This window comes from Lujinxingia sediminis (genome assembly GCF_004005565.1).
GTDB classification, from domain to species: domain Bacteria; phylum Myxococcota_A; class Bradymonadia; order Bradymonadales; family Bradymonadaceae; genus Lujinxingia; species Lujinxingia sediminis.
In genome coordinates, this window is the sequence record NZ_SADD01000001.1 from 1268035 (window position 1) to 1484324 (window position 216290).

146 protein-coding genes, 2 tRNA genes and 3 pseudogenes (1 of these 151 running past the window's edge) are annotated in these 216290 nt (G+C 63.3%); 65 read left to right on the forward strand and 86 right to left on the reverse strand.

The window, feature by feature from the left end:
- Positions 1 to 810: the 3' portion of a class I adenylate-forming enzyme family protein gene (locus EA187_RS05165; RefSeq protein WP_127779388.1), read on the forward strand. Its footprint begins 744 nt before the window's first position; the window shows 810 of its 1554 coding nt (coding positions 745-1554); its start codon lies beyond the left edge, outside the window; its stop codon occupies positions 808 to 810.
- 36 nt (positions 811 to 846) lie between these two features.
- Positions 847 to 1725: a 3-deoxy-7-phosphoheptulonate synthase gene (gene aroF / locus EA187_RS05170; protein WP_115602582.1), complete on the forward strand. Its 879-nt coding sequence runs from the start codon at positions 847 to 849 to the stop codon at positions 1723 to 1725.
- Positions 1726 to 2069: 344 nt separating this feature from the next.
- Here aroF and menH read toward each other — a convergent pair whose 3' ends face one another.
- On the reverse strand, positions 2070 to 2861 hold the full coding sequence (menH, locus tag EA187_RS05175) for a 2-succinyl-6-hydroxy-2,4-cyclohexadiene-1-carboxylate synthase (protein ID WP_115602581.1): 792 nt from the start codon (positions 2859 to 2861) through the stop codon (positions 2070 to 2072).
- 151 nt (positions 2862 to 3012) lie between these two features.
- Here menH and EA187_RS05180 point away from each other — a divergent pair, with 151 nt between their 5' ends.
- Positions 3013 to 4596, forward strand: coding sequence for a hypothetical protein (locus tag EA187_RS05180; protein ID WP_115602580.1), 1584 nt, complete (start codon positions 3013 to 3015; stop codon positions 4594 to 4596).
- Between the two features lie 114 nt (positions 4597 to 4710).
- Here the strand turns inward: EA187_RS05180 and EA187_RS05185 are convergent, their stop codons facing one another.
- Both EA187_RS05185 and EA187_RS05190 read right to left on the reverse strand, forming a co-directional pair.
- Positions 4711 to 5655 carry a hypothetical protein gene (locus EA187_RS05185; RefSeq protein ID WP_127779389.1) on the reverse strand — a complete coding sequence of 315 codons (945 nt, stop codon included), beginning with the start codon at positions 5653 to 5655 and terminating at the stop codon, positions 4711 to 4713.
- Positions 5656 to 5683: 28 nt separating this feature from the next.
- Positions 5684 to 6838: an LNS2 domain-containing protein gene (locus EA187_RS05190; protein WP_127779390.1), complete on the reverse strand. Its 1155-nt coding sequence runs from the start codon at positions 6836 to 6838 to the stop codon at positions 5684 to 5686.
- Between the two features lie 562 nt (positions 6839 to 7400).
- Between EA187_RS05190 and arsC the strand changes: the two genes are divergently transcribed.
- From arsC to EA187_RS05220, 6 genes are all read left to right on the forward strand, one after another.
- Positions 7401 to 7751 carry an arsenate reductase (glutaredoxin) gene (arsC, locus tag EA187_RS05195; RefSeq protein WP_115602577.1) on the forward strand — a complete coding sequence of 117 codons (351 nt, stop codon included), beginning with the start codon at positions 7401 to 7403 and terminating at the stop codon, positions 7749 to 7751.
- Between the two features lie 41 nt (positions 7752 to 7792).
- Positions 7793 to 8410 carry a hypothetical protein gene (locus EA187_RS05200; RefSeq protein WP_115602576.1) on the forward strand — a complete coding sequence of 206 codons (618 nt, stop codon included), beginning with the start codon at positions 7793 to 7795 and terminating at the stop codon, positions 8408 to 8410.
- Between the two features lie 40 nt (positions 8411 to 8450).
- A complete protein-coding gene (locus EA187_RS05205) occupies positions 8451 to 9071 on the forward strand; it encodes a hypothetical protein (protein WP_115602575.1) in 621 nt (206 codons plus the stop codon).
- 102 nt (positions 9072 to 9173) lie between these two features.
- The gene (locus EA187_RS05210; RefSeq protein WP_115602574.1) at positions 9174 to 9788 is read left to right on the forward strand and encodes an inorganic pyrophosphatase; all 615 of its coding nucleotides are present in this window, start codon (positions 9174 to 9176) and stop codon (positions 9786 to 9788) included.
- 39 nt (positions 9789 to 9827) lie between these two features.
- Entirely contained in the window at positions 9828 to 13202 is a 3375-nt protein-coding gene (locus EA187_RS05215; protein ID WP_127779391.1) for an alpha/beta hydrolase, read from the forward strand.
- Positions 13203 to 13252: 50 nt separating this feature from the next.
- The gene (locus tag EA187_RS05220; protein WP_127779392.1) at positions 13253 to 14701 is read left to right on the forward strand and encodes an HAD-IG family 5'-nucleotidase; all 1449 of its coding nucleotides are present in this window, start codon (positions 13253 to 13255) and stop codon (positions 14699 to 14701) included.
- A 6-nt stretch (positions 14702 to 14707) separates the two neighbouring features.
- Here the strand turns inward: EA187_RS05220 and EA187_RS05225 are convergent, their stop codons facing one another.
- Positions 14708 to 15532: an SDR family oxidoreductase gene (locus EA187_RS05225; RefSeq protein ID WP_164856015.1), complete on the reverse strand. Its 825-nt coding sequence runs from the start codon at positions 15530 to 15532 to the stop codon at positions 14708 to 14710.
- A gap of 94 nt (positions 15533 to 15626) precedes the next feature.
- On the opposite strand from EA187_RS05225, the gene EA187_RS05230 reads away from it, so the two are divergent.
- The 3 genes from EA187_RS05230 to EA187_RS05240 all read left to right on the forward strand — a co-directional run bounded on the left by EA187_RS05230 (position 15627) and on the right by EA187_RS05240 (position 19065).
- The gene (locus EA187_RS05230; RefSeq protein WP_127779394.1) at positions 15627 to 16922 is read left to right on the forward strand and encodes a hypothetical protein; all 1296 of its coding nucleotides are present in this window, start codon (positions 15627 to 15629) and stop codon (positions 16920 to 16922) included.
- Positions 16923 to 17326: 404 nt separating this feature from the next.
- Complete coding sequence (locus EA187_RS05235; protein WP_115602569.1) at positions 17327 to 17530, forward strand: hypothetical protein; 204 nt, start codon at positions 17327 to 17329, stop codon at positions 17528 to 17530.
- A 212-nt stretch (positions 17531 to 17742) separates the two neighbouring features.
- Complete coding sequence (locus EA187_RS05240; RefSeq protein WP_127779395.1) at positions 17743 to 19065, forward strand: hypothetical protein; 1323 nt, start codon at positions 17743 to 17745, stop codon at positions 19063 to 19065.
- 15 nt (positions 19066 to 19080) lie between these two features.
- Here EA187_RS05240 and EA187_RS05245 read toward each other — a convergent pair whose 3' ends face one another.
- From EA187_RS05245 to EA187_RS05275, 7 genes are all read right to left on the reverse strand, one after another.
- The gene (locus tag EA187_RS05245; RefSeq protein WP_127779396.1) at positions 19081 to 19701 is read right to left on the reverse strand and encodes an anthranilate synthase component II; all 621 of its coding nucleotides are present in this window, start codon (positions 19699 to 19701) and stop codon (positions 19081 to 19083) included.
- A complete protein-coding gene (locus tag EA187_RS05250; RefSeq protein WP_164856016.1) occupies positions 19698 to 20429 on the reverse strand; it encodes an aminotransferase class IV in 732 nt (243 codons plus the stop codon). The genes EA187_RS05245 and EA187_RS05250 overlap by 4 nt, the downstream gene beginning before the upstream one ends.
- Positions 20419 to 21849: an anthranilate synthase component I family protein gene (locus tag EA187_RS05255; protein ID WP_127779398.1), complete on the reverse strand. Its 1431-nt coding sequence runs from the start codon at positions 21847 to 21849 to the stop codon at positions 20419 to 20421. The genes EA187_RS05250 and EA187_RS05255 overlap by 11 nt, the downstream gene beginning before the upstream one ends.
- A gap of 8 nt (positions 21850 to 21857) precedes the next feature.
- Positions 21858 to 23081 carry an OmpA family protein gene (locus EA187_RS05260; protein ID WP_115602564.1) on the reverse strand — a complete coding sequence of 408 codons (1224 nt, stop codon included), beginning with the start codon at positions 23079 to 23081 and terminating at the stop codon, positions 21858 to 21860.
- A 56-nt stretch (positions 23082 to 23137) separates the two neighbouring features.
- Positions 23138 to 23587, reverse strand: coding sequence for a hypothetical protein (locus EA187_RS05265; RefSeq protein ID WP_127779399.1), 450 nt, complete (start codon positions 23585 to 23587; stop codon positions 23138 to 23140).
- A gap of 45 nt (positions 23588 to 23632) precedes the next feature.
- The gene (locus tag EA187_RS05270; RefSeq protein WP_164856017.1) at positions 23633 to 25939 is read right to left on the reverse strand and encodes a PrkA family serine protein kinase; all 2307 of its coding nucleotides are present in this window, start codon (positions 25937 to 25939) and stop codon (positions 23633 to 23635) included.
- A 72-nt stretch (positions 25940 to 26011) separates the two neighbouring features.
- On the reverse strand, positions 26012 to 26524 hold the full coding sequence (locus tag EA187_RS05275) for a hypothetical protein (protein ID WP_127779401.1): 513 nt from the start codon (positions 26522 to 26524) through the stop codon (positions 26012 to 26014).
- A gap of 411 nt (positions 26525 to 26935) precedes the next feature.
- Here EA187_RS05275 and EA187_RS05280 point away from each other — a divergent pair, with 411 nt between their 5' ends.
- Genes EA187_RS05280 through EA187_RS05290 form a run of 3 tightly spaced genes read left to right on the forward strand, consistent with a single transcriptional unit; the run spans position 26936 to position 30868 of the window.
- Positions 26936 to 29563: an HD family phosphohydrolase gene (locus EA187_RS05280; RefSeq protein ID WP_164856019.1), complete on the forward strand. Its 2628-nt coding sequence runs from the start codon at positions 26936 to 26938 to the stop codon at positions 29561 to 29563.
- On the forward strand, positions 29550 to 29981 hold the full coding sequence (gene ybeY / locus EA187_RS05285) for an rRNA maturation RNase YbeY (protein ID WP_241250164.1): 432 nt from the start codon (positions 29550 to 29552) through the stop codon (positions 29979 to 29981). The genes EA187_RS05280 and ybeY overlap by 14 nt, the downstream gene beginning before the upstream one ends.
- The gene (locus tag EA187_RS05290; protein ID WP_115602558.1) at positions 29978 to 30868 is read left to right on the forward strand and encodes an ATP-binding protein; all 891 of its coding nucleotides are present in this window, start codon (positions 29978 to 29980) and stop codon (positions 30866 to 30868) included. The genes ybeY and EA187_RS05290 overlap by 4 nt, the downstream gene beginning before the upstream one ends.
- Before the next feature lie 125 nt (positions 30869 to 30993).
- Here EA187_RS05290 and mnmG read toward each other — a convergent pair whose 3' ends face one another.
- Positions 30994 to 32898, reverse strand: a complete 1905-nt coding sequence (gene mnmG / locus EA187_RS05295) for a tRNA uridine-5-carboxymethylaminomethyl(34) synthesis enzyme MnmG (RefSeq protein WP_127779404.1) — start codon at positions 32896 to 32898, stop codon at positions 30994 to 30996.
- A 796-nt stretch (positions 32899 to 33694) separates the two neighbouring features.
- Between mnmG and EA187_RS05300 the strand changes: the two genes are divergently transcribed.
- The 4 genes from EA187_RS05300 to EA187_RS05315 all read left to right on the forward strand — a co-directional run bounded on the left by EA187_RS05300 (position 33695) and on the right by EA187_RS05315 (position 39157).
- Positions 33695 to 35740, forward strand: a complete 2046-nt coding sequence (locus EA187_RS05300) for an ATP-dependent helicase (protein WP_127779405.1) — start codon at positions 33695 to 33697, stop codon at positions 35738 to 35740.
- 172 nt (positions 35741 to 35912) lie between these two features.
- A complete protein-coding gene (locus tag EA187_RS05305; RefSeq protein WP_127779406.1) occupies positions 35913 to 36560 on the forward strand; it encodes a HEAT repeat domain-containing protein in 648 nt (215 codons plus the stop codon).
- Entirely contained in the window at positions 36557 to 38167 is a 1611-nt protein-coding gene (locus EA187_RS05310; protein WP_127779407.1) for a zinc metalloprotease, read from the forward strand. The genes EA187_RS05305 and EA187_RS05310 overlap by 4 nt, the downstream gene beginning before the upstream one ends.
- Before the next feature lie 219 nt (positions 38168 to 38386).
- On the forward strand, positions 38387 to 39157 hold the full coding sequence (locus EA187_RS05315; RefSeq protein WP_115602552.1) for a DUF3825 domain-containing protein: 771 nt from the start codon (positions 38387 to 38389) through the stop codon (positions 39155 to 39157).
- A 78-nt stretch (positions 39158 to 39235) separates the two neighbouring features.
- Here EA187_RS05315 and EA187_RS05320 read toward each other — a convergent pair whose 3' ends face one another.
- From EA187_RS05320 to EA187_RS05355, 9 genes and pseudogenes are all read right to left on the reverse strand, one after another.
- Positions 39236 to 39400 carry a YqaE/Pmp3 family membrane protein gene (locus EA187_RS05320; RefSeq protein ID WP_115602551.1) on the reverse strand — a complete coding sequence of 55 codons (165 nt, stop codon included), beginning with the start codon at positions 39398 to 39400 and terminating at the stop codon, positions 39236 to 39238.
- Positions 39401 to 39524: 124 nt separating this feature from the next.
- Complete coding sequence (uvrA, locus tag EA187_RS05325) at positions 39525 to 42302, reverse strand: excinuclease ABC subunit UvrA (protein ID WP_127779408.1); 2778 nt, start codon at positions 42300 to 42302, stop codon at positions 39525 to 39527.
- A 74-nt stretch (positions 42303 to 42376) separates the two neighbouring features.
- The gene (locus EA187_RS05330) at positions 42377 to 46144 is read right to left on the reverse strand and encodes a hypothetical protein (protein WP_127779409.1); all 3768 of its coding nucleotides are present in this window, start codon (positions 46142 to 46144) and stop codon (positions 42377 to 42379) included.
- On the reverse strand, positions 46141 to 47253 hold the full coding sequence (locus EA187_RS05335) for an ABC transporter ATP-binding protein (protein WP_127779410.1): 1113 nt from the start codon (positions 47251 to 47253) through the stop codon (positions 46141 to 46143). Before EA187_RS05335 ends, EA187_RS05330 begins: the two co-directional genes overlap by 4 nt.
- Positions 47253 to 48383, reverse strand: coding sequence for an ABC transporter ATP-binding protein (locus EA187_RS05340; RefSeq protein ID WP_241250165.1), 1131 nt, complete (start codon positions 48381 to 48383; stop codon positions 47253 to 47255). The genes EA187_RS05335 and EA187_RS05340 overlap by 1 nt, the downstream gene beginning before the upstream one ends.
- A 1-nt stretch (position 48384) precedes the next feature.
- A pseudogene (locus EA187_RS21045) lies at positions 48385 to 49056 on the reverse strand (ABC transporter permease); the annotation flags it as partial.
- Between the two features lie 348 nt (positions 49057 to 49404).
- Positions 49405 to 49785, reverse strand: a pseudogene (locus tag EA187_RS21050) (hypothetical protein); the annotation flags it as partial.
- 10 nt (positions 49786 to 49795) lie between these two features.
- Positions 49796 to 50818 carry an ABC transporter permease gene (locus EA187_RS05350; RefSeq protein WP_115602545.1) on the reverse strand — a complete coding sequence of 341 codons (1023 nt, stop codon included), beginning with the start codon at positions 50816 to 50818 and terminating at the stop codon, positions 49796 to 49798.
- A 103-nt stretch (positions 50819 to 50921) separates the two neighbouring features.
- The gene (locus EA187_RS05355) at positions 50922 to 52634 is read right to left on the reverse strand and encodes a peptide ABC transporter substrate-binding protein (RefSeq protein ID WP_127779413.1); all 1713 of its coding nucleotides are present in this window, start codon (positions 52632 to 52634) and stop codon (positions 50922 to 50924) included.
- 972 nt (positions 52635 to 53606) lie between these two features.
- On the opposite strand from EA187_RS05355, the gene EA187_RS05360 reads away from it, so the two are divergent.
- The 5 genes from EA187_RS05360 to galE all read left to right on the forward strand — a co-directional run bounded on the left by EA187_RS05360 (position 53607) and on the right by galE (position 60168).
- A complete protein-coding gene (locus EA187_RS05360; protein ID WP_115602543.1) occupies positions 53607 to 55121 on the forward strand; it encodes a M16 family metallopeptidase in 1515 nt (504 codons plus the stop codon).
- Complete coding sequence (locus EA187_RS05365; RefSeq protein ID WP_127779414.1) at positions 55121 to 56680, forward strand: M16 family metallopeptidase; 1560 nt, start codon at positions 55121 to 55123, stop codon at positions 56678 to 56680. The genes EA187_RS05360 and EA187_RS05365 overlap by 1 nt, the downstream gene beginning before the upstream one ends.
- A 93-nt stretch (positions 56681 to 56773) precedes the next feature.
- Complete coding sequence (locus EA187_RS05370) at positions 56774 to 58048, forward strand: glycosyltransferase family 4 protein (RefSeq protein WP_164856023.1); 1275 nt, start codon at positions 56774 to 56776, stop codon at positions 58046 to 58048.
- A gap of 12 nt (positions 58049 to 58060) precedes the next feature.
- Entirely contained in the window at positions 58061 to 59194 is a 1134-nt protein-coding gene (locus tag EA187_RS05375; RefSeq protein WP_127779416.1) for a hypothetical protein, read from the forward strand.
- A complete protein-coding gene (gene galE / locus EA187_RS05380) occupies positions 59191 to 60168 on the forward strand; it encodes a UDP-glucose 4-epimerase GalE (RefSeq protein WP_127779417.1) in 978 nt (325 codons plus the stop codon). The genes EA187_RS05375 and galE overlap by 4 nt, the downstream gene beginning before the upstream one ends.
- 85 nt (positions 60169 to 60253) lie before the next feature.
- Here the strand turns inward: galE and EA187_RS05385 are convergent, their stop codons facing one another.
- Positions 60254 to 61489: a glycosyltransferase gene (locus EA187_RS05385; protein WP_127779418.1), complete on the reverse strand. Its 1236-nt coding sequence runs from the start codon at positions 61487 to 61489 to the stop codon at positions 60254 to 60256.
- A gap of 283 nt (positions 61490 to 61772) precedes the next feature.
- Here EA187_RS05385 and EA187_RS05390 point away from each other — a divergent pair, with 283 nt between their 5' ends.
- From EA187_RS05390 to EA187_RS05415, 6 genes are all read left to right on the forward strand, one after another.
- Entirely contained in the window at positions 61773 to 62390 is a 618-nt protein-coding gene (locus EA187_RS05390; RefSeq protein WP_115602537.1) for a P-loop NTPase family protein, read from the forward strand.
- Positions 62368 to 63816, forward strand: a complete 1449-nt coding sequence (locus tag EA187_RS05395; protein ID WP_127779419.1) for a Y-family DNA polymerase — start codon at positions 62368 to 62370, stop codon at positions 63814 to 63816. The genes EA187_RS05390 and EA187_RS05395 overlap by 23 nt, the downstream gene beginning before the upstream one ends.
- Positions 63817 to 63831: 15 nt before the next feature.
- The gene (locus tag EA187_RS05400) at positions 63832 to 66927 is read left to right on the forward strand and encodes an error-prone DNA polymerase (protein WP_127779420.1); all 3096 of its coding nucleotides are present in this window, start codon (positions 63832 to 63834) and stop codon (positions 66925 to 66927) included.
- Positions 66928 to 67283: 356 nt separating this feature from the next.
- Entirely contained in the window at positions 67284 to 70931 is a 3648-nt protein-coding gene (locus tag EA187_RS05405) for an amidohydrolase family protein (RefSeq protein ID WP_164856024.1), read from the forward strand.
- Positions 70932 to 71258: 327 nt separating this feature from the next.
- Complete coding sequence (locus tag EA187_RS05410; protein ID WP_127779422.1) at positions 71259 to 74186, forward strand: sensor domain-containing protein; 2928 nt, start codon at positions 71259 to 71261, stop codon at positions 74184 to 74186.
- Between the two features lie 251 nt (positions 74187 to 74437).
- Positions 74438 to 76411, forward strand: coding sequence for an Ig-like domain-containing protein (locus EA187_RS05415; RefSeq protein WP_164856026.1), 1974 nt, complete (start codon positions 74438 to 74440; stop codon positions 76409 to 76411).
- 113 nt (positions 76412 to 76524) lie between these two features.
- Here the strand turns inward: EA187_RS05415 and EA187_RS05420 are convergent, their stop codons facing one another.
- The 9 genes from EA187_RS05420 to EA187_RS05460 all read right to left on the reverse strand — a co-directional run bounded on the left by EA187_RS05420 (position 76525) and on the right by EA187_RS05460 (position 83487).
- Positions 76525 to 76740, reverse strand: a complete 216-nt coding sequence (locus EA187_RS05420; protein ID WP_115602531.1) for an RNA polymerase sigma factor region1.1 domain-containing protein — start codon at positions 76738 to 76740, stop codon at positions 76525 to 76527.
- Positions 76741 to 76846: 106 nt separating this feature from the next.
- The gene (locus EA187_RS05425) at positions 76847 to 78103 is read right to left on the reverse strand and encodes a bifunctional folylpolyglutamate synthase/dihydrofolate synthase (RefSeq protein WP_127779424.1); all 1257 of its coding nucleotides are present in this window, start codon (positions 78101 to 78103) and stop codon (positions 76847 to 76849) included.
- Positions 78104 to 78138: 35 nt separating this feature from the next.
- The gene (locus EA187_RS05430) at positions 78139 to 78771 is read right to left on the reverse strand and encodes a Crp/Fnr family transcriptional regulator (RefSeq protein ID WP_115602529.1); all 633 of its coding nucleotides are present in this window, start codon (positions 78769 to 78771) and stop codon (positions 78139 to 78141) included.
- Positions 78772 to 78834: 63 nt separating this feature from the next.
- Complete coding sequence (locus tag EA187_RS05435) at positions 78835 to 79566, reverse strand: TIGR04282 family arsenosugar biosynthesis glycosyltransferase (RefSeq protein WP_164856028.1); 732 nt, start codon at positions 79564 to 79566, stop codon at positions 78835 to 78837.
- Position 79567: 1 nt separating this feature from the next.
- Entirely contained in the window at positions 79568 to 80377 is an 810-nt protein-coding gene (locus EA187_RS05440) for a glycosyltransferase family 2 protein (RefSeq protein ID WP_206524191.1), read from the reverse strand.
- Between the two features lie 130 nt (positions 80378 to 80507).
- Entirely contained in the window at positions 80508 to 81074 is a 567-nt protein-coding gene (locus EA187_RS05445; RefSeq protein WP_115602527.1) for a hypothetical protein, read from the reverse strand.
- A 333-nt stretch (positions 81075 to 81407) separates the two neighbouring features.
- Complete coding sequence (locus EA187_RS05450) at positions 81408 to 82430, reverse strand: energy transducer TonB (protein ID WP_127779426.1); 1023 nt, start codon at positions 82428 to 82430, stop codon at positions 81408 to 81410.
- Positions 82420 to 82848: an ExbD/TolR family protein gene (locus tag EA187_RS05455; RefSeq protein WP_127779427.1), complete on the reverse strand. Its 429-nt coding sequence runs from the start codon at positions 82846 to 82848 to the stop codon at positions 82420 to 82422. Before EA187_RS05455 ends, EA187_RS05450 begins: the two co-directional genes overlap by 11 nt.
- Before the next feature lie 15 nt (positions 82849 to 82863).
- A complete protein-coding gene (locus EA187_RS05460) occupies positions 82864 to 83487 on the reverse strand; it encodes a MotA/TolQ/ExbB proton channel family protein (protein WP_127779428.1) in 624 nt (207 codons plus the stop codon).
- 165 nt (positions 83488 to 83652) lie between these two features.
- Here EA187_RS05460 and EA187_RS05465 point away from each other — a divergent pair, with 165 nt between their 5' ends.
- The 3 genes from EA187_RS05465 to EA187_RS05475 all read left to right on the forward strand — a co-directional run bounded on the left by EA187_RS05465 (position 83653) and on the right by EA187_RS05475 (position 84963).
- Positions 83653 to 84648: a hypothetical protein gene (locus EA187_RS05465; protein WP_127779429.1), complete on the forward strand. Its 996-nt coding sequence runs from the start codon at positions 83653 to 83655 to the stop codon at positions 84646 to 84648.
- Between the two features lie 144 nt (positions 84649 to 84792).
- Positions 84793 to 84865 (forward strand) — tRNA-Ala (locus tag EA187_RS05470).
- A gap of 25 nt (positions 84866 to 84890) precedes the next feature.
- Positions 84891 to 84963: transfer RNA gene (locus EA187_RS05475), tRNA-Ala, on the forward strand.
- Positions 84964 to 85121: 158 nt separating this feature from the next.
- Here EA187_RS05475 and EA187_RS05480 read toward each other — a convergent pair.
- Complete coding sequence (locus EA187_RS05480; protein ID WP_115602522.1) at positions 85122 to 85841, reverse strand: Bax inhibitor-1/YccA family protein; 720 nt, start codon at positions 85839 to 85841, stop codon at positions 85122 to 85124.
- A gap of 241 nt (positions 85842 to 86082) precedes the next feature.
- Between EA187_RS05480 and EA187_RS05485 the strand changes: the two genes are divergently transcribed.
- The 10 genes from EA187_RS05485 to EA187_RS05530 all read left to right on the forward strand — a co-directional run bounded on the left by EA187_RS05485 (position 86083) and on the right by EA187_RS05530 (position 101753).
- Positions 86083 to 86847, forward strand: a complete 765-nt coding sequence (locus EA187_RS05485; RefSeq protein WP_164856030.1) for a DUF4159 domain-containing protein — start codon at positions 86083 to 86085, stop codon at positions 86845 to 86847.
- Between the two features lie 24 nt (positions 86848 to 86871).
- Entirely contained in the window at positions 86872 to 89205 is a 2334-nt protein-coding gene (locus EA187_RS05490) for a glutamine amidotransferase (RefSeq protein ID WP_127779430.1), read from the forward strand.
- A 197-nt stretch (positions 89206 to 89402) separates the two neighbouring features.
- Positions 89403 to 93068, forward strand: coding sequence for a hypothetical protein (locus EA187_RS05495; RefSeq protein ID WP_127779431.1), 3666 nt, complete (start codon positions 89403 to 89405; stop codon positions 93066 to 93068).
- A 22-nt stretch (positions 93069 to 93090) separates the two neighbouring features.
- Positions 93091 to 93780 (forward strand): hypothetical protein, encoded by a 690-nt coding sequence (locus EA187_RS05500; RefSeq protein WP_115602518.1) that lies wholly within the window; start codon positions 93091 to 93093, stop codon positions 93778 to 93780.
- A 325-nt stretch (positions 93781 to 94105) separates the two neighbouring features.
- Positions 94106 to 94567 carry a hypothetical protein gene (locus tag EA187_RS05505; protein ID WP_115602517.1) on the forward strand — a complete coding sequence of 154 codons (462 nt, stop codon included), beginning with the start codon at positions 94106 to 94108 and terminating at the stop codon, positions 94565 to 94567.
- A gap of 42 nt (positions 94568 to 94609) precedes the next feature.
- The gene (locus tag EA187_RS05510) at positions 94610 to 94789 is read left to right on the forward strand and encodes a hypothetical protein (protein WP_127779432.1); all 180 of its coding nucleotides are present in this window, start codon (positions 94610 to 94612) and stop codon (positions 94787 to 94789) included.
- 399 nt (positions 94790 to 95188) lie between these two features.
- Positions 95189 to 97375: a hypothetical protein gene (locus EA187_RS05515; RefSeq protein ID WP_127779433.1), complete on the forward strand. Its 2187-nt coding sequence runs from the start codon at positions 95189 to 95191 to the stop codon at positions 97373 to 97375.
- Between the two features lie 142 nt (positions 97376 to 97517).
- On the forward strand, positions 97518 to 98519 hold the full coding sequence (locus EA187_RS05520; RefSeq protein ID WP_127779434.1) for a galactose-1-phosphate uridylyltransferase: 1002 nt from the start codon (positions 97518 to 97520) through the stop codon (positions 98517 to 98519).
- 12 nt (positions 98520 to 98531) lie between these two features.
- On the forward strand, positions 98532 to 100067 hold the full coding sequence (glgA, locus tag EA187_RS05525) for a glycogen synthase GlgA (RefSeq protein WP_127779435.1): 1536 nt from the start codon (positions 98532 to 98534) through the stop codon (positions 100065 to 100067).
- Positions 100068 to 100202: 135 nt separating this feature from the next.
- Positions 100203 to 101753: an acyl-CoA carboxylase subunit beta gene (locus EA187_RS05530; RefSeq protein ID WP_127779436.1), complete on the forward strand. Its 1551-nt coding sequence runs from the start codon at positions 100203 to 100205 to the stop codon at positions 101751 to 101753.
- A 216-nt stretch (positions 101754 to 101969) separates the two neighbouring features.
- On the opposite strand, the gene EA187_RS05535 is transcribed toward EA187_RS05530, so the two are convergent.
- Both EA187_RS05535 and EA187_RS05540 read right to left on the reverse strand, forming a co-directional pair.
- On the reverse strand, positions 101970 to 103235 hold the full coding sequence (locus EA187_RS05535; protein ID WP_115602511.1) for a citrate synthase: 1266 nt from the start codon (positions 103233 to 103235) through the stop codon (positions 101970 to 101972).
- 204 nt (positions 103236 to 103439) lie between these two features.
- Complete coding sequence (locus tag EA187_RS05540; protein ID WP_127779437.1) at positions 103440 to 105737, reverse strand: glycosyltransferase family 39 protein; 2298 nt, start codon at positions 105735 to 105737, stop codon at positions 103440 to 103442.
- Positions 105738 to 106021: 284 nt separating this feature from the next.
- Between EA187_RS05540 and EA187_RS05545 the strand changes: the two genes are divergently transcribed.
- Together EA187_RS05545 and pgsA are read left to right on the forward strand one after the other, a co-directional pair.
- Positions 106022 to 106726, forward strand: a complete 705-nt coding sequence (locus EA187_RS05545; protein WP_115602509.1) for a lytic transglycosylase domain-containing protein — start codon at positions 106022 to 106024, stop codon at positions 106724 to 106726.
- Entirely contained in the window at positions 106723 to 107358 is a 636-nt protein-coding gene (gene pgsA / locus EA187_RS05550; RefSeq protein WP_127779438.1) for a CDP-diacylglycerol--glycerol-3-phosphate 3-phosphatidyltransferase, read from the forward strand. The genes EA187_RS05545 and pgsA overlap by 4 nt, the downstream gene beginning before the upstream one ends.
- A 28-nt stretch (positions 107359 to 107386) precedes the next feature.
- Here pgsA and EA187_RS05555 read toward each other — a convergent pair whose 3' ends face one another.
- From EA187_RS05555 to EA187_RS05605, 11 genes are all read right to left on the reverse strand, one after another.
- Positions 107387 to 108982: a DUF58 domain-containing protein gene (locus EA187_RS05555; RefSeq protein ID WP_127779439.1), complete on the reverse strand. Its 1596-nt coding sequence runs from the start codon at positions 108980 to 108982 to the stop codon at positions 107387 to 107389.
- A gap of 4 nt (positions 108983 to 108986) precedes the next feature.
- The gene (locus EA187_RS05560; protein WP_206524192.1) at positions 108987 to 110045 is read right to left on the reverse strand and encodes an AAA family ATPase; all 1059 of its coding nucleotides are present in this window, start codon (positions 110043 to 110045) and stop codon (positions 108987 to 108989) included.
- Positions 109978 to 111354, reverse strand: a complete 1377-nt coding sequence (locus EA187_RS05565) for a DUF4350 domain-containing protein (RefSeq protein ID WP_127779440.1) — start codon at positions 111352 to 111354, stop codon at positions 109978 to 109980. The genes EA187_RS05560 and EA187_RS05565 overlap by 68 nt, the downstream gene beginning before the upstream one ends.
- 32 nt (positions 111355 to 111386) lie before the next feature.
- Complete coding sequence (locus tag EA187_RS05570) at positions 111387 to 113210, reverse strand: carboxypeptidase-like regulatory domain-containing protein (protein WP_127779441.1); 1824 nt, start codon at positions 113208 to 113210, stop codon at positions 111387 to 111389.
- Positions 113207 to 116236 (reverse strand): tetratricopeptide repeat protein, encoded by a 3030-nt coding sequence (locus EA187_RS05575; protein WP_127779442.1) that lies wholly within the window; start codon positions 116234 to 116236, stop codon positions 113207 to 113209. The genes EA187_RS05570 and EA187_RS05575 overlap by 4 nt, the downstream gene beginning before the upstream one ends.
- Before the next feature lie 42 nt (positions 116237 to 116278).
- Positions 116279 to 117034 carry an outer membrane beta-barrel domain-containing protein gene (locus EA187_RS05580; RefSeq protein WP_115602503.1) on the reverse strand — a complete coding sequence of 252 codons (756 nt, stop codon included), beginning with the start codon at positions 117032 to 117034 and terminating at the stop codon, positions 116279 to 116281.
- Positions 117035 to 117079: 45 nt separating this feature from the next.
- Positions 117080 to 117814 carry an outer membrane beta-barrel domain-containing protein gene (locus tag EA187_RS05585; protein WP_127779443.1) on the reverse strand — a complete coding sequence of 245 codons (735 nt, stop codon included), beginning with the start codon at positions 117812 to 117814 and terminating at the stop codon, positions 117080 to 117082.
- A 247-nt stretch (positions 117815 to 118061) separates the two neighbouring features.
- Positions 118062 to 119810: a signal recognition particle-docking protein FtsY gene (gene ftsY, locus EA187_RS05590; protein ID WP_164856031.1), complete on the reverse strand. Its 1749-nt coding sequence runs from the start codon at positions 119808 to 119810 to the stop codon at positions 118062 to 118064.
- 161 nt (positions 119811 to 119971) lie between these two features.
- Positions 119972 to 123676: a chromosome segregation protein SMC gene (smc, locus tag EA187_RS05595; RefSeq protein WP_127779444.1), complete on the reverse strand. Its 3705-nt coding sequence runs from the start codon at positions 123674 to 123676 to the stop codon at positions 119972 to 119974.
- Between the two features lie 150 nt (positions 123677 to 123826).
- A complete protein-coding gene (locus EA187_RS05600) occupies positions 123827 to 125176 on the reverse strand; it encodes a cytochrome P450 (protein WP_127779445.1) in 1350 nt (449 codons plus the stop codon).
- Positions 125177 to 125293: 117 nt separating this feature from the next.
- The gene (locus EA187_RS05605) at positions 125294 to 125497 is read right to left on the reverse strand and encodes a hypothetical protein (protein WP_115602498.1); all 204 of its coding nucleotides are present in this window, start codon (positions 125495 to 125497) and stop codon (positions 125294 to 125296) included.
- Positions 125498 to 125620: 123 nt separating this feature from the next.
- On the opposite strand from EA187_RS05605, the gene EA187_RS05610 reads away from it, so the two are divergent.
- Positions 125621 to 127342: an asparagine synthase-related protein gene (locus EA187_RS05610; protein WP_164856032.1), complete on the forward strand. Its 1722-nt coding sequence runs from the start codon at positions 125621 to 125623 to the stop codon at positions 127340 to 127342.
- A gap of 22 nt (positions 127343 to 127364) precedes the next feature.
- On the forward strand, positions 127365 to 127568 hold the full coding sequence (locus tag EA187_RS05615; protein WP_115602496.1) for a hypothetical protein: 204 nt from the start codon (positions 127365 to 127367) through the stop codon (positions 127566 to 127568).
- 9 nt (positions 127569 to 127577) lie between these two features.
- On the opposite strand, the gene EA187_RS05620 is transcribed toward EA187_RS05615, so the two are convergent.
- Positions 127578 to 129329, reverse strand: coding sequence for an N-6 DNA methylase (locus EA187_RS05620; RefSeq protein ID WP_127779447.1), 1752 nt, complete (start codon positions 129327 to 129329; stop codon positions 127578 to 127580).
- A gap of 122 nt (positions 129330 to 129451) precedes the next feature.
- On the opposite strand from EA187_RS05620, the gene EA187_RS05625 reads away from it, so the two are divergent.
- Positions 129452 to 130867 carry a serine/threonine-protein kinase gene (locus EA187_RS05625; protein WP_127779448.1) on the forward strand — a complete coding sequence of 472 codons (1416 nt, stop codon included), beginning with the start codon at positions 129452 to 129454 and terminating at the stop codon, positions 130865 to 130867.
- 46 nt (positions 130868 to 130913) lie between these two features.
- On the opposite strand, the gene udk is transcribed toward EA187_RS05625, so the two are convergent.
- The 15 genes and pseudogenes from udk to lepA all read right to left on the reverse strand — a co-directional run bounded on the left by udk (position 130914) and on the right by lepA (position 151470).
- A complete protein-coding gene (gene udk, locus EA187_RS05630; protein WP_115602493.1) occupies positions 130914 to 131567 on the reverse strand; it encodes a uridine kinase in 654 nt (217 codons plus the stop codon).
- A 51-nt stretch (positions 131568 to 131618) separates the two neighbouring features.
- A complete protein-coding gene (locus tag EA187_RS05635) occupies positions 131619 to 133550 on the reverse strand; it encodes a hypothetical protein (RefSeq protein ID WP_127779449.1) in 1932 nt (643 codons plus the stop codon).
- A gap of 55 nt (positions 133551 to 133605) precedes the next feature.
- Positions 133606 to 134157: an OmpH/Skp family outer membrane protein gene (locus EA187_RS05640; protein WP_164856033.1), complete on the reverse strand. Its 552-nt coding sequence runs from the start codon at positions 134155 to 134157 to the stop codon at positions 133606 to 133608.
- 66 nt (positions 134158 to 134223) lie between these two features.
- A complete protein-coding gene (gene bamA / locus EA187_RS05645; protein ID WP_164856034.1) occupies positions 134224 to 136707 on the reverse strand; it encodes an outer membrane protein assembly factor BamA in 2484 nt (827 codons plus the stop codon).
- Positions 136708 to 136904: 197 nt separating this feature from the next.
- Positions 136905 to 137588: pseudogene (locus tag EA187_RS05650) on the reverse strand (ABC transporter ATP-binding protein); the annotation flags it as partial.
- Positions 137581 to 139155, reverse strand: a complete 1575-nt coding sequence (locus EA187_RS05655) for an FtsX-like permease family protein (RefSeq protein WP_164856035.1) — start codon at positions 139153 to 139155, stop codon at positions 137581 to 137583. The pseudogene EA187_RS05650 and the gene EA187_RS05655, both read right to left, overlap by 8 nt.
- 96 nt (positions 139156 to 139251) lie before the next feature.
- Positions 139252 to 140386, reverse strand: a protein-coding gene (gene prfB, locus EA187_RS05660) for a peptide chain release factor 2 (RefSeq protein ID WP_115602487.1) whose coding sequence is annotated in 2 segments (ribosomal slippage) — positions 139252 to 140325 and positions 140327 to 140386 — 1134 coding nt in all. Because the reading frame shifts where the segments join, the coding sequence is not laid out codon by codon here.
- Positions 140387 to 140664: 278 nt separating this feature from the next.
- The gene (gene eno / locus EA187_RS05665; protein ID WP_127779450.1) at positions 140665 to 141948 is read right to left on the reverse strand and encodes a phosphopyruvate hydratase; all 1284 of its coding nucleotides are present in this window, start codon (positions 141946 to 141948) and stop codon (positions 140665 to 140667) included.
- Complete coding sequence (locus EA187_RS05670; protein ID WP_127779451.1) at positions 141941 to 142684, reverse strand: hypothetical protein; 744 nt, start codon at positions 142682 to 142684, stop codon at positions 141941 to 141943. Before EA187_RS05670 ends, eno begins: the two co-directional genes overlap by 8 nt.
- Complete coding sequence (locus EA187_RS05675; protein WP_127779452.1) at positions 142677 to 143900, reverse strand: hypothetical protein; 1224 nt, start codon at positions 143898 to 143900, stop codon at positions 142677 to 142679. The genes EA187_RS05670 and EA187_RS05675 overlap by 8 nt, the downstream gene beginning before the upstream one ends.
- An 87-nt stretch (positions 143901 to 143987) precedes the next feature.
- Positions 143988 to 146252 (reverse strand): Stp1/IreP family PP2C-type Ser/Thr phosphatase, encoded by a 2265-nt coding sequence (locus EA187_RS05680; protein ID WP_115602483.1) that lies wholly within the window; start codon positions 146250 to 146252, stop codon positions 143988 to 143990.
- 168 nt (positions 146253 to 146420) lie between these two features.
- Positions 146421 to 147617, reverse strand: coding sequence for a glutamine-hydrolyzing carbamoyl-phosphate synthase small subunit (gene carA, locus EA187_RS05685; RefSeq protein WP_127779453.1), 1197 nt, complete (start codon positions 147615 to 147617; stop codon positions 146421 to 146423).
- A 19-nt stretch (positions 147618 to 147636) separates the two neighbouring features.
- Positions 147637 to 148569 carry an aspartate carbamoyltransferase catalytic subunit gene (locus EA187_RS05690; RefSeq protein WP_115602481.1) on the reverse strand — a complete coding sequence of 311 codons (933 nt, stop codon included), beginning with the start codon at positions 148567 to 148569 and terminating at the stop codon, positions 147637 to 147639.
- Between the two features lie 69 nt (positions 148570 to 148638).
- Entirely contained in the window at positions 148639 to 149631 is a 993-nt protein-coding gene (gene lepB / locus EA187_RS05695) for a signal peptidase I (RefSeq protein WP_206524193.1), read from the reverse strand.
- 21 nt (positions 149632 to 149652) lie between these two features.
- Entirely contained in the window at positions 149653 to 151470 is a 1818-nt protein-coding gene (gene lepA, locus EA187_RS05700) for a translation elongation factor 4 (protein WP_115602480.1), read from the reverse strand.
- A gap of 306 nt (positions 151471 to 151776) precedes the next feature.
- Between lepA and EA187_RS05705 the strand changes: the two genes are divergently transcribed.
- Positions 151777 to 152385, forward strand: a complete 609-nt coding sequence (locus tag EA187_RS05705) for a hypothetical protein (protein ID WP_127779454.1) — start codon at positions 151777 to 151779, stop codon at positions 152383 to 152385.
- Between the two features lie 87 nt (positions 152386 to 152472).
- Here EA187_RS05705 and EA187_RS05710 read toward each other — a convergent pair whose 3' ends face one another.
- The 4 genes from EA187_RS05710 to EA187_RS05725 form a co-directional block, all read right to left on the reverse strand.
- Complete coding sequence (locus EA187_RS05710) at positions 152473 to 153378, reverse strand: tRNA threonylcarbamoyladenosine dehydratase (protein WP_206524194.1); 906 nt, start codon at positions 153376 to 153378, stop codon at positions 152473 to 152475.
- Positions 153379 to 153480: 102 nt separating this feature from the next.
- On the reverse strand, positions 153481 to 154281 hold the full coding sequence (locus tag EA187_RS05715; RefSeq protein ID WP_127779455.1) for a TatD family hydrolase: 801 nt from the start codon (positions 154279 to 154281) through the stop codon (positions 153481 to 153483).
- A 12-nt stretch (positions 154282 to 154293) separates the two neighbouring features.
- Positions 154294 to 155049, reverse strand: coding sequence for a hypothetical protein (locus tag EA187_RS05720; protein ID WP_127779456.1), 756 nt, complete (start codon positions 155047 to 155049; stop codon positions 154294 to 154296).
- Between the two features lie 131 nt (positions 155050 to 155180).
- Complete coding sequence (locus EA187_RS05725; RefSeq protein ID WP_164856036.1) at positions 155181 to 156842, reverse strand: Hsp70 family protein; 1662 nt, start codon at positions 156840 to 156842, stop codon at positions 155181 to 155183.
- A gap of 351 nt (positions 156843 to 157193) precedes the next feature.
- Between EA187_RS05725 and EA187_RS05730 the strand changes: the two genes are divergently transcribed.
- From EA187_RS05730 to EA187_RS05745, 4 genes are all read left to right on the forward strand, one after another.
- Positions 157194 to 159266, forward strand: coding sequence for a (Fe-S)-binding protein (locus EA187_RS05730; protein ID WP_127779458.1), 2073 nt, complete (start codon positions 157194 to 157196; stop codon positions 159264 to 159266).
- A gap of 264 nt (positions 159267 to 159530) precedes the next feature.
- Positions 159531 to 160754: a serine hydroxymethyltransferase gene (locus tag EA187_RS05735; protein WP_430687892.1), complete on the forward strand. Its 1224-nt coding sequence runs from the start codon at positions 159531 to 159533 to the stop codon at positions 160752 to 160754.
- A gap of 81 nt (positions 160755 to 160835) precedes the next feature.
- Positions 160836 to 161546, forward strand: a complete 711-nt coding sequence (locus tag EA187_RS05740; protein WP_127779459.1) for a tetratricopeptide repeat protein — start codon at positions 160836 to 160838, stop codon at positions 161544 to 161546.
- A 50-nt stretch (positions 161547 to 161596) separates the two neighbouring features.
- Positions 161597 to 162208, forward strand: a complete 612-nt coding sequence (locus EA187_RS05745) for an SEC-C metal-binding domain-containing protein (RefSeq protein ID WP_127779460.1) — start codon at positions 161597 to 161599, stop codon at positions 162206 to 162208.
- 121 nt (positions 162209 to 162329) lie between these two features.
- Here the strand turns inward: EA187_RS05745 and EA187_RS05750 are convergent, their stop codons facing one another.
- The 4 genes from EA187_RS05750 to EA187_RS05765 form a co-directional block, all read right to left on the reverse strand.
- Positions 162330 to 164804, reverse strand: a complete 2475-nt coding sequence (locus EA187_RS05750; RefSeq protein WP_127779461.1) for a sulfatase family protein — start codon at positions 164802 to 164804, stop codon at positions 162330 to 162332.
- A gap of 59 nt (positions 164805 to 164863) precedes the next feature.
- Positions 164864 to 167365 carry an Ig-like domain-containing protein gene (locus tag EA187_RS05755; RefSeq protein ID WP_127779462.1) on the reverse strand — a complete coding sequence of 834 codons (2502 nt, stop codon included), beginning with the start codon at positions 167363 to 167365 and terminating at the stop codon, positions 164864 to 164866.
- 93 nt (positions 167366 to 167458) lie between these two features.
- The gene (locus tag EA187_RS05760; RefSeq protein WP_115602469.1) at positions 167459 to 168043 is read right to left on the reverse strand and encodes a hypothetical protein; all 585 of its coding nucleotides are present in this window, start codon (positions 168041 to 168043) and stop codon (positions 167459 to 167461) included.
- Between the two features lie 129 nt (positions 168044 to 168172).
- Entirely contained in the window at positions 168173 to 170584 is a 2412-nt protein-coding gene (locus EA187_RS05765; RefSeq protein ID WP_164856037.1) for a serine/threonine-protein kinase, read from the reverse strand.
- A gap of 199 nt (positions 170585 to 170783) precedes the next feature.
- On the opposite strand from EA187_RS05765, the gene EA187_RS05770 reads away from it, so the two are divergent.
- Positions 170784 to 172223, forward strand: coding sequence for a sigma 54-interacting transcriptional regulator (locus tag EA187_RS05770; protein ID WP_115602467.1), 1440 nt, complete (start codon positions 170784 to 170786; stop codon positions 172221 to 172223).
- A gap of 26 nt (positions 172224 to 172249) precedes the next feature.
- Here the strand turns inward: EA187_RS05770 and EA187_RS05775 are convergent, their stop codons facing one another.
- Positions 172250 to 174667, reverse strand: coding sequence for a serine/threonine-protein kinase (locus EA187_RS05775; protein WP_164856038.1), 2418 nt, complete (start codon positions 174665 to 174667; stop codon positions 172250 to 172252).
- A 285-nt stretch (positions 174668 to 174952) separates the two neighbouring features.
- Here EA187_RS05775 and fni point away from each other — a divergent pair, with 285 nt between their 5' ends.
- Positions 174953 to 176011, forward strand: a complete 1059-nt coding sequence (gene fni, locus EA187_RS05780) for a type 2 isopentenyl-diphosphate Delta-isomerase (protein WP_127779465.1) — start codon at positions 174953 to 174955, stop codon at positions 176009 to 176011.
- Between the two features lie 34 nt (positions 176012 to 176045).
- Here fni and EA187_RS05785 read toward each other — a convergent pair whose 3' ends face one another.
- The 6 genes from EA187_RS05785 to EA187_RS05810 all read right to left on the reverse strand — a co-directional run bounded on the left by EA187_RS05785 (position 176046) and on the right by EA187_RS05810 (position 187558).
- On the reverse strand, positions 176046 to 179924 hold the full coding sequence (locus EA187_RS05785; RefSeq protein WP_127779466.1) for an efflux RND transporter permease subunit: 3879 nt from the start codon (positions 179922 to 179924) through the stop codon (positions 176046 to 176048).
- Positions 179914 to 181386 (reverse strand): efflux RND transporter periplasmic adaptor subunit, encoded by a 1473-nt coding sequence (locus tag EA187_RS05790; RefSeq protein WP_164856039.1) that lies wholly within the window; start codon positions 181384 to 181386, stop codon positions 179914 to 179916. Before EA187_RS05790 ends, EA187_RS05785 begins: the two co-directional genes overlap by 11 nt.
- Before the next feature lie 50 nt (positions 181387 to 181436).
- Complete coding sequence (locus EA187_RS05795; protein WP_164856040.1) at positions 181437 to 182852, reverse strand: TolC family protein; 1416 nt, start codon at positions 182850 to 182852, stop codon at positions 181437 to 181439.
- Between the two features lie 155 nt (positions 182853 to 183007).
- Positions 183008 to 183496, reverse strand: a complete 489-nt coding sequence (locus EA187_RS05800) for a hypothetical protein (protein ID WP_127779469.1) — start codon at positions 183494 to 183496, stop codon at positions 183008 to 183010.
- 65 nt (positions 183497 to 183561) lie between these two features.
- Complete coding sequence (locus EA187_RS05805; RefSeq protein WP_127779470.1) at positions 183562 to 186450, reverse strand: transglycosylase domain-containing protein; 2889 nt, start codon at positions 186448 to 186450, stop codon at positions 183562 to 183564.
- A 145-nt stretch (positions 186451 to 186595) separates the two neighbouring features.
- On the reverse strand, positions 186596 to 187558 hold the full coding sequence (locus EA187_RS05810; protein WP_115602460.1) for a YihY/virulence factor BrkB family protein: 963 nt from the start codon (positions 187556 to 187558) through the stop codon (positions 186596 to 186598).
- A 231-nt stretch (positions 187559 to 187789) separates the two neighbouring features.
- On the opposite strand from EA187_RS05810, the gene EA187_RS05815 reads away from it, so the two are divergent.
- Positions 187790 to 188536, forward strand: a complete 747-nt coding sequence (locus EA187_RS05815) for a fatty acid desaturase CarF family protein (RefSeq protein WP_164856041.1) — start codon at positions 187790 to 187792, stop codon at positions 188534 to 188536.
- Between the two features lie 559 nt (positions 188537 to 189095).
- Here the strand turns inward: EA187_RS05815 and EA187_RS05820 are convergent.
- From EA187_RS05820 to EA187_RS05845, 6 genes are all read right to left on the reverse strand, one after another.
- The gene (locus tag EA187_RS05820; RefSeq protein ID WP_115602458.1) at positions 189096 to 190349 is read right to left on the reverse strand and encodes an alkaline phosphatase family protein; all 1254 of its coding nucleotides are present in this window, start codon (positions 190347 to 190349) and stop codon (positions 189096 to 189098) included.
- A 129-nt stretch (positions 190350 to 190478) separates the two neighbouring features.
- Positions 190479 to 192524 (reverse strand): tetratricopeptide repeat protein, encoded by a 2046-nt coding sequence (locus tag EA187_RS05825; RefSeq protein WP_115602457.1) that lies wholly within the window; start codon positions 192522 to 192524, stop codon positions 190479 to 190481.
- A gap of 73 nt (positions 192525 to 192597) precedes the next feature.
- Positions 192598 to 194052 (reverse strand): AI-2E family transporter, encoded by a 1455-nt coding sequence (locus tag EA187_RS05830; RefSeq protein ID WP_164856042.1) that lies wholly within the window; start codon positions 194050 to 194052, stop codon positions 192598 to 192600.
- 60 nt (positions 194053 to 194112) lie between these two features.
- Positions 194113 to 195012, reverse strand: coding sequence for a hypothetical protein (locus EA187_RS05835; RefSeq protein ID WP_127779472.1), 900 nt, complete (start codon positions 195010 to 195012; stop codon positions 194113 to 194115).
- Between the two features lie 29 nt (positions 195013 to 195041).
- Positions 195042 to 196613 carry a glutamine-hydrolyzing GMP synthase gene (guaA, locus tag EA187_RS05840; RefSeq protein WP_127779473.1) on the reverse strand — a complete coding sequence of 524 codons (1572 nt, stop codon included), beginning with the start codon at positions 196611 to 196613 and terminating at the stop codon, positions 195042 to 195044.
- Between the two features lie 175 nt (positions 196614 to 196788).
- A complete protein-coding gene (locus EA187_RS05845; RefSeq protein ID WP_127779474.1) occupies positions 196789 to 197448 on the reverse strand; it encodes a hypothetical protein in 660 nt (219 codons plus the stop codon).
- A 124-nt stretch (positions 197449 to 197572) separates the two neighbouring features.
- On the opposite strand from EA187_RS05845, the gene EA187_RS05850 reads away from it, so the two are divergent.
- Both EA187_RS05850 and EA187_RS05855 read left to right on the forward strand, forming a co-directional pair.
- Positions 197573 to 200953 (forward strand): tetratricopeptide repeat protein, encoded by a 3381-nt coding sequence (locus EA187_RS05850; RefSeq protein WP_127779475.1) that lies wholly within the window; start codon positions 197573 to 197575, stop codon positions 200951 to 200953.
- A 127-nt stretch (positions 200954 to 201080) separates the two neighbouring features.
- On the forward strand, positions 201081 to 202028 hold the full coding sequence (locus EA187_RS05855) for a methyltransferase domain-containing protein (RefSeq protein ID WP_127779476.1): 948 nt from the start codon (positions 201081 to 201083) through the stop codon (positions 202026 to 202028).
- 46 nt (positions 202029 to 202074) lie between these two features.
- On the opposite strand, the gene EA187_RS05860 is transcribed toward EA187_RS05855, so the two are convergent.
- The 4 genes from EA187_RS05860 to EA187_RS05875 all read right to left on the reverse strand — a co-directional run bounded on the left by EA187_RS05860 (position 202075) and on the right by EA187_RS05875 (position 209263).
- Complete coding sequence (locus EA187_RS05860; RefSeq protein ID WP_164856043.1) at positions 202075 to 203754, reverse strand: cyclic nucleotide-binding domain-containing protein; 1680 nt, start codon at positions 203752 to 203754, stop codon at positions 202075 to 202077.
- Positions 203755 to 204039: 285 nt separating this feature from the next.
- The gene (gene rplC / locus EA187_RS05865; protein WP_127779478.1) at positions 204040 to 204720 is read right to left on the reverse strand and encodes a 50S ribosomal protein L3; all 681 of its coding nucleotides are present in this window, start codon (positions 204718 to 204720) and stop codon (positions 204040 to 204042) included.
- 196 nt (positions 204721 to 204916) lie between these two features.
- Positions 204917 to 205927, reverse strand: a complete 1011-nt coding sequence (locus tag EA187_RS05870; protein ID WP_127779479.1) for a mechanosensitive ion channel family protein — start codon at positions 205925 to 205927, stop codon at positions 204917 to 204919.
- Between the two features lie 12 nt (positions 205928 to 205939).
- Positions 205940 to 209263 (reverse strand): hypothetical protein, encoded by a 3324-nt coding sequence (locus tag EA187_RS05875; protein WP_127779480.1) that lies wholly within the window; start codon positions 209261 to 209263, stop codon positions 205940 to 205942.
- Positions 209264 to 209434: 171 nt separating this feature from the next.
- Here EA187_RS05875 and EA187_RS05880 point away from each other — a divergent pair, with 171 nt between their 5' ends.
- The 7 genes from EA187_RS05880 to EA187_RS05910 all read left to right on the forward strand — a co-directional run bounded on the left by EA187_RS05880 (position 209435) and on the right by EA187_RS05910 (position 215721).
- Positions 209435 to 210427, forward strand: a complete 993-nt coding sequence (locus EA187_RS05880; RefSeq protein WP_127779481.1) for a tetratricopeptide repeat protein — start codon at positions 209435 to 209437, stop codon at positions 210425 to 210427.
- Positions 210427 to 211170, forward strand: coding sequence for an ABC transporter ATP-binding protein (locus EA187_RS05885; protein ID WP_115602444.1), 744 nt, complete (start codon positions 210427 to 210429; stop codon positions 211168 to 211170). Before EA187_RS05880 ends, EA187_RS05885 begins: the two co-directional genes overlap by 1 nt.
- 8 nt (positions 211171 to 211178) lie before the next feature.
- A complete protein-coding gene (locus EA187_RS05890) occupies positions 211179 to 211976 on the forward strand; it encodes an MlaE family ABC transporter permease (RefSeq protein WP_115602443.1) in 798 nt (265 codons plus the stop codon).
- Between the two features lie 10 nt (positions 211977 to 211986).
- Positions 211987 to 212832, forward strand: coding sequence for an MlaE family ABC transporter permease (locus tag EA187_RS05895; RefSeq protein WP_115602442.1), 846 nt, complete (start codon positions 211987 to 211989; stop codon positions 212830 to 212832).
- A 484-nt stretch (positions 212833 to 213316) separates the two neighbouring features.
- Complete coding sequence (locus EA187_RS05900; RefSeq protein ID WP_127779482.1) at positions 213317 to 213796, forward strand: hypothetical protein; 480 nt, start codon at positions 213317 to 213319, stop codon at positions 213794 to 213796.
- Between the two features lie 10 nt (positions 213797 to 213806).
- Entirely contained in the window at positions 213807 to 214556 is a 750-nt protein-coding gene (locus EA187_RS05905; RefSeq protein ID WP_115602440.1) for an ABC transporter ATP-binding protein, read from the forward strand.
- 112 nt (positions 214557 to 214668) lie between these two features.
- Positions 214669 to 215721 carry an MlaD family protein gene (locus EA187_RS05910; RefSeq protein WP_164856044.1) on the forward strand — a complete coding sequence of 351 codons (1053 nt, stop codon included), beginning with the start codon at positions 214669 to 214671 and terminating at the stop codon, positions 215719 to 215721.
- Positions 215722 to 216290 lie beyond the last annotated feature (569 nt).

Sequence of the window (216290 nt, forward strand, 5' to 3'; positions counted from 1 at the left end):
AGCCTGGTCCCCACACAGGTACATCGACTGCTCACGGCGCACTCCACCCCCCTGACGACGTCGTTGCGCGCAGTCCTCGTAGGAGGCGGTCCCGTTGATGCCCACGATCTCCGTGCCGCCCGTAAGATCGGCCTTCCTCTTCTGCCTACCTACGGGATGAGCGAAGCCGCCAGCCAGATCACCACGCTCCCCCTCGACGCCCCCCTCGATATGCTGGAGAGCTCCGGCTCGCCGCTCCCTGGCACCGAGCTCCGCATCACCCTTGACGATGGTTCAACCGCCGCGCCAGGCCAACCCGGTGCCATCAAGGTGCGTGGCCCCACGCTCACCCGCGGCTACCTCAACAAGAACGCTGACGCTCTCTATGATAACGAGGGTTGGATGCGCACCGGCGACGTCGGGCACCTTGATGAACGTGGTTTTCTTTACATCCATCACCGCGCTTCCGAACGTATCGTCTCCGGCGGCGAAAACATCGACCCCACTGAGGTTGAACGCGCGTTACGCGCGCATCCTCATGTGACTGACCTCGCTGTATTCGCCCTGGACCATCCGGAGTGGGGCCAGCAACTCTGCTGCGCACTGGTGCTCTCCTCCCTTCCGGCATCACAGAAGGATGACCAACTCGCCACGCTGGCTGAGTTTTCGGACACAAAACTCCTGCAAAGCCTCAACGAGCACTGTCGCACTCGTCTCGCACCTTTCAAAATCCCCCGGCGCTGGTTTCTCACCGACGCCATCCCCCGCACGCCCAGCCAGAAGGTGCGCCGCCACCGGCTCGCCGAGCTGGCTACGCGTGTCGGTCAGTAAATCCCCCCTTGTCGTCTTTCCCCTGAGGTCTACCTCATGAGCACCGCCGATTTCACCCCCGCTATCCCATCCTCGACCGACCCCACCTCCGTCGATCCACGCCTGCCCCGCACCGGTCGCCGTATGGACCGCTCCCGCCACGTCGTTCATATCGGGGACGTCCCCTTCGGCGCAGAACCTTTCGTCGTCATTGCAGGCCCTTGCGCCGTGGAATCCGCCGAAATGATCTCACACGCCGCAGAATGCGTCGGTAAGCTGGGGGCCAACGTGCTTCGCGGTGGGGCGTTCAAACCTCGCACGTCCCCCTACAGCTTCCAGGGCTTAGGCATGCCCGGAATTGAACTCTTGCAGAAGGCATCCCGCACCCACGGCTTGCCCTTTGTCACCGAGGTTCTCTCAGAGTCCGATGTGGAGCAGATGGCCGAGTGCGTGGATGCCTTCCAAATCGGCGCGCGCAACATGCAAAACTTTGCCCTTCTTGAAGCCGTCGGTCGCACCGGACGCCCGGTTGTTCTGAAGCGAAACTTCGGTGCGACTCCCACCGAATGGCTTCTGGCGGCAGAACACGTCGCGCGCGCTGGTTCCGACCAGATCATCCTCTGCGAAAGGGGCATCCGCTCCTTCGGCGATGAGACCCGCTTTACCCTGGATCTTGCTGGCGCCATGTGGGCACAAGATGAAAGCCGCCTTCCCGTCATCGTCGACCCCTCCCACGCCATCGGCCTGCCCCGGCTCCTTAAGCGCGCCGCCGCGGCAACCCTGGCTGCCGGTCTCGACGGCCTCATGGTCGAAGTGCATCCCGAACCCTCCGAGGCGCGCTGCGACGCCGATCAGGCCCTGACCCCGGAACTCTTCGACGAACTTATGGCCCACCTCAAGCGCTTCACCGTCGAACGCCCCCTTCTTGCTCCCTGACGCGCTGGTGACCTCGTTGTCGCCACCACGGCACCATCTCCCACCGGGCGCTCATTGCTCTTTGCAGAGCGACCCGGAGATCTCAACCGAGGCAGCCGTGCTTCTCGGCCTCTGGCACACGTCGAGCGCACGTGCAGCACTAACCTTGCAGCCTCACATCGACGCTCTACGCACGTGCAAGGGTGATTTTTTGGTGATTATGGGGTCCGTGCGGGCGTCCGAGCCGTTTCGCGCGCCCGTGCACCAGGCCGCACGTGCGTTGACAGGTCAGACGGCTATGGTGCTCCCTACCCGCCAGCGCGTGCCTCCTCTTCAAACAAACAAAAGTCCCGCCCCTTCGCACGCTACGCCGTAGTCCAAAACCCGGAGATCGCATCTGCGACCGCGTCAGGTGCCTCCAGGTGAGCGCTATGCCCGGCCCCCTCGATGATCCGCACCTCTCCGCCACTTCGATGCGCCGCACGCTCAGACATCGCCGCATAACGCGCGTCCAACTCACCCGCCAGCCACAGCGAGGGAATCGCCAACTCCGAGAGCCGCGACCATAGACTCTCCTGAAGCCCCGGGCTTGCCTCCGCGACAACACGCGATAGCGCTTGCACATCACCCCGGCTGCGCTCACGCACCATCCCCTCAAACCCCGGGTGCGCCCTTAAACTCTCAAAGAGCTCCAGCTGGTACCAGCGTTCCAGAAAATGCTCCAGGCCCTCCTCACGCATCTCTCGAGCACGAGCCCCATCGAGACGCGCGCGCTCCGCGCGCTCTTCCTTCCCTTCAATCCCCGGACTGGCCGACTCCAACACCAGCGTACGCACCCGCTCCGGGTGCTGCAGCGCCAGCAACATCGCCACACGTCCCCCCATCGAATACCCCACCACATCCACCGCCTCGAACTCGAGATGATCAAGCAGGCCCACTACCTCCTCGACCATCGCACGAATCGACATTGGGGTCTGCCTGAGCAATCCGACACTTCGACCGTGACCGGGAAGATCCACACGCACGCAATGACGGTGCGCGCCCAGCCTCTCGCATAACTGTCCAAAATCCCGACCACTCCCCATAAACCCGTGCAGAAAAACCGCCGACGGCAACCCGATCGGGGCCTCGTTGCCTGACTCATAATGAATCACCACACCACCCTCATCGTACAGTGTTGCTGGAACCTCGCTCGCTCGACCCGACTAACCGCGTCCCCCAGACTCTGGCAAACGCTCGGGCTTCGCGCTAGCGTCCTGAAACAATTGCCCGCCACCTTTGCTTCGATCTCCTTGCCCGAGAATGGATATGTCGCTCTTCCGATCCCACTGCACACCACCGGCACCGTGCCTCGTGGCCATCGCCGCAGTCTCGCTCCTCGGTGCCTGCACCGCTCCTTCCCAGAACAGCTGCACCGACGAGCGCGACTGCTTTGAGGGCGAAATCTGCGTGCAGAACATCTGTGCGCGCACCCTCACTGAGCCCGACGCTGGCGACGAGCAACCCGACGCCGACGCCCACACGCCCGACACCTCGGGCACACCCGACACGGGGGACGACACCGATACCTCCGACCCCGACCCGGTCGACTCCGGCAACGACAGCGGCACTGAAATCCCGGACGTCGACAACGACGATGACGCCGACACCTCCCCCTGCAACCCGAACCCCTGCACCGAACCCGGTCGCACGGTCTGCACCGTCGAGGGCCAGGACGCCGTATGCAGCTGCGATGAAGGACACGTCGAGAGCCTTGACGTCTGCGTACCCTTTGCCTGCGAGTCTCCCGGACCCGGGCCGGTCGTGGCGTTCTCCGGCGCACAGGCCAGCCGACAGGATGTCGAAGCCTCGGTCGTCTGGGCCGACGACGCCTACCTCATCGTCTGGAGCGACGACCGTGCATCCTCCAATCAATCTCCCAGAATCTACGCCGCGCGTTTTGATCGTGAGGGCAACCCACTTGGCCAGGAGCTCCAGCTGACCTCCACCCCCGGAGGCTCCCACATCTCCACGACCAGTCTGGTCAAGGCCAACGATGGCTACGGCCTCATTTGGCGAGATGGCCGCGGTGGCCCCGACCGCAACGACGCGTACTTCCAGCGTCTCGACAACGCTGGCCAACCCGTCGGCTCTCCCCTCGCATTGACCGATGGCATCTGGGCCGACCGTATCGCGCTGACCTGGACCGGCAGCCATTTCATCGCACTCTGGACCCACCTCTCCGACGCCGAATCGGCCGTGAAGCTCGCAAAGATCACCTCCGATGGCGAGCTCGACGGCCCCCCGGTCAACATCGCGACCGACACGCCCTCAGGCTGGGCCACCCTGGCCTGGAGCGGCTCCTCACTCGGGGTGGTTTGGCGACAGAACATTGATCCTTTGGGCTACTCCCCACGGACCTTCTTTCAGCGCTTCGACGCGAACATCAACCCGCTTGACCCCGCTCCAATTCAGGTTGCGGACGGGCGGTTGCACTCGCCCACACTACTCGCGACCGACGAGCACTTCGCAATCACCGCCAGTGACAACTTCTACCACGCTACGAAACTCTTCCAGGCCACCTACGATGCCAACGGCCAACCCGTGCGTGAGACCGAAGAAATCTCATTTGTGGGGCACGAAGTTCACGGGCTCAATGCGCTCTGGAGCGGTCAGGACTACCTCTTCTTCTGGAAACATGTGCATACCATCAGGGCGCAACGCTTCAGCGAACTCGGCGTAGAATACGACGCCTCCGTTGAACTGATGAACAATGGCTATTTCCCCTGGTATCCCGCCTCCGCCTGGGACGGTGAACGCGCACTGGTTGTCTGGAACGTTGGCATCGGCCAGGACAATGACGGCGACCCCGACTACTACCGCTTCGTGATGCGCACCTACTGCCCCGAGTAAATGCGTCACGCATAGTCCACCACGAAAAAACGCCGGCGCCCCCCTCAGGGGACGCCGGCGCTTGTATCTGGCGGCATCCTTAAGGATGCGCCCCTCACGCGATACGCGGCGCGCTCACTTTAGCAACCACTCATCAATGAGCATCACCGAGCCGTGATCGCGCTCATCACCGGCGTTATTCGCCACAAGCACCATGTATTCGCCCGGATCCAGGTCGAGCACGGTAGGCTCCGGCGCAAGCTCCGGGTCGGACGCGTCCCAGGTGTGAATGAACGCAAAGGGTTCTTGATTTTCGATCTTCGGCAGCTGGTCCGTCGAGATCACAAACACGGTGTTCTTACCCCGCACCCCGCGCAAGACGTACGCGTAGCCCTCACGCGCCTCAAAGGTCGTACCGCTGGCCTGCCCCGGCCCCAGAAAGCCCGTAAAATCACCGATCGTCCCCTCATGATCAGCCACCGACGCCAGCATGCGCGGCGTCGCGGCGATCTTCACCGCGAGATAGTTGTTCACATCGGTGCCTGACGCCCCACCGAGGTTCTCCAGATAGGCATCATAGCGCCCGCGCGGAAGCTCCTCGCGATCCCAGCCCGCCTCCGGCCCCACGAAGCTGGCGTCATTAACGGTCATCACCACCCGCTCGTTCTCGGTGTTCTGCACCTCGTTGTAGCCGCGGAGCTCTCGCACCACCAACAACTCCACCGGGGTGGAGAGTTCATCGAGCTCGAAAGGCGTACGCAGCGTCGTCCCGACCGGAAGCGTCAGCGCCACTCGGTGGAAATCTTCAAAGAAAAGCTCGATCGGCGCATCTTCGCCACTGTCGGGCTCATCATCTGCAGCATCGGCCTCACTACCGACATCACCCTCCACGTCGTCTTCAGGATCGTCGCCCCCATCCGGCTCCGCACCACTATCACGATCCTCGCTGCCTCCCGCATCGTCGGGAATATAGGTAGGTATATCGCTCCCCTGCGGCGAGCCGCATCCCGCGAACAACATTGCTATGAGCAGCACCGAAGGCACGCCTCGGCGATTCAAACACACATGCCACATCATCATCTCTCTCCTGCGCTCCCGCCCCTGACCTTTAGGGTGTCCAGGCAAAGGGTTGGTCAGCTGGCACGTCGCTGCGCACGGCCTCCAGATGCTCGACGTAATCTTCGCCCAGCGCCACCGTTCCCTCTTCACCACCGTGTTGCCCGAGGATGAACGTCCGATCCGCCGGAACACCAGCCTCGGCATACGCAAAGATATCCGTAGTGGCGTTGCCGTAAGCCATGACGATCTCAAAACCCAACTCCTTCAAAAACTCCAGGTACGCCGCCTTGTACGCTCCCACTCCGCTGGTCGTCGGAAGCGACTCGGCGTTGGAGCCCGTCAAGCGCAAATGCCCGTGCGCCACGCCCTGATCATCAAGCCACCCGCGACTTTGCTCGGTCAGCCAATATGGCCGACCGGTGATGTAGACCAGCTGATACCCGTGCACTTCGTTGCGCACCTTCGTGATATCCACCGCTCCAACACGCGCCTCCGGTACGAAGTCCCCGTCTAACAAAGGCTCAAACAGGTCGTTGAAGATGTCCTGAAAGAGTTCCGTGTCCGATGTCGTGAGCGTCGCATCGATATCGAACACGATCAGTCGCGTCTCCCGAGGAAACACCCGAAGGTAGGAGCGAACCACGGTGTTGTCTCCCATCACCCGCTGCAACAACGCGTAGGTCCCGACCGGCGGCAATGCCCCCGGAGCGAGCGTCAGCACCGAACGTCCGTCGCTATCGGTCTCGGCCTCCCCAAGGCGCACATACGACCCGGAGCAATCGTCCATCCATACTTCAATTCGCTCCCCCTGAAGGTCTTTGCTCGTCGGCCCATACGTGAACTTACCGGTGACAAGCGCCTCGCGTTCGGGATGAGTGATGACGTCCTGCGCACTATGCCACGGATCAAGAGCCGCAATCGCCCCACTGCCAAAACTCTCCCAATCCACCGTATCGCTAAACTCCGGTGGGGCAGCCTGATTGCAGAACGCTAGCTCCGGCAACTCCTCGCCGTCATCGACATCGTCGTTACCCACGTCCGGCGGCGTCCCAACATCCCCCGCATCTTCGACCTGCTCATCAACATCACCCGGGTCAACATCCGGCGTCCAATGCTCCGAGGTGCTCGCCGAGGTACCACAACTCATTACAAGTACGGCCAGTAGCGGCGCGTAGATAGCTCCACGCAACGTTTGAAGACACATATCCTTTCTCCTTCAATGAGGTTTATTCTGGAGACTTCTAACGTCCATCTTAACATAAGTGGGCCACAGGCTCGCTGGAACGACGCCCTTTTTCAAGGCCCAACCACCCACACACCTGACACTTCGAGCCTGACGAATACACCTATCTCGCGAGTCCCCCTGGCATGATTTCACCTCAGACACTCCATACTGCGCGAACACGCTCCACAACCAATACCCCTGTCACCGAAAGCACCCCGGAGATGCCTTCCGGGACGACCATGTTGCGATAACAAAGCAGCCGCGTCCTCCCTGACACGACGCCCGAGCTCAGCCTTCGTTCTCGCGCGACACCTGTCTCCAACAACGCCGGTGGAACCACGGCACACGAGCGTCACATCCTCCGAGATAGCCATCTCCCCCCCGGGCGCTCGGAGTGCTCGCACGCTCCATCACCCACCGACGAGCAACAACACCTTCCGCGCGAAATGCAATCGGCGCCCATCCTTGCTCCTCGGACCGCTTCTCGGGTATCGATCGGCCTGCCTGAACGAAGACCAAACGATCGCTACTGGAGTACATAATGACCTCAACGATGACCATCTGGCACAACCCCCGATGCAGCAAGTCGCGCCAGACTCTGGCACTTCTCGAAGAGCACGGAATCTCCCTGAACGTGCGCCGCTACCTCGACGACACGCCGACCGTCGAAGAGATTCGTGACGTGCTGGGCAAACTGGGAATCAAGGCCGACGGCCTCGTGCGTAAGAAGGAATCTCTCTTCAAAGAACTCGACCTCTCCGATGCCGGGGACGATGCACTCATCAACGCAATGGCCGCCCACCCCAAACTCATCGAACGCCCGGTCGTCATGACCGACACCGACGCGGCGATCGGCCGCCCACCCGAAGATGTGCTTCGCCTTCTGAAGTGATCGCCCCCTGCTCCTGAGACGTCAACGCCCGGAGAGTCGCCATGACCCCACCGAAGATGAGCGATGATGCAGTCCAGAAGGCCACTGGCCACCCCTGGCGCCACTGGTTTGATCGACTCGACGCGCTCGGTGCCGAAAGCATGAGCCATAAGGACATCGCCCACCACCTGCACACCCGCGAAGGCGTGTCAGGCTGGTGGGCGCAATCCATCACCGTGGCCTATGAGCGTGCCCGAGGAATGCGAGAGATCGGCGAAACCTCCCGCGGCTTTCAGATCAGCAAACAGAAGACCTTTCTGCCAGACGCGTCCGAAGCATGGACATTACTGACCTCTGCCGAAGGGCTCGGCGCATGGCTGGGCGCAGGCGCACCTCAGACGCTGCAGGAGGGAACAAACTTCGACCTCGAAGAGGGCCTGCGCGTTGACGTGCGTGGCATTCGCCCCGGCGATAGCATTCGACTCGGCTGGATCCCTTCCACGCGAGCGACCACAGAGGTGGTCATCGCCCGGGTAGAAACAAGCCCTTCGGGAAAAGGAACGATCGGATTTACCCATGAGAACCTCCCCGACGCGGATGCTCGGGAATCAGCCCGCTCTCGCTGGACAGACGCGCTCAAGGCTCTCCAGACCATCGCTCGCCAGAACACGCCCCGCTGAGTCTCCTCCCCACCTGACCCACCGATTCCGATGACGATGTATGCCTGAGCCCGCTCCTCAGCCCGAACCCGGCAGAGAAGAAACCGATTCGGCGAGTTTGTCGCGTCCCGAACGCACACGGAAGCAGGTCGCGATCTTTCTCGTCGCGCTTCTTCTCGTCGTGGGGTGGACGTTCTTCTTTCTCTACACCGAGCCCGAGGCCGTCATTGAGTGGATGGGCGTTGAGAACAGCTATCTGGTTGGCTTTTTAATCTCAGTATTTGGCGCGCTGGGATCCGTAACCCCCTTCTCCACCTACCCGGCGGTCTATGCCATGGCGACCACCGAGGTGAACCTGATCATCCTCATTCCCCTGGTGGCCGTTGGGCTGACCGTGGGCGACGCCCTCTTCTTCTACTTCGGCGTGACCGCCCAGAGTGTGATGCCACAGTGGCTGGAGAACTGGATGGAGCGTGTCTGGCTGTGGCTGCAAACCAAGCCTGAACTCTTCCTGCAGATCTTCATCTTCCTCTACGTCGGCTTCTCCCCCTTTGCCAACAACCTGCTCACCGCCCCACTGGCCATGGCCGGCTACCGCTTTCGCAAGATCGTTGTACCGCTGACCCTGGGCAACTGCTCGCTCCCCATCGTCGCCAGCTACCTGGCAACCATCAACGCCTGAACCAATGCGAACTTCCGCGCCTCAGACCTTGACACCTTCAAGGGAGGCGTCCACCATCGCCGCGCTCGAAATGGCGACGCAACCTGACTCTAGGATAGAAGAATGAGCAAGCACCCCGATTTTCAACAGTTTCGTCCCCACCCCTGGCACGGTCTCACCGTAGGTGACAACGCCCCCGAGGTCGTCAACGCCTACATTGAGATGACCCCCTTTGACTCGGTCAAATACGAGATCGACAAAGAGACCGGCTACCTGCGCGTCGACCGCCCCCAGCGCTTCTCCTCGCAGCCCCCTACCCTCTACGGCTTCGTCCCGCGCACCTACTGCGCCGATCGCGTCGGCGAGCTTTCGTTGACCACCGATGAAGGCGACCTTGACCCGCTGGACATCTGTGTTCTCAGCGAGCGGCCCATCACCCGTGCCGAGCTCCTGGTCAGCTGCCGCGTCATCGGGGGGCTGCACATGGTGGACCACGGGGAGGCTGACGACAAAATCGTGGCCGTGCTCGAGAACGACACCGTCTGGGCTGGCGCTCGCGACATCAGCGATGTTCCAGAAGTTCTCATCGAGCGCTTGCGCCATTATTTCCTGACCTACAAGATGGTGCCTGGTGAAACGACATCCAACGTCCAGGTCGATACCATCTACGGCGCCGATCACGCCCAGAAGCTGGTGCGTGCAGCCATGGCCGACTACCAGGAACACTTTGGCAAGTAAGCGCCGGGACGCTCCCGACGCGACACTCGGGAGAGAGACGTGCTTCGCACCCCATCGACGCTACTCGCACTGGCCGCGCTCAGCCTGAGCGCGGCCTGCTGGCCCACCAACGCCCCTGTCCTGGGGCTGGGTGAGGCCAGCCCCTCGGGAGGCCCCCGGGTCGACTTTGACCTCGACGAGCGGCCCTTTCCCGACATTCCCTTCCCCAACGACCTGGCCACCCGAGCTGACGCGACAAGCCCCACCGGCAAGCGCGTCAACGTGTCCACCCTGGCTGCCAGCGCGGCCGAGGCCAGGGTCCGCAACGCCATCAACGAGCAGACCGGCTTTGCCGTCTTTGCTCCGATGCACGTCTCCTTTGATGCCCCGCTGGATATCGACAACCTCATCGCACGGCATCAGCAGCTCACCCCTGATTTCGGCGACGACGCCGTCTATCTGGTCAACGTCGATCCCGCCAGCGACACCTACGGCGAAGTCGTGCTTCTGGATATGGGCCTGGGCAACTTCCCCATCACACTGGAGCGCGCGAACAACTACTTTGCACTCGACCCCCGCGCAGACGATCGCAATCTCCTCTTTGAAGAGACCACCGAGCAGGCCACTGGCCCCGGCGGCGAGTTTAGCTGGCAGGATGATACCGACGACGACGGTGTGGTTGATCATCCCAACACCCGTGCCCCCGAGGCCGACCCGACGGAGTTCCGCCAGGTCCTCGATTTTTACGAGCGCGAGACCAACACCCTGATCCTGCGTCCGGTCAACCCGCTGGAGCCCGGCACCACATACGCTGTCGTACTGACCGACGCGCTCATCGGCGAAGACGGCCGTGCGATCGACAGCCCCTTCGAGAGCATCAACCATCTCGACCAGAGCGAGGCGCTTGAACCTCTGCGCGAGCTTCTTCCCGAGCGCTTCCCCGGGCGCTTCGACCAGGATCTCTCCCAACTTCGATTCGCCTGGAGCTTCACCACCCAGGTACCCACCGAGGTCTTGGAAGGAGTACGTGCGGGCCTCTACGGGCACGGCCCCCTGGCCTGGCTTTCGGAGCGCTTCCCCGCGGAGTTTTTAGCGGTCCACAACGTCAAATCCCCCGACGCCGCCGAGCCGATGACCTTTAAGCTCGACGCGCTGCTCTCTTTTATCGTGCCCCTGGCCAGCGAACAGCTCGGGCCGGCTGGCACCCGTGCCATCGAGGAGGCGTTTGAGGACGTCGACTACGTCGTCAGCGGAACCTACCTCTCCCCCCACTTCCTCATCGATCCGAAAGGACTCGCCCGCCAGGGCAATGAGGCCAATGACGACGCGCTCTTTCAAATCGACCTGGCCCGGGGACGCGCCGAGGTTCGTCCCGCCGAGGTTCATGTCATCTGCACGGTGCCGACCTCGGAGGGGTCCCGGCAGGCCCCCTTCCCGGTGATCGTCTACAGCCACGCCATCGGATCGACCCGCTTTGAGATGCTGGCCTTTGCCGGCGCGATGGCCAAATTTGGCTTCGCGACCTGCACCATCGACGCCGCCGGACACGGGTTGGAAGTTCCCGCTGAGTTTCGGGACCTGCTCGAAGGCGTTGGCGAAAGCGAAGGGCTCGACAACCTCGCCAGCGTCGTCGGCCTGCACCGCGCACGCGACATCAACAATGATGGCGCAACCGACTCAGGCGCCGACTATTTCTCGGCAGATGTGCTGCACTCCCGGGATATGATCCGCCAGACGACCATCGATCAAATGCAACTCATCCGCATCCTGCGGACCTTCGATGGCCAGCGCCGCTTTAAGGCCGTCGACACCGGCAGCGACTTCGCTCACCGCCTTCCCGAACTACTCGCCAGCCCCGACCAGGACGGCGACGGTGAAGTGGAACTTCTGGGAGACTTTAACGGCGACGGCACCGTCGACTTCGGGGGTGATCGTCCTTATGCCGCCTGGGGCACCTCGCTGGGAGGCATTCAGGCCACGGTACTTTCGGGCATTGAGCCCACCATCGTGGCCGGGGCGTCCAACGCCGGTGGCGGAGGACTTCTCGACATCGCCACCCGTACCACCATTGGTAACGTTCGCAACGGCGTCATCCTGCGCATGATGGGGCCTCTTGTCATCGGTCGCCCGGTCGAAAACGGCGCACGCACGCGCCTCGACTGGCTTTTCCCCCAGGGTGACAGCTCCGTCTCGTCGCCCATCGCGCTGCTCCCGGCGCTGGAGGACGGCGACCGCGTGGTCGTCCGAAACCTCACCCGCGAAGCCAACCCCAACGTCCCCGAAGACGAAGCCTACGCTCAGACCTATGTGCGTCAGGGAACGTTTCGGGTTGGCATCGCCGCCGACGCCCTCAGCGCCTCGGCTCGCCGCGCGCTCATCGGCTTCGATAACCAGATCGACGTCTACGAAGATCTGATGGGTTGCAAAGAAGTTCAGACCTGCGGACGCAACAACTGCGACGCCGATCACTACTGCAGCGACGCCGGAAGTTGCGAGCCTATCTCCGCTTGCTTCTCCGCCTTCGATCTGGAGCGCATCGCCGAGAGCGACCCGGAGCGTGCCGCACGCTTTGAGCATCGCATCGTTCACGACCCCACTCGCCTGGGCGACCCGATCGTCATCGAGATCTACGGCGACGACGGCGAACTCAAGCATCGAGTCGATAAACTCGGCTACACCTACACCTCCCAGAACCTCTACTTCCCGGCGGACGCGCCCCTTGCCGCTCCGGCCGAAGGCTGGGGACTTCGTCGTCAGACCCCGCGTTTCCGCAGCTTCATGGGGCTCTCACAGATGCTCCTGGAGCAGGCCGACCCGGCGGTCTACGCATCCCACTTTGCCCACACGCCGCTGCGCTACCCCTACGAGCGTGATGCCTTTAAGGCTGGAGCAACCAACTTCCTGACCATCGGCACCCTGGGGGACCAGGTCGTGCCCATCAACGCCGCGCTCGCCATCGCTCGCGCCAATGGTGTGCTCGAGCTTCTCGCGGAAGATCCCCGCTACGGGATGCCGGAGAATCAGTTCCTCATTGAGAACTTTGTCTACGAGGGAATCGCCAGCCTGAACCGCTTCCCCTCTCACCCCGGCACCCTCTTCGACCCGGACAATCTCGACGAGGGTAAGTGGCGCCGCGCCGACCAGCCGGAGAACGATAATCCCAAGCCCGTCGCCGACGCTCCCCTTCGCGCCACATTGCAAACCAATTCCGGCATAAGCGCGTTGCGCCTGGGCTACCTGGACCACCGGGGCACACACACCTTTAACGCCCCAAACCCCGATGCCGCGTTTGACATCCATACCTTCCTCACCAATCAGGTGGGGTGGTTCCTCGCTACAGGCGGCCAGGCAATCTCCGATGACCACTGCCTCGAAGAGATGTCGATGGCTGACTGCGAGTTCTTTGATAAACAAGATTATGACAACCCTCTTTAACGGGCTGAAACGCTGACCGTCGCAGGCAAGCGCCTCCCGGGAGTAACCCCATGACTTTTGGAATCTTTGAAGCCTACCCCGACGTCGAGCCACAGCGCGGCGTCTTCTGCAACCGCACGCTGAACATGCGTTCGATCAAGGCCATTGGCTACGACATGGACTACACCCTGGTCCATTATCACGTCGACGCCTGGGAGGGCCGTGCCTACGAACACATCAAGTTGCGCCTGCTCGCAGCCGGATGGCCCGTCGAAGACCTTCATTTCGACTCACACTGGGTCAGCCGCGGCCTGGTCATCGACCTGAAACTTGGCAACATCGTCAAAGCCAACCGCTTTGGCTATGTCTGGCGCGCGGCACACGGCACCGAAATCATCCCCTACGCCGAGATGCGCGAGGCCTACACCCGCACCCTGGTCGACCTCAATGACCACTCGCGCTGGGTCTTTCTCAACACCTTCTTCTCGATCTCCGCCGGCGTGATGTACGCCCAGCTCGTCGACCTGCTCGACCGCGGCGTACTCCCGGAAGTGCTCGGCTACTCCGACCTCTACTCGCGCGTCCAGGAGGTCCTGGACGCCGCTCACATTGAGGGCGAGTTGAAGGCGGAGATCATGGCCAACCCGGAGGTCTATGTCGACCCCGACCCCGAGGTTCCTCTGACGCTGCTTGACCAGCGAAACGCCGGCAAAAAGCTCGTGCTCATCACCAACTCCGAGTGGGCCTACACCCTCTTCATGCTCAACTACACCATCGACCCCTTTCTCCCCGACGGGATGACCTGGCGCGAGATTTTCGATCTGGTGGTGGTTTCAGCGCGCAAACCCGCGTTCTTCTCCGGCTCCGCGCCGATCTTCGAGGTCGTTGACGACGAAGGGCTGCTCAAGCCCTGGGTTGGCAAACTCGAAGAGGGCCGCGCCTACCTCGGCGGAAGCGCGTCCGATATCGAAGGCGCACTGGGTATGTCCGGCGACGAGATCCTCTATGTTGGCGACCACCTCTTCGCCGACGTCAACGTCACCAAAAGCGTGCTGCGCTGGCGTACAGCCCTGGTGATGCGCGAGCTCGAGCAGGAGCTCTGCGCCATTGAGGTCGCTGCAGAAAATCAGGTCGAGATCCGCCGCATGATGCTCGAGAAGGTCAAACTCGAAGACGAGTTCTCCACTCGCCGCCTCAACCTTCAGCGCCTGCGTCAGGGCTACGGCCCCCAGACCGACGCCGACCCGGAGGTCCTTCAAGCAGAAATGTCGCGCATTCGCGAGCAGCTCGTCGCTCTCGACAGCAAGCTCGCCCCCCTGGTGATTGAAGACGGCGTCGCGTCGAACCCCACCTGGGGCTACCTGATGCGAACCGGCAACGATAAGAGCCACCTCACCCGACAGGTCGAACGCTACGCCGATATCTACACCTCCCGCGTCTCCAACCTCTTGCGCTACTCACCCTTTATGTTTTTCCGCGCCCCCCGCGGCAGTGTCCCCCACGATCCGGGGCATCCCTGAGTTTTCTCACGCTTCGTGATGATGTTTCGGTCGCAGCCTCTCCCCGGCCCTCGCCAGCACTGCCTGCGTGAGGCCGGGGGTATGGTAGGCCAGAAACGTAGCGACTTTGCCATGACCGGTGATCACAGCCTCGCGTTTGCGCGCGGCGATCGCTTTGAGCATCTGACGAGCGGCTTTATCGGCAGGCCACATAAGTTGCGCCGGTCGACGATCCTCCCAGTCCTCATGAACCTGGTTCTGATTATCAACGCGGTTGATGTCGCTATGCACAAACCCCGGCTGCAAAAGGGTACAGCTGACACCGCTTCCGGCAAGCTCGGCGCTGAGCGCCTGTGCCATGCCCCGCACGGCGAATTTTGATGCGCAATAGGCGGAGTTACCCGGCACCCCTAGCGTGCCCGCCACGCTGCCCATCACCACCGCGCGCCCCTTGCTCGCGTAGAGATGCGGCAGGGCGTAGCGCAACGTCATCGCCGCGCCGGTCACATTGGTATCAAACTGACGGCGCCACTCGCTGGCATGGAGCTCTTCGAGTCGCCCTCCCACCGAAAACCCGGCATTGGCTACCGCTACATCCAGGCCACCAAAGCGCTCGACGACCGCCTCCACTGCCAACTCGAGCTCACCGACCTTTGTTACATCGCAACCGAGCGCCATCGCCTCAGCGCCCTTCCCCTTCAATTCAGCAACCACCTCCGCCAGCGGCTCCAGACGACGTCCGCTCACCACCACTCGCGCTCCCTGCTGGCCAAACTCATGAGCCAGCGCCGCACCGATGCCGCTGCCACCACCTGTGATCCACACGACTTTATTTCTGAAGTTCTCTGCCATCATCGCATCCTTTTGTTCTACGCGTTGACGCGTTAAAACTCTGCCTCTGCTGCGCGCCCTAAAGCGCCACACACCTTGTTCATCGAGAAGCGCCATGGTCACCGATCCTCGCCAGACCGTCAAAGACGCCTCCGCGCGCTCCTGGGAGTGGGTCAAACGCAAGACCTTCAACCCCCTTCCCTTTTACCGACGCGCCTGGGAGATCCTCAAGCATGACCCCTGGGTCTTTGCATGGAAGATGCTCGCTGACCTCCTGGGGCGCGCCGCAAACGTTGCGCTCCTGGCTGTCGTTGCGATGGTCGTCGCGCTCGACCTTCAGCACTTCGCTGCCGGCGGCGGGGCGCTTTCGCAATGGCTGACGCGTTTCGCAACCATCGCATCCAGCCCGGCCTTTATCGCCGGGCTGACCGGCGCGATTTTTTGTGTCGCCATCATTGGTGCCGCGCTCGAAGCCCTGGTCACGGGCGGCATCTGGGGCATGCTTGCAGCCGGCCTTCGCGATGAGCCCATCGAGAAGCTGCGCACCTTCGGTCGCGTCGCACTGCGCCGTTTCCCCGACGTCTTTGCCCTTTTTCTGCTCCGCTTTGCCGTGCGCCTGGTGACGATCTGCATCGCCGCCGCCGTGGCGATTGGTCTGGCTAACGCCTTCTCATCTACGGAGTTCGCCGCCCTGGGAACGATTGGGAAAGCCCTGATCGTCGCGCTCCCCATCAGTTTTATGATCAGCTGGTTCGCCCTCACTCGCCTGGTACTCGAAGTCATCGGTGCCCCGATGATCATTGACGATCTGGGGCTGGGCGAAGCCGTGCTCGAAGCGGCTGCCTTCGTCCTGGAGAACTTCTGGGCGATGTACCGTCTCTTCATCTACGCGCTGGGGCTCTTGCTGGTCCCCCTGGGGCTCTACTGGATCGTCTTAATGGTTCAGAACTTCGCCATCACCTGGCCGGCGCTCACCGCCCCTCTTGCGCTCTTACGTTTCGCGGGCGAAGTGCTGATGTGGGCCTCTATTAGCGTGCTTGGCGTTCTTTTCTACGGGGCGGTGTTCGCGTTTTACCGCAAGGACGATCAGTTCGTTGAGGACGAAGAACGCCGCAGCGGTGCCTCCCCCACGCCCGGCACCCCGCAATCGCCGAACAGCCCGACCGAACCCACCTTTCGCGAGGGCGTGACGCTGGCCGAACTTCTTCCCGACGACGCCCCGCATCGCTTTGCCATCGATGATCTTCTCCCCGCCGAACCCTCGACGCTGCCTGACGGTGCCGAAGCCGAAAGCCCTCGCACCGGGGAGAATGAGGATAGCGCCGCGCCCGACAACGAGCCGCCTCGGGCCACCCGGGACACCTCGCGTCACGACATCAACAGGGACGAAGACCCGCAAGACCCCGAGTGATCGACAGCTTCCCTCCTTCTCTAACGCTCCGCAAAGCGTCTCCGACGAAGGATGCCGCAACGCCCCGGCCGGGAGCACTCCGCCTGGTAACCGGCGAGCTTTCCTCTCTCCGACGCTCTTCTACCCCCTTTTCTCGCGTTCTCTTCGCGCCCGCATCGAATTATTTGGATGCGGGCGAGTCTCCTTCTATGCTCAATCCCGCATCAAACAAGGCCCGGTGCCTCTTCGCGCACTTTTCTCCCCGGGAGGGTTGGACTTTTATTACAGTCTCCTTAAAATGATTCAGGAAGACTGGAAGTCTCTCGCTCGTTAAGTCTGCAGAAAGGCAAGAGAAGAGGTGGCTTTTCAGTACCGCCCGGCCCGCCGGCCAGGGCAACCGTATCGAGCACCGAAGGAGTCGCGCCATGCTGTCGGATCAGATCATCTACGACGAACTCAAACGCCAACGCGAACATGACGCCAGCTGGCAGCCGGAAGCCCTCCGACTGCCCCTCTACATCCCCCAGCACCACGATACCCCTGATGAGCATGACGAAGACGAGGCCGACGAGTCCTCGCGCGGCGTGGTGATCATCGATATGAATGATGGCTACAGCATCATGACTTGAACGCGCTTGAGGAGCTTCCTTAAACCGGACGCCTCGACCGAGGGCGCCGGCGCGCTCCGCCGATGTATAGAAGCCCCTCCGAGTTTTCGGTGGGGCTTTTTTTGTGACGCCCCCCCTCTTCCGACAAAAGTTTAAAGCCCCGGCTTGCCCCACACCCGATCGCGACGCATACATAATGACGAGACCAACACCGCATGCGCCACGAGGAAGAAATGGGAGAGTCGATCAGCGCCACCTGGACCGAAGTCTTTCAGAGCCGTGGGATGACACTCCACCCGGCACCTGCCCCTCCGGGCTCAAAGCCTGGCACGCCCTGGCACCAGGGCCTGACCGCCTTTGAGAAGCATAGCTTTATTCGACTTCTCATCAGGGAAGAGGCCAGCGAAGCGACCGTCTTCGTCGAACTTGCCGCCGGTCCTCCCGAGGGGCAGGAAACCAGCCTGGCGAATGCCGCCTGTCAGTGGCTCAACCGGGCGACACCGGCGAGCTGGGAACTCGTGTCGGCGGCGATGCCAGCGAACCTGAGCGCCACGCTGCCAAATGCCGAAGCACTCTACGCCTCCCTCGACGCGCTGCTCGCGTTTATGGCGCGTGCCTCCGAGGTGGACACCGCCGAGGGATGGCTGACGTTCTTCGGCTCTTCCGGCGACGGCCCAACCACGTCCGCCACCCCGACGCCGGCGTCTGGAGCAAGGGCCAACTCCCCATTTGAAACCATTGGTCAGCGCGACAGCCCTCACCAGGACACCGATGCCTCGGCGACGCATGCCCCGCGCCTCGAAGTGGTCGACGGCGGCGCAGGCCCCCTGATGTTGAATGTTCATCTCAGCAACGTTCTGGGCGGCTCCGAGTCCCAACGCCTCGCCCACGCGCTCTCGCATTACCTGCACGCTCGCTACGACGTTCAGGCCCATCACGCCGCGGATCGCTCCTCCCCCCACACGCTCTCGCTGACCGTTGAGCCGGAGCGCTACCTGGGCAGCAGGCAGGAGCTCGCCAGCGATCTGGAGCGCTTCTGCAAGCGCCTGGGCGACTACATCGACGCCGGTGGCGACCTTCAGGACTATCTGGGCACGAATGACGTGGTGCTTCCCTCACCGCGACAGGACTCTCCCTCCCCTGCGCCATCCCGCTCCGCGTCGCTACCTGATGCGGCGCCCTCCTACTCACACTACGGAGCATCCGAGGGCTCAGGCAGTGGCGTTGTCTTCGACTTAAGTAGCGCCAGCGCCTCGACCGCTCGAGAGCTCGTGCAGGGTGACTTCTCCGACAGCCGCCTCAAACGCGATGACGCTCAGACCGCCCTGGTTGACCTCGTATTACGCCACCCTGGCTACTCCGATCGGCGCATCAACCAGGTGCTGACCATCCTGCTCTCGATCGACTACGCCGCCGCCGAGCGGCTCGCTGAAAGCGCTCCCTGCGTCATCGCCTGGGGACTCTCGCGAGAGCGAGCGCTCTCCTTCAAGGATGTGCTGCACAGCGCCGGCGGGAAGGCGCTGCTCGTGGAGCCCGGAACCTTTGGTGAGTCTTAACGTGGACCGATGGGTTCAGTCGGAAATCAGCGCCAAAAAGTTGTGAAGCATGCCCAACCCGCCCGGACTTAAGATCGACTCGGGATGAAATTGCACCCCATGTGTCGGGTGGGTTTCGTGACGCACTCCCATCACAAAACCCTCCGCCCAGGCGTTCGCGACAAGCGGCGCAATCAGCGGAGCGCGGGCAACCAGACTGTGGTAGCGCGCCATTGGAAAAACCTCATCCATCCCTTTAAAGATGCCACTTCCATCGTGGGTAATCGCACTGGCCATGCCGTGGCGAGGCTGCTCGCTGCGTACCACCGGTGTACCAAAGACGCGCGCGATGGCCTGATGGCCCAGACACACCCCCAGAACAGGCACCTGGCCGGAGAGGGCCTCAATCGCCGCCTCACTGATGCCAGCGTCTCGCGGATGGCCCGGGCCGGGAGACACCACAAGCGCTGAGGGCCTGCTCTCCAGCAACGTCGAGAGCGCTATCGCATCGCTGCGAACCACCGCCGGAGACACCCCGGCGCGCACCAGACGATCGGCCAGATTGAAGACAAACGAGTCCCGGTTATCCAGGATCACCACCTGACCGGGTTGCCGTATGGCCCAGTCATTCGGGTCGCGTTGCGTCCATCGCCTCATAAACCCTCAAGAATCACTTTAAGCCCGGAGGTACGCCCCAACTCCAGCGCTCGCCCGTCGAGTGAACGTGCCTCCTGCACGCCGACGCCCGTCGATACGAGCGCAAGCGCCCTGGCCCGCGCAAGAACCTCTTGCGTCACTTCAACTTCCTCAATCAAGCGCCCCTTTTGTGACCCGCGCTCCAGTAGCACCTCCCGGGTAATTCCCGGCAAGATGCCCTTAACCGGCGGCGTGATCCACCGTTCTTCAAGCAACACCAGAAGGTTTGCCGCGCTGCATTCCCCCACGCGTCCGTCCTCGCTGACGCTCACACCATCATCGGCGCCAAGGATCCGGGCGCGTCGACGTAGCTCGACCGAGCGCATCCAGCTTGTCGTCTTGTGTTCGGCCAGGCTGTCACCGGGCAGGTAAAAACCGGGCATCGTGACCAACGCCAGGGGCTCGGCAAGCGGCAGCCCTGGACGCCATCGCCCACAGACTCGGCCGCTCCCACCAAACGCAATCTCACGGTCACGTCGGCTCACTGTGACCCGCCAGAGGCCATCTTGCCCATCAGGCTCACCGAGCATCGCGCATCCCTGCTCGATATGAGCCTCATCAAACCCCAGCGCTACGCCCGATCGTCGAAGCCTGGAGCGATGACGCTCCAGAAAGCGTACACGCCCCCCCTCCACGCGCACCGTCTCAAAGAGGCCGTCGCCGTAGAGGAAGCTGCGGTCATCCTCCATCGTCAACCTCCTCGCCACATGGTGCCGCGTCTTCTCGTCGAATCCCTTGCTCGACGCCGACGCCCAGGGCACTGAAGAAAGGACGCGCTTTCCAGCGAGCCTCCTCCCATTCGCCAGCCGGGTCTGAGTCGGCGACCACCGCCCCGCCAGCGCCATAGCGCACACGGCTGCCGGTCAGCGTAGCGGTACGAATCAACACGTTGCTGTCGAAGTTGCCGGTAGCCGACCAGTAGAACATCGAACCGGTGTACGCTCCGCGCGCGCTCGCCTCATGTTCTGCGATCCACTCCATGGCCCGAAGGCGCGGCGCGCCGGTGATACTTCCGGCGGGAAAGCACGCGGTATACACGTCCAGAGCATCGGCGCATGCCGAGAGCTGCCCCTCCACCGTCGAAATCAAATGATGCACCGATGCAAAATGGTGCAACCCACAGAGTTCGCTGACTTCCACGCTTCCAGGCACACACACCCGTGTAAGATCATTGCGCATCAGATCGACAATCATCACGTTTTCGGCGCGATCCTTGGCGCTGGCGCTCAACTCTGCGGCCAGCCGCCCGTCCTCCTCAGGCGACGCACCACGGGGGCGCGTACCTTTAATCGGCCGCGTCCGCACCACTCCATCCTCTCCCACCTCAATGAACTGCTCCGGACTCACCGACGCGAGGGTGGTCGCCCCAACACGCACCAGACCCCCAAAAGGCCCGGGGGCAGCGGCGCGCAAACGTCGGTAGAGCTCCCAGCCCCCGGCCTGCCAGCTCGCTTCCCACCGCTCACTGTAGTTCACCTCAAAAAGCTCCCCCTCGAAGATCGCCTCAACGCCCGCCTGCACCCCACGCCGATACACCTCCCCCTCAACCTCGCGGATGGCAACACGAGGCGTTCCGGTCCCATCGCTCTCAAACCGATCCGACACATCCCCTGCCCCATGTGCGTCGATCCACGCCATCGCCTCCTCGACCCAGGCCTCGTTCCCACTTGCCCACCAGGTGCCGTGCTGATGGTCGAAGATCAACGCCCCCTCAAACTCACCGACCCATAGCAGTGGTGAGTCCTCGCGCGGCAACTCGGCCCGAAGATCGTCGAGATAGGCGCCGCATTCATAAGCCCAGAATCCCGCCAGCCCTCCGCAAAACGGAAGCCCCCTGGACTCCGTCGGAGCTGAGCAACGTCGGTGCGCCTGACGCATCCACGCCGGCACATCGTCCACCCTCTCCCCGGAGGGCTGCTCCACGACACGGCCCGAGCCAACCGGGGACTCCTCAAGCCAGCGGCGAGGCTCCCACATCAGCATCGACCAACGCGCGTACGCCCCGGACCTGATCTGCGAATCAAAAAAAAGCACGTCCCCTTCGACACTGGCGAGCAATGCGCGCGCAAGGTCGAGTGGGGACGTGCTCAGGCTGAGACGACACGACATAACCACAATCAGTTGCCGCTATGCCTCAGGATGATCTCAACACGATCATTATTCTCGGCATCATCACTGAAACGCACGCGCTCCTGACCAAAACCTTCCGTGGAGATCCGAGAAGTATCGACCCCACGCTCTACCAGGAAGTCGCGTACACGATGAGCACGCAGCTGGGAGGTCGCCAGGTTCTCGGTAACGTTGCCCCGACGCTGGGTGTAGCCCTCGATCTGAATGGAGAACTCCCCGTACTCATTCGTCAGGCGCGCGAGCACATCGAGCATCGCGTCCGTGTTCGGACGGAAGTTGGCCTCCTGCGGCACAAACATCCGCGCCATGACGATGCGGATGCCCTGATATTCCTCTTCGGTATACGGCCCGCCAAAGTTATCGCGAGCCTTCTGCCGCAAGACCGAGATGCGGTTCTCCGGGCGCATCTTCTCGACCATCTCCTCGTGGATGGGGCGCGCGGTGGATTCGGCCTCTTCAAAGAGCTGCACCGCGAAGTTGACCTGCTGCAGGATGGTGCCAGCCGCACCGGGCTGGCTCTGAAGGAGCGAGCGCGCGTTACTCAGCTGCGACTCAGCCCGGTTAAAGACAGCACGGCTGCGCTCGTACTCGTCTGCCTTGTACTCCAGCGCGGCAGCACGTGCGGCTTCGGCAGCCTGAATCCGAGCGTTGACCTGCTGAAGATTCTCCGAGGTGGTGTCTGTGCTGGTAGACTGCGCGGCCTCAAAGGTGCTTTCACGCCGGGAAGCGTCTGCCCGTCGGCGAGCTTCCTGCTCCCGCACCGCGGCGCGAATATCGCTATCGAGCTGTTGAATCTCTCGCGCCAACGCGTTGCGACTCTCGTTGGTCGCACGCAGATCCGGGTTTACCTCCTCGATCTTCGCGTTGGCGGCTTTGAGGCGCTCAGCAGCCTCAAACTGAGACGCTACAGCCACAGCGGTGCGGTAACGCAGCGTGCCCAGGATGGCGTACTCTCGGGAGAGCTCATCGCGACGCTCCTCACGGGCCTCTTCGGCGACGCGCCGTAGCTGACGGGCCTCCTGATGGTAACGCGCTGCATTGGGGATCTCGCGCAGCTCCTGAGCGGCCGGATCCTGAAGCATGCGTTCGAGCTCCACGAGCTCATCGGACTTCGGGCTGGGGGAGCACCCTGTGGCCAGCACGACACTCGCTGCACCCGCCGCTCCCAGCGCGATCATCTTCCCAAACCTGTTCTTAAAACTGCCTGACATCTGACTTCTCCCGGGCTGTACCGTTCGGGTCGTTTCGTACGTCGAAGGGGCTTGCTCTACTGCTGCGAGACGCGGTTGAGCTCTTCCTGAAGCTCCGCCTTACGCCGCTCCAGCGCGCTGATCTCCGACTGCAGCTCTTCGATCTCGGCACGCGCCTGGTGGTAGCGCTCTTCCTGGCTCTCGGCACTGGCGTCGATATTGCCGGCCTGAACCAGCGCGCGCACCATATCCAGCCCGTACTCTACCCGCCGCATGCGCATCGTCACCGCTTCCTGCTGGCCATTAGCCAGTAGAACTTCGGCTTCCTGAAGCCAGCCTTCGATCATCTCGACGTCGCGCGAGGCGACCTCCTTGCGATCGCTGGACTCAAGCTCTTCGAGCTGCGCGCGAAACTCCCCGATCTGCTGACGGCTGCGCTCCGGGCTATTTGCAAACCCGAGTTGGGCAACCAGTGTCACCGCCGCAAGAACGGCCACCCAGAGCATCTTCTGCCCCACTGCTCTCATCTCGCTCTCCTCGTACACGTCGTGTCGTTGGGATTCCGTTATCCGTCAGCTCTTATACCGATTCGACAGCAAGAAGGCCACCGCCTCACGGGCGCTCTCATCGCAGTAACCGTAACGCGACTTCAGGTTAGTAAGCGTCGTCTCGACACTCTGACGCTCGGAACTGCTGAGCGCGCCGTCTTCGCTCTCAAAGTAGGTGAGCAGGTTCTCTTCGATACGCTGAATCTGGCGCTGTCGCTCTTCGAAGAAGGCCTCTTGCAACGCCTCAAAGAACATCGGAAAGACCTGCTGATAGTCGACCTTCATACCCGGGTTATCGATCGAGAAAGCCGCAATCGAGGTAATCAGCCCGCGACGGAAGTCTTCCGGGTCTTCCTCGTGGTTAATGGTCTCCTCCATCTCCGCCATCAACTCCTCATCGGGCTTCTCATACGTGCCGGTGATGCGGTTATAGACCTTCTCGCCCTTCAGCCACTGGCTGACATGGTCGATGTAGCGCGTAAAGAACTCGCCATACTGTTTTTCTTCAACTAGGCCCATCGCGCTGCGGATCTCCAGATCGATGATGTCCAGATAGCGCTCCCGCACCACGTCGATGAATTGGTCGTGGCGGTAGTAAGGACCGTCGGGCTTCATCTGCAAAAAGGGGAAGACGCTGGGGTCGCGCACAAGTTTCCCCATCTCCTCGAACACCGCCAGCGGCGAGAGCGTGGGGAAACGCTCGTTCTGACTGGCGTTGAGCAGGATCATCTTCATCTCGCGCGGGCTTGCCCCGTAGCGCCCTTCGTAGTCGGCACTCCCCTCACCTTCGGCCATCAGGCGAGGAACGATAGCCTTGAGTTCGCGGGCGCGCTCCGGCCCGATGTTGGAGGGGACGCGACCATGGGCATAGAGATCGGCCTTCTCCAGCGGAGAGAGCCTCCCGACAATATCGCGAATCGTGGCGCTGTACTGGTCGGCCTGCGGGCGCTTCAGCCGCGTGAGCACCGCCCATAGCGCCGCCACAAAGGTCGTGTGCGGCGCGATGCGCTTGGTGAAGTTCACGCTGGCGATCTGCTCGCGGTAGATGATCTCTTCTACCGTGTAATCGAGCAGGTATGGCACCCGCACAAGCTCCACCCGGCCTTTGAAGGACGAGTAGTCTGCGGTCTGCTTGTAGGCGTCGAGGTAGTCCTCGTTGGCCGTGGCCATCATCACTGTGTCCAGGTGGAGAATTCGATTCTCCAGGGACACCGTGGCCTTCTCGCTGGTGGCCAGAAGATATTTGTTGAAGTCGGGGTGACGCTTAAAGAGGTCGTCGTACTCGATGATCCCGCGGTTGGCGTCGACGAGATCCCCGAAGGGCTCGAAGATCGTCTGATTCTGCAGGCTGGCGGGAAGGGCCGAGAGGCTGCGATCGACGGTGAGCTGCCTGAGTCCGGCGTCCACCCGCATTTGCGGCTCCACCGTCACGGCTCCGGCACGATAGCGGCGGCTGATATAAAAGCGCTCCACCTGCACGTGTTTCATGACCCGGCCGAAATCCCCCCGGTATGCGGTCAGGAGCGCATCGAAAATCTGGCGGTTGGTGTGGCTGAGATCACCGCGAAGGATCGTATCGCTGAAGGTAAAGGGAGCCTTCCCTTCCTCATCGCCATCGCCGTCGAGACGCTCACGCAGCGCATCGCTGTCGTTGCTGTCGCTTGGGATGATCCATTCGTCGACAAACTCCTGCAGCAGCACCTGGCGCTGCTTGAGCGGGATCAGCAGCAGCGGATGATCTTTGAGATCGCTGGAGATCTTCGCGTCGATATCCTCCTCATCCAGAAACGCAAAACTCTCCAGCGTTGAGGCATCCACGGTGCGGGTCTGGTACCCCCCGAAGCCGATGGAACTGCCGCGCGCGAGCTTCTCGGTGGGGAAGATCCAGTTAAAGCGATAGAGCGCGCCTTCCTCGGTGTGAGAATAGTGCTCCATGGCGCGCATCACGGTGTCGACAAACGTGCTCTTGGCGCTGCCGTTGGGGCCATGCAGCAAGATCAACTTATTGACCTTGCCCTCGCGCACGAAGTTCTCAAGCAGCTTAAAGACCTGCTCCTGGGTGCGCTCTTGGCCGACCAGGCGGTTGCGCCCCTGATCAAAGGGGGTGTTGAAGAGGCCAAAATGGGTGACCTCCCCCCAGAACTGCGGCTTTGTCTCGCGACCGAAAAACTCAAAACAATCGCGCACATACTGCGCGCTGCTGCGAGCGTGGCGACGAGGGTGTTGCGCAAAGGCTTCCATAAACTGCGGGAAGCTCATGATGCGGTGGTTGTCCTGAAAGTCGTCCTGGACCTCGGAAGCCACGCGCTCGAGCAGATCTTTGCTTGCCATCATGATGTCCTTTGCCTCAGATCAATAATCTGGCCCCTCGTCCACCCGCCCCTGCCGCCCTGAACCTCGGCGTCAGGAGGCCTGGTCGGCCTGCTGGACCTTCACAGTAAATTGAAGCGCTTCGTCACGCAGGATGTCACATCGGTCATCGTTGCACACGCTGAAGTTCCCCACCGCGTTGAGCGTGTAGTCGCCGGGTTGCTCGGCGCTAACCTCCAGCGGAATCGTGGCGCGAGCCTCGCTGAGCTGCAACGCTTCGCGGTTCAGAACTGTGGTCCCAAGCTGTAAACCTTCAACCTCTTCAAACGTGATCTTCCAGGGGTACTCCAGGTTGATCTTGAGGTTTGCGCCGGGCACCACCGCCAGGGCCACCTCCGTGGAGGCGCCGGCGACGATCGCCTCGGAGGGAGACTCCACCCGGTAGTTGGACGCCCGCGCCCGCGAGCCCGGTGACGCCTGCGCAGCCGCCCCGGCCAGGGGTTCCGGCGAGTGCGGCGCCGCTTGCTGCGACTCACAGCCCGTCAACCACACGCTGCCTACAAGGGTGAGCGCCGCCGCGCTCATTGCCAGAGAGATTCGCATCATCATCCTCAATGAGGGTCAACCGCCCGCCACGATGGCGAGCATGACGAATAAAGGGGTAAACCCGCCCCACGCGACGACCGGCAACAACGAAGCCGTAACGCGCGAGCGCCGACGCGGCCCCGTGTCCGGGGAACGCCTGCTTACACAGCACGCCCGATGTCATACTTGTTCCCGGAGCCGCGAAGCTCGGTGCGGGAAATTCACGCACATGCCCCCATGTTATCTGCGCTCGAGGGGTTCTCTGGCAAGCGCCCGCGCTTGCGCCAGCCGCCTGTGGGCTGCATGCTGAGGGGCGATTCATCCGCTCACCACCTCACCTTACTCCATCACGAAGCCATCATGGCCCAAGAGTCACGTCGACAAACCCGGTCGTTTATGACGCCGGCATCACGCGCGCTTCGGGAAAAGCGGTTGCGAAAACTCTTCGACAACGCCCTCTTCCAGTATGGCGCCTTTGCCATCTTTGTGGCGGCCGTTGTCGCGATCATGAGCGGCGGCATGGAAAGCCGCGACCGCAGCATCACCGAAGATATGATCGGCCAGGTGGCTCCGGTCACCGTGCAGGCCACGCGTGACTTTCCTTTTGTGGAGCGTGACGTCGCCGCCTCCGAGCGCCTTCGTGACGAGGTGGCCCTGGCCGTCCCCTCGGTCTTCGACTGGCAGGAAGGCCTGGGCGACGCGTTACGCGACCAGGTCAGCACGGCGTTCCGTGAGACGCGCGCGCATCTGGCCGATGTCGCCCGTGCCCGCCTTCTCCGTGAGGATCCCAGTCGCCTTGAGCAGCTTCAGAGCAGCGCCTCAACACCGGCACTCCTGGAGCGTCGCCTGATCGGCACCCTCTCGACCTCCGAGCGCGTCCGCGCAGCCTTCGAGGCCCGCGACGAACACTTCGAAACGCACCTCAACACCCGCGTTCCGGAGCAGGACTTTGAGGTTCTCGCCCGGCAGGGCTTCCTCCTTGATGCGGAGAACGCCATCGCCGCCGTCATCGCTGAGGTGATGTCGCGCTGGATCGTAAACAATCCGCTGCGCATTGAGAGGGAGCGGGATAACGGCGTTTACCTGCGTCGCCTTCGTGGCGAACAGTTCATCCTCGAGTACCACGTCACCGATCTCGATGGTCGCTTTATCGGCCTGGAAGCCATCCCCCGGCAGGTCGAGGAGGCCGCCCGGCGAGATCTGATCGGCATCAGCAATTCTGAGCTTCGCCAGGCTATTTTGACGACGGCTTCGGCTCTGGTCCGGCCCAACACCTCCTACAACGAAGCCAAAACGCTGGAGAAGCGTCGGGCAGCCCGCGACTCGGTGGCGGATCAGGTCATCAGCGAGGAGTTTCGGCGCGGGCAGATCCTGATCGATCGCGGCCACATCATCACCGAGCGTCATTACCGCATCGTTCAGGAGATGCTCGAAGGGGACGACTCCTTCCAGGCCACGCAGGTGCTCACGGGCGTGGCCATCTTCAGCTTGCTTCTGCTCCTGGTATTTTACGGGTTCGGCCGACGTAACATCCGCAAGTTTCGCCCGCAGCCGCGCGATATCGTATTTATGGGCACCACCCTGCTGGTTATGCTCCTGATCACGCGCGTGGGTGTTGCGCTCAGCGCGGCGCTTGCCGAGCAGATCGCGGCGATTCCGGCTGCTGCCTGGTATTTTGCCCTTCCGGTGGCCGCCGGCGGCATGCTCATTCGCCTGGTGCTCGACAGCGAGCACGCCGTGATCTTCACGCTTTTGTTCAGCGTCCTGGTCGGCGTCATCGCCGACAACTCCCTCTTCTTTGCGGCCTTTACCGCCATGGGCACCCTGGTGGGGGTGACCACCGTGCAGCAGGTCAAGCACCGCATGGCCCTGATGTGGTCAGGGCTGGCGGTGGGTGTGGTGAACGCTTCGGCCATCATCGCCTTCCTGCTCCTTCAGGGCGAACTGCTGCAGGTCTCGGCCATCTCGCATATCGTGCTGGGATGTGCCGGCGGTGTGGCCTCGGGCTTCTTCATCTCGGCGGTGCTCCCGCTCTTCGAGGCGGTCTTTGGCTACACCACCGACATCAAATTGCTGGAGCTGGCCAACCTCAACCACCCGCTCCTGCGCGAGCTGGTGCTTCGCGCGCCGGGCTCCTACCACCACAGCATGATGGTCGGATCGCTCTGTGAGGCGGCTGCCGAAGAGATCGGCGCCAACTCCCTGCTCTGCCGTGTGGGGGCCTCCTACCACGACATCGGGAAGGCCAAGAATCCGCAGTACTTTGCCGAGAACCAGAAACTGGGCGAAAACCCTCACGATAAGCTCAAGCCCAATATGAGCGCGCTGATCATCAAGGCCCACGTCAAAGACGGCCTCGACATGGCTCGCCAGCATCGCCTGCCGGTCGAGATTCAGGACTTCATCGTCCAGCACCACGGCACCAGCCTCATCGCCTACTTCTACCACAAGGCCAAGCAGGCCGAAGATCCGGATATCCCCGAAGTCGATGAGAAGGATTTCCGCTATCCCGGACCGCGCCCTCAGAGCCGCGAGACGGCCATCTGCCTGCTCGCTGACGGGATTGAGGCGGCCAGTCGCGCCATGCCCAACCCCAGCCCGGCGCGTCTCAAAGGCCTTGTGCAGACGATGATCAACAAGGCGTTTACCGACGGGCAGCTTGACGAATGTGACCTGACGCTGCAGGACCTCAACAAGATCGCGCGTGCGTTCACCCGTATTCTTACCGGAATCTACCATCACCGCCCCGAGTATCCGGGCGGCAACAAGCGCGAGAGCGACAAATCCACCGACACCGGCGAACGCGGTCGTAAAACCCGCACCACTCGCCCCACCGAAGCCCGACCGGCCGATCGTAGTAAAACACCGACGCCGGCCGCTGACGCTAGCTCCGAGGCCTGGGAGATCGACGATGACGCCCGGCCTCAGGACGGAAAGGACGACGATGCCCGTCGAAATCATGACCATGGGAAGCGCACAGGATCATCCCCAGGCCGAGGCGATCGCTCAGACGATAACTCGCGCCCTCGCGACGACCTACCGCGCCTTGGAACTTCGTGACCCCGAACTCTCGGTGGTGCTCACCGATGATGAGGAAATCCGCCAGCTCAACCGCCAGTGGCGAGGCGAAGACCACGCCACCGACGTGCTCTCCTTTCCCCTCTATGAAGCCGATGAGCTCCCGGAGGACCCGCTGGCCCTGGGGGATATCATCATCAGCCTTCCTTACGCCGAGCGTCTGGTAGCCTCGGAAGAGCACCGCCGACGACTGGCCGAAGCCGCCGGTGTCGAGCCGCAGGAGCTTCGCTGGACCCTGGTCGATGAGGTTGCCTTTCTCTTCGTACACGGCCTCCTTCACCTCATCGGCCACGACCACGCTGAGCCGGAGGAAGAAGCCGAAATGCGCGCTGAAGAGCGCCGCATCTTTGCGCTGATGACCCCGATGCTTGAGACCTCTCCTTCCCCCTCCTCCCCATGATCCAGTACCTCGACGATTACACCGCCGCCTGCCCCGCATGCGACCGCGCCCGCTACACCATTGGTGCCCGCGGCGAAGTGGCGTTCGCCGAGATCTGTACGGATTGCTTCGGGGTCTGCCCGGCCTGCCAGGGCCAGGAGTACACCTACGAGGTCAACGAGAAGGGCTACGAGGTCGCGCGCCAGTGCACGGTCTGTGGGGCGCTCAAGCGGCGTATCCAGGCCTTCAACGACGCGCGCGTTCCCTACCTCCACCGCCGGGCCACCCTGGAAGGCTTTAAAACGCATCGTCCTCGCCAGGGTGATGCGGGTGCCGGCGACGCCATCGGAAACCTCCCCCGGGTGCGCCTGCGGCTCTTTCACTGGGCCAAAAACTTCTCCCCTGGCGAGCGCGGATATCTGCTCCACGGCAGCGTCGGCACCGGCAAAACCCACCTTCTTGCCGGCACCATCCGCCACCTCACCCTGGAGAAAGGCATCAACGCGCGCTTTATCGAGTTCACCCACCTCTTGAGCGCCATCAAAGAGGGCTTCGACCAGGGCCGCGGTGAAACCAGCATCCTGGGGCCCTTGTCCGAAGTCCCCGTGTTGGCCATCGACGAGCTGGGCAAGGGGCGCAACACCGAGTGGCAACTCTCGATCATCGACGAGATCATCTCCAAGCGCTACAACGCCGGGCTGACCACCCTCTTTACGACCAACTACGATGTGCGCGAGAGCACCTCGAACACCCTTGATGTGGGAAGCCCCGACTTTCGGAAGATGGCCACCGCCGCGACGCTCTCCGAGCGTGTGGGCGATCGGGTCTTTAGCCGACTTCATGAGATGGCCGACTTCGTTCACGTCGACGCCCCCGACTACCGTCGCGCCCGGGCACAGCGTCGCTAAAGACCTCCGCGTCGCGCTCTTCTGGCAGAGGGGCGTGAACGCGTTTTAATGATTTGAAACACAAAACGCCCCGGCACTCTCGTGCCGGGGCGTTTTGTTTAAGCTCACTTAGCTTTGGGTCGACCTCAGCTCGCTGCGCGCAGGTGCACGAGCAAGGCGGAGATCGCCGCCGGGGTCACCCCGATGATGCGCGAGGCCTGCCCGACACTGCGCGGACGCACCTGGGTGAGCTTCTCGCGCACCTCGGTGGAGAGCCCGTGCACCGCCTCGTAATCGAGCTCCGCCGGCAGCTCCTGCGACTCGAGCTCGCGATGGCGGGCGACCTGTTCGAGCTGGCGATCGATGTAGCCCTGGTATTTGACCTGAATCTCAAGCGCCTCGCTGGCGATATCATCCAGGCGCTCCAGCTCGACGGTGAGCTGCGGGACGAGCTGCGCGCTTAAGCGCTGGACCATCTCCAGGGTCACGTCGGGGCGACGCAACAACTCTTCGAGCGTCGCGCCGTTTCCGAGACTCCCGATGCCCACCTCCGAGGCCAGGCGCTGGTTCTCGGCCGAGGCGCCCACCATCTGCCGCTTCATCCCCTCCAGGCTGGCCTCCATCGCGTCGCGTTTGGCGCAGAACTTCGCCCAGGCCGCGTCGTCCAGAAGCCCCAGATCGCGGGCGTGGCCCGAGAGACGCAGGTCTGCATTATCCTCCCGAAGAAGCAGGCGATACTCCGCGCGGCTCGTAAACATCCGGTAGGGCTCGTCGACCCCGCGGGTGACCAGATCGTCGATCAGCACCCCGATGTACGCCTCGTCCCGACCCAGCACAAAGGGCCCTTCGCCGCGCAGCTTGCGCGAGGCGTTGATCGCCGCCATCAGACCCTGGGCGGCCGCCTCCTCATAGCCCGAGGTTCCGTTGATCTGCCCGGCCAAAAAGAGCCCCTCAACCGCGCGCAGCTCCAGGGTGTGGTCGAGCTGCACCGGGTTCACAAAGTCGTACTCCACCGCGTAGCCCGGGCGCACGATCTCGGCGCGCTCCAGGCCCGGCACTGTCTTCAAGAAGGCCATCTGCACATCGAGCGGCAGGCTGGTGGAGAGCCCGTTGGGGTAGACCTCGACCGTATCGAGGCCCTGCGGCTCCAGGAACACCTGGTGGGAGGTTTTGTCGGCAAAACGCACCACCTTGTCTTCCAGGCTCGGGCAGTAGCGCGGCCCCACCCCTTCGATCACCCCGGTGAAGAGCGGAGAGCGGTCGATGGCCGCCTCAATCACCCGGTGGGTCTCGGCGTTGGTCTGGGTGATGTAGCAGTCGACCTGCTCCATCATCTCGCGCTCGTGGTAGAAGCTAAAACGTCGCGGCACCGCATCGCCGGGCTGCTTCTCCAGCGAGGCCCAGTCGATGGTGCGGGCGTCCAGGCGCGGGCAGGTGCCGGTTTTAAGCCGCCCCATCTCCAGGTTGAGATGCCCCAGCGTCTCGCTCAGCCCGTAGGCGGCCTGATCGCCGGCGCGCCCCGCCTTAAAGTTATCAAGGCCCACATGGCACAACCCCTTGAGGAAGGTGCCCGTGGTCACGATGACCGCCTCGGCTTCATAGAGCACGTTGAGCTTCGAGATCACCCCGGTCACCCGCGGACGGCCCCCCTCGTCGACCACCTGAAGGTCCTCAACGCTGCCCTGCTTGATATCGAGGTTCTCGGTGTTCATCAACTTCCACTGCATATGCTTGCGGTAGGCCGCCATATCGCATTGCGCACGGCTGGAGCGCACAGCAGGCCCCTTGCTCGTATTGAGCCGCTTGTAATGAATCGCCGACGCGTCTGCGATCTCCCCCATAATTCCGCCCAGCGCATCGACCTCCCGGGCCAGATGCCCCTTGGCCACCCCGCCGATGGCCGGGTTGCAGCTCATCTGCCCGATGGTGTCCACGTTCATCGTGATCAGCAGCGTGGCATGGCCGCGTTTGGCCAGCGCGTGCGCCGCCTCCGAGCCGGCGTGACCGCCGCCAATAACAATCGCGTCGTAGCGTTTGGGATTTTTTAACATCGGGTGCTCTCGTTCCGTAAAGGGGGCGGTTCAGACGCCGGCGCGCAAGGATTTCGCAGGTGGCCAGCAGGCCAACCTATAAGGAATCGCAGGCATTTCTACAAGCGCACCGCTTCCCGGCTACGTCGCCCGGCTCCACTCGGCCAACCCCACCCTCTAAGTACTCTAAGTATAAGGGGCCTGACCTCGGCTTCTCGCTACCCAGATCGCCAACTCAGCCCCCTTACCTGCGCCTCTCACCACCCGAGAACCCCGACTCAGCCCCCTGACCTCGGCTTCTCGCTACCCAGATCGCCAACTCGGCCCCCTTACCTGCGCCTCTCACCACCCGAGAACCCCGACTCAGCCCCCTGACCTCGGCTTCTCGCTACCCAGATCGCCAACTCAGTCCCCTTACCTCGGCTTCTCGCTACCCAGATCGCCAACTCAGCCCCCTTACCTGCGCCTCTCACCACCCGAGAACCCCGACTCAGCCTCCTGACCTCGGCTTCTCGCTACCCAGATCGTCAACTCGGCCCCCTTACCTCGGCTTCTCACCACCCGAGAACCCCGACTCGGCCCCCTTACCTCGGCTTCTCGCTACCCAGATCGCCAACTCGGCCCGCTGACCTCGCGTTCTCGCTACCCAGATCGTCAACTCAGCCCCCTGACCTGCGCGTCTCGCGACCTGGATGGCCACTCGCAACGCACAGAAAGTCCGCCCCTGGCCGAAAGTTGTGGGAACGTTGGACAAAAAACCCCGCGCTGACTTAGCTTGCCGCCAGACACGACGTGCGCCTTTGAAGTGAGCCGAATCATGGATCTGCAACTCCACCTTCTCAACCCCCAACAACGTCAGGCCGTCGAGCATATCGGCGGTCCGCTGCTCATTCTGGCCGGCGCGGGCAGTGGCAAAACCCGGGTGATCATTCACCGCATCGGGTATTTGCTGCAGCAGGGTATCGCCCCGGGTCACATCCTGGCGGTGAGCTTTACCAACAAGGCCGCCCAGGAGATGCAGGAGCGCGTCGCCCACCTGGTGGGCCCGGGCGCCCGGGAGATCTACCTGTCGACCTTTCACAGCCTGGGCGCCGATATCCTGCGCCAGGACATCGACGTCATCGGCTACAAAAAACCCTTTACCATCCTCGACCAGGGCGACCAGCTCGCCGTGGTCAAAGACGCGATGGCCGAGCTTCAGCTCGATCCGAAAATGGTCGACCCGCGCAACGTGCTGGCGCTGATCAGCCGGGCGAAGATGGCGTTTAGCGATCCGGAAGAGGTCGAAGAGCTGCGCACCAACCCGCTTTTGCCCTTCGCGCAGCGCATCTTCCACCGCTACCAGAGCGCGCTCCGGGGCTTAAACGCGGTGGACTTCGATGACCTGATCTGTCTGCCGGTCCGTGTCTTTCAGGCCAGCGAGGAGACGCGGCTAAAATGGTCGCAACGTTTTCATTTCGTGATGGTCGACGAGTACCAGGACACCAACCACACCCAGCTCCTCTTTCTCGATGAGCTTGTGCGCGACCACCAGAACATCGTGGTGGTGGGCGACGACGACCAGTCCATCTACGGGTTTCGCGGGGCGGTCGCCGAGAACATTCTGGAGTTCGAGTACCAGTTCAATAAGTGCCGGGTCATCAAGCTTGAGCAGAACTACCGCTCCACCAACACCATCCTCAAGGCGGCCAACGAGCTCATCGCCAACAACTCCGTGCGCAAAGAGAAGGCGCTGTGGAGCGCCAACGGCGACGGAGAGCCCATTCTCTATGTGGAATGTGCCCATGAGCGGGAGGAAGCCGAGTTTGTGGCCGCCGAGATTGAGCGCGTCAAACTCAACCTGGGCCTTGAGTACGACGACTTTGCCATCCTCTACCGCGTCAATCCCCAGGCTCGCCTCTTTGAAGAAGCCCTGCGAGGCTTTCGCATTCCCTACACGCTGGTGGGAGGCACGGAGTTCTTTGACCGCAAGGAGGTCAAAGACTTTCTGGGCTACCTGAAGGCGGCGCTCAACCCCAACGACGAGATCAACGTGCGGCGCATCGTCAACGTACCGCCGCGGGGCATCGGCCCCACCCTGCTGGAGCGTATCAGCGACCTGGCCCACGAGCGCGAGTGGGGCTTTGCCCGGGCGCTCGAAGAGGTCGCCGGCGATCCGGATCTGGTGCATGGCATCGGCCCGAGCAGCGCCTCGCATTTGAGCGAGCTTGTGCAGATGCTCAAAACCTACCGCGCCCGCTTCCGCGAGGCCGAAAAAGAAGGCACCTCGCTCACCGAGGTCGGCCGCGCCTTTCTCAAACGCACCAAACTCATCGAGCATGTGCGCAACATCGAGAAAAACCCCAAGATCGCTCGCCGCCGCGTCGACAACCTCGAAGACCTCCTGGGCTCCATCGCCACCTTCGAGGAGCGCGAAGGGGGCACCCTGGAAGGGTATCTCAACCGCATCTCGCTGGACCGCACCTACGACAACGGGGAGGAGGAGAAGGCGCGCGGGGTCAAGATGATGACCCTTCACTCCTCCAAAGGTCTGGAGTTCAAGGTCGTCTTTTTTGTGGGGCTGGAAGAGGGCTACATGCCCCACGAGCGCAGCAAAACCAGCGAGGATGGCATCGCCGAGGAGCGCCGTCTGGCCTACGTCGGACTCACCCGCGCCAAAGAGGTGCTCTACCTGACCTCGGCGTATGAACGCACCCGCTTCGGCCAGAAAGAAGAGCGCGAGCCCAGCCGCTTCCTCGATGAGATTCCGCTCAAGCTGCTCAAGACCCTCAGTGCGTCCGGGGCGAGCTCGTTGAGTGAGAAGCGTGAAGACCAGAACATGCGTTATCTGGCGGCGTTGCGCTCGGCGATCTTTGACGACTGACCGACGCCTGGCCTGAGAAATCACACCTGCGCCCTTTTAGCCGGCGCGGCCATCCGCTAGTCTTTCGGCCGCGCTGGCGTTGCCAGCGCCCCGCAGAATCTGAGCCCGAACCTGCTCATCGTTGATACGCTGATTTATCGTCGGGTCTGAATCCCGACTCATGAGGTACACCATGTCTCGGCGCCTTTCTCCCCCTACCCTTCTCCTCATGCTGGCTCTCGCGTTTCCGGCGTGTCAGGACTCGCAGACGCGCCCCGACCAGGCCACCGCCAATGCGCCGGCCAGCGAAGAGCCCGGCCAGGCCGCCCTGGAGAAGTCCGAGCCACGCAACGTGCACGCCGAGCTCCGCGCGCTTTTTGGAGGCTACGAGTACGTCCCCACCCTTGAAGACCTTCACCGGGTAGGCCCGGCTGAGGAGGTGGTGCCGGTGCTCATCGCGCTTTACCGCTCCGAGAAGGTCAGCCCGCATCAGCAGCACCACGCGCTGCGCGCGCTGCACTTCTACCCGGAGCACCCGGAGGTGGCGCGCACCTATGAGGCGGTCATCCGGGGCCCGGAGAGCACCGACCAGGCGCGCCGCGTGGCGGTACGGGCCTACGGAAGCGCCTTTGGCGACGAGGGCCTGGAGCTGCTCGGGTTTGCTCTGACGCACCCCGACTACCACACCCGCGCCTCGGCCATCGCCGCGCTGGAGCTCACCGGCAGTGAGCGCTCGCTGGAGCTGCTTCAGGCCCACCTGAGTGAAGAGCCCGAGACTGATTTGCAGGCTGAGATCAAGCGTATCCTCGACACCGCCGGCACGAGCGAGGCCCCCCGATGAATCGCGCCTACCTCCCCAGACTCATCGCGCTACTTGCCCTGACCTCGGCCGCCTCACTGAGCGCCTGCGTGCCTCAGGAGCCCGCCGAGGAGCAGCCGCTGATCATCATCGATGACGATCCCGACCCCACCGAAACCGACACCGGTGATGACGACGCCTCCGGCCGACCCGACACCGGAGAAGAGCCGGCCATGGTCTGCACCAACACCTGCGCCAGCGCCCGCGACGGTGAATGCGACGACGGCGGCACCGGCGCCCTCTTTGATGGCTGCGCCTACGGCACCGACTGCGCCGACTGCGGCTCGCGACCGGCCATCAACGAGCCGGACCCCGAACCGGAGCCCGAGCCCGAGCCTGTGTGCTCTGACAGCTGTCAGTACGCCAACGACGGCGAATGCGACGACGGCGGCCCCGGCGCCGCATACGACGTCTGCACCTATGGCACCGACTGCAGTGACTGCGGCTCGCGCGACGGCCGCCGCAACTGCAACTCCAACGCCGAGTGCACCGAAGGACGGGTCTGCAATGCGACCGGCCAGTGCGTAAGCAGCCAGGGGGCCTCGTCGATCGAGTTTCTGACGCTGACCGACTTCCAGGCCAGCTCCCAGGATGTGTGGGACTCCTCCTTCGATGTAGGAGGCGACGTACGCTCGGTCTCGCTGATTGTCGAGATGATGGACCCTGCCGCCTCGGCCTATATCTGGAAGGTGGCCACCCCGCAGAACACCCTGCTCTACGACATTGAGCGCTCCGACGAGTCCTTGATGCACGTCTACCCCGTCACCAGCGGCGGCCAGATGGGCATCCTGCTGCCGAACTCCCCGCAGTACTCGCTGAGCCCGGGAACCTATACGGTCCGCCTGGTCTCCGAGAACGCCTCCCGGGTGAAGGTTCACGCGTTGATCAAGCGCGGCCCGGTCAGCCCCCAGGGCGGCAGTCTGCCGGTGACCTTCTGGTTTACCGAGCAGGACTACATGGATGCGGCCCAGGCCCAGCGAAGCGCCGAGTTCCAGCAAGGCCTGGAGGTCTTTCGTCAGATCTACGCCGACATCGGCATCGCGCTGGGCCCGGTGCGCTACCGCGATGTCGAAGGCACCCTGGGGCGCCAACTCGCCGTCCCCCAGGATGAAGTCGTGCTTTGCCAGGGCATCCGTCAGGTGGCCACCGAGGCCAACCTCTCGGGCATCAACCTCTTTATGATCGATGACGCCCCGGACATGGGGATTCTCGGAATCTCCTGCGGCCTCCCCGGTGCCCCCACTCGCCCGGGCATCACGCGCGCCGGCGCTGCCATCGCGCTCGCCTACCTGAATTACTCCCCCCAGATCTTTGGAGAGACCGTGGCCCATGAGGCCGGCCATTACCTGGGGCTCTTCCACACCACCGAACGTGATGGCTCGTCGCATGATCCTCTCGATGACACGCCCCAATGCCCGTCCAGCCGTGATCTCGACGGCGATGAGCTCGTCAGTCCGGAGGAGTGTCGAAACAACGGCGCGGACAACACCATGTTCTGGACCTCCTTCAGCCAGGGAGGTCTCCAGACCACGCTGACCCCCCATCAACGTTTTGTGATGATGAACAACGCGCTCATCGACACCTACTAAACGCAATCGGGCGCTCCCACACAGGGAGCGCCCGATTGCGTTGTGAGCTTTGCTTGACAAGAAGCGCGCTGGCCCCGAGAGTTCCTCGCCACCCGAGCTTCCCGGCTCAGGACCTGAGCCGCGGGGCCGGAAGTGATTCTGATTCCACCGTAAACCGGCGCGCTGGCCGGGGGGCAACCTCAGTGCGTCCCCTCCCCCCTACCCTTCCCCGGATCGTGCATGTACGACGCAACTCTCCCTCCCCTCAAACAATTTGCCTTTCTGCCCGACTTTCCCGACCACCTGGCGGAACTTGAGGACCTGGCCGAGCCCGAAGATTGGGAGTACCGCTTCACCGACAGCGATTTCCCGCGTCCCATCCTCTACTCCTACATCATTCACACCTTCAATCGTATTGAGGAGGAAGGCAAAGTCATCACCACCGATGACGGCACCGGCGCATGCTTTGATACCGGCCTTGTGACCGAGCATCAGGAGCCCATCTACGCGATCTTCGGCGACAACAAGATCCCGGATCGGCAGCCCTGGTACTTTCAGGGATTTGTGCGCAAGGGAGATACGCGCATGAACCGCTTCCCCACACTGCCCGATATCGCCAGCTATTTCGAAGACCCGACCGAGGTGGTCTTCGACCCGCGCATGGAAGTGCGCAAGAATATTGAACATATCATCGCCGAGAACCGCGAGCGCCTCCCCGAAGAGTTCGATGGCATGGGTGACTTCCAGCTTCAGACGCTGCTCACCGGTGGCTTTGAGAACGCGCTGGCGCGTGTGCGACGCAACTACCGCATCGCCGTGCCGCAGTTTCACCGCGGGCGCATTCAGCTCCTCTTGCCCCTCTGCCTGCGACAGCCCTCGGAGGCGGACCTGGCCGCGGTGGTGGAGCGTCGCGAAGGCTACTACCGCGTGGCCACCTGCCTGACCCTCGATCAGGCCTACTCCAACGCCCGGCTCATCGGGCGGCTGGATGATAACTGGCTGCGTAACTGAACCACCGAACACGCACCACCGAGAACTCAAAAGCCGCCTCCTTCGCTCAGAAGGGGCGGCTTTTTTGTGTGGACCGCGTCAGGTGTCGGCTTTGGCGATGACCCAGATCGCGTGAATGATGCCCGGGATATAGCCCAGCAGCGTCAGCAGGATGTTGATCCAGAACGCGCCTCCCAGCCCGACCGTCAAAAAGACGCCCAGCGGGGGAAGCAAAACCGCAAAGATGACCCGAAGTACCGACATCGCGAACCTCCCGGACTCCGGACGCCCCTACCGGAGCCGTCAAAGACGTAAGTGACCGTGCTCAGGGGGGAAGCTAACCACCATCACACGCGCACATACTCGGGACGCTCGCCAGACTCCTCGCTCAGCCCGCCTTCTTGCCGATCCCTTTAAAAAGCTCACGCAGGTAGCGGCCGGTCACGCTCTTCTCGACCCCGGCGACCTCCCGGGGGCTGCCACTGGCGACGAGCTCCCCGCCGCGAGGGCCGGCTTCCGGGCCTAAGTCGACGACATGGTCGCAGCGGGCGATGAAGTCGATGTTATGCTCCACCGCAATCACGGTGTGGCCGAGCTCCACGAGCTTGCGAAGCGCCACCAGCAGCACCGCCACATCTTTGAGGTGCAGACCCACGGTAGGCTCATCGAAGATAAAGAGTACCGGGTCGGTCTCTCCACGCTTTCGACCATCGGCGATGTAGGTCGCGAGCTTCAGGCGCTGGGCCTCCCCGCCGGAGTAGGTGGCCGTGGTCTGGCCCAGGCGAAGATACCCCAGCCCGACCTCCAGAAGCGGCCTGAGCTTGCGCTGAAGCGCGGCGTGGCCCTCGAAGAAGTCGACCGCTTCGAGCACGGTCATCTCAAAGATCTGGTCGATGGTTTTGCCCCGGTAACGCACACCGAGAACTTTGGGGCCAAAACGTTTGCCGCCGCAGTCATCACAGGGCACATCCACATCGGCCATAAAATGCATCTCGACGGTGACCGTGCCGGTCCCCTCGCAGATCTCGCACCGGCCGCCCGAGGTGTTGAAGGAAAAATCGCCCATGGTCAGCCCCAGACGACGCGCGTCGTGGGTGCCGCTGAAGATTTTGCGGATGTCGTCGTAGGCCTTGGTGTAACTCATGGCGTTGGAGCGCGAGGAGCGGCCGATGGCCGACTGATCCATCATCTCCACATCGGCGAAGCGCTCCAGCCCCTCCAGGGCGTCGAAGTGGCCGGCTTCTACCCCGCCTTGCCCTCGCAGCCGCCGCCAGCCGTTAAAGAGCACGTCTTCCATCAGGGTGCTCTTGCCGGAGCCGCTCACGCCTGTGATGGCCGTGATGCGTTCGTGGGGGATATCGACGGTGAGGTCTTTGAGGTTGTGATGGCGTGCACCGACAATGCGCACAAAGCCGGGGATGTCAGCGGTGGTCTGCGGCACCATGGCTTCACAGGTCGAGAAGTCCACGCGCTCATCGAGATCAAAGCCGGAGAGCGGGCCCTCGTAGGTCAGCTCTCCGCCGCCCTCCCCGCCCACCGGGCCAATTTCGAGCACGTGATCCGCGCCCAGGATGATCTCCGGGTCGTGTTCGACCACGACCACGGTGTTGCCCAGGTCGCGCAGGCCACGGAGCACCTCCAGCAACTTCTCGGAATCGCGGGCGTGCAACCCGGCCGTGGGCTCATCGAGCACGTAGAGCGTGTCGGTGAGCGCGCGCCCCAGGCTTGAGGTCAGGTGAATGCGCTGCATCTCCCCGCCGCTCAAGGTGCGCGACTGCCGGCCGAGCTCCAGGTAGCCCAGCCCCACCTCATGCAAATAAAGCAGGCGGTGGGTGATCTCGGCCAGCAAAGGCTCAATGCGTGCGCGTACATGGGGAGCGAGCTCCATCACATCAAAGAAGGCCAGCGCCTGCTCAATGCGCATCTCCCAAAAATCGCTGATGAGGCGACCGGCAAAGCGCACGTTGCGCGCGTCGGGGTGAAGGCGCGTGCCCTCGCAGTCCTCACAGGTGTCGTAGCCGCGGTATCTCGCGAGCATGATGCGCACGTCGGTGCGGTGCTGCTTCTTCTGCAGAGCTTTGAAGAACTTCGCGATGCCCGGGTAGCCCTTGCCCCCAAAGCGCACAAAGCGCCGATGCTCCTCGGCCAGATCGCCATAAGGGATATCGATGGGAATGCCCGCGTCGCGGCAGGCTTCCATCATCTTTTTATGCTGGACGCGGTACTTCGGGGTCTGAAAACAGGCCACCGCTCCATCTTCCAGGGTCACCCGGGGGTTGGGGATGACGCGGGCGTAATCCACGCCCATCGTTTTTCCGAATCCGGTGCAGGTCGGGCAGGCACCCACCGAGCTGTTGAAGCTAAAGAGCGCCGGCTGGGGCTCGACCATGTCGCGGCCGCAGCTGTTGCAGCGAAACGCCTGGTCAAAGACCCGGGGCGCCTCGCGCTTGCGGTGCTCAAAGATCTCCACCCGGCCGCGGCCCAGCCCCATCGCGGCCTCGACGGCCTCAGCGATGCGCATGCGCTCATCGGCACGCAGCACAAGCCGGTCCACGACCACCGGAAAGGCCTCCATATCGAGCAGGCTCTCTACCCCGCTCTCGGTCACATCGATCGTCTCATGGTCGATGTAGAGGCGGCGGTAGCCCTGCCCCACGAGGTGTTCGAGCAGGAGCGCCCGCTGGGATGCCTCTTCGGGCGCGACGCTCGCCACCAGAATAAGCCGCGTCCCCTCCTCCAGCTCGTTGAGCAGACGGTCGACCACTTCGGCCGGGTTGTCCCGGCTGACCTCCACGCCGCAATCCGGGCAGCTGGTCACGCCGACGTGGGTGTAAATCAGGTGGAGGTGATCATCGATCTCGGTGACGGTTCCCACGGTGGAGCGGGCGTTGCTGACCTCGTTTTTCTGACGCAGCGCGATGGCCGGCGGCACATTGCTGATGGCGTCAATGGGCGGCCGCGGCAGCCGCTGCAAGAACTGACGCGCGTAGGTCGAGAGCGACTCGGTGTAGCGGCGTTGCCCCTCGGCGTAGAGGGTGTCAAAGGCCAGACTACTCTTCCCCGAACCGCTCACCCCGGTGACCACGGTGAGGCAGTTATGCGGGATGGTACAGCTGATGTGCTTGAGGTTATGGGTGCGAACACCTTTAAGACGGACGGCGTCCATAGACTGCGCTCACGGGTACGGAAGGGGGGGCTAACGAGGCACGTCGGGCATACCGGCGCGCTGCTACGGGCGAGCTAACGGCTCAAGTCGGTCACAGATTCCAGCGCCGCTTGCTCGCGGGCCAGTTCTTCTGAATCTCCGCCCAGAGCGGCGGCCTCATCGAGTTCGACACGTGCCTGAAGGGGGCGGCCAAGCTGGATGCGGGCATGGGCCAGCAGCAGCTTCGCGCGGGCCTGCTCCATCGGATCCAACGAGGGAGCCTCGGCCAGGGCTCGCGACGCATAGGCCAGCGCCTCAAAGGGGCGCGCCTGCGTGACGAGCGCGCGCAGCCGAAGGCGCACAAGGAGAGCCGGCCCATCGACGACCTCCTCATGGTAGAACGCCGATGCCTCGGACTGAAGAAGGCGATCCAGATCTTCGAAATGACCCACGTTGAGCAGGTAATCGCCCAGGCGGCCCAGCACCTCCACCCGTTGCACCGGGCCGAGGGCCGCAGCGAGCTCCTCGCGAAGCGCCGCTTCCTTCTCCGGGGCGGGCGTCGCCAGGGTGGTGGCGAGCTCGTTGATCAGGCGCAGTCGCCCCTGCTCAAACGCGGAGAGTTCGGAGCTGTGGTGCTGCAGCAGATGATTGGCCAGGCTGGCGCGGTAAGCCAGCGAGGCGTCCGGGTTGCTCAGCGCCAGGATAAGCTGGCCGCGCGCAGCCTGGGCTCCGAACGCATCCGATTGCGCGCAGCGGTCGAGGTGGTAGCGGGCCGTGGCCGCATCGCCCGCGTAGGCGGCGACCTCACCGGTGAGGCAGTGGGAGCGATCGCGGTAGCCAAAGAGCGCGTCGCCACGGGCATGCACGCGTTGCACCACGTCGATGGCGCGGCCGGTTTCATCGAGGGTGAGCAAAAGCGGGGTGAGCCGGCGAGCGCTCTCCCGGGCGGCCCGCCTCTCGTCTCTGTGCGAGGTCTGCGCGAAGAGCGCATCGAGCTGGTCGACGTGCGCTTTGAGTTCATCGAGGGTCTCGGCCTGACGCGCGGCGACTTCCAGCACCTCGGCGCGCACCATCGGGGCCACGTCTTCGGAGAGTTCCTTGAAGATCGCCAGCGCGCCGGCGCTCATGCGCCGCGCCTCCTCAGGCGCCCCCGCTCCCAGATGAGCGCGGGCGGTGAGCGCCAGCGCCCGCGCGTTCAATACGCGGCCTCCCTCGCTGCTGGCGAGCGTCGAGGGTAACGCGTCCAGCTCCCGGCCGATGCGGTCGCCAAGCTCCTGCGCCACGAGGAACTCCCCGCGGGCCAGCGCAAGCTCCAGGGCCAGCAGCTTCACCGAGATACGTTGCAGCCCACCAAAATCATTGGCCTGCTCAAGCGCCTGAAGCTGCAGCTCGGAGCCTCGACCGGAGTTATTGCGCATGATTTCGGCATGCGCGCGGTAGAGGTTAATACGCGCGGCGTGCAGCGGGCTCTCGGGCGCTTCCACCTCCGAGAGTTCAGCGAAGCGGCGCGCCTGGTAGAGACGCTCGGCCAGGGCCAGGGAGGCGGCAAAGCCGGTGGTGCGCTGGTACTGCTGACGCGCCGCACTCAGCGCGCTCTCGGAGAGCGAGATGGCGATGCGATCGAAGCCTCGAAGGTCAAAGGAGTCGGCGAGTTCCAGGAGCACCGCCGGTGCGTAGCCTCGCTCCAGTGAGACGTTAAGCAGCGTGAAGGCCTCATCGAGCTGCCCGGCGACTTCTTCGGGGCGATCGGATTCCACGGCGATAGCCGCGCCGAGCAGGTACACCTGGGCATGCGTGATGCGCCAGGGGCCGCTGCGCGGCGCGCGGGTCTCGATAAAGGTCAGGGCCTTCCGGGCGCGGCTGAGCTCGCCACGTTGTACAAAACGGTATGCGGCCCGAAAGAGGGGCTCTACGCTGGCCGGCTCGGCAAAGTAGCGCCCGGCGGCGCTTTCGCAGAGGTGGGCGAGCTCCGAGGCCGCGCCCTCCTCGCCAGCGAAGAGGGTCTCGGCGCAGATACCCGAGAGCGCGCCTTCGATGCGGCCATCGAGCAGCGCCAGCGAGCTGCGGGCGCTGGCGCGCAGCACCGTCTCGCCAAGCTCCACGACCTCCTGCCCACCGTAGGGACGTGCCTGGTAGCGCTCCAGAGCCGCGAGCAGCAGGGCATCCCAGGCACGCAGCGCGCCGGCGCGTGCCTGCACGTCCGCCCAGGCGCGCTCTCCCGGGGACGGGGCCCCTTCGATCCTCAAGACCATCTTCAGAGCGTGGGCCATCATCTCCTGCTCAGGTCGGCCGAGCTCCTGATGGTCGCGCTCCCATCGGCGAAACGCCCGGAGCGCGGCGTCGCTGGCCCCGCTCACATAAAACGCATACGCCGCATCAAGGGCCAGTTTGCTCTCCAGACGCCGGCTGCCCGCGTTGGCAAAGCCCTGGCGCGCGAGCTCCATGAGCTCTTCGGCCTGCTGAACCTGGCCATTTTTCAGCGCGATCAACGCGCGGATGCGGGCGACCTCACCGGCCCGCAGAGGATCTTCAATGCGCTGGACCTCGACGTAGGAACGGGCCATACGCGCCTGTGCTCGCTCCAGCCCGCCCTCTCGCCCGGCCCAGATCGAGGCCAGCGCGCCCAGCTGGTAGGCACGCGCCCGACCGAGTTCGCGCTGGGGAGAGGGCCAACGACCGAAAAGCGACGCGGCACGCTCAGCATAGCTCACCACCGCGTCCCACTGCCCTTCGTAGGCATAGGCGCGAGCGATAGCGAGCGCGGCATCCGCCCCGAAACCCTCCGCTCCGAGAGCCGTCTGGCGGCGAGCCCACGCGCCGTAGCCCGCGGCGGCCTCCAGGTCACGGAGACGAAGCTCGGCGCCGCGCACCGACCCGTCGACGCTCAACCCGGGGATCTGCCGCAGCAGATACGCGGCCTTGAGCGGATGGCCCTGGTACATCGCCACAAGCCCCTGCAAGGCCAGTCGGCGATGGGCGAGTGTGGCATCGGCACCGAGCCGAAACCCGGACTCCGCCAGGGCCGGACGCTGGGAGGCGGGTCCAAATCCCGGTGCCACCGCCCCCGAGCTCAGCCCGAGCAAGAGATCCTCGCCGGCATCCGCGATAAGAAGCTCCGCGCCGCGCCCTGCCCCGACCTCACGCAGCTCGGCCATCGTGCTCAGGTCGAGGGCAGCGCCGCTCTCCACCGACTCCAGCAGCCCCTCGGTGGGGATGCCCAACCCGGTGTAGGTCGCCACCCGTGGCAACGCGTCGCTCACCGGCCCTTCGATCAGCACCAGATACGGCCCCTGCCCGGCATCAAAGCGTTGGGTGGCCTTATGAACTCCGCGAGCATCCACCTCCAGGCTGCCCACGATGCGCTCGGCCAGACTGGCCTCCGGAGCATGGCCCGCCGCGCGTAAGACCACCGCGCTCTCTACCCCTTCGGGGAGCGGCCCTACCCAGCGGATCTCTTCGCTCTGACCTCCCGCCCACAGCCCGACGGTCGTCGCCAAAAGTTCGTCGTCGAGCGTGTCAGCAAAGCGCACCTCGGGCGTGCCGACCATCGCCAGGTTGAACCAGGTGACGGGCACCTCGGTCAGCGGCAAAAGCTCCGCGCTGCGCTCGCCAGCAGCGACCACCTCAAAGGCATGCACCACATCGTGATGCGTCACCAGCGCATAGCGCGCCAACGCCTGCCCCCGGGCCGCCACCACAAACCAGCTCCCCGACGGATCTTTGGTCAGGGAAGCTGTGGCCTCTTTAAAAGGGGCGGCCGCAAGGTCCCCTTCCACGCGCACCACATCACGGCAGCCGCCGAGCAATGAGATCGCAACCACGCCACAGAGCGCGGCGCGTGAGAGGCGCGCAAGCCAGTTCATGCCGACACCTCGTCTTTGAGGTCTGTGTCTGGGGCCGTCGCCGCAGAGGCTGCCGGTTTGGATACCGCGTTGGCCTGCTGAGCCTTAAGGCCCCTGGTCATTGCCCCTTTCACGCGCTCGCGGCGCATCGGCTCATCGATCAGGTGGCAAGCCACATAATGGCCCGGCTCGGCCTGCTCAAAGCGCGGAACCTCCATCGCACAACGCTCCCAGGCGTAGGGGCAGCGCGTATGGAACACGCACCCCGAGGGCGGATTGAGCGGGCTGGGCACATCGCCCTGAAGCACGATGCGCTGACGGGTCTTCTCCACTTCCGGGTCGGGAATGGGCACCGCCGAGATCAGCGCCTCGGTGTAGGGATGGAGCGGGTTATCGTAGATCTCACGACCGTCGGCCAACTCCGCCATCTTGCCCAGGTACATCACCGCGATGCGGTCTGAGATATGGCGCACCGCCGCCAGATCGTGGGCGATGAAGAGGTAGGTCAGGTTGAACTCTTTCTGCAGATCTTCCATCAGATTCATGATCTGCGCCTGAATCGAGACATCGAGCGCGCTGATGGGCTCGTCGCACACGATAAAACGCGGCTCACAGGCCAGCGCGCGCGCAATACCGATGCGCTGGCGCTGCCCGCCGGAGAACTCATGGGGGTAGCGACGGATAAAGCGCGGATCGAGCCCGACGATCTCCATCAGCTCCTGGACCCGCTCCCGAGCAGCCTTGCCACTGGCGAGCTTATGAACCTTGAGCGGCTCGGCGATGATATCGCCCACGGTCATCCGCGGGTTAAGTGAGCCGTAGGGGTCCTGGAAAATCATCTGCAGGTCGCGACGCAGCGGGTGAAGCTCCGCCTCGGGCAATTCACAGAGATTCTTGCCGTCGAAGACGACCTTACCGTCCGTAGGCCGGTAGAGCTGGATGATGGAGCGACCGGTGGTCGACTTCCCACACCCCGACTCGCCAACCAGCCCCAGGGTTTCCCCCTCATAGATATCGAAGTTGAGCCCGTCGACCGCACGCACCCGGTTGACCTCCCGGCGCACAAGCGCGCCGCGGTAGACCGGAAAGTGCATCTTGAGGTTTTCGATCGTTAAGAGCTTCTCTGCCATTACGACCTCCCTTCGGCGTCGAGCTCGGCCAGCGTGGATTCGTTGATGGAGCCTCGTCCGGCGAGCTCCTCGACCCGGGTAACCCGGGCGGTGGAGGCCTTCGAGCCCAGACGAGCCTGGTAGACCTCGGAGGCGCGCCAGCAGGCGGAGCGATGGCCCGGGGCAACTTCAAAGAGGGGCGGACGCTCGCTGCTGCATTTGGAAACCGCCCAGGCGCAACGTGGCGCAAAGGGGCAACCGGGGATCGGCCTGGAGGTATCCGGCGGACGCCCCTCAATGGGAATCAGCCGCTCCTCGTGGCCGCGGTCCAGGCGCGGCACGCTCTTCAAAAGCCCCACGGTGTAGGGATGCCCCGGGCTATCAAAGAGCTTATCGGCGGCGGTCACCTCCATCACACGACCGGCGTACATCACGATGATGCGGTCAGCCATCCCGGCCACCACGCCTAAGTCGTGGGTGATGACGATGACGCTTGTGCCCAGATCACGGCGCAGGTCTTTGATCAGCTCCAGAATCTGCGCCTGAATCGTCACGTCGAGCGCGGTGGTGGGCTCGTCAGCAATCAGCAGCTTCGGCTCACATAGAAGCGCCATGGCGATCATCACGCGCTGGCGCATCCCGCCGGAGAACTGGTGGGGATACTGATCGATGCGCTCGCGCGGCCCGGGGATCCCCACCTTCTCAAGCATGGCGATGGCCTTCTCGCGGGCCTCCTCCTTGCTCAAGCCCTGGTGGGTCTGGAGGGGCTCGATGAGCTGACGCGAGATCTTAAGGAAGGGGTTGAGGCTCGACATCGGGTCCTGCCAGATCATCGAGATCTCATTTCCCCGGATGCTCCGCAGCTGCTTTTTGCTCGCCCCGAGCAAGTCGCGCCCGTCAAAGGTCACCTCGCCGCCGGCGATGCGGCCCGGCGGTGAGGGAATCAGCCCCAGAATCGAGATCTGGCAGACGGACTTGCCCGAGCCGGACTCACCGACTACGCCCACGCATTCGCCGCGCTTGATCTCAAAGCTCACCCCGTCGACGGCGCGAACCTCGCCATCGTCGGTATCGAAGTAGGTCTTTAAGTCGCGGACCTTTAAGAGCACGTCGTCGGCGTGCTCGGTCCGGCTGGTCTCGTCGCTCTTCACGTCAGTCCTTGCGCAACTGCGGGTCGAGCGCATCACGCAGCCCGTCCCCTACGAAGTTCAAGCTCAAGAGGGTGATCGCCAGCGCCGCCCCCGGATAAATGATCAGCCAGGGGGCCGTCTCCATCAGCTGGCGGCCTTCGCTGGCCAACGCCCCCCAGGAGGTCATCGGCGCCTGCACGCCCAGCCCCAGAAAGGAGAGGAAGGCCTCTTCGAGCATCACCGCCGGCACCGTCAGCGTGGCGTACACGATGATCGGCCCCAGTGCGTTGGGGATCAGGTGGCGGAAGATGATGTTGAATTTGGAGACCCCGATGGTCTGGGCGGCCTCGACAAACTCCTGGCCTTTGAGGCTGATGACCTGCCCGCGCACAATGCGCGCCATGGTCAGCCACTGCACCGCGCCCAGCGCGATGAAGAGCAGGAAGATGTTCTGGCCAAAGACCACCATCAAGAGGATGACCAGGAACATAAAGGGCAGCCCGTACATGATGTCGACGACGCGCATCATCAGGTTGTCGACCTTGCCGCCGACAAAGCCCGCGGTCGCCCCGTAGCTCACGCCGATCACAAAGGAGACGAAGGTCGCCAGAAGCCCCACCGCCAGCGAGATGCGCGCCCCGAAGAGCATGCGGCTAAGCAAGTCACGCCCGAGCTGGTCGGTGCCCAGCCAGTTGCGCTGCGGCCGGGGAAGCCCCTCGAACTGCTCGGGGGTGATATAGCCCTGCCCTTGCGTATCCATGCGCGCCAGGATGTCTCGGGCCTCCCCACGGCTGACGATGTCGACCAGGCGGCCGGCGTCTTCAAAGTGCAGTAGGCCCGCCTCATCGGCATCACAGGCGAAGACATCGGGGTGGTCGATCGGCGCCATATTGCGCTTGATCGAGGACCACTGCCGGCACGCCGGAATGAACTCGGTGGGCGATGGCATCGAGAAGGGAGCCGCGGCGTATTCGTCGTAGTTGAGCGCCCCGTCGCCATCGCGGTCGATACGCTCAAACTCCCAGGTTTTGTACGCCAGCTCGATCTCATCGGCGTCGACGCGGCCATCGCCGTTGGCGTCGATCTTCTCAAAGGACCACACCTCTTTGCTCAGCCGCCCGTAGTGGGTCGAGGGCACGCTGTAGGCTCCCGGGGGGCGAGGCACCACGTAGCTGTGCTGCTCCTCCTGGGTAAAGCGCGTGCCGTACTTCACAAAGAGAGGGTAGAAGATGGCGAAGCTCGCCATGATCGTCACAACAACCAGCCCGCCCATCGCCGCGCGGTTCTTCTTGAGCCGGCGAAAGGCGTCTTTCCAGAGGCTTGTGCCTTCCACCAGCTCGTCTGTGGGCGGCCGGGGATTGGGGGCTGCGGAGGCAGGACGCACATCGCCATCACTGCCTGTGGGGGGAAGATTTGCCGTCATAATTGCTCTCTCAGTCGTCGTAGCTGACCCGCGGGTCGAGCACCGTGTAGAGGATGTCGACGACCAGGTTCAAAACCACCAGCAGCGAGGAGTAGAGGATGATCGTACCCAGCACCAGGTTGTAGTCGCGGTTGAGCGCCGAGCGCACAAAGTGGGTGCCTACGCCGGGAAGGTTAAAGATCTCCTCGACCACCACCGAGCCCGTCAGAAGCGCAGCAAAGGCCGGTCCCAGGTAGCTGACCACCGGCAAGAGCGCGCCCTTGAGCGCATGGCGAAGGACCACAATCTGCTCGGTGAGCCCCTTGGCCCGGGCGGTGCGGATGTAGTCCTTACGGATCACCTCCAGCATGCCCCCGCGGGTCAGGCGCGCGATGTACGCCGCGTAGAAAAGCCCCAGTGTGATCGAGGGCAGCACGCTATCGGACCAGCTCTCCCAGCCCACCGCGGTGAACCACCCCAGTTTTAGCGAGAAGAGCATGATCAGAAGCGGCCCGAGCACGAAGTTCGGGATGCTCACCCCGACCATCGCCACCGTCATCACCCCGTAGTCCGGGAGCGTGTTCTGGCGCAGCCCGGCAATCAGCCCGGCGGGAACGCCGATCAGAAGCGCGATCAAGAGCGCCTGAATGCCCAGCTGAATCGTGTAAGGAAGCGCTGCTCCCAGCGTCTCAAGCACCGTCCGGTCCGTGACCATGGAGCCGCCCAGACTGCCCTGGAGCAACGTGGCCACGTAGATCGTGTACTGCGTCTCGCTCCACTCCGAGAGGGGCAAGACCTCGATCGGGCCGAGCACCAGACTTCCGGCCGACTCCCAGTACTGGCAGCCCTCCAGAGGAGTGAGCGGCGGGGGGCTATGCACCGGAAAGATCGGGCGATCGAGCGCGTGCTCTTTGATGCAGGCGCAGGCGTTAGCCTCGCGCTCCTGCAGACAGGGATTACTGGGGGCCTGGCGGGTGATCCACAGCGAGAGGGTGATGATGATCAAAATCACCACCACCGAGCTGAGGAGGCGCCGGATGATAAAGCGGGTCACTGCACTCTCCGCGTTCGTCCAGGGGGGGAGCGCCCGACCGGGACGGTCGGGCGCTCAAAAAAGCGGGCCGCATCTCCGGGGCGCAACGCACCCCGCAAACGGGTTACTCGGTGGCTTCAGCCGCCGGGGCCTCCGGCAGACTCATATACTTCAGGAGGTGAATGTCGCGGTTATGGGGCTCGAAGCCTTCCAGGAAGCGCGAAACCAGCACGTTGTTCGTGTAGTAGTAGACCGGAATCACCGGGCCACGCTCCAGCACAATCGCCTCGGCCCGTGCCAGAAGTTTCAAACGCTGGGCCGGGTCGCGCTCGGCGCGAGCCTGGTTCAGCAGCGCATCATACTCCTCATCGCTCCAGCCGGTGTTGTTGTTGCCGTTGCCCGTCTCCCACATGTCCAGAAAGGTCATCGGGTCGTTGTAGTCGCCGATCCAGCCGGCCCGGGCGATCTCGTAGTTCATCGAGGAGACGTCCTGCAGGTAGGTGCGCCACTCCTTGTTCACGAGCTGAATGTCGATGCCAAGGTTGCGCTTCCACATCGACTGCACCGCCTCGGCGATGAGCTTGTGGTTCTCGTCGACATTGTAGAGGAGCTGAATGCGCGGGAAGCCTTCACCCTCGGGGTAACCCGCCTCCGCCAGCAGCGCTTTGGCCCGGGCCACATCATAGGTGATGCCCTCGCCGGGAGCCTCATAGCCGGGTAGCCCCTGCGGCACGAAGTGGTTGGCCACGGTGAAGAGGTTGTTCATCGTGTCTTCGACAAGCGAGCGACTATCCACCGACATCGCCAGCGCCTGGCGCACGCGGTTGTCGGTCAGCGGGCTCTCCTCGTCGGTGACGTTGATGCGGTAGTAGTAGGTGCCCAGCATCGGCTCTTGCAGGTAGTCCGGGTGGGTCAGAAGCCCCGTGATCTGCGCCACAGGCAGGCTCGTCCCGCTCCAGTGCAACTCGCCGGTGCGGTAGGCGTTCACCGCGGCGTTGGTGTCCTGGATGATGCGAATGCGCGCCTGGTCGAGCGCCACGTTGGCCTTATCCCAGTAGTTCTCGCTCTTCTTGAGCAAGAGATCCTGCTGCTCGCGGTAGCTCTCCAGCTCGTAGGGACCGTTGGTGATGATGTTCTCGGGACGCGTCCAGTCGTTGCCCTTCTCGTCGACGAGATCCATGGGGACCGGGAAGAAGGTGTAGAAGGCCACGAGCTCCGGGAAATAGGGGGTGGGCTGAGTCAGCGTCACCTCCAGGGTGCGGTCGTCAATCACCTTGACGCCGACCTCGCTCCATTCGGTGATTTCACCCTTGGAGAAGGCCTCGGCGTTCTGAATCACCCACATAAAGCTCTGGTAGTCACTGGGGAAGTCGGGGGTAAGCACCCGACGCCAGGAGCGCTCAAAGTCGCCGGCGGTCACGGCCTTGCCGTTGGACCATTTGGCGTCTTCGCGCAGCTTAAAGGTGTAGGTACGCCCGTCTTCGCTCAGTTCATAGGACTCGGCCACACCCGGCACCACAAGCTCACTGGCGTCGTCGAGCTCTTCGGTGGTCGGTCCCGGCATCATCAGACCTTCGAAGAGGTTAAAGGCGATGCGTCCCTCCGGCGCGCCGCTCATACGGCCCGGATCAAGGGTCTGGGGGTCGGCGGCCACCGCGAAGGTGAACATATCGGCCTCGGAGCCGGCCACAAATTCGGCCTGACCGCCTTTGCTCTGCCCCTGGCCGCCGGTGGTGGGCTGCTTCTTGTCGCAGCCCCACACGCTCAACGCCATCGCCCCCACCAGCGCACCTGCCAGCGCGCGCTTGCCCATCGTCTTTGCGGAAATCATCACCATCGTATCAACCTCAGCGCCATTGCGATTTGACTGAATTTTCTCTCAGTTAAGCGGGCTTGGTTGTACTGGCTGGGGGGCTCGGGTGTCAATCCGGCGGTGTGGGTGGTGGTGGGAGCCATGTAACTCAGAGTGGGGTCGAGGCGGTGTCCGAGGCCTCCATCTCTCATTTTATGCGAGCCTGAGGGCTCGACCACGCCAACCTGTCACACTCAGCCCCCCCCTGCTGGCGATGCCCGGTCAAAACCACCCCATCCGGATGGGGGGCCAGAGCATCGACTATGCCAACATGTCACACTCAGCCCCCCCTTTTCCGATGGCATGTCGCAAAATACCACATCCGATGGGGGGTCGAAGGTGATGCCTTATCGGAAAACACCCATCCGATGGGGGGTCGAGGCGGTGTCCGAGGCCTCCGGCTCTCATGTTACGCGAGCCTGAGGCCTCGACTATGCCAACGTGTCACACTCAGCCCCCCCTGCTGGCGATTCCCGGTCCCCCACCCCCCATCCGGATGGGGGGGCAGAGCATCGGCTGTGCCAACGTGTCACACTCAGCCCCCCCGCTGGCGATGCACGGTCAAAACCACCCCATCCGGATGGGGGGTCAGGGCATTGACCGTGCCAATCTGTCACACTCAGCCCCCCCCTTTTCCGATGGCATGTCGCAGAATGCCACATCCGATGGGGGGTCGAAGACGACGCCCGATGTTTTTGCGTCGTGTTTTGGCGGGTTCGGGGGGATGAACGATGGCCTGCACCTGTGTTTCGAGCCGGGGAATCGTCAGAACGCCCTTGCCGCAGGACCTGGCGAGCCGAAGCTCTGGCGGGTTCTTCGCCCGCAGGGCGGCCCGGTTGGCAGCCTCCCTTTTCTGGTGATAGACCTGCAGCCCTGTTGGTAGTGCCTCGATGGTGCGCCCTGGTGGCGCATGAGAATTGAGTAAACGTATTCGAATACCTCGAAGATGGAGATGGCATGACCTCGTACTCGATGGCCTCTGCCCCCTGGCGCGCCGCGCTCGTTGCGGCCGGCGCGCTGGCGCTGAGCGTGCTTCCGCCGGTGGCTTCCCCTGCCCTGGCGCAGGACGCATCCAACCCCGGAGCCCAGGGCACGGTTGAGGCCGGCGACCTGATGGAGCGTCGCACTCTGGAGAACGGTCTGGATGTGATCGTGATCCCCGACCCCACCCTGCCGATCATTACGATTGAGCTGACGGTAAAGAACGGCGCGTACACCGAGACCGATGAGCTCAACGGTTTGAGCCACCTCTACGAGCATATGTTCTTTAAGGGCAATGCGGTCATTCCCAACCAGGAGGCGTATCTGGAGCGGATGCGCGAGCTGGGGATCGTGTTCAACGGCACGACCAGCAGCGAGCGGGTCAACTACTTCTTTACGCTGCCGGCGGCCAACCTCACCCCCGGTCTGCAGTTTATGTACGACGCCACCACCTCCCCGAACTTTGATGAGGCGGAGTTTGAGCGGGAGAAGCAGGTCGTGCTTGGTGAGGCCGATCGGGCCGAGTCGAGCCCCTACTACTGGCTCAACCGCGGGGTGGAGCAGCTCCTGTGGCACGCCTACCCGGCGCGCAAAGACCCGCTGGGCTCGCGTGAGGCGATCGTCAACGCCACCGTCGCGCAGATGCGACGCATGAAGGAGCTCTACTATGTGCCCAACAACTCGGTGGTGATGGTCGCCGGCGATGTGCAGCCCGAAGCGGCGTTTGAGGCGGTTGAGGCCGTGTTCGGCCAGTGGGAGCGCGCCGAAGATCCCTTCACGATTGAGCCCGTCCCGCCCCACCCTCCTCTTGAGGGCGATGGCTACGTGGTGGTGGAGCGCGAGGTGCAGATGCCGGTCTTCCAGTTCAACTGGCATGGCCCCTCGGTGGGCGAGGACCCGGTGGGCACACACGCCGCCGACGTGCTCAGCTATATCCTGAGCCAGCCCACCAGCCGCTTTTATAAAGCGCTGGTCGACAGCCAGCTCACCCTGGGAGCCTCAAAGAGCTATTACACCCAGGCCTTTACCGGTCCGATCAGCCTGACGGCGCAGGCTCTTCCCGAGAACTTCTACGCGGCGATGGAGGCGGCGCTTATCGAGGTGTCGCGCTTTGCCGACCCGGATTATTTCACCGATGAGCAGCTGGAGGCGGCCAAGACCATTCTGGCCGTTCAGGAGATCTACGGTCGCGAGCAGACCAGCTCCTTTGCCCACACCGTGACCTTCTGGTGGGCGGTGGCCGGGCTGGACTATTACCGCAGCTACATCAGGGACCTGGAGGCGGTGACCCGCGATGATATTGCCGACTACGTACGAACCTACATCCTGGATCAACCCATGGTCGTCGGCGCGCTGGCAAGCCCGGCACAGGTCGAGAGCCTGGGGCTGAGCGAGGAGCGCCTCCAGGAGGTCGTCGAGAGCGCACGCGCTCGGCTGGAAAACCAAACGAGCGACGCCGGCGATGCTGCCAAGAGCGAAGGAGGTCAGTGATGTTGAATACTTCAAACCTTTGGATGCGCTCGTGTCTCGCGCTTGGCGCGGCGACCGTCTTTGCGGCCTGCTCCGGCGGCGCCTCCACCCCGGATAAGGCACCGAGCGAGATGGCACGTTCCATCGCCGACGCCGATCGCCCCATTCCCGCGCTGCGTGAGCTGCGCTTCATCGAAGGTACCCCCGAGATCACCGAGCTGGAGTCCAGCGAGACGGTGCGTGTGACGCAGATCGGCGCGCTCAAGGTGATCCACCGTATCACCCCGGCCAACCAGGTTGTGGTGGCTCGGCTGATCACCGAGGGGGGGCAGGCCAGCCTCACCGAGGGCATCGCCGGCATTGAGCGCCTCTCGCTGGGTGTGGCCGCCGGCGGCGGAACGATGTCGACGCCCAAAGACGCCTTCAACGCCCGACTCGATAGCGTGGGCGCCTCGGTGGGCTCCTTCGCCGGCGCGGACTACTCCGGGATGTCGATGCGCTCGGTGGTCGAACATTTTGACACGACCTGGGAGCTCTTCACCCAGGCGGTGCTCGAGCCGGCCTTCCCCGAGGAGGAGGTCGAGCTGCAGCGCACCCGTCAGATCGCGTCGATTGAGAGCATCAAAGACGATCCGGATGCGCTGGTCGGCGAGGCGGTGAGCGACCTGTATTTCCGCAACCATGCGTATGAAAATCGCCAGATCGGTACGGTGGACTCGGTCAGCGCGCTGACCGCCGAAGAGCTCAAGGCCTGGCAGCGCGGCCTGCTTGAGCCGGAGCGCATGCTGCTGGTGGTGGTGGGCAACATCGACCACGATCACCTGGTCGAGCGCGTCGCTGAAAGCTTTGGGCGCCTGGCACCCGCGGGCAGCGAAGCGCCGGGGGTGGCCGAGATCGAACACACCGAGCCCGCCCTGGAGGTGATCGAGCAGGAGCTTCCCACCAACTACATCATGGGCTACTTCGAGGCACCGGCGCTCAGCGAGGCGGACTACCCGGCGATGCTCCTGGCCACCCGCTACCTTCGAGATCGCCTCTTTGAGGAGGTCCGCACCCGTCGCAACCTCACCTACGCGGTGTCGGCCGGGATGGCCTCACGCAAAGAGAATTTTGGTTACCTCTACGTGACGGCCACCGACCCTGCGACCACCCTGCCGGTGATGTTTACGGAGGTGGAGCGTCTGCAAAACGAGCCGGTCAGCGATGAGGCACTTGAGAAGATCCGCAACGTCTTTCTGACCAGCCACTACATGAGCCTGCAGACCAACGCGAGCCAGGCCGGCATGCTGGCCGACCATGAACTCCTCGGTGGGGGTTGGCAGGAAGCCGACGCCTTCCTTGATGCCATCAACGCGGTAACCCCGGCCGATATCCAGCGTGTGGCCCGGACCTACATGGCCGACTACCAGTTTGCTGTGGTTGGCAATCCCGAGGCGGTCCCCGGTGAGCTCTTTGGCGTGGAGAAAGGCGCCGTGGAAGAGGGTAAGACGGAGGAGGTGGTGGGCGAAGAAGCCCGAGAGGCTTCCTCGCCAGATACGTCGGAGGAAGAGACTCCGGCCGAGGCCCGTCCCCAACCCTGATGTGACACTTTAACGATGAGCGCCACCCCTGCCGATGTCGGGGGTGGCGCTCTTTTTTGCCCCCTCCTTCACGACCTTTGCTGCGTTGTTGCCATGCCCCTCTCTTCTCCTGCTTCTCTTGCCCTGGAACTGCGCCGACGCATGCCTCTGGGCCTTGATGCGCCGACCTCCGCCGAGGTGCTTATCGACGCCACCGCGCTGGATACCGGCCATCGTGACCGCGGCATTGGCCGCTACGTTCACGGCCTGATTCAGGCCATGGGAGCGTTGGAGCGCTCGCCAGAGGCCGCCCTTCTGAGGCTGCATCCCGACGCCTCTCCCCTGCCCCGGAAGGTCGACGTTAAGGCCCAGGGGCCCTCCGACGCGGCCATCGACTCCCCCTTTCCGACCTGGACGCTGCGCCGCCCCCGCACCACCCACCTCGGGCGCTTTTTGCTCAACGAGCTCCGACTGGCCCGGGAGCTTCGTCGCTGTGGCGCGAAGCTCTACCACGCCACCGAGCCGTGGTCGGCACCGGTGGGCCCGGGCTTTAAGACGGTGATCACCTGTCACGATCTGATTCCGCTGCAGTTCCCCGAACATTATATGGGCAAGGGCCATCGCTACTGGCAGGTGTATCACCACTACATGGGGCTGCGAGATCGCTGGCGAGCACTCGACCACATCATCGCCATCAGCGAGGCCACGGCTACTGAGCTCAAGCAACGCTTTAACGTACCTGACGAGCGTATCACGGTGGTGCCCAATGGCATCGATCACGGCCATTTCAAGCCAGCTTCGCCAGTCGCCATCGATGAGCTCAAGCAACGCTTTAACTTAAAAAGCCCCTTTGCGCTCTACCTCGGCGGCTACGATTTTCGAAAAAACACTGAGCTTTTGATTCGTGCGCTGGCGCAGCTTTCCTCCTCCACCGAGCTCACGCTGGTGTTGGCGGGCGGGGTCGACGCACAGATGCGGGCGGCGCACGACGCGCTGGCGAAAAAACTGGGTCAGGCGCACCGGCTGCGCTGGCTCGGCTTTGTCGACGATCGCGATCTCCCGGCGCTCTACGGCGCGGCGGACTTTTTTGTGTACCCCTCCCTGGCCGAAGGGTTCGGGTTGCAGGCGCTGGAGGCGATGGCGTGTGGCTGTCCGGTGATCGCCAGCGACCGCTCCAGCCTGCCGGAGGTGGTGGGCGATGCGGCGCTGCTGGCCAACCCGGGCTCGGCCTACGGGTGGGGCGAGTCGATGAGCGCGCTCTTGAAAGACACGCCACTTCGCGAGAGGCTGCGCGAGGCCGGGCTAAAGCGCGCGCAGGATTTCTCCTGGGAGCGCTGCGCCCGAGAGACCGCCGCGGTCTATGAGCGCCTGCTGGCCTCCACCTTCTGAGCTTTTTAGACGATGACATCTTCTTCGACGATGGCGCTTCCCTCCGAAGCCCGGGTGGCCTTTGTGGCCGACCAGTTTGCCGACGCCCCGCGCACCCCTGATGAGCCCTATCCCGGGGGCGCTGAGCTCACCGACGCCGCGGCCCTGGAGGCCGCTCCGATGCCGGTCACCTGCCTGCGCAGCGCCGAGCTTAAGCCCGAGCAGGTCCGCACATTTGATCTTCTGATTTTAGGAAACACCGAGGCCCTGGGAGCGGCCCAGGTGCAGGCGCTGGCCGCCCACGGCCGCCACGTGCTCTTTGAGCATGATTTGAGACTCTGCCGCTGGCGCGGCAATTTTCCCTCCGCTCCCGACCGAATGCACCGCCTCGGGGCGACGTGCACCTGCCCCCATCCCGCGGCCCATACCCTTTTTGACTCCGCGCTGGGCGCGATCTTTTTGACCGAGAGCCAGCGCCGTCACTACGCCAAAAACCCCTACTACAAGGGTGTCCCTTACGCGGTCCTGGGCAGCTCTCTGATGAACCGATCGTTTTTCGCCGAGGTGGATCGCCGAAGGGCGGAGGGTAACACGGAGCGCGAGCATCGGGTCACGGTCTGCTATTCGGGCTCGGCGTCCAAAGGCTTTGAAGAGGCACGGGCGTTTTGCCGTGAGCATGGCGAGGAGCCCTTTGTGATTCGCCACCTCCGCCCCGAAGAGGTGCTGGAGGTGCTGGCGAACTCCAAAAACTTCGTCTACCTGCCCCAGGCGTTTGAAGCCGCCGGGCGTTTGCCCCTGGAGGCGCGTTTTCTGGGCGCGCACGTGATCACCAACCGCGTCACGGGCATCGCACAGGAACCCTGGTGGCAGCTCGACGATGAAGGGGCGCTGGAGCATGTGCGCGACGCACCGGAGCGCTTCTGGGAACAGGTAGCGCGTTTTTACCATCGTCCGGCGCGCGCCGCTCGACCCGCAGAAACGCTGGCCTCTCTCTCGCTAAAAAGCGCGACTCGCCGCCCCCTTGCCACCGTACTTGCAGCGGGCCGTGCCGCCCTGGAAGCCTCCCCCCTCTACCCTAACCTGGGCCGCGCTGCGCAGACTCTGGCGCGTGCAGAAGCACATCATCAGCGCGTGCTGGCCCCCCTGGAATCTCTGGAGCTTGTATGACCATGCTCGTCACCGGCGGCGCCGGCTATATCGGAAGTCACGTGGCCTGGGCGCTTATCGACGCTGGCCATCAGGTCATCATCCTCGACAACCTCTCCACCGGTGTGCGCGAGAACATTCCGCCCTCGGCCAGGCTCATCGAGGGCGATGTGGGCGACGCGGCGCTGCTGAAGCGGCTCTTTTCGGAACACGCCATCGAGGCTGTTCTGCATTTTGCCGGAAGCATCGTGGTGCCCGAGTCGGTCGAAAACCCGCTCAAATATTATGACAACAACACCGCCCGCACTCGCACTCTGATCGAAGAGGCGGTGCTCGCCAGGGTACCCCGCTTTATTTTCTCATCGACCGCCGCGGTCTACGGATCCCCTGACGAACTCCCGGTCACCGAGAGCTCGCCGGCGCAGCCCATCAACCCCTACGGGCGCTCCAAGCTGATGACGGAGTGGATGCTCAAAGACGTCAGCGAAGCCCACCCCTTGAACTTCGTGGCGCTGCGCTATTTCAATGTGGCCGGGGCCGATCCGGCCGGGCGCACCGGACAGTCCACCCCCCAGGCCACGCATCTGATCAAGGTGACCTGCCAGCTGGCCAGCGGCCAGCGTGACGCGATGGCCATCTTTGGCACCGACTACCCCACTGCCGACGGCACCTGCGTCCGCGATTACATCCACGTCAGCGATCTGGCCGATGCCCATCTGCGCGCGCTTGACTACCTGGCTGAAGGACACCCCAGCGCGATCTTCAACTGCGGTTATGGCCACGGCTACTCGGTTCGCGAGGTGATCGGGGCGGTGGAGAAGGTCGCCGGCACCTCGCTCAACGTGCGTGAAGAAGCTCGGCGCGCCGGAGACCCCGCCGAGCTCATCTCCGACCCCACCCGGCTTCGAGAGGCCACCGGCTGGACGCCCCGCTACGACGACCTGGAGCTGATCGTCAAAAGTGCCCTGGACTGGGAAGCCAAAACCTCCCCCTGATCTTTTCAACCAGAACACACGAGCGACGTTGGGGTGGGGAGGGGGCCTGAGGGCTTTTTGCTCAGACACGCACCTCCCCACGACGTCAGCCGGCGGTGAGGGCTTCGAGGCGATCCCTCAAGCGATCGTTGAGCTTTTCGATCGAGAACTCCGCCTCGACGATCGCGCGCCCCTGCTGGCCGATCGCCTGCCAGAGGTCGGGATCTTCAAGCAGCGCTTCAAGATTTTGAGCCAGACCCTCCACGTCGCGCTCCTCGACGATGAGGCCGGACTCCTGATGGCGCACAAGCTCCGGGATGCCGCTATGGCGCGTGCTCAAGACGGGCATGCCCGTGGCCAGCCCCTCCATCAACACGACCGGCAGCCCCTCTTTATCGCCGTTTTTCGCGGTGACGCTGGGGGTGAGCAGAATGTGATGATCGAGGAGGAGCTCAATAATCTCATCCTGATGTTTCCAGCCCAAAAACTGAACCGAGTCGCCCAGTCCCAGCTCCTGAGCCCGGGCCTGGAGCTCGTCGCTTAAAGGCCCGTCGCCGGCGATATGGTAGCGCGCGCTCGGGAAGCGCTCGCGGACTCGCGCGAAGGCCTCCAGCCCGTAGGCGATGCCCTTCTTCTCGACCAGGCGCCCGATGGTCAGCAGGCGAACCTCACCATCGGCGCCGGGACGGCGCACCTTGAACTCAAAACGGGTGGTGTCGATACCCATCCGGTGCACGGCGATCTTCTCGGGGGGCGCGCCAAGCTCAATGAGCCTTTCTTGCCAGTGTTCGCTGATCGGCAGGAGAAGCTCCGCGCCTTGAAAAAGCTCGCGGTAGACGCCGGGGCCGCGCTCTATAGGGAAGACGCTCATGTCGTAGCCGTGAAAGAAGACGGCCAGTTTGCCTCGCAGAGCGCCCATCTCTCGCAACATCTGGCACTCGCGGCCCAGGTTGCCGAAGTGGCAGAGCACCACATCGAAAGGCTCAAGGCGGCTTAAGTGCGCGGCCTTGACCATCAGCGAGGCCGAGAGTTTTTCGTCGTGGCGGCGCGCGGCCCCCACCCCTTTGAAAAGCCCCGGGAGCAGGCGGCGTTTTTTGGTGCGCAAAAGCGCACGCACACCGTCGAGGGCCTGTTCGGCAGCCGGGCGGCCGTGTCGCGTCCAGTACACGGTGCGTTCCATCAGGCCGTAGCGCGCCACATCCGGGTGCACCTTCTCGGCGCGGGCGGGGGGATCGGCCAGGATCGTCACATCGCAGCCTCGATCGATGAGGCCGGTGATCTGGTTGAGTACAAAGGTCTGACTTAAGGCCGGGAACTGCCCGGTGACAATGGCAACGCGCATACAGGCTCCTGGGTGAATCGCCAGCGCCTACCTACCAACCCGGCCGTCGCCAGCAAAGCCCAAAGCGGGGGCTTTTTGGGAGATCCGGCGATCGCCGCAGCAACAAAGGGCGAGCCTGGGGGACGCGATCTTTTTGCGGAAAAGACTTTGCCAGGCAACTGAAAGCACCTACAGTTACTGAACACCTGTATCGCACCTTCAGGTGATGGACGTATGCCTTCTTCGGCATGTTTGCTGCCGTGTTTTTCGCTGATGCAATACCTGGAATGAATGAGGTCGTGTGATGGCCAGCCTGATATCGCTTCCACATATTCAACGCGCCACCGAGCTGGAGCGCCGTGAGTCTGAGGCGCGCTGGGATTTAAGTACGCTGAAGGGAAAACTCAGCGAGTTGAGCGGACAAAGTGCCGCCGGGGTCTCGGTAGCGCTGCGCCTGATCGCCCAGACGCAACGGGGCGGCGAGCCTGCGGCGTGGATCGGTTCGACCTCTCGTCTTTTTTATCCGCCGGATGCGGTGGGCTGGGGCATCGACTGGGAGGCCCTGCCGATCATCGGGCTGGGCGACGCAAGGCAGGCGGCGCGGGCCGCCGATAAGTTGCTGCGCAGCGGGGCGTTCGGGCTGGTCGTCGTCGATCTTCCCCCCCGCGCCTTTGTGCCCGCTCCTCTTTTAGGCCGGCTGATGCACCTGGCCGAAACGCACAGGAGCGCGCTGCTCTTTCTAACGCAAAAGCCCTCCACCGAGGATTCCTTAAGCTCGCTTATTGCGCTGCGCGCTCAGGCCAGCTGGGCCAGTGTTGACGCGCGCCAGCTGCGCGCGCAGCTCGACATCATCAAAGACAAACGACGCGGCCCCGGCCACCAGCATCTTGAGGATTACCATGGACCGCTGGGCCTGCATTAACGCCGCCGACTTTGCGCTGCAGGTCTTGTTGCGCACGCACCCACAGTGGCGCCAGGAGCCGGCCGCGCTTCTCGATCGTGACCATCCTCAGGGGAAGCTCGTCGGGCTAAATATGGCCGCACGTCAGGCCGGGCTGCACTCCGGGATGCGCTACGGGGAGGCGCTGGCGCTGCTCCCTGCGCTGCGCGCCGGGACCATCGCACACGAAGAGGTCGAGGCGGTAGCCGACGCCATCGCCCGCGTGCTTTGCGACTACGCCCCCCAGGTGGAGCGCCACGAGGAGATCGCCGGTCTTTTCTGGCTCAACGCTTCGGGACTGAGCAAGCTCTATCCGAGTTGGCGGCTGTGGGCCGAGCCCCTGCGCAATCGTTTGAAGGAACGTTTTGAGATCCGGGTTACCCTGGTGGTGGGGTTTCGAAGAGCGCTGACCTACGTGATTGCGCGGACATCGCGAAGCTCCGGGGCTTTTGACACCCCGGAGGCCGAGATTCTGGCGGCGAGAGAGGCCCCGTTGAGCGAGCTCGACTTAAGCCGCTCCGACCGCGAGCTTCTGGCGCATCTCAACCTGCGCACCCTCTCCGACCTTCTTGCTTTGCCGGCACGTGGCCTGAAGCGGCGCTTAAGCCCTGCGCTGGTGGAACTCTACCACCAGGCTCGCGGCGATCGGGAGCTTCCCATCCGCCCCTTTCGCATCGAGGAGCCCACCCGGGCCTCGCAACACCTCGACTACGCCGAGCGCGACACCCATCGCCTGCTTTTTTTGATCAAGGGGCATCTCCATCCGCTGCTGCAGCGTCTGGAGCAAGCCAACGACAAGCTCGTCGCGCTCGAGCTGCATTTTGAATTGGAGCGCCACCCCGCGCTCACCGAGCGGGTTGAGCCCGCCCAACCCACCCTTGACGCGCTGACCCTATCGGACCTGATTCGCCTTCAACTTGAGCGGCTGGAGCTTCCCGCCGGGGTGACTCAGGTCACATTGACCGCGCATAGCGAGAAGGCGCGCAGCGAGCAGCTTCGTCTTTTTATGGGAAGTGACGAGCCGGCTGCGCGTGACATGGATGCTGCCAATCGCGCGCTGGCCCGCCTGCGCGCGCAGTTTGGCGTGGAGGCGGTCCAGCGCGTGCGGCTGCGGCAGGCCCACCTGCCGGAGGGGCGCTTTCTTCTCGAACCTTTTGATGCGCTGCCCCTGCCCACCGCCTCGGCACTTAGCGTCTCTCAAGCGGTACGTCGCTTCTACCCCACTCCACTGCGTCTCCGCGGCCTGCCACAGGCCCGCAAGCGCGAAGGCCCCCACACCATCTGTGGCGGCTGGTGGGTACGCGAGCTCCACCGTGACTACCACCTCATCGCCACCCACGATCATCGCTTGCTCTGGGTCTTCTACGATCACCGACGCCACCGCTGGTACGTGCACGCCGAGTTCTAAACCCGCTCTTTCGCCATGACCTACATCCCCCTCTTCAACAAATCCAACAGCTCTTTTCTCGAAGGGGCAAGCCACCCTGAGGAGCTCGTTGAGCAATGCGCCGAGTTCGGCCTGAGCGCCCTGGCGATCTGCGACCGCGACGGGGTCTACGGAGCGGTGCGCGCGTTTCAGCGTGCCCAACAGCTCAACCTCAAGCTCATTGTCGGATCGCAAGTCACCATCAACGACGGCACCTCCATCGTCCTCCTGGCCCAGACGCGTCGGGGCTACGCCAACCTCGGCGCGCTGATCACCCGCGGACGGCTCCGCTGCGAAAAAGGCAAGAGCCAGGTCAGCTGGCAGGAGGTCGCCGATCACGCCGAAGACCTCATCGCGCTGTGGGGCGGCCCAGAAAGCCTGCTCTGGCAAAGCGAGCTGCCCGACGCCACAGCTTTCTTGCTCGGCGAGGCCTTTGGCGATCGCCTTTACGCCCTGATCACCCGTCATCAGACCGAAGATGAGCAGGCCCGCGAGCCCCTCATCCTCGCCCGGGCTGAACGCTACGGCCTGAGCTGCGTTGGTGCCACCGAGGTGCTCTACCATCACCCCGTTCGCCGCCCCCTCCAGGACATTCTGACCTGCATCCGTCACACCACCGAGCTCTCCCGAGCCGGCAACCTTTTACGCCCCAACGCTCTCTACACGTTGACCCCTCAGGCCGATCTGGCGCGGCGCTTCGCCGACCGCCCCGACCTCCTTGAGCGCACCCTGGAGATCGCCCACCGCTGCACCTTCAGCATGGGCGAGCTGCGCTATTCCTATCCCATCGAAGAGCTCCCCGAAAACCACACCCCCGACTCCTGGCTGCGCGCGCTCACGCTGAAAGGCGCGCGCCAGCGCTACGATGGCATCATCCCTAAAGAGGTCCTCACCCAGGTCGAGCGCGAGCTGGGCATCATCGCACAGCTCCACTACGCCGGTTACTTTCTGACGATGAAAGAGATCGTCGAGTTCTGTCGCTCCCACAACATCCTCTGCCAGGGGCGCGGTTCGGCAGCCAACTCCGCGGTCTGCTTCTGCCTGGGAATCACCGCTGTCGACCCGGTGCGTATGGGCCTTCTCTTTGAGCGCTTCATCTCTCCGGAGCGCGCCGAGCCTCCCGACATCGATCTGGATATCGCCCATGAGCGCCGCGAAGAAGTCATCCAACACGTCTACACCCGCTACGGCCGCCAGCGCGCGGCGATGGTCGCCAACGTCATTCGCTACCGCCCCCGCTCGGCGGTTCGCGATGTTGGCAAAGCCCTCGGACTGCCGGAGGCTCTCGTCGACAGGCTCGCCCGCCTCCTCGGCCACCGCGGCCAGCTCGGCACCGAGACCTGGGAGCAGGCCGAGCTCGACCCTACCCTCCCTTTGCACCGCCACCTGGAAACACTCACCAACGCCATCCTCGACTTCCCCCGCCATCTCTCCATCCACCCCGGCGGTTTTATCCTGGCCGAAGAGCTCGTCAGCGATCTTGTCCCGGTCGAAAACGCTTCCATGGAAGACCGCACCGTCATCCAGTGGGATAAATACGATGTGGAGGCCCTCGGGCTCTTTAAAGTCGACCTCCTGGGCCTGGGCGCGCTCACCATGATCGACCGCGCTTTCAAACTTCTGGAGCACTATCACCAGCGCTACCTCGACCTGGCCTCGATCCCCACCGAAGATCCGGCCACCTTTGACATGATCTGCCGCGGCGACACCCTGGGCGTCTTCCAGATCGAGAGCCGCGCCCAGATGGCCATGCTCCCTCGCCTCAAACCCCGCACCTATTATGATCTTGTGATCGAGATCAGCCTGGTGCGCCCCGGCCCCATCACCGGTGATATGGTCCACCCCTACCTGCGTCGCCGCCAGGGACTTGAGCCCGTCGACTACCCCCACGAAAGCCTGGTGCCGGTGCTCGAGCGCACGCTCGGAATCCCCCTCTTTCAAGAACAGGTCATGAAACTTGCCATCGCCGCCGCCGACTACACCCCGGGCGAAGCGGACCAGCTTCGTCGCGACATGGCCGCCTGGAAGCAACATGGCCGCATCGAGCGCCACCGCGAACGTCTCATCACTCGTATGATCCAAAAAGGCATTGAGCCCGACTTCGCCGAACGCGTGTTTAGCCAGATCCAGGGCTTTGCCGACTACGGCTTCCCCGAGAGCCACGCCGCAAGTTTCGCCCTTCTGGCCTACGCAACCTCCTGGCTGCGCTGCCACCACCCGGTGGTCTTCGCCGCCGCGCTGCTCAACGCTCAGCCCATGGGCTTTTACAGCCCCTCCACCATCGTCGAAGACGCGCGCCGCCGCGGCGTAGAGGTTCGCCCCATCGATGTTCACCTCTCCGAATGGGACTGCACCCTGGAGCCCACCGACACCCCGCCTTTCGACTTTGCGCTGCGCATGGGACTTCGCCAGCTGCGCGGCTTCTCTCGCCAGGCCGCCGAACGCCTCATGGAGACCCGACGTGACCGGCACTTTAAGAGCGTCGACGATCTGATGCGCCGCGCCGACCTTAGCGCCAACGACCACCAACGCCTGGCCCGCGCCGGCGCCCTCTCCTCCATCGGGGTCACTCGTCGTCAGGCCCTCTGGGAGATCACCGGCCGCCCCACAGAACTCGATACCCTCTCACTGCCGATCGACCTTCGCGATCCCGCCCCCACCTTCAAGCAGCTTAGCCGCCTGGAAGCCATTGAATGGGATCACCGCTCCTCCTTTCACAGCACCCGCGGACATCCCCTCCAGGAGCTACGCCCCCTGCTCACGGCCCAGAACCTTCCCAGCGCCGAGCAACTGAGCGACCTGCCGCACAAAACGCGCACCCACTTTGCCGCCCTGGTCATCTGCCGTCAGCGCCCCTCCACCGCCTCCGGCGTCGTCTTTATGACCCTCGAAGACGAGACCGGTCTGGCTAACATCATCATCTATCCCCGCGTCTTCGAGCGCTTCGCTGTCCTCGCCAGAACCACTCCCTTTATCGGCATCTCCGGCACCATTCAGCACGAACAGGGCGTTACCCACCTGATCGCCGATCAGCTCTGGCGCCCTCGCCTGGAGAGCGGCCCTCCCAAAGTCCGATCGCGTGATTTCCACTGATCGCATCGCCTCTGCCCTACCTCGCGGCAAGCTATCGTCGCCCTCTGGCCAGCTCCGTTGAGAGCGACATCAACGATAGCTTCCGGCGTAATAACCCCGACGCCCTCCCCTTGATCCTTCGACTTCAACTCGCTAAAAGGCACTCCGCAGGCTGTACCCCGGCCTCCATCCCACCCCTTACCCTTCTCTAAAGTTCACACAGCCGTGACAGCAAAAGCCCCCCGCTTGCGCTACACACCCCCCGTCCACCTGCGAGCCAGTCGCGCTCCCTGATATGAACTCCAGCTGAGATTTCGCTACTTTAACATCAGCAAAACGCGTCGCCCTACGGAATGACTCACTTGAGGTATCTCCCCATGTCGCATGCCCGGTCCGTACGCTCACCGCTGCTCTTTCCTCTCACGCTGCTGCTCGCAGCCTCACTGGCCCTTGGTGCCTGTGGCGACGATCCCGAACCCGAGGATCGCCCCGACGTCGAAACCGACGCAGGCCCCGACGCCGATGTCGGCCCGGACGCTGACGTCGAGCCCGATCCTGACGCCGACGTCGATCCAGACGTCGACCCCACCGATCCTCCCGAAGGCGCCATCGCCTGCGACGAGCCCATGCCCGCTCCTCCTGCTGGTGAGCGCTGCGTCGTCATCCCCGGAAGCTCCGACAACATCTTGATCCGCGGCACCATCCTGGCCGGCGACGAAATCTACCACGAGGGCTCCCTGCTCCTCGATGATCAGAGCCCCAACCGCCAGATCACCTGTTCGGGCTGCGGCTGCGCCGACGAGCCCGAAGCTCAAGACGCCACGATCATCTCCTGCCCCACCGGCGTCATCTCCCCCGGGCTTATCAACCCCCACGATCACATCACCTACTCCCTCTCTCGCCCCCAGCCCCACGGCGAAGAGCGTTTCGATCACCGCCACGACTGGCGCCGCGGACTTCGCGGACACGATCAAATCAACACCAGCCCCGGCTCCGACAACAGCCACGAGGGCATCCTCTACGGCGAGTTGCGCATGCTCTTCGGCGGCGCCACCAGCATCGTCGGGTCGGTGGGCAGCGGCAATGCCGACGGCATGTTGCGCAACCTCGACAACACCAGCTTCACCGAGGGATTAAGCGGTGTGGACGTCCTCTACCGCACCTTCCCCCTGGGCGATTCCAACGGCACGCTGCGCGCCTCCGGTTGCGACTACCCCTCCATCGACAATGAGAGCCGCCTCAGCGCCGGCACCTACCTGCCGCACCTCTCCGAAGGCATCGATCCGGAGGCCCAGAATGAGTTCCGCTGCCTCTCCGGTGCCTCCGGAAGCGATCTCATCCAGGACAACACCGCCATCATTCACGGCATCGGCCTCTCGACCCGAGACGTCGCCCTGATGGCCCAGCGCGGCGCCACCCTTGTCTGGTCAGCACGTACCAACATCGACCTCTACGGCAACACCGCCCAGGCCCCCCTCTTCAAGAAGTTCGGTGTCCCCATCACCCTGGGCACTGACTGGTCCGCCAGCGGGTCGATGAACATGCTCCGCGAGCTGCAATGCGCCGACTACCTCAACCGCCTCTACTTCGATGAAACCTTCACCGAACAAGAGCTCTGGGAGATGGTCACCGCCAACGCCGCCGACGCCATGAACGCCGGTGATCAGATCGGCCGCCTCCAGGAAGGCTACATCGCCGACATCACCATCTTCGACGGAACCGACCGCCTCCCCTACCGCTCGGTCATCGACGCCGAAATCGCCGACATCGTGCTCGTCATGCGCGGTGGCGAGCCCCTCTACGGTGACGCCGCGCTCATCGAAGAGCTCGTCGAGAGCGCCGAACTCGACGGATGCGAGATGCTTGACGTCTGCGAACGCGGCCGCCGCCTCTGCGTCGAACTCGACGCCGGTAAGTCCTTGAGCGACATCCGCTCGGCGGTCAGCTCCAACGCCTACGAGCTTTTCTTCTGCGGCGAGCCCGAAGACGAGCCCAGCTGCATGCCCTTCCGCCCCAACGAATACACCGGGCTCAGCGATACCACCGACACCTCCGGCGACGGCGTCCCCGACGCCGTCGACAACTGCCCGGCCTTCTTCAACCCCATACGCCCCATGGACGGCTCGACCCAGGCCGATACCAACGGCAACGGCCTCGGCGACATCTGCGACCCCTGTCCCTTAAGCGAAGATCCGAGCTGCACCGGTGTCGACCCCAACGACCTCGACGGCGACGGCGAAGCCAACGACACCGACAACTGCCCGGTTCACTACAACCCCGGCCAGGAGAACACCTCCGGCGATGAGTTCGGCGACGCCTGCAGCCCCTGCCCCGGCACGTTCCTTGGCGACGGCGCAGCCTGCCCCGGCTCCATCTACGACCTCAAAGACGGCAGCACCGCCCCCGGTGCCCTTGCTACCTTCGAAGGTGTCATCGTCACGGCAGTAGCCGAGGGTGAGAGCTTCTTTGTGCAGGTCGACCCCAACAACACCAATGACTACGAAGGTGCCGAGTTCAGCGGCATCTACGTCTACAACCGCGGCGGCAGCGTCCAGCCCCGGGTTGGCGATCTCATCAACCTTACCGGTTCCACCTCGCTCTTCTTCGGCCAGGTCCAGGTCGCCAACGTCGCAACTATCGAAGTCCTCGAGAGCGACTACCCGCTTCCCGCTCCCGTCGTCGTGAACCCGGCCGATATCGCCAACGATGGCTCGCTTCAAGAGGCCCTCGAAGGCGTGCTCGTCCGCGTCGAGAACGTCACCGTCACCGACAACGCTCCGGATGCAGGCCCCGGCCAGGGAAGCAACGATTTTGAGTTCGTGATCGACAGCCAGGTCCGCGTCAACAACCTCATCTACACGATCGATCCCAAGCCTGAGGTCGGCGAGGAGTTCGCCAGCATCACCGGCGTACTTCGCTGGGCCAACGAAAACTCCAAGATCGAACCTCGCTCCGAGTTTGATGTCATCTCCGGCCCGCCCTACCTGGCCACCCTTGAGCCCTCACCCCTCTTCGTCTCGGCCGACGCTGGCGTCACCACCACGGTGACCATCTCGCTTAACCGGGCCGCGGAGGCCGACACCACCGTCGCTCTGAGCTACGCGCCGGCGGGCATTGTCTCCGGCCCGCCCAGCGTCGTCATCGAGGCTGGCCAGCTCTCGGTTGATGTGGAACTCAGCTCCTCGACCCCCGACGCCGAGACGACCCTTAGCGCAACGCTTAATGAGGTCACCCTCAGCTCTTCGCTCTTCACCTACAACAGCGCGAGCGCCCGCCAGCTCGAGTCCTTCTCGGCCTCCACCGAGACGGCCTTCATCGGCGACCAGGTGCAATTTGAACTCGCGCTCAACATCCCGGCCGACGCTGCTGGCGAGACGGTAAGCATTAACCTGCTCCCCGAAACCTCCACGCTGACCTTCCCGGCCAACATCACCGTCAACGAGGGTGAACGCAGCGCCAGCTTCTCACTGACCTTCGATGAAGGCGCTGGCGACTACACCGTGGAAGTCTCCCTTGGTGGCGACACCCTCATGGTTCCGGTCTCCATCGCCGAGGCCCCCAGCGAACTCTCGGAGTCTTTTGACAACTTCAACGGACCCGGCAACACCTACGGTTCCGGTAGCTTTGCAGCCGACGCCGGATTTACCTGGAACTACACCGGTGGGCGTCTGGTCGATGACTCCACCCAATCTGATTATGCCATCGACGGCACCGGCCTGATGTTCGGCGGCAGCGGCGACAAGTCGCTCACCGCCCAGGGCATCGAAGGCGGCATCAGCTCGATTCGCTTCGATATGAAGAAAGCCTTCACCGGCGGTGCCAACCGTCAGGTCGAGGTCTTCGTCAACGGCGCCTCCATCGGAACCTCCCAGGTCTTTGGCAACGTCAGCGGTGCCGACCCGACCATCGTTGAGTTCTTCGTCGAAAACATCAACGTCGCCGGCGCTTTCGACCTGGAGATTCGCTCCATCGCCGGCGGTCAGGTCACCATCGACAACCTCGTCTGGACGGCCTACCTGCCCTGAACACCACACCGGCCCGCCATCAGGCGGGCCGGTGCTACCCACAGCTTAAACCTACCCGAAAGGGCCGCGCATACATCGCGCGGCCTTTTTTATTCCCAACTCTCGAAAGAAAGTTGCATCACGCTCACTTCAGCGCTAAGAACCTCTCGGCGGTCCGCTGTTTCCAAACTCGATGGGATACCACTCATCGCTATGACCTGAATTGCTCCCGACCGCTCTAATTTGCGATGGTGTTGACTGTGTAAACCCGGCCCTCGCCGGGTTTTTTTGATCGAGCCTCCATCCACGCTGCTCTTGTAAGTTGACCGCACAGCAGATCTTCTTGCTATGCTGAAGTCGTCTTTTGAAACTACCCTCACAGGCCCCTCCCCGATGAACGCCCACGATCACGCGCGCCCATCTGATCCGCGATCCTCACGCGATCCGCGCGCTACCGGTCGCCTGAGCGCGCTGACCTCGCCCACCGAGTTCGTCAGCCCTCCCCCTCCTCGTGAGTCATCTCGAAGGTTCAATCGCCGCCTGGCCCTTGCCTATATTCTGCTCGCGGCCCTCTGGATTCTCGTAAGCGATTCGCTGGTCAACGCCCTCTTTACCGCCCCCGCCTCCCGCGAACTCGCACAGACCCTGAAAGGCCTCTTCTTTATCATCTCCAGCGGGCTGCTTCTCTACGTGTTGTTGCGCCATCACCTCGCCGCACTCTACTCGGTAGAACGTCAGCTTGTGACCCGCGACGCTCATATTGGCCGCATCATCGACACAATGGCCAACGGCGTCGCGCTCATCGATCTTCAGGGCGCGCTCGTCGACGTAAACCCCGCCCTTTGCCGCCTGCTTCACCAACCCGCCAGCGCGCTCCTCGGCACATCCCTGGGCCCACTGAACCACCTTGACAGCCGCGAGCCCCTGGCCCTGGACCACGCACTTACGCGGGCTCGCTCCAATGGCAGCTTCGCCGCCGAACTCGCCTATCCCATCCATCACGAGCATCACGTCGAAGTCCACCTCACGCTCGCCCCCCTCTTTGATGATGATGGCCAACTTACCGGCTATGTCGCCGACTTCCTCAACATCGGAGACGTCCGCCGCGCTGAGGCGCATCTCGAAGGCATCGGCGCCGTCATTGAAGAGCTGGCCAGCGAGAGCGACATCACCACACTCGGCGACAAAGCGCTTCGTGCCGCCTCCGAACTCACCGAATTCGAGCTCGGCGAGATCGCCCTCTGCACCCCCGACGCTTCGACCCTGAGCATCATATGGAACCGCGGCTTGCCCCGCGAAGACGACGCCTCCGCAAACCTCGACTTCGCAGCGGATCTCGTGGAGAGCGGCACCCTGACCTCTCGCCACTTCCCCGACATCTCCGATTACTACCGTGACCAGGGCGTAGGCCGCGTTGCCGGCGTCCCCATCGTGCGCGACGAAAAGCCCTGCGGAGCGCTCATCATCGCCACGCGCGACGCTCAACGCCAACTCTCTCCGCGCCACATCACAATGCTCAACGCCGTGGCTCGCCAGCTCGGCGTCGCGCTGCACCGCCACGCCCTCCTACTGGAAGCGCGAACCTCGGAGGCCCGCTTTCGCGATGTCATCGACACCGTGCCGGACATCCTCTACCGCACAAGCCTTCCCGACTTCGCCACCACCTTCATCAGCCCGGCCACCGAGCGCCTGCTCGGCTACCCCGCCCGCGCCTTCTACGAAGACACCCAGCTCTGGCGTTCCCGCATTCACCCCGACGATCGTGACGTCATCACCCGCACCATCGAGCACGCCATCGCGCGTGATGAGACCTACGTTGTGCGCTACCGCAGCATCCATCGCAACGATGAACGCACCCGCTGGTTCGAAGACCGCGGTCACGTCGAACGCGACGCCGACCACACCCCGGTGGCCATCACCGGCGTCATCTCAGATATCACCGCTCAGAAGATCGCCCAGGACCGCCTCACCTTCCTGGCCTACAACGACAGCCTCACCACACTTCCCAACCGTCACGGCCTCATCGAAGCCATCGAGGCCCATATCCTCCAACACCCCGATGCCAGCGCCGCTCTCTTCTACGTCGACCTGGACCGCTTCCACCTGGTCAACGACATCCTCGGCCATGACGCTGGCGATGCCCTGCTCCTCGACGCCCGCGACCGCCTGCAATCCCTGATGCCCCCCGATGCCATCCTCGCCAGAATCGGCGCCGATGAGTTTGTCGTCTTTATGCCCTCCCCTCAGATTGACTCGCTGGAATCTCACGCCCACACCATCCAGAGCGCATTCAGTCGCCCCTTCAGCATCAAAGGCCAGGACTCTTTTTTGAGCGCCAGCATCGGCATCGCCGCTTTCCCCCGCGACGCCACCGACGCCACCACCCTGCTCAAACAGGCCCATCGCGCCCTCTCTCACGCCAAAGACATCGGCCCGGCAAACTTCTCCCTGTACGCCGGTGAGCTCGCCGAGCGCCAGCAACGCCGCCTCGCGCTGCAATCCCAACTCCATGGTGCCGTGGAACGCGGCGAGATTCGCGTCGCCTACCAGCCCATCATCGATCTTCATAGCGGCCGTATTACCGGTGCCGAAGCCCTCCTGCGCTGGACCAATGCCGAAGGCCACACCATCTCCCCGGCTGAGTTCATCCCGGCGGCCGAAGAGTCCGGCCTGATCGTACCGCTGGGCGACTGGGTCCTTGAGCGCGTCTGCCAACAAATCGCGCAGTGGCAACACGACGGCCTCGACGTCTCGGTCGCCGTCAACCTCTCGCCACTCCAATTTCTACGCAGCGACATCGTCGAACGTATTCTCGCCGCGCTCTCCAATGCGCGCATCCCGGCGGAGCGCCTCGCCCTCGAACTCACAGAATCGGCCATCCTTGCCGATCCGGAGCACACCGCCCGCGTCGTGCGCCGGCTTCGCGATCACGGCCTGCGCGTTGCCATCGACGACTTCGGCACTGGCTACTCCTCGCTGGAGCGCCTCAAACAACTCCCGGTCCAGACCCTCAAGATCGACCGCTCCTTCGTCAAAGACCTCCCCGGCGACGAGCGCGATGCCAGCATCGTGCGCTCCATCGTCACCCTCTCCCAGAGCTTTGCCATGCACGCCCTGGCCGAGGGCATCGAGACCCGGGAACAGTGGCGCCTCTTACGCACGATGGGCTGCCATTACGGCCAGGGCTTCTACTTCAGCCCGGCGATCTCGCCCGAAGCCCTCTTTCAAAAGGCCACCTCCCCTCCGGCCTGGCTTCAGCAGACCGAGCCCCTCTAACTTCCTCATTTTTAGGGCGATCCCCGGCTCAACAAGGTTTTACGCGAACCTCATCGCCGCCTTGACCGGCGACACCCCCTCGGTATACTCACGGCTAACCTACAGTATAAGCTCAGCAGGCAGCGATGTTTTCTGCCCGCGCAACGCTTCGCTGCTGCACTTGCACCTGGATTTACGCTTGCACGTCTCCCGACGTGCCAATTCACCACGAACAACACGTCGTTTTCGGCGTGTTGCGGAGGAAGGAAATGATGGGAAGCTATTCAACAAAGTTGCTCGCGTTGCTGGCCGCCGGCGGCCTCTCGCTGACGATGGCCTGCGGTGAGAGCACGGTAAACGTCCCCGGCGACGATGACCCTCGCGATCACCAGCAACCCGACATCCCCGGCACCAGCCGCCTGGAGCACGTTGAGCCTTGCGACCCCGCACAGCTTGCCTGCACCCGCACCCTGGCGGTCCAGGACTCGGCCACCATCTCGGTGCGCCTGGTCGATGCCGACGGAAACCCCATCCGCAACGCGATGATCGGCTTTGCCCTTGAAACCGTGGTCGGCGCCCAGGGCGCGACCCTCTCGGCGGCGAACGATATCACCGACGACAACGGCGTTGCCTCGACCACCGTCCGCACCGGCGGCGACCCCAACACCGCCACCGGCACCATCCGCGTAGAAGCCACCGTGGACCAGGAAGGCGTCAATGCCGTTGAATTCAACATGGGCATCAACGCCAAGGACTCCGCCTCCTACATCGTGGAGTACGAGCACAACGGTTCGGCCGTACTCGACTCCGTCGAGACTCTCTTCCTCCCCCCCACCGTCACCTGCGACGCGGCCGAAGAAGCCTTCAACCGTGACGGCCTGTGGCCCAGCGCCGACTTCGTGCGCAACGCTACCGTCAACGCCGATGGCTCCATTAACGACGTCATCCTGCCCTCGGTCGCCAACAACACCGCCTACACCATCATCGGCTCGGCGATTCAGAATGTCGGCACCCGCGAAGTCAATGTCGCCGTCGGCTGCTCCGAGAACAACCCGCCCGTACAAAACGGCGTGAGCACCGTCGTCGAGATCGAGCTCTTCGACTACTTCCCCACCATCGCCGGCACCTACCAGGTCACCCACGCCTTTGACCTGCGCAGTGGCCTTCCGCCTTCAGTCGTCGACGTGATCGACCTCATCGCCACGCTGGCCGAAAGCCCCGCGCGCTTCATCCTGGGCTGCCCGGCCACGCAGTCTTATTGTGGCGATGGCACTCGAGGACTCCTCGACTTCCTGCTCGACTACGCTGGCGATTCCCTCGGCGGGATTGGCGACACGCTTCGAGACTTACAAAACAGCTCTCTTTTTGCACTTGCGCTCGACTTCTTGGACGACACCCTGGACGGACTCCTGCCTGATTGGGTCAACGAAGGCCGCGATATCATTGGTGATGTCACGAGCATGCTCGAAGCCTTCGTTGTCGAAGGTTCCATCATCATCGACGAGCAACCTGCCATCGACCTGGCCAGCGGTCAGGCCACCGCAGTCCTTCTCCCCGAAAACAACCGCCAGCTCTGGAACGACATCGTCCTGACCTGGAGTGCGGGTTGCGAAGGCCAGCCTGCCTCCTGCTCCGAGGTTCGCATTCGTTCCTACGACGTCGGCGAAAACGGCAGCGCGGTCTTCGGCAACTTCGGCGCGACCATGATCGGCGCCACCGCTCTGGAAATCGACAAACACCCGCTGACCCTTCAGTACGGCAACCTCATTCTCGCCGTCATCGAGAAGGTCCTCCTCCCCCGTCTCTTCGCCGATGCTCCGACCCCCATCGACTCCCTTGAGGCGATGCTCAGTGAACTCATCGACTGCGAAGCTCTGGCTGCAAGGGTCGGCGATCCAGGCGATACGTTCTACAGCGCCGTCGTACAAGCCTGCGAACTGCTTCAGGATGAGGCCGCTGACACCGTCCGCGACTACGTCAACGACAGCCTGGTTGCCGACTCCAGCGACAACTTCCGCATTGGCAGCCCTGCTGGCGAGCCCTGCGAGATCTACCAGCCCGCGGTCTACCCGCCGGGCTCCTCGGCGAGCAGCGGCTGGCCTGGTTACCCGCTGCCCTTCATCCAGACCCTGGGCACCCCCGAGCTTCGCTGCAAGTGGGAAGCTGAGTTCCGCTTCAGCACCGAGAGCCAGCCCTCCATTCTGGACGGCACCTTCTACGGCAACCGCTCCGACAGCGGAAACTGAACGCACCACACCCACAACCTCCCTTCTCGGGAGGTTGTGATCCCAGCAAAAAAGCCGGCCCATTCGGGCCGGCTTTTTTGCTTTGAGATGTGCCAGACATGGGGGGCTCGCGCTCAGCTCGGAGCGCCCTTCACCTCAATCCCCATCTGTCGGCAGGTGAACAAGAAGACTTCCATCTCCACCTCGCCGAGATGCTCCTGAGGAAGCGCCTCGAGAATCTCACTCCAGGTCAACTCACCTTTCTCACGACCACGACGCAGAAGTTCGCGCTTGTTGTCATGGTAGGCGGTTTTCTCCGGGTTCGACTCAAACTCGTTCTGCTCAACCATAGGACACTCCTTTAGGGCGAGCACGGCAGACGACACGCAGTCTCGGCCGCACTCCAACTGTGAACATGGCCGAAGATAATCACCGCCCCCCGAAATTCAACAAAGCTCAACCGGCCATGTCCACGTGCTCCGTGACCATGTCAGCCGCCCCCAGCCCCATCGCCTCATAGAGTTCGCCCAGCAGGTAAATCGAGCCAAAACACAGCACGATCTTGCCCTCATCGCATGCAGCGATGGCCTGGCGTAAACACTGCGCCGCATCCCCAACACCACGCAAAAGCGATGCAGGCACATATCCGCGCAACCCTTCCTCACTAAGCGCCCGAGACGTGTTAATTCTCACTGCCCAGACGCCCACTCCCAACTCCGAGAGCAACGCATCCAGCCCTTCTTGCCTCTTGTCTTCGAGAGCCCCCCATACAACCCCTCCCACCTCACCGATGCGCCCGGTAAGCAGCTCCGAACGCAACGCCGCAATCCCCGCCGGATTGTGAGCTGCATCCAAAAGCAGGCCTGTCACAACGCCGTCCACCCCGGCGACCGTCCGACGCTCCACACGCCCCGGCCAACGCCAGAACTTCAATCCCCGTTGCACGGCATCCTCATCATAGTCGTCTCCCAGATACACACGCGCTGCACAGCGCGCCGTAACGTGATGCCTTCGCGCCACCCACGACCGACCGTCTTCCAAATCCGTCTCCCCCTCGTCCGTCAACGTCGGCGCGTAACGCGGCCCCACCGAAGCGCGCGCCCACAGCACCTCAAACGCCTCGGGATGCTCTTGTTCGCCAATCACCACCGGAACCCCCGCCCGCATCACTCCGGCCTTCTCTCCGGCAATCGCAGCCAGCGTATCCCCCAGATAAGCCTCATGATCGCGATCGATGGTCGTAATGATGCTCAACGCCGGCTCGATTGCATTGACCGCGTCGAGACGCCCGCCCAACCCAACCTCATAAATCGCCACATCCACATGCTGCGCCTTAAAGAGGCGCGCGGCCATCAACGTTGTGAGTTCAAAAAAGGTCAGCGCATCCTCCCCCACACGTGTCACATCCCCATAACGCGCATACACGTCCTCCAGCACCGGCAGCACCTGCGCCGGCGTCAACGGCACGCCGCCCACCCGGAAACGCTCCTCAAACCCCACCAGGTGCGGACTCGTATACAACCCTACCCGAAGGCCGTGCGCCCCGAGAATCGCGCCCAACGAAGACGCCACTGTCCCCTTACCGTTGGTGCCCGCAACCACAATCGCTGGCGCGCACTGCTCCGGATGCCCCTCGGCTCTGAACGCCGCGCGCATCCGCTCCAGACCCAGCTTGATCGTAAAACGATTCTGCTCAAAAAGCCGACGTTTCATCCCCTCCCAACGATGCAAATCGCTCTTTGTCACGCTCAATGGAACGCGAAGCGGTCTTGCAGTTCCAGATAGCGCAGGTAACGATCATATGCCTCGCCATCCAGAATCTCGAAATAGCCCCGGCGATCGATGAGGATCAACTCATCGCGCACAAGGTCGTTGAGAATCTGCTTAACCTCACCGATCTCCAGCGCGAGCACGTCGGCCAGATTCGCCGGAATCGGCGCCGACTCCCCGGCCCCCTCAACGCGCTTAACCCGCTGGGTCTCTGCGCGAAGCTGATGCAACACACGAGCCTTATTGGTACGCAGCACAAGGTTGGTAACCCGGTACTGCGCTCGGGTCAGACGCTGGGTCAGCTTCTTGAGCATCCGCAGGGCGATGTCGGAGTTCTCCCGGATCATCTCCCCGAACTGTTCCGTGTCGACCTGAATCACCGAGGCATCCTCGGTGACAACGGCGCTTACCGGGCGGCGCGGCTCCCCGAGCATTGCCAGCTCCCCGCAGAACTCGCCAGCGCCGAGATCTTCGACCACCATCTCGGTGTCATGAATCCGTTTGGTCAGACGCACGCTCCCGGACTTGATCACATACATCCGATTGCCTTCCTCGCCTTCTCGGAACAAGACCGTCCCTGCGGCGCACTGACGAACACCTTTTTCACTCACGAGCTATCCTGACCGATGGAGGAAGTTGAAAAGCCTGCTGACTCGCAGGTACCGGCCCGCGCCTCAGCGCGTTAACCGACCGCTATGACGCCACGTTAAAAGCACCTCTCGGGTATGTCGAGCCCCTTCAAAACCCTGGCGCTCTAAGTACTCCAGGAGATGAAATTCGAGCATTTTGACATCCTCGAAGGTGTCAACATCGTACCAGAAGCCCAACAATTCCGACAAGAGACCCGCCTCGTTGGCGCGCTCCCAACTCTGCGTCAGCACCGACGCTGTGCTCCACGCGATATCTTCAAATATCACGCTCTCAGCATCGAGGCCCTCCGGTGCTCGCAGGGCCTCTACACCTACAAGGTAGTAGCCTCCATCAAACGACGGCCCCCAGACCACATCGTGTTGCAGCAACACCTCAAACGCCCGTTCGAGATGCTCTTCTGAGAGCGTCGGCGAATCCGTGCCGACAATCACAACGCGTCCCGCTCCCCGCGCTCGCGCACCCTCGATCGCCCGGCGCATCCGGGTGCCCAGGTCCCCCTCTCCCTGCTCCACCTTAATGATGTCGAGTCGATCGGTAGCCTGAAACATCGCGCCATCATCCGGCCCACTCCAGGCCAGCGTCGCACGACGCCCCGGCTCTCGCCCGGCCCAACCACCCACCAGTTCGAGAACGTCGTTCACAAACGCCCGGTATAGCGTGGCGCTCTCATCCGCACTGAGTTCGGGCTGCAACCTCGTCTTCACCCGCCCGGCCTCGGGTGCCTTCGCAAAGATCACGATCTCATCGTGTGCCATCTCAAGCATCCGAGCCCCCTCTATGCCCGGCCTCCGTGACCTCCAGGGCATATTGGGCAAAGAGCGTATAGAGGATCTTATAACTCGCCAGTGCCGTACCCTTGAGCGTCCCGGTGATCTTCGAGACCCCAACGCGTTTGCGATAACTCACCGGAACCTCCACCGCCCCTATCCCCTGACGAGCGGCCTTGATCTGCATCTCAACCGTCCAGCCAAAATCCTCATCGCGCATCCTCAGCCCCTGCAACGCCTCCCAGGTGATCGCACGAAAAGGCCCCAGATCCGAAAACCGGTAGCCATACATCAACTCCATCAACACGCACGCCAGCTTGTTGCCGACAACCGCCTGCACCAGCAGCGCCCCCTGCTCCTGCGCTCCCAGAGTTCGACTCCCGATCACAAGCTCGGCCTCCCCCTTCAAAATCGGTTCAACCACCCCTGGAAGTTCAGAAGGGAAATCGCTGAAATCCCCATCCAGAAATACCACCACATCAGGCGGGTCCTCAGCAAGATGACGAAGCCCGCGCAAACATGCCGCGCCGTACCCACGCTGAAGCTCCTGAACAACCTCGGCGCCCCGCTCTCGCGCACGCGCCGCGCTGCGATCCTCACTGCCGTTATCCACCACCACAACCCGACGTACCCACGCCTTCGGGATGGCATCCAACACAAGCGGCAGGCTCTCCTCCTCGTTAAGAACCGGGATCAACACATCAATCGCCGGAAGTTCCTCGGGAAGCTCCACCTGACGATGCGGCCACCACACTCCACCCCGCCGCAACGTCTCCTGACCTTCATCAACGCGTGTCAACGCCTCACCTCGTCATTGAAATCACCTGGCGCGGCTCCCTGCCGCGACCGGGCGCATCCTAGACGCGAGGCACATCTCCCTCAAGCCGGGGAGGTTTTCGCTGCCCCCAATCAGTGCCTGGGCCCCAACGTCAGGCCACCGCGTCCCGCTCCGCCAGGCGCGTAGTCAACGCGATCAGACTCAACAGATCCACGCGAGCACGACGCTGCCGGCCGGCCCGCGACTCATCAGCCACCCCTCCCTCCCGCGTGACACCCAGCACGCCCTGCTCCAGGGCCTGCAGGCGCGCAGGGCTCACCTCAATGGCCAGCTCAGCCAGAGGTTCGCCATCGCCCAGCGTACTCAACCCGACACTTCGCGAACGCCCCGCCGAACGCGACTGCCACCAGGCCTCCAACGACTCTACGTCGCCCTCAACCCACTGCTCCACGGTGAGGAAGTAGTCTTCAAAACACCCCACCGTAACCACTTCACCGAGCACCTCATCGCGCACCCGGCTGACGAACACGGCCTGCTCCAGCCAACGCTCTCCAAGCGTGCTGTACGCCTCACCGAGACTCACCTCACCGTGGGTGTAGTCCGGCGGAAACTCCCACTTTCTGCGCTCCTCTCGCTTCATATGACGCTCCAGGATCGCCCCCAACGAACGTTTCGGTCGCCCGCTCTCGGCTGCTCGCTCTTGGTTCTCGGTCTGCATCTTGACGCCTCCATCCGTGGATTCACGAAGATACCGCTCACTCGCTCAGTACTGAACAAAGAATTACTGCACATATCCACAGAGTCAAACAAAATGTGGAACTTTTGTTCAGGTATCGCGGCGTACAGCGTCACAACACGCCAAAAACCTCCCTGTTTGCGTCGCTCAAGCGCAGGACGAGACCTGCGCCCGAGACGCACTCCCGACAACGGCGCAGCCGCGTTCGCAGAACACGAAACGGCTACCCACAACCCCGGAAACCTCTTGAATAAGGAGACTTTAGCAGCCCGATCACATGGAAGCAACGCTTTCAGCCCTGCCTTCCACGGCGCGTCAGTACTCGGAGATCTCGAACTCATACGCTACCCGACGTCGGGAGCTCACAGGCTCGCAGTTGCGCGTCGCCGGTTCAAATCTCCACTGGCGGATCGCTGCCTCGGCGGCTTCATCCAGACCAAAACCCAGCCCGTCGACCAACTCCACAGATGACGCGCGACCGTCTCGACCGATGGTCACCAGAAACACAACCTGCCCCTCCACTCCTCGGCGCCTGGCAAGCACGGTGTACTCCGCCTCAACCTGGTTGAGCACTTTGGCCTCAGTGTCCTCGCACCCCGGTGACGACGCGCTTCCCTCACCCATCCCCGTCCCACGCCCATCCCCACGGGCGCCTGGACGTGTTTTGATCTCGCCAAAACGCTTCGGATCCACGTAGCGGTTGGTGATCCGCCCTGATTCAATCCCCTCTCCAATCTTCATCGCAGGCCCGTCCCCTCCTTCCACCGTCGACTCCATCGTCAACCCATCCAGATGGACCGGATCCATCGCGCCAGCGACCTCGTCATCCACCTCCTCCGCCTCCGCCTGCGGCTCGGGTTCAGGTTCAGGCTCGGGTTCAGGTTCAGGCTCGGGTTCAGGTTCAGGTTCAGGCTCGGGTTCAGGTTCAGGCTCGGGTTCAGGTTCAGGTTCGGGTTCGGGTTCGGGCTCGGGCTCGGGCTCAGGCTCGGGCTCAGGTTCGGGCTCAGGTTCGGGCTCAGGTTCGGGCTCAGGCTCGGATTCAGGTTCGGGTTCGGGCTCGGGCTCAGGCTCGGGCTCAGGTTCGGGCTCAGGTTCGGGCTCGACGTAATCAAAGTCGACTTCCACGAGCTCGTCCTCGGGCTCCTCTGCTGCGGGTTTAACGTTAAGCAGAGGCGCAAACGTCACCAGCCCGAAGCCGGCAGCCGCGTGCGTCAACAGCGTCAGGAGCACGCCCACTACAATGCGACGAGTGCGCTGGCCGGTCCCCACCCTCGACTCCTGGAGAGGATCTGCCAGGTGATGCATCGGCCGCGGCTTCTTCGACGTCTCAGCGCTCACCGTCTGCCTGCTCTTTGCGGTCGATGTTGAGGGCGAACTTCGCAATCCCGTTCAGCTTGATCGTATCCACCAGGTCAATCACCTTGCCGTACTCCACCTTTTTATCAGCGGCGATCACCGCCCGTAGCTCGGCATCCTCACCGGACTGAGCACGCACCTGCTCCGCGATCGCCTCCAGGCTCAAAAACTCTCCGTCCATCGCGTACTGCCCGTCCGACGTGACCTGAAATGCCAGCGTGGTGCTGACCTCGGCCTGACCCGAGGCGGCCTTGGGAAGATCGATCGGGATTTGCGACTGCACGATGTAGGTCGCCGTGACCATAAAGATGATCAAAACGACCAGAATGATATCGACAAAGGGGGTGATGTTGATCGCGGAGATGACGTCGTCGTCATCGCCTCCAGACATGCCTGCCATGACCTCTCCTCAACGTCAGTCATTGCGGCGCAGGTGCGCCAACAAGGTTCGCGACATCAACTCGGTCTGCGCCCCGCTCTTTTTCACGCGCTGGCGAAAGACGTTGAACATAATGACGGCCGGGATCGCCACCAGCAGCCCCACCCCGGTGGCAACAAGAGCCTCAGAGATCGCCGCCATCACCTGTTGATTGGCCTCTTCGGAGGCCTCCCCCAGCGCGGCAAAGGCCCCGATGATCCCGAGCACCGTGCCAAAAAGTCCGATGAAGGGAGCGTTGTTGCCCGTAGTCGCCAGCAGACTTATCAAACGTTCATAACGCGTACGTTCCGAGGCCATCGCCCCGTTCATAAGGTCTTCGACTGCCTCCGGCCCTCGGTCCAGACCTCGCATCCCGAAGAGCACCACGCGCGCTTCCATCGCGTCGTTACCTTCAAGCAACTTCGCAGCCGCGTCGAAGTCGTCGGCTCGAAGACGCTCCTCAAACTTCAAGCGCAACTCGTGCACATCGACCTTTCGCTGATGGAAGAAGCGCAACTTCTCGATCACCACGTAGATGTTGGCAAAGCTCAACAGGATCAGCAGCCACAGCACCCACTCCGCGCCGATCAGCGCGAAATCCAACAAAATCTCGGTTAACATAGTCCTCTCTCAACGCCACCGGGCGACTTCTTCAAGGGAGACGATCCGCACACGCTTTCTTCTCTAAGGTGCCTCGGGATACCATAGTGTAACGCGGATCGTAATCCGCAGGGGTGAAGATTTATTCACCCGCCTGCTGCTGTCGAACACATTTGTGGAGTTTGCATGCATTCCCCCAGACCGCCGGCCCCCCCCGCCATGTCTCCGGCTATCGCCGTTGCCCTGGCTGGCTGCGCGCTGCTCATCATCGGCGCCCTGCTCTGGAAAAACTTCGGACCTTCCCCCGAGCCACAGTGGGCGCATGAAGATGCTGCCCAGATTCAGAGCGGCTTAGACTTCCCGAGCCTGAACATCGACGCCGAGGAGCTGCAACGTGCCCGCCAGGTGCATGATGAAGCCCCAGAGCTCTCCCGGGAACTTCGAGCGCAGCATCAGGCGCTTATCGAGGCCATCAAGGAGGCGAATCGGGCGCAATTCACAGACGCTGAGCCCATCGACGCTCGTAGCCTTCAGGCCCGCATCGACGATGTGAGCGCCGCGCTGGTGCCCGCCACCGGGCCGCGTGGCTTTGTCCCCCTTGGCTCCCCTCTCTTTGAGGCCTGCGCCACCTCGCTTGAAGAACTCCTCGCCGCACTCCGACGAGGCGCGATCACCCTTGATGAAGCGTCCACCGCTCCCGCACTGCCGCGATTCGCTTCGTACCGTGAGCACTGCGGCAACGTTATTCCAATGCTGCGCCAGCATAACCTGATCACGAACAACGCCCTCTGGCAAACCCCCTCCAGCCCCCTGATCTTCGACATCCTGCAGCGCTACCGCTTCGCCGAGATCATACACACCATTCAACCCACCCGACTCCAGCTGGCTCCTTACGAATACGAAATGCTCACGCGCTGGCGCATCGAAGACGCCGAGGCCTTCGACGTGCGCACCCGACGCCGTTTCCTCTCACGTGTCTCCACCATTATCCCCGACTACGACGTGAACCTGGCCCATGCCCGCCTCGACGTTCACGGCAGGAGCCCGGCAGAGGCCATCCCTCGCTTTCAGCAGCTGGTAAGCGAGCATCCCGACTCCGCACGCTACCGCGACATCCTCACCGAGCTCCGTCGCAGTGCCGGGCTCCCCGCCCGCTCCACCACCTCGCCAGGCACGCCCTGATCCACTCCGGATGCACCATGGCACTCGGGGGAACTGACCGGGATTGAGGCGACCTGAAAAAACTCCTCAAAAACCCGTTGACACCCCGAACGCCCATCCGTATACATGCTCCCCGTTGGCGCACCGAGCCAACCATCCCTAACCGGGGCCGTAGCTCAGCTGGGAGAGCGCGTGACTGGCAGTCACGAGGTCGTGGGTTCGATCCCCATCGGCTCCATACAATTTAACACCTGTTTCAAAACGGGGCCGTAGCTCAGCTGGGAGAGCGCGTGACTGGCAGTCACGAGGTCGTGGGTTCGATCCCCATCGGCTCCATAAAGATTCAAAAAGAAGGCGCCTCGCATCAACGCGAGGCGCCTTCTTTCTTTTGACGCTCTTTTCCTTTCCGGTCTACCAGGCCCCACAAAAAAGCCCCCCCGGCGCTCGATGCGCCGGGGGGGCTTTCGCGTCACTACGCTCCCACGCTCAGAACTCTAGTCGCGCGAAAGCATCAGAATGCGCAGGATGTACCAGAAGAGCATCCCGATCGAGCTGAAGAGCGCCAGCGCGGCCGCCACATGCTGATCGGTCCGATAGACGTGCACCATATTCGACGTCTGATACACGATCATAGCCGCCGAGAGACCCACCATCGCGATCGAAAAACCCAGCCCCAGGTTAAAATCAAAGATCGTGCCGGCCACAATCGCTCCCAGCGCCACCAGACTCCCCACCGCAAGGCCCACGCGCAGAATCGAAAAGTCTTTGCCCGTCACAAAGACCACCGCCGTCATTCCGGCGAAGACCACAGCGGTTAAGAAGGCGGCCTGCAACAGGATCGCCCCGCCGATCTGGTACTGCGCGATCAGAATCATCGGCGTCAGCAAAATCCCGTAGGCCGACACTCCGATCGCAAGCCCCAGATACTGCAGCCCCTTCGACTTCACATTCAGCGCCATCCAGTCCCCCAGCCAGCTCGCGCCAATGAAAAGCCCCAGCACAATGAGCCAGTTCGAGGAGATCATGAATTGAATCGCCGGCTCTGCGAAGGGCGACTTCAAGAAGAGCGCGATAAACGCCACACACCCAAAGATCGCGCCGGCCAGGTGCATGTAGGTGCGGCGCAAAAAGCTCAAACGCTCCTCGGGAAGCGCCTGGCTGACAAGACCCGGCCCACCGCTTGTTCCATCATATCCAAATTCCTGACTGTGCATGTGTACCCTCTCTTTAAAGGTCGATGAGTGGCATGCTGCCACCCGGGCAAATTCTCCAATCGCCGCCGGTCAGCTCTCATCTGGCGCAAAACCGAGCCGTGCAGACGCTTTATTTCACTGCTATGACGGGTTCAGACAATGCATAACACGTGGTCGGCTCCGCGGGGAATGCCCCCGTGAGCCTCTGACGTTGTCCTCGCCAGACACCGCGCTCACCTCGTTCGCATCAGGTACCTATCGCATGAACCGTCGAACCTTCCTTCAACTTCTGGGCACCGCAGGCCTGAGCCTGACGATCGCTCCAAGGGCGCTGGCCCTGGACGATCAGCATCGCGTCGGCCTTGCGCGCCTGCGCTACCGAGGCGGCAATGACAACCCGCGCCCCGGTGCTCTGCGTCGCATGCTACAGGAAGTCGGTCGCCATACCAGCGTGGAGGTCAACCCGGAAGTTGCCGCGATCTGGGGCGAACGCGAGGAGCTCTTTCTCCATCCGATGATCGTGCTCGCCGGTGACCGCGCCTTTGAACCGCTGTCTGAAGACGTGATCGAAAATCTACGCCTCTACCTGAGCTCGGGCGGCTTCCTCTACGTCGACTCCGCCGAGGGCCTGACCGACGGCCCCTTTATGGCATCGGTGCGACGGGATCTTCAGCGCGTGTTCCCCGACCGCCCGCTTCGCACGGTGCCACGCGAGCACACCGTGCATAAATCCTTCTATCTGATCGACCGCCCCATGGGGCGCCTTGATATCGCGGGCAACTTCGAAGGGATCTTCGATGAGGAACGCGCCTGTGTGCTGGTCAACGCCAACGATCTTCTCGGTGCGCTGGCCCGCGATGCCTTCGGTGGCTGGGAACACCAGGTAAGCCCGGGCGGCGATCGCCAGCGTGATATGGCACAGCGCCTTGCCGTCAACATTGTCCTCTACGCCTTGACCATCGACTACAAAGCCGACCAGGTACACATCCCCTTCATCCTGCGCCGACGGCGATGGCGCGTCGACTGAGCCACCCGAAGGCTGGAAGCCTGTATGCTTGAACTCTCCAACTACAACACCCGCGACCTCCTCTGGCTCGGCGACTGGAGCCTGGGCTGGGTCATTGCCCTGGGGCTACTGGGCCTTTCGGTGCTGCTCTTCAGCGCCTACGATCTGCGCGACATGCGTCTGCATCGACGCCTTACCCTTCTGGGGCTGCGCGCCAGCGTCTTCTCCCTGGCTGTGATCATGCTCCTGGAGCCTGCTCTCGACCTCAAGCAGGTCTCCCGCGTCAAAAACCACGTCGCCGTGCTCGTCGACACCAGCCAGACGATGAGCCTCAACGTCGCCGGCGAAAAACAACGGCGTATCGACCGCGCGCGCAAAGCCCTCGAAGATCTGCGTCCTACCTTTGAAGCACACCACGAAGATCATCACTTCGACATCTTCACCTACGGCGATACCCTCACCCCGACCACGCTCGAAGCAGCCCTGACCACCGAGGCAGACGCCACCCAGGCCGACCTGAGCGCCGCCCTGCAGGCCCTTCCCGACCACTACCGCGGCAAAGATCTCGGCGGCGTCATCGTCTTAAGCGACGGTATCGACACCGGGGCCATCGGCCGGCGCGTGCGCCGAGGCGAAGACCTTGATGACGCCTCCAAAGAGATCCTGTCCAGCCTCCGGGCACCGGTCCACACCCTGGCCGCTGACGCCGACGCCGGCATGCGCGACGCGGCGATTTCCCGGGTGCGTCACGACGACTTCGCCTTCGTGCATAACTCGATCACCGTCGAAGTCGACCTCTTCTTCAGCGGCATCGAGCCCCAGCCGGTCCCGGTGACGCTGCGGCGAGATGGCGAGATCTTGCAGTCCCAGAGCGTCCAGATTGACCCGGAGGAGCGTCGCTACACGGTGCAGTTCGAGTTTGTGCCTCGCCAGATCGGCAAGGAGGTCTACACCGTCGAGGTGCCTCATTTTGAAGATGAAGCGCTGCTGGAAAATAACACCGAACACTTTGTGCTGCGGGTCATTCGCGACAAGGTCCGTGTGCTTCAGGTCGTCGGCCGCCCCAGCTGGGATCAGCGTTTTCTGCGCCAACTTCTCAAGCGCAACCCGAACGTCGACCTCATCAGTTTTTTCATTTTGCGCACCGACGACACCCCGCAGCTGGTGCCGCGCGATGAGATGAGCCTGATTCCCTTCCCCACCGACGAACTCTTTAACAGTGAGCTGGGAAGTTTCGACCTGGTGATTTTTCAGAACTTCAACTTCGGCCCCTACAACATGGCGCGCTACCTGCCGGCCATCGCCGATTACGTCCGTCAGGGAGGCGCCTTCGCCATGCTCGGCGGAGACCTCTCCTTTGCCAGCGGCGGCTACGCCCGCACCCCCATCGAATCCCTGCTCCCGGTAGAACTTCCTCCGGCAGGTCCAGGCCAGACGATCACCCACAGCGAGCACTTCTCGCCACACCTGACCGCGGCAGGTGATCGTCATCCCATCACGCAACTTGCATTCGACCCGGCCCAGAACCGCGAACTCTGGGAGGCCCTCCCGCAACTTCAGGGCACCAACATTGTCACCGGCCCCTCCGAGGGCGCCACCGTTTTGGCCACCCACCCCACCCTGACCTACGGCGGCCAACCCATGCCGGTTATCGCCGTGGCCGAGCGCGGTGAGGGACGTGTACTGGCGGTCACCAGCGACTCAACCTGGCGCTGGGGCTTTGAACATCTGGCCGATGGGGGCACCCCGCGCGAGTACCAGATGTTCTGGAACAGCGCGATCCGCTGGCTCATCCAAGACCCGGAACTCAAGCTGGTACGGCTGGATGTTCACGCTGATATCGCCGCCCCCAACACCCCCATTGATGCTACAGCGCGCGTCTTCAACAGCGACTACAGCCCGGCCGCAAACGCCGCGGGCAAGGTCCACGTTAGCCATCGCCCGCTGGAGCAACGCTCCGAGGATACCACGCCCCCGCAGCCCACCCGCACTCTTGATTTTCAGACCGACGCCTCCGGCGAGCACGCGCTTGACCTGAGTTTTGAAGAGCCCGGGATCTATCACATGGAGGTCGAGGTGGAGGGGGCGGGTGGCGCGCTCCGCGATGAGAACCTGGTGCTTGTTACTCCCAACGTCGCCCAGCTTCGCGACATCGTCCCCCGCAACGCCCTGCTTGAGCGCATCGCCGAACACACCGAGGGCCATCACACCCTCCTGCCCGAGCTCAACCCCACCAGGCTCGACTTCAACCCGCCCCGCTTCGTTGAGATTCATCAGCGCAGGGTGGTCCAACTCTGGGACAGCGCCCTGCTCTTTCTCATCGTACTCGGGCTGCTCGCCGCGGAGTGGTCACTGCGCCGTCGCTGGGGCAGACTCTAGCCCATCGACCCTTCCGACGATTTCATTGAGCACACCCTATACGTGGTGTAGAGTAGCGACGAGATTGAGCCCAGACTGCCTCACAGCCTGCCTGTGAGGCACCCCGGCTCGTCCTCACCAGCCGTACGCGAGTCCCGGGTATCGGCCTTTACCGGCCCGCCCGCCCCATCCCAATCTCCGCGCAGCAGGTACCGTTCATGGGAGAAACCACTCCCGACGCCGTTGAGCTCAAATGCCCGGGCTGTGAGACGTACTTCCGACTCACCCCCAAAAAAGGACGCCTCCCCACCGGGGATGTTCCCTGTCCGAAGTGCTTTACGGAGATCTCGGTCGAGGATGGCCGTAAGATCTATCGCTCCCACATGAGCGATATGGCCTCCGAGGACACCCAACGCACCAGCTCTGCGCCGGGCTTCGGGGTGATGTCCAGGCGACCCTCCGCAGATGCGCTCGACGATGAGTCCGAGGACGCCATCGAGCGGCTGACCCGACTCGCCGGCGACCTTCCGGGAGGCTCCAAGGCTACGATGGCAGGGCTTCCGGGTGGGTTTACCAACCCCTTCAGTCGCGACGGCGACCTCGACAAGACCGCCGCAATTGACGCCTCGGTGCTCAGCGCGATTGCCGAGCAGAACGGCAACACAACCAAGGGCCCCTTCGACAACCCGCCTGTGCCCGATCCCCCGGCCGAAGACGGGCTCGCCGAGAGCACCGACGCCGGCGCGTGGCGTCGCTCCCACGAGCATCAAACCTCCCCGGGGCTTGACGAGGTCTCCGATGTCCTGGCTGCCGAGAAGTCGGCCAACGAGGCCCAGACCCGCAAGACCGTCGACCTCACACGTCAGAACCGCGCCGACCTCGCCCAGCTCCGAGAGACCGCTGAGAATAAACGCGTGCCCCGATCCATGATCGGCCTGCGCTCCGGAAAAGCCCCCGACGAAGATACCCTTGAGGGCGAAGTCGGACTCTCCGACGCTGAACTCAAAAGCCAGGTGCTCGCGCGCATTAAGAAAAAACGCATGGTCGCCCGCCCCGGCGATGACACCGCCACCAGCGCGGGCAGCGCCGGCAGCGCGGGCAGCGCCCCCACCAGCGTAAGCAGCGCCAGAAAACTCAAACTCGACAAGCTTCGCCCGGCCCTCTCCGGTGCCTCCACCGCCGAGGATGACGCGTCCTCTGACGACTCCGAGGATAGCGGCAAACCCTCACTGGCCCATCTCTTCAAGAAGGCCCAGAAACGGCGCACCAGCCCTGGCATCGGTTCTTCCGAGGACCTGCCAGCACCGCGAAGCGAAAGCCCTGCGCGACCTCAGCCCAGGCCCGCACCGCCGTCCAAAGCGCAGACCGATTCCGCAACTCCGGGCATCGATCTGGAGGATAGCGAAGCCCGTGAGCTCGCCGAGCTGCTGCGCGACGTATCGGATGTATCCGACGATACCGCCCCCGACTCCAGCGATGCGTCCTCACCAGACCACTCGGGCCTCTTCGACGGCTTCGGCGCCCCCGAAGGCGCCTCGCCACCGGGGCGGGTGCCTCTCCCCGGCATCTCGCGCGAGCGGGGTCAGGCTACAAGCCAGTCCATGCTTGCCAGACTCCAGGCCCGTCGTCGCGGCCCAAACGTCGACCCCATTGAGCTGGGCACGGCCGGCGAGAGCCGTGGGAGCGGCTATATCCGCCTGCCCACCGCCGAGATTCAAGATGTGCTCGGTCGAGGCCAGTATCGCCTGCGCATCGAAGACATCATCTACGAGCCGGTCGACGAAGCTGGTCTCACGCAGCTGATCAAAGGTGGCGTGCTCCTGGGGGCCGAAGAGCTCGCCGAGGCCGATGGCGACTGGATGCCCGTCTCCGAGCATCCCGTCTTTGGCGAACTTCGTCGAAAGATGGCTGCCGAGGCCCACGACGTCCTCTCACGCATCGGAACCCCCCGTCGTAAAGCGCCGGCCCGCGAGCCCGCAACGCCGGTGCCCAGGGAAGAGCCTTTCTCGCCGCCCCTCCCCGTCGATGCCTCCTCCAACTCCCTGGACTTTAGCCTGCTCGATGTCGAGCAAAAGGGACGGGAGTCCGCCGAGGTTGCGGCCGAAGCCGCCTCCCCTTCCGAGCATTCCGCGCCCGAACTCGATCCCTTCATGGCCCTGGAAACCCGGGAGCCCGAGAGCGAGCCGCTCTACGACGACGCGCCCGGCGACGTCAGCGTCGGTCAGTTCCTCGAAGATGATCTCGACGGGGCCGAGCCCGGCGCAAGCGAGCTCGTCGAAGATGACGATGACGATGACGTCGCGCCATTAGCAAAGCCAAACGAGCCGCCCGCAACCCTCCCCTCCTCGCCCCATCAGCGTCGCCCGGAGGATGCCATTTTGCCCGACGTGGCACCGGCCAGCCTCTCCTCCGAAATGGATGCTGCACCGACCCGCAAAAAGTCGGCAGGAGGACGCATCGCCGGCCTCGCGCTCGGCGCAGGTCTGCTCGCTGTACTCGGGGCCGGCCTCACCCCCCCGGGCCAGGCGATGATCGAGGACGCTACAGGCTGGAATCCCTCCTCCCTCTGGACCACCACCACGAACGAGGAGCCCCCTGCGCCCCGGGCACAGCAAGCCACGAAGACGGCCGAAGTCGCCGGAACCGAAAGCCCCACCCCGGCGGAGGCCCTGGAGCCAGAAGCGGCCCAAACGCCCGAGGCTGCTCCTGCGCCCTCGCCCGACGAACGCCTTGTTGAACTGAAGCAGCGCTGGCGTACCGGCGAGTCTTCCGTCGACGAACTTGCCGAACTCATTGAGATCGCTGGCGCCAGACAACAATGGTCGCTCATGCGCCAGGCCAGCCTCGCAGCTCTTGCGACCGCTCCCGAAGATGAGCGCTTTCACACCGCGCACAAGCGTGCCGTCGAACAAGACCCGGAGATGGGCCCCTATCAGCCGCAGGTGCTCGACGCAGCGACCGGGCTGAACTTTGCGGGCAACTACAGTGTCGATACCCACCGCGGCTGGATCTTCAAACTGCCGGGCTCCGAGGATGAGGTTATCTTCAAGCCTTCGCGTCAGGGCTGGGAAGATGGCTGGCAGATGGAGATCGCCTCCTGGCGACTCTGCGAGCTCATCGCCTGCAACTTCGAGATCATTAAGACCACCCCGGCGCTTCTTCATGAAGACGCCCTGATCGCCGCGCTTGACGCAGCCTCCGGTGACATTGACACCGCCCAGGCTCAACAACTTCGCGAGCTCGCCAGCTGGCAGGCCGGCGAAGGCGATGGCACCTCGCGTGTCGTCCGCGGAAGCCTGGAACGCCTGCCAGCCTCGTCGCGGGCCCCCTTCCCTATTGAGTATCGACCGCTGTGGATCGACTGGCTCACGGCCACCTCGTCCCCGGCTCCCCTGGAGCGCCCGCTCTCGGAGGAACTCAGCAGCATCGCCTCACTGGCCGACGGCAAGTTCCAGCAACCCCTGGTCGACGCCATCGGTCAGCAGCCCACCTCCGAGGTTGCCCGCGACGTCTCCAGCCTGTTGCTCTTTGATTACCTGACCAACAACTGGGAGCGCTTCTCCACCCGCGCGGAAACCTACGGCCTCAACAACCCGGTCATCGGCAACAGCATCGTCTCGCGCCATAACGGCGATGCCTTCCAGCCGCGAGCCTCGCGGAGGGTTCAAGGCCGTTTTGAGTGGACGACCCGCTTTAGCCGCAGTACGGTCGCCACGATCCGTCTCCTGGAGCGTGATACGCTCGAGGCGGTCCTCTTCCCCGAGGCCGGACCCGTCGATCGCGCACGCCTCAACGTGCTCTGGTCTCAACGTGAAGACCTCCTGGAGCGCGTCGAGCAGCTCGTCGCCCAGCATGGTCAGGACGACGTCCTCTACTTCCCCTGAATCCTCAGAGCACTTCTGGCTTATGACAAAGTTTTATTACGCCTGCGATCCAACCCCGGGAAACTGGGGAGACACCTTTGCCCTCTGCAACGCCGCCGAAGTCGATTTGGAGCGGTTGGAGAACGCCCCGAAGATCGCCACATTGAACCGCTGGCGCGTCGATTCCCCAAAAGGCTTCGGCTTCGTACTGCATGCACCTTCGGTCGTGGGGGAGGCACTGGTCGATGGTTATGAGCGCGACAACCCGGAGCTCAGCGTAACCCTCCGCGACGCCTGGACCCGCGCCGCGGAGCAGGCCCATGCCCTGGCCGCCAAAGCGCTGCTCTTCTCAACGCCTCTGGAGTTTCGACCGGGGAGCACCAGCCGGGCGCTTATCGCAGCGCTCGGTAACGAGTTGGCTGCCAACGCCGGTCGCCCCGTCATCTGGCAGGCCGAGGGCATCTGGGACGTCGAAGCGACCCGCGCTTTTGCCAGTGACCACCACCTCAGCCTGGCCTTCGACCCCTATCTGGCAATGCGGGACGAGATTTCGCTCGGGAAGGGTGACGGCGCGTTTGTACTCAATGAGCGCGCCGGCATGCGTCGCGAGTTCGATCGTTATGACCTTGAGGAGCTCCTCGGAGAGATGCGCTCTTTCAACCGAGTCTTCCTGCTTCTACGAGGACGCTTCCAGCGCAAGCACGCTGAGCTTCTACGCGACATCCTCAGCTAAACGCGTCATGCAGACAGTGTAGATCCTGACACGGGCCGCCTTCCTTTGGAGAGCGGCCTGTTTTTTTGCCTGCATGCGACCGAAGGCAAAACCCTTCGGCGCTACCCTATTCGAGTTAACGTCGACACGGGCCCGAAAAGCCATATGTAAGAAACACGACTTCTCACCTACCGAAAACCACGTCAAACAAGCGAATTAAACCCCAAAATATGAACCATAAGCGGTTGACACATAGTCTGATCGGATGCACATTCCGCCCCAGAGACGCTGTGAAGTGATAACTTCTCTGGACATATGAAATCACCTTCGACCCCCGAGGATTGTAATGAGTGTAAACTTTGGCGACGAGCTTTCGAAGTTTGAGAACGCGCTGGCCGAGAAGCGCCAGGAGCTCGAAGAGCTTCGCAAAATGCGCGATACGCACAGCCTGCAGACCAGCGAGGCCCGCAACGCGATCGAACATCTGCGCGCGGCTCTGCGCGGCGAAGCCCCTCCCGGACGTGGTCGTGGCCGCAAGAAAGTCCGCGGCGTCAGCTCGTTGCCCGTTGACCCCGAAACCCAGCGCCCGCCCCGCGGCGCCCGGCGTCAGCAGATCCTCGAGATCTGCCGTCAACTCGGCACCAAGCACGAACAGTTTCGTACCGCCGACGTCCTCAAGGCTCTCGGTCGTATTGAAGGTGAGGTTACTGACGGCATTCGCAGCTACACCTACAGCGTCGTCAACACCTTCGAGAAAGAAGGTCTGATGGAAAAAATCGGCCGTGGCCGCTGGAAGTGGAACGGTTAATCCACTCTGCCTCCACGCTATCAACTTTAAGGAATGATGATCATGACCGAATCGAACGAGATCCTCGAAGCCGCCCTGGCCAGCGCCGAACAGAAACTTCGCGACCTTGAAGAGTCCCAGGCCAAGATCGAAGAAGATATCGAGCGCACCCAGCGCGAGATTGCCAGCCTGGAGAACACCATCAAGGCGTTCACCCTGCTGCAGACCCAGCTCAACGGCTGAGTCGCTGCTTCAACGCAACACCATCGACGCCCGGTGAGCACGCGCTCACCGGGCGTTGTCCGTTTATAGCTCGCCGCCACACCCCTGTCCGGAGCTCATCAGGGCGGGCTGGCCGCTGGATTTTCGACCCCCACCGCACTATGATGCCGCCACTGGAGCATTGTGACCGCAACGCCTGCGCCTTAGCGGGACATGTTGACACACCGATCGGTTAGTCAACCTCCTCAAAGGCCACTTTTTGAGCTCTGGCCTGAACTTTGCACATGTGCTTAATCCCCCCCGGACCCCTACTTAAACCCGTCCGGTATTCTTAAAAATGACTGCACCCCCTGGCTTGCACTCCCCTGGAGGATCTCCATGTTTGTCCGACCATCTTCTCCCCGCACTGGCCGGCCCCCCGTGTGGTTAGCTCTTCTGGTCGCCCTTTCACTGACCACGGCCTGTGGTGAAGTCGAGCTAAGTCGCGGAACCATCGATGGACAGACCGCCCCCGGACAGTCCTCGCCCGACGATAACCCCGGTCCCGGCGATTCCCCCGATGCGGGCCCCCGCGGCGACACAGGGAACCTGGAACCTGACGACGATGGCGTGGTCATGGTCCCCTGGTCCCATGAAATCTCCAGCGAACTGCTGGCCCAGGCCACCCTGGCAGATGGCTCGATCGCCTTCCCCCTGGAGGGCAATGACGTTCTGCTTGATGTCGCCATCGCCGACATCATTTACAGCTTCGACAGCGTGGATCCCGAACCCTTCATCTACCGGGTCGAGGCGATCGAGAATACCCCGGAGATCATCACCTTCTTCGTAACCGACGCGCCGCTTACCGATCTTATCATCAACGCCAAGATCAACGTGGACAACGGCACCGGCGATGCCTCGGATACTTCCAGTCGGTCGCAAGGACTGCTGCCGGAAGGAGGCCCCGTAGGCCAGCGTCGCCAGCGCGTCGACGAGGAGCAGTTCGAGCCGATTCAGACCACGGTTCGCTTCCCGACCATTGAGGCCCGCGTCTGCGACAACCACTCCGGTGTCTCCGTCGAGGTGGACCTTTCGGCCGATGCCATCGAAGGCACTCTGGGCTCTGTGGAGCCCGGCATTGGCGCGAGTGCCGGTGAGGAGTGCCCCTCAAACACCATCGGCGGGCGTTTGAAGACGACGCCAACGTTGACGATCGATATCTATGATGTGGACGCAGCCCTCGACATCGACACCTCCTGGTTTGGAGAAGACACCACCATCGACGAGGACGACTGCGAGTGTTTTACCGACAATTACCCCAACTACAGTGTCTGCGGCATTCCGGCGAGCCTGGAAGATGACTACAAACGCGACTGCAACGGACGACTCAAGGAGTTTCGTTTCCTGGTCAACGCCAGCTTCATCACCGCGCTCTCCGACCTTTTACTGGAGCTCTACTACGAGCTGGAGTTCGAAAAAACGCTCTTTGAGGTGAACCTCGTTAAAATTCCTTTCGCCATCGGTCCCATCCCGGTGACGGCCAACGTGGACTTCCTCATCAAATTTACTGCCACCACCGACGGCGGGCTCAGCGCGTCCTGGGCAGGCAAGAACGCGCCCGGCTTCCAGATGGATACGATGTTCGGAATCGAATACGTCGGCGGAGACTTTCACGAAATCGAGCAAGAGCCGCTCTCGGAGCCCTACGCCATCGACGACCCCGATCTTCTGGGGCAGGTCAACGCCTCATTGAAGCTCTCGTCTGACCTCAAGTTCTCAGGACTGGTCCTGAACTTTGCCGGGGTTACCGCCACCCTGCCGAGCGTGTATGCCAAACTTGATGCAGGATTTGAGCAAAACCTCACCACCGGCGAGTCGGAGTGCACTCTGGAACTCTCCATCGGTGCTGCTGTCAAAGTCGGGCTGGAGGCTGACGCGGGCTGGCTCGGCGACCTGATCGGCATCAACACCACGATCGACTGGACGCTCTTCGACACGTGCACTGCGGCCGAAGGCAGCTTCCTGCGCAACCTCTGCTTCTACCGCGACTTCAGCGAGAACCTCGACTTCCTCTGTCCCGATCCGATGCCCGCACGTGTCAACCGTGTGCGCCTGCGCGTGGACAACCCCGCGTACCCCACCGGCCAGAACACCCCGGGTAGCGTGCCCGTCGATGCGCTCTTTGTGCAACGCGTGCCTGTGAGCAGCGCCCCCTATTACATCGCGCCGACTCGCATCACGGTCGACGGTGTAGAAAGCTCCGAAGCCCTGGCGAAGGTCAACGCGATCCAGTATCTGGCCTGCGATCCGGCACTCTGGGAAGATAAAGTCATCCTCTTCGATGACGAAATCGTCGTGGACTACGCCGATCCCTTTGTCGCCGGAGACCTCATCCGCGTGCACCGCCAGGGCTTTCCCGCCGGTGTCGCGGCTAACAACCCCACCAACCCCGAGGACCACGGCAAACTCTGCGTGCCCAACGGAAGCTTCCACATCGACGTGGGTCGCAGTGATAAGGACCAGTGGGAGAACCTCATCCTCTACGTGCATAACTCCAGCGACCACCGCATCACCGAGAGCTTCCTGGAGCGCTTTGTCGAAGATGACGCAGGATCGGTTGGCAACTAAGCCCCACACCTGGTGATGCTCAAAAAGGCCGCCGTCTCCATCCGGGGACGGCGGCTTTTTTTGTTCCCCCTCCCCGATTGCTCCCATCGCCGCACTTCGATAGCGTCTGGCCACAGTCCTACCCGAGCCCCGAGCCCGACCGATGCCCTCTTCAATTCGCACCAACATTGTCTCCGGCGACCGCGTCATTCTGGCCCCCGAGCGCGCCCGACGCCCCCGAGACCATAAGCTCGTCCCGCCGGACACGTCGCATACCTCCGAAAGCTGCCCCTTCTGCCCGACCGAGCCCACGCGCATCCCCGAGCCTATCCGCACCCGAAAAAGCGCCAGCTTCCCCGACCACGAGCACGCCATCACGGTCGTGCCCAACCTCTACCCGGCACTCACCCCCGCCGACGCCGAGCAGGCGTTCGCCCGGGGCCCCTATGACGCCTTCGGAGGCGTCGGCGCCCACGAGGTCATCATCGAGGCCCCCGAACACATCGAGCACTGGACCGACCTCGACGCCCGCCATATCGCCGAGATATTCGCGACCTGGCAGGAGCGCCTCTGCGACCTTCGAAACGACCAGCGCCTCAAGGACATCATCCCCTTCAAAAACATCGGCCCCCGCTCCGGCGCGACCCTGGCACACGCCCACAGCCAGATCATTGCACTTCCCCTGGTCAGCCCCCGCCAGCATCAGCTTCTGCAGCGCGGTGAGCACTACTTCGAGCTGCACCACCGCTGCGCCCTCTGCGACGCGCTCCACCACGAGGAACAGAGCGGCGAACGCATCATCCTCGAAGATGACGCGATGCTCGCCTGGGCTCCCTTTGCTTCTCGATCGCCCTTCGAAGTCTGGATTGCTCCCCGCGCCCACAGCGCAGACTTCGCTCATGCCTCACACCGGGACCTCACATCGCTCGCACGTCACACCCGACGTATCCTCCAGCTCTGGGAGCAGGCCATCGGCCGCGTTGACCATAACCTCGTCTTGCACAGCGCCCCCTTTGCGTTCGCCGACAAAGCATACTATCACTGGCACCTGGAAATGCTCCCCCGGTTGAGCACCCACGGAGGGTTTGAGTGGGGCTCGGGCGCCTACATCAACGCCACCGCCTCGGAGGTGGCCGCGCGCCACCTGCGCGAACTGAACAGCTGACGGAAAAATACGATGGATTTGAGCCGCTACATCAAGACCAAAGACACCAACTCCCAGATGGGCCGACGTCGGCTCAATGTGCTCTTCGCCTCCAGCGAAGTCGCCCCCTTCTCCAAGACCGGGGGCCTTGCCGATGTCGCCGCCAGCCTGCCCCAGGCGCTGGCACGTCGCGGCCATAACGTCTCCATCGTCACCCCCCTCTACAAGCACCTCGACCCGGAGGCGATGCGACTAAGCCGCCGCCTCAACCCGCTGGAAGTTCCGCGCAAGAGCAAGAACCAATCCAAACTCGAAGTCACCATCTGGGAATCTCGTCTCGACAGCGGCGTACGCGTCTTCTTTGTCGACGCCCCGGACTACTTCGACCGCGACGGCCTCTACGGCTACGACGACCAGGGTTTTGAAGACAACGCCGAGCGTTTTGCCTTCTTCAGCCGTGCGGTCGTCGAGCTGGCCATCAGCTCTCCGATGGCCATCGACGTCATCCATTGCAACGACTGGCACACCGGCCTGGTCCCCATCTACGGCAAGCATTACTACGCCGATGAACTCGCCCAGACCCGCTACGTGATGACCATTCACAACCTGGCCTTCCAGGGTAAGTTCGATGCGACGCAGTTCAAAGCCACCGGCCTGCCTCGTAAATACAACGCTGAGAGCGAACTTCTCGATGCGAGCGGTGATCTGAACTACCTGGCCGGCGCGCTCCGCTACGCTGACCTTATCACCACGGTCAGTCCCACCTACGCCCGCGAGATTCAGTCCGCGAAGGCGGGCTTTGGGCTTCATGACGTACTCCAGGCACGCAAAGAAGACGTGCACGGAGTTCTTAACGGTGCCGACTACGGCGTCTGGTCGCCCGACGTCGACCGATTCATTGAGGTGCGCTACACCGTTGAAACCCTCAACGGCAAACGCCAGAACAAAGCCCACCTTCAGCACAGCCTGGGCCTTCCCGTACGCCCCACCCTGCCACTGGTCGGCATGGTCAGCCGCCTCACCGAGCAAAAGGGTGTCGACCTTGTGGTGCCGGCCATTCGCTCCTTGCTCTCCGAGCTCAAAGACGAGCGCGACGGCTTCCAGCTCGTGATTCTCGGCGATGGCCCTGACAAGGTTCTGAAAGAGCTCCAACAACTTGAAGAGGAGTTCCCTCGCCGTGCCCGCATCCTGGGCGGTCACGACGAGGCGATGGCCCACCGCATTCAAGCCAGCGCCGACATGCTGCTCGTGCCCAGCCGCTTTGAGCCCTGCGGGCTCACGCAGATCTACGCGATGCGCTATGGCACCGTGCCCGTCGTTCACGCCACCGGCGGACTGGCCGACACGGTCACCGATCTTCGGGAAGACCCTGAAAACGGCACCGGCTTTGTCTTTACCGAGCACAGCGCCGACGCGCTGGCCGGCGCCATCGAGCGCGCAGGCTCGGCCTACCGAAACTTCCGAAAGTGGCGCCCCCTGATGGTGCGCGACATGGCTCGCGACTTCTCCTGGCGGGAGTCCGCAATTCGCTACGAAGAACTCTTCCTCGACACGCTCAACGCCGACTGACGTCATTTACAGGCTCCGACTCGCCAGCATCTTCTCGCTCAACCCTTCTTCGGTCTGAGCGCGAGCGGAGCCCCCCCCTCCCATCGAATCAACTCGCGGCATCTGTCCACGTCTCTCTGATCCGAGGTTGTGCCCATGACCACCAAGTCCAACGCCGAACGTCTCCAGGAGCTTAACGACGCCGCCGAGCTCGGTGGCGGCCAGGCCCGCATCGATCGCCAGCACGAAGCCGGCAAGCTCACCGCGCGCGAGCGCATCGACCTGCTCCTCGACGCCGGCACCTTCGTGGAGCTCGACAAGTTCGTCACCAATCGCTGCAACGACTTCGGCATGGCCGACCAGAAGATCCCCGGCGACGGCGTGGTCACAGGCTACGGTAAGGTCGACGGTCGCCTGGTCTACGTCTTCGCCCAGGACTTCACCGTCTTTGGCGGAAGCTTAAGCGGCGCCTACGCCGAGAAGATCTGCAAGGTCATGGATCTCGCCACAAAGTGTGGCGCACCGGTTATCGGGCTTAACGACTCCGGCGGGGCGCGCATCCAGGAGGGTGTGGCGAGCCTCGCTGGTTACGCCGACATCTTCTACCGCAACGTGCGTGCCAGCGGCGTCGTCCCGCAGATCTCGGCGATTATGGGGCCCTGCGCCGGCGGCGCAGTCTACAGCCCGGCCATCACCGACTTTATCTTCATGGTGCAGGACACCTCCTACATGTTCATCACCGGCCCGGAGGTCGTGAAAACGGTCACCAGCCAGGAGGTTACCAAGCAGGAGCTGGGCGGCGCACACGTGCACAGTGAGACCAGCGGCGTCTCCCACTTTGAGACCCAGACCGAGGAGGAGTGCATCGCCAAGATCCGCGAGCTCCTCTCCTTTGTGCCCTCCAACAACGCCGAAGACGCGCCCTTCGTGCCGACCGATGACGCGTTTGACCGCCGCGACGCCGCACTCGACGCCCTGGTGCCGGAGAATCCGTCGAAGCCCTACGACATCAAAGAGCTCATCGGGCATGTCGTCGATGACGGCTATTTCTTTGAAGTTCAGGAGGCTTTTGCCCGCAACATGGTCGTGGGCTTCGCCCGCCTGGGCGGCCGTTCGGTGGGTATTGTCGCCAACCAGCCCGCTCACCTGGCCGGCTGCCTGGACATCAATGCCAGCCTCAAAGGCGCGCGTTTTGTGCGCTTCTGCGACGCCTTTAACATCCCCATCGTGACGCTGGTGGACGTGCCAGGCTTCCTCCCCGGCGTCGACCAGGAGTACGGCGGCATCATCAAACACGGCGCGAAGCTCCTCTTCGCATACGCGGAAGCCACTGTGCCCAAAGTCACGCTGATCACCCGCAAGGCCTACGGCGGCGCCTACGACGTGATGAGCTCCAAGCATATCGGCGCCGACATCAACTTCGCCTACCCCACCGGCGAGATCGCCGTGATGGGACCGGACGGCGCGGTGAACATTATCTTCCGCAAAGAGCTCGCTGAGGCCGACGACCCCGTCGCCCGCAAAGACGAGCTCGTCGCCGAGTACCGCGAGACCTTTGCCAACCCCTTCAAGGCCGCGGAGCTCGGGTACATCGACGAGATCATCTTCCCCCGCGACACCCGTCCGCGCCTGATTCAAGCCCTGGAGATGCTTGAGAACAAGCGCGCGGAGAACCTGCCCCGTAAGCACGGCAACATTCCGCTCTAAGCCTTTCCATCAGGCAATCAGCAAAGCCGCGACTCTTCACAGGGTCGCGGTTTTTTTTGTTGCTCCATGAAACGAGCCGGGCTTCGGCGCATCCATTTTTCGGCATGCGATGAAGGCTCCTATGTGGCGGCACAACGCCCGATCCATGGCCGAAAAAAACGGGCCCCGATGGTTCGGGGCCCGTTCGTGTGTTTCTACACCTGAATCACCGGCGACTTAGCGCTCGGAGATCGGAGTGACGGCGCGCTCGGTGGCGCCGGTGTAGATCTGACGCGGGCGGTGAATGCGACCGGTCGGGTCATTGCGCATCTCGTGCCACTGCGCGATCCAGCCCGGCACGCGACCCAGGGCGAACATCACGGTGAACATCTCGGTGGGGATGTTCAGCGCGCGGTAGATGATGCCGCTGTAGAAGTCGACGTTGGGGTAGAGCTTACGCTTGACGAAGAACTCGTCTTCGAGCGCGACCTTCTCGAGCTTCTTGGCGATGTCGAGGAGGGGATCGTCAACGCCCAGCGAGTCAAGCACGTCGTCGCAAGCCGCCTTAAGGATCTTGGCGCGGGGGTCGAAGTTCTTGTAGACGCGGTGGCCAAAGCCCATCAGGCGGAAGCCCGACTCTTTGTCTTTGGCCAGACCGACGTACTTCTCAAAGTCGCCGCCGTCGTTCTGGATCTCTTCGAGCATCTCGAGCACGGCCTGGTTGGCACCACCGTGCAAGGGGCCGGAGAGCGCGCCGACACCGGCCGAGATCGAGGCATAGAGCGAGGCGTGGGCGCTGCCCACCATGCGCACCGTCGAGGCGCTGCAGTTCTGCTCGTGGTCGGCGTGAAGGATCAAGAGCTTGTTGAGCGCCTGCTCAACCGCCGAGTTGATCTTCGGCTCACCGGTGGGCTCGCCCCACATCTGGTGGAGGAACTGACCGGAGTAGCTCAGGCCCCTGGCCGGGTAAACGTAGGGAAGACCACGGCGGTAGCGGTAGATGTAGGCTGCAAGCGAGTTCATCCCGGCGATGATACGCAGGATGTCTTCCTCAGAGTCGCCGGTGGTCTCCACAAAGGAACCGAACGAAGCCATCACAGCGCCCAGCATCGCCATCGGGTGCGCGGTGCGCGGGAAGCCCGAGAGGATCGTCTTCACGCCCTCATCGACGATGGCGTACTCCTCCAGACGCGCGGTGAAGCTCTTGAGCTGGTCGGCAGTGGGAAGCTCACCCCAGATCACCAGATAGGCGACCTCTTCAAAGGAGACCTTCTCAGCAAGCTCCTCAATGGAGTAGCCGCGGTAGCGAAGGATGCCCTTCTCGCCATCGATAAACGTGATCTCGCTCTTGCAAGAACCCGTGTTGCCGTAGCCGCTGTCCAGGGTCACTGCCCCGGTGGTGCCCCGCAGCTTGGCGATCTCGATCGCGACCTCACCTTCACTGCCCACGAAGGTGGGAAGTTCGTACTCGTTGCCATTCAGGGTCAACTTCGCTGTGCTCATTGACTATCTCCGTCGAAGACTTTGTCACTAAAACCAACAGTTATGCTTGCTTGCGCGGGCCCAAGGGTAGGGACCGATTTTGGGTGCGCCAGGGCGCGCAGAGCGTAACAGCAATGCCCCCGATTGGGAAGGCGCCCTAAGCCGTTGAGAACATTACCATCGCCGCGATTAACGCCGCGCGTCACGTTTGAAAATTCGGGCGACTTAACGCTCCGCGTCACTCTTCTTCTCGGCATCGTCCACGCGCGCCGGGTCATCGGGCGCGCAGGGGACCTTGGCCAGCACAAACTTCAGATTCTCGTTGTGCACAAGGCAGGCCTGGCCTTTCCAGCGTTCGGGGAGCTTTCGCTGAAACTCCCCGCGGTAGCGCACGTTCTGCATGATCGCGTAGATCGGTCCTTCCGTCTGCTCTTTTTTATACTTCTCCCAGTCCTCATCGCTGCGAATGGGAATGACCAGGTTGTGGGTGTGGTAGACCTCGCCACGCCAGTTGAGGCGATAGGCGATCACCGGCTCCTCACAGTACGTCTTGCGGGTATCGGCCCCGGGTGGAGCTTCCACCTCGGTGCAGAGATCGTAGTAGCGGTCCCATAGCTGCTTCTGGCTCATCGTCGAGCTGATGGTCGGCATGTAGATGTTCAGGCAGAAAAACGCCATCGCAAGTGCTCCGACCCCGGTAACGCCCAGCGCCACTCTGCGCACGCGTTCGCCGCGGGCAAGCCCCATCCCCAGCGCACCCAGCACGCAGAGGGTCACAATGGGTTTGAGCCAGGTCTGGAAGTACGGGTCCCACGCCCCGTGGTTCCATTCGCGCTCGTAGCGGTAGGAGAAGAGGTTTTTGATCTGCTGCGGGTCGAGCACAAACTCCACAGCGATCACCGCCGCGATCACCGCGCCCACTCCAAAGAGCGCCCCCCCCAGGGGAAGGTCGCCGTCGAGCAGATCATCGATCGCCAACGCCACCAGCATCGCCAGCGCCGGCACCACCGGAAAGATGTAGTGGTGGAACTTCGTGCTCGAGAGCGTAAAGAGCGTAAAGGCCACCAGCGCCCACATCAGCAACATCAGGCTTGCGCGGCCCTCGTCGCTGTTAAGCCGCACCTTATGGCCGCCGAAGAAACGGGCGATCGCCGCCGGCACAAAGCCCACCCAGGGAAAGAGCCCGTAACCCAGCCAACGCAAAAAGTGCTCAAAAGAGCCGGTGGTCAGCTGGTGTACGCCACTTGTAAGGCGCTTAAAGTGATCGTGCACAAAGAAGCGGTTCCAGAAGCCCGGGTGGTGCCGAATCAGCATCGCGGCGTACCAGGGGAAAGCCACCGCGATAAACACCAGCACGCCGCGCCAGAACTCTACCCGCTTCATCAGCGACCATTCCCGCGTGATCAAAATGTAGAGGAAGAGCACCGCGCCGGGCAGCATAAAGCCCAGCAACCCCTTGGCCAGCGTCGCAAGCCCGATGAAGGCATAGAAGGTGAGCATGTAGATGCGACCGCGATGCACCGTGGGTCGCTCCAGCGTCAGGTAGAGAACGCCGAGCACGCACGAGGCGTAGAGGGCGGCCTGGGTGGGGCCCCAGACAAACCATCCCAGCAACGCGCGAGGGCGATCTGCAGCGGTAATCAGCACGCCGAGCAGAGTCGCAAAGAGCGGCGCCCAGGTCAGCAGCACCCCGGCCAGCGCGATCTTCTTGCGGCGAGTGTGGTTCCAGACGAGCCCGGCGACGATCAGGAGGGCGCTGAGGATGAAGATCACACCGAAGACGATCACCACCAGGTTGACCGAATCGCCCAACGCGTCCATCAGCGCGTTCTTCGGGCCTCGCCAACGCGAGAGGCCGATGAGCACAAGCGATATCTGCGGGATGGTCAGCACGCCGATCCAACCCAGGCCCAGCGCATAGGTGAACTTGCTGGCCAGCATATCGCGATCTTTACCAAAGGCCCCCATCATAAAGAAGCACATGCCCACCGTCATCATGCCCACAAAAGGCATGTCGGTCTGGGCCTGCCGCCCGAGCATAAACCAGAAGGGGGAGCTTGCGAGCACCAGCGCCATCAACCCGCCGGCACGGCGCTTAAAGACCGTCGCCCCGAAGGCATAGACCGACATGATGCCCAGCGCGCCGATCAGCGCCACCCCCAGACGCACGGCAAACGCGTTGACGCCGAAGATCTCCATACCGATCGCCATCATCCACATCAGGAGGATCGGCTTGGAGTAGAAGTAGGAGCCCTCGGTGCCCCCCTTGGAGTCGACCCAGTGGCTTCCCCACCAGGTGCTGATCCAGTCGTTGCGCTCGGTGATCTGGCGGCCCACTTCGCCGTAGTGCGTCTCCCAGGGGTCCCAGAGTCCGAAGCTGCCGACAAAGGGCAGCACGACGGCCAGGGCCAGAAGAAAGACCCAGCCATGGGTTTTCAAAAAGTCGGTCGGGCGTTGTACAAAGCCATCGAGCTCTCGCCACCACATGCGGGCGGGGGTGGCGTCGGGGGCGCTCTCACTCATCGGTGTGTCCGTCGCTGATTTGCATTGCAAGAAGCGCCCCCATTTTCGCCGGGCGCGAAGCCTGCGGAGTGTAGGGAAGCGCGCAAGGCGGTGTCAATCACGCCCGTTCGCAGGCTTGAGTCCGTCGGGTTTCGCCCGGTTCACAGCGAGATTGGCGCGCCTCGGGCTTTTCTTGCCCGGGAGGAGAAGCTGTCCTCTAATGCATGCCGTGTACGTGGGCATCGGTTTGCGACACGGCGACTGCTTCAAAGGGATTTCCCGGGTCTTAGCTACGGAGTGAAAGAATGGTCGGTCGATATCTTGCAGCGATGAGCGCCGCAGCGATGCTGGTGTTCGGCGCCTCTACGGCCGCCGCTCAGCTCTACTCTTACGAAACTCCCAGTGGCGAGGTGCTGATCACCAGTGAACGTCACCCGGAGTATAAGTTGCTCGAAGTGCTCAGTGAGGGGCCCTCCGCACGACCACAGCCCCGGCCGTCTTCCGCCTCATCACGTGCAACACCATCGACCGCACAGCCCACGGCCGACCCGCAGCTCTCCCGGGCCCGGGAGGACGCCCGCCGTGGTCTTCCCGGCTCGTTTAATGCGCGCGAGGCTTACTTCGACGACCTGATCGAAGAAGCCGCCCTGGCCTACGACTTGCCCTTTGGTTTCATTAAAGCGGTCATTCGCGTGGAGAGCGCCTTTCAACCCCACGTGGTCAGCCACGCCGGCGCCATGGGTTTGATGCAGTTGATGCCGCGCACCGCCGAGTCGCTCGGCGTGAGCAACGCCTTTGACGCTCGACAGAACGTCTTTGGAGGCGCAAAGTTCCTGCGCATCTTGATCGAGCGCTACGATGGGGATATCAACCTGATCCTCGCCGCCTACAACGCGGGCGATGTGGCCGTGCGTCGCTATGACGGCATCCCCTACCCGCAGACTCGCGAGTATGTCGCGTCGGTCTATTACTGGTATCAGGTCTACTCAGCCCAAGCGGAGACGCCGTGAGCGCCTCAACCATCCGTGAAGACATCGTCAACATCCCCAACGTGTTGACGTTGATGCGCGTCGCACTGATCCCGATCGTGGCGATGTTCATTTATTTCGGCGACCCGCTCAGCTGCGTGATCGCCGTGGTGCTCTTCGGGGTTGCCTCGTTTACCGACTGGGTCGACGGCTATCTGGCGCGCAAGCTCAATCTGGTGAGCATGACCGGGAAGTTTCTCGATCCCCTGGCCGACAAACTTCTGGTGATGACGGCGCTGGTGATGCTGATTCCGCTGGGCAGGCTTCCGGCCTGGATCGTGATCGTGATCGTGGCGCGCGAGATCTCGATCTCTTCACTGCGCAGCCTGGCCGCCGGCGAGGGCTTGATCATCGCGGCGGGAGAAGGCGGGAAGTTTAAGACAGCGTTTCAGATGCTGGGGCTGGTGTTTTTGATCCTGCACTTCTCCTACGAGGTGAACTACGGGATGGGGCCTGTGCTTCTGAACTTCCATGCCATCGGCTTCTGGCTTCTGGCCATCTCGGTCTTCTTCAGCCTCTGGAGCGCCTGGGAGTATTTCTGGGGCTTCTTAAAGGCCATCGGCACCCGTGGTGATGACGCCGCGTCGGCCGATCCGAAAGACCTCACGATCTAAGATCATCGGATGCATCTCGCGCCACCGATCAGAGCACGCCCTCCCCTCGCAGCGCGTCAGACCCGACCAGGGCGACCGGCACCCCGAGCGCCTCAACCCGGGAGGCGGTGCCGGCGCGATCATCGGCCTCCGCGATGGAAAAGATCTCGCGAATGCGCTCATGGTGGGCCTCAAAGGGGATATCTTCGACGCCAAAGGCCGGCGTGAAGGGCGCTACAACGCGCGCATCAACGCCACGGCGTCGTGCCAGGCGCACGTAACGCTCGAGCGCATCGACCTCATTGAGCCCGCAAAGATCGCTGTAGATCACCAGTTGAAGCGGACCGCGTCCCATGCGCAGCGCCTCCTCAAAGACGGCCTGAAGTCCGGCCACCTTGGTGCCGGCGCGCATCTCCGAGGGGGGCGGAAGCTCCAGGCCACGGAGCCTGGCGAAGCGACGTGCATCACTGACCTGAGCGTCGATGACGCCGTGCGACTCGGCATCACTGGCCCAGCGGGCCAACTCCCAGGGCAACTGGGCGCGAAGCCAGCGCCTTAAAAGACGCGTATCGACGGCCGCCTCCAGCCCCTGCTGTCTGCGAAAGTCCAGGCGCTCCTGAATCAGCAGGTAATCGGCAATAAAGCGCTCCACTGCGGCCTCATCCCAGGCGGTGCGCCGGGCATCGACGATGGAGCGCAATCCGACGAGATGGCGCAGCATCCGCTGCAAGTGAGGTGCGCCCGAGCCGGTCTCGACACGACCGAAGATGGCGTGATCAAAGGTCAACAGCGCCACCTCATCGCCGCGCTCCAGAGCATCACGAGCCTGCTCGACCACGTGATGAATCACCTCATCGAATTTGCGGCCCGGGGGCGTGCCCGAGAGCATGGATGTGGAGATATCCAGGGCAAAGAGGCGTCGATGGGTGCGCTCGTCATCGAACTCCCTTGCGATCAGCCGTCGCTGGCGCACCGTCGCCTTCCAGGCGACGGTGCGCAGCGGATCGCCTGGCTGGTAGTCGCGAAGTTCGCGCAGATCGGTGCCCGAGGCCGCAGCTCGGGCCACCGCGCGCCGGGGCCGAGCCGCACTCGCCAGGCGCGCACGCGCGCGGCGCTGCGCGCCGTGTGTCAGTTTTGGAAAGATCTCAATGACCTGCACACAGGGCAGGTAGTCACGTGTCTCAACAAGCCCCAGGCGCCCGCGGAGCACCACCTCAAAGCCCTGCAGGCTGGCGCGTCCGACATGGCGTGTCTCCAGCACGACCGGAACGCTGACCTTATGGCCCGGTGCCAGCCCTCCCAGTGTCGGACCGCTCTCCACACAGATGCCGCCGCTGGTGACAGGCTCCAGCGCCAGCGCCCCCAGACGATCGGTGGAGGCGTTAGAAACGCTGATAGGAAGCCTGTACCGCTGGCCGTAGCGAATGCGAAGGGGCCCCGGTGCCCCATCCACTCCGAGCACAACCTGACGGCGTTGCAGCGCTCTGGATTGCGTCAGGATCAACATCATCGCCCCCAGCAGCACCCACCAGGGCACCTGCCCCAGCAGCACAAGTACCGGCTCGCGTGCCAGCGCTCCAAAGATCGTAAAGAGCGCACCGCTGGCGAAAAGCCACTTCCCCGATGGTGTCAGATAGGGGCTCATCGGCTTATCCGTACCGCACGGCTTTCAGGGCGCTCTCCACCAGATCCTCTCCACGGGATCCGTCGAGCTCGGCATCGGGGTGAAGCACAATGCGATGGGCAAGCACCACGACGGCCATCGCCTGAATATCATCGGGCAGCACGTAACCTCGCCCCCGGATCAACGCGCGGGCCTGAGAGGCTTTCAGAAGCGCCAGCGAGGCGCGCGGTGAGGCCCCCAGAAGCGCGCGGGTATCAGTCCGCGTCTGGCGCACAATACCCAGAATGTAGCGCATCAGCTCATGACTGATATGGACCTGCTCGACCAGATCGATGATTGCCCCGGCCTGCTCAGCGCTGAGAACAGCTTCCACCGGCGCCCTGCTCTGCCGGTGCGTTTTGAGCACCTCAAGCTCCTGATCGGCGCTGGGGTAACCGATGGTCAGCTTCAGCAAAAAACGGTCCAGCTGCGCCTCCGGCAACATATAGACCCCCTCCTGCTCAATGGGGTTCTGGGTGGCCAGCACCACAAAGGGCGAGGGCAGCGTGTGGGTGACCCCCTCGATGGTGACCTGGCGCTCTTGCATCGCCTCGAGCATCGCTGACTGCGTTTTGGCAGGCGCGCGATTGATCTCATCGCCCAGAAGGACGTTGGTGAAAACCGGCCCCTTGCGCAGCTCAAACGCGTTCGTATTTAAGTTTGGCACGTACGTCCCGGTGATATCCGAGGGAAGCAAATCCGGGGTAAACTGCACGCGTCGGAAGGTCGCATCGATCGTGCGTGCGAAGGTCCTGCATAAGGTCGTCTTGGCCACCCCGGGCACCCCTTCAAGCAGGATATGGCCGCGGGCAAAGAGCGCAACGAGCAGGGCGTCAACCACCTCCGGGGGGCCGATGAAGGTGGCGCTGACCTGGCGTCGCATCGCCTCGCAGATCCCCCGAACCTCTTTGAGCCGCTCCTCTGCAATGGAGGCCGCTGCGCCATCCGGCGTTTGAACGCGTGGAAGAGGTTGGCCCTCAGCGGGGCTCTCCGCCTGTGGGGCGCTCGTGGCGGGGGCGGCGGTGTTGGCGGGTGCGTCGCTCATAGTCGGCCTCTTTGCCCATCCAACCTAAGATCTCATGGGCATGTCGGTGAAGTCGCGCCAGATCGCGGGCGCTGTAATTGGCGTCATTCTCTAAAAAGACACGGTGGCGGGTCGGCGCGATGGCCAGATGGCTCAAAAGCTCCTGGACGGACTGCCGCCGACGCTCGCGTTCGGCAGGGGCCTGGCGAGCGCAGAAGCGCTGTTCAAAACGCCGTGCCAGCTCATCGATCGGTGGTCGCTGCTTGCTGGTCGAAGGCCACAGGCCCAGGGCGTCGAGAAAGATCTCCTCAAAGACCTCTTTTAGAATCGCAACCGGCAGCGCGTAGTTCATGCCACGCGTGCCGCGGGAGAAACGCGCAAGGTTCCAATCAAATTCAGTCTGTGGCGGCGCAAGCTCACTGCGCTCGCGCTGCACAAACTCACTGAGACGACGCGAGCGCTGCCAGGGAAGCACCGTCGCCAGGTAGGCCGCGCTCCCCAATGCAAGCAACAGCCCCAGAAAGTAGAGCAGTTCGGTCTTCGCAAGCTCATCCAGGACCTCGCGCACCCGTTCGTTAAACGCATCGACCCGAGAGACCAGGTCCTCATCGCTAAGCCCCTCCGAAGAAGGCGCTTTATAGCGGCCGTGCTGCGCAAATGCGCCGTGAACCAGCCAGACGCGACAGGCATCGCTCGCTGACTCACACAGGTAGTCGAGGGCATTGGACAGCAGACGCTCGTTATCGGCGATCGTCAGCATACCGTTGATCATCATACTGGCGTCCGAGAGGACGATCGCCCTGCCCTCACCCAGCGTCATATCGTAGACCAGCCCCCCACCCTCATCAAAGCTCAGGACCGGTCCCCCCTCATTGAGCAAGACCGCGGGCACATTTGAGACAACCTCACGAACCCCTTCGAGAAGCGGGTGGCGCCCGCGCGCGCTGTGGCGTGGCCAGTCAGACTGACCGTCTACAAAGCGTTGATGGGGAAGCATCCCCACCCCGGGCATCATGCGCCGCAGAGAGAGGCGCTCCATCAATGCCGCGCTTCCACCAAAGTCGTCCGCGAGCAGCAGACGCCCCCCATCAATCACAAATGAAGCGAAGGACTCCGGGTTGAGTGCCTCTTCGGGGTAGACCACCACGATGACGTCCTCGGCCTGAACCTCCTCCCAGGCGAGTGTGTCGGTGCTCTGCAGATGTGCCCCCCGTGATTCGGCAAGAGCCACGAAGCGGGAGAGCCCGTGCCACGCGGTTGATCCGGGCTCATAGTCCTGGGCCACGGCCGTCGAAGTGATCGCACTCAGGGCCAGCAGAAGAGCCGCCACCCATGCCACCCTACGTTGCCGCACACAGCGAATCACGGGGCCCCCGGGGGCAACGCGCCACGCTCGAAGGCCACAAGCCGGTCCAACTCCAGGACGATCTCGCGCACGCGATGCCAGAGCGCCACATCGTAGTCACGACCGCTGAAGTTCGTCTCTTCAACCGCAGCGGTCAAAAGTCGCAAAAGCTCTGCGGGACGCTCCTCTGCGCGAAGCCGCGTCCAACCTTCCAACGCCTCAGACCAGCCGAGGCTGACCTCGGCGGAGACGGGCTGTTGGCGCGCCAGCGCCCGGGCGATCTGCGCCGGCGTGAGGGTTCCCCAGAGGTCTTCGCCATGCGCGCGCCGAACAAGCCAGCGGTAAAGTTCGCGGATCTTCAGAGGGACGGGACTCATCTTCAGACGCAGGCGTCCCGATCGCCCGCGCTCCAGTGTGGCACGCGCGTCGACAAATCCTGAGGCCGCGGCGCTCAATGTGGAGGTCGCACTATGAGAGAGCGAAAGCGCGTACGCGCCGCCTCCCAGCTCCCGGGCGTGTGCGATGGTCGTCTCGTCAGCGCCCGTCAGACTCAGAGTGGCCCCTTCGATACCGCGGTCGCGCCAACGATCCCAGAGCTCCACGACAAGCGTCAGGGCGGGATCGAGGCTCTCGTCCTGGGCCTCGCTGCGCTCTTCGAGTTCAAGCTCTTCAAGCCCGCTCGCCATATCCCGCGCCATCGCATCCTCTGGCGTACGCGCCCGCGCACGGTGAGCGCGTAGGCGCCCCCACCACGCCCGCATCATCACGCCAGCGCGACGCGCCACACCACGCCCCACCCAGACAAGGGCCAGAAGCACCGCGACCATCGCTGCCAGGCGCAATGCCTTCTCTCCGGGGGCCTCCTCGACCTCCCAGCGCTCTCCCGGCCACACGAGCTCCGCCCCGGCCGGGGGGAGCACCCGGGCATCGACCTCGTAGATCCCCTGCGCGCCGGCTCGACTCTCAACGAAATACCTCGCCATCCCACTGGCGTCAGTCTTCCCCTCAAACTCCACGGGATCTTCGCCCTCGCGTCTCACCCTCCAGCGCACGTCTAGATCCGGCACTCCACCGCGCTCATCGTCGACCTGCAGGCGCATCTCCCAGCCGCGACGCATACGCAAAAAGACCCGTTCAACCCGCCCGACAACCTCGATCTGGTCTCCCCTACGCACGTTTTGAGCGACCCGAACCGCCTCACGGTATGCCGTGCCCTCGATCACAAACTCAAAGGCGTTATCGCCCAGCTCCACAAAGGGCTGAAGGTCGAGCCGAGTTCGGCCATACGTATCGAGCTGCGCCGCAGCCACGGCCTCCCCCGCCCGATACACCGACACGAAGGTCGCCACCCCCTGGCCGGCGCTGCTCGCCTGAAAATCAGCGAAAACTTCAGCCTCACCGTACACAAAGGAGGGAACCTGAACCTCAAGCACGACAGGTTCTGCGACCAGACGCACGCTTGCGGACGACCTCGACGCCGGAAGATGCTCCGAGCCGGCGAAACTCGCCGTGACCACATAGCTCCCGGGCACCTCGTCACTTGACCAGCTAAATCGCCCCTGAAAGTCGGTATACACACGCGCCTGATTGACCGTGGCGCGGCGCTCATTCTCCACCAGAAGATCCACCCGCCGTTGTGCCAACCCCCGGCCCAGGTCATCGACGAGCTGCCCGCGTACATTGAGGTTGGTGCCCGCGCCCACGGCCTCCAGCTCAAGCTCTGCGCTACCGAGAACACGCACCTCATAGGCATTCGCAGCAGCGACAAGGGTCGGCCCACCTTCACCGAGAGCCATGAGAAGGACGATGAGTGATGCCAGCGCCTTGAGCCCGCTTATCACTCACGCTCCTCCGCACTGCCGCTTTCGCCCGCAAGCGCGAACTCACGGCGTAACTCTTCAGCACGTTGCGTCCAGGGCGGACTTGCCCCCAACGCCTCAAGACGGTCCAGGTGGGTCGCGGCGCGTTCTCGCTCGCCATCGTCAAGCGCCAGGCGAGCAAGCCCCCAGTGCGGGGCCGGGAGTGTGGGATTCTTCTGCAGCGCCAGCGCGAAATGCTCCCGCGCCAGCGATCCCTCGCCACGCGCAAGGTGGAAAAGACCAAGCTCAGCGAGCACGTCGGCGCGATCGCCAACCTCCTGGCGCGCACGTGCCAGGAAGGGCGCCGCAGCCTCATCGCCCACGCGCGCACCGTGCAGGATCGCAAGCCACTTGTTCATCTCGGCCACCGCCGGCGCGTAACGCGGCGAGTTGGAGTACTCGCGTAAGAGCTGCGGAAGGTCGCGGCGTCCCCGTGCCGGATCGCCCAGATCGTAGGCGCGCCCCAGCCCGGCAACCGCCGCCACACTGCGCCGGTCTCGGAGCACCGCCAACAAAAACGCCTCGCGGGCCATCTCATAGCGTTCAAAATCCAGATGAACTCTCCCAAGCTCAATGAGCAGTGAAGCGTCGTTCTCATCGCCTCGCCAGGACTTACGGAAGTAGCTACGCGCACGCGCGCTCGAATCCTCCAGGCGAGCGATCAGACCCAGATGCCAGTTTACCTCGGGATGATCAGGAGCGATCTCGTACGCCCGCTCAAAATAGTCACGGGCCAACTCCAGATTGCGCCGCCAGAACGCCGCCGCTCCCAGATCCACCAGGTGCGAAACGCCTCGTAGGTCGACTTGATTCCACCGCTCCATGCTAGCCTCAAAGCTCTCCGGGAGTTCACCCAGGCGGGCGTAAACCCTCAGGCGCGTAGGCTCCAACGCAAGCTCACCATTGAGCGCTGCGGCGGCATCTCGCCCCCGCTTCAACGCCAGGTAGCCAAGCGCTCGACTGCGGCGATCATCCCAGTGGGCAGCTTCTGAGCGATGTTCCACAACCTGCTCAAAGTCGCCGGTGGCCAACGCGAGCGCAGCGTCGGCCCGCCCTTGCAGATCGTCGTCTTGAATGTGTCCGGCGGTGAGTTTTGCGACGCGCTGGCGCCCGCCTACAACGTGGACGCGCACAAGCTCCAGACGGGCACGATCGGCCCAACCCTCAAGCCCGAGCAACGCCTCCAGAGTGTGCACCGCGTGCTCAGTGGCCCCCAATTCCCGAAGCACACGAGCGCGCGCCAGAAGCGCGCGCGCCTCAAGCTCACCTCGCTCCTCCGGAGGCGAACTCAAATGCTCCGGCCGTGCCGCCTCCCGACGTTCGATGGCCGCAGCGCGGGCTTGCGCCTCACCACCATCTGTATCGGCGAGCAATGCCGGGTTTGCTCGCACGGCTACCGTCAGGCTGAGCGCGAGGTCAGGCCGCCCCACAGCGACAAGAGCCTCCGGCCCCACGATCTGCACCTGACGGTAGAATCCAGGGCGAAGGCTCGGATCAGAGAGCGCGCCCGAGAAGAAATCACGTGCCGCCTCCGGGTCGTAATCGTCGACGCTGGCAAGACCAGCGACCACCTGAGCGACGGCCAACACCGGGGCACGCCCCAACGCCACCTCGACCTGCGACGCATTCCACGCCCCACCTCGCCGATGCATCTCCACGCTTTTCGACAGCGCACCGAACGCACGACAAAAGCTCTCAGTCACCTCCGGCTCTTCAAGCTCACCCTCAGGCACTGTGGCATCAGCGGCAGGCGCCCCTTCGCCTTCCTCAAAGGGGTTCACCCAGGAGAGCGTCGAGTAGCAATGGTCCCCGGAGAGCCCGGCACGATGGTGATTCCACAGCTCCCGATCGTAGCGATGCGCCGCGAGCCGCATCATCGCCGTGCGCGCTGCCTCAAAACGCTCATGCTCCCCCAGGACGCGCTGATAGGCGCCCTGCGCACAACTCCACTGCCTGCGTGCCTCGCAGAGCCGTCCGCGGGCGTAAAGCGTCGCCAGTCGCCCCGGGTGGGTGCGCTCAGCAAGCACCGCGTACTCGGTCGCCTCCTCCCACTGCGCCGAGCTGCTGGCCAACAACGAGCGTGCCGCCATGCCCCACTCCGTGGAGACCTCTTCCCCGAGACGATCGCGCAACGACGCGCGCTCGTTGCCATCATCGTCCGACTCGATCGCTCGCAACGCGCGGGCAAATGCCTCGCGCTCCACCACCTCACGGCCCTGACGATCGGAGCGTCGCGCCATCGCCAACACCTCGTCGAGCGCACCGTCATCGAGGTGGTTCAAACGGACAAGCTCCCCGTCAATCCCCGCAATAAGACGTGCGCGCCGGGCGTGGTCCCAGCCCGCCCAGGCGCTCATCCCGGCGACGACCACCACCACAATCAACACACCTATGAGCGCGACGCGACGCTTTCCAACACGGCGGGGATGCCGACGCTCGATCTCATCGGTCGTCGGCAGGCCAACCTCTCGACGCATGACCCGGGCGCGTTGCACATCGACCGGATCGGGACGCTTCGCTTCTCCCCCCCGCGCTCCGACCGCCCCTCCCTCTTCCTTCGCAGGCTTCTGACGTTGAGACGCCTCATCCTCCGCCGCGAGCCCATCGGGCTTCATCGCTGTGTCGCTCTCAAGCCCCTCGTCGTTCAGCTCCTCAGGTTCCCCGCCCGGCACCTCCGCCTCAGCGATCTCTTCGCGCGGGACCACCACCTCAACGCCCTGCTCGCGCGCAAGCAACACAAGCGCTCGCGCCATCGAGGCCTTCCCCCGCTCGCGCAGCTCCACCTCCAGCAAGCCCAGAAGCTCGCCGCGCGCAGGATTCCCCTCCAGCGCGCGCAGCACATCGGACTCCACCCCGGGATGATCGATCTGACGGGTGTAGACGTAGAGCAGAAGATCAAGCGCGTCGTCGCGCTCGGGGTTGCGGCGCAACCCCTCCACCAACTGCACAAGCCCTCGAACCGCGTCTCCACGGTCGAGGGCTTTTTTAGCTCGGTGCAAAAAATCCATGGCGCACACGCGTCCGGGCCGCCCACAGGGGGCAGACGCCCGTCAGCGCGAGATCTTAACCTCGCCCGGGAGGAAGATCCCCAGGCCCACCGAGAGCATCACGGTGTTTGAGAGCTGCGGGTTGGCGTTACCGCTGCTGATCTCGGCGCGATTGTAGAGGTAGTTTCGAACCTGCACGTTAAGCGCGAACATATCGCTCATAAAGAAACGAAGCCCGCCTCCGAAGTAGCCACCCGGGCGAATACCGGCGATTCCATCATCGACGATCACACCTTCGGAGCTCCCCTCAACGCCCTCATTCACAATGACCATACCGCCGAAGAGGTGCAGGTCGTAGTGCGAGAAGAGCGAGTTCATCACCGAGAATTTTCCGAAGATCGGCACGTAGCTAAAGCCGACGTCTGCCGCCCACCCCAGGTAGGAGTAGCTCAACGAATCCAGGCGACCGAGCTCTCCATTGTCGGCAAGCGTTGCCTCCAGGTTCTCGCGCAGGTTGGTTGCCGGATGCAGCGCCCCGTACTGAAACGACGCCCCCAGCCCAAACACGTTATTAAGGTAGTAGGTCCCGCTGACCCCGGCCATGACGTTGCGCACGTAGGCATCGTTCATGCTGAACGTCGCCATCGGCTGCAACTCAAAGCGCGCGGAGCGGTGCAAGAGCTGGCGGCGAACAATGGGGCCGCTGTCAATTGCGGCGATCTCTTCGCCCTCAGCGGCTTCAGCAGGAGCGTGCGGCAGATAAAACGCGCACAGCGCAAGGGCGAAGACCAGGGGCCAGCGTCGATTCGACTTCATCATGAGCTTCTCAACCAGACAGGCGTCATTTCGAAACACACACACGCATCAGCGCTGCGCGGGCTCTTCGCTATCGGAGTATTCAAAGGCGGTGGGCACGTACAGGCTCAACCCCGCACCGACCGACACCGAGTGGGTCAGCGCTCCGTCAGGCAACCCACGCAGCTGGGCGTTGTAGATGGTGTCGCGAACCTCCAGGTTCAGCGCCATCCAGTCATTCAGAAACACCCGGGTAGTCAGCGCCGCGGTGCCCGCCAGGCCGCTCTGGCCCGAGGGACGCGCAATCGACGCGGAGTTCGCAAAGAGCACCCCGGCCGAGACCGACACATCGTAAAAGAAAAGCCCGCGGTTAAAGAGCGCGAACTTCCCGACCAGCGGCGCAAAACCCACCTCCGCGCCGCCCGCCCAATTCAGGTAGGCCGCATCGGTGCTCGCCCGCGCCTCGGTGTCCACATCGCGGAAGCTCTGGGTCGGCCCGCCGATCACCTCTCCAAAGTCATACCAGTCAAAGAGCGCCCCGGCGTAGAAGCGCTCGCTGAAGTGGAAGTTGAGGTTCGCTCCGACACGGAAGTTCCGATAGATGGAGTCATTGACGTTCACACCGAAGCGCGGCGAGAGATCCAGACGCTTCTTCTGAAGCACCGGCCGGCGTTGGATGACGTGAATGGTGTCGGAGAACTCCTGCACGCTATCCTGAGCGCTCACGGGCGAACTCAAGACTGTGGCGCTGCCCAGGGCAGCCAACGCGAGCAGATGGCGAGCGGCGAAACTACGGTGCGGCATGGTCCTTCCAGAGGCTGGGGCTTGAGCGCTTTGCGCCAGCGGCCCGCTACAGCTCGACCGGGGAGTGATCCCCGCGTGGGTTTACCTTCGATTCGCTGCGGCGAGGTATATCACAGGGATTTTTGGGGCGGCAAGAGCCCCTCTGCCCCATGTGGGGGTTCGCCGGGTGCGCAAAGCCGTTGTGGGCGTTGCTCATCGCGCCCGGCGTGCACTTGTAAAAAGACGCACACCGGGTCGCACGCGGCGATCACATAAAGAGTGCTTCAACAAACTCGCTGGAGTTAAAGGCGCGCAGATCCTCGACGCCCTCCCCGATGCCGATGTAGCGCACCGGCGCATCAAGCTCATCGCAGATACCGAGGATCACCCCGCCCTTGGCCGTGCCGTCGAGCTTGGTGAGCACCACACCGCTGATGTCGCAGGCCTCCTTGAACATCGAGGCCTGCTGGATGGCGTTCTGACCGGTGTTGGCGTCGAGCACCAGAATGGTCTCATGCGGTGCACCGTCGAGCGCCTTACCGGTCACGCGCCCGATCTTGCCCAACTCGTCGAGCAGATTGACCTTCGTGTGCAGTCGACCTGCGGTGTCACAGATGATGACATCGGCGTTCTCGGCGATGCCTTTCTCGATGCCGGCGTAGATCACCGAGGCCGGATCCGCGTTGTCCTCACCGCGGTGGATGGGGATGTTGGTGCGTTTGGCCCACACGTCGAGCTGCTCCACCGCGGCGGCACGGAAGGTGTCGCCGGCGACAAGCATCACGCTCTTGCCTTCACGCTTGAGCTTGCTGGCAATCTTGCCAATCGTGGTGGTCTTCCCCACGCCATTGACGCCGATCACAAGCATCACAAAGGGTTTGTGCGCGTCGAAGTCGATGGCGCTCTCGTGCTTGCTGAGGATCTCCTCGCAATAGGCGCGAATCTTGCCCCAGATCGCAGCCGGGTCGCGCTTCTCGTCACCGGAGAGCTCGTCCTCGACGGTGTCGATGATGCGCTGGGCGATCTTCGCGCCGATATCGGCCGTAAAGAGGATCTCCTCAACCTCATCAATAAGGTCATCGGGGATCGTGTCCGCGCTGAAGAGCTTGCCAAGGCGGTCCACAAATCCGGTGCGGGTCTTCTGCAGACCGTCGCGAAGCGACGCGGGCTCGGGCGCCGAGGGCTTCTCAAGCTCGGAGGGCTTTGCCGCCGGCGCTTCTACTTCGGTCGCAAGGTCGGCGGCCACCTCTTCGGCCTTCGGGGCAGGTGCCGGCTTCGGCGCCGGTTTGGGAAGTTTGGGCTTTGGCAACGTGCCCGCACCGCTCTTCGTACGCTCAGCCTGGGGGCGAGGTTTAGGAAGCGAGATGGAGCTTTCCTCACCAAGCCCTGCGCCCTCCTCAGGCTCTTCGCGCTCAGGCGACTTCGCTTTGGGGCGCGGAAGCCCGGTGAGCGCCTTCTTCAGCGCATGCTCGGCGGGCGCCTCGGCCGGCGCTTCGCTCACCTCTTCCGAAGATGCCTCGGCCGGCGCTTCGCTCACCTCTTCCGAAGATGCCTCGGCCGGCGCTTCGCTCACCTCTTCCGAAGATGCCTCGGCCGGCGCTTCGCTCACCTCGTCCGATGGCTCCTCGGCCGGCGCTTCGGTCTCGGCGTGATCACGTGCTGAACGCTCAGTGGCCTCAGCCGCTGTCTCTCGACGCGCGCCTTCACCTTTGACCCGCGCGCGTTTGGCGCGCTTGATCTCGGCCAGGGTCATCCCCTCGTGGATCTCCACCGGAGCGTCGACCTCGTCGCGATCTTCGAGAAGATCAGCCGTCGGTGCCTGACCACGCTCCGGCGGCTCGGCCCGAGGTCGATCGCCGGGCTTCTCGCCGCCTTTTCGCAAAAAGAGCAGCAGCGCCACCACCGCGATCAGCACCACGGCTACCAGCACGATCGGCAGCCAGTTCACCGCCTCAACTTCGGCGGCCTGTCCAATCAACGTCAACGTCGTCGCGCTGCTCAAAAGCGTCTCACTCATCCGTCCATCCATGCTTAGAGTTGATCCTGGCCTGTCTACCCACCGCAAACGCTCGCACAAGCGCCTCCACGTTCGGTTTAGACGGCGCGTTTGATCGTACAGGCCTCTTTTGCCCCGCCGATGCGCCTGGCGTCAACCGGGCGCGCCCGGCGGATATGCCCTCAGGAGGCCATCGGCTCGTCGACCTCCGAGAGACGCACCGAGACGATCTTGGAGACCCCGGCGTCTTCCATCGTTACTCCGTAAAGCATCTGGGGGGCTTCCATGGTGCGGCGATTATGGGTGATGACGATCATCTGACTGGTCGTGCTCAGATCGCGCACCATCTCGGCAAAGCGACCCACGTTGGCCTCATCGAGCGGCGCGTCGACCTCATCAAGCACCGAGAAAGGCGTGGGCTTGAGCATGAAGATCGAGAAGATCAGGCTCACCGCCGTAAGCGCCTTCTCACCACCGGAGAGCAGCGTGACGTTCTGCAACTTCTTACCCGGCGGCTGCACCTCGATATCCACCCCGGTCTCCAGCATGTTGGTCGGGTCGGTGAGCACAAGACTGGCTCGTCCTCCTCGGAAGAGGCGCGGGAAGACCTCCTGAAACTTGGCGTTAACCGCCTCAAATGTTTCTTTGAAACGCTTGCGGCTTTCGTTATCCATGCGCGCAATCACGTCCCGAAGGTCGGCGACCGAACGCTCAAGGTCGGCCTGCTGCTCGGCCTGAAAACGATGGCGCTCCTGGGTCTCGGCAAACTCCTCGATAGCCAGCGGGTTGACCGGTCCCAGCCTCTCGATGCGCTTACGTAAAAACTCCGCGCGCGACTTGCGTTCCTCCGGCCCCAGCGCGATATCGCGCACCAGCGGCTGCGCCTCGGCCAACGTAAGCTCAAAACGCTCGGCGAGCTGCTCGTCGATATGTTCCATCGCGAGCTCGGCCTCGCGGGTGGCGACCTCCAGAGCCTGAAGTGCCTCCTGAACTTCATCAAGCGCCTTGCGCAGCGCGCGCACCCTGAGTTCCTGCTCCTGGACCGCCAGCGCAACAACCTCAAGAACTTCTTTAGCCTTTTTGACGTCAGCGCGATGGATGCCGTGATCGCGCTCAACATCGGCGAGCTCTTTCCTGAGCTCTTCAACGCGCATGGTAGCATCGCGCGCACGCTCGCCCTGCTCTTCAATCTCGCGGGCAAAACGGGCGATCTGCCCCTCGGCATGACCGATGGCGCCTCGCAGGCGGCCGGCACTCTCTTCGAGGTGGCGGCGACGCTCGCGCACCTGAGCCACACGCACCTTCTCGTCGGTGAGCTCGGCGTTTCTCGCCTCCACCCGGGTGTTGACCTCGTTGAGCTGCTGCATCAGCTCACGCAACGCCCTTTCCATACCGGGAAGCGTCTCGATGTACTCCTGCTGACGCTCCTTCAAAACCTCAAGTTCTGCCTGAAGTCCCTGATGGAGTTCTTCGTGCTCCTCAAGCTCCGCCTGCAACTTTTCAACGCGAGCGGTGGCGCGGGCGCGCTCGCGCTCTTCGTTGTCACGCTCCTGCATCAAGCCACGTGCACGGTGCACAGCCTCCTGCAGCGCCTCGCGAACCGACTCTACCTCGTCTTCGGCGATGACGAGGTCCTCCTGAGCCACCTCAAGTGATCCTTGAGCTTCTTCGTCAGCAACGATGAGGTTTGCAAGTGCGGCCTTTCCGGCTTCCAGGTCGCGGGCCTGCTTGAGCAAGGTCTCGGCCTGCTCACCCACGCCACCGCCCACGACCCGACCGTCGGCAAAGAGAATATCGCCCCGGGCGGTTGCCCAGGCGCGGGTCTCCCCGGCATCGCTCCCCGAGGGGACAAGCGAAAGATCATCAACGAGCTCCAGCCCGTTGAGCCACCCGGCAAGCACCCCGCGCGGATCATCCTCAGGGCTCGGGAGCACAAAACACCCGACCCGGCCGACGTCTTCGCTTGCCAGCATCGCCAGCGCATCAAACGCTGCCTGTCGCGTCTTCACGACGATATCGCCCAGGCGGTCACCCAGGTACGCGGCGTAGGCGGCCTCCCTGCCCTCGGGCACCGCCAGAAAGTCTCCGGCCGGACCCAACACATCCTCACGCCCTTCGTCCCGGGCCCAGGTCAGCACCCGACGCACACCTTCCTGATACCCCTCACCGCGCTCGCGCATCTCCTCCAGACTCTGCACGCGAGCGCGGGTGACGGCGAGTTGGCTGGCGATCTCGCGGGCATCATCTTCGGCTTCTTTCAGGGCTTCGCGCGCCTCGGCGTGGCCTGCCTGGGCGTCGCCGCTCTTGCGCTTGAGCTGCTCCACCTCCTCGGCGACCCGGGCGTGGTCCATGGTCAGACGGCTTAGCGCACGAGTCAGGTCGTCGACATCCTCTCGCGCCGCACCCAACGCCTGCCCCGTCGCCTCGGCACGCGCGCCCATCTCGCCGAGCTGGCTGCCGACCCATTGCAGACGGTCACTGACCCGATTGGCATCACTGCGCGTCTCGTTGAGTTCCTTCAGCGCGGTATCGCGACGGCCGGTGAGCCCGTCGCGCTCCTCCCGAAGACGCTCCAGCTCCTGCTGCACGCGCAGCACCGCCTCATCATCGTCTTCGGGTTGGGCTACAAAAGATTCAAGCTCTTCTTTAACCCGCAAAAGCTCAATCTTGAGATGCTCGCGTCGCTCCTCCTGGCTTCGTTTTTCGTCGGCCAGGGTGAGCGCGCGCTCTTCGGCCTGGGAGATAGCGTCAGTCGCGTGTTCAAGCTGTGAGCGCGTCAGATTAAGGCGCGTATCGAGCTTATAAAAGGACTCGGTCAGATCGGCATGACGACGTTCTGCCTGGTGGGCATCAACGCGGGCAACGCGCAGCTGCTCCTCGCCAGCCTCAAAATCAATTTTGGATTGATGCTGGGTGCGCTTTGCTTCGCCGAGCTGGCGTCGCGCGTCGGTGGCGCGGGCCATCGCGTCACGACGCTTATCGAGCAGAAGTGCGATCTCAAGGGCACGCAGCTCTTCGCTAAAACGCTGATGCTCCTCGGCCTTTCGGGCCTGTCGCTCCAGTGTGCCGAGTTGCTTGGTGATCTCGTCGAGCACATCACGGGTGCGCTGGAGGTTGAGCTCCGTACGCTCAAGTTTGCGCTCCGCGCGGTCGCGCTGGCCCTTATATCGGGTGATGCCGCTGGCTTCCTCGATGATCAGGCGACGCTGCTGAGGTTTGGCGTTGACGATAAAGCCGATCTGGCCCTGCTCAATGATGGAATAGCCCTGTTTTCCAAGGCCTGTTCCCGCCAGCAGGTTCTGAATGTCCATCAGGCGACAGGGGATCTTGTTGATGAGGTACTCGCTCTCACCGCTGCGATGCAGGCGTCGGGTGATGGCGATCTCAGCCACGTGACGAAGTTCGCGCGGCAGGCCGTCGCCGGTGATCCAACCGGGCGCAGACGTATCCTCCTTCTCCTCGCTTTCATCCTCCACGTCGACCGCAAGTGCGCCCTGCAGGGGAGCCTCAACGGCAGGCTCCTGAACCTCGACCGGCGACTCGACATCCTTATCTGTGTCGACCTCTTCAGGGGCGTCGCCGCTTGCGTCGAGCTGCTCTTCTTCAGCCGCCTCCATCACCCGCGCGGTGTTCTCGAACACCAGGGTGACCTCGGCCAGCCCCCCGGGGCGATGCTTCTCGGTGCCGGCAAAGATCACGTCCTGCATCGAGTCGCCACGCAGACTTTTGGGCGACATATCACCCATCGCCCATTTGATGGCATCGACCACGTTGCTCTTTCCGCAGCCGTTGGGCCCGACGATGCAGGTCATTCCGTCGCTGATATCGACGGTGACGCGATCGCGAAACGACTTAAACCCCACAATCTCAATTCGACGTAGTTTCATGCCGGCGGCTCAACCCCAGGGTAGGTGCGCACTCCGCGCGCTTCCATTAAGCGCGCCAGAGGCGGCGCACGTTAACCCCAAGGAGGCATCGGGTTCAACCGCCGTAACACACCGACCCAAAAAGACAAATTCACACTAAAACTCAGACACTTACCACCTCCGAATAAAACGAAGCGGCACATCCCCCTTCGGACGAAGCGTCACGGAAGGGTCGAGCCCCACCACGGACTCCGAAAGATCCTCGACGCGGTAGCGCTCAAGGATGGTGGCGAGCACGAGCACCAGCTCCATCATCGCAAAATGATTGCCGATGCAGACTCGCGGCCCACCGCCGAAAGGTAAGTAAGCAAAGCGGGGCAAGCGCTTCTCCAGCCCATCAAGCCAGCGCGAGGGCATAAAACGCAGGGGATCATCGAAGAAGCGCTCGTTTCGGTGCACGACAAAGGTGGGAATCATGACCTGATCGCCCTTCTCGACGTGCCAGGGGCCGACCCTCACATCGACGGCGGCCTCGCGCCCCACGATCCAGGCCGGCGGGTAGAGGCGCAATGCCTCCTGAGCGACGCCCTTGAGGTAGGGGAGGTCATTGGCCGCGTTGGCACCGAGAGCGCCGCCCCGGTGATCGAGCTCATCGTGGACGCGTTGTTGCGCGCCCGGGTGGTTGGCCAGCAGGTAGAGCGCGTAGGTGATCGCCAGTGCCGTGGTCTCATGGCCTGCCAGAAAGATCGTCATCGCCTCATCGCGAAGCTGACGATCGCTCATGGCATGGCCCTCATCATCGCGAGCCTGAATCAGGCGAAGCAAAAGGTCATCGCCCGGGCTCTGGTCCCGCTGACGCTCACGAATCAAATCCCCGAGCACGTCGTCGAGCGTCTCCACCGCTCGCTCATGAACCGGCTGCAGCGGGGGATCGACGTAAGTTTTGATAAAGCGCCACATCGTATGGACGCGCTCATGAAAAGCGTCCATCCCGTCTTCAACAGCTCGGCCGATACGGTCGATCTCGTGCTCCATCTCCAGATTGAAGAGGGTTTTGACCACGATACGCAGCGTCAACTCCATACTGTCGTGATGGAACTTGCGGTCGGCCTGATCGCCCCACGTCTCGATCATCGCACGCGTAAGGCGCACCATCGCCTCGGCGTAGGCCTGGATGTGACGACGTTGAAGCGTAGGCGCGGCGAGTTTTCGTTGCCGGCGCCAGAGCTCCCCGTCACTGGTGAGCAAGCCCTGGCCGACAAGATCATCGAGCTCGTGCGTGATCTGATCCTTGATGAAGTCACCGGCCTTTCGCAGCATCACCACTTCGATGAGTTCCGGATCGCCGAACTGCCACATGGTGTTGCCGGCGAAACGAAAGCGAGAGACGTCGCCGAAGCGCTCCTGAAGCCCCTCGATCATCGGAATGGGACCGCGAGCAAAATCTCGCAACGTCAGGGCCAACGTCAGTCCACTGGGGCCAGGAACCTGAAGAGCAGAGCGATCAGGGGGAGAGGACATGGCATCACTCGGGGGTCAGCGCAGGCGAGATGGGCCCACTGCGAGAAGTTCAAAGCGTAAGCCAAGATTCGCACAGCGGGCTCTACGGTCAAGCCCTGCCCGCTACCCCTTATCCCCCTAACGCGCTTGAAACATCGCCTCGACCGAGGCCCGTTCGCCATCCGTCGCGCTTCCGGCGACCTGAACCGGCGGTGGATTCACAGCGCTCGCCGGCGCCGATGCCGGCCAGAGCGAAAGCGCCAGCGCACCGATTAAAAAGATCATCAACCCCAGAGCAGCCAGCTGGGGCTGGGGCTGCACTTCGATCGTCTCCCCCTGCATACACACTCCCTGTGCACATGCGCCCCACCCGGCCCTGCTGGCCAATCGATGCCGCGCATGAAGATGTCATCCCTGAGACTACCTTTAAACATAATCACGACACCGCCCACCACGGAGCCAGCGTTGACAGACCTCTACCTGGGCCCGGGCTGCCGCGCTGTGCTCCCCGGCGATGCCGCACAGCTCGATGCGCAGATCTGGATGCGCCCTTCACCGATCTGGGAGCACCGACTGATTCATGTCCGAGACTGGCGCGCGGTGATCGTGGGAGAGCGCTGCGCGCTTGAGGCCTGCTGGGACGATGTCATGGCAGCGCTTGGACGGGGCCACACCAACGCTCTCGCGAACATCCCGGGGGTACACAGCGGGATCTTCTGGCATGAGGGTGCGCACGCATCGATCTGGTGGCGCGATCGTTTCGGGCGCATTCCCTGGCAACATCGCACCCGGCCGGCCCTTGCAGCCAGCACCGATCCCGAGGTCATCGGAGCGCTGAGTCGTAGGGATGAGCTAAACCCGCTGCGAGTAAGTGACTTCCTGGCCGGCGGGCATGCCAACGATCGCGCAGATTTCGCGCTGAACGTTGAGCGCCTCCGTCCCGGAGAAGTTGCCCGGATCAGAAGTCATGGCGCCATCGCGCTGGGCAGCTGGTGGCGCGCGCGCGCCGATGCGCTGGCGAGCGCGCCACCCTCGCCGCAACGCCGTGCGGAGGTGGCCAGCATGCTGCACAGGCACCTTGAGCGCGGTGCTCGCGTGCTCTCAGAGCCCGGCAGCTGGCTTGCACTCAGCGGTGGGCTGGACTCTGCCACCCTGCTGGGCTTAAGCCCGCACCCATCGAGAACCCGTACTCTGACCCTGGATCTTGACCCGGGGGAGCGCCAGCGCGCCGGGGCGCTCGCCAGGTCCCTGGGTGCGCGCTGGGAGCCAATTTCCATTGAAGCTCGCTGGCCCCTTCGACACCCCTCCCATCACCTGAGCGCGGCCGGCTGGGGGCCGCATGCCCACCCCGACCTCGGGTGGTTCTTCGAGGCGCTCTGCGAACTTCGCGCGCGGCTTGATGAGCCTCTCTCCACCCTGGTCACAGGCCACGGCGCCGACGATGCCCTGTGGATCCCGCCTCGGGTCTGGCTCAGTGACCGCGTTGAGCACCGTGCCACCGTTGATCTTCTCGACGCCGCCCGTCACCTCGGTGCGGCCCCCCTGGCCGGCGCCGCCCTGGGGGCGCTCACCGACCGCCTGGGGCTACGCGCGTACCGCGAGCACTACCGCCCCATCGCCCCTGTCTCACCGTCCTGGCTTCGCGCCCTGCCCTACGCCTCCCCGGCGACTCTCGAACCGGTCGCACTCAGGTTTTCGCGCTTTCGAGCCGCCCGACTGCATACCTGGAACTGGGAGATGATCATGCGCAGCCTGGCCCGCATCGCTCGCCAGGCCAACCTGCGCCTGCTGACTCCTTTCCTTGATGCCCGGGTATGGGACTTATCTTTAGAACTAACCCCTGCCGAGTTGGTCGAGGGGGGACGCCAGAAAGCACCGCTTCGCCGCCTCGGTCAACGCCTGCCCACGCAGGTTAGGCGGCGTCCAAAACGCGGAAGTTTCGACGTGCTCGTCGAGCGCGGGCTGGCCGATAAGGAGCTCAACCGTGCGCTGCGTCTGATGGTCGACTCGCAGCTCGCCAGACACCGGATGATCGATGAAGCCAACTTCCACAACGCCCTGGCCGACTATCTGGCGCGACCCGTCCCGGGACCGCCCTGGCGCGGATCCTGGGAGATCTGGCGAACTCTGGCAGCCGAACTCTGGCTTCAAAACCACCGCCGGTGGGTCGCAGCCAATTCCACCTGATGCTTCTCTGTTGGAGGTTCATATGTGTACGCATCAACCTCGCCATCGCATCAACCGCCGCGCGCTGTCGACACCACGCGCCCAGACCAACCTGCCCGATGCTTCGAGCTACCGGCCGCCACGCGTCGAGCCGCTTGGGCCACTTAAAGCGCTGATTCGAGGTGCCACCTCCAAGGGCGTCGACGCCACCGGTGGCGTCGATTTGGATATGCCCTACCCCGGCTGACAGCCCCTTCTATGCCCCTCCACGCCAGCCGACCACGGGCAACTCACGAAGCGGGGAGCTGTAGAACTCCAACAGTTCCCCCTTCTGCTTGCCGAAGACCCGTAGATAGCGCTCAACCTCGACGCTGTTGAGCTTCGTCATCAACGCGTGCAGGTAACGCACCGGATCCTCGACCTGGTCCGGCGCCACCAGAAAGGTGCAGTCGCTGGAAACCACCGCACCGCTTAAATCGAGCGCAAAGCAGGGGCATTTTGCTCGCCGGGGCACAACCAGCTTCGGCGCCTGCATCGCACCGACATCGCGTGGCCAGTGCAGGCGATACCAGGGCATCTTGCCGGTGCGAACCTCACGGCGCGCCTCAAGAATCGGCCGAAACGGGCCCAGAACCTCCCCCACCGCAGAGCGATGCGCCGCATCCACCTCGCCGTCCAGATAGAGCATCCAGGCGTGCACCTCATCGCCCTCATAGATGCGCCCCGCTTCCAACCTTCCCGAGCGCAATACAGGCCGCGCATAGGCCAGGAGCGGCTCCCAGTTTCGCGGCAGAGTGTCACCCTCACTCAAAAAAATCGGTGCCCCGACCTCCCAGCCCTCCTGATCTCCGTAGGTGGTGATGTGACGTCGCGTCACCCGGTCAGCGCCGCTGACCACCCCCTGAAAGTCGCGTACAAGCTCCCCCAACGGTCGGCCCACCTCACGCTGCAGCTCTCCCCAGCGCAAGTCCTCATCGACGGCTCGAGGGTTCCAACGCTTCCCACAAAGTGTCCGAGGATGCACCTTCTCCCATGCCGCCGCCCCGCCATCCGACGCCCCCCGAGTCGACCGCGCCGCGCGCCAGCGCGGCTCTCGCAGAGCCGGGCCGCGGCGAAAGACCGCGAGCAGAACATCCTGGCCCGGGGCGGCATCGAATACAGTCTGGGTTCGCAACCACTCGAAGCGCTCCATGGAGCCGCGTTCTCCCAGCCAGTCTCGCAGCAAAGCAGCCCCGTCGGCCTGCAGCCAGTGCGGCGGCGTCAACCACGCACACTGGCCTCCGGTGGCCGTCATCTCTACCGATCGCGCCAGAAAGTAATAGAGAAGGTCGGCCCGCACCCCGCGCACGTCTTCAAAGCGTGGATGCGCCCGAAGCACCTCGGCGAGCACCTCGCCATGCCCCTTCTCAGGCACATAGGGCGGATTCATCACGACCGCCGCAACCTCCCCCTCAATACCTTCGGGCAAGGGCATCAGACCATCGCCGACCAGAATTCGCACGCCTTTATAAGCCCGGTCACGGCGGGCATCGAGAAGTCGCAGCGCGGCGACTCGCGCCAGCGCCGGGTCCCGCTCCACTCCCACCAGCGCCCGCCCGGGCCAGCGCCGGTCTGCGGCGAGCAACAAGGCTCCGGCGCCACACGCCGGATCGACGATGGGCCCGGGCGTGGCAAGCTCATCAACAAGACCGATCAGTTGCTGCGCCACAGGATCCGGCGTAAAGTGAACGCCGTACGAGCGCCGCTCCTTGTCGCTTAGATACCCATCCCACGCCCCACCTTCCCTTCCGTTCCGCTCCGCCCCCCCACGCCTGCCCTTCGTCTCGACGATCGCGCGCAGCCCCCTTGTCTCATCCCCTTCCACCGCCCCCTCAATCGCATCGATCACCTCGCCAACAGCCGCGCCCCATCGCACCGCCGTCGCGCGCACTTCTGCGGCCAGCGCCAACCACAGCCGAGACGGGTTCTCCGACGCACTCCCCTCGCTGACTTTTTTCTCCCCTTTCACGGCTCGTCCTTGCCTCGACGCTCTTCACTTTCCTATGCTGCGGAAGAGCCTGTTAACGGCCTCTCTGGCAGCTCAGGCCCGCTTGATCCGGGCCACGGCACCTCTCAGCCACCACACACGCTATGACCACGCTCTCCCTCTCGACACCGGGCACTCGCCTGGCCGACCGCTACGAACTCACCGAAGCTATCGGCGAAGGCGGTTTCGGCATGGTCTACCGCGCCCGTCAGCTCAATGTCGACCGAGACGTCGCCATTAAGATCCTCCCGCCACGCTTTGCGTCCGTCGACGACGTCGTCGAACGCTTTCGACGCGAGGCCCGCCTGGCAAGCCGACTTCAGCACCCCAACACCATCACAATCCACGACTACGGCCAGCAGGACGATCTGTTCTTCATCGTGATGGAGCTCCTGCGCGGCCGTGACCTGGCAGACCACCTCGATGCGTCCTCCCCTCTCGAACTCCAAGAGGCCCTGCACATCGCCCGGCAGACCCTGGGTAGCCTTCAGGATGCCCATGATCAGGGCATCGTCCACCGCGACCTCAAACCCGAAAACATCTTCCTGACGCAGATCGGCGATGACCCTAACTTCGTCAAAGTCCTCGATTTTGGCATCGCGAAGATGGCACAGGGCGGGCTTGAAGGGGGCTCCGAACCCGGCGGGCGCAAGCTGACGATGAGCGGGTCCACCGTGGGAACCCCTCCCTACATGTCGCCCGAGCAGGCCGCCGGCGAAGAGGTCGATCCGCAGACCGATATTTACGCGCTCGGGATCATCCTTTTTGAGATGCTTAACGGACACCCGCCCTTTAGCGATCCCAACCCCGTCAAAGTGATGCGCGCTCACCTCTTTGAGCCGCTCCCCGCCTTCACCAACATAAAACTTCGCAACAGCCGCATGGAGTCCATCGTCCGACGGGCGCTGGAGAAAGATCGCGCGCACCGCTTCCAGAACACCGCAGAGCTCCTCGACGCCCTCGCCCGGCCCAACCTCAGCGAACGGTCGCTGGGCTTTGCCCCCCTCGCCGGCCAGAGTGATGTCGGAGCAACCCACCCCTCGCGTGCCACCGCGACCAAAACCCGGGCTGAAGACGCGGTTCCCTTTGAGGATGTGCGCCGCCACCCCGTGGAGGAGCCTCCTCCGGGGTTCACCCGGGGAGCAAGCTCTTCAAGTTCATCGATCATCACGGTGTTGGAGCCTCCCGCGCCTCGTGAAGACGTGATCGTACTCACCCGCCGTAAAGAACACGCCACCCCGACTGCGACAGGCTCACGCCAGCCCACGCCCGAGCCTCATACCGCTCCCGAGACACCAGGCAACGCCCAACCTACCCGGGCCCCCTCAAGCTCGCCAGATGATGTATGGACCTGGGCGGATGACGCCACCCCCGACGCCAGCGGCTCCCAGCTGCTGGCCTCCCCCTACGAGCGTTCGCCACGAGGCGGAGCAGGCGCGAAGATCGCGCTGGCGCTCACGCTCATCGTCGTGCTGGTCACGCTCGTGATCCTTGGCGCCCTCGGCCGGCTCCCGCTCTAAAACCTCACGCCGCCAGGCCCCCCCTTAGCTCCCTGACGGCCACCGCTCAGATCAAGTTGAGCTGGTTACGCACCTTGATATGCGTCAACCTCGAGGTGATATCGGCCACGACCATATTGATGGCGATATCGTTCTTACCGCCGCGCGGGATAATCACGTCAGCGTAGCGCTTGCTCGGCTCCACAAAGCTGTAGTGCATCGGACGCACCGTCCGCTGATACTGCGAGATCACCGACTCCAGCGTGCGGCCGCGCTCGGCCACATCGCGCTCCAGTCGACGAATGAAACGGATATCATCGTCCGCGTCGACAAAGATCTTCACCTCAAGAAGATCGCGCACACGCGCGTCCGCAAGTACCAGAATCCCCTCAACGATCACGATCGGCGCGGGCTCAATCTCCACCACGTTTTCCGTACGCACCGACTCGGCAAAGCTGTACACAGGCTTCTTGACCGCCTGCCCCGCCGAGAGATCTTGCAGATGCTGAATAAAGAGTTCGGTATCAAACGCGTCGGGGTGATCGAAGTTGAACTTGCGACGCTCCTCTTTGGGCATCTCGCTCAAATCACGGTAATACGAGTCCATATCCAGGCAGATCACGTCCTCGTCGAACGCCTCCAGAATACGGCGCACCACCGTGGTCTTACCTGAACCGGTGCCCCCGGCGATTCCGACTAAAATAGGACTTGCACTGCTCACGCCTGACCTCGTTTGCCGCTTCTCGCGTTGAAGGTGGAGGCGCAAACAGGCTCAGGGCCGCTCCACCGTAACCTCGTAAGGCTCACAGGAAGAGCCTCCGCTTGCGCTGACGGCCAGATAGTAGAGCCCATGGGGCAAGTCAATCGATAACTCCTCATCGGCACCGGGACCGGCACGATTGACCTGTGCCACGCGCGCCCGCTCATCATCGAGAAGCTCAAAACGCACGTTAAGCCGATTGGCCTTCACGCGCACCCGAACAGCCTCCGTCTCAGGCGGCTGCCAGCCGAGCGAATCGGCCGTGGGAGCCGCCGCCCCGGGGTCCCCCTCAGGAATCGCACCGGGCTCGGTCGCTTCCGAAGCAGCTCGCTCCGCGGCGGCATCATCGTCGCTGCGTGCGCCCTCCTCAGGCTCCCTCACATGCTCTTTGTGCGGGTCCTCGGACTCACCAGCCCCCACCAGAAACGCGTAGTAATCGACGTCGCCCTCGGTCGATATAAAGCCGACCCGAGCTGCGTTCGCTACAAGGCGATCGGCCTCTTCCGGTGCATTGTTCGGCTCAATCTCCAGTCCCGGGGTCTTCGCCACATTGCGCAGGCGAAGCTCATAGTCATACGAGCGGTTCACGAGACTGAAGTTGGATTCGGCCGCCCGCACCTCCACATCATACGCCCCCGGACCGAGCACGTGATTGCAGACCGTCAGCGACTCACGAGGCTCCTGAGCCTCCAGCGAGAACTCCCGCTCTCCGGTCTCCACATCGGGAATCCAGCGCAACGCGAGGCGATGATCCTCTTTTAGAGGATTGACGTTGAGCTGCGCCACAACCTCCGGGGCCTCCTTCTCCGGTACCGCCGCCCAGGGATCGCTCTCCTCCCCCTGCACAGCCTCATCCCCGGCCACGGGCGCGCTCTCATCGAGCACGTACTCGACCTCTTCCGCCTCGGGAGGAGTGATCATAAAACGGTAACGATCCACATCCCCCGGTGCATGCAGGTACGCGCGAACGACGTTCTCAAAATCAATAACCTGCGCGCCCCCAGCGTTATCGTTTGGCTCGCGCTCCACGACAAACTCAGGCTCAGGCGGGTGCTCAATCACCCTGAGCCGGTAGCCGCGCTGACGGTCATACGCCTCTCCGGCGGTAAGCACGAACCACAGGCCCTGCGCGCCACTGGCCAGCGCGATGTTGGGGATAATCGCAGGCCGATCTTCGGCCACCACCAACTCCAGGAGCGCCGCCTCAAGCTCCGGCGCCCCGTAAATCCGCAATGTCTGAGACATCCCGGCCACCGAGCTGACCTCCAGGCTGTACACCTTGCCAGGGTCGAGGTCATCGGTCTTCACAAAGTAAATATCGCGGTCTTGAGGCCGGTCATACACGCCCTGAACCTCACCGGGCACCGAGAGCGGCGAGGCGATGTGAGCGAAGTCGTTTGGCTCCACCTCGACCGCGCCCGCACTCAAGCGTCGGCTCACGTCCACGCGGTAGTCCCCCGTCGTGCCGTCGGCGCCGCTGACAAAAAAGCGCCGCCCTTCGGCCGGCACCGACATCATCGGCACAGCCTCGACCTCGCCAGCTCCCGCCACCTGATAGAGCAGCTCCGGGAAGTCTCCCTGCCCCTCCACCTCCACATAGATCGCGGCATCGAGCGTCTCACCGACCGGGGTCACGCTCACATCGACCAGCCACGTCTCCCCGGTGGGGGGCTGTACGACAAACCAGTCCACGTCCTCGTCCGGCTCGATCGCTCCGTGGGTCGGACGCATATCGACGCCCAGCACAATCGCGGTGGCCTGCGCCGCGCTATCATTCGGCTCGGTCTCGCGAAGCTCGGTGGTCTGCTGACGTGCCTCGGCCGGAATCACCCGCTCGTCTTCGCTCTTCCCCATCAGCGAGCGCACCTTGCTCTCTACATCACAGCCTGAGACGCCCAGCGCCAGACTTAGAATTGCTGCAGTATAGCGGTGGGCTCGCATCATCGTCCTCGTTGCCTCACCGGCCGACGCAGGGCCGGAGTAAGGAGATCGGGCTCACTTAGGGGTGAGCGGTGTTGTAACGGCGCACGAGCTCGTCGGTCAGGTTCATCCCGTCGGCCGCGTAGAGCACCGAAGACTCCGTGCGCTCCAGGATCAGCGTGTAGCTCTGCTCACGGGCGATCGTGCGGATGATCGCGCGCATCTTGTCGAAGATCCCCTTGGTCGCCTCGGCCTCTTGCCGCGCGAGCTCATTCTGAAGTTGCAGGTAGAGTTCCTGAAGCTCTTGCATCCGCCCCTGAAGGGCCATGACGCGCTCCTGGCGTGCTTCTTCCGAGAGCATCATCGCCTGCTGCTCAAGCTCCTGACGCATCTGCAGAACTTCATTCTGCTTGGCATCCAGGCGCTGCTGACGCTGCTGAAACTCGCGCTCCAGGCGCGCTTTCACGCGCTTGCCTTCCTCAATGGAGTTGAGCGCCTCTTGCATATCGACATAGCCGATCTTCACGTCCTGGGCGCTGGCCGTCGACAAACCTCCGAGGATCACCGCAGCGGCCATCATCAACGCCACCATCAGGCGGCTCATCGACTTACTCAGTTGCATGTTACTCATGACGTCTCCCTTCATCCTGGTCACCAGGCGACCCTTCGCGGGGAACCCCCGCCGGGCCGTCTCAACTTAAAATGCGTTCTGAATGCTGAAATCAAATACCAGCGGCTTCTCGCCAGACAGACGCTCCAGCGGAACACCCCATTCAAAGCGAAGCGGTCCAATCGGGCTGAACCAGCGCACCCCGAAGCCCACCGTCGTGCGCAACGCATCGGCGTAACGGTTGGCGTCATCGCTCATCAGGTCGAGCTTGAGGGTGAAAGGAGTGCCGTCGTCAAATGCATTCCCAACGTCCGTGAAGACCACCCCGGTCACGTTGCCCGCAGCGATGATCGGAAACTCCACTTCGGCCGTCAGCACCAGGCGCTTGTTACCACCGTAATGAAACTCACTGAGCCCACCTGAAGGGTCGTCACTCGATCCCGGCACACGACGACTCGGCCCCAGCGTGTAGCGGTCAAAACCGCGGATGGTGTCGGGCCCGCCCGCAAAATAACGCTCGAAGATCGGCACCGGACGATCGGGCGAGGTGCTGGTCACAAAGCCCAGATTTCCGTTGAGGCGCAGCACCATGTTCCAGAAGAGCGGGAAGTAGAAGCGCGCATCCAGATCATACTTGATGAACTCATTCTCACTGGCGGTCAGCGTGCCGTCCGCAACCTCCACGCGCGCCGAATGGTACATCCCTCGCTTGGGGAAGATGCGGTTATCGCGCGTATCCAGATATGCTCCCAGACGCACGCTGCTGGTCAGACCGCCGGTGAACAAGGGCGACGCCGGCTGCACGTTGGTGCCCGAGTAGCCGCCGGGTTTCACCTGCACATCTTCGAGTTTGTAGGTCAGCGAAGTTGAAAGCGCATCGCCAATCTCCAACCCTAACAACTCACCCAGAGGATAGCCGAAGGTCAGGTTTCCGCCCGTCGAGACGCGCGAGAAGTCCTGGTAGAGGTAGTCGAAGTTATAAAGGTCGACCGCAAACTGCCAGCGAGTACCCAGCAACCAGGGCTCGGAGAAGCGCAGATTAAAGAGCCTCCGAATGCCCGAGGCTTGAATGCTCAACGCCAGCGACTGACCACGCCCCAGCAGGTTCTCCTGCGAGACCTGCCCCTGGAAGATGAAGCTCTCCTGGCTGGAGAGGCCCGCGCCAATCTGGAAGGTCCCGGTGGGACGTTCTTTGATCTCAATGCGCAGGTCCACCACATCCGGCGAGGACGTGGGCTGGCTGGTCACGGTGACCTGCTCAAAATACCCGAGGCGCTCCACACGCGCTCGCGACTGCTCGATCGCGCTGGCCGAATAAAGCTGCCCCTCCTCAATGACAAGCTCACGACGCACGACCTTATCACGCGTCTTAACATTGCCCACGACCTCAATGCGCCCGATGGAAACAAGAGGCCCCTGCGTCACGGTCAACGCCAGGTTTACCTTTGAGGGGTCCTCCTGCGTGGGAATCGGCTGCGGGACCACTCGGGCATTGGCATAACCTGCGTCCTGGTAGAAGCGCTGGATGCGCTGGATACCCGTCAGCATCTCGCCCCAGAGCATCACGTCGCCGGGCTCAAGGTCGATCATCGCACGAAGCTGATCTTCATCGGCGAGCAGGTCGCCCTGAATGGTCACCTCATTGAGGTAATGTTTGATCCCCTCATCGATACGAATGGTCAGGTAAAGGTCACGCTTATCACGAGAGAGTCGAATCGTCGGCTCATCGATCTGCACCTGCAGGTACCCCTGGTGGTAGTAATACACCACCAGGCGCGTCAGATCGTCCTGAAAGTCCTGCTCGCGGAAGTTGCCAAACTTGGTCAAAAACGACAGCCAGTGCCCCTCGCGGGTGGCCATAATGTTTTTGAGTTCATCGTCCTCAATGGCCGAGTTACCGAGCAGCGTTACGCGCTTGACGCGCACTTTGGAGTATTCGCGAATCTCAAAGGTTACCACGGCCAGATCGTCGCGGCCTTCTACGCCATCAATCTCGTAGTCGACCTCCGCCAGATAGTGGCCTTTCTCGCGGTAGAGCTCCTGGATGGCGGTCGCGCTGCGGTTGATATCGGCGAAGTTCGCGATGGAAAAGCGCTGCAGCTCCACCACCTCTTCGATATCTTCGGTGCTGAGTGCGTCGTTTCCACGGTAGCGGATCGCGTCGATCGCCGGCTTCTCGTCGACGATGAAGGTCACCACCACACCCTCACCGGTGGCGGTTGCATCAACCCGAACATCATCGAAGTAGCCGAGCGCAAAGATGCGCCGAATATCCTCGCTGACCTGTTCCCGAGAGAGCGCCATACCGGCGCGCAGACGCACCCGGTCGAGGATCGAGGCGGCCTCCACGCGGCGATTGCCCTGAACCCGCACCTCCGCGATATCCTGCCCCTCGGCGGCGGCCTCGCCGCTCGGCAGCTGCGCGCTCAGACGCGGTGCCACCGGTGCGCTGTCCAGAATCTCGGGGCGCTCAAGCTGCGGCATCCCCTGGGCGTGCAGCGCCGTCGGCATCCCGATCAGCCCCACAAGCGCGCCGAGCAACAGCGCAGCCCTTAGCTTTCCATCAACCATCACATCTGTTCCTGAGAGCATTTCAAAGTGGGCGCGCATCGTTACGCATGCGGCGTCGGTGCGGAAGAAGCGACGCCATCGGCACCGCCGGATGCGTCCGCCACCACGGCAACCTGGCGCGGGTCTCGGGGCGTCTGATCAATCAGCTCATCGGAGACACGCCCCTGAAGCCGTCCATCACCCGGGATCTGAGGGATGAGCTGCCCCTGGTCCACCAGAACACGAATGGGCATGGTCTCGGCCAGGTTCGGATCGTGGGTAACCACCACCACGGTGACGCCGGTGCTCTCATTGAGCTCACGCAAGACGGCGTGTATCCCAGCGCCGGTCTTAAGGTCAAGGTTGCCCGTGGGCTCGTCGGCCAGCAGGAGCCGGGGTTTCTTAAAGAGCGCCCGCGCAATGGCCACACGCTGCTGCTCCCCACCGGAGAGCTCGCCGGGCTGATGCTGCACACGATCTTTAAGCCCGACCTTCTCCAACAGCTCCATCGCCCGCGCTTCGGCCTCACCCTTGCGCATCCGCCCGATAAGTCCGGGCATCATCACATTCTCCAGCGCCGTGAACTCGGGCAGCAGGTGATGAAACTGAAACACAAAGCCGACTTGCTCGTTGCGAAAACGCGCAAGCCCGCTGGAGCTGCGCGCGAACACGTCCTCCCCGTCAAAAAGCATCGTCCCGGTGGTCGGGGCATCAAGCGTGCCCAGGAGCTGCAGAAGCGTGCTCTTGCCCGCGCCACTCGGACCCATAATCGCGACCTGATCGCCCGGGAAAATCCGAAAGTTCAGGTCCCGGAGCACGTCAAGCTGCTGGCCGCGGTGCTCAAAGCGACGGCTGATGCTCTTCAGCTCGATCAGCGGTGTGGTGGTCGTCGTCTCAGTCATAACGAAGCCCCTCTACCGGTCGCATCTTCGCGGCCTGGTACGATGGATACAATGTGGCCAGAAAGCTGATCAGGATGGTGCTCAACACCACCGCCACAACCTCCAGGCGATCGACCTCAACCGGAAGGGTCGAGATATAATAAACCTCGGAGTCCAGCGGCAGCCCCACGGTCTGGAGCAGGTAACAGATCAAGAGCCCCATCCCCAGGCCAGCCGCCGCGCCCACCGCTCCGATCACCACCCCCTGGTACATGAAAATCCTCATGATCCCGCCGTCACTGGCCCCCATCGACTTGAGGATGGCGATCTCGCGGGCCTTCTCGATGACGATCATGATCAGCATCGCCACGATGCTGAAACTCGCGACCAGGATGATGAAGATCAGCACGAGGAACATCGCGATCTTCTCGAGCTTGAGCGCAAAAAAGAGGCTGCTGTTCATCTGCTGCCAGTCCATCACACGAAGCTCGGGCGAAAACACCTCGCGCAGACGCTCACCGACCGCCAGGACCTCCTCAACATCAGCGGTGCGAAGCTCCACACCGGTGGCCCCCTCAAAATCGAGCAGGCGCGCGGCATCAGCGAGCGAGGTGAACGCCGCGTTGGCGTCGTACTCGTACATCCCGCTGTAGAAGACCCCCACGATGCGGAAGGGCCGACTGCGTGGGATGGGCCCCGAAGGCCCCATCTCACCACGCGGCGTGACCACATTGACCTCATCGCCCAGACGCACCTGAAGCGAGGTCGCAAGCTCCGTACCTATGATCAACCCCGGAAGACGCCCCTCATCCCGCGAGGCATCATCGAAGAGGCCCGGCATCCCTTCATCGTTCTCCGCCCCCTCCTCTCCCGGCAAAGGCGGCAACTCCCAGTCTTCGGCTCCGCTGTCATCGAAAAGCGGGGGCATAAAGCCCTCCCCTGCGACCTCGTCCTGCGGCGCTTCATCACTGAGGTTGTCCAGGTCAATGAGCGGAGGCAACGCATCATCGGGCGCAGGCATGAAGTCATCGCTGATGCCCGTGGCGCCCCGCTTTTCATCGATGCTATCGCGCAGCTCCTTGGTCTCTTTATCGAGACGGTCGAGCAGAACCTCCAGCTCTTCGTCGCGCTCCTTCTCAATGCGCTCCATCATCGCACGGGAATCGCGCAGGTTTGCGAGTTCCCCCTTCTCCAACGTCTCCAGAAGGTCGGTGACCGTGCCCACCCGATCGACGTCAATGCCGCGAAGCACCACGCCGCTTAAGTTCGTCGGCGAGGAGACCATCACCTCGCTCTCGACGAACGGTGAGGCTCCCACAACGCCCTCAACCTCCAGAGCACGGTCGGCCACTGCGTTGGCGTCATCAAGCGGGCCGAAATCCGGCTGCTGAATGACCACGTGGGCCTTCGCCCCCACAATTTTACTGGTGAGGTCGGCGCGAAAGCCGCCCATCACACTGAGCACGACGATCAGCGCCGTCACGCCCAACGCCACACCGCTGACCGCGATCAGAGTAATGATCGAGACGACGCGGCTGCGCTGTTTGGCCATCAGATAACGACGGCCGACGAAGCTTTCATAAGACATCAGCATCCCGTTGCGGGCATCGACGAGGAGAGCACACCCGAGCGGCTCCAACCGGAGCGCAGCCGCGTTGATTCCGCGGCTGCGCCCGGGCACTTCTTATGCTTCGGCCCCTTCATCACCCTCGGACTGCCCGCCCGCTTTCAGCAGGTACGCCTCCACAAAGGGATCGAGCCCGCCATCAAGCACCCTGTCGACGTTGCCCTCGGTGTAGCCGGTGCGAACATCTTTGATCTGCTTGTAGGGGTGCAGCACATAGGAGCGAATCTGGCTACCGAAGGCCACATCCTTCTGCTCAGCGTGCTCATCGGCGGCCTTATCGCGACGCTCCTGCATCTCACGCTCATAGAGCCTGGCGCGAAGCATCTTCATCGCGGTAGCACGGTTTTTGTGCTGCGAGCGCTCATTCTGACACGCCACGACAATGCCGGTGGGAATGTGCGTAAAACGCACCGCCGAGTCGGTTCGGTTAACGTGCTGACCGCCCGCACCGGAGGCACGGTAGGTGTCGATGCGCAGATCGCTATCGTTAATCTCGATCTCAATGTCGTCATCGATCTCCGGGGCAACCGAGACCGCCGCAAAGCTCGTATGTCGACGTTTCGCGCTGTCGAAGGGGCTGATGCGCACCAGGCGGTGCACACCGGCCTCGGCCTTCAGATGACCGAAGGCAAAATCACCCGTGACGTGCAGGTCGGCGCTCTTGATACCGGCCTCATCGCCAGCCTGCTGGTCGGTGACTTCCACCTGCCAGCCTTTCTGCTCGACGTAGCGCAGGTACATCCGCAAGAGGATCGAGGCCCAGTCCTGGCTCTCGGTTCCCCCGGCTCCGGCGTTGATCGAAACAAAGGCGTTGTGGTCGTCGTGCTCACCGCTGAGCATCCGGCGCGTCTCCAGAGTCTGAACCGCGCTTCGCGTTTCGGTGATCAGCTCACCGGCATCCGCCAGGGTCTGCGGATCACCGTCGGCCTCAGCCGCAAGCTCCAGGTAGAGCTCCGCCTCATCCAGACGTTCGAGCTGCGTCTCATAGCGCTCGATCACATCAACCAGCTCCCCGCGCTCCTTCATCGTCGTCTGAGCGCGCTCGGCATCGTTCCAGAACTCCGGGTCCTGGCTTATCGCATCGAGTTCTTCGATCCTGGCTTTCTTTTGAGCCAGGTCAAAGATACCTCCCGAGCTCAACCAGCCGTTGACGAAGATCGCTGATACTGGATCGGATCTCTTCACGGGTCATGGCATGACCTCCATATCGCCACGCGCAGTGCGCGTGGGTAGGTGTGTTATCAAAAGGGGCGCATCGCCCGAAAATTCGCCACCTTCGGCGGCCGGGCGGTTGTAGCGCGCGGGCTTTCGACCTGTCAATCAGGCGTCCCATGCCTCGGGACATTCCGTCCAAGAACAACGCTTCACCCGACGTTCATCCCCGCAAAACGCACGAGCGCCGCCTGCGCTCCGGGCGCAGGCGGCGCTCGCTGGTGCATCGCTTCGCGATACATCCATGCAGCTCCGAGCTTACTTGCCGAAGATCGACGCTCCCGGGTAGCTCGCCGTCGCACCGAGCTGCTCCTCGATGCGGATGAGCTCGTTGTACTTGGCGACCCTGTCCGAGCGCGAAAGGCTCCCGGTCTTGATCTGCCCGCTGGCCGTAGCCACCGCGAGGTGCGCGATGGTGGTATCTTCGGTCTCACCGGAGCGGTGGCTGATCACGGCGGTGTAGCCGTTGCGATGCGCAAGCTCCACCGCATCAAGCGTCTCGCTGAGCGTGCCGATCTGATTGACCTTGATCAGAATCGAGTTCCCCACGCCCTGCTCAATGCCGCGCGCAAGCGTCTGGGTGTTGGTCACAAAAAGATCATCGCCGACCAGCTGCACCTTCTTGCCCAGACGATCGGTAAGCGCCTTCCAACCCGCCCAGTCATTCTCATCGAGACCGTCTTCGATGCTGACGATGGGATAGGCGCTGACGAGTTCCTCGTAGAAGTCGATCATCTTCGCCACATCGAGCTCCCGCCCCTCCCCGGCGAGCTTGTAAGTCTTGGAGCTCTTGTCGAAAAACTCGCTGGCAGCGCAGTCCAGCGCCAGCACCACGTCTTCGCCCGCTTTGTAGCCAGCTTTCTCGATGGCTTCCATGATACGATCGAGCGCCTCGCGGTTGCTCTTGAGGTTGGGGGCAAACCCTCCCTCATCGCCCACCGAGGTCGAATAGCCCTGCCCCTTGAGCACGCTCTTGAGCGCATGGAAAATCTCCGCACCGCAACGTACCGCCTCGGTCAACGAGCCGGCCCCCACGGGCATGACCATAAACTCCTGAATATCAACGCTGTTATCCGCATGGGAGCCACCGTTGATGATGTTCATCATCGGCACCGGCATCACCGTGGCCTTCAGACCACCGATGTAGCGATACAGAGGCAACCCCAGCGCGTCGGAGGCGGCGTAGGCCGAGGCCAGACTCACCGCCAGCAGGGCGTTGGCTCCCAGGCGGCTTTTGTTTTCAGTGCCATCCAGACCGAGCAAAATATCGTCGATGCGTCGCTGGTTCGCGCTGTCTTCCCCGATGAGTTCCGGGGCGATCTCGTCGTGGATGTTTTCCACCGCCTGCTGAACCCCCTTACCCAGGTAGCGATCCTGGTCGCCATCACGAAGCTCAATGGCCTCGTGCTCGCCAGTCGACGCACCACTGGGCACCGCGGCGCGCCCCATCGCTCCGCTTTCCAGATAGACGTCGCACTCCACCGTGGGGTTTCCGCGGCTGTCGAGAATTTCACGGGCTACGATATCCACAATATCAGTCATGTCGTTCCTCAGTCTCCAAGTTGTACGTCGGGATAGCCCCGCCTGCGGAGCCCCCCTCATCACTCTCAAGATAGGTCGTCGTCTTCGAAGTTTCGGGGGTGGCCTCGTGCCGCGCGGCACTTTCTTCGCCGGGCTGCTCCCGGGCGCTGACCAGATGAATCGCCGCGTTGAAAAACTTCTGGCGCGGTCCTCGCGCGTAGAGGCCAACCTGTCCACCCTCCCCATCACAGACAAGAACCGCCTGAAAGGGAAGATTGAAATAGGTGAGATGCTCCCGCGCCGCGTCTTCCGTAAGTAGCGCGTCGCTTCCAGGCTCCGACCAGAACATCCCGACCACGTGCCTGCGGGGGCTCCCTGGCTCCTCCCGTCGGACCAAGGCCGCCAGTTGCTCGGTGACGCCTCGCTTCAACGCATCGCCACCGTCGCCCTTCTCCCAGAGGTACACCAGCCCCTCAAAGGCCGTCACCTCGACAAAAGCACCGTTACCATCCAACGCGAAATGGCCGAGCAAAATAGCCACCGCACGTTGCTCTCGATAGCGCGCCGCTTTGGTCAGCTCTGCGAGCACATCGGCGTAAATGTAGTAGCGAACCGGCTGCTCGCCATCCTCACCAAAGACAGCCACACGGACGGCGTCGCCGGAGGTTGGAGGCTCAGCAAAGAGCGCCTTTAAGACCTGTCGCTCCAGCTGCGCAAAACGCCTCTCAGGAAGATCCATCTCACTCGGATTAGCCACGCGGATTCACCGCCCGCTGCGAGAGCTGACTGACCCGATCGGCCGCATCTACCTCGTCTTTACGCAGATTGACGTCCCAGGCGATCGTCTGCTCGTTTCCATCCAGGTTGTAGACGTACTTGATGCGGTAGACGCCCTCGCCACGCACCTCCGGCATCCAGCGGCATTTGCGCTCTTCCTTACACGTCTCAAACGCCTCCGCAGTGTCCGCCTGCGCAGTCAGCATCCACTCGAGCGTCTCGATCAGGTCCGACTGATCGAGCAGGGTCGCCAGCGCCTTGCATCCATCGCGGTGGCGGGGCTGACCACACTGGGTACGCGCTGGCCCAAGCCAGCGGTTGGAGGCGACTCGCTGCTTCGGATCGTAGGTGCCCGGCATGATGCTGACGCGGTCCGTAGGCTCAAACTCCTCGCCCACCCGCATGATCTGGGCCGCCTGAAGATTGACCGCGCGAAGAGCCCGCTTATCGAAGTCGAATTCGAACTCTGCGTAGGTCTGCTCTCCGCCCTCCGTCCACTGAAAGTAGGCGCGAAAGAGGTTGTCGCGATCGTGGTCGATGGTCCATCCGAGCACGGTATCTCCCTCGCCAGAGCTCTCCCGCTGATCGAAGTAGAGCAGCAGCGCGCCGCCCAGATTAATCCCGGCCGGGAAACGGTGGTTGGTCATCGCCGAGACGACCTGCGCGGCCTTGTCGTAGTACTTCGAGCCCTCGCCCTTTTCGGGGTCGCTGGCGACCTGCGCGAGTACGTTCTTCGGCACCACTTTCTGCGTTTTCAGATCCACAAGCCAGGCCGGTCCGATGCGGATGTTGGCGTCCTGAAAGGCGTAGCGCACCAGAAAAAACGAAGGTCCGAACTTCGTCTCGCCCCACCACTGCGCCTGCCAGCCCGCGGGCTCAGCGCCGGTGATTTTAAGTTTTTCTTTCACAAAGCTATCGCTGGCGACGAGCTTGCCGACCGTGTCCGCGACCTCTTCACCATCTTCGCCGGGCTCCACGCCTTTCACACGTGAGCGCTGCACCAGCGCAATCGCGGCCTCTCCCTGGTCAGCCCAGGGATTCTTTCGCTCCCTGACCTCGCGCTGCTCGGCCACAGCCTGCTCGACGATCACCGTCTCGGCATCCCCCGTCAGCGCGACGACCATAAGCCCGCCAACCACGAGGATCAGCGCGATGACCACCCCCAATACGATCTGAAGAATTGTGCGTGTATCCATACAATGGCGCCGTCGTGGAGTTGGTGTTAGAGCGCGTGGCTCGCGCCTTGGGTCCCGCCTGAACAGCGGATGGATTCGTTCAAACCCTTAACTCTCGTCGTCATCAACCAGGCCCATCAGCTCGGGTGAAATCATCACCTTGGCTTCTGGAGTCGGCTCGGACTTACGTCGTGATGGCGTACTACGTACCTCGACCTCTCCGGCCAACGCTGAGGTGTTAGGCTCGGGTTGTGGTGCGGCCTCCTGAGGAACCTCCGAAGCAGGCACCTCGACCGCTGCGGCCAGCCCGGGCACCGGCGTTGTCCGGGTCTTCATACGCTGGCGCAGTCGCTCCTTCAAATCCAGAGCCGATTCGGCGCGCAACGAGCGTAGGCGAGCGAGGTCGGCATCGATATCGACGGTCTTTCCAAGATCATCGGCCGCATCAACGTCATCGCCACCGGGCTTCCAGGAGGGTTGAACCGGCTCCGGCGCATTCCCTTCCAATACCGGTCCCGTTGTCGCTTCGATCTCTGCCCGAGAGAGGGGGCGATCCAGCTGAATCGTCGCGCGAAGATCCTCCTCGGGCTCTCCTCTACGGGGAGCACCAAAGCTCACGGACCCTACGACGCCGGCGTCATCGTCGAGAGCGTCGTCGCCCTCCTCGTCAATGCCACCGATCACCCAGTCGTCCGACGCGTTGCGCTCCTGCACTTCGGGCGTTTCCCAGGGGCTAAGGGTAGTGTCACCATCGACACTCGCCCCCTGAAACGCCGCGCCCGCTGGCGATTCGTCATCGCGCATCGGAGAGAGACGAACGGTAGGCCGATGCGCCACTGCCTCGGGCGGAAGATCATCCCACGCATCGTTCGTGGGTTCATCCTCACTGGCCTCATCTCCCCAGCTGGCGTCGGAGCCGTCCCACTCCCCCAGAGATGCCGTCAGACGCCCGTCGTCCACGGGCAAACGGTCGTACTCCCGCGTCTCCTCGTCGTGCTCGGACACCGGGGATGCCTCGACGTCGTCGTCCATGACCTCGGCCGCTTCACTTCGTTCGACGATGCGCTTGATGTCGTCGGTGAACACAAGAGAGCCGGAGGGCGGCGTAAAATCAACGGCAGCATCGGGATCTTCACGCCACTGATCGGGGCTAAAGCGGTATTCAGCCGGTACCCCCTGAAGACGATCCGCAAAGACCTGCACGAAGTTCCAGAGCAGCTTGATGGCCAGCCCCGGCGCGCTGCGCAAGATCCCCATAAAATCATCGCGCGCGATTGCAAAGAGTGTGGTCGGCTCCAGCGCCTGCACCCGAAGGCGGTTATCACTGTCATCCTGGGCGTCAATGAGCGCCATCTCGCCAAAATGCTCCCCGGCGGTCAGCACGCTGATGCGTTGACCATCGAGATGCAACGAGACCGATCCCCGCAAAATCACAAAGAGGCTGTGGGTCACGTTCTCCGGCGACGTCACAATAGCCTCGGGCTGAACCTCGACGACCTCGCCAAGGCGCCGGATGTGTTCGAGCTCGTTGACCGCCAGATAGTGGAAGTACGGTGTGTTGCGCAACATCTCGAGCACCGGCGCAACATCACCCTGCTCTGCCTCAGCGTCGACCGCGTCCACCACGATCACGGTGATGTTGTCCTTTCCACCGCTCTCATTGGCGAAGTCGATGCAGCGCGTAATGATGTCCTCGAGAACTTCGCCCGAGGTCATATCAAGGACGTCGATCTCCTCCTCGAAGTAGCCACTGAGGCCATCGGAGCACATCATCATCCGGTCGCCCGCCTCAATACTGAAGTCAAAGGCGTCAACCTCCACGAATTCTCGAACGCCCACCGCACGCGTGACCGCATTGTTGTGCGGAAAGTCGCGCTCTTTGGTGTCGGGGGGCAGTTTGCCCTGACGGATCATCTCGTTGAGCAGGGAGTGATCCATGGTGATCTGCTCGACGCCCCCCTCGCGAACCCGGTAGAGGCGAGAATCGCCGACGTGGCCCACAAAACCGTGCGCGCCGCTGATAAGCAGCGCAGAGCAGGTCGTGCCCATGCCTCGCCGGCTGGGATCCTGCTGAGCCATCTCGAAGATACGCGCGTTAGCGCTTTTAACCGCCTGACGCAAAAGCTCGACGGTCGCCTGCTGAACCTGCGCATCATCCGGGGCTTCCTGAAGATGTCCCAGAAGGTCTCCGGCTCCGGCGATCACTTCACGCACCGTGCGCACGCACACCGCGCTGGCGACCTCGCCGGCGGCATGGCCTCCCATGCCGTCGCAGACCACGAAGAGTTGCAGACGCTTGTCGACCAGGAAGTTATCTTCGTTATGGTCGCGGACGCGCCCGGTGTCCGTAGCGGCCCAGAACCGCAATTCCATGGTGGCTCCTCAACTATGTCGCGCGGGGCGATCGATCGGGCGCATCATAACCCAAAGTTGTTGATTCATCATCAGGCCAGTTGGCTTTTTTGCCGCCAGGCGAGTTCACGCCGCAGCTCGACCCGATCGCAACACATAGCGAAGAAGTCGCGTGCTTTCGCTGCACCTTCACGTCCCGGAGGCGTGGCGCCCGGCAAGCTCCCGGGCAAAGTCGTCAAAAAAGGAGGTCGCGTCGTTGGGACCAGGCCCCGCCTCCGGATGGTACTGCACCGCGTGCACCGGAAGGTGACGGTGTGAGAACCCGGAGATTGTGTCATCGTTGATGTTCACGTGGGTGATCTCCAGCTCCTCGGGGAAACTCTCACGGCGAACCGCGTAGCCGTGGTTCTGACTGGTCATCGCCACGCTCTTATCACGCTGATTCTGAACCGGCTGATTTGGACCACGGTGCCCGAAACCCAGCTTGAACGTCTCGCCACCGAAGGCCTTGGCCAGAAGCTGATGCCCCAGACAGATGCCCATGGTCGGGTAGCGCTCGCTGAGCTCACGCACCCCGGCGATAAAGGGCTCCATTTTATCCGGATCCCCCGGCCCATTGGACCAGAGCACGCCATCGGGGCGCTGCGCCTCAACCGCGGCACGATCCGCATCACGCGGCATCAGCGTGACGCGCATGCCGCGGGCGAGCAGATGACGCAAAATGCTGAACTTCACCCCGAAGTCCATCACGACCACATGCGGGCCATCGCTGTGCTCCTGCTCCGCAGCATCTGCAGGTGTCAGCTTCAGGGGGCTTTGCCAGGCGTCTTCAGCGCTCACGCGAAGCGCGCGCGTTGTGGCAACTTCACTTACATAGTCGACGCTACCATAGCCCGGGTGCGCGGCGATAAGCTCCAGCGCGGCCGCGCTATCCTGCGCGGTGGCGTCGTGCACGATCGCTGCCAGCCCCACGCCGCCCTGCCGAAGCCTGCGCGTCAACTCACGGGTATCAACCTCACAGATGCCCACCACGCCGCGCTCAACAAGCCAGTCCTCAAAACCCTGCTCGCTTCGCTGATTGCTGGCGCGCCGTGAGAGCGAGCGCACGATGATGCCAGCGGCCTGCGTCCCCACCGACTCGTTGTCGAGCGCATTGACCCCGTAGTTGCCGATATGAGGCATCGTGTAGGTGATGAGCTGCCCGCGGTAAGACGGGTCGGTGGCGATCTCTTGATAGCCCGACATGCTGGTATTGAAGACCACCTCTCCCACCGTGGAACCGGGCGCACCAGCGCTCAGCCCTTCAAAACAGGTGCCGTCTTCCAGCACAAGAATCGCGGGGCTGCGCCCCGAGAGCGACGTTAATCTGGGTCGCGACTGCTTCAACTGCTGCTCCTTAGGCGTACTACGTTTGCCGTCCAAAATACGCTGCAATCACCGCCTGGCGCACCGCGACTCCGTAGGTCACTTGCTGCCAGATCAGGCTTTGGGGACTCTCGATAACCGGGTCGGCGAGTTCCACCCCCCGGATCACAGGACCAGGGTGCAGAATCACCGTCGACGGCGACATATACTGCTCAACGACCGTCGGGTCGATACCCCAATCCAGAGCGTAGCGGTGTGGGTCAACCACCGAGCTGCGCAGGCGCTCCTGCTGAACCCGAAGTACCACAACCGCATCCGCCCAACGCAGGGCCTCTTTGAGCGAGGTTGATACCTGCACCGGCCATCCGACAAGTTGTTCGTCGGTAGGAAGCAGCATCTTCGGTCCGGCGATCATCACCTCGGCCCCGAGCTCCGAGAAGATGTGCGCATCACTTCGCGCCACACGACTGTGCACGATGTCGCCGATGATCGCGATCTTCAGACCGCCAAGCTGCTGACCTGTTTTAAAGTGCCGGCGCAATGTCAGCGCGTCGAGCAGTCCCTGGGTGGGATGCTCCCCACTGCCATTGCCCGCATTGATCACCGGAATGCGTATCCGCTCACTGAGCACCTGGGGCAGATGGCGGTCATGATGTCGAACCACCAGCCCATCGACCCCCATCGCCGCCAGCGTTCGGCAGGTGTCCGCGGCAGACTCCCCTTTCTCAACGCTGCTTCCCTCGCCGTTGACCGTCACCGACCGCCCCCCCAGGCGCTGAATCGCCAGGTCGAAGCTCGCCCGGGTGCGCGTGCTCGGTTCCAGAAAGAGCAACGCAAAGGTACGTCCGCTCAGCAGCTGCGCAGATTCTGGTGGGGTGAAGACTCGCCCTTCCTCATCGAGGAAGCGCTCGGAAGCATCCAGAAGCGCGATCATCTGGTGGCTCGACAGGTCTTTTAGTCCAATCAAGTTCATCGTCGCTCCCGGCGTCTCGGGCTCCTCAGGATGTCACGGGCGGAGCCTCGCTATGGTCAAGACTATGCTCTACTCAATCGCCATCCCGAAACGATCCCAGCGTATGCCTGGCTCTCCGGTCTGCCCATCTTCCAGCGAGAGCCAGATGATCATGGCGCGGCCCTTGATGTTATCCAGCGGCACCTGCCCCCAGCAACGGCTGTCCGCGGAGTTGTCGCGGTTGTCGCCCATGGCAAAGAAGTGCCCTTCTGCAACGGTGATCGGGCCGAAGTCGTGACCCTCATCATAGCCCGGAGGACTATCTTCGCGGATCTGATGCGTCGCGTCCCCGAGCGTCTCCAGGTAGTAATACGCCGTACGACCGGAGCGATCGGGAACCGGACCACGTCGAATCGGCGTGCGATCCACGGCCTCCCCATTGACCAGAAGCTGCGCACCGCGCCCCTCCACGACATCGCCAGGCAGGCCAACGATGCGTTTGATGAAGTCCTTTTCATCGAAGTTGAGGATGCACTCGACGGCTTTTTCACCCTTGGCTGCGGCCTCCTCACGGCGTTTGCGCACATGCTCTCGCGCCTCCTCGGAGGGAAAGCGAAAGACCACCACCTCGCCACGCTGCGGCTCGGCAAAACGCATCAAAAACGTCGTCGTAAAGGGTACGCGAATCCCGTAGCGGATCTTGTTGACGAAGAGATGATCGCCTTTGAGAAGCGTGGGCTCCATCGAACCGCTGGGAATCTTAAACGCCTCGAAGAAAAAGGCCCTCAGCACCAGCGCGCACAAGATCGCCAGCCCCACCGTCTCGGCATACTCCTGCCAGGCGGGCTTGACGGAGATTCCGGCCAGATGCTCGTCGGCGAGTTGACGCACCGTCTGGCTGACCTCTTCGACATACTCCAGATCCTCGCGCTTCATACCTTGACGAAGCGCGTTCAGCTCTTCCTGAAGGCGATAGCGCGCCTCGTCGGGCAGCTTACGTGCACGGTCCAGACGCAGCTGAGTCTCGCGCACCAGCTCCTGGGCGTCGTCGATGATCTGCGCCTTATCGTTTTGCCTGCTCACCGAACCTTACCTCACGCTGGCTTAACCCTCATCGACGCGAAGAACCGCCAGGAAAGCCTCCTGGGGCAGTTCAACGTTGCCGACCTGCTTCATGCGCTTTTTGCCCTCTTTCTGCTTCTCGAGGAGCTTGCGCTTACGGCTGATATCTCCGCCGTAACACTTCGCGGTGACGTTTTTACGGAACGCCTTGACCGTCTCTCGGGCGATCACACGGTTACCGATCGCCGCCTGCAGCGCCACCTCAAACATCTGACGCGGGATGACCTCTTTGAGTTTCTTGGCCAACATTCGCCCGCGATTGTAGGCAAAGTCGCGGTGTACGATCACGCTGAGCGCGTCCACAGGCTCGCCGTTCACCATCAAGTCGAGCTTGACCATATCGCCCTTCTTAAAGCCGATCATCTCGTACTCAAAGCTGGCATAGCCCCGCGAAACCGACTTAAGACGGTCAAAGAAGTCAAAGACCACCTCACTCATCGGCATTTCGTACTTGAGGATAATACGGTTGGCCCCCGAGTAACGAAGGTCAGACTGCGTACCGCGCCGCTCCTCACACAGCCCGATGACCGGGCCCACATGCTCCGGCGGCACGTGGATGGTCGCCATGATGAAGGGCTCTTCGATGCGCTCGATGAACTGCGTCTCCGGCAAGTCGCTGGGGTTCTCCACCATCAGCGTCTCCCCCTCAGAGGTGATCACCTGGTAGACGACCGAAGGAGCCGTGGTGATAAGATCGAGATCAAACTCGCGCTCCAGGCGCTCCTGGATGATCTCCATGTGCAGAAGCCCCAGAAAGCCACAGCGGAAGCCGAAGCCCAGCGCCTGGCTGGTCTCCGGCTCGTAGGTGATTGAGGCGTCGTTGAGCACCAGCTTATCGAGCGCGTCGCGCAGCTCGTCGTAATCTTTGGAGTTGGTCGGGAAGATCCCGCAGAAGACCGTCGGCTTGACGTCTTTAAAACCCGGGAGCGCTTCGGCCGCGGGCCGTTTCGCATCGGTGATCGTGTCGCCGACCTTGGCCTGGTCGACTTCCTTAATCATCGCGATAACAAAACCGACCTCTCCCGGCCCCAGCCTGTCGACGGGAAGCGCCGTAGGGCTGTAGACACCGATCTGGGTGACTTCACTGCGCGCACCGGTGGCCATCCACATGATCTCCATGCCCGGGCGAAGCTCACCCTCGACGATTCGGATCATGTTGATGACGCCGCGGTAGGGATCAAACCAGCTGTCAAAGACCGATGCACGCAGCGGGGCCTGAGGGTCTCCCTGGGGAGGCGGGATCCGCTGAACGACGGCTTCGAGCGTCTCTTTGATGCCGATGCCGCTTTTCGCGCTGGCCAAAACGGCCTCGCTGGCATCAAGGCCGATGACATCCTCGATCTCCTCTTTGACCCGATCGGGATCGGCCGAGGGAAGATCGATTTTGTTGAGAACCGGTACGATCTCCAGATCATTATCGATGGCCAGATACACGTTGGCCACGGTCTGCGCCTCGACGCCCTGCGCGGCATCCACCACAAGGATCGCCCCCTCACAACACGCCAGACTGCGGGAGACCTCATAGTTGAAGTCAACATGCCCGGGGGTGTCGATGAGGTTGAGCAGATACTCCTCGCCATCATCGGCGGTGTAGTACAGGCGCACCGCCTGACTCTTGATCGTAATGCCGCGCTCACGCTCCAGGTCCATGTTATCGAGGAACTGGGCCTTCTTCTCGCGATCGCTGACGGCCTGGGTCTCATCAAGAATGCGGTCGGCCAGCGTCGACTTGCCGTGGTCGATGTGCGCGATGATGGAGAAGTTGCGGATTTTAGACTGGTCGATTGAACGCTTCGCCATGGACGCTCTTGGCCTTCTTCAAAAAGTGACACTGCTCTAACGGGTCGGAAGGAATCATCCTTCCCGACGTCAGCTCGCTGACGACCGACGCCAGCGCGCGCGGCTCCCGGGGCGGCTTCATAGCTCAGCGCGCGAGCCGAGGCAAGGTAAGCGGCCCGAGTCGCCGGTCTGGTTAACTTTGACACCGAAGCGCTAAACTTCCATGCTGCCCTGCGACATGTCGGAACCTTTTTAACGCCTGAACGTGGCTTTTTGGGCCACACAGCCTCCGATCTTCGCCTCCGGCTTCCTTAAAGATGAGTGATAATGACGATGACTCGAAATCTGCTGGCGTCCACACTCCTGGCGACATTGATGGCACTGGGCACTGCCGGCTGCGGCTCCGACGACTCCGCCGAGCGGGATATGGCCGAGCTGGGTGCGGCGAACTTCTCCCGCTCCCGAAACGACGAAGGCCAGATCGTCGAACGCTACGACTCGACCGGCGACGGCGTCGCCGACGTCCTCAAATACTTTGAAGAGAGTTCCGACCCGGAAGATCCCTCCCTGACCCGGCGTCGCCTGGTCAAGCTGGAGATCGATGCCAACGGCGATGGCAACATCAATGTGCGCCGGATCTTCAATGAGGCCAACACCGTGCGCTCCGAGGAGCTCGACGTGGATCTCGATGGCAAGGTCGACTCCATCCTCTACTTCGACGGCGGCAAACTTACCCGTAAAGAGCTTATCGAAGCCGAAAGTGGTCGCGTGGGCACCACGCGGCACTACTCTGATGGGACCCTCATCCGGGTCGAGAAGGATGAGAATGCCGATGAGCGCATCGACTACTGGGAGTTCTACGAGGAGGGCGTCCTGACCCGAGTGGGGCGAGATACCGATGGCGATGGGCAGGCCGACACCTGGCAGGCTCGCTGAAGCCGTCCATCATCAGGCATGAAACCCCCAACGGGGCCGCAGTGGAGCGGCCCCGTTTTTTTGATCCTGCCCCCTTCGCTACGCGCCCTACTCCGCGGCCGCCTGCGCATCAAGCGCACCGGTCAGCTCTCGCACCACCACGGAGGCTGCCAACATACCGAAACTTCCGGTCACAAAGCTCACCGTGCCTTCGATCAGATTACGGTGCTCACAGGAGTGCAGATCGTTTCCTTTGGTCGGACAGATGCAACGAAAGCCGGAGGTGCCATCGTAGCTGAGCGACTGCGGCTCATGGCGCGTCTCGCTGCTGTAGACCGTGGGAATCCCCATGCGTTTATTACCGGAGAGCACGCCGCGCTGACGCATGATCTTACGCACCGCGCGCGCCAGCGGATCGCCTTTGGTGCGCGACAGATCCGTGACCTCAATGCGAGTCGGATCGAGCTTACCGGCCGCCCCCATGCATGAGACCACCGGGATGCCTTGTTCAAGGCACGAAACCAGCAGATGAACTTTGGCGCTGACGTTATCGATGGCATCGACCACAAAGTCCGGTCGCTGACTCAAAAACGACTCGCTGGTGGCCTCGTGGTAAAAGGCTCGCCTCCCGACGACGGTTGCCTCCGGATTAATCAGAGAGCAGCGCTCGGCCATCAAGTCAGCCTTCCACTTACCGAAGGTCCCTTTCATGGCGTGAAGCTGACGGTTGGTGTTGGTGCCACAGACGCGGTCGAAGTCCACCAGCGTGAGCTTGCCCAGACCGGTGCGTGCCAGGCTCTCGGCGGTGTAGCTTCCCACGCCGCCAAGCCCGAAGATCATGACGTGTGAGCCATAGAGACGCTCCATGGCGTCTTCACCCAGGAGGCGGCCGGCGCGATCCCAGCGCCGGTGCAACGCCCAAGACTTCATCGGGCGGCCCTCGAAGACCACCGTACCGGCGTCATCCGGCTGGTTTTGTTCGTCTACGCTCAAACCATCGATGGGACAGCTCATCGTCGTTTCTCACTGCTCGGGGGGAAGGCGACCAACAGACCTCGGCTGCGAGGCCCGAATCGAGGCGCGCAAATTACGCACTTTACGCGAGAAGCTCAACACTTAAGCATCGGAGCTGAGCGTGCCGTCGAGGCGAAAGAGCCGGCGAGTGTTCTCGGAGCACCGCGCTACGAGCCGCTCGGGAGGTTGGTGAAGCGCGGCGGCAACCGCCCTGGCCACCTCAAAAAGATCTGCGGGCTCGGAGCGCTCGTGTGCCGATTGACCTGGAGTCGGACCATCGGGGCAATCCGTCTCCAGGTGCATCCGTTCGAGCGGCACCTGTTGGACAACCGCTCGAAGTTTCTCGGGATTTCGAGCCAGACGACCTCCCACTGAGATATCGAGGCCGTGCATCAAAAAAAGCGGCACCTGGCGCGCCGACCCACTGTAACCGTGCATGATCCCGCCGGCCGGAGAGGACCCCTCTCGTCGCAGCAGATCGTGGAGCGTGCTGTGGCAGCGCACTGCGTGCAACACCACCGGGAGCTTTCGCTCTCTCGCCATTCGCAGCTGCTCAGAACAGGCGCGAAGTTGCAGCGCACGGGCCTCCCTTTCGGTCGCCCGCACGAAGTCGAGCCCGAATTCGCCGACCGCCGCCCAACCTTCCTCATCCAGGGCGTCCTCAAGCAACGCCAACTCGCGAGTCAGCGCGTCAGCGCCCATGGCATCGACCGCCCAGGGATGCACCCCGGCGCAGATCGCCACGCCGGGATGAACGCCCATGTGCTTGAGCTCGGTGCGACGGCGATGATCGTAGTCGGCCACCACAAGACCCTGCACCCCGGCCATGACGGCCCGTGCGAGCGCCTCGTCACGATCGGCGTCAAAGGCCTCAAAATGCAGGTGGCAATGCGCATCGATCATCACCTGCCCCTTTTAGCTTTCGCCATGCTCAAAGGAGCCGACAAAGGCCTCAAATCCTGCGGCCTTCGCGTCGATCAGGGGCTTGGGCCCGACCATGCGGAAGAAGAAAAGCCCCTGGGAGGTCTCGGCGATCGCGCCCAGCATTCGCTGCGCGTCGCGTGGCCCCTGCCCGCCCATCGCCATACCGGCGTCGTAGGTCCCGGAGGCATCCACGGTGTGCACCTTCACACCGTTAACCTCTCGCTCGGCAAAGGTCGCCGCAGGGCCGTCATGAAACTGCCCGGCCCAACGCTCCAGGTTGGCCTCCACGCCGCCACCACCGCCCGGGCCGAAGTAGAAAACGACCAGCTCGGCCGGCTCCTGCCCCGCTTCACCGGAGATGCTATACTGAGCCTGACGCATCGCGTTGGTAGGCAGCTGGGGCTGCCAGCCTTCCGGTGCCTGCCAGCGAATCGGCCCGACCGTACCGTACTCCTGAGGCGACATACGCGGGACCTGAGGCGCGGGCACGCCCCCGATCATCTCACCGCCCTGCCCTCCCTGCTGTCCCATCGGAGGATGCCCGGGTGGAAGTTCCGTGCCCTCGACCGGCCCCAGTCCGCCGGAGCTGCCCTGTGTAGCCTGCGCCGCAGCGGCTCCCCCCGCGTTCTGCGAGGGGGCCGATGCCGACGCGCTCACCGAGGGCGCGCCCTCAAAGGGGTCGTCCTCGCAGCCTGCAAGGCCCAGCGCCACAACCAGCGCCATCGAGCCCAACGTTACCTTTTTCATGATCACTACCTGAACTTAAAGTTTGGAATCGTCATCGGCGTCTGATGCGCCGGCACTTCGATTGCGCTGCAACACAGCGCCAGCGCAACCCTTAACACCCGGTCGGGCATTCCCCCAAGTCGGCTTCTGCCTCACATCAACAGGTTGCTTGCGTCATAGTCGTGGATCTGGGAGTCGCCGCTGATCGAAAGCTGCGCAAATTGATTAAACCCGGTGCGCATATCGGTGGCCCTGACGCTGAGCATGCCGTTGGTATCGACCTCAAAGGTCACCTCAATCTGCACCTCTTCGCGCGGCCCCGGGGGAATGTCGGTCAGCTCCAAGACGCCAAGCTGCTGATTGTCCTCGATGCGTCGGCTGTTGCCCGAGTAGATCGGAAGCACCACCCGGGTCTGATCGTCGCGCGACGTCGAGAAGTAGCGGGAGCGCTCCAGTGGGAGTTGTCCGTTGCGCTCAATAATAATGTCCATCACGCCGCCGACCGTCGCCACACCCAGGGCGTGGGGGGTGACGTCGATGAGCAGCGGGCCGGCCTGAGCGCCCTGCTCGACTGCATCGATCTCTTCGAGCCAGCTCTCATCGAGCTCCTCGATGCCCTCCTCAAAACCTGCGAGCGCCGGAATCGCCGGCATCGGTGCCGGCGCGGCCTGCTCTTGCACCATCGACGCGCCGAAAACCGCAGCACCGACAGCGACCACCTCGTCCGGATCAATGCCCAACACCGGCTCGCGGTTAAAGAACTCCCTGGCCCGTCGCTGCACCAGCGGCACCCGCGTCGAGCCTCCAACGAGCACCAGGTGGTCGATCTCCGCGCGCTGCAACCCCGCGCTGCGCAGGGCGTCTTCGCAGGTTGTCAGGCTCTGGTCGACGATGTCGGAGCAGCGTTTCTCGAAGTTGTCGCGGGTCAGCGAGAAGTCGAGTTCCAGCTCGGTCACCGTGCCCGGGATGGTCTCACGGATCATCATGCGCACGGCGTCCTGCTGGCTCAGACCTTTTTTGATCTCCTCGGCGTAGACACGCAGACGCTGACGCACCAGGTCATCGGCCGAGAGATCGACGTGGTGCTGGCGTTCAAACGCGTTGAGGATCGCACTGACCAGCCGAAAATCGAAGTCGTCCCCTCCCAGATAGCTGTTCCCCGCGGTGGAAAGCACCTCAAAGACGTTGCCGCGAAGCTCCAGCAGCGTCACATCAAAGGTGCCTCCGCCAAAGTCGTAGATCGCCACGCGCTCGCGCCTATCACTGCCGTAACCGTAGGCCAGGGCCGCGGCGGTAGGCTCATTGATCAGGCGGAGCACTTCGAGCCCGGCGAGTTCCCCGGCGCGTTTCGTGGCGCGCCGCTGCGCCTCATCGAAGTTTGCCGGAACCGTGATCACGGCGCGGGTCACCGGCTGCCCCAGATAGTCCTCGGCCAGCCCTTTGAGATAGTGCAGAACCCGCGCGCCGATACCCTCAGGCGGATGAAGTTGCTGCTGCACCTGGATGCGCGGCGTGTTGTCCTCCGCCGGAATGATCGGAAAAGGGAAGAGCCCCATCAACATCTTGATCTCGGGGCTATCGTACGGACGCCCGATCAGACGTTTGGCGCTGAAGACCGTGTTCATCGGATCGCTGAGTCGATAAGGGCGCGCGTCGTTTCCGACGATGGCCTGCCCGCCCGTCATCAAATGAACGATCGACGGATGCACGCGGCGCCCCTGCGCGTCCGGGATCACGATCGCCTCCCCCTCCAGCACCACCGAGATCACGGAGTTCGAGGTTCCAAGGTCGATCCCTGCGACAATCTCCGACATGTGCATCTCCTGCGAGTTCAGTCCGACTTCATCTTACGGGCCCCGCAGACGCCGGAGCCACGCACATCGGCGGGGATGGTGCCACAGCCCGGCTATAGCGGCCAACCTCGACGTGGTAATGCGACGCGTCACACGCCTACACGGCTCCTTGACCCGAACAGCGGCGAGTTGAAGATCGCTCCGCGAACTCGCGCGGAGCCGGGGTTGCCGACTTGGGCCGGGTTCGCTATGAAAGGGGGTCTTTGCGCCGCCTGATTTTTGTGGCGCTACGCTGTGTATCAACCCGAAACGGACGCCCTCTTCCCTCAACATCTGCAGGGCGGCCCCCGTAACTTATCTGGAGTCTCCATCGTGGACAGCTTCCTCGAACTCAGCACGGGTCATCAATGGTTCCGCGTGGTCCTGGGCATCTGCGTGCTCGTGGGCTTTGGCTTTGCGGCCCGCACCGTTTACTGGCTTCTGCGCTATGTCGCCGCCGGCCAGGGTGACCTCAAAACCAGTCAGATCCCCGAGCGCATCAAAGGCATCATCACCCAGGTTCTTGGCCAGGCGCGCGTGATCGCCGAACCGGCCGGAGTCCTGCACCTCTTTATTTTCTGGGGCTTCCTGATCCTTCAGCTGGAAACGCTGGAGTACATCGCGCGTGCCTTTAAGTGGGACTTTCACCTGAGCGCATTTATTGGCCGTGCCGGCTACAACGGCGCGCTCTTCATGCAGGATGTCTTTGGCTTCCTGGTGCTTGTGGCGATTTTGATGTCGGCGTTCCGCCGTTACGTCATCCGCCCCAAACACTCCCTGCAGTCGGTGGACGGCGCCGTGATCATCGCGCTTATCGCGTCATTGATGATCACCAAGTTTATCGCCAATGGTGCCGAGATCGCCTTTATCAGCGTGGAGAACCAGGCGCATGACGCGCAGTGGACCCCGGTGGCACTTTTCACCTCCACGATCCTGCAGAGCCTGGGTGCCTCGCCGCAGTCTGAGGGCATGTTCTGGATCTACCACGTCTCCTACTGGCTCCACATCGGCATCGTTGTGGCCTTTGCCAACTACATTCCCTTCGGCAAGCACCTGCACCTGATCGGGGCGATTCCCAACATCTTCTTCCGCAAGCTCGAGCCCTCCGGCGCGCTCTACCCCATCGACATGGAAGACGAGAATGTGGAGTCCTTCGGGGCGGCCCGCGTTGAAGATCTGCGCTGGAAGCAGCTCCTCGACACCTACGCCTGCACCGAGTGCGGACGCTGCGAGCATTACTGCCCGGCGTACAACACCGGCAAGGCGCTCAACCCGATGGCCGTGATCCACAACATCAAAGAGCACCTTCGCGAGAAAGGCGTTGCTGCGATCCGGGGAAACAACCCGGAGGCCGCCGAGGAGTTCCCCCCTCTGGCCGGGGGTATCATCACCAAAGAAGAGCTGTGGGCCTGCACCACCTGCGGGGCGTGCGTGGCCAACTGCCCGGTCTACATTGAGCACGTCGATACCATCGTCGACATGCGCCGCTATCTGGCGCTGATGGAATCGGACTTCTCGGCGGAGGTCGGTCGCACCTTCCGCAACATGGAGAACAACTCCAACCCCTGGGGCATCTCCTCGTCCTACCGCGCCGACTGGGCCGAAGGTCTCGACATCCCCCTGATGAGCGAGATGACCTCGGCTCCGGACTACCTCTTCTTCGTGGGCTGCGCCGGAAGCTTCGACGACCGCCAGAAGAAAGTGACCCAGGCCTTCGCCAAGATCCTTCGTTCGGCAGGCGTCTCGGTGGCGATCCTGGGGCCGGAAGAGGCCTGCACCGGCGACCCTGCCCGTCGTATCGGTAACGAGTACCTCTACTGGATGCTCGCGACTCAGAACATCGAGACGATGAACAGCTACGGGGTCACCAAAATCATCACCACCTGCCCCCATTGCTTCCACACCATCGGCAAAGAGTACCCGCAGCTGGGCGGACACTACGAGGTGCTCCACCACACCGCGCTGCTCAATGAGCTGATTCAGCATCAGCGCATTCAGCTCAAGCCCTCGGCGACGATGAAGGTCACCTACCACGACTCCTGCTACATCGGGCGCTGGGACAACAGCTACTCCAACCCCCGTGAGGTGCTTCAGTCTGTGCCCGGGGTGGTCATGCAGGAGATGGATCTTAATAAGAAGCAGAGCTTCTGCTGCGGCGCCGGTGGCGGCCGTATGTGGATGGAAGAGACCGAAGGCAAGCGCGTTAACATCGAGCGCACCGACCAGGCCCTGGCCACCACGCCGGACGCCATCGCGGTCAACTGTCCCTTCTGCCTGACGATGTTCGACGACGGCCTCAAGAACCGCGGTGCCGACGAAGTCAAACTGCTCGACCTGGCCGAGATCATCGCAGAAAACCTCGTGGAAACCGCTCCCGAGGAGACGATTGAGGCGGCGGCAGAGTAACGCGGCCGCCACGTAAGACCCGGCCGGGGGGGGGGCGCGCGGGCGCCCCCCCCCCCCCCCACCCCCCCCCCCCCCCACCGGAGGGGGGGGGGGCCGAGTACCGCGGCCGCCCCGTCCCCCCCGGCCGGGGCGCGCGCGCGCGCGCGCCCCGGCCCCCTCGAACGCCGCCGAAGCATCGCTGAGGCGGCGCTCTCGCTTAAACGCCCTGCGCGCCTCACCGGCGCCACACCCCCTGGAGACGCCATGACCTACCTTTCCCCCGAGATGCAACAGGCCGATCCGGAAGTCTTCGAGATCCTCGAAGCGGAAGATCAGCGCCAGCACAACACCGTGCGCCTGATCGCCAGCGAAAACTACACCTCCAAGGCGGTGATGGAGGCCACCGGGAGCCGGCTCACTAACAAGTACAGCGAGGGCTACCCGGGCAAGCGCTACTACCAGGGCCAGGAGAATACCGACCGCATCGAACGCCTGGCCTGTGAGCGCGCAAAGGCTCTTTTTGGAGCCGACCACGTCAACATCCAGCCTTATAGCGGCTCCCCGGCAAACCTGGCGGCCTTCTACGCGCTGCTGGAGCCCGGCGATAAAGTTCTTGGCATGGGACTTCCCTTCGGCGGGCATCTGACCCACGGATGGAAGGTGAGCTTCTCGGGACGCTTCTACGACGCGCACGCCTACGCGGTGGATCCGACCACCGAGCAGATCGACTACGACGCCGTCGCGGCCCAGGCCCGCGAGGTTCGCCCGAAGATGCTGATTTGCGGAGCGTCGGCCTATCCCCGCTTCATCGATTTTGAACGCTTTGCCGAGATCGCCCACGACGTCGGCGCGGTGCTCCTGGCCGACATCGCCCATATCGCGGGGCTGGTCGCCGCCGGCGTCCACCCCTCCCCGGTGGAGGTCGCCGATGTGGTCACCACCACCACGCACAAGACGCTTCGTGGCCCGCGCGGAGGCATGATTCTGTGCAAATCGGAACATGCGAAAGCCATTGACCGCGCGGTCTTCCCGGGCCTTCAGGGCGGTCCCCATATGAACGCGGTGGCTGCGGCTGCTGTCGCGTTTGGAGAAGCCAACACGGACTCCTTCAAAGCCTACGCGCAGCAGGTCGTCGACAACGCCCGCGCGCTGGCCGAGGGCCTGCTGACCTATGATCTTCGACTGGTGACCGGCGGAACCGACAACCACCTGGTGTTGCTCGACTTAAGCCCGCGTGACATCGGCGGGCGAGCCGCAGCCGTGGCCCTGGAGGCGGCAGGGATCGTCGTCAACTCCAACTCCATTCCCTTTGACACGCGCAAGCCCTTCGATCCCTCCGGCATTCGAATCGGCACCGCCGCTGTGACCACGCGCGGCATGGATCAGGCTGCCATGGGGCAGATCGCTGACTTTATCGGCCGCGCCCTCAACTCCATCGATGACGACGCTGCGCTCAACGCGATTCGCGCCGACGTCGAGGCGTTCTGCGCCGACTACCCCATCCCTTAACCCGAGCCTTAAGAGCTCCCTAACCGACCACACATCGACGTCAGCTCGACGTCCAATGCGTGTCCAGGCAGTGAACGTTCTATGTACAACCTTCTTATCAGCATCGCAGGCTCGCTCGTCGTCACCCTCCTCGTTGGCTTTCTTGTGGGAGGCGGCGAGCTGCGCATCGCCTACGGCATCGTCCCCGGGCTCATTACGCTGGCGACGATTTACATCATCCTGGCCCGCCGCTCGATGAAAGCCGTGCAGGATGTGATGGCTCGCGCTCAGGTTGACCTCCAGGCCAATCGCATCGACCGCGGCATCGAAACCATCAAAGAAGCCTACCCGATCGGAAAATGGCAGTTCTTCATCACCTCCCAGGTCGACGGCCAGATCGGAACCGTTCTCTACATGAGCCAGCGCTTCGATGAGGCCGAGCCTTTCCTCAAGCGCTCGTTTAAGCGCAACTGGGTGGCGCGCGCGATGCTGGGCACCCTTCTCTACAAGCGCAAGCGCTACGACGAGATGGAAAAGGTCTTTGAGGAGGCGGTCATCGCCAATAAAAAAGAGAGCCTGCTGTGGAACCTCTACGCCTACTGCATGTGGAAGAGTGGCCAGCGCGACAAGGCGATCAAAGTGCTCAACCGTGCCATGGAGAAGCTCGAGGGCGATCAGCGTACTGAGAGCAACCTCAAAGCCCTGCAGAACAACCGTAAGATGAAGATGCGAGGCTGGAACCTGATGTGGTATCAGTTCCACCTCGACCGGCCGCCGGCCCAGCGCCAGCAGGCTCAGTTTCGTCGCCGTTAACCGTCATCGAGCCCACACGCTCGACGCTTTATCCCTTGAGAGTTCAGCGTATGTCTGAAGCGACCCCCGCCTCCGAGATCCCCGAGAGCATTGGCCGCAATGATCCCTGCCCCTGCGGCAGCGGCCAGAAGTACAAGCGCTGCTGCCAGCGCACTCACCAGATTCAGAAAGAGAGCGAGAAGCAGAGCCGTGAGCCTCATCAGCTCATCGGTTCGAAGACCATCCCTTATAAGGTCTACAAAGTTCTCACTCAGGTCCATGAGAGCAACGCCCTGGCCTTCTATTACGACCTCAGCCATGAGGCCGGCCCCTTCCGTGAGCGCTACCCCGAGAAGAGCGCCTTTATCGAGGCGGTCGACAAGGGCGAGGATGCGCCGGTGGCCGGCCCGGACTACGATCTTCAGCACTTCCGCATCGACGGGCCCGACGTGCTCATGGTGCTCACCCGCGGTCAGAACGATCCGCGAGTTGAAGAGGTCGAGGTCGACGTGGTGACGCTTCGCCCCAACCAACTCGGTGCCGACGGCCAGGAGCGCGAGGTCGCATACCGTGGCTTCCGCATCTGGGATGTGCAGCATCACACGCTCAAAAAGGACGACTTCAACGCCACGTCCTTCCCCGACCTGAGCAAGCTCGGTGTGAGCTGGAAGAAGGTTGACTGATCGGGCTTTGAACAACGCCTGAGGCACGAAAAAGCCCCCGCAGCGCTTCCGCTGCGGGGGCTTTTTCGGTTTTGCCTGCGGTGGACGTGCGCTCCTTAAAGGCTCGCACGCCACGGCCCCATCAATCGACCTGGCTGACCTTCTCCCAGAATCCCGGCGCGACGTTGGTCGGCACACCCCAGCGCTCCTTATCCCAGCGCGAGCGATGGGCCCTGAACCACCCCACCGAGTCTTGCATCCAACGACTGGCCAGCGGGTGAGCCTCGGCCACATCGTTGAGTTCCAGCACATCCTGGCTGCGGTCGTAGAGCTTAAACTGCCCGGCCCTCAGGTAGATCTTCCACTGCGCGGCCTGCATCCCGTAGTGCAGCTGGTATTGCGTCGCTACCGCCGGGCTCGGATACCCGCCGTGCTGCCCGAACATGGTGGGCAATAGGTTCATCCCCTGCTTGTCTTCCGGGTGCTCCAGCCCCAGCAGCGCGGTGACCGTGGGCAACACATCAACCACATCCGCGCCGGCCTTCACCACCCGACCCCGGGGCAACTTCGCATAGTGGAAGATCAGCGGCACATGCACCATCTCCTGATGCACGTTGTGGCCATGCCCCACGCTGCCATGCTCCCAGAACTCCTCGCCATGATCCGAGGTGACCACCACCAGGGTGTCCTCCCAGATTCCCAGGCGCTCCAGCTCGGCGCGCAGGTGCCCGAAGGCGTTATCGTTGTAGGTGATCTCGTTTTTATAGAGGTTGATGATGCGTTCTTTATCGCGCTCACTCACCGGAAGTTTCTTGCCTTTGACCAGGCCCAGATCCTCGCCGGAGATGTAGCGTTGGAAACGGCCGTGATAGGGCTCGGTGTCGTAGAGGCCGATGTACTCCTCGTGACGACGGTAGGTGACATGAGGGTCGATCGTCCCCAGATAGAGAAAGAAGGGGTGATCGAGGTTGGACTCCACCCAGCGCAGGCCCTGATTGGCCATAAACATCCCGTCGAGCGCAGTCTGCTCGTGGATATTGTTCTGATAGGCGTCCCACGCCCGGCGAAGGTTGAGCAGATGGGAGGCGTAGCCGTTACTGGAGTACATCGCGGTCCGGTAATCGGCGTCTTTGAAGAACTGCTGCACGACGCGAACATCATCGCGAACCTTTCCCCGACCGGCCACGCCGTGGCGGTTGGGGTAGAGCCCCGAGAAGAGCGAGGCGTGACTGGCCCGTGACTCCGTGCCCTGCACATAGGCCACTTCAAAACTCACGCCCTCATCAGCGAGGCGTTTGAGGTTGGGAGCCTGGACGTTGGTTTCAAAATGAATCGGCAGGTAGTCCGCACGAAGCGTATCGATCACCCAGAAAAGCACGTAGCGCGGCGGCTCGATCGTCTCCGGCATCTCCGGCAGCGAGCCTTCACGCACCACCCTGGCCCCCTTAAGCGTCATCGGCTCCTGGCATCCCTCACCGGCGAAGATCTCCAGGCGAGTGATGGCATCTTCCTCGACGGGCAACTTCCAGCTGGTGGTCTGCGTGTCACCGCGCCCCTTCACGAGCACACGAACATCATCAAGGGCTGTCGCGACGGTGCCCTCTCCCTCTTCGCGCTCCAGACGCACGCGAGGACCACAGCCTGGCTCGGCCTCAACCTCCAGCTGAAGATGTGCGTCCTGATGCGCCCACACAAGCCACGAGAGGCCCTGCCCTGCGTCCAGAGCCACCTCGCCCTGCCCCAGGATATGTTGATGAGGCTCGATGGCACGAGGCGATGCGTCGTTCTCAAGCGCCGCCGGCTCCTCTGCTGCCCCCGGGTCGGCAACCGCGGCACCTTTTGCATGTTCCATCGGGTCGCTCTCGGCTCCCGCGCCCGACTCACGCTCAGATTTCACAGCAGCCTCAGCAACGTCGCCCTCCTCGGCCTGGACCTCGGGCGGGAGCGCGTCACCCAGGCGTGCCCATGCCAATCCCCCGCCGGAGAGTTGTCCGTCGACGCGCCCCATGTTGGAGAAGCTCAAGACGATGGCGTTATCTGCACGCACCGGCGCGCCCTTCAGGGGCAAGCGCAGGGTCTGCCATCCCTCCGTCAACGCCACCTGCTCCAGACGATGACCGTTGATGGTGATCTGCAGGTCATTATGCCCTCGGGCCGGGCTGAAGACGCGCAGCGCGAGTTCCTCAACCTCCCCCGTCGCTGCCGGGAGCCAGATACGCGCCTCCCGTCCTTTGGTCGCTGAAACCACCCCGCCGTCGACCTCCGCCCCCACGATCCACTCCCGCCCGTGGTTGCCGTGAATATAGCGCATGAAGTCCGGCTCACGGGCATCAACCCAGTAGGCGCGAGCGTCCGCTCTGTTGCTCACGCGGTGCGCCAGCGGTCGGTTCTGCAGAAGGTCAAAGGAGGTGAAATGCTCGCCATCCAGCCGGGGCAGCGGCGGGTCGAGTTCGGGAGCGCCGCTCACCGGCACGATCGAAGGATCAGCAACGCGCTCCAGGTTCTGGCGGACCTCGGAGGCCTGCTCCGGGGAACGGCTGCTGCAGGCCAGCGGAGCGCCGGCGACAAACACAAGGGTGGCGAACGCAAGCCCGTGGGGCCACTTCATCGATGTCATGATCGGATCTTTTGAGAGGAAGGGGCGCGCGGCGCCGCATCGCGCCGCGCGCAGAGACCTTAGTTTTGAAGCGTGGTGCGGTTAAAGCTGGTGGTTACCAGACCGGCGCGCCGAAGCCCCACGCCGCTGGAGCGCACCAGGTCATCGATCGTAACCGTGGTGCGAATTGCGTCGACGAGGATGGTGCCGTTGACGAATAGGTCCTCACGGCCCTGGGACGGCTGGGGCACCCGGACGCTGTGGCTGAACTGACCATTGCTGCCCTCGGCGCCCATCGACCATACATCCCAGCTTCGCTCCTCGCCGACCATCCGCACCCGGTAGATCGGACCGGCATCGGCATCGATCGCAATGGTGCGCTGGCCACGGTTCGCGCTGAGTTCCGACGCTCCCGGGAAGGTTCCCAGACGCGTGGAGGTGTTGAGGGTCTGACCGTTCCAAAGCGCGGCAGAAAAATCGGTGGCCAGCGCATCTCCCTCAGCGCTGAACGCCAGCGCGAGCAAGGCGTAGCGCCCGCCCACCGTCGCACCATAGGGAGGCGCCATAAAGAGCGTGCGTGCATCGGGTCGGCCGTCACCATCGTCGTCGGCGGTAGCGCTGATGCCCATAGGTACAAACCCCGGACCTTCGAGTTGCACGCCACCGACGAGCACCGCCAGCGAGGCGGCTTCATCGCCGAGCTGCGGGAAGTTGGAGATCTCCACCGCCGTCGAGAGACGCTGACGCACCGAGGGTACCAGATCTTCTTCGGGGAAATTGTTGTAATCCGGCAGCCACTCGGCGGTATCTCCGTTGCCGTTGATATCGGAGAGGTCCAGCGCGCGCGGAAGCGCCTCCAGCACCATCGGCTGCTGGTCATGATCAAAGCGACTGAAGAGTGGCAGAAGCGTCCCGATAGCCGCGTTGACGTTATCCGGCGGCGAGGAGAAGAGCCCGATGAGGTCGTTGGCAGGCACCTGACCGGCAAGGCCCCAGGCAAGGCGCGCCCCGCCGGCCGACTGCACATAATAGGTCTGCTTGCCCTCAATCTGCAGCGCGAAGATGCTGCCGTAGGCGATCACCCCGCCGGGCAGCGGCACCTGGGCACCTCCGAGTCCGGGGATCGAGAAGTCGGTCACAAAGGAGTCACCCAGCAACCGTGTCAGGTCGAGGTCCAGAAGGTCGCCGGCGATGCTCGCTCCGGCCAGGCCCAGGTTGATATCCCCCGAGGTGTTGAGCTGGCTCAGGTCAAACGACCCCGTAAGCCCGGCAGCAGGACCGTTCCCCGAGCGCGGTGAGACTGGAAGACGCACATCGCGCGCCTGAACGCCCTGCACCGTCAGGTAGTTGTAGTTCGTATGGAAGACCGAGACGGTGTAGGCGCCTTCGACCCGCTCAAAAGTGGCAAGACCGCCGGCATCCGTCGTCGCGACCTGGTCGCCAAGCTCCACGCGCGCACCGAGGATCGGCCGGCCGGTCTCCATATCCTGGGCCACCACGCGGATAACATCGACGGGCACCAGACCGCTGTTGCTAAATTCAGCCGTACCGTCGCATTGGATCGGGTCGCCGGTGGCCAGCGTCGCGCTAATTTGCGTGGTGCCGGCGGTGGTCCCGCCCACAAGATCTCGGCCGTCAATCGAGGCGACCGCGGGCGTGCTGGAGCTCCACATAAAGTCGGCCGCGACACCGTTGCCCTCCTCGTCAAACGCGAACGCCTCAAGCCTTACGCGCTCATTCGGTGCGATGAGCCCGCCCTCGGTAATGACCACGCAGGAGAAGGTCAGCGGCGGATCGATGCACTGCCCGTTGTCGCAGAGTTGCCCCTCCTCGCAGGTATCATTGCCACGGCAGAGGCGCTCCTGACAGAAACCGCCGACACACTCGGCACGCTCCCCGCATTCGGCGTCGGAGGAGCACTCCGGGGTAAACTGACACACGCCGGCGATGCACTGCTCCTGATCGCCACAGTCGTCGTCGAAGGTGCAATCGGGGCGCTCCACACAACTCTGCTCCACGCACACCTCGGAGGGGCGACACTGCGCGTCGCTCTCGCACTCCGGCCCGGCCACACACTCGCCAGCCTGACAGACCTGGGTATCAGCGCACTCCGCGTCGACTTCACAGCCGCGACATTGACCCGCGTCGCAGACAAACCCGTCACACTGCGCATCGCTCTCGCAGACCTCCGCCACGCAGCGGCAACCCAGCTGCACCTGCCCCTCCTCACAGGTCACCGGGCACGGCTGCGCCACGCATTCGCCAAGCTCCGTGTTGCAGACCGACTGCTCGCAGGCATCCCCCGCGCTCTCGCACTGGCCGCTGCCGCAGTCGAGATCATCCTCACAGCGGAGCGGCTCTACATCCGGCGTATCGCCATCCGGGACATCCGCGTCGGGGATATCCTCATGTACACACACCTGCCCGACACACTGACCGCCCTCCGGGCATTGATCATCGCTTTCGCAGCGCTGACCGACTTCAGTGCGACCGCAGGCCGCCGCCATCACACAGAGGGCAGCGATCAACGCGGCGCGCGTCTTCGACGAAAAGGTTGGCAAAGGCAGGGATGTCATGGTCATGAGCCTGGGATCATCAGTTCAAGTTGGGCGAATGCGCCTGAGTGTAATGAAGTTCGCCGACGCGATCCAAACTGAGCGCAGGCCGGTTGGTGATCAGCCCTCAAAACGAAAACGCTTGCTACGCGCGAGCTGACGCTCGCGGCGCAGCGCATAACGCGCGATGGCATGTCGATGCGGCTGAGAAATGGCGCGAAACACAAAGGCTGTACCGCTGCGCTCGCCATCCTCATCAACCCGAACCACCTCGCCCAACGCGAGAATCTCCGGGCTGTGCAGGCTGGGGATCTGAACTCGAACCTCCGCCAGATCACCCAGCGACCAGATCGGGTCCTCATCACCCGCAGCCAGCCACATGCCCTGGTCGTTGAGTTCCACCCAGCGGGAGTTGAGTCCGGCCTCATTATGGGACTCAATAAGGCGCTGCAACTCGGTGATCTGCTGACGCATGGCGCGTAGTTCGTTGAGAGCAAAGACCATCTCCCGAGAGAGGTCATCGGCGTGATCGCGCCAGTCGAGCGCATCGTGCATCACCCCGTCGCTTTCCAGAACCGCCGCATCGAGGATGCGCGCCTCCAAAGCCTCGACATCAGCGGCGGCTACCGTGGTCACCTGACAGGGCAAAAGACTACGCACACGCACAGAACTGCGACGCTCCGCGCCGGTTTTTTCGCTCATCATATCATCCCTCGGGTACCGGAATGCCGCCTCATGGGTCGACTCCCGCAAAAAGGCGGCGTCATTGCGGGCACTTGCGCCACCCAGACTACACCAGCCTACAGCTCGGGCAACTTGTTCTGCTGCGTCGACTCAGGGGCGAAACGTCAACGAGGCCACGTCATCGCTGCGTACACGCACGCGCCGGGTCTCCGAGTAGCGTTTTAACGTCGTGAAATAGACACGCACATCGTACTGCCCCGGTGCAAGCGCGTGGCCATTGAGACGCGGGCTGCTGGCCACCAACGCCCCGTCGATGTAGATGCGCGCCTCGTCGGCCCCCTCTACGCGTACGTTAAGCCTGCCGGAGCCCGCCTCCGCCGGCGCACCGCCGAGCTCCCAGATATCAAGTGCCTCGGCAGAAGCGCGCTCCTCGGCGGTCGTCGCCGACGCCTGGGAGGCGCGACGCCGCTGCGGGGCCCGGCGTTCCCTTCGAGGGGCAGACGCGCTGGCCGCCTTCGGAGCGGGCTTCTCCGGGAGATCAAAGCTCAGATGGACATCGCGCACCCGGGGGTCGTCTTCCCCCCAGACGATCTCGTGTTGCTGCGCTTCGGCCCCCTCAAGTTCCGCGTAGACTTTATGCTCTTCGTCGCGAGCAAGCCCCATTGCCGTGACCGGTGACGTCCCCAGAAGATCGCCATTCACGTAGACACTGGCCCCCGGCGGCGAGGTCGTGATCTTTAAAATGCCCCCCAACGCCTCGAGCTGAACGACCACCGGGTGCATCCCGACTTCGGCCACCAGGTTAAGTTCGCTGACATCGTAGCCATCGCGCTCGAAACGCAGCGCATAGCCACGTCCCACGCGCAAGTCGCTCAACGTCGTTGGCGTTGCCCCGACAAACGCATCATCGAGGTAGACGCGAGCGTTGGCCGGCTCGGTTGACACCATCAAGTCGGTGTGCGTCGCCGCCGCCGGCGCGCTCGCCACGGCGAGCTCGGCATCGGACCGCTCGCCGGAACCTCCCATAAGCATCACGCCGGCCACACCCACCACACCGATCGCCAGCAGCGCGAGTGCCGCCCCCACAAGATGCGGCCGTGTGCGAACCATATGATCGATGCGAGCCTTCAGCGGTGCCGGAGCTGTGGCCCGGGGTTGAGTCCCGTGGACGCTCTCGCGCTGCGATGCCTTGTGGGCAGGCTGCGCAGCGAGAGAAGCCTCACTGAGCGAAGGGCCAAAGCCCACCTGGGCCTTCTGGCGTTTCTCAACCGCCTGGGAGGCCGCCGTGGGCACTGCCGCAGAGTCCGCAAGAAGATGGGCCGGCGGACGCGCCTCGCGGGTCATCACATCGTCGGGATGCACCACCGCCTGCGCTCCGGAACGAAGCGCCGGGCGATCTTCGGTCGTCTCTCCCCCGTCGTGCTCGCCCCAGTCCACCATGGCGGTGGCCGCATCGGCCTCCAGATCATCATGCTCATCCTCACGCATAAAGATCTGGGTGTGGGCGTCTTCGGCAAACCCGCCATCATCGTCGAGACCGGCGGCACGAGCATCAAAGATCACGCTGTTCTGACTGGCTTCAAACTCCCCACGCTGCATCGCCTCAAAGCCCGCTGCACGGGTCTCCTCGGGAAGATGCGCGTCGAGGTAGGCGCGCACAAACTCCGCCATCTCCATCCGGCCCATCGCGTTAAGCTCGCGACGGGCGACTTCGGCCAGATCTCGCCGAAGCTCCAGCGCCGAGCTGTAGCGCAGCTCCGGATTGCGCATCAACGCGCGGCGCATCACCGCGACGAGCCCCGGCGAAAGGTCCGGAACCACCTCTTCGATTGGAGGAAAGTCGGCCTGGCGCACCGCACGCAACAACTCGCCATCGGGAACCCGATCAAAGGGATGTTCCCCGCTGAGCACTTCGTAGAGCACCATTCCCAGAGCATAAACGTCGGTGCGACCGTCAATATGATGGCCCAGCGCCTGCTCGGGGCTCATGTAGTAGAACTTGCCCTTGATGATGCCCGCCTGCGTCTGCTCGGCGCGCATACGCGCTTTGGCGATGCCAAAATCAACGAGCTTGACCTCCCCGTCGACGCTGAGCATCACGTTCTGCGGTGAGACATCGCGGTGGACCAACTCCAGCGGTTTGCGATCGGCCCCGAGCTTCGTATGCGCGTAGTGCAACGCCTCGGCCACCTCCATCGCCACATACACCGCCACTTCTGTGGGAAGCTGGCGATGTTGGCGCTGCACCCGCTCGGAGAGTTCGTGCAGATCAAGCCCCTCGATAAACTCCATGGCGATGTAGTACTGCCCGCTGACAACTCCCAGATCAAAGATCTGACCGATGTTGGCGTGGTTGAGCTGCACCACGAGCTTGGCCTCGTCGATCAGCATCGAGGCAAACTCGCTGTCTTCGGAGAACTGCCGGTGCAAACGCTTGATCGCCAACACCTTGGCAAAGCCGTCAACCCCATCGGTGCGGGCTTTAAAGATCTCGGCCATGCCTCCTACAGCGATACGCTGAAGCAGGGTGTACTTGCCAAATTTCTCACCGGTTTCTATCATGGCGACTTCGAATTCAGGGCCAGGGAACGGGCCGCCATTGTGGCGTATTTCGGTCCTCAAGACCACCCGTTTCCTTACCCCTGCTGCTGAAAAGGTTGGCCCCTGGCCTCCCGCTTCAGCCCTCTCGACCATTTTCCCGTCGCGGCTATCTGATCCTTCGTAGAAGGTCGCGCCTCCTTGCAGCCCGTGTCGAGGCCTCATGGCGCCCAACGATTCCTATCCCGCACAGTTTCAGCCCACCAAGATCGCGTACATCAACGGCGATCCGAAGACTGTGCACATCCGCCGTGCCCAGCTGATCATCAACCCTGGCGCCGAGAACCAGCGCGAAGTGATCTTCGACCAGAACGTCATCAAAATTGGCGCACTCGAAGACAACGACGTGGTCCTCGACGACGAAACGGTCAGCCGCAACCACTGCCGCATCGTTCAGGAAGACGACCACTACGTGGTCATCGACCAGGGCTCCACCAACGGCACGCACATCAACGGGGTGCGCATCCGCGAGGCGTTTCTCTCGCCCAACGTGATCCTCTGTGTAGGCAACACCAACATCCGTTTTCGCCCGATCGACGAGCAGGTCGCGGTCGAGCCCTCACGCACCGAGCGTCTGGGCAACATCGTGGGCCGCTCTGTGAAGATGCGCGAGATCTTCGACATCCTCTCCAAGATCGCCCCGACCGCCGCTACCGTGGTCATCGAAGGCGAGACCGGCACGGGCAAAGAAGTCGTCGCGCAGACGATCCACCAGATGAGCCCGCGCAAAGACAAACCCTTCATCGTTTTCGATTGCGGTGCCGTGCCCGAGAGCCTCATTGAGAGCGAGCTCTTCGGCCACGAAAAAGGCAGCTTCACCGGCGCGATCATGACCCGCAAAGGCCTCTTTGAGATGGCCCAGGGCGGTACGATCTTCCTCGATGAGTTGGGCGAGCTCTCCATCGACCTCCAGCCGAAGCTCCTGCGCGTGTTGGAGCAGCGAGAGGTGCGCCGGGTGGGCTCCAACAAACCCATTCCCATCAACGTACGCGTCGTCGCTGCGACCAACCGCTCTCTGGAAGACGAGGTCAAAGAGGGACGCTTCCGCGAAGACCTCTTCTACCGCTTAAGCGTGGTACGCCTCTTCTTGCCCGCGCTGCGCGAGCGCGTCGAAGATATTCCTCTGCTGGTCGAGCACTTCCTCAAGCACCTCGACTGCAACCTGGACTTCGATGGCGAACGCCGCCTTCAGAGCGTGCAACCTGAGGCGCTGGCCGCGCTGATGGCCTATGAATGGCCGGGCAATGTGCGCGAGCTTGCTAACGCGATTGAGCGGGCCTGCTCCTTTGCGGAGACCGACATGCTGCAGCTGGCCGATCTTCCCGACTACATCGCCGGGCAGCGACCACGCAACGTCGACTCCGGCCCCCTTGATGAAGATGATCAGTGGAGTGAGATCCCGGCCAAAGCCGAGCTCAAGGAGCAACCCTTTAAAGAGGCCAAAGAGCAGTGGATCTCCTCGTTTGAGCGCGACTATATCGCCGAGCTCCTCTCCCGCCACGGCGGCAACATCAGCCAGGCCGCCCGCGAGGCTGATATCGACCGCAAGTACTTCCGTAAGCTGATGACGAAGTACGGGATCGTGGCCGACGAGATCATCTAGGCCCGCCCCGCCAGAAGTGCTTAGCCTCAGGGCTCAAAGCGAAGATCGCGCCGGAACCCGGTCCCCTCACCGGCGCGAACTTCGATGTTGAAGTCCACCTGGCGATCCCCTCGCCGAAAGCTCAGCGTGCGCTGACCGGCGGCCACCGGAATCCGCGTGTCGCCCTCAATCGGAGTGACAAGACCGGTGTTGATGTCATCGATGAAGACACCCCACCAGTCTTCACCGGTGCTCACGCTGAGCCAGCCGTAGTCATCGGGGCTGCGCACAGGAAGTTCGTGCACCGCGTCACTTTCGACGCGCCCCAGCCCGAGTTCGGGAAAGCCGATCGCGCTCTTAAAGGTTCCGAGCTCCAGGGTATACACCTGCTGCGGGCGCAGATCCGTGAGCACGACCGGTGGCGGACCGTAGGAGCGCTCATTAAGCATCACCTCGTGGGCGCTCTCTCCCGCAATGAGAAGGCGGTCGGAGGGCTCCAGGGCGATCGCGACGGAGTTATCCACCCCCAGTTCCGCATGAATAAAACGGCTAAAGGGCCTGTGATCAGGAGCCAACGCCTCGACGAGGTGACGCCCGCGAGGCAGCCCCAGAAGCGCGTCGGAGCGCTCGCGCACGCTGACCTCTTGCGTGTTCACGAAGACGCGTAATCCCTCAACCTGGGGCCAGCTCAACTGAACTTCAACATCGGCAGCCAGATCGGCACGAATCTCCGCGTGCTCTTCGGCTCGGATCTGAATCGACTGCACCAGGGGCTCGTAGTCCGGGTGTCGCAGCTCAACAGCATAGGTTCCCGGGGCCAGATCGGTGATGATCGCGGGCGAGCCCTGGGCGCGCTCTACCCCGTCGATCCACACGCTGACTCCCTGAGCCGGCGCGGCCTGGACGTTAAGCGTCGCAGCGGGCGGCGCGACCGGCTCCGGCGGCTTGCGCATCATCAAATAGAGCGCGGCGGTCCCCAGCAGTGCGACCGCCAGCACCGTCACAAACGCGGCAATGATGCGTCGACGGGTGCCCGCGTCGAGTCCAGCGGGAGGGCTCTCGGGAGCGGCTGCTGCCAGCGAAGGCGTCTCACGGGTGCCGGTATTCTGAATCAGGGCCAGCGCACGTTGCGGATTGGCCACACCGGTCACGTCGGTCGCCTCCGCGTCAAACATCGCGCGCAGCGCGGGGCGCGGGGAGGCTGCCGTGTGTCGCCCTGTCGGCTCAGCGGACAGAACCTCGTCGAGACGCGCCTCCACCTCATCGCGCGTCTCGTCGATGGTGTCCGGAGCGTCGGCCCACGCCTCATAGTCGGAGAGCTCCAGCCCGCCAGCCTGCACCACGGTGTGGTTGGCCACAAAAGCATCGAGATCCACGCCCTCGTCGGGGGCCTCATCCACATCCCAGATCTGAGTGGCTTCTTCGAGTTCGACGTCGCCATCGTTGCCGCCCGGGCCGTAACTCTGCGAGAAGAGCTGACGCACGTCGTCGGCGGTGTTGATGCGGCGGAAGTGCTCGCGCTTCTGCTTCTCGGCGTCGTACTCCTCGACAAAGGCGCTGCGCATCCAGGTGGTCAGCTGAGAGCGATGGTAGGGAGGCTTTTGCCGGGTGAGGTAGGCCTTTAAGTCGGCGGCCATCTCACCGGCCCACTGGTAGCGATCTTCGCGATCGGCGGCCAGCGCTCGCATCACGATGGCTTCGACCTGCTCCGGCACTCCGGGGTTGAAAAGACGCGGCGACTCGATCTGCGGATCGCGAATCAGCCGCATCGTCTCAATCTGGCTCTCACCGCGGAAGAGACGCTGGTTGGTGAGCAGCTCCCAGAAGAGCGTCCCCATGGCGAAGATGTCACTGCGATGGTCGATATCATAGCCCCGCACCTGATCGGGGCTCATGTAGCCAAACTTCCCCTTGAGCACGCCCACCTGGGTGCGGGTCGACTGCGAGGCGGCCTTGGCGATGCCGAAATCGATGACCTTGACCTGCCCATCCCAGCTCACCAGCACGTTCTGAGGGCTGATATCGCGGTGAATGATGTTGAGCGGGTTGCCATTCTCATCGGTCTTGCGGTGGACGTAGTCCATGCCGCAGGCGATCTCATGGAGGATATGGCAGGCCATATCCACCGAGAGGATCGTGTTCTGGCGTCGCACCAACTTCTGCAGGGCGAGCAGATCCTGGCCGGCCACAAACTCCATGAGGATGTAGAAGCTCGACTGAAACTTCCCGAGCTCGAAATTCTGCACCACGTTGGGGTGACGCAGCTGCACGGTAAGCCGGGCTTCATCGATGAACATCCGAATGAAGTCTTCGTCTTCAGCCAGGTGCGGCAAGATGCGCTTAAGCGCAAAGTAGCGGTTGGGATCCGGGGCTCCCAGGGGCTTGGCCCTGAAGACCTCCGCCATGCCGCCGACGCTGACACGCTCCAGGAGCGTATATTTCCCAAAAAGAAGGGGTCGTTCCAAAGCGAGGACCTGCGCGCGGCGTAGCAACTTCCGGGGTGGTCGGCCCGCAAGACTCGCGGGCACTGAGGAGAGGTTCGACATCCGATCCATGCGTGTGAAATTCACAGCGCGATCGGTGCCGGAGTATAAGGAGGGGGCTTGCAAAGCGTCAATCACAGCATTTACCCCGGCGGCGCTGGACAACACCAGGACCGGGGTGCAGGTTTGGGCGCGATGAGCCTTTGGATCCCGTAAGCGCGCCTGCGGCCGGGGTCCCTGCCCCTTCTTCAGCACAGAGAGCGACGTATGAGCAGTCCGGATATCTCCGATCGAAAACGCGACCATATCGAACTTTGCGCCGACCAGGACGTGGAGGCACGCATCAAGACCAACCTGCTCGACGCGGTGGAGCTCTTTCATGATTCGCTGCCGGAGCTCGATGTGGACGCTCTCGATCTGAGTGTGGAGTTTGCGGGCAAACGCTTAAACGCGCCGCTTTTGATCACCGGAATGACGGGCGGAGCGCCGGAGGCCGAACGCATCAACAAAGAGCTCGCGCTGGTTGCCCAGGAGCTGGGACTTGCCTTCGGAGTGGGAAGTCAGCGCGCAATGGCCAAAAACCCCGAGCTCACGGCGACGTATCAGGTACGCGATATCGCGCCGGACATCTGCCTTTTAGGTAACATCGGCGCGGTGCAGGCCGCCGAGATGAGCACCGCGCAGGCCGAAGATCTGGTGGGCGCCATCGGCGCAGACGCCCTCTGCGTGCACCTCAACCCCGGGCAGGAATTGATTCAGCCCGAGGGCGACCGTGACTTTCGCGGCTGCATCGACGCCATCGCCCGCCTCGTCGAAGAGCTCTCCGTGCCGATCATCGCCAAAGAGACCGGCTGCGGGCTCTCGCCGCGGACGCTCGACCGCCTTCTGAAGATCGGCGTTAGTCACGTCGACACCTCCGGCGCCGGGGGCACCACCTGGATCGGGGTCGAGGCGATGCGTGCGCCGACCGATCAGCAGAGCCTCGGTGAACTCTACTGGGATTGGGGTGTGCCAACGGCCGCCTCCATCGTGTACGCGAAACGCCGCGGAATGCATGTCATCGGCTCGGGCGGGCTACGCTCCGGTTATGACGCGGCCCGCGCCATCGCCCTGGGAGCGGACATCGCGGGCATGGCACTCCCCTGGCTTCGCGCGTGCTATAACGAAGGTGCTCCCGGCGCTCGCGCCTTCGGCGCTCGCTGCCTCACCGCACTTCGCACGGCCATGGCACTTACCGGCTCGTCCAACGTGGACGAACTTCGCCAGGCCCCGAAGATGATCGGCCCGCGCCTGGAGCGCTGGCTTGCGGCCGACCCGCTGCGCTGAACACAGCGAGCCGACCTCATACCTCCAGGCTTCCTCAGACCGGATCGTTTTCCCCGGATTCGGTCGTCCCGTCTTCGGGCGACGGCTCCTCCTCTCGTTGCGACAGGTCGTCATCGCGAAGCTCGCCCAGGCGCAGCCGGCCCTCTTCCATGGCACAGTAGAGCGTGGGCACCACAAAGAGGGTCAAGAGCGCGATCGTCATGCCACCGACCGCCGGAACCGCCATCGGGATCATCACATCGGCACCGGTACCGTAGCTTGTAAGCACCGGCAAAAGCGCCAGAATGGTGGTCGCTGTGGTCATCAGACAGGGGCGAATACGCCGCAGCCCTGCCTCCACCACCCGCTCGCGTACCTGCGCTACGGTGTCGCTCTCGCCCTCATCGAAACGCTGTTTGAGGTAGGTTGCCATGACCACACCATCATCGGCACCAATGCCAAAGAGGGCGATGAATCCGACCCAGACCGCGACGCTCAGGTTCATGGGCCCGATCTGGAAGATCTCGCGCAACGAGACGCCAAAAAAGCTCACATCCAGAAACCAGGGCTGACCGTAGAGCCAGATCAACAAGAACCCGCCACCGAAGGCGACGGCCACCCCGCTGAAGATAATCAGCGAGGTCAGCAGCGAGCGAAACTGCAGGTAGATGAGCAACGCGATGATCACCAGGATCAGCGGCACCAGGATGCGCAGGCGCGCCTCGGCCCGAAGCGAGTTCTCATAACTTCCCGCAAAGCTCAGGCGCACACCTTCTTCCAGGGTAAGTTCGCCGCGATCGATGGCCTGGTCGAGCGTTTGACGCACGCTCTCCACGACGCTGACCTCACTTGTGCCCTCAGCGGCATCGAACATCACGTAGGCCACCAGTGCGGAGTTTTCACTGCGGATCATCTCCGGACCGCGCTCGTAGCGCACCGTCGCAAACTCACCGAGCGGTAGCTGCGCACCGCTGGTCGTAGGCACAAGAATGCGGCCAATGGCGTCCGGGTCATCGCGAAGCTCACGCGGGTAGCGCACGCGCATCTCAAAACGCTCGCGTCCCTCGACCGTCTGGCCAACGCTGATACCGCCGATGGACGCCTCGACCACCTGCTGGAACGTCGCCATCGACACGCCGTATCGCTCCAGGCGAGCGCGGTCGGGCTCGATGATGAGGTACGGCTTACCCACGGGGCGATCGGCGTTGACGGCTCCCTGGTTGACCAGGGGGTGCTCTCTCAGAAGTGCCTGAATCTGCAACGCAGCGTCAGCCAGATCTTCCAGCGTCTCTCCCTGAAGGCGTACCGCCATCGGCGCGCGAATGCCGCTCTGCAGCATGACCAGCCGCGTGCTGATGGGCTGTAGAAGCGGCGCGGTGGTCAGGCCAGGAATATGGCGCGCCACATCGACCAGCTCATCCCAGATGTCTTCGGGACGGCGAATCGTATCGCGCCACTGGCGGAAGGGACGACCGCCCGGATCTTCGATCAGTCCACCGGTTTCATCGCGAACAAACTCCCCATCTGCATCAACCTTAAAGCGCACCCTGCGGCCATGCTCGTCGAGCACGTATTCGGGTTTGTACTGAATGATCGTCTCGACCATCGCCACCGGGGCCGGATCGAGCGCGCTCTCAGCGCGGCCGAGCTTGCCGACGGAAACTTCCACCTCGGGCACCGTTTCAAAGAGAAGGTCGAGGCTCGCGAGCATATCGCGGGCCTCCCCCAGCGAGCCGTGAGGCATGGTCGAGGGCATGTAGAGGAAGGTGCCCTCATCGAGATCCGGCATGAACTCGCGCTCCAGCCCGGGGAAGGCATGATGGAGCCATTGGCCCGGGGCGCTCTTATGAAACGCGTCGGGCATCCAGCCAAAGATCGTCGAGAAGCCCAGCCAGATCGTCAGGCCCAGCACGACGACCAACGCCGGAGCGGGCAAGAAGATCGCCTTATGAGCCAGCACCCAGCGAAGCAGCGTGGGATAGAGGATGCGAAAGAGCCAAAACGAGCCCAGCACAAAGCCGACGACGAGCGCCACAACGAACAGGTTGGCCACCACACCCTGCCCCGCTCCCAGGGGCATCCAGGACGTGGTGAGCAGCCAGGTGATGACGATCACCACCGCAGCAAGCCCCACCCACTGCAAGGCGCGCCGCGCCCAGCGGTGGGCGGGGGTGTCCTGCCAGAAAGCGCGACTGTTGAGGACATCGTCAACGACCCAGGCCAGGCTCGAGATCAGAAGGGCCACACCCACGCCCGCGTGAACGAGGAAGGTGAGCGCAAGAGCGCCGGCGGTGGCTGCCAGCCCCAGCAAAAGGCGCGAGCGAAGCGAGCGGGCGCGCGCCCCGAGCACCCAGCTGGCCGCGGTGGGGATGATGAAGATGGCGATGATCAGACTGGCCAGCAACGCATAGGTTTTTGTGAAGGCCAGTGGCGTAAAGAGCTTACCCTCCTGCCCGGTGAGCAAAAACACCGGGAGGAAACTGACGACCGTGGTGGTGATCGCGGTGAGAATCGCCGGTGCGACCTCCGAGGCTCCCCGGGCGATCACCGCCAGACGCGGCGCATCATCGGGGGCCTCATCGAGGTGCTGGGAGATATTCTCGGTCATGATGATGCCCATATCCACCATGGTGCCGATGGCGATGGCGATACCGGCAAGGGCCACCACGTTGGCATCAACCCCGGTGTATTTCATGGCCACAAAGGTCATGAGCACCGCCAGGGGCAAGAGCGCTGAGACAAGCAGGCTGGCACGCAAGTGCAACATGATCAGCAGGACGACCAGCACGGTGATCAAGATCTGCTGAAAGAGCGCCAGACTGAGTGTGCCGAGTGTGCGCTCAATGAGCTCCGAACGGTCGTAGAAGGGTACGATCGTCACCTGACTGACGGTGCCGTCTTCCAGAGTGCGGGAGGGCAAAGCACGCTGGACCTCATCGATCGCATCTTTGACCTCGTCGATGACCTGTTTGGGATTGGCACCGTAGCGGGCGGTGACCACGCCGCCGACCGCCTCCACGCCGCTGCGGGTAAGCGCGCCGCGGCGAATCCCCGGACCGGTGGTCACCCGGGCGACCTGCTCCACGGTCACCGTGACGCCGTCACGGGTGACCACCGGGGCGCGGGCGATATCCTTGAGCGATTCGACATAGCCCACCCCGCGGATCAGGTACTCCACCCCGTTGATCTCGGTGGTACGTGCGCCGACCTCGGCGTTGGACTGGCGCACCGCATCGGCCACCTGAGCCAGTGTGACGTCGTAGGCGCGAAGGCGGTCCGGATCGACCTCAACCTGGTACTCCCGTACGTGCCCGCCGATCGAGGCCACCTCAGCCACTCCCGGGGCGCTGGCCAGCGCGTAGCGCACCGTAAAGTCCTGCAGCGTGCGCAACTCTTCAGCCCCCCACCCGCCGGCGGGCTCCCCCTCCGGGGTTCGCCCTTCCAGCGTGTACCAGAAGACCTGACCGAGCGCCGTGGCGTCCGGCCCCAGCTGGGGTGCGACGCCCTCGGGCAGCAGACCGCCCGGAAGACTGGCGAGGCGCTCGACCAGCCGCGCTCGCGTCCAGTAGTACTCGGCATCTTCCTCGAAGATCACGTAGATCGACGAGAACCCGAACATGCTCGTGCTGCGGATCGTCTCGACGCCCGGCACCCCGAGAAGGGCCGTGGTCAGCGGGTAGGTGATCTGATCTTCGATATCCTGCGGAGAGCGGCCGGGCCACTCCGTAAACACGATCTGCTGGTTCTCGCCAAGGTCTGGAATCGCATCAACCGGGACCGGATCTCCGGGCTCACCGGCACCCAGATTCACCGGCGCCACGTAAAGCCCCCAGCCGATCGCCACCAGGGTAAAGACCACCACAAGAAGACGTTGCTGAAGGACCCCTTCAATCAAGCGGGTCATGAACGAAGGTGAGGAGCTTTCAGTGTGCATGATCCCCCCCGCTGTGGTCGTGGCTGTGCTGGGAAGCATCGCCGGCCTCTTCATCGCTGTCGGCGCCCTTCTCCACTAAAAACATCCCGCAGACCGGGCATTCACCCGACTCAGGGTGGGCATAGTGCGTGGTGCCCATATCGCAGTACCAGCTCCCCTCGGGCAGGCGCGCTGGATCGATGGGCGGGTCGAAGCGGGTTCCCTGTGCGTCGACCTCCACAGGTTCATGGTCGTTGTGTTCGCTCATCATGGAGGGGCCTCCACGAATCTGAAGCGAGGCGTCAATACGGAAGGCCCCCTGGGCGGCAACCTCATCGCCGGCCTTGAGCCCCTCTTTGATGACCACGCGTTCGCCCACGCGATCACCGAGTTCCACCTGCACCGGAACATAGGCGGGCCGCTCAAGCGACGAATCCAATCGGTAGACCATCGAACGCGAGCCAGTCCACAGCACGGCGCTAAATGGCAACGAGAGGAGTTGGTCATCGCCGACGCGGCGCTCCAATGAGGCCTCCACAAACATGCCCGGCCGAAGCTGACCCTCGTCGTTTGGCAGCGGTACCCGCGCGAGCATCACTCGCCGCTCGGGCTCGATTTCGGGAGCGAGAAAATCAACGCGTCCCTCCAGCGTGCGATCCAGCGCCGGCACGCTCACGGCAACCGGCTGCCCCACCTCCACGCGCGCGATATCTTGCTCAAAGATCTCCAGCTGGGCCCAGACCGTGTCGAGCGCAGCCAGAGAGACAATCGGCTGGCCGGTCGTCACATAGTCGCCCACCGACACCAGGCGCTCTCGCACCGTTCCGCTGGCCTGCGCGAAGACATCGACGGTCTCGCGGGCGACGCCCTCGGCCAGCACCGCATCGATCTGCCGGGAGTCCATCCCGAGCAGACGAAGCTCGTCGCGTACCGCGCGCATCGACGCCTGCGCGGCTGACGTGCGCGAGGGGCTGTCGACGCTGCGAGCCTGCTCAAGGTTGCGTTGGGCCTGAATCAATGTCTGCTGCGCGCTCAGGAGCTCCGGGCTGTAGATGCGGGCGATACGCTGGCCGCGCTTCACCGTCTCACCACGGGCGTGGACATAAAGTCGTTCGATGCGTCCGCCCACCCAGGCACTGAGGTCGACCTCGGCCTTTTCACTGACTTCGATCCGACCAAAAACCTCCAGACGATCGTCGAGGGGACCGGCTTCCACCCGCGCATTGGCGACGCCTGCAAGTTTTCTGGCGCCTTCGGAGAGCCGCACGGAGGGGACATCCCCCTCGTCGCCACTGGAACCGCCGGGCACAAGATCCATAAAGCAGATCGGGCAGGTGCCCGGACCATCCTGACGCACCTGGGGGTGCATCGGACAGACGTATTCTTCGGTCTCAGCCTCTTCGGCTGAAGCACTCGCGTCGGCGCCAGCCGCATCTTTGGCAGACGTCTCATCGGAGCAACCAAGAGCAGAAAGGGTCAGCATCCCCAACACGATCGCACATGCGACGGGACTGCCGGGTCGTGTAAACATCGTCATCGTTGACCTCGCAGAGATGCCGGGTAGGCCCAGGGGCTCTCAGCAGCGAGCTGACCGGCGCTTAAGTATTGAAGTTCGAGAAGTTGATTGGCGCGCTCGGCTTTGAGCTCGAGGTAGCGACCATGCAGGTCCCACTCCTCGCGTACCGCGCCCAGATAGTCGGTGACCGAGCGTTGACCGACCTCCACGCCGGTGAGCACCTCGGCGCTCACGAGCGAGGCCATGGGCATGAGCTCTTCGCGGTAGGCTTCCACCCGCTCGTCGGCCTGAGTGGCGCGGGAGCGCGCCGACTCCAGCTGCGCCAGAAGATCGCGCAGCGCCGCGGCGCGCGCTTCCTCGGCCGCCGAGGCACCGGCCTGCCATCGCCTGGCCTCGGTGCCGTAGCGCCCTCCCCAGATCGGCAGCGCGATGGAGAACCCCACCTGAAAGACGTCATGACGCGGATCCGCATGGCTGTACATCGGTGCCATGTTGCCGTAGCCGACCATGATCTGCGGAGGCGGACGAAGTTGCCGCTCCACAAGCTCCTCCTGCGCACGAGCCTGAGCCCGCTCGGCTTCAAAGCGCGCCAGCACCGGCGAGTTCGCCTCGATCATCGCAGCGAGCTCCTCGCGCGAGGGCAGATCGACGGTCCAGTCCAGGATGGCCGTCGTTTCGGGCAGATTCAGCGCATCTGTGCTCACACCCAGGAGGTTGGCCAGCCGTCCCTTTGCCGCGCGCAATCGCGCTTCTTCGTCTCGGCGCATATCTTCGAGCCCCGCCTCGGCGAGTTGCAGGCGGTAGAGATCGGAGTGTTCGGCGCGCCCCACCGGGAGGGTCGCCTCGATGATACGGCGAACATCCGCCACCAGCCCGACCTCCTCATCAACATGCAGGAGCATCTCTCGGGCGCGAGCGATGGCCACCAGTTCGCGCCGAATATCGCGCAGTATTTGGTGCGCGGCCGCGCGCTCCTCAGCGCGCGCGGCCTGCTCCATCGCCCGGGCCGGCGCCGCGCTGGCGCGGCGTGTGGCCGGCCAGGGGATGGTCTGCATCAATGTGACCATATGGTCCGTGGTCTGATGCGCCGCCCAGGGCGTGCTGAACTCGGCCATGTACTCGACGCGGGGCTCCGGCCAGCGTCCCTGCTCTACTTCAGCAGCGAGGGCAGCCTCCTCCGCACGCGACGCATAGGTACGCAGGCCCGGATGGTTCTCCAGCGCCTGCGCATCCAGCGCGGCGATGCTCTCGTCGGAAGGGGGTGTGGCCTCTACCCGGCGATGGTGCTCGCCAGAATGCGAGACGTGTTCAGGCGAAGGGTTGCTCTCGCTGCGCTCCTGCGCGCTCGACGTTGACACAAAGAGCCCGGTCGCTCCCAGCGCCACAACCCACGTGCTCACTGCGCGTATGACGCGCGGCGAATGCGTTGGCATGATCCTACCTCTTAAGCCCTCGAAAAGGGGCTCAATCCACATGCAGAGGTGTCTGTCGATCGCAAAAGGATCGAAAACACCGCCACAACTGTATTAGAAAGGGACGAATGCAACGTGGCGCCGGTCGGCGCGCGCCTCATCGAAGGCGCGCGTCGTTAAAGACGCAGCGTCTGCACCCGGAGGTAGGTCGGAGCTGCGCTCAGAGCGCACTCCTCATCGAGGCATCGCGAATGCCAGGGTGGCGAGGGAGCGTCGACGATGGCCTGCGCAAGTTCGATGCCCTCGGGCATTCCGTGCGCGGGCAGCTCCACAAGCAGGGGCGCGGCGAGCCGGTCGGGAAGAAGCTCACCGGTAGCGACCATGCCGGCTGTATCGGCGACGACCGGGGCACGAGGTGCCTCCTCAGCCACATCGCAGTTACAGCAGCACCCCTCATCGTGGTTCGAATCATCCGAGCCTTCGCCGTGGGCGCAGGAACACGCTCCGTCGGTGGTCCTGGCCTGCACCGTCGAGGCCTGCACCATCGAGGCCTGCACCATCGAGGCCTGCGCTGACGCACAGAGGCAAGGCACGCTCAACGCGAGGGCGAAGATCGCCACGAAGAGCGGACCGAGCAGGGTCTCAATGCGAATGGGCAGGTTCATAAGAAGGCTCCAGAGATCACGTCGCTATGACGTTTCTCAATGCTGCAACCTTACGCACCGAAGATTTATTCGTCCAGCGTCCCTGACCTCACTGCGTCGCCGGGCGAGAAAGCCTCCGCGGAGCCGTCGGGCGCATCGCAGAGATGCTCCTCGGCGTCCGTCGCCTCAATGGCACGCAGAACCGCCTGGCTGAGTTCAGCGGCGTCGCCCCCGTGAAAGTGGTGTGTGGCGGCATCTTCGCCTTCTTCGTACATGACGACGGTTCCGACGAGGCAGGGCCCGGCGAAAAAGACCCAGGCACCGCTTCGCGCCACGGGCCGGCGCTCAATGACTCGGCCGGCGCGATCGCGCACAAGCAACACGTGGTCGCTGGTGCCGGTCTTTCCCCCCACCTCCCAGCGTGCCGCCCCCGTGTGCCAGGGGCTCCCACTTGCGTGGCCGGTGCCTCGCCGGGCTACGCGGATCAAGAGCGCCTCAACAGCCGCAGCCACCTCGGGCCCAAAGGCCCGTACCGGCTGCGTCTTTGTCGGTCGCAGCCATGTTTCATAAGGCGTGCCCTCAAAAAGTCGCACGAGCCTCACATGGCTGAGCGCCGGAACCGATCCGCCCCCGCGCACCGCGGCGACGAGTCGGGCCAGAGAGGCGGGCCGATCGCCGGAGCTCCCAAGCGCGGTAGCCAGCGAGGGGGTCAGGCGCTCAAAAGGATAGCCAGCGCGGGCCCACTCCTGTTGCAACGCACCGAAGACCTCCTCCTCGATGGCGTAGTGGATGCCCCGTCGCGTGTCGGTGGTGGAGGTCTGCGCCGCGATCCAGTCACGGGCCGCGCTTCGCGCTCCAGCCGTGGCGAGCATCACCTCGGTGAGCGAGGCCTCGGGATCTTCGGTGAGGGCGGCGATGGTAGCCAACTCCAGAGGATCTTGCTCATCCCAGGGATCGATGTCGACGTCGGCAGCATCCACCTCGGTGCTGGCACAGGGATGGGAGACTGGAAGCTCAGCAGCGCTGCCGATCGCCCGGCGAAGCCGGGCGCAGCGCGCCTCCGTCGGCTCAAGTCCCGCTAACGCTCGGCGCGCCATGGTCGGAAGATCACTTCGGTGGTGGTAAAAGTAGGCATCGCGCACCAGGCGTTCGGCCGACATCTGAAGGTGGCGCTCGCGCAGCTCCTCGAAGCGGGGGTGCTCCCCGGCGACCACCGCCTCAATGGGTACCCCGAAGATGCGATGGGCGTGGTAGGCCACGACCTCATGGAGCAAGCGAACAAAGGGGAGGTTGGCCGAAGCCACAAACGCCGAAGCCACGTTAAAGTAGCGCGAATCATGCTCCGGATTCACGTTTTGAAACTCGTGGGGACCGCCACCGGTGTAGAATACTTCGTCGGGGTCAGCGGAGATGGGGCGTTGCAGAGCGCGTTGCAAAACGTCGGTCAGGGGAAGTCCAGGTTCATTCGCAAGCTCCCGGGCTACAAATCGGCTGAGGGGGTCGTTCGCGGCGGGCTGGCCGGCGCTCTGGGCCTGATAGGCCTGCTCCACCCCGCTCAAATAGGAGATCAGAACCCGGAGTTTGGACGTTGATCCCAGGTCGACTCGCCCCTCCGTGCTCAGATCAACGACCCGGGGTTCCGTATCGACAATGGCACGGGGTTCCAACCCGCCGGCGCTCCGAGCGAAGATCGTAACACTTGTGCGCGCCGGCGGCTGGGCGGCCTCGATCTCGCGGCGAAGCGCATCCTGCAACGCGGCATCATAGGTCATGGTCACGCGGGCGTGGCGTTGACGCATGACCGCGCGCTCCTCCCCGCTGAGCGCACCCCACTGGCGAGCGGCCAGTGCGCTGAGATGGGTGTCTCCTCCCTGATGTGCCCGCTTTGCAGGGGGCTTACCCACGCTTAAGGATCGCGATGCGATCACATGACCCCAATCGCGCGTCATGTGCCCCTCTTCGACCAGTACGTTGATCAAGGCGTCCACCCGACGCTCCAATGCATCGAGGCCACCGGGGAGATAGCGAGCCGGGCGCTGCTGCGCGATGATCAGCGCCAGCAGCTCGCGCTCCACCTGAGCGCGAAAGGCGTCATTTTCTCCCGGTTTAAGCGCGTGCTCAACCACCTCGGGGGGGCGACCAAACCAGGCCCACATCCCTTCAAAGACGCCCTGCACCGGCCCGTACCCGTGCCTGTGCCCGAGTGGCACCGAGTTGATCCAGTCCATCGCGAGCTGCTCGGCCCACGCATCGGCCTCTCGCCCGTGATGGTAGGTCCGCAGCCAGGCAGTAAGCATCTGGCGCGCCTTCTCGCTGCTACTCGAGGTACGCCCGCCCGGGGAATGGCGAAACTTCTCCATCTGCACCGCCAGCGTCGATCCGCCGATAGCAGGCGCGTCACTGCCCAGGTGCGCTCGTACCTGACTTACGGTCGCGACGCCCAGGCGCGTCCAGTCCACCGCCGGGTTGGTAAAGGGGTGAGCGCGGTCAGCGAGCGCCCGGTTCTCCAGGAGACGCGCAGCGTTGAGTGCCAGCGGCGGCGGCCGCTCCCAGACCACCTCCGGATATCGCCAGCGCTCCAGCGTTCGACCGGCGCGATCGGTGATGTGCACGCCCGCCTGGGGCTGAATCTCGAAGATGGGGTAGGTCCAGCCGACCAGCGCCGAGTTTCGTGCACGTTCGTGCGGGCGAGCCAGCAGCACCACCTCAAAGCCCTGGTCCTGAAGGCGTTCCACGATGGCGCTGCGCTCCGCGTAGCCTCGCGTGTGGTCCCAGGGACCATCCGGGCCGTCGACCAGCGGCGAGGACGAGGGGGGACTGAGTCGGTACGGTGTCACGACGGCCTGCGATACCTTTACCCCCACCATCGACTGCATCGCCGAGGTGCGCACCTCCTGCCAGATCACCGCCAGCGCGCTGAGCAGCACCAACCCCGGCACGACCGTCACCGATACCCACCAGGGCGCCCTGGACATCCCTCCACCTCCGAGTCGACGTGTTCTCCGCACTCCGGGCGGACTCAAGAGCCCACCGGTGCACTCTCATCAACTCAAAGCTAAGCACAACCCATCAGGCCTTCCCCTCCCCTTGCTCGGCAGCCTGCAGAAGCCCCCCGACGAGCTATTCACGCGAGGCTGCCCCCCTCATCTCTTCATGCGGATCTTCACGCGCATACTTCGGGCGCACCACCGCTCCCGGCCCCGGAGCAATCCCCGAGCCCACGCGCCGCGCCCACACCTGGGTGAGCTCGGCACCGAAAAGTACAATGACCCAGCTGTAGTAGATCCACATCAAAATCACCGCCAGGGTACCCGCCGCCCCGAAGAGCGAGCCCACCCCCGATCGCCCCAGATAGGTGCTGATCGCGAACTTCCCCAGCCCGAAGAGTATGGAGGTCATCGCCGCCCCCACCCACACATCGCGCCAGGCCATCGTGACATCGGGCAAGATCTTGTACATCGCGCCAAAGACGGCGGTGAAAAAGATCAACCACACCAGGCTGTCACCTAACCTCCAGATCCACACCGGGCTCATGACCAGGTAGGCGAAGTAGGTCTCGACCACCGCGATGACCGACCCCACCAGCAGCGATCCCATCAACAAGAGCCCGAAGAAGAGCACCATGGAGAAGGCCAGCAGACGGCGCTTGATGACGTAGAGAATGCCTTTGTCGGGATCGGCCTGCACGCGCCAGATCATGTTGAGGGTATCCTGCAGGGCAGCAAAGATCGCCAGGGCACCGAAGAGCATCGTGCCCAGGCTTACCAGGGTGGCTCCCAGTCCCGTTTCGTTGATGCGCACCCCCCGGAGCATCTCTTCGATAAACTTCGCGGCTTCCAGCCCGACAAACTCTTCGAGCTCGCCGACGACCTGCCCTTGCACGGCGGCCTCTCCGAAGGCAAGACCGGCCATCGCGATCCCGATCACCAGCAGCGGCGCCATCGAGAAGACCGAGTAGAACGCCAGGGCCGCGGCAAGCCGCAGCGCCTTATCGTCGCTCCATTCTCTGTAGGCCTGCCCCACAAAGCTCAAAAAGGGCATGATCGGGCCGAGCACTTCCAGCGCCCTCTCCTTGATTTTCATGCCGTCTTTCCTTAGTTTTTGCGGCCACCAGCGTTGACAGTTTTCCTCGTTCTGCGGTGGCAGCAATTTCACCACCACAGCCACTTCCGTCAACCGATGGCCTTTGCGCTCTGAGTGCTCAAAACGCCTCCCCCGATGAGCGCCTCCGGCCGGCTGTGACCCCTCGCCAACGCGCGACGCTCCCAGCCCGTACGCCGGCCCGTTGTAACCCTTTTGCAATCGAGTTGTATGATGTCGTCGATGATCAAGTCCTTCCTCAGTCGTGACTTTGACTACTCCCCCCTGCACCGCCTCCTGGAGATTGTTGCGATCCTGAGTTTCTTTGCTCTGGTAGTGGTGATCAGCGCGCGCGCTATCAGCGGGCTGAACGTGCTCGGCTGGCAGACCGCCGCCTGGGTTGTGCCGCTGACGGCGATCCTGGGCTACGTGGGCGCGGACTTCGCCTCGGGCTTTGTCCACTGGATGGGCGACACCTTCGGCAGCGAAGAGACGCCGGTGCTCGGGGAGCGATTCGTCAAACCCTTCCGCGACCACCACACCCACCCTCAGGGCATCTGCGAGCACGACTACGTGACGGTGAACGGCAACAACTCAATCGTGCTGGCGCTCTACATGGTGCCCATCGCGCTCTTCTTCACCGATCCCACCCAGATCTGGCAGTTGCTGGTGCTGGCCTTCTCGGTAACGTTCACCTGCGGGGTGTTCATGACCAACCAGTTCCACAAGTGGGCCCATATGGATGATCCGCCGGGCTACATCCGGCTCATGCAGCGCTACAACCTGATTTTGACGCCGACCAACCACGATTTTCACCATACCGCCCCCTACGACACCTACTACTGCATTACCTGCGGGTGGCTGAATCCTGTGCTGGAGCGCATCAAGTTCTTCGAAACCATGGAGAACGTGGCCCGCAGCGCCTTCGGCATCAAGACCGTTCACGACGAACCGAACGCTGCCCGCAACCAGCAGGCCTGATCGATCGCCCCTGCCCTGCCTGTCGGTGCTGGCGCCTCGTCAGATGAACGCCAGGTCGTCGGCCCGCGCCCATCTGGCCTGCTAGCCCCCTCTGTATCAACGGTTGTGCGCCGAACCCGAACAGCCGGGTGGGAGGCGCCCCCCGGGGTTCACGTCATCGCCGCCTGCAGGCTTCTGCCCCGAATCGCTTTGGGCCAGCACACGAAGCGGCCCGGGTAAATCCAGGGTCGCACACGAAGCGGCCTCCAACGCCTACCTGGAGAGCTTCCAGCCACTCCGAGCAATGGCTCGGAGCGGATGTACCAGCCTCTTCGTCTCGGTAGCTCCCGGCGGCCCTCCGCCCCCGACATCTTGCCCTCCCAGAGGACCCGCGATCCGCTCCCCGTCCGGACTCGCCAGGGGGCCGCGCCCTTCGCGGCCGGTCCTCCCTTCTGGCCGCGTACGACTGCCCTTGCGAGTTCGCCCCCTTCAAGGCGTTGCCTGACGAGAGCAGGCCCGGCGCTGTCGGGACGAGCAGATCGACCGTTCACAGCGACGCGAGCCTGCGGCGCGTTGCGCTTCAGGCACCGAACTTATTGAAGCGGCGCGCCTCAGCCAGCGCCAGCGGGAGAAGATCACGCGAAGCGCGAAGTCCCAGCGTGCCGCGGAGCACTTCCCGCTCGCTAAACGCCTCAACCCCACCGCCGAGCACCGTCTTAGACCAGAGAGCCGTGGGAATCGGATGCCAGGAGTGGTCGCCCAACACCGCCGGGGTACAGTGATCGCCGGTGAGCGCGATCACATCAAACCCCATCTCCGTGACCTTCTTAAAGAGCGGGTCGCAGCTCTCAAAGACGCCGACCTTCCCGTCGAAGTCAAAGACGTGAGCAAAACCATCGGTCTCTTTGATGTGCAGGTAGAAGAAGTCGTAATCGTCAAACGCCGCCTCCAGCGTCTTGACCTCATCGGCATGCTCCATGGAGCCGACCTCAAGCACATCCATGCCCACCAGGCGCGCGATACCCTTGTACATCGGGTAGGTCGCAATCGCCGCGGCTCGAATGCCGTAGAGTTCCTCCAGGGTGGGGATGCTGGGAGCGGCCCCGATGCCACGCAGAAGCACCGTATTGGCCTCGGGCTCCTCCGAGAGAATGCGGGTGGCCTGGGCGATGATCGCATTGACGATCGACGCAGAGTGCTCCGCCTCAGGGCTCTCCGCCTCCACAGGCTTCGGCGGCACACCGCTCTTCTGGGGGTCGGCGTCGCTGAGCCCGCCCACCAGCCCCGGACCGCGCAAGAGCAACGCGAAACGATGCTCTTTGCCCGGATAGACGTAGATCTCGTAGCCCTCCACCGAGAGCTCACGGCTGAGCTTCTGGCAGACGCGTCGGCTCTCGGCGGTCGCGATCTTGTTGGCGCGCCTGTCGGAGATCACCTGCTGATCGCCCCGCTTCTCCAGCGTGGCGAAGTTGCCTCGCATCGCCAGGTCGCCTGCGCGAATGCTTACATCCCGGGCAAGCTCGCCCTCAAAGAAGACGTCCTCGGCGCCGAGCACCTCAAGCACCCCGCGGGGCAGATCAAACTGGTCGAGTGGATACCCAAAGAGCGAGAGATGGCCGGGGCCGCTCCCCGGAGTCACGCCGGCACCGTGCGGCACGAGCCCGCCACAGCTGGCCGAGCGAGCGAAGGCATCGATCGCCGGGATATGTGCCGTCTCCAGTTCCGTCTTTCCCGTCTCCGGGTGCGGCAGACCGCCGATACCATCGAAGACCCAGAAGAGGATCTTGCTTTGATTCTTGACGACGAGCTCCTGCAATAAGTTGATGCGTTCCATACCGCCTCCCTGAAAACCTCAGTGGGTTGTTGTGTTCAAAAGTTTGGGGCCGCTCGCATGCAAAAGCCCCGGGCGCCGGACGCAGCCGGAGGTCTTCATCCCGGAGGGCATACGTCGCTGCTCTGAAAACTACTGGTTGGTATCGGCCGGATCTGGCGAGACGCCCTGGTCGATGATCTGCTCGTAACGCTTGAGGCGACGCTGCCCCTCGGCGTTCTCCGGATCGATCTCCAGCACACGGCGCACCGCATCGCGCGCCTCAGCCCATTGCCCGCGACGCTCCGCCAGCTCCGATTGTTTGAGAAAGAGCGGCACGGCATGCGCGAGCTTGTACTCGGGCATAATTCGGGTGCGGTACCCGTGGCGCGTGGGACGTCGGGCCAGCGCGGCGTAGGCCGCCTCCACCCGCTCATTGATCTCGCGCACCCGTTGATGCACCTCCTCCTCAAGCTCCGCCGGCACCCCCTGCGGGTCGAACTGCGCGCGAAGCTCGTGGTAGGCCTTCTCAATGACCTCCGAGTAGCTTGACCAGTGCACGTTAAGCACCTCGAAATAGCTGGCCTTATGCACGCTGAGGTATTTTACGGTGACGTTCTCGCGCAGCCGCTCGCGCACCACCGTCTGATGCAACGAGCGGTCAAAGTGCAGAAGTCCCATCCGGTGCAAGGCAAAGACCACCGCGAAGGTCTCCGCCGGCGGGAGCGCGCTTTCGGTAAACACCTCTCGCAACCGACGACGGCCATTGAGCACGTTATCGACCAGACGCATCTGTGCTGCTGCGCTGATGGCGCGCTCCAGGCGATCGCGCTCCTGAACAAGCACCTCCGGGTACGTGTCGAGCTCAGGGGCCATGGTATGCTCGCGCTCCCTGGCAGAGCACTGCGAGAGGCCGCGCACCAAACGATCGTAGATAATGCGCTCGACGGCCACATGAACCCTGAGCGGTGGCTGCGGCAAAAAGTCCGCCGGAAGCGACGAGGCGTCAAAAACCTGAAGGCTTCCCTCCCGCTCCTCGCAGAACTCCCGCAACAGGAAGGTCAATCGCCCCGAGATCGCATGACGGATGCGCTCCGGGTCGAGGATATCGAGTTCCATCAAACTTCGGGCCAGGGTTGTACCCAGCTCATCGGCGTGGGCTGCTGCCATTGCCAGCTGACGTTTGGTGATGCGATTGGCCGCCTGCAGCATCGGACCGAGCTCAGAGAGGGGGTGTCGAGGCTCACTGCTGATTTCGACGATGTAGCCGCTCTCAAAGAGCAGCTGACGGCCCTTCTTTCCAAAACGTTGCACCACCGCGCCGCTAAAGCCACTCGACGAGAGTTGCAACAGGATATCGAGCACCCGCTCCCCGGCGAGTTCCTCGACCCGGTCCGGATCGCCCCCGGGCTCAAACCAGGGAGGGGCCGGGCCGTAGAACTCGCGCGTGACCAGCCCGGACTCCAGGGAGTGCTGCGTGGAGCGCACCACATCCATGTCGGGATCAGGCATATCGAAGCGCCGCCGCCCCGTCGTCTGCATCGTGCGCTTGACGCCCCCGCGTCGCGAACCGTAAGGCGCAAACGATCGCCCCGGCTCATCGGCAACCTGCACCGGCGAGGTGGGGTGATGCTCCTGGAAGGACTCCTGGCCCCCGGCGGCACTCTCCTGGACGGCTTGCTCGTCGAGCTCGCGCCGACGATCGTCGGCGATGGCCTGCAGCGCCACGCGATCTTCGCGGCCCAACCCCGAAACCTCAATGGCAGTTCCGCGCGAGGACTGGTGCACCACCCGGGCGCGCGCCTCCACCTCGAGGTGGGCGCGTGGAAAGTTCACCTTGACCTGTACGATCTCATTGAGCCCGGGCGGGTCCTCCAGGTGCACAAGTACCGCTCCGACCTCCAGGATCTGATGCAGGAGGCTATCGATGAGCTCGTCACTCTCCGCCACAATCTCCACGTCGACCCGCACCCGCCCGCCCTGATGGGTGGAGGCCACCGGACTGACCACACCTTTCTCAATGCGCCCGGTCCAGCCCCCGGAACTCTCCTGAGTCGCCGATCGCTCTCGTCGGGCCAGCGCCTCGTCGAAGATGGCACGCGCACTGGTCGCACTCACCTCGGCGAAACGCTCCGACATTAAGCTATGCAGCGCATCGAAGAGTGTCTGCTCATCACTCGACCACTTGCTCTGACTCATGCGGGGTCCGGGACGCGAATTTCGGGGAAACACGGGTGGGCTCTTCGCATCGTTTCAAGGGGGCGAAGAGGTGTCAATCATGGCCGGGTAATTTTCCGTCATCGCCCTTCTCCCCCGGCACATCATCGTCACCGGACTCATCATCCGAGCCCCCCTCGTCGACCGGGGGCGTCGCGGATGTCGTGTCCTGCTCGCCCTCCTCGCTGGCTTCACGCGGAGTATCAACCTGCGACTCTGACGGCTCTTTGGCGCCCTCCATCGTGCGCCGGTCCGGGGAGTCGGGAACGTTCTCGCCGCGCTCAATGCCCGCGTCTTCGCCTTTGTCATCGGTGAGAATGTGGGCACGCACCTGCATCTGCGCCGGGCGCGCGGCTTTCCCGGTATAAAAGGAGGTCGTCTCATACCAGGCGATGATATCGGGCAGCAGCACCTTGAGGGCACCGGTCACGGGAATCGCCAGCAAGATCCCCAGGAGTCCGCCGATGTTTCCGCCGAGCAAGAGCACGATGATGACGGTAACCGGCTTCAACCCCACCTTATCGCCGACGATGCGTGGTGTGATGACGTAGCCCTCGAGCATCTGAGTGACGCCAAACACGAGCCCCACCCCCAGAAGCGCGCCCCACCCGCTCCACTGGATGAGCACGACGAGCACCGCAAGAAGCGATCCCACCGCAAACCCGAAATAAGGGATCACGTTGAGAAAACCCGCCAGAAGACCAATGACAACGCCCGACTGCACATCGAGCCCGAAGACGCCGTACACAACTCCCAGCCCCAGCGCGTACATCCCGGCCAGGATCAGCGCCACCTGGATCTGCCCCCGGAACCACTGACCGACGGCCTGGTCCATCTTCTGAAGACGCTCGATAAAAATCTCGTAGCGATGCGGCGGTATAAAGCGCACCAGGGAGCGACGCCCGAGATCAAAATCCCTCAGAAAGTAGAAGGTGAAGAGCGGGATCATCACCGCGTTGACAAGGCTTGCAACCACCGCCCCGGTGCGCGTAACGGCGTTGGTGAGCGCCGAGCCCACATGCTGCCCGATGGTCGGCAGCGCCTCGCGGATCTGGCCCCCGTAGCGCTCCATCGCCGCGGCCGCCGTCGAGGGCATCTCCACACCGAAGGCGCGCTCAATCCTGGGCAACGCGTCGTTTTGAAGGGTCTCCAGGAGCGCCGGGAAGCTCTCGATGATCAACCGCGCCTGGTTGGCCAGGGTCGGGTAGAGAAAGATCGCAAAGATCGTCACAGAGAGCATCGCCGCCAGCAGCACCAGCAGGATCGCCGGGGTGCGCCCCAGCCCGCGTGACTCCAGGCGGTCGATCGTCGGGTCGAGCAGGTACGCAAAGAGCAGACTGACAAAGATCGGAAAGACCACTGCGGCGAACTTCCCCAGCGTCCAGAACACGCCCCCCAGAACAAGTCCAAAAACCAGCAACTTGGCCAGCAGATAGGGGTAGCGCCCGAAGCGCTCCCACTGCTCGCCAGCGTCGAGATGAGGGCCCGCTCCACCCTGTCGATTCGTCATAAATTCACTCAGCTCGCAACCATCATTCACCATGCAGGGCCGGCACAACGCAACGCCCGTTCAGAACCCCTGCTCGTAGGGCTCGATCCATAACTCGTGGACGCCCTCCATACGAGAGCCCGCTACTGCAGAGACCGAAAAATCATCAAAACTATGCCCCTCCAGCACGCGCACCGCATAGTCGATCACGTCAGGAGGCGTGGCCTCGCCGGGGTTGATCTCGAGCGCGATAATGCCCTCGCTTGCCCACCGCTCCACCACCGCATGTACTTCGTCGAGCGCCAGAAGTCGTTCGCGCACCCGCTCCAGATGTGCGGCTTTCCCGGTGTTCCGCAGAGCGAGCAGGGGCTCGGAGCTGGCGATGCCCACCGGCCCGGCCACACGCCGCAACCCGCGACCGGCGACATCGCCCAGGGCGCTACCTACCTCCCGTCGTGCGCTCTCCAGCAGGGCCGGCAGGTCATCGCCGTAATAGTGGCGCGTGACCGCAAAGCGTTGCAGCGAGACGCCTTCAACCGACCCGGCAGCGACAAGCTCAAGCTCCGCGCTCGCCACCAACCCCTCAACCCCCAGCGGCCAGACCGGGCCCATCGCCCGGTAGGTCACCTGGCCTACCAGAACCCGATCGCCACCGAGCAGCGCCCCCAGCTGGGCGGCGTTGGCCGTGGAGAGCGCCGGGCGTCGGTAGATCCTCGAGATGCTCTGCTCCGGGGTTGTCGCAAGGCTCACACCGCGGGCCTGCAGCGCAGCATTGAGAGCCTCATCGCTGGCGGTCCACCGCGGCGAGCCAGCCTCACTCCACCAGAAGGCAACCCGGGGTTGGTCGCCGAGGACGCCGGCATCCACCACCTCGGTCATCAGCGCAACCACCTGACCACGCCCCTGCGCCTGGGCCGAAACCGGAAGCACCAGGCTCAGCAACACCGCCGCGTAGATCCACCACACTCGTTTACTCATCATCCCTGCTCCTGCGCCCACTCTGCGGCGCCCTACTCCCACTCAATGGTCCCGGGCGGCTTGCTCGTAACGTCGTAAACCACGCGGTTGACGCCTGAGACCTGATTGATGATGCGGTCGCTCACACGCCCGAGAAACGCCATGGGCAAATGGCCGCGGTCCGCCGTCATGCCATCCTTGCTGGTCACCGCCCGAAGCGCAATGACCTCATCGTAGGTGCGCTGGTCGCCCATCACGCCAACAGTCTTGATCGGCAGGAGCACCGCAAACGCCTGCCAGACCTGATCGTAGAGCCCCTCAGCCCGCAGCGACTCAATAAAGATGTGATCAGCCTGGCGCACCTTTCGAAGCGCATCTTTGGTGATCTCCCCAAGCACGCGCACCGCCAGCCCGGGGCCCGGGAAGGGATGACGCCCTACCAGCTCCGCGGAGAGCCCCAGCGCCCGACCAAGCACGCGCACCTCGTCTTTGAAGAGCTCGCGCAGGGGCTCAATCAGCTCCAGCCCCATGTCCTCAGGAAGCCCACCGACGTTGTGGTGACTCTTGATTGTTGCCGAAGGCCCCAGCACGCTGACCGATTCGATGACATCCGGGTAGAGGGTCCCCTGGGCCAGAAAACGCGCGTTCTCAATCGTGGCCGCTTCGGCCTCGAAGACCCTGACAAAGAGCTCGCCAATACGCTTTCGTTTGAGTTCCGGATCCGTCACACCGGCCAACGCGCTTAAAAAACGTTCGCTGGCGTCAACCACACGAAGATCGATGCCAAAATGTCCCTCAAAGAGCGCCTGAACCCGCTTCCGCTCCTGGTATCGAAGCAGTCCGTTGTCGACAAACACACAGGTCAGTCGCTCCCCGAGCGCGCGGTGCAGGAGTGCGGCAACCACCGACGAGTCCACCCCGCCGCTCAAGCCACAGATGACGTGCCCTTCTTCGCCGACTTGCTCGCGAATGCGCTCAACGGCACTCTCCACAAAATCGGCCATATTCCAGGTATCCGGACAGCCGCAGACCTCGAAGACGAAGTTCTCGAGCATCGCCAGCCCCTCCAGCGTATGGGAGACCTCCGGGTGAAACTGCACCCCGAAGATCGGGCGTTGACGATGCGCCATCGCGGCCAGGTGACCGTTTTCGGTGCGTCCAATCGCCTCAAAGGCCTCCGGAAGTTCGCTGACAGCATCGCCGTGGCTCATCCACACCTCGGTGGCGTGCCCGAGTTCAAAGCCGGCCATCGGGCCGCGGGCGGCCTCCACGATCACCCGGGTGCGTCCGTACTCGCCACCGCCGCTGGCGCGATCGACACTGCCCCCAAAGGTGGAAGCGAGAAGTTGCATCCCGTAGCAGATGCCCAGCACAGGGATATCCCAGCTCAAGATCCCCCCCTGCAGGGCCGGAGCCCCCTCGATATGCACGCTGGAGGGGCCGCCCGAGAGCACCACGCCACGAGCCGGCGCCGAGCCCTCGTCGACAACCTCGGCGACGCGCGGATCGTTGCAAGGCCAGATCTCGCAATAGACGCCCAACTCACGCACGCGGCGCGCAATCAGGAGGGTGTACTGGCTGCCGTAGTCCAGGATCAGCAGACCGTCACGAAGTTGTGGATTCATACAGCTCTCCAGCAGTCCATGGAAATGGGTGTGGCATCGGAAGCATCGGGTGCGGAGCCCATCACATGCCCGCATCAACCCGAGGCCCTCGCCCAGAAGGCTCACCTCGCCACTACACAAATATATGCGCAGGGCCACGCCGGGTGCGCCGCCATGCAGCTCGCAGGTCACAGCCCTAGGGCGTCTGCAGTACCGCTTCAACCTGGCCGGACTCACCGCGCTTAAGGCTTACCCGCGCGTCGCCCGAAAACACATCTTCGGCGCCGTGTGCGTTGACCCGCACAATATAATCGCCCGCGAAGAGATCGCCGATGATGCCAGCCCCTCGGTTGCAATCAAAACCCTGTCGGGCCATCTCGTAGAATGCCGCGTCGTAGACGGCGACCTCCACCCGGTCCACATCATTGGCACCGCAGACCCGGCCGTTATCAAAACGCCAGAAGACCTCTAACTCTGCGGGGCGAGCGCTGAGGGCGAGGGAGGTCAGCATCTCAATACGCTCGGGACGGATGGTGAGCGTGCGTATGGTGCTCTCAAAGGTATTGGCACCGCCGGCATCAAATCCGCGCAGAATCAGCTCGTAGCTTCCGGGAGCAATCCCCTCCATCGCCGCTGCCCCGCGTGCGCAGGGGTACCCCTCGACGTAGCTGCGCCGCGCGTTGGTGAGCTCGATTTCGACGAGTTCCACCTCGCTGGCGGTACACCCCATCGGACTGATCTCCCAGCCAAGCTCAAGTGCTCCCTCACCAAAGGGCTCTACCGGCTCGCCACAGCTGAGCAGCGCGCTGCTCAGGGTGGCAAGCGCCATCCCTTGCACGACGATCGACTTTTGCATCTCAGACCTCCCTGGTCGGTGTGGCGTGTCATCCCTGCGTTCGCCATATCGCCACGAGGCTACGCCAGCCTGAAGCAGGGTCAACTTTTTGCCACGGGGCGGACTTCTCGCCAGCGCGCGTGCTGTGCTAGCTTCGCCCGGCCCTCCCCCCCTCTTTGCGATCTTCTGCATCGGCCCCACCATCATGATGAACCGCGATCTGAGCGAACTTCTCGAAGGTCTCCCCGACACCGCGCCAGGTCTGGTGAAGGCGGCGCGCGCCTATGACGAGGCCGGTGACTACCGAAACGCCGAAGCCCTTTTGCGCGGGGCGCTCGCGCGCTGCTCCACCCCCGAGCTCCGACTGGCCTCAGCCGAACACCTCCTGGCGCGGGGACGCTGGGCGGCCGCCTACCAGCAGGCGCGCCACGCCATGGCCAACCCCATGCTCTGGGAGGCTGCTGTGGCCGCCGCCCGCGCGAGCCATAAGCTTGGCGAACATGGTCGCGCACAATCCTTGCTCGATGACGCGCTCGATCGCGGGGCCGACCTCACCCTGATCAGCGCCTGGCGCGATCACTTCGCCGGACTGGCCGATGCCCCGGCACCTCGCCGCCCGGCGACGTTAGCCCCCGCGGAGCGCGCGCTTCCCGACTTCACCGAGGAGCCCACCGAACTCGTCGACGGGCTCGCACCGCACGAGCCCACCCACCTGGTGCACATCCCCGCAAGTTTGAGCGATGCGCCCAGAGCGAAGTCGCCAGGGCGCGCGCCGGCGCCGGGCTTTGAGCCCGATGAAACCACGCTTCGGCGCCGCCAACCTCGCGCAATCCGCCCCGGCACGTCCGCCCCCGAACTCGCCGACGCGCTGGCAAACGTCCCCTCCGAGCCGACCGACGTCTTCGCGGCCGCGCCGACGCTTCCGCCAGGCGCCGATCTGGCGCAGGAGCTCCCGCGCCATGATAGTGGGCGACGCAACGCGCCCGCCCTTAGGGTCGCCCCCCGCGCGGCGAATCACTCAGCCCCCGGCGTTGCAGCGAAGCGTGGGGAGCCTCGCCACCCGGGTCGCGAAGAGAAACTGGAGCTGGACCTCGACGCGCTCCGCCGCACCGGCAAACCGACCACCGGAGGCACAAGCTCCATCCGTCGGCTGACTCACCTGGTGCAAACCAGCCTTCCTGAACCCCTGCAATCGCCAGCCCGCGCCATGATCAGCGTGCTTCTCTCATCGCTGCTGGTTCTGAGTTTCTTTGCAACCCTGGGTTATATCGGGCAGGTCCACCGTGCGACGGCCACCTTACTGCGGCGCGCGGAGAGCGAAGTTCATAACGACACCTACGCCTCACATCAGCGCGCCCTGCAGCTTGCGCAGGAGGCGCGTGCCTACACGCTGCTACCCGCCGGTGCCGACGCTGTGGTGCGGGGTCTGACCGACGCTCTGCCCGCCATTGGCACCCGTGCGCCCGTCGAGCGCGCCACCAACCTTGAAGAGCTCATCCGCGCCCGCACAGCCTATCGTTTTACGCATCCCGGAACGATCGCCCCTCCGGAGCCCCCCACGTCAAGGGCTGGCGAAACGATCGCGGCTCATATCTACGCCAGCGCCGCCTGGCTGCCCGGGCGCGACATCTCCAGGGCTGCCGATGCGCTGCTCGCCCTTGCGCCGAGTTCAGCATGGGCACGCCTGGCCTACGCCGAGGTTCTCGTCGACCACATCCCCGTCGAGCTCTCTGCGAAGCTGGTCGACTCCTTCCCCGAAGACACCCCTGCCCGTGCCTTTGTGCGCGCGCAGCACCTTTTGTCCTTCGATGAAGAGGCCGCCACCCCCGCACTCCGAGCGATCTTCGAGGCCAACCCGGATCATTACAGCTCCCGGTTGACCCTGGCCCTCCACCTCGCTCGCACCGGGGCCGACGAAGCCGAACTCGACGCCCTGCTCTCCTCGGCCCTGAGCGCCCCCGGCCGCGAGTTCGCCCCTGCCGACCGCGCTCTGATTCACCTGGCGCGCGCCGAGGCATCGTCCACAACGAACGAACGCATCGATGCCCTTCGTCTGGCCGCCGAGGCCGCACCGCTTCGCCCCGACCGTATCCGACCGCTCATCGACGAGCTCATCGCCCGCGGGCAGCTCCTCGACGCGCGCGAGCAGCTGATTCGCACTCCGCGGGTCGAGCATCGCCACACCTATTTCGATCTGGAGTTGGCCTCCATCCACCTGCAGCTCGGCGATACAGACCGCGCCATCGCGCTTTTGAGCGCCGCCTCCGACAACCCTCACGAGCGCCTGCTCCTCGCGCTGGCGATGGCAGCGGAAGGCAACCTCGCCATCGCCCGTGACGAGCTGGCGCAGACGCCCCTCGACCTCGCTGCGGCCGCGCTCCTGGATGCGCTGCACCCCGAAGCCACGCCGCCGGAGGAAACCTTTGACCGGATCGCTGACTTCGCCTCCGAACGCGCGCTTCTCAAAAGCGCAACCCTGGCCCACCTGGCCAACCACAGCGAAAGCTGGGAGGCGCAATCAACGCTCCGGGAGCGTTCCCTCTCACGGCTGGAACACGCCCCCGATCGCCTCGCACGGCGCCTTCTCCAATGCCGACTGGCGCTTGACGCACGCCATGCCAGCGATGCCGCCGAGCATTGCGCGCGCCTCGAAGAACTCGATGTCGCCTCCCGCTGGGCTCTCGATGCCGCGGTGCGCTGGCACCGCCTCAACGATCGCCACGCCACCGCGCTGCGATTGATCGACCGGCACGAAGATCTAAGCGGCCCCGGTCCTCTTCTGGGGCTGATGCGCGCCGAAGTCGCCTTTGAGCAAGGCGACGTTGACGCAGCCACCTCCTTCTTGGAGCCAGCCCTGGGGACCCCGCTCTCTCGTAGCGCCCGCTGGGCAACCCTGCAGGGCCGCCTGGCCTTGAGCCGCGGTGATAGCGAGCAGGCGCAAGCTCACCTTCAGAGCGCGCTGGACACGCGCCCAGGCGACGCGGCTGCAACACTCGGCCTGCTCCAGACTGCGTTGGCGAATGGCCCCCTCTCCTCGGAGAATGAGCAGGCCCTGCGCGGACTTCTTCGCCATGGGAAGCTCGGCCCGGAGGCCTGGGTGGCATTTGCACGCCAGCGCCGCCAACAACAACGCTACAACGACGCTCTGGAGAACCTTGAGCTTGCCCGGCGTGCAGCTAACACCCTCGTCCCCGCCGCGCTCTCGCATGCGATCCTGACCGAAGAGGCCTACGTGCGCGCCGCTCGCAGCCGCCGGGGCTTTGCCGATCCCGGCGTCACGCGCGCACTCGATCTTGCCGGCGAGTCCGCGCCACAGAGCGCAGACTACCTCGTCGCCCGCGCCCGGGTTGCACTTGCCTCGCGTCGACCGAACCGCGCCGAGGCAGCCCGGCATCTGGAAGATGCCCTGAACGACGCCCCGCTCCGCTGCGAGCTCTGGGAGGAGGTCATCGCGCTGCGTAAGCGCCTGCGTCATCAGGTCGCCGTGCGTCGCCTCGTCAACGCCACCCCGGAGCGATGCAACTAGAGCGCGCAACGAAAGCACACTGACGCGTCGTCTATCAATATGCTAGGACTGCTGCGCTGATCGGCGCCCGAGTCTGGCGCCTGACTTCCCTCGGCCCCAAAAGATGACGACCTGGTGAGGAGACGCCATGATTCGGCGCGACATTCTTGATCTTCTTCAATGCCCGGCCTGCGCCGGCCCCGAGCTCACCCTGGGCAGCGGACGTCGCCCCGACCTGGTCTGCCAGAGCTGTGACTCGCACTACCCCATCGTCAATGGCATCCCCGACCTGGTCGCTCCAGAAGCCACTCCGGCCCCGGGAACCTACCGCACTGAGACGCTGGCCAACGTCATCGCCGGCGTCTACGACGTGGTCGCCCCGGTGATGAGCATGGCCATCTGGCGCTGCAGCCCGCTGCGCTACATCGATCACGAGAACCGTGCCCTGGGCCGGGCCCGCGGCGGCGTCTATCTGGAGGCCCCCATTGGCACCGGCGTTGCGCTGGCCCCCTGCATCGCGCCCTACCATGACGTGACCGTGCTCGGCGTCGACAAGTCCTGGAAGATGCTCTTTCAGGCCCAAAAACGCCTCAAGAAAACAGGCGCGAGCTTTCAGCTTATTCGTGCCGACGTCAACGCCCTCCCCATCAAGAGTGGCGCGGTGCGAAGCCTGCAGAGCCTCAACGGCCTGCACGGCTTTACCGATCGGGTCGGCGCGCTCAACGAATTCCACCGCTGCCTGGAACCCGAGGGCTACTTCTCCGGCTCCACACTTGTTCGCGCGCAGACGGACATGGCCGACGCGGTGCTCGAACGCTACGAGCGCTACGGCATCTATCCGATGCTTCGCAGCCCCGAGTTCTTACTTCAGGAGGTCGGCGCGGCGTCTTTTGAAGGCATGCACTTTGAAACGCACGGCGCGGTGATGTTCTTCGCCGGCCAGCGTGCCGCAGATGATGAGATCGAAAGCAACTCGCCATCGTCAAAGCGCACAGCAAAGACCACGAGCGCGAAGAAAGGGGGCGCTAAATCGTCGGGCGCGTCGAAAAAAGCGAAAAAAGCAAAAGGCAAGAAGTCATCGCGGCGCGCCGGCTGAGCCTCTGCCGCACGCCTCAGAGACCGGGTTGGCGTCTGTGTTCTGCTTAACGACGCGTCGTCGGTGCCACCCCGGACTCGGCATAACCACGGGCGCGTGCCTGCCGCGAGCGTTCCTTACGCAACGCCACCTCTCGCCGCACCGCCTCTCCCACCGAGGCCACCTTGCTGAGCAAGTCCCGAAAGATCGTCGCACTGAGTTCCAGCACGATCACATCGGTGCGCGCACGCACTGTCGCCCCCGCCTCGCTGAGTTGAGCGCAGGGAGTCACCCCCAGAAAGGCCCCCTCCTCCAGCGTGTCGACCACCTCGCGTTGACCGCGGCGCCCGATGACCTCCACCTCGACCGAACCGCTGACCAGGAGCGAGAGACGCTCAACATGGTGTCCCCGCGAAAAGAGCGCTTCTCCGGCGACCCATTCGCGCATCTTGAAATGCCGGCCGAGCACCTCGCGCTGCTCCGGGCTTAACCCACCAAAAATCGCACTGGAAGCCAGCAGATTGTTGAGCATCCGTGTGTAATAGAAACCCCAGAGCGCATCCCAGACCTCCGGAAAACGTCGGCCCAACTGGTAGACCACGTCATCGCGTACGGCGAGCACCTCCAGCCCTTCTTCAGCGACCACCCGTGCCATCCCGTCTCGACCGGTGAGGAGACGAAACTCCCCGAAAACCTCCCCTTCCCGCAGACGCGCCAGGAAGACCGTACGCCCGTCCACCAACGACTTCTCCACCCGCACGCAGCCTTTAACGATCACGTACAGGCAGACCTTCGGGTCATCCGGCGAAGCCAACACCGTACCGGGAGCAACCCGTCGATGCTCCATCACGCGCAACGCCTCCACAAAGGCGTCCGCCGGAAGTTGGCTGAAAAGCGGGATTGTCGGCAGCTCCGAGCGTCGCACGTGGCGCTCCTCAATGAGCAGGCCGGAGTCCTCCTCTCGAAGCTCCATGGTGGGAGGCTCATCGATCGCGTCGAATGCCTGCAACGTCTCCCAACGCGAATCACTCTCCTCATCCAGGGCAAGCCCATCCCACTCAAAGACACGCACCTGAAAGGTGGGGTCCGCGTCGGAGTCTCCTCCCCCAAAACGCGGCCGTTCAACGCGGGTGACGTCTCCATCATCACTGCCGCGATAGGCTGGCGCATGCCGTGTAGCCTCGCGATGAACATCGGATGTCGGGCTGCCTGAAGTAGCCACCGGGGTCGCCAGCCGAGGCGATGACTTGGGCCGCCCCAGGGTGATCGCGCTCTTCTGCCCCCGACGCACCTCTTCGGCTTCCTTCTCCGAAAGCGCCTGTACCCGCACCCCCGAGGTCTCCCGGGACCAATAGGCGCTCGATGTCTCCGCCGCCATGGCCGGGCGATCTTGCGGCACCGGCGTGGGCTGCGCCCGTCGCACCTGGCCATCGACCGGACGTGCCACCCGCGCAACGTGCCCGGTCGCCTCCGGCGCCTGCGCATAAAGGCGCGCCAGAAAAAACTGCGTCTCGGTATGGCTGGCGTCCATCTCCAGGATGGCTTTGCACGCTGCGATCGCCTCCAGCGGGAGCCCTGCTGCCGCCAGAAGCTTCGCTGCCGTACCGTACTCTTCAATGGCGTGGCGGGGCCGCTCCATCTCACAGAAGAGCGCCGCAAGGCGCAGCCGCGCCTCGATATTCTCGGGCTCCTCGCTGAGCGTGCGCTGGTAATACGCAAGGTATTTTCGAAGCCGGGGATTCGACATCTCGAGAGCACGCTCGCAGGCTCGCGCGCAACCTGATCTGGCCATCGCGCATGGGATTCTGGACGACTAACTCCACAATCTTCAACGGTAGCGAGCCCTTCATCACCTTGTCAAACCCACCCTCTCCCCGGAGCGCGGCGATGACGTCGAGGATCACGCCCTCGTGCCCTGCCTCTCCTCGCTCGATACGACACAAAAAAACCCGCCGCGCCCTGAGGGCGCGGCGGGTTACGATGCTACCCTTGTCTGCACCACCGACGTAGCGCCGATGGCACATCCTCAGGATCACACCACGGTCTTCTTAACCGCCGAGCGAAGCGTCACCAGACCACCGTTGGGGCCGGGAATGGCACCCTTGATGAGAATGGCGTTCTCTTCGGGAAGCACCTGCATCACGCGCAGGTTCTGCACGGTCACGCGGGTGTTGCCGTACTGACCGGCCATCTTCTTACCCTTGAAAACACGACCCGGGGTCGCCGACATACCGATGGAACCACCGTGACGGAAGAATTCGTGCACACCGTGGCTGGCCTTGGCACCGGCGAAGTTGTGACGCTTCATGACACCGGTGAAACCGCGACCTTTGGACGTTCCGGTCACGTCAATCCAGGCGCCCACGTTAAACGTGTCCGCACCCAGCTCCTGACCGACTTCATACGCGTCAAGCTCGCCCTCGCCCACGCGGAACTCGCGCACAAAGCGACGAGGCTTCTCGATGCCCGCCTTCAAGAAGACGCCGACACGCGGCTTGGAGAGACGCCACTTGGGCTCGGTGCCTTCTTTCTCAAGAAGCTTCACATCGCCAAAGCCCACCTTGATGGCGGAGTAGCCGTCTTTGCCCTTGGCGCTCTTCTTCTGCACGACCACGTTGCCTTCAACCTTGACCACGGTCACCGGGATACGGTTACCGGCTTCGTTGAAGATCTGCGTCATGCCGACTTTGCGGCCAATCAATCCTTTGCCCATCTTAAACCTCTCTCTGGGAAGCTATCACCCCGCACCGCTCATACCCCATCATCAGGGCAGTGGAACGTGCGCTCCTTCGGAGCGCGGGGGCGTCGCATAGACCCGCCGTCAACGCGCCTCTCGCGAAGACCATTCGGGGTCGCTTCTCGTAGTCGATCGCCTGGCCAGCGTCAAGCGCGTGACGCATCCCTCACCCTCATACTTCACTGACCTCAGGGGTATGAGCGCCGACCTCCTCGACTTCCATGATCTGTGGCGCACGCCCGACGTTGATCGGCGAGCGCACCGGGGTGCTGTTGCGACCCGGCGACGATGAGAACTCCTCCCAGCCCTCGGCGGAGACCTCATAGGCTCGGGTGTAAGGAGGATGAATCCCGTGCAACCGAAACGCCCGTTTCACCCGCTCCATCACATCGCATAAGAGCGCCTTCTCATAACGCGTATCAATGACATAGGCCTTCGACTTAACGTGCGTCGCAAAGGCCAGGGGCGTGATCTCGTCGTAGACCTGCACCACCACAGGCTTGCTCAAAAACACATACCGGGAGGTGATGGTCGCCTCGTAGACGATCTGCTTGGCCAGCTCAAAATCGGCGGACTGTGCGATGTAGAAGTCGATTTCCACCATCATGTCGAGCGCGCCGGCGTTCGACGAGCTGACCGCTTCGGTCAAAAACTTGTTATTCGGAATGGAGACCTGGTTGTCATCCAGCGTCACAATGCGCACGGAGCGAAGACCGATCTCCACGACCTCCCCGTAGGTGTCTCCAAAGGCGACGCGGTCGCCCACCTGAAAAGGCTGGTCCACCAGAATCAAAATGCCCGCCATCAAGCTCGACGCGGTGTCTTTGAGCGCAAAGCCAACCGCAACCGCAAGCGTGCCCCCCAGACCGAGCAAGGCGGCGCGGTCTTCTTCAAAGTCCAGAAAGGTGGCCACCACCAGGTAGGCGGCCGCCGCGAAGATCCCCAGGCGCGCAAAGCTCTGCACCTTTTTAAAGAAGAGACGACGGCGTGCCTGCCCCTCTCCCAGACTCTCCAGCGTCGCCGAGACCACGCGATTGACGGCGTAGGCCACCGCAATGATGGTGGCCGCGCTGAGCAGATTCCCCACATTGAGAAGTTCAATGCGCTGGGCAATCTCTTCGACGTCGGGTGCCGCCTGGGCCAGAAGCGGCCCGGCGGCCAGCACCATAGGATAGAGGTTCATCGAAGGGGCTCCTTACTCGTAGAGGAAGTTCGCGTCGCGCAGCTGACGCAACACCGCGCGGAAGTAGAGCGTGCTCAACGTCGCCCGCCCCTGGCGCTGGCAGACCTCCAGAATGTCACTCTCGTAGAGGAAGTTGATCGCCGTCTCACAGAAGCCCCGATCCGAGTTTGTGATGCGCGCGACCTGCTGAGCGTTGAGCGAGCCGTGCTGGACGATGGCCGCCAGCGCAAAGAGGTACTGGTCGGTCAGCGACTGCTGCACCGCGGTGGTCGGCCGACTGAACAGACCGACCTGCAAGCTACCGGAAGCGTCCATCCGCAGGCTGCGCAACCAGAAGGTCAGCGCCACCCGGGGATTGCCCTGACTGAACTCATGCAGAAGACGGAAGTACCCGTTGGCCGTCTTGATCACCTCATAGCTGAACTCGCCACTCTGATGCGCCACCACAAGGTCGGTGAAACTGATCGGAAGATCGACCTTCGCGTCGCGCGAGCGCACAAGCTGCTGAATCTGCTGCTCACTCCAGGGGGCAACCTCGTGAACCAGACCGAAGTAATGTTTACGCGCGCGCACCCGGTTAAGGTACGACCAGGCGAAGCGATTGAAGACCAGTACCCAGAAGTGGTGATCATCGGTGATATGCACCACATCCAGAAAGAGGTCGACGGCGCGAAACCCGCCGATATGCCTCAAGAAGAGGTGATGGCAGTCATCGAGGACAATCGTGCGCGGGGGGGTTCGTCGAAGCCACTCCACGGCTTCTTCTCGGCAGGTAGGAACCTCGGGGAGGTGAAAGAGCTGGGCGATAAACTCCAGAGCAGCCGGCTCCCCTGAGATCTTCTGGGCGAGAGTCGCGTACTGCACCGGGCCGTGTGCGGCAGGCCAGGCGCTGACAACGTCCACAAGCTCGCTGGTTTTACCGAGGCCCGCCTCACCGACGATGGCCATGGAGCCTTTTCGCCGAACCTTCATCCAGGTTTCACGTCGGGCTGCGATGGCGTCGGCCACGCCACGCCGCTCCACCCGAAAGGCTTCATCGAAGAGCGGACGATCCACAAAGAAGGCACGGTAGCGCTCGGGAACCGTACTTTGCGCCGCCTCGGGCACCTCAGCCACGCCCCCCTCCCTGCGTTGAATTTCGATCTTCTTGCGGAAGATGAAGTTGCTGAACTGTCGGCTCAGCTCGGTTTCCACCACGTAGGCGCGTACCCAGCGTACCAGCTCCGCGCCGGCCACGTAGATTGAGGCCAGGCCGATCAGAAGCACGCCATAGGGCCGGTTGCGATGCTCACGAACGATCACCGTGGCGCGCGGCAAGCGCTCGCCAGCGAGGCGCTCAAACCCCTGGGCGATATCATCGCGCCACCACCACAACACCGTGTAGACCAACACAACCAGCGCCACCCAGAACACCCGGTCGGCCAGCCACCAGATCACCGAGGGACCGGTCAACTCCCAGACTGTCAGGGGCACATAATGGGAGAGGAGCCAGAAGCTCAGCACAACCCGCACGCTACGCACCAGTCGACGCGCGCGGCTCTCCTCCACAAGCCCCCCCTGAGCCAGGGCATCAAGGGTGTGCGCCTGTGCGACCGCCGCCGCGCTCGGAAAGCCACTCGCCGTGCCAGCCTCTTCGCCACGTGGCAGCGCCAGGGTCTTTACGACGCGCATCACGATCACATAAATCGTGACGGCATCGATCACCCAGCGCGCATACGCCAACTCGGGCAACGCCCCCACCAGATAGTCCGTCATGTGGGTGGCGGCCAGATAGAGCACCGCCGGCACGATCAACGCGCGCAGAACCTGGGAAGCCTTGATCAGCCCTCCGGCGGCCTTCCGTAGCGCCCGGCGTACCAGCAGCTGGCTCAAGCCCCACTGCACCGCACGAGGGCCGTACTCGCGGGCAAACCACAGCGCGATAAGAATCGCGATCACCCGCCAGAACACGCCCATCACCCAGCCCCAGAAGGCCACGGAGGTGAGCATGGTGCCCGGATCACTGATCTGCTTCCAGCGTTCCTCCAGGGTATCGACGGTTAACAACACACCCACCCGCACCCCCTCAAGCGCGTCGCGCCAGGCCGAGTCACTGCGCGGCGAAAGCATCATCGCCCGCGCCTCAGCCCCGAGCCGGGGGAACATCGCCTCCAGCGACTCATCGAAGAAAGCGCGGCGCTGAAGGTTAACCTCGTTTCGGGCCTGACGGGCGTCGCGCACATCCTGCGCAATCTGCAACCGTTGCTCGGCGAGTTCCACCTGCAACTTCGCCAGCGCCAGTCGTCGGGTCGCAAGCTCGGTGGAGGGTTCTCGACCCACCTCCTGAATAAGCTGTTCGAGTTCGCGTCGCGCTTCATCAAGCCGGGGCTTCAGGTTGGCAACCTGACGCTCAGCGGAGCGATACCCCTGAACAGTGCGTTTTACATCATCGCGGGCCCCCCTCCGGTACATCAGGGTCTGGCGCACGACCCCGGCCAGTTCACCATCGGGGCGAGTCATGCCTTCTTCGACCTCGACACGCCTCTCGGAGAAGGTCGCCTCACTCTGGCGGCGTTCCTCGACGATCGAGCGAATCTGCTCGCCCTCTTGCTCCGAGATCGCCAGCAACTCCTCGGCGATCTCACGCTCGCGAGCCAACACCTGACGGATCTGGGCGTCCCGCTCCTGGCGTTCTCGCTCCCGGGTCTGCTCGACTGCCAGGCGAGCCGCCTCCTGAGCACGCTGGGAGCGCTCCAGGCGCTCGGCAGCCTCCTGATCGACCTGTGAGGCCGCCTCCCGTTGGGACTGAAGCGCGGCCTCCACCGCCTGCAGGGCTTCCGTTCTGCGATCCACCAGGGTCTGTGCCGATACTGCCCTGGCCTCCCGCAACGCATAAAAAAGGCTCGCCGCAACCAGCTCCCGCATCGCGACGCGACTGCCGGGCTCTTCCACGAGCCGATCCTTGAGAAACGCTCGTACCCGGGCGTCCACATCTTCGCCGACACGCGCCTGCGCAACGACCGCTTCGGCCTGGGCGACGCTCTCGCGCAACGCCTCGGCGCGCTCCTCATTGAGCTCTTCCGGTGGCAGCGCCGCCGCAGAAGCAGAGGTCGCGACCTTATCCTGCGGCTCACCGGTCGGCTCGGACGCAGAGTCCGAGCCCATCTCTGGAAGGTCCGCCTCGCTTGCACCCTCCCCGGTCGATGTGCCAGAGACGACGTCGTTCTCTTCGCTACCCGCCACAGCGGGCACCTGGTCGACGACCACCTGGGCCCCGCTCTCCGGGAGCGGGCATAGAAACACCGCGACAAGCGCTAGAACCCACGCGATCGCGACGCCTCCTCGCACTGCTGACATAGACTTGGCCGTTGTGGATGGAATCAGTAAGCTACGCCGCGAAAGGTTAAATCAACCTCCCCCGATCTCAAAGTTTTTGCCGTGCTCATACGTTTCAAGCTCACTCGGCCGCGCCTGCCGTCACTGCGACGATCTCGCGCGCTTCGGCCCGCAGCGCTGCTCAGCACCGCAATGCTCTCCGTGACAATCGGCTGTGCCAGCCCTTCGACGCCCGATTCCACCTGGTCCGATGAGTTCCTGGCGGCGATGCGTCTTCCCGAGGTGCAAGCCGAGCCCGAAGTCGCCTCACTCGCACTGCGCGCTCCCGAGCGCGACCAGGCCCGCGATGCCCGTTTTGAGCTCGCCCGTTTCGCGCTACGCCGCGGCGACATTGCGCTTGCCGACGAGCGTTTTGAAGCGCTCTGGTCCGAGGGCATCGACGATCACATCACCAGCCGCGCCCTCTACGAATCCGCACGCATTGCGCTCGAGCATCATCAGAATCGCCAGGAAGCGATTGCCCTGCTTCACCGCGCCATCGCCCAGACTGCCCCCTGGGCGGGCACCGAGCTCGCGCTGAGCTTTCTCATAAAAATCGAGCGGGAAGCTGGCCACCAGCCAACCCTCATTGAGGATTTGAGCCGCATCGCCGCAGAGCTTGAGAACGATCGCCTCAAAGCCCAACTCCACCTGAGCATCGGGGAGCTCCACCACGCCGATCTTCAAGACGACGAAGGCGCGCTGAAGGCCTACCACGAGGCGGCGCTCAGCTGTGAGAGCTGCTCGGCATCCGACGAAGCTCTCTGGCGCATGGCCGAGATCTACAGCGAGCACCAGAACTTCAACGCCGCCACGCGCACCCTTGGGCTGGTGGCCGAGCGCACCGACACAAGCTGGTTTGTGGGAAGCTACAACTCCCACCGTGCCGCCGACGCGCGCTTTGAGCTCGGCCGCATTCACCTGCTCTTTCTCGAGGATTATGACGAGGCGCGCGATCACTTCGAGCGCTTCATCGACACCTTCCCCCACGCCATGCGCCGCGATCAGGCGGAGTGGCACCTCGTCGAGATCGCGCGTTTGAGCGCGAGCGAGGCGGCCTACCACCGCGCGCTGCGCCGTTTCGCCAGCAACTTCCCCGAGAGCCGCCTGGCCGACCAGGCTCGCCGCCGCCTTGAGGCCCTCTGATGATCCGCATTGAGAATTTGACCAAGTACCACGAGGGCCGCGTCGTCATCGATGACGTGACGCTGACCATCGACGACCGCACCAACGTGGGCCTGATCGGCCCGGGGGGCTGTGGCAAGTCGGTGCTTTTAAAGATCGTCTGCGGGCTGATCAAACCCGATAAGGGCCGCGTGCTCATCGATGATATCGATGTCCACCGTCTCAAGCCCACTGAGCTCGCGGAGCTGCGCTTTCGCATCGGGATGCTCTTTCAGAACTACGCGCTCTTCGACTCGATGAACGTCGCCGACAACATCGCCTTTCCCCTGCGCCAGGCTGGCGAAACCGACGAGAAGCTCATCGCTGAGAAGGTCAATCAGGCCCTCATCGACATCAGCCTTCCCGGCATCGGTGAGCGGTACCCCAACGAGCTAAGTGGTGGTATGAAGAAGCGCGTCAGCTTTGCGCGCGCGGTGATTCGCCGTCCGCCCATCGTCTTCTATGACGATCCGACCGCCGGGCTCGACCCGGTCACCAGTTCCAAGATCTTTATCCTGCTGCGCAAGATGCAGCACGAGCACAACACCACCTCGGTCACCATCAGCCACGATATTGAGGGCATCAAAGATATCTGCGATCGCTTCGCGATGCTCGACCGGGGCCGCCTGATTTTCGAGGGCGACCGCCAGGCCATCGAAGCCTGCGACGACTCGCTGGTCAGCCAATTCTGGCAGGGCTACAGCGACGACGAACTCAACGTATAAAGACGCTCATGCATCGACTCGCCACAACTTTGCAGGCCCCCTTCCACTGGCTGGGCCAGACGGCCATGAGCTGGTCGTTTAACGCCGGAGGCCTGGCTCTTCTCACCTTTCAGGTGCTGCGCAACCTGCTCCCGTGGCGCTGGCAGTTCGACGGCCCGGAGACCTGGCGAAACCTCTACCGTGTGGGTGTGAAGAGCTTCCCCATCGTCGTGGTGACCGCCGTGCTGGTCGGCGCGATCATGGTCATCCAGTCCGGCCTCTACATCGAGCAGTACGGCGCGTATGGACTTCTGGGCTGGGGAGCGGGCTACTCGATTCTGCGCGAAGTCGGCCCGATCCTCATCGGCCTGATGTTCTCGGGTCGCGTCGGGGCCAACAACACCGCCGAGCTGGGCACGATGAAGGTCACCGACCAGGTCGACGCGCTACGCGCGCTGGCCATTGACCCCATCGGCTACCTGGTCATGCCGCGCTTTATCGCCATGATCCTGATGATGTTTTTGCTGGTCGTCATCGGCAACTTCACCGCGCTTATCGGCGGGGCGATCACAAGCCAGGTGCTGCTGGACGTGAACATGGTGCTCTTCTTCCAGAGCGTCATCGCCTATGTGCTCCTCGACGACCTTCTCCACGGCCTGATCAAGGCGGTGGCCTTCGGCTTTGCCATCGCGATCATCTCGTGCCACTTCGGGCTGAGCACCTCCGGCGGCGCGGTGGGCGTGGGCCGGGCGGTCAACGCCTCGGTTGTAGGAAGTGCCATCGCCATCTTTGTGCTCGACTACGCCATTACCTTCGCCTCGCTGTGAGCTCGCCATTATGAGCGCATCCCCCGACATCCCGGGCCGCCCGACCGGCCGCGAGCCCTCGAACTTCCGAGAATTCCTCTCGGCGCTCGGCGAGCCCATCCTCTATCTGACACGCACCTTTAGAGAGCTCATCGAGATGTTCGGGCTCACGCTTTACTATATGGCGCGTGGGCGCACCCGCTGGCGGGCGATCTTTGAGCAGCTGCACGAGGTGGGAAACCGCTCGGTGATCTTCGTCGCAGTGACTCTGGGCTTTCTGGGGATGATCCTTATCTACCAGGCGGGCTACCAGGCTGAGCAGATCACGGGCGACCTTCAACTCCTGGGCGGTCTCTTCCTGCAGCTTCTGCTACGTGAGTTTGCACCGACGATCACCGCCATGATGATCGCCACGCGCGTGGCCACCGGGATGGCCGCCCAGATAGGCTCGATGGTGGTCACCGAACAGGTCGACGCCCTGCAGATGTGCGCCGCCCCGCCGGTGGACTACCTGGTGGTACCACGCTTTATCGCCACAACGATCATGATGATCGTGTTGACGATCTTCGCCGTGCTCGTCTCCTACAGCGCCGGTGCGCTGACCGCGCTCTTTTCGTTCGGTCTCAACGTGCGCACCTTCATCGACTTGAGCTTTATTGGCTGGTTCGACCTGATCTTGTGCCTGAGCAAAGCTCTGGCGTACGGGATGGCCGTTCCGATCATCGCCTGCCACGCCGGGCTCAATGTCTCCGGCGGCAGCGAAGGCGTGGGGCGTGCGACGACCAACGCGGTGGTCAACGCCAGCCTCGCGGTCGTGATTCTCGACTTCATCATCACCAGTCTGGGATACGTGGCGCTGAGCCTGCTGCCCTCCTGAACTCAGGCGTTATTCTGCTGACCCACGGTCACCTTTCACGTGACCCACGGTCACCTTGTTTGATCGATTTTCGCATGACCCACGGTCACCTTTCACGTGACCCACGGTCACCTTGTTTGATCGATTTTCGCATGACCCACGGTCACCCTGTTTGATCGATTTTCGCATGACCCACGGTCACCTTTCACATGACCCACGGTCACTTTTCACATGACCCACGGTCACCTTTCACATGACCCACAGTCACCTTTCACGTGACCCACGGTCGCCCTTCACACGTCCCACGGACGCCTCAATGAGCCCGATATCGACGACAGCCCGCATGTCCCTAAGCGCCGTGACATGCGCCGTGCTGGCCTTACCGACGTTGTGGAGCACATCCGCGAGTGCGCAGTCGGTTCACATGCCCATGGTGGGGCGTCAATTTCCAACCGTCGGTGTTGCAGCTCAGGGGGGCGCTGTCGTCGATGTACCAGACTCCGGTATGCGTCTGAGCCCGTCGGCCGGTGGCGTGGCACGCGTGGCGCTGCATCATATCGTTGGCCCACGACTCTCGATGAGCGCCGAGGCCGGCCTCGGCGCAACCTATCTTGGCGCGCACCCCATGACGACCGCGCCGCCGGCCGATGCCGAGGTGGGCTTTGCATGGCAGCTGGCTGTGCTGGCCCGATACTTTCCGATTTATGAGCGCAGCGGCCTGACCTTTGGCGGGGGGCTTCAGTACAGCGGACTGCGTTTGAGCGATGTACCCAGCACGCAGATGGGCGCGGAGCTTCGGGCCGGCTACTACCGCTGGCACAACGAGGAACGCTTCTGGACCCTGGAATTTGGACTGAGTATCCCGCTGATTGAAGGACTCACGCTCCCCAACGAGTTTGCCACGCCCGACGAGCCCGCCTCGCCCACCGTGGAACGCACCTGGCACTACGTGCGCGCCTCACTCGGTATGAGTTTCGCCTTTTAAGGACAATGCGATGGGCACGATCGAGTTTCGCGACATCTATAAGAGTTTTGGCAACAACCACGTCTTGCGCGGGGTGAGTGTGACGGTGCAATCCGGCCAGGTCTTCTTTGTGATCGGTCAATCAGGTGCCGGAAAAAGCGTGCTCGTGAAACATCTCGTCGGATTGATTCGCCCCGATCAGGGCCGCGTGCTCCTCGACGGGGTCGATGTGACCGACTTTAAAGAGAAGGAGTTTTTTCCCATTCGCAAACGCTGCGCGATGGTCTTTCAGAACTCCACCCTCTTCGACTCCATGACCTTGCAGGAGAACGTCGCGCTGCCCATCCGAAAGCACCTGGGCGTTACGGTCGAAGAAGCCGGACAGATGGCACTGGAGAAGCTAAAACTCGTCGGGATGCAACGTCATGCGGACCGATTCCCGGCCGACTTCGGCGACGGGATGCGAAAAAAGGTCGCCATCGCCCGCGCCCTTACGCTCGACCCGGAGTTTGTGATCTTCGATGAGCCCACCACCGGCATCGATCCCATCAGCGCGGCGATGGTCGACAAGCTCATCCGCCACCTCTCGGACGCACTCGGAGTGACCTCCATTGTGATCAGCCACGATTTGCGCTCGATCTTTGGCATCGCCGATCGCATCGCCATGCTCTACAAGGGCAAGCTCATCCTCGACGGCAGTCAGCAGGCCTTCAAGGAGAGCGATAACCCCATCGTTCAACAGTTTATCAAAGGGCTGCCCGACGGCCCGATGGAAGTCTAACCTCACCGGTGTGTTGTTCGCGGATGAGCAGGGTTGAAAATTCCGGCTCTCCCGGGTGAGAATGCGCCTCATTTCGCGTCGCACTTACGCCACCTTTTTCGGGATCTTCTCGATGCAGAAAAAAGAAACCGCCATTGAAGTTAAGGTCGGGGCCCTTGTCCTTCTTGCAACCGCCCTGCTGGTCGCCTTCGTATTTCTTCTGGGCGATTTTCGCCTCTCCAGCGGCTACCAGATCCACGTGCAGTTTAGCACGTCCGGCGGCCTGAAAACCGGAGCTGACGTGGCGCTCTCAGGCATCAACGTGGGGTCGGTCTCCAAGATGGAGTTTGTGCGAAACGACGATGCGGCAAGCGGCCTTCCGGCCGTAGCAGTTCAGGCCTCGCTCGACATCGATTCGCAGTATGCCGACTCCATTCGCGACAACAGTAAGTTCTACATCACCACCCGCGGCGTGCTCGGTGAGCCCTATGTGGAGATCATCACCGAGAACTTCGACGGGTCTGAAGTTGCCAGCGGCGCAACGCTTCGCGGGGTGGATCCGCCCCGCATGGAGATCCTGCTCGGCCAGGCATCGGAGGTGCTCGAGACCATGACCGAGATCCTCAACGACGAAGATCAGGACGTTGGCGCACTGGTGGCCAACGCCACCCACTTCTTCGGCGTGGTCGGAGACGCCGTTGGCGAGAATCGCGACGAACTCGATTCAGCGATCGAAGGGCTCAACACGACAACATCAGAAGCCGCCAAATTGCTTGCAGCCATCAACGTCGCTGTGGGCGACGGCCAGCAGCTTCGCACGCTCGTGAATGACGCGGGAGCCACCGCTGCCAGTGCGCGACGGATGACCGGCCGGCTCAGTGGACAGATCGATCCGGTCATGGCCGATGTTACGCAGACCGCCGCCAACGCTCGCGAGATAAGCGATGTTACGCGCCGCCTCCTCGTCGACAACGAAGGGCGTATCGTTGCTGTGCTCGACGATGCCGAGACCAGCGTCGACAACCTCCGCCAGGTCTCCGACCAGGCCGTTACGCTCGTCGACGGCGTGGCCGCCGGTGAGGGTACCCTTGGCGCACTTCTGGTCGAGCGCGAGGTTTACGAGGATCTCAAAGATCTGTTGCGCGTGATTAAGCAGCAGCCCTGGAAGATTCTCTGGAAGGAATGAGGAAGGTCGTACGTCGGTCGGCGCGAGGGCCGCTCCGTCGACGTGCGTTCTGGACGAGAACGGAGGCGCAGGCTGAGCTTGAAGCGACGTGAAGATCAGAGCTCTGACTGCGCGGCAAGACAGGCGCTAAAAACCTACGCGTATGCACATCATGCGCCCGTCAGTGGGCGGACCGTGGGTCGCCTCACGTCAGTGGGCGACCGTCGGTCGCCTCAAAAATGACCGTGGGTCGCCAGACGGTGCAACATGAGAGTTCCTGCATGAAGTCACAGTCGGCTCCGAGGCGCCTATGTGGCAGTCGCGTCTGAACGAAGCGGTCGCGGTGAAATTGCTTGCGACAAGAACGACGGCGCGTCACACCGGCAACTTTAAGAACTTGAAAATATGATCGTAAAAATATGACCGTGGGTCACTCCGGTGACTGACCGTGGGTCGCCTGAAATGCAGTAACCACGCGCCTTTCTCGCAGTCCCGTCTGCAGCACACACCTGAGTATCGCTCGTCGTTCTGCCATCTCTCCCCACACTTTCGTATCCTGCGACGCAACATCCGGCATTTGCCTGCGATAA

What these genes read in the sequence shown, in the direction of transcription:
- aroF (WP_115602582.1), top strand. Translation starts at nt 847, where the DNA reads ATGAGCACCGCCGATTTCACCCCCGCTATCCCATCCTCGACCGACCCC.
- EA187_RS05180 (WP_115602580.1), top strand. Translation starts at nt 3,013, where the DNA reads ATGTCGCTCTTCCGATCCCACTGCACACCACCGGCACCGTGCCTCGTG.
- EA187_RS05185 (WP_127779389.1), bottom strand. Translation starts at nt 5,655, where the DNA reads ATGATGATGTGGCATGTGTGTTTGAATCGCCGAGGCGTGCCTTCGGTG.
- EA187_RS05190 (WP_127779390.1), bottom strand. Translation starts at nt 6,838, where the DNA reads ATGTGTCTTCAAACGTTGCGTGGAGCTATCTACGCGCCGCTACTGGCC.
- arsC (WP_115602577.1), top strand. Translation starts at nt 7,401, where the DNA reads ATGACCTCAACGATGACCATCTGGCACAACCCCCGATGCAGCAAGTCG.
- EA187_RS05200 (WP_115602576.1), top strand. Translation starts at nt 7,793, where the DNA reads ATGACCCCACCGAAGATGAGCGATGATGCAGTCCAGAAGGCCACTGGC.
- EA187_RS05205 (WP_115602575.1), top strand. Translation starts at nt 8,451, where the DNA reads ATGCCTGAGCCCGCTCCTCAGCCCGAACCCGGCAGAGAAGAAACCGAT.
- EA187_RS05210 (WP_115602574.1), top strand. Translation starts at nt 9,174, where the DNA reads ATGAGCAAGCACCCCGATTTTCAACAGTTTCGTCCCCACCCCTGGCAC.
- EA187_RS05220 (WP_127779392.1), top strand. Translation starts at nt 13,253, where the DNA reads ATGACTTTTGGAATCTTTGAAGCCTACCCCGACGTCGAGCCACAGCGC.
- EA187_RS05225 (WP_164856015.1), bottom strand. Translation starts at nt 15,532, where the DNA reads ATGGCAGAGAACTTCAGAAATAAAGTCGTGTGGATCACAGGTGGTGGC.
- EA187_RS05230 (WP_127779394.1), top strand. Translation starts at nt 15,627, where the DNA reads ATGGTCACCGATCCTCGCCAGACCGTCAAAGACGCCTCCGCGCGCTCC.
- EA187_RS05235 (WP_115602569.1), top strand. Translation starts at nt 17,327, where the DNA reads ATGCTGTCGGATCAGATCATCTACGACGAACTCAAACGCCAACGCGAA.
- EA187_RS05240 (WP_127779395.1), top strand. Translation starts at nt 17,743, where the DNA reads ATGGGAGAGTCGATCAGCGCCACCTGGACCGAAGTCTTTCAGAGCCGT.
- EA187_RS05245 (WP_127779396.1), bottom strand. Translation starts at nt 19,701, where the DNA reads ATGAGGCGATGGACGCAACGCGACCCGAATGACTGGGCCATACGGCAA.
- EA187_RS05250 (WP_164856016.1), bottom strand. Translation starts at nt 20,429, where the DNA reads ATGGAGGATGACCGCAGCTTCCTCTACGGCGACGGCCTCTTTGAGACG.
- EA187_RS05255 (WP_127779398.1), bottom strand. Translation starts at nt 21,849, where the DNA reads ATGTCGTGTCGTCTCAGCCTGAGCACGTCCCCACTCGACCTTGCGCGC.
- EA187_RS05260 (WP_115602564.1), bottom strand. Translation starts at nt 23,081, where the DNA reads ATGTCAGGCAGTTTTAAGAACAGGTTTGGGAAGATGATCGCGCTGGGA.
- EA187_RS05265 (WP_127779399.1), bottom strand. Translation starts at nt 23,587, where the DNA reads ATGAGAGCAGTGGGGCAGAAGATGCTCTGGGTGGCCGTTCTTGCGGCG.
- EA187_RS05270 (WP_164856017.1), bottom strand. Translation starts at nt 25,939, where the DNA reads ATGGCAAGCAAAGATCTGCTCGAGCGCGTGGCTTCCGAGGTCCAGGAC.
- EA187_RS05275 (WP_127779401.1), bottom strand. Translation starts at nt 26,524, where the DNA reads ATGATGCGAATCTCTCTGGCAATGAGCGCGGCGGCGCTCACCCTTGTA.
- EA187_RS05290 (WP_115602558.1), top strand. Translation starts at nt 29,978, where the DNA reads ATGATCCAGTACCTCGACGATTACACCGCCGCCTGCCCCGCATGCGAC.
- mnmG (WP_127779404.1), bottom strand. Translation starts at nt 32,898, where the DNA reads ATGTTAAAAAATCCCAAACGCTACGACGCGATTGTTATTGGCGGCGGT.
- EA187_RS05300 (WP_127779405.1), top strand. Translation starts at nt 33,695, where the DNA reads ATGGATCTGCAACTCCACCTTCTCAACCCCCAACAACGTCAGGCCGTC.
- EA187_RS05305 (WP_127779406.1), top strand. Translation starts at nt 35,913, where the DNA reads ATGTCTCGGCGCCTTTCTCCCCCTACCCTTCTCCTCATGCTGGCTCTC.
- EA187_RS05310 (WP_127779407.1), top strand. Translation starts at nt 36,557, where the DNA reads ATGAATCGCGCCTACCTCCCCAGACTCATCGCGCTACTTGCCCTGACC.
- EA187_RS05315 (WP_115602552.1), top strand. Translation starts at nt 38,387, where the DNA reads ATGTACGACGCAACTCTCCCTCCCCTCAAACAATTTGCCTTTCTGCCC.
- EA187_RS05320 (WP_115602551.1), bottom strand. Translation starts at nt 39,400, where the DNA reads ATGTCGGTACTTCGGGTCATCTTTGCGGTTTTGCTTCCCCCGCTGGGC.
- uvrA (WP_127779408.1), bottom strand. Translation starts at nt 42,302, where the DNA reads ATGGACGCCGTCCGTCTTAAAGGTGTTCGCACCCATAACCTCAAGCAC.
- EA187_RS05330 (WP_127779409.1), bottom strand. Translation starts at nt 46,144, where the DNA reads ATGAACTGGCTTGCGCGCCTCTCACGCGCCGCGCTCTGTGGCGTGGTT.
- EA187_RS05335 (WP_127779410.1), bottom strand. Translation starts at nt 47,253, where the DNA reads ATGGCAGAGAAGCTCTTAACGATCGAAAACCTCAAGATGCACTTTCCG.
- EA187_RS05355 (WP_127779413.1), bottom strand. Translation starts at nt 52,634, where the DNA reads ATGGTGATGATTTCCGCAAAGACGATGGGCAAGCGCGCGCTGGCAGGT.
- EA187_RS05360 (WP_115602543.1), top strand. Translation starts at nt 53,607, where the DNA reads ATGACCTCGTACTCGATGGCCTCTGCCCCCTGGCGCGCCGCGCTCGTT.
- EA187_RS05365 (WP_127779414.1), top strand. Translation starts at nt 55,121, where the DNA reads ATGTTGAATACTTCAAACCTTTGGATGCGCTCGTGTCTCGCGCTTGGC.
- EA187_RS05370 (WP_164856023.1), top strand. Translation starts at nt 56,774, where the DNA reads ATGCCCCTCTCTTCTCCTGCTTCTCTTGCCCTGGAACTGCGCCGACGC.
- EA187_RS05375 (WP_127779416.1), top strand. Translation starts at nt 58,061, where the DNA reads ATGACATCTTCTTCGACGATGGCGCTTCCCTCCGAAGCCCGGGTGGCC.
- galE (WP_127779417.1), top strand. Translation starts at nt 59,191, where the DNA reads ATGACCATGCTCGTCACCGGCGGCGCCGGCTATATCGGAAGTCACGTG.
- EA187_RS05385 (WP_127779418.1), bottom strand. Translation starts at nt 61,489, where the DNA reads ATGCGCGTTGCCATTGTCACCGGGCAGTTCCCGGCCTTAAGTCAGACC.
- EA187_RS05390 (WP_115602537.1), top strand. Translation starts at nt 61,773, where the DNA reads ATGGCCAGCCTGATATCGCTTCCACATATTCAACGCGCCACCGAGCTG.
- EA187_RS05395 (WP_127779419.1), top strand. Translation starts at nt 62,368, where the DNA reads ATGGACCGCTGGGCCTGCATTAACGCCGCCGACTTTGCGCTGCAGGTC.
- EA187_RS05400 (WP_127779420.1), top strand. Translation starts at nt 63,832, where the DNA reads ATGACCTACATCCCCCTCTTCAACAAATCCAACAGCTCTTTTCTCGAA.
- EA187_RS05405 (WP_164856024.1), top strand. Translation starts at nt 67,284, where the DNA reads ATGTCGCATGCCCGGTCCGTACGCTCACCGCTGCTCTTTCCTCTCACG.
- EA187_RS05410 (WP_127779422.1), top strand. Translation starts at nt 71,259, where the DNA reads ATGCTGAAGTCGTCTTTTGAAACTACCCTCACAGGCCCCTCCCCGATG.
- EA187_RS05415 (WP_164856026.1), top strand. Translation starts at nt 74,438, where the DNA reads ATGGGAAGCTATTCAACAAAGTTGCTCGCGTTGCTGGCCGCCGGCGGC.
- EA187_RS05420 (WP_115602531.1), bottom strand. Translation starts at nt 76,740, where the DNA reads ATGGTTGAGCAGAACGAGTTTGAGTCGAACCCGGAGAAAACCGCCTAC.
- EA187_RS05425 (WP_127779424.1), bottom strand. Translation starts at nt 78,103, where the DNA reads ATGAAACGTCGGCTTTTTGAGCAGAATCGTTTTACGATCAAGCTGGGT.
- EA187_RS05435 (WP_164856028.1), bottom strand. Translation starts at nt 79,566, where the DNA reads ATGGCACACGATGAGATCGTGATCTTTGCGAAGGCACCCGAGGCCGGG.
- EA187_RS05445 (WP_115602527.1), bottom strand. Translation starts at nt 81,074, where the DNA reads ATGCAGACCGAGAACCAAGAGCGAGCAGCCGAGAGCGGGCGACCGAAA.
- EA187_RS05455 (WP_127779427.1), bottom strand. Translation starts at nt 82,848, where the DNA reads ATGGCAGGCATGTCTGGAGGCGATGACGACGACGTCATCTCCGCGATC.
- EA187_RS05460 (WP_127779428.1), bottom strand. Translation starts at nt 83,487, where the DNA reads ATGTTAACCGAGATTTTGTTGGATTTCGCGCTGATCGGCGCGGAGTGG.
- EA187_RS05465 (WP_127779429.1), top strand. Translation starts at nt 83,653, where the DNA reads ATGCATTCCCCCAGACCGCCGGCCCCCCCCGCCATGTCTCCGGCTATC.
- EA187_RS05480 (WP_115602522.1), bottom strand. Translation starts at nt 85,841, where the DNA reads ATGCACAGTCAGGAATTTGGATATGATGGAACAAGCGGTGGGCCGGGT.
- EA187_RS05485 (WP_164856030.1), top strand. Translation starts at nt 86,083, where the DNA reads ATGAACCGTCGAACCTTCCTTCAACTTCTGGGCACCGCAGGCCTGAGC.
- EA187_RS05490 (WP_127779430.1), top strand. Translation starts at nt 86,872, where the DNA reads ATGCTTGAACTCTCCAACTACAACACCCGCGACCTCCTCTGGCTCGGC.
- EA187_RS05495 (WP_127779431.1), top strand. Translation starts at nt 89,403, where the DNA reads ATGGGAGAAACCACTCCCGACGCCGTTGAGCTCAAATGCCCGGGCTGT.
- EA187_RS05500 (WP_115602518.1), top strand. Translation starts at nt 93,091, where the DNA reads ATGACAAAGTTTTATTACGCCTGCGATCCAACCCCGGGAAACTGGGGA.
- EA187_RS05505 (WP_115602517.1), top strand. Translation starts at nt 94,106, where the DNA reads ATGAGTGTAAACTTTGGCGACGAGCTTTCGAAGTTTGAGAACGCGCTG.
- EA187_RS05510 (WP_127779432.1), top strand. Translation starts at nt 94,610, where the DNA reads ATGACCGAATCGAACGAGATCCTCGAAGCCGCCCTGGCCAGCGCCGAA.
- EA187_RS05520 (WP_127779434.1), top strand. Translation starts at nt 97,518, where the DNA reads ATGCCCTCTTCAATTCGCACCAACATTGTCTCCGGCGACCGCGTCATT.
- glgA (WP_127779435.1), top strand. Translation starts at nt 98,532, where the DNA reads ATGGATTTGAGCCGCTACATCAAGACCAAAGACACCAACTCCCAGATG.
- EA187_RS05530 (WP_127779436.1), top strand. Translation starts at nt 100,203, where the DNA reads ATGACCACCAAGTCCAACGCCGAACGTCTCCAGGAGCTTAACGACGCC.
- EA187_RS05535 (WP_115602511.1), bottom strand. Translation starts at nt 103,235, where the DNA reads ATGAGCACAGCGAAGTTGACCCTGAATGGCAACGAGTACGAACTTCCC.
- EA187_RS05540 (WP_127779437.1), bottom strand. Translation starts at nt 105,737, where the DNA reads ATGAGTGAGAGCGCCCCCGACGCCACCCCCGCCCGCATGTGGTGGCGA.
- EA187_RS05545 (WP_115602509.1), top strand. Translation starts at nt 106,022, where the DNA reads ATGGTCGGTCGATATCTTGCAGCGATGAGCGCCGCAGCGATGCTGGTG.
- EA187_RS05555 (WP_127779439.1), bottom strand. Translation starts at nt 108,982, where the DNA reads ATGAGCCCCTATCTGACACCATCGGGGAAGTGGCTTTTCGCCAGCGGT.
- EA187_RS05560 (WP_206524192.1), bottom strand. Translation starts at nt 110,045, where the DNA reads ATGAGCGACGCACCCGCCAACACCGCCGCCCCCGCCACGAGCGCCCCA.
- EA187_RS05575 (WP_127779442.1), bottom strand. Translation starts at nt 116,236, where the DNA reads ATGGATTTTTTGCACCGAGCTAAAAAAGCCCTCGACCGTGGAGACGCG.
- EA187_RS05580 (WP_115602503.1), bottom strand. Translation starts at nt 117,034, where the DNA reads ATGATGAAGTCGAATCGACGCTGGCCCCTGGTCTTCGCCCTTGCGCTG.
- EA187_RS05585 (WP_127779443.1), bottom strand. Translation starts at nt 117,814, where the DNA reads ATGCCGCACCGTAGTTTCGCCGCTCGCCATCTGCTCGCGTTGGCTGCC.
- ftsY (WP_164856031.1), bottom strand. Translation starts at nt 119,810, where the DNA reads ATGAGTGAGACGCTTTTGAGCAGCGCGACGACGTTGACGTTGATTGGA.
- smc (WP_127779444.1), bottom strand. Translation starts at nt 123,676, where the DNA reads ATGAAACTACGTCGAATTGAGATTGTGGGGTTTAAGTCGTTTCGCGAT.
- EA187_RS05600 (WP_127779445.1), bottom strand. Translation starts at nt 125,176, where the DNA reads ATGTCCTCTCCCCCTGATCGCTCTGCTCTTCAGGTTCCTGGCCCCAGT.
- EA187_RS05605 (WP_115602498.1), bottom strand. Translation starts at nt 125,497, where the DNA reads ATGCAGGGGGAGACGATCGAAGTGCAGCCCCAGCCCCAGCTGGCTGCT.
- EA187_RS05615 (WP_115602496.1), top strand. Translation starts at nt 127,365, where the DNA reads ATGTGTACGCATCAACCTCGCCATCGCATCAACCGCCGCGCGCTGTCG.
- EA187_RS05625 (WP_127779448.1), top strand. Translation starts at nt 129,452, where the DNA reads ATGACCACGCTCTCCCTCTCGACACCGGGCACTCGCCTGGCCGACCGC.
- EA187_RS05635 (WP_127779449.1), bottom strand. Translation starts at nt 133,550, where the DNA reads ATGATGCGAGCCCACCGCTATACTGCAGCAATTCTAAGTCTGGCGCTG.
- EA187_RS05640 (WP_164856033.1), bottom strand. Translation starts at nt 134,157, where the DNA reads ATGAGTAACATGCAACTGAGTAAGTCGATGAGCCGCCTGATGGTGGCG.
- bamA (WP_164856034.1), bottom strand. Translation starts at nt 136,707, where the DNA reads ATGGTTGATGGAAAGCTAAGGGCTGCGCTGTTGCTCGGCGCGCTTGTG.
- EA187_RS05655 (WP_164856035.1), bottom strand. Translation starts at nt 139,155, where the DNA reads ATGTCTTATGAAAGCTTCGTCGGCCGTCGTTATCTGATGGCCAAACAG.
- eno (WP_127779450.1), bottom strand. Translation starts at nt 141,948, where the DNA reads ATGACTGATATTGTGGATATCGTAGCCCGTGAAATTCTCGACAGCCGC.
- EA187_RS05675 (WP_127779452.1), bottom strand. Translation starts at nt 143,900, where the DNA reads ATGGATACACGCACAATTCTTCAGATCGTATTGGGGGTGGTCATCGCG.
- EA187_RS05680 (WP_115602483.1), bottom strand. Translation starts at nt 146,252, where the DNA reads ATGGAATTGCGGTTCTGGGCCGCTACGGACACCGGGCGCGTCCGCGAC.
- EA187_RS05690 (WP_115602481.1), bottom strand. Translation starts at nt 148,569, where the DNA reads ATGAACTTGATTGGACTAAAAGACCTGTCGAGCCACCAGATGATCGCG.
- lepA (WP_115602480.1), bottom strand. Translation starts at nt 151,470, where the DNA reads ATGGCGAAGCGTTCAATCGACCAGTCTAAAATCCGCAACTTCTCCATC.
- EA187_RS05705 (WP_127779454.1), top strand. Translation starts at nt 151,777, where the DNA reads ATGACGATGACTCGAAATCTGCTGGCGTCCACACTCCTGGCGACATTG.
- EA187_RS05710 (WP_206524194.1), bottom strand. Translation starts at nt 153,378, where the DNA reads ATGAGCTGTCCCATCGATGGTTTGAGCGTAGACGAACAAAACCAGCCG.
- EA187_RS05715 (WP_127779455.1), bottom strand. Translation starts at nt 154,281, where the DNA reads ATGATCGATGCGCATTGCCACCTGCATTTTGAGGCCTTTGACGCCGAT.
- EA187_RS05720 (WP_127779456.1), bottom strand. Translation starts at nt 155,049, where the DNA reads ATGAAAAAGGTAACGTTGGGCTCGATGGCGCTGGTTGTGGCGCTGGGC.
- EA187_RS05725 (WP_164856036.1), bottom strand. Translation starts at nt 156,842, where the DNA reads ATGTCGGAGATTGTCGCAGGGATCGACCTTGGAACCTCGAACTCCGTG.
- EA187_RS05735 (WP_430687892.1), top strand. Translation starts at nt 159,531, where the DNA reads ATGCAACAGGCCGATCCGGAAGTCTTCGAGATCCTCGAAGCGGAAGAT.
- EA187_RS05740 (WP_127779459.1), top strand. Translation starts at nt 160,836, where the DNA reads ATGTACAACCTTCTTATCAGCATCGCAGGCTCGCTCGTCGTCACCCTC.
- EA187_RS05745 (WP_127779460.1), top strand. Translation starts at nt 161,597, where the DNA reads ATGTCTGAAGCGACCCCCGCCTCCGAGATCCCCGAGAGCATTGGCCGC.
- EA187_RS05750 (WP_127779461.1), bottom strand. Translation starts at nt 164,804, where the DNA reads ATGACATCGATGAAGTGGCCCCACGGGCTTGCGTTCGCCACCCTTGTG.
- EA187_RS05755 (WP_127779462.1), bottom strand. Translation starts at nt 167,365, where the DNA reads ATGACCATGACATCCCTGCCTTTGCCAACCTTTTCGTCGAAGACGCGC.
- EA187_RS05760 (WP_115602469.1), bottom strand. Translation starts at nt 168,043, where the DNA reads ATGATGAGCGAAAAAACCGGCGCGGAGCGTCGCAGTTCTGTGCGTGTG.
- EA187_RS05765 (WP_164856037.1), bottom strand. Translation starts at nt 170,584, where the DNA reads ATGATAGAAACCGGTGAGAAATTTGGCAAGTACACCCTGCTTCAGCGT.
- EA187_RS05770 (WP_115602467.1), top strand. Translation starts at nt 170,784, where the DNA reads ATGGCGCCCAACGATTCCTATCCCGCACAGTTTCAGCCCACCAAGATC.
- fni (WP_127779465.1), top strand. Translation starts at nt 174,953, where the DNA reads ATGAGCAGTCCGGATATCTCCGATCGAAAACGCGACCATATCGAACTT.
- EA187_RS05785 (WP_127779466.1), bottom strand. Translation starts at nt 179,924, where the DNA reads ATGCACACTGAAAGCTCCTCACCTTCGTTCATGACCCGCTTGATTGAA.
- EA187_RS05790 (WP_164856039.1), bottom strand. Translation starts at nt 181,386, where the DNA reads ATGCTGACCCTTTCTGCTCTTGGTTGCTCCGATGAGACGTCTGCCAAA.
- EA187_RS05795 (WP_164856040.1), bottom strand. Translation starts at nt 182,852, where the DNA reads ATGCCAACGCATTCGCCGCGCGTCATACGCGCAGTGAGCACGTGGGTT.
- EA187_RS05800 (WP_127779469.1), bottom strand. Translation starts at nt 183,496, where the DNA reads ATGAACCTGCCCATTCGCATTGAGACCCTGCTCGGTCCGCTCTTCGTG.
- EA187_RS05805 (WP_127779470.1), bottom strand. Translation starts at nt 186,450, where the DNA reads ATGTCCAGGGCGCCCTGGTGGGTATCGGTGACGGTCGTGCCGGGGTTG.
- EA187_RS05810 (WP_115602460.1), bottom strand. Translation starts at nt 187,558, where the DNA reads ATGAAAATCAAGGAGAGGGCGCTGGAAGTGCTCGGCCCGATCATGCCC.
- EA187_RS05815 (WP_164856041.1), top strand. Translation starts at nt 187,790, where the DNA reads ATGTCGTCGATGATCAAGTCCTTCCTCAGTCGTGACTTTGACTACTCC.
- EA187_RS05820 (WP_115602458.1), bottom strand. Translation starts at nt 190,349, where the DNA reads ATGGAACGCATCAACTTATTGCAGGAGCTCGTCGTCAAGAATCAAAGC.
- EA187_RS05825 (WP_115602457.1), bottom strand. Translation starts at nt 192,524, where the DNA reads ATGAGTCAGAGCAAGTGGTCGAGTGATGAGCAGACACTCTTCGATGCG.
- EA187_RS05830 (WP_164856042.1), bottom strand. Translation starts at nt 194,052, where the DNA reads ATGACGAATCGACAGGGTGGAGCGGGCCCTCATCTCGACGCTGGCGAG.
- EA187_RS05835 (WP_127779472.1), bottom strand. Translation starts at nt 195,012, where the DNA reads ATGATGAGTAAACGAGTGTGGTGGATCTACGCGGCGGTGTTGCTGAGC.
- guaA (WP_127779473.1), bottom strand. Translation starts at nt 196,613, where the DNA reads ATGAATCCACAACTTCGTGACGGTCTGCTGATCCTGGACTACGGCAGC.
- EA187_RS05845 (WP_127779474.1), bottom strand. Translation starts at nt 197,448, where the DNA reads ATGCAAAAGTCGATCGTCGTGCAAGGGATGGCGCTTGCCACCCTGAGC.
- EA187_RS05855 (WP_127779476.1), top strand. Translation starts at nt 201,081, where the DNA reads ATGATTCGGCGCGACATTCTTGATCTTCTTCAATGCCCGGCCTGCGCC.
- EA187_RS05860 (WP_164856043.1), bottom strand. Translation starts at nt 203,754, where the DNA reads ATGTCGAATCCCCGGCTTCGAAAATACCTTGCGTATTACCAGCGCACG.
- rplC (WP_127779478.1), bottom strand. Translation starts at nt 204,720, where the DNA reads ATGGGCAAAGGATTGATTGGCCGCAAAGTCGGCATGACGCAGATCTTC.
- EA187_RS05870 (WP_127779479.1), bottom strand. Translation starts at nt 205,927, where the DNA reads ATGAACCTCTATCCTATGGTGCTGGCCGCCGGGCCGCTTCTGGCCCAG.
- EA187_RS05875 (WP_127779480.1), bottom strand. Translation starts at nt 209,263, where the DNA reads ATGTCAGCAGTGCGAGGAGGCGTCGCGATCGCGTGGGTTCTAGCGCTT.
- EA187_RS05880 (WP_127779481.1), top strand. Translation starts at nt 209,435, where the DNA reads ATGCTCTCCGTGACAATCGGCTGTGCCAGCCCTTCGACGCCCGATTCC.
- EA187_RS05885 (WP_115602444.1), top strand. Translation starts at nt 210,427, where the DNA reads ATGATCCGCATTGAGAATTTGACCAAGTACCACGAGGGCCGCGTCGTC.
- EA187_RS05890 (WP_115602443.1), top strand. Translation starts at nt 211,179, where the DNA reads ATGCATCGACTCGCCACAACTTTGCAGGCCCCCTTCCACTGGCTGGGC.
- EA187_RS05895 (WP_115602442.1), top strand. Translation starts at nt 211,987, where the DNA reads ATGAGCGCATCCCCCGACATCCCGGGCCGCCCGACCGGCCGCGAGCCC.
- EA187_RS05900 (WP_127779482.1), top strand. Translation starts at nt 213,317, where the DNA reads ATGCGTCTGAGCCCGTCGGCCGGTGGCGTGGCACGCGTGGCGCTGCAT.
- EA187_RS05905 (WP_115602440.1), top strand. Translation starts at nt 213,807, where the DNA reads ATGGGCACGATCGAGTTTCGCGACATCTATAAGAGTTTTGGCAACAAC.
- EA187_RS05910 (WP_164856044.1), top strand. Translation starts at nt 214,669, where the DNA reads ATGCAGAAAAAAGAAACCGCCATTGAAGTTAAGGTCGGGGCCCTTGTC.